Raw genomic sequence first — 226,753 nt, 5'->3', positions numbered from 1 at the left:
GTGAGACGGAAGTGAACGGACGTCTGCCCCGGCGTCAGGTCGTCAAAAAGGTCGCGAAGTCGGAAAACCAGGGACCAATACGGTCACCCAGGGTCACGACGGAAGCGGAAGCACGACGCACACGCCAAGGGCGGGCGTCAGCGACAGTGGATGTCTGCGACGCAGAGCGCGGTCACGCCAATCAGCGCCAGCTCGATGGCGGCGCGACGGACGGCATGACTAGACCACATGCGCAGAAATATGAACGAACTTTCAGAGCATGTCAACGTGGCCCCAGTGGCCCCCCAGGAACCCTCCGTCAACTCCCCGGATAGGGCCAGGGGTTGGCCCGGCAGTGGATTCCGTCATGGTCGAGGAACTTGGTCTGCTGCTGCATGACGGGCGCGAGCTCGCCGTCCTTGTCGCAGGTGACATGGCCGTATCCGAGGCGGTGGCCGACCTCGTGATTGATGAGCATCTGCCGGTAGGGGTGAATCGCGTCACCGTAGGTCTTGGAGCCCTGCGCCCAGCGGTACGCGTTGATCATCACGCGCTCGGTGGAGGCCGAGTCGCACGACACGTTGTCCTCGGTCGTGTCCAGCCCGGACTTGGCGCACCACTCGGCGGTGGTGCCGGGGCTGGCCAGCGTGATCACGAAGTCGGGCTTGCCTGAGGAGATCCGCTCGAAGGTACGGGCGCCGTTGTGGGCCCAACTCCGTTTGTCGTTCAGCGTCTTCTGGACGGCCTGCGCGAAGAGGGCGGCGTCGAGGCCGAGGCCCTTCTCCACGTCCACCCGGTATGTGTACTTCTGTCCCTTTCCAGGCGCCTTGTCGAACCCGGGGACGGCGTCGAACTTCCCCGAGGCCTTGAGGGTGGCGCTGAGCGGGTACCTCACACCCATCTTCTGGTCGTACGTCAGCGGTGTCGCGCTCGGCGTCACGGACGGGGTCGACCCGGTGCCTCCGGGCGAGGCGGACGCGCGGGCGTCCAGTCCGCCACCGGCGGCGGACTGCGTCTGAGCGGTGGCGTCGTGCCGCCCGGCGGCCACCTGCCCGGCCACCACCACGGCGAGCACGGTGGTGACGGCGGCCGCGGCGATTCCGGTGAACGCCTTCCCCTTGACGCCCTTGCCCTTCTCCCCCTCCTCGGCCCCCGGCCCCTCGGTCCCGGCCCTGCCCCCGCTCTCGCTCTTACTCTCGCTCTCGCTCTCGTCGAAGGCGTCGACGTAGGCCTGCCGGAGTCCCGGGCCGGGCCCGAGCCCGGCGTCGGCCTCCTGCCGCTGCCGGGGGATCCGCGGTCCGGGCGCCCCCTGGGGCATGCCGTGCGGCGCCCCCTGCGGCATGGCCTGCGGCCCGCCGTCCATGGCCCCCGCCGTCCGCGGGCCACCCCTGAACGCGCCCCAGCCACCGCCGGGTTCACGCTGCTCGGGGTGTCCCGCACGCGCCTGGGGCACACCACGCGCGGGGGTGCCGTCCGGCGACCGGGGCACCTCACGGGCGGGCGTACCGCCGGCCATACGGGGGATACCGTGCGCGGGCGTCCCCTCGACGAACCGCGGAACACCGTGGGCGGGAGTCCCGTCCGGATAACGCGGAACACCGTGGGCCGGGGTCCCGTCCGGATAGCGCGGCACGCCATGCACGGGGGTCCCGTCCTGGAGACGCGGAACACCCTGCGCCGGAGTCCCGTTCGCCATCCGCGGGAAGCCGTGCGCCGGCGTGCCGTCGGGAAGACGCGGGAAACCGTGCGCCGGAGTCCCGTCCGGATAACGCGGCACACCATGCGCCGGCGTGCCGTCCTGGGGGCGGGGAGTTCCGGGCAGCGGAGTGCCGGTCGGCGCGGGGCGTCGGGGTCCCGGTGGTTGTGGGCCCAGGGGGCCGCGCGTGGCCCCCTGCGGCGAGGTCGCCGCGGGTCCCGTAACCGGCGCCACCCCTTGAGCCGTGCCCGGTGCGGCACCGGGTGCCGGAACCCTCGGCATCTCCCCCGTGTCGCTCTTACCTGGCCGCCCCCGGCGACTGTGACGTCCCACGCCCCGCCTCAGCTCCCCGCGTCCGTGCCGGCCGGGGAGGTCAACTCGCCTGTTTCCGCGAGGAGTTCGCGGAACGCCGAGGCCACCGTCTCCGGGTACTCCATCATCGCGACATGCCCCGCGTCCGGCAGCGACAGCAGCCGGGAGTCGCGGAAGGCGCGCGCCGCGCGCCGGGCCATGCGGTAGGCGACGAGCTGGTCACGGCCGCCGTAGACGAGCAGCGTCGGCGCGAGCACCCGCTCGGCCTGGCGCCACAGCCCGTGCTGGCCGCCCAGCGTGTACGCGTTCACGAGGCCGCGCGACGAACGCGCCATGGCGTCCCAGAAGTAGGGCAGCGCGAGCCGCCGCTCCATCTCCTCGACCGCGTCGCGGAACCCCTCGGGCGTCACCATGCCGGGATCGCCGTAACAGAGCGCCATGACCCCGCGGACGCGCTGCTCGGCATTCCAGTCCTTGGTGAGCCGGGTGAACAGCCGCGCCACACCCGGCACCGAGAGCAGCGCCGTCGGCCACGCGGTGCGCTGCGCGCGGATCTCCGGGAGCGCGGGCGAGATCAGGGTGAGCGTCTCGACCAGGTCGGGCCGTACGGCGGCGACACGCGTCGCGACCGCTCCGCCGAGCGAGTTCCCGAAGAGGTGCACGGGGCCGCGCTCGGCCGCGTCGAGATAACGGATGACCGCGCGCGCGTGCCCGGTCACCGAGTAGTTGCCGTCGTCGGGCGGCGGCGAGTCCCCGAAGCCGGGCAGATCGAGCGCCTCGCTGTCCACGAGCCCGTCGAGCAGCAGCATCAGCGCCGACCAGTTCTGCGAGGAACCGCCCAGCCCATGGACGTACAGGGCGGGCGGCAGTCCCTCGCGCGCGGGCGGTCTCGAACGCACGGTCAAGGTGATCCCGGGCAGACCGACCGATCGCAGGCGCTCCCCCTCCGCGACCCGGACGGTCCCGACCCTCGGCGTGACGGTGGTGGCCAGCGCGGCGGGCAGCTCGGTCGAAGACATGCGGCAATGTTACGAGACGATCACGCAGTGGTTCATGTGTTCGCTGTCACAGATCGTGCGCGGATCGTCTAGCGCCTCGATCGGGTGTCTCCTAGGCTTCGATCGAGGGCACTCGTACGTACACCAGGATCCGTACCCAGGGATCCGTACATCAGGAGCGCACTCGCACCGCTCGGGAAGAGGAATCATGACAGTCGACCCGACAGACCCCGAGACCTTCAACGACCGGTTCCGGGAGATCCTTGACCCGGAAGCCCCGGAGGCGGACCTCGCCGAGCAGCTCAGCGAACTGGATCCGGTGGACGACATCGACCCGGAACCCCCCGGTGACCCCCTCAACGCCAATGAGGCCGACCTCGCCGAGCAGGCCAGGGTCGTCCGGCTCAACGAGGACGACTACAGGGGATGACCCCATGTGACCGGACCCCGCCGACCAGCGGTATCCGGTGAGGCGTCATGCCCTTCTCACCCCGTTCGTCACTGTCTGTGTCGTTATCGCACGCGTCCGGTCCGTGAAATTCTGCGCTCGCACCGCGCACAGTGGGGTTACCGAAAAGTACGATGGCGGCGCGGCGCACACCGCATGTGGACAATTTTGGGAGGCGGCGTGACAGCCATCGAGCAGACAGAGGCGGCACGCCCGCGGGGCACTCGCCTGCCGCGCCGTGCCCGACGCAACCAGCTCCTCGGCGCCGCCCAGGAAGTATTCGTTGCGCAGGGGTATCACTCGGCCGCCATGGACGACATCGCCGAGCGCGCGGGCGTCAGCAAGCCGGTTCTCTACCAGCACTTCCCGGGCAAGCTCGACCTGTACCTCGCGCTGCTGGACCAGCACTGCGAGTCCCTGCTCCATGCGGTACGGACGGCGCTCGCGTCCACCACGGACAACTCGCTGCGCGTCCGCGCCACGATGGACGCCTACTTCGCGTACGTCGAGGACGACGGCGGCGCCTTCCGGCTCGTCTTCGAGTCCGACCTGACGAACGAGCCCGCGGTCCGCGAGCGCGTCGACAAGGTCACGCACGAGTGCGCGGAGGCGATCTGCGAGGTCATCGCGGAGGACACCGGTCTCTCGCGCGCCGAGTCGATGCTCCTCGCCTCGGGCTTGGGAGGCCTCGCGCAGGTGGTGGCCCGCTCCTGGCTGCACAGCGACCGCAGCGTCCCGCGTGACCAGGCGGTGCAGCTGCTGACGTCACTGGCCTGGCGGGGTATCGCGGGTTTCCCGCTGCACGGCACCGATCACCACTGACTCACGCCCGACGACTCCGCCCGACCACCCTGACCGTCTCTTTGTTCCCGTCCACTGTTCGCTCTTGGCGTTCCCGGCCGGAACGTGCACGTCCCCTCACCGGGCTAATGTGTGCAGCGTACGGCGCGGAGAGACGCGCACATGACTGACCGTCGGAGGGACAAAGCCGTGGAGGTCAAGATCGGCGTGCAGCACGCGCCCCGCGAGATCGTTCTGGAGAGCGGTCAGACCCCGGAAGAGGTCGAGCGCGCGGTGTCCGAGGCGCTGGCCGGCAAGTCGCAGCTGCTGAGCCTCGTGGACGACCACGGCCGCAAGGTCCTGGTTCCGGCCGACCGCCTCGCGTACGTGGAGCTCGGCGAGCCCACGCAGCGCAAGGTGGGATTCAGCGCGCTGTAGTTCAGGCGAGCGGAAGGGGCCCGGTGACACTGTCGCCGGGCCCCTTCGCATGCACGGAGCCGGATCCTCTCGCATGCACGTAACCGGATCCTCCGCGCGTGTCGTGTCGGGCCCGTACCCGTGGTCTCACCACCACGGATGGAGCACAGAACATCCACAGGGGAGGATTGCGTTCCGCACCTCGGGGGTACACCGGCTACGACCGATTTGCACCGGCCGTGCGGGAGGGACCCCCACCATGTTCTTGGAAGCGCTCGGCGCCGCGATGCTCGGTCTCGCGCTGGCATGGGGGGCGGCGTACCGACTGCCGCACCGCCTGCCGAGCCGCGGCCTGGTCCTGTCGACCGGTGTCGCCGGAGGCCTGTTCGGGGCCTTCCTGACGCACACGGCGCTGGGCTCCGGCCACTTCCTGGTCATCCTCGTCGGCGCCGTGATCGTCTCCGCCGCGCTGCTGTCGCTCCTGCTGCGCCCCGCGGAAAGATTTCGCCGCCGCTCGGCGACGGCGTGACCGAAGCGGGCGACGGCGAAACTCCTGAGGCGGACAAGCCCCGAGGAATCCGAGGGAACCACGGAGACCGAGGGAGCCGAGGGAACCGGGTCTAGGCCGCCAGGCCCAGTGCCGCCATCCGCTTGGTGTGGGCCTCGGTGATCCGCGAGAACATCCGGCCGACCTCCGCGAGGTCGAACCCGTCCGCCACACCGCCCACGAGCATCGTCGACAGCGCGTCACGGTCCGCGACGACCCGCTGCGACTGCGACAGCGCCTCGCCCATCAGTCGCCGTGCCCACAGCGCCAGCCGGCCGCCCACGCGCGGGTCCGCGTCGATGGCGGCGCGCACCTTCTCGACGGCGAAGCTCGCGTGCCCGGTGTCGTCGAGGACGCTGAGCACGAGCCCGCGCGTGTCGGCGTCGAGGCGCGCGGCGACCTCACGGTAGAAGTCGCTGGCGATCGAGTCACCGACGAAGGCCTTGACGAGGCCCTCCAGCCAGTCCGAGGGAGCCGTCTGCCGGTGGAAGCCGTCGAGCGCGGCGACGAACGGTTCCATCGCCTCGGTCGGCTCCGCGCCGACCGCGGCGAGCCGGTCCCGCAGCCGCTCGAAGTGGTGGAACTCGGCCGACGCCATCTTCGCCAGCTCGGCCTTGTCACTGAGCGTCGGGGCCAGCTTGGCGTCCTCCGCGAGCCGCTCGAACGCCGCCAACTCGCCGTACGCGAGCGCTCCGAGCAGGTCCACGACCGCGGCGCGGTACTGGGGGTCGGCGGCGGCCGTGTCCCAGTTCTGCGCGGCGACTCCGGTGGCCACGGGGGTGCTCTTGGCGGTGGCCTCGGCGGACGGGTCAGCGGCGTTGTCAGGCGTCGTCATGAAGCGCACAATAGCCCGCTCGACGCAACAGGGAAGTCCCTGGTCAATCAGTGTGACGACGACTACGTGACCAAATCGGCCATCGCATATGCGCGATTCCGGGGTATGGTGGTAATGCGCCCGGCGAGTATTCGACGGGCCGCACGAATGAGGATGCCCGGTCGGTGGCCCGATCGGCTCCGACCCGACAGCCCTCCTCGTCCGTACGGCACATTGCGTACGACATCCGGAGGGAACCCTCAGCGGTACGAGAGCTCGAGCGTCGGCAGTGGTCCCATGCCACTCGGCCCGCCCGTCAAGAGCGGCCGACGTCCCCGGCACGGTCCCCGACACGACCCCCGCGCTCGCCTCGCACCGCGTACACAGAAGAGGCAGCACCCTGACTACGACTTTCCGAGAGCTCGGAATCCTTCCCGAGACGGCCGAAGCCCTTGAAGCCGTCGGCATCATCACCCCCTTCCCCATCCAGGAGATGACGCTCCCCGTAGCCCTTTCGGGCTCCGACGTCATCGGCCAGGCCAAGACCGGCACCGGCAAGACGCTGGGCTTCGGCCTTCCGCTCCTCGAGCGTGTCACCGTCCCCGCGGACGTCGAGGCGGGCCGGGCCCAGCCCGAGCAGCTCACCGACGCCCCGCAGGCCCTCGTCGTCGTCCCGACGCGCGAGCTGTGCACCCAGGTGACCAACGACCTCCTGACCGCCGGCAAGGTCCGCAACGTACGCGTTCTCGCCATCTACGGCGGCCGGGCGTACGAGCCGCAGGTCGAGGCCCTCAAGAAGGGCGTCGACGTCATCGTCGGCACCCCCGGCCGACTGCTGGACCTCGCGGGCCAGAAGAAGCTCAACCTCAAGCACATCAAGGCGCTCGTCCTCGACGAGGCCGACGAGATGCTCGACCTGGGCTTCCTGCCCGACGTCGAGAAGATCATGAACATGCTGCCGGCCCGCCGTCAGACCATGCTGTTCTCGGCGACCATGCCGGGTGCGGTCATCGGTCTCGCGCGCCGCTACATGTCGCAGCCCACGCACATCCGCGCCACGGCGCCGGACGACGAGGGCGCGACGGTCCGCAACACCGCGCAGTTCATCTACCGCGCGCACAACATGGACAAGCCCGAGCTGGTCGCACGCATACTGCAGGCCGACGGCCGCGGGCTCGCGATGGTGTTCTGCCGCACCAAGCGGACGGCGGCGGACCTCGCCGACCAGCTCCAGCAGCGCGGCTTCGCCTCCGGAGCGGTCCACGGCGACCTCGGCCAGGGCGCCCGCGAGCAGGCACTGCGCGCGTTCCGCAACGGCAAGGTCGACGTCCTCGTCTGCACCGACGTCGCCGCCCGCGGCATCGACGTCGAGGGTGTCACCCACGTCATCAACTACCAGTCCCCCGAGGACGAGAAGACGTACCTGCACCGCATCGGCCGTACGGGCCGCGCGGGCGCCAAGGGCATCGCGATCACCCTCGTCGACTGGGACGACATCCCGCGCTGGCAGCTCATCAACAAGGCGCTGGACCTCGGCTTCGGCAACCCGCCGGAGACGTACTCCACGTCCCCGCACCTCTTCGAGGAACTGAACATCCCGGCCGGCACCAAGGGTGTCCTGCCGCGTTCCGAGCGCACCCGCGCCGGCCTCGCGGCCGAAGAGGTCGAGGACCTCGGCGAGACCGGCGGGCGTGGCGGTCCGCGCGGCCGCGGTGGCCGTTCGTCGGCGCCGGCGCCCGTGGAGCGCGAGCGCCCGGCGCGCACGCCCCGCCGCCGTCGCCGTACGCGCAACGGTGCCGGGCTGGAGGAGACGTCCACGACGCCGACTCCGGAGACGACCACCGAGCCCGCCGCCGCGGAGGCCACCGAGCCCCGCACCCCGCGCCGCCGTCGCCGTACGCGCGTCGGGGGTACGGCGGAGACGGTGGCGGCTGCCGCCACGGTCTCCGAGCCGTCGGTGAGCGAGGCCCCGCAGGCCGCGGAGACCGCGGTCGCCACGGCCGAGGGCGTGGTCGAGGCCACGCCGGAGGACGCGGTCGCGAAGCCGCGTCGCCGTCGCACCCGCAAGACGGCGGAGGCCGCTCCCGCCCCGGTCGAGACCGTGGCCGTCGTCGCGGAATCCGCGCCGGTCGTGGAAGCCGTCGCCGAGGTCGTCGCGGAGGCTCCGGCCAAGCCGGTTCGTCGCCGTACGCGCAAGGCCGCCGAGGCCGTCGTCGACACGGCCGAGGGCGTGGTCGAGGCCGCGCCGGAGGCCCCCGTCACCAAGCCGCGGCGTACGCGGGCCAAGGCCACGGCCGAGGCGCCCGCCGAAGCGGCCGTGGACAGCGCGGAAGCGGTAGCGGCCAAGCCCGTCCGTCGCCGCACTCGCAAGGCCGTAGCGGAGGCCGTCGCGCCCGTCGAGGCCGAGATTCCGGCGCAGACCGCCGCGGTCGTCGAGGCCCCGGAGGCCAAGCCGGCTCGTCGTCGTACCCGCAAGGCCGCGGAGCCCGCGGAGGTCGCGGTCGACACGGCGGAGGGTGTCGCCGAGGCGCCGGTCACCAAGCCGCGGCGTACGCGCAAGGCGGCAGTGGCCGTCGTGGACGCGGTCGAGGCCGCGCCGGAGGCCGCCGCCACCAAGCCGCGGCGTACGCGGGCCAAGGCCACGGCCGAGGCGCCCGCCGAAGCGGCCGTGGACAGTGCCGAAGCCGCGGCCAAGCCCGTCCGTCGCCGGACCCGCAAGGCCGTCGCGGAGACCGTCGAGGCGGCGATTCCCGCTCAGTCGGCCGCCGTTGACGAGCCGGAGGCCAAGCCGCGTCGGCGCACCCGCAAGGTCGTGGAGCCCGCGGTCGCCGCGGAGGCGGCGCCGGAGGCGGCAGCACCGCGTCGGCGTACGCGCAAGGCGGCTGCTGCCGCGGAGCCCGCGGAGAGCTGATCCTCAGCCCGATGGCCCGGTCCCACGTGCAGTGGGGCCGGGCCATCGGTGTTCTCGCCCCCGCCGCCCCTACCCGTCCCATCCCTACCTGGAGGCTCCGCCCCCAGACCCCCGGGCGGGTTTGTCGCCTGCGGGCCGGTGCGGGCTTGGCGCGCAGTTCCCCGCGCCCCTGGGGCACCGGACGTCGGCCGGACGACTTCGGGCGGGCGGGGATCCGGGGCGTGGACCCGCCCGATAGCCTCGGGGCATGAGCAGGCCCCCTTTCTTCGCGCCGCCCGCCGGTGTCCGCGCCTACCGTCTCCGCACCGCCCGCGGCGAGTTCGCCGCGCTCGACGCCGCGCCGCAGGCGCAGCTGAAGGGAACCGCGCTGCTGCTGCCGGGATTCACCGGCAGCAAGGAAGACTTCATCGCGCTGCACGAGCCGCTCGCGGCGCGCGGGTACCGTACCGTCGCCGTGGACGGCCGCGGGCAGTACGAGAGCGACGGTCCCGAGCACGACGAATCGGCGTACGCGCAGGCCGAGTTGGCGAGGGACGTGCTCGCCCAGGCGGCAGCCGTCGGCACCCCCGTGCACCTCGTCGGCCACTCCCTCGGCGGACTGGTCGCCCGCGCCGCCGTCCTCCTCGACCCGGCCCCCTTCGCCTCACTCACCCTCATCGCCTCGGGCCCCGCCCAGATCTCCACCTCCCAGCAACAGCGCGTCAAACTGCTCCGGGACGCCCTCGCCGTGATGGACATGGCCCAGGTGTGGGACGCCATCCAGGCGATGGAACCGCCGGAGGAGATCGACACCGCCGATCTCGACGGTGGGCTGGACGACCGCGAGGACCTGCGGCGCCGCTGGCTGCTCACCCGGCCGGCCCAGCTGATCGCGACCGGGCGTCAGCTGTGCACGGAGCCCGACCGCGTCGCCGAGCTGGCCGCCGTACGCCTGCCCAAGCATGTGCTGTCCGGCGCGTTCGACGACACCTGGCCGGTGCCGCTCCTGGACGACATGGCCGTACGTCTCACGGCCCGGCGCACGGTCGTACGAGGAGCCGAGCACTCCCCGAACACGGACCAGCCCGAGCAGACGGCCCTCGCCCTCGCCAAGTTCTGGGATCAGACGCAGGAGTGATCCGGGGCGGACCGGTAGAAGGGACCGGTAGAAGCTAGTACTGCGCCTGCAGGTGCTCCCAGAAGCCGTCCCGGAGCGCGCGGCGCAGGTCCGCCTGGCCCCGCAGGGAGTACTGCAGAAGCCCCTCGGCCTCGACCAGCAGATCCTGGTCGACGGAGCCGGGCAGGTAGGGGTGGCCGGGCAGCAGTTCCACCAGCGCCTCGCGACCCCGCGCGGCCAGCCACTTCGCGGCGATCTGGGCGCCCACGAACCGCACGTCCTCGCGGGTGGGCCGGCTCGCCGCCGTCGGGTCGTAGGTCGCGGAGGTGCGCCGGGACACGTAGGGCTTGAAGAATTCGAGGTCGAACGTGCGCTGGCTGTCGACCTCCCACAGCAGCGGCTCGGCCTGGTTGCGGCCCTCGGGCGCCTCGATGCCCCAGAGATGGACCCGCGCCCCGTACCCCTGCGCCGCCTCGACCGCCGACACCAGGTCCTCGTCGCCGCCGAGCAGCGCGGCGTCGCTGATGGCGCGGTGCCGGGCGAGGGACTCCAGGTCGGAGCGGATGAGGGAATCGACGCCCTTTTGCTGGTTGTTGGCGTTGAGGTTGCCCAACCGGACCTTCACGTCCGGGAGTTCGGCGATCGACTGCTGTTCCGCGGTGTGGATACGGCGGCGTGCGCCGTCGTACCAGTAGACGCGCAGCAGCCTGCTGTCGGCGAAGATGGTGCGGGCCCTGTCGATGAGCGCGTCGATGAGGCCTTCGGCGTCCAGGTCGAAGGCGCGGCGGTCCTCGGTCCCGGCGACGAGCCGCCCCGCGGCCGCGTACAGGTATCCGGCGTCGACGAAGATCGCATGGGTCGAGGGCGTCTTCGCCACCTCGGCGAGCATGCGCTGGAGCAGCTCGTTCGTGCGGTCGATGCGGGCGCCGAGCGCCGCGTGGTCGTCGTTCATCACCTCCATTGTCCCGGCGGTCACGCTGCGAACACAACTGGTCCCGTTCAGTCTCCTTCAGACTTCTTACCCGACAGTAATTAGGTTCTCGAAAAATTTCCTTAGCGTAGGGAATGTTTGTAACACGCACCCCGTTGAATACGAACGGAAGCGTGAGCACCGACGTCTCGCGCAGCCCACACCAGTAGTTCTCCTCAGGAGGATGACCAGACGAAGGGAGAAGCCCATGCGCTTCGAAATCATGCGACTCGACGATGTCGACGGCACGCCCGTGGACACCACCGTTGTAGACGCCGCCTCCGTCAACCGGATCGTTCAGCAGGCCGCCGCCATCGGGCAGCGACTGTGGATCCGCCCGGCCGAATCGTCCGCTTCATAACATTTCAGAGCAGTTCGAAGCATCACGGAGCAGTTCGCCTCCGGGTGGACGCCTTCAGATTTCAAAGCCCCGTACGGCACGACGCCGTACGGGGCTTTGCACGTTCTCACCGGCTCACGGTCAGCCCGCCCGGATCACCTGGGTGATCCCGTTGATGATCTGCTGCACGGCGATCGCGGACAGCATCATGCCCGCGAGTCGGGTCACCAGCACGACACCGCCGTCCTTGATGACGCGGATGATCAGCAGCGAGTAGCGCATGACCACCCACAGGACGACGTGGATGGCGAGGATCGCGGCCCACACGGACACCTGGGTGGCGACGGTGTCGGCCTTCTGGACCGCGAGGATCACCGACACGATCGCGCCGGGGCCCGCGAGCAGCGGCATGCCGAGCGGTACGAGGGCGACGTTGACGTCCTTGGTCTGCTTGGGCTCGTCGGTCTTGCCGGTCAGCAGGTCGAGGGCGATCAACAGGAGCAGCAGCCCGCCCGCGATCATCAGCGCGGGCACGGACACGTGCAGGTAGTCGAGGATCTGGTGGCCGAGGAGGCCGAAGACGGCGATCACTCCGCCGGCCACACAGACGGCCTGGAGGGCCATCCGCCTCTGCACCTTGGCGGGGCGTCCCGCGGTGAGCGCGAGGAAGATCGGGGTGATCCCGGGGGGATCCATGATGACGAAGAGGGTGAGGAAGAGGGAGCCGAAGACGGCGACGTCGAACATGAGTGAGTGAGGCCTTGCGGAGGTGGGGAAATCGGCGCGGCGAGAGCTGCCGCCACCGCTGGGGAAAGGTGTTCCGCCGGGCGGAACGGAGGCACACGACGGCCGGCGTCGGGCACGTTGCCGGGCCCTCTGCCGCGCGCTTCGTCAGGTGCTCTGCCAGGTGCTCTGTCGGGTGCTTCGAGGAACCTGGGGCGCGAAGGCGGGCGTCAGACTCCGCCGGCGCCCGGCACGGGGAACGCCCCGGTCGCACGCCGGGTGATCTCGCCGTACACCTCGGGGTCGGTGGCGAACTCCCCGAGCACGCAGGTCTTGCGGCTGCCGTGGTAGTCGCTGGATCCGGTGGCGAGCAGCCCAAGGTCGGCGGCGAGGCCGCGCAGCCGGGCGCGGGTGGCCGGCTCGTGGTCCATGTGGTCCACCTCGATGCCGTCGAGCCCGGCGGCGGCCAGGTCGGCGATCGCGGACTCCGGGACGGTCCGGCCGCGCTTGGCGGCGGCCGGGTGCGCGAACACGGTCACGCCGCCCGCGGCCTTGACGAGGCGGATCGCCTCGAAGGGGTCGGTCTCGTGCTTGGGGACGTAGGCGCGCCCGCCGTCGGCCAGCCAGTCCTTCGTGAAGGCGTCGGAGACGCTGTCCACGACCCCCAGCTCGACCAGGGCGGAGGCGACGTGCGGTCGCCCGACGGATCCGTCGCCCGCGATGCGCGCGACCTGTTCCCAGGTGACCGGCACACCGAGCTCCTGGAGCTTGGCGACCATGGCCCGGGCGCGCGGCACGCGGTCGTCGCGCACCAGTTCGCGCTCGGCGAGCAGCCCGGGCTCCTCGGGGTCGAAGAGGTAGGCCAGCATGTGCATGCTGATGCCGTCGAGGCGGCAGGAGAGCTCGGCGCCCGTGACGAGGGTGAGCCCCTCGGGCAGCGCGGCCAGCGCCTGCGCGTACCCGCGGGTCGTGTCGTGATCGGTCAGCGCGACGACGTCCAGACCGGCGGCGCCGGCGTTGCGCACCAGCTCGGCGGGGGCGTCCGTACCGTCGGACGCGGTGGAGTGGGTGTGCAGATCGATGCGCACGACGCGGACTCCAGGCGATGACGGGGTGAGAGGGGACGCTCAAGCATAACGGGGGTTCCGAGCGCCTTGTCACACCCGCAAGCACCGGGCGCCCCCTACAACCGACCTGCGCGAAGCGCCCCGCCAGGGGTGCGGGGAACCGCGCGCTCAGCCAACGACGACCCGCACGCATCCCCCCGCCCGAGGCACCCCTGCACCACAGCGGAGCGCTACGGCTCCAGGATCCGTGGCGACAACGCCCCGCACGGCAACAGATCCACCTCCGCTCCCGCATCGCGCAGATCCGTCAGCACCAGCTCGTCGTACATCAGCAGCCCCGACTGCTCGGGCCACACCACCGCCCACACCCACAGCCCCAGCGCCTCGCCCGCGAAGACGGCACGGTCGTCGGGGCTGCCGGCCACATGCCAGAGCGGGGTCGGACGACCGGCCGCGAGGACCTTCGCCTGGGGTGGTTTCTCGACGTTCATGTACGGCCCCGGGTCGGGTCCGTCGATGCCCGCGTACCGCGCGCCGAGGCCGACGCCGAGCTCCTCGGCGACGAGGATCAGCTCCCCTATGCCGCCGAGCGGCCCGGGGCCCGAACAGGCCACGGCCGTCGCACGCCCTCCGCTGCGATCGTCACCGGCGAAGGCCGCGCCGGTGAACAGCCAGCCGACCGGCAGCGGCCACGGCATCCACACCGGCACCTGGGCACGGTGCACCACGACACCGAGGGCCTCGACGCTGGGCGGGATCACGGGCTGCAGCGGATACACGGCCCCATGCGCATCGCACTGCCAGGAGTCGGCAAAGAGGCCGGGAGCCCTGACCCGGCCACCACACTTCGGGCAACTGGGTTCGCCCCTCATAGGGCCCCACGGTCCTCCCCGTATTTCGCCGCGTCAAGGACGATCACCCGTCCGGAGCGTGCCGGTCACCCGATGGAACTAGATGCAGCTTGCATTAATTAGCCCTTCTAACTTATTATGTGTATACGCCAACGATCTAGCCATCGATCCATGGCCACCGATCTCTCCCTACGCAGTCGAGGAGCGAGCATGACCAACACCACGGGAGGTCCCGCCGAGGGGGACACATTCGACGCCGGCGCGGGCAGCATCCTGCGGCAGCCGAAGGCCGTCTGGGCGACCGCCGGCGCATCCGTCGTCGCCTTCATGGGCATCGGGCTCGTCGACCCGATCCTGCCCTCCATCGCCAAGGGTCTGGACGCCACCCCGAGCCAGGTCTCGCTGCTGTTCACCTCGTACTTCCTGATCACCGCGGTCGCGATGCTGGTGACCGGCTTCGTCTCCAGCCGCATCGGTGGCAAGAAGACCCTGCTGCTCGGCCTCGCGATCGTCGTGGTCTTCGCGGGGCTCGCGGGCACGTCGGGCTCGGTCGGCGAACTCGTCGGCTTCCGGGCCGGCTGGGGCCTGGGCAACGCACTGTTCGTCTCCACCGCCCTCGCCGTGATCGTCGGCGCGGCGGCCGGTGGCAGCGCCGCGGCGATCCTGCTCTACGAGTCCGCGCTCGGCCTCGGCATGGCGTGCGGGCCGCTGCTCGGCGCCCTGCTCGGCAACGCCAGCTGGCGCTACCCCTTCTTCGGCACCGCGTTCCTGATGGCGGTCGGCTTCCTGTGCATCACGGTGTTCCTGAAGGAGCAGCCGAGGCCCGCGAAGAAGACCTCGCTGCTCGACCCGATCAAGGCGCTCGGCCACGGCGGCCTCGCCTCGGCGGCCGTGTCGGCGTTCTTCTACAACTACACGTTCTTCACCGTGCTGGCCTTCACCCCGTTCGTGCTGAACATGACCCCCTACAAGTCGGGCGCCGTGTTCTTCTGCTGGGGCCTGCTGCTCGCCGTCTTCTCGGTGATCGTGGCACCGCGGATGCAGGCACGGTTCGGCTCGCTCAAGGTGCTGGGCGGCTCCCTCGTCCTGCTCGCCGCCGACGTGCTCGTGCTCGGGTACGGCAACCACACCGCGGCCGTGGTCTGCACGATCCTGTCGGGCGCCTTCATCGGCGTGAACAACACCGTCTACACCGAGTTGGCGCTCGGCGTGTCGGACGCGCCGCGCCCGGTGGCCAGCGCCGGCTACAACTTCGTCCGGTGGTTCGCCGCCGCGGCCGCGCCCTACTTCGCGCCGAAGATCGAGGAGTGGAGCGACATCCACATCCCGTTCGTGGTCGCCGCGATCACCGCCGTGATCGGAGCGGTCGTGGTCTTCGTACGCCGGAGCGCGCTCTCCCACGAGGCCGAGGAGCTCCAGCCGATGCACGCCACCGAGGACAGCGTGGCCGTGTTCGCCGGCTGACTGTTTTCGGCCAGGAAACCGGCCTGGTCTCGGACCGGCGGAAAAAGACGGGGCAAGAAGTACTCAGTCCAGCGGAACGGACCTGCGCGAGGGATCGCGCAGGTCCGTTCCGCCGTTCAGCCAGCGTTCCTGAAGGGCCCCGGCGCCGTGCACACGCTTCCACGCGGCCTCGTTCGGCGTCATCGGAAGCAGCGGCAGGAACCGTACGGGATCGGCGGGCGCGTCCAGTTCCAGGTCCTCGACCAGGCCACCGGACTCCGCGACCAGGACCGAGGTGAACGGCGCGCCGGGCCACAGCGCCCCGCCCACGTCGAGCGAGGCACCGGGGGCCACGATCAGCCCCTCGACCTGCGGGGACGCGGCGAGCACGGCGAGCGGGCGGAGCACCTTGTCGGTGTCGGCGGCGCCGGGGCGGACCGACAGGACCAGCTCCGCGCGCGGGCCCTTCACCGGGTCGGCGAGGACCGCCGTGGGGTCCGCCATCGGCTGGGCGGACATACCGAGGGTGGCGTAGCGGACGACGTCACCCTCCGTGAAGCGCAGCACTTCGATACGGTCGGTGCCGAGGAAGGTGACCGCGGCCCGGGCATCTGGTTCGCCCAGCGCAGAGCGCAACCGGGCCTCGACCAAGGGAAGAACATCAGCCATGAGCCGAGCATAGAACTCGTCAGTAACGGGCAAAGCGGCGGCTTGACGCTTCAGTGCGCTGATAGTCTTGGCCGCTGGTCGGGGCAGCACGCAGAAGCGTTGCTCTCGAGCTCCGACGCACTGAGACTGACTGTCTTCCCCCCGTGGGGGAGCCAGCTCCCCCACGGGGGATGGATCGTCCCTCACGGGGGACCGACCGGAGGAGGTGGGGCTGCAATGGACCGAAGTCGACCTGGCAGTACCACCCGCTCTTCCGGTCGCTGAAGTTCTGTAGCTGGTTCCAGCCGCTCCCCGGCTCCCGTAGCTCTGTCGGCTGCTTCCTCCTGCAAACGTGTGCATACGTGTCAGCGTTGTCCCGGTGCACCACGGAAGAGCGCTTCGTATCCGTCTGATCCATCCGATCTGTCTGATCTGAATCAGTAGCGAAGCTGCCACCGCGACGGTGCGGTGCTCCCCGCTTTGTGGACGTGCCAAACATCCGCAGTCAGGACGTCCCCATTCCGGGTAGTTTCAACCGTCGTCGGTCGCCTCCGTTGCGAAGGAGCCCGTCATGTCGATGATTCGTGACCTGCGTGCCGCGGTCCGTCCCCGTCCCTCGCTGCGCAAGGAAAGTGGCTCGTACGACCACACCCGCGCTCCCGGGACCAACTCCGCCGTGGTCGACTGCGCCGTCTACCGCGACGGCGCCCGCGTCCAGACCCCCGAGCCGCTGACGCCCCAGGAGGCGATGCGGCTGGTGCACCGCGACGGCGGTTTCGTGTGGATCGGCCTGCACGAGCCCACGGAGGCCGAATTCGCCGGTATCGCGGGCGAGTTCGGGCTGCACCCGCTGGCCGTCGAGGACGCCGTCCAGGCCCACCAGCGGCCCAAGCTGGAGCGCTACGACGACTCCCTGTTCACCGTCTTCAAGACCATTCACTACGTCGAGCACGACGAGCTCACCGCCACCAGCGAGATCGTGGAGACCGGCGAGGTCATGTGCTTCACCGGGCGGGACTTCTTCATCACCGTCCGGCACGGCGGGCAGGGCTCGCTGCGGGCGCTGCGGCACCGGCTGCAGGACGACCCCGAGCTGCTCGCCAAGGGCCCCTCCGCCGTGCTGCACGCCATCGCCGACCACGTCGTCGACGGGTACATCGCGGTCGCGGACGCCGTGCAGGACGACATCGACGAGGTGGAGACCGAGGTCTTCTCGCCGGGCCGCAAGGGCACCCCGCGCGGCACGGACGCCGGCCGCATCTACCAACTCAAGCGCGAGGTGCTGGAGTTCAAGCGGGCCGTATCCCCGCTGCTGCGCCCCATGCAGCTGCTGAGCGAGCGCCCGATGCGGCTGATCGACCCGGACATCCAGAAGTACTTCCGCGATGTCGCCGACCACCTCGCCCGCGTCCAGGAGCAGGTCCTCGGCTTCGACGAACTGCTCAACTCCATCCTCCAGGCCAACCTCGCGCAGGCGTCCGTGACGCAGAACGAGGACATGCGCAAGATCACTTCCTGGGCCGCGATCATCGCCGTACCGACGATGGTCTGTGGTGTGTACGGCATGAACTTCGACTACATGCCGGAGCTGCACTGGAAGTTCGGCTACCCGCTGGTGCTGGGCGCCACGGTCGGGATGTGTCTGTCGATCCACCGGATCCTGAAGCGCAACGGCTGGCTCTGAGCGCACCGGGTGACCGCCCGGTGCCCCTGGATAGGCTGGGCCCATGACGGAACAGCTGCTCGACCGGGCCCTCGTCGAGGAGGCCACGAAGAAGTCCGGGCTGATCTGGGTACGGAGCGGTGGCGGGCCGGCGCACGAGGCGCCGGGCGCCGAGGCGCCCACCCAGGCCCTGTGGCACGTGTGGCACGACGGCGCGGCCTGCCTGGTCGGCGACGGGCCCGGAGAGCAGCCGCTGCCCGGGCTCGTCGACGGGGGCGACGCGGTCGTCGTCGTCCGCAGCAAGGACAAGGGCGGGCGGCTGGCCGCGTGGACCGCGAAGGTGGTCGAACTCGCGCCCGCCTCCCCCGCGTGGGAGGCGACCGTCGCCGAGCTCAAGGGCAAGCGCCTGAACGCGCCCGACGGCGAGGAGATGCCGGCCCGCTGGGCCCGCGAGTGCCGGGTGCTGCGCCTGGAGCCCCGGGCGGGCACGCTCGCGCTGCCGGACGGCTCGCTGGCCGCCGTGCCGGTCCCGTCCCCCGCGACCACCCGCCAACCGATCCCGGCCGCCGTACCGCGCCTGCTCTTCAGGAAGCGGGGACGCCGCCGCTAGGGCCCGTCCGGCGGACGGACCCTAGGGCTACGACGTCGGCAGCTGCTGGCCGTAGTCCACGGTCTCGTCCTTGGCGGGTTCCGCGAGGGCGAAGCTCTTGCCCCAGTCGGTGAGGCTGAGCGTGCCCGCGTCGCCCGCGCGGACCAGGAGCAGCGGGTACGGGGTTCCCTTCAGGGAGACGTCCAGGGTGCCGCCCGCGCCCTTGTCGCCGGTGATGCGGATGGTGCGGACGCCGGACTGCTCGTGGTGGCCGTCCGTGGCGAGGGAGCCGTGCAGGGTCAGCAGACCGTCGAGCAGGACGTCCTTGTCCGTGAAGCTGATGAAGCGCTTGTAGGCCGGGTCGCCGCTCGGGACCTTCACGTACTTGCCGTCGAGCTTGTCGGCGGCCGCGGTGTCCGCCGAAGTGGCACCGCTCTTGCCGTCCTGGTGGTTCCAGAACTCGGCGCCGGCCTTGAGGAAGAGATGCCGGCCGACCCGGAGCAGATGGAAGCTCGCCCCCTCCGAGGTGACCGAACCGGTGCCGCCGTCGGACTTCAGCCGCATGTCGAGCTTGTACGTGCGCCCGTTCGACACCACGGTCCCCGCGAGTCGTACCGCCTCGGCCGACGTGGCGGCCTTGCGCGACTTCGACTGGATCTCGGTGGCGGACAGCTTCCCCACCCCGTTCGTGCCCGCGTCCGGGTCCTCACTACTGCACCCCGTCAGCGCCGTCCCCGTCACGACCAGGGCGCACATCGCGCCCACCAGTGCGGCCCTGCGGGTACGGCCCTGGGAAATCGCAGTCACAGGTAGGGCTGCCTTTCATACGGGTGTCCATGCGCGTGTCCGTGCGTGTGTCCGTGCGTGTCCGTGCGGGTGCCCATGCCGGGGTGGCCGTGCCGGGTGTCCCCAACGGCGTACGGCAGCGTACCGGTGCCGTGCGCGCCCGGCGGAGCCAGTCCGTCCGGACCGCTCACCAGGGCGTATCCGACCGGGACGGGCTAGCCTGAAGCCCACCTGAGCGGACAGGTCGGGACCAAACGCCCGTACGGAGAAAGCCGGCAAGCGTCCGGAGCAACACGCGACGAGCCGCACGCGACGAGCGACACGGAAGAAAGAGCAACACGGAAAGAAGGAGGCGCGGGCATGGCCGCAGCCGCCCCCCGGATCTTCGTCTCGCACCTCGCCGGTGTCGCCGTGTTCGACCCCAGCGGCGACCAGGTGGGCCGCGTGCGGGACCTGGTCGCCATGCTCCGCGTCGGACGCCGCCCGCCCCGGTTGCTCGGGCTGGTCGTGGAACTCTCCACCCGGCGGCGCATCTTCCTGCCCATGACCCGTGTCATCGGCATCGAGTCCGGCCAGGTCATCACCACCGGTGTCCTGAACGTGCGCCGCTTCGAACAGCGGCCCACCGAGCGGCTCGTCTTCGGCGAACTGCTCGACCGGCGGGTCCGGCTCGTCGAGACCGACGAGGAGGTGACCGTGCTCGACGTGTCCGTCCAGCAGCTGCCCGCGCGCCGGGAGTGGGAGATCGGCCGCGTCTTCGTGCGCAAGGGCCGCAGCGGGACCTTCCGGCGCACCAAGGGCGAGACGATGACCGTCGACTGGTCCGCCGTCACCGGGTTCTCGCTGGAGGAGCACGGACAGGGCGCCGAGAGCCTCCTCGCCACCTTCGAGCAGCTGCGCGCGGCCGACCTGGCCAACGTCCTGCACCACCTGTCGCCGAAGCGGCGCGGGGAGGTGGCCGCCGCCCTGGACGACGACCGCCTCGCCGACGTCCTGGAGGAGCTCCCCGAGGACGACCAGATCGAGATCCTGGGCAAGCTCAAGGAGGAGCGCGCCGCCGACGTCCTGGAGGCGATGGACCCGGACGACGCGGCCGACCTGCTCGCCGAACTCCCCGAGAACGACGTGGAGCGACTGCTGATGCTGATGCGTCCCGACGAGGCGGCCGACGTACGACGGCTGATGGCCTACGAGGAGCGCACCGCCGGCGGTCTGATGACGACCGAGCCCATCGTGCTGCGGCCCGACGCCACGATCGCCGACGCGCTCGCCCGGGTCCGCAATCCCGACCTGTCCCCCGCGCTCGCCGCCCAGGTGTACGTGTGCCGCCCGCCGGACGAGACGCCGACCGGGAAGTACCTCGGTGCGGCGCACTTCCAGCGCCTGCTGCGCGACCCGCCGTACACGCTGGTCAGTTCGATCCTCGACGACGATCTCCAGCCCCTCGCGCCGGACGCCGCGCTGCCCGTCGTCGCCGGGTTCTTCGCCACGTACGACATGGTCGCCGCGCCCGTCGTCGACGAGAGCGGCTCACTGCTCGGCGCGGTGACCGTGGACGACCTGCTCGACCACATGCTGCCGGAGGACTGGCGCGAGACCGAGTTCCATCTGCACGAGGACGAACCGCACGTCGAACATCTGGACGAACCCCAGGACGGGCGCCCGGGTGACCGCGACGACGACCTCGATGACGACCGGGGAGACGACGAGGAAGGCGACGAGGAAAGCGACCAGGAGAACGGCCAGGAAGACGGCCGCGAAGGCGTGGACGAAGGGGGGCGTGATGGGGTCTGACCGCGAGACCCGCGAGCGGGCCGCCACCGGGGCGACCGCCACCACCCGGCCCCGCACCCGCCTCGACCAGCCGTTGCCGCCGCGCCGCCGGCTGGTGCCCGAGTGGGACCCGGAGGCCTTCGGGCGGCTGTCGGAGCGGATCGCGCGTTTCCTGGGCACCGGACGGTTCATCGTCTGGATGACGGTCGTCATCATCGTGTGGCTGCTGTGGAACATCTCGGCACCGCGCCATCTGCGCTTCGACCCGTACCCGTTCATCTTCCTGACCCTGATGCTCTCGCTCCAGGCCTCCTACGCCGCCCCGCTGATCCTCCTCGCGCAGAACCGCCAGGCCGACCGCGACCGGGTCAACCTCGAACAGGACCGCAAGCAGAACGAGCGCTCGATCGCGGACACCGAGTACCTCACCCGCGAGATCGCCGCCCTGCGCATGGGCCTCGGCGAGGTCGCCACCCGCGACTGGATCCGCTCCGAATTCCAGGACCTCATCAGGGAGCTGGAGGAACACCGCGCCGACGGCGGGGTCGTATTCCCGGCAGAACGGCCGCCGCGACGTGACGTAGACGACCGCTGACGGGCTTTCCGGGCCCAGGGCCGGGCGCCGTACCATCGTCCTTATGGCTACGGAAGACGCGGTGCGCGAAGCACTGGCGACGGTGAACGACCCCGAGATCCAGCGACCCATCACCGAGCTGGGGATGGTCAAATCGGTGGAGATCGGTGCGGATGGCGCGGTCGCGGTCACCGTGTACCTGACGGTCTCCGGCTGCCCCATGCGCGAGACGATCACCCAGCGCGTGACGGAGGCGGTATCGGGCGTCGAGGGTGTCACCGGCGTCGAGGTGACCCTCGACGTGATGAGCGACGAGCAGCGCAAGGAACTCGCGACCGCCCTGCGCGGTGGCCAGACCGAGCGCGAGGTCCCCTTCGCCAAGCCCGGCTCCCTCACCCGCGTGTACGCGGTCGCCTCCGGCAAGGGCGGCGTCGGCAAGTCCTCGGTGACGGTGAACCTCGCGGCGGCGATGGCCGCCGACGGTCTCAAGGTCGGTGTCGTCGACGCCGACATCTACGGCCACTCCGTGCCCCGCATGCTGGGCGCCGACGGCCGTCCCACCCAGGTCGAGAACATGATCATGCCGCCGTCGGCACACGGCGTGAAGGTCATCTCCATCGGCATGTTCACCCCGGGCAACGCCCCGGTGGTGTGGCGCGGCCCGATGCTGCACAGGGCGCTCCAGCAGTTCCTCGCGGACGTGTACTGGGGCGACCTGGACGTCCTGCTCCTCGACCTCCCGCCGGGCACGGGCGACATCGCGATCTCGGTGGCCCAGCTGGTCCCGAACGCGGAGATCCTGGTCGTCACCACCCCGCAGCAGGCGGCGGCCGAGGTCGCCGAGCGCGCGGGCTCCATCGCCGTCCAGACCCACCAGAAGATCGTGGGCGTGGTCGAGAACATGTCGGGCCTGCCGTGCCCGCACTGCGGCGAGATGGTCGACGTCTTCGGCACGGGCGGCGGTCAGAGCGTCGCCGACGGCCTGACCCGCACCACCGGCGCGAGCGTTCCCGTCCTCGGCTCCATCCCGATCGACGTCCGCCTCCGCGAGGGCGGCGACGAGGGCAAGCCGGTCGTCCTGACCGACCCGGAGTCCCCCGCGGGCTCCGCCCTGCGCGCCATCGCCGGCAAGCTCGGCGGCCGCCAGCGCGGCCTGTCCGGCATGTCCCTGGGCATCACCCCGAGGAACAAGTTCTAGCCCGTTCCCCGGCAGCACGTAGCCAGGGGCGCCCCGCTGAGGAGCGCCCCAAAGGGGCCAGGGGAACCGCGCGACCAGCCAGAACCGGCCCGCGGCCGCCGAACGGGCCGAAGTCCCACATCGGCCCGCGTTCCCGTCCCCCTCCCGGAGGGCAGGGCACCGTCAGGCGTACGCCGCGATGTCTTTGATCATGGCGAAGCCCAACCCGTACGCGCTCATCCCCCGCCCGTACGCCCCCACGTGGACCCCCTCCTGGGTGGAGCCCGCGAGGACCCAGCCGAACTCGGACTCGCGGTAGTGGAACGGCGTGGGGACGCCGTCCACGGGGAGGGACAGCGAGGACCAGTCGGGCCCGTCGAGGTCGTCCGCGAGGACCCACGCCGTCTCGGTCTGCTGGTCCAGCCAGTCGTCCCGCCGGGTGTGGTCCATCTGGCCGGGCCAGGTGAAGGACAGCAGCCCCACACCGGCCAGCCAGGCCGCCGAGGACACCGATGTGGCCTCGAGGAGCCCGGTACCGTCCGCGCTGCGGCGCGAGGGGCTGGCCGCGACGGTCACCACGACCGCGAACCGCTCCTTGTCCTCCGTCGACTCACTGCGCACCGAGGGCTCTTCCCCGTGCCCGATCGAACCGTGCTCGACGGCACCGTCCGCCGACGTACCGACCTGCATCAGCCAGCGCGGCCCCGTGAAGGCCTCGTCGAGGCCGTACCACGGGAAGGGCGCCAGCAGGTAACCGTCTACCGTGCGGCGGGCGGAGGGGACCTGCTGTCCGTCTTCCGCGGCCGGCGCCTGCGCGCCTACCCGACTTGTCGTCTCCATCTGCCCGGACGCCTCCTTGCTCTCGTCGGACCGGGTGGCCCGCCCCCCTCGGGCGTCCTCAGCGGTCCGCACAACAACTGGGCAGCATAGCCACACCGCCCCGAGCAGCAGGGAAAGCACCCGGCGCGTGAGACGCGCACGCGCCGATTTCAGGCCGTGTCACACGCCTGCGGGTACGGCTCAGGTGGCGTCCGCGTCGAAGGGCGGGCGCTCGTCCGGATCGGTCTTCTCGGGCTTCTTGGTCATGTCGATCGAGCCGCCGGAGGAACCGGAGGACGAGGACGGGGAAGACGAAGAGGAGTCCGTGTCGCGGCTGTGGACCGCGTCCGTGACCTCGGCCATCTCCTTCTTCAGGTCGAAGCCGTTGCGGATCTCCTTGAGCCCCAGCTCGTCGTTGTCCAGCTGCTTGCGGATGAACGTCTTGGGGTTGAGGTCCTCGAACTCGAAGTCCTTGAACTCCGGGCCGAGTTCCTCGCGGATGTCCGCCTTGGCACTCTCCGAGAACTCGCGGATCTTACGGATGGTGCGGGTGACGTCCTGGATCATCTTCGGGAGCTTTTCCGGACCGAAGACGAGCACGGCAAGGACAACGAGCGTCACCAGCTCGAGCGGTCCTATGTCATTGAACACCTGAAGCTCCTTGCGATGTCCTCAGTCCTCGGCCCTCGGCCCTCGGGGTTCTTCCGTGGTCCGGGCCTGGTCCACGGTACCCGTCGATCCCGTCCGTCCGGAACTGTCCCGGGGCTTCCGGGTTCGTGTACACGACGAGTTTCCCCGGATGTTCGCCGCTCAGCACGGACTTCGGGGCCCCTCCTGTGAAGTTCATGTCAGTTGCTGTCGAAAGAGGTCAGCCGCCGCTCGCGGAGCCGAGGACCAGGGTGACCGTCCGCTGCGCGCCGCCCCGCCGCAGGGTCAGCCGGAGCCGGTCGCCGGGACGGTGGGCGCGTGTCTTCACGATCAGCTCCTCACCGGAGTGGACGCGCTGTCCGTCGACCTCGGTGATGACGTCGCCTGACTTGATGCCCGCCTTGGCCCCGGGGCCGCCCACGGTGACCGGCGCGCCGCCGCCCTTCGTCCCGACCCGGGCGCCGTCACCCGTGTAGTCCATGTCGAGCATGACCCCGATCACCGGGTGCGTCGCCCGGCCGGTGTTGATCAGCTCCTCGGCGACGCGCCTGGCCTGGTTGACGGGGATGGCGAAGCCGAGCCCGATGGAACCGGCCTGGCCGCCCTGGAGGTCGGTGCCGCCGTCGGCGGAGCGGATGGCGCTGTTGATGCCGATGACGCGGGCCCGGGTGTCGAGCAGGGGGCCGCCGGAGTTGCCGGGGTTGATGGGCGCGTCGGTCTGCAGCGCGTCGACGTACGAGACGTCGCTCCCGTCGCCCTTCTCGCCGCCCGCCGTGATGGGCCGCTCCTTGGCGCTGATGATCCCGGAGGTGACGGTGTTGGCGAGGTCGAAGGGCGCGCCGATGGCGACGACGGGGTCGCCCACCTGGACGCTGTCGGAGTTGCCCAGCGCCATGGGCCGCAGCCCGCCGACTCCCGACACCTTGACCACGGCGAGGTCGTAGCCGCTGTCGCGTCCGACGACGGTGGCCTTGGCGCTCTCGCCGCCGCTGAACGTCACGGTTATCTCGCCGCCGCTGCCGGCCGGCGCGACCACGTGGTTGTTGGTGAGGATGTGACCCCGGGTGTCGAGCACGAACCCGGTGCCGGTGTCCTCTTCGCCGGACCCGCTCACATGCAGGGTGACCACGCTGGGCAGCGCGCGGGCCGCTATCCCGGCCACGCTGTCCGTAGCCCGCCCGGGCGCCTCCTTGGCGGCCTGCGGCAGTGTGACGTCACCGACCCCGCCGTTGCGCTCCAGATAGGCCCCTACGGCGCCCCCGACGCCTCCGGAGACGAGGGCGAGCGCCACGGCCCCGAGGACCAACGCCTTCCTCGCCCGCTTACGCCGCTGGGTCTTCGTCTCGACAGCCGCCCCGTTCTGCTGGAGCGGCCCCGGGGCGGCCCAGGGGTCGTAGTTCTGCCACGGGGCGGGGGCCGGGTGAGGGTTGCTCGGGTACGGGGCCGGGGCCGGAAGCGGGGCCGCGGGCGGGCCCGAGGGCATGGCGGTGCCGTGCGCGGGGGTGGCCGCCGGGTGCTGGACGGGCGGAGCGGGCGCCCAGGGGCCCGGCTCGCCGTACGGCGGGGTGCTGTAGGGGTCGGGGTCGTGCAGGGGCCGGGGGCGGTCCTCAGGGGCCTGCTGCGCCGGTACGGCGGCGACCGGGGCCAGGCTCGCGGGCACGGCGTCGGAGGGAGCCCCGACCGCCTCCGCATCCGCATCCGCATGCGGCACGCTTCCCTGAAGAGCCGCGGCAGGACGCTCCAGCTCGAAGTCACCGCCGCCGACACCACTCCCGGCACCGGGCCCCGCCGGTGCGACGTACGGCGAAGCCGCACCCACCGCACCCGTCGGAGCCGCGGCCGTCGCCGGCCGGTCCAGTTCATAGTCCCCGTCGGACTGATAGTCCCTCTCGGGCCGGTAGTCCCTTTCGGGCCGGTGGTCCCTCTCGGGCTGGTGGTTCCCGCCGGAGCCGTGGCTCCCGTCGGAGTCGCGGCTCGCGTCGGAGTCGCGGTCCGCCTCGGGTCCGGAGGTGTCCTCGACCGGGCCCACCTCGCCGACCCCCGGAGGGACCTGGCGGGGCCGACTCCACCACTTCGCCTTCGTGGGCTTCCCCTCGTTCATGTTCTCCCCACACCTGGCCCGCGGCACAACACGCCGACGGTCACCGCAGATTGCCGACTCCGCGTCCGGGAATCCCTCCGGCGGACGCGGCCCACCCTGGATTCAACCAGGTTCCGGGGCCGGGGCGCAGAGGGCCGGTCAGTGGGCGGTACGGGAGGAGGGGGACGGGGAGGAAGTGGGGGACGGGGTGGTGGCCGGGGCGGCGAGCAGGCGCGGAGGCGTGAGGCCGGGCGGCGTCGACCAGGAGGTCTGCGCGATCGGCTGGGCCTCGGTGAGCGGATGTATGAGCGGGGACATCACGGCGGCACCGGCCACCACGGGGGTGGTCAGCGTGTGCATGACGTCGTCTGCCCGGGTCACCGGAGCGGGGACTCCGGGGAGCAGGGGTGCGGACACCGAGGTAGGCGCCGGGGGCGCCACGCCGAGCGCACGCTCGCCCTGGGCGAGCAGCGGCCCGTCGGAGCGGCGACGCTGTGTCTCGGGAGCCGTCGCGGGGCCCGAGCCCGGCGTACGCGCCGGCGTCACATTGCTGCCGCCGGAGCCGCCGCGCGCGTCCGTGGTGTCGGCCGGCACTCCGGTCGACACTCCGCCGAGCGCGACCGCGGCCAGCGACACCGCACCGGCGGCGGCGAAGGCGAAACGCAGCCCGCGCGAGGCCGATCGGTCGGTCTCGTGACGGCTGACGTCATGGATGCGGAAACCGCGCCCGGAGGCGGGCGGCAGCACGTCGCCGTGCGGCGCGGCGGGCACGTACCCGAAGGGCTCTCCGCGCACTCCGAAGACGCCGGTCACCGGGGCGCCGGAGGGGAGTCCTCCGCCGAATCCGCCCCCGCCGAACGGTGAGCCATCACCGCCGTCGAAGTCACCTCCCCCGGGCAGTCCCTGGAGACGGGCCAGGAAGCTCTCGGAGGGGGGCGGAGGGGCGACTTCCGCGAAGACGTTCTTCAGTCGGCGCTGGGCGTCCGCCTCGGCCTTGCACTTCGCGCAGGTGACGAGGTGGGCCAGGACGCGATCGCGCGACTCATGACCGAGCTCTCCGTCCACCAGGGCGGAGAGTCGGTCCCCAAGATGCTGGTCGGCTACACGCCGCTCCGTAGAGTTGGGTCGGGATCCACTCACGCGGTCGCGCCCCCTCCTCCCAGCGCGGGAACTCCCGTGATCGCGAAGCCGCGGCGCTCGGCACGGGCCTCGGGAGACCGGTGTGCGAGGGCTTTGCGCAGCTGCGAACGGCCACGGTGGATCCGGCTGCGGACCGTACCGAGCTTGACGCCCAGGGTCGCGGCGATCTCCTCGTACGAAAGTCCCTCGATGTCGCAGAGGACGACGGCGGCGCGGAACTCGGGCGCGAGGGTGTCCAGCGCCTGCTGGACGTCCGCGTCGAAGTGCGCGTCGTTGAAGACCTGCTGCGGGGAGGGCTCGCGGCTGGGCAGGCGCTCGGCCGCGTCGTCACCGAGGGCGTCGAAGCGGATGCGCTGCTTGCGACGCACCATGTCGAGGAAGAGGTTCGTGGTGATGCGGTGCAGCCAGCCCTCGAAGGTGCCGGGCGTGTAGGTCGACAGGGAGCGGAAGACGCGGACGAAGACTTCCTGTGTGAGGTCCTCGGCGTCGTGCTGGTTGCCCGTCAGGCGGTAGGCGAGCCGGTAGACCCGGCCGCTGTGCGTGCTGACGATCTCCTCCCAGGTGGGCGGAGTCCACGCCTGCGACTCCGCGTCGGTGGTGAACGTCGCGGTCTGCGCTGGGGCAGCAGCATGGAACTTGTCAGCGATGTCGGTCACGGATTTCGGCTCACCCGCCGATCTGAGAAGGCGCCGCAGCACCCCTCCCCGATCCACAGGCGCAGCCGCACCTCCCCTGTCGGCTCTGGTGGTGTCCAGTGGAGCCCCTACCATAGCCACCTCGCCCGTTAGCTCCGGATAAGCGGTTTTACGAGAATTTGATACGTGCTCATATGGCTGCGTCAGCATGTGATCGCCACCCCGCTCCACGCCCCGCTCCACGCGCTGTTCCATCGACTTCCCCCCGCTCTGTTTCCGCACCCTTCTAAACGCCTGGTCCCATCTGCGGGTTCCCGGCACCAACGGATACAGTCACGCCCAGGCAACCACGGGGACAGGGAGAGGGTCATTACCGGCAACCGGCAGACGAGCTGGGCGTTCGCCGACGCCTTTGTCGCCGAGGACGAAGCGCTGCGCTGGGCCCGCGACCGGGCCCACGAGGCAGGGCTGCGCCCGGTGTCGCCCGGCACGGGCGCCGCGCTGCGGTTGCTCGCCGCCACCGTGGACGCGAAAGCGGTGGCGGAGATCGGGACCGGGACCGGCGTCTCCGGAATTCATCTGCTGCACGGCATGCGGCCGGACGGGGTACTGACCACCGTCGATCCGGAACCGGACCGCCAGCAGTTCGCCCGCCAGGCCTTCCGCGCGGCCGGCTTCGCCAGCAACCGCGCCCGCTTCATCCCCGGCCGCGCGCTGGACGTCCTGCCCCGGCTCGCGGACGCCGGCTACGACCTCGTCTTCTGCGACGGCGACCGTCTGGAGTGCCTGGACTACCTCGCTGAATCGTTGCGCCTGCTGCGTCCGGGCGGGCTGGTCGTCTTCGAGGGTGTCTTCGCGGACGGCCGCACCGTCGAATCGGGCCCGCAGCCCGCCGAGGTCGGCCGGCTGCGCGAACTGCTGCGCGCGGTGCGCGAGAGCCAGGACCTGGTGCCCTCGCTGCTGCCGGTGGGCGACGGGTTGCTGTGCGGGGTCAAGCGCTGACCGCACGCTCGGCCGCGCACCCGCGATGCATGTCTGACCTGCGCCGATACATACGGGCACGCTGCTGCCGTACCCCAGGAAAACCACCGCCCCGGCACCGAATTACGATGCCGGGGCAGCTGAAAGGTATGGTCGCGTTCCGCGTCAGCCGACGACCTTCTTGAGGGCGTCGCCGAGCGCGTCGGCCTCGTCAGGGGTCAGCTCGACGACGAGCCGACCGCCGCCTTCGAGCGGAACGCGCATGACGATGCCCCGCCCCTCCTTGGTCACCTCGAGCGGGCCATCGCCCGTCCGCGGCTTCATGGCCGCCATGCTCGTTCCCCTTCCTGAAACCAGCTCATCGTCGCCGACGGCCCCTTGAAGGGCACGCACGTCCCCTCATAGGACACACGTCACCGGCATCGAACACATTGCTTCCAGGCCATTATCCCGCATCTCAGGACCCGATGACCAACATCAGTCGGCATCGCTTGCGCAACGCGCTTGAGCAAAACCACTCAATTCGGCGATGTGACTGCGATACTGCGCCGCTGCATCGACTTCCACGGCGCGGAATTCTTTGACGCAGGTCACATGTCCTGTCCCCGCCCCGGACCGTGATCTCCGCCATGCTGTCCTGCATGCTGTCCTCGCACCAGGACGTACCGACCGGTACGTCGGAGCCACGACACCGGAGGAGACCCACCATGGCCGACACCGTGCTCTACGAGGTGAGCGACGGACTCGCGACGATCACGCTGAACCGCCCCGAGGCGATGAACGCGATGAACATCGAGACCAAGGTCGCCCTCCGGGACGCGGCCCAGGCCGCCGCGGCGGACGGCGGCGTACGGGCGATCCTGCTCACCGCCGCGGGAGACCGAGCGTTCTGCGTCGGGCAGGACCTCAAGGAGCACATCGGGCTGCTGGCCGCCGACAAGGAGTCGGGGTCGCAGCACACGATGAGCACCGTGCGCGAGCACTACAACCCGATCGTGCGCGCCCTGACCGGGGCCCCGAAGCCCGTGGTGGCCGCGGTGAACGGCGTCGCCGCGGGGGCCGGTTTCGGCTTCGCGCTCTGTGCGGACTACCGGATCGTCGCCGACACCGCCGCCTTCAACACGTCCTTCGCGGGGGTCGCGCTGACCGCCGACTCGGGCATGTCATGGAACCTGCCGCGGGTGATCGGACCGGGCCGCGCCGCCGACCTGCTGCTCTTCCCACGCAGCATCACCGCGCAGGAGGCCTTCGAGCTGGGGATCGCCAACCGGCTCGTCCCGTCGTCCGAGCTGCGCGACGAGGCGGAGAAAGTGGCGCGGGCGCTGGCCGCCGGGCCGACGGTCGCGTACGCCGCGCTGAAGGAGGCCGTGGCCTATGGGCTCACCCACTCCTTGGACGAGACCCTCGAGAAGGAGGACGAGCTGCAGGCTCGGGCCGGGGCGTCCGAGGACCATGTGATCGCGGTGCAGGCGTTCGTCAACAAGGAGAAGCCGAAGTACCTGGGGCGGTAACGCTTCGCTGGATTCGGAGGTCGGAGGTCGGTACGGGAACTGCGGGCCGTCTGTGGCTGGGCGCGCAGTTCCCCGCGCCCCTAAAGACCGCGCGCGGCGCAGTCCACCAGGTGGTCGTTGACCAGGCCGCACGCCTGCATCAGCGCGTACGCCGTGGTCGGGCCCACGAAGCGGATGCCGCGCTTCTTGAGGGTCTTGGAGAGGGCCGTCGACTCGTCGGTGACGGCCGGGACGTCGGCCAACCGCTTCGGGGCCGGGCGGGCGGCCGGGTCGGGGGCGAAGGACCAGATCAGCTCGTCCAGCTCGCCCGGCGCCCAGTCGGTCAGCACGCGCGCGTTGGCGACGGTCGCCTCGATCTTGGCGCGGTTGCGGATGATGCCCGGGTCGCCGAGGAGGCGCTCCTTGTCGGCGTCCGTGAACGCGGCCACCGAGGCGATCTTGAAGTCGGCGAAGGCGGCACGGAAACCCGGCCGCCGACGCAGGATCGTGATCCAGGACAGGCCCGACTGGAAGGCCTCCAGGCAGAGCCGCTCGTACAGCGCGTCGTCGCCGTGGACCGGGCGGCCCCACTCCTTGTCGTGGTACGAGACGTAGTCCTCGGTGGACAGGGCCCAGGGGCAGCGCAGCGCGCCGTCGGGCCCGGCGAGCGCGTCGCTCACTGCTGCTCCCCCTCGGCCGGCTTGCGCAGCGACATGGTCGCGGTGGCGCGGGCGCCGGCCAGCGCGGCCTCCAGGTCGGCGATCCTGGCGTCCCGCTCGGCGAGCTCGGCGCCGAGCCGGCCGAGGGCGTCGTCCACGTCCGCCATGCGGTAGCCGCGGGCGGCGAGCGGGAAGCGCACGGACTCCACGTCCGCCCGGTTCACCGGCCGGTCCTGGGGCAGCGGGTCCACCAGCCGATCGGGCTCGGCGTCGGGAAGGGGGGCGCTCTCGCCGCCGCCCACCACGGACAGTGTCACCGCGGCGACCACGACGGCGAGCGCGACGACCAGGAACAAGAACATGAACATCGCTGAGGTCCCCACGCTCTGGTGCCGACGCGTTGGGCGCCGACGCGAAAGTACTGAAGCTACTGAAAATCTCTGACGAGTGCCGAAGCGGTCCGGCGCTGAAAGTGTCAGGGTCCGATCGTGCCATGCGAGTCTGACAGTTAAGGTCGCAGGCGGCTAAGCAGCGGGACTTATAGGAGAGGTCACAGGGGATGCTCAGGCTGGGCAGGCACGAATTCGACCCGCACGAGCCGGTGATCATGGCCATCGTGAACCGGACCCCGGACTCCTTCTACGACCAGGGAGCCACCTTCCGCGACGAGCCCGCGCTCGCGCGCGTGGACCAGGCGGTGGCCGAGGGCGCCGCCATCATCGACATCGGCGGGGTCAAGGCGGGGCCCGGGGAAGAGGTGACCGCCGAGGAGGAGGCGCGCCGTACGGTCGGTTTCGTCGCCGAGGTGCGGCGGCGGTTCCCGGACGTGATCATCAGCGTCGACACCTGGCGGCACGAGGTCGGGGAGGCGGTCTGCGAGGCGGGGGCGGATCTGCTCAACGACGCGTGGGGTGGCGTGGATCCGCGGCTCGCGGAGGTGGCCGCGCGGTACGGGGTAGGGCTGGTGTGCACCCATGCCGGGGGCGCCGAGCCTCGTACACGGCCGCATCGGATCGCCTACGACGACGTCGTGGCCGACATTCTGCGGGTGACCGTGGGGCTGGCCGAGCGGGCGGTGGCCCTGGGCGTGCCCCGGGAGTCCGTGTTGATCGACCCCGGGCACGACTTCGGGAAGAACACGCGGCACAGCCTGGAGGCGACTCGGCGGCTGGGCGAGATGGTGGAGACGGGGTGGCCCGTGCTTGTCTCCCTCTCCAACAAGGACTTCGTCGGGGAGACGCTCGACAAGCCGGTGAAGGAGCGGGTGGTGGGGACGTTGGCCACGACGGCGGTGTCGGCGTGGCTGGGGGCGCAGGTGTATCGCGTCCACGAGGTCGCCGAGACGCGTCAGGTCCTGGACATGGTGGCGTCGATCGCGGGCCACCGCCCTCCGACGGTGGCCCGCCGGGGCCTGGCGTAGACCTTCCTCGCCCCGCCGGTCGCGTGGTTCCCCGCGCCCCTCGCAGGGGCCGCTGCGCTAGCGGCCCGCCTCCTTGGAGACCAGGGCCACCGCTTCGTCCACCTCGTCCGTGAGGTGGAAGAGGAGGAGGTCCTTTTCGGAGGCCTTGCCCTGGGCGATCAGGGTGTTCTTGAGCCAGTCGACGAGACCGCCCCAGTACGCCGTGCCGAACAGGACGATCGGGAAGCGGGTGACCTTCTGGGTCTGGACGAGGGTGAGGGCCTCGAAGAACTCGTCGAGGGTGCCGAGGCCGCCGGGCAGGACCACGAAGCCCTGGGCGTACTTGACGAACATCATCTTGCGGACGAAGAAGTACCGGAAGTTGAGGCCGATGTCGACGTAGGGGTTGAGGCCCTGTTCGAAGGGGAGCTCGATGCCCAGGCCGACCGAGATGCCCTTGGCCTCGCAGGCGCCCTTGTTGGCGGCTTCCATCGCGCCGGGCCCGCCGCCCGTGATGACGGCGAAGCCCGCTTCGACCAGGCCTCGGCCGAGCGCGACTCCCGCCTCGTACTCGGGCGAGTCCACCGGTGTACGGGCGGAGCCGAAGACGCTGATCGCGGGCGGGAGTTCGGCGAGCGTGCCGAAGCCTTCGATGAACTCCGACTGGATGCGCAGGACCCGCCAGGGGTCGGTGTGCACCCAGTCGGAGGGGCCGCCCGCGTCCAGCAGCCGCTGGTCCGTGGTGCTCGCCTGCACCTGGCCGCGCCTGCGCAGTACCGGCCCCAGCCGCTGCTCCTCCGGTGGCTGCTTCTTGCCCTCGGGGTTGCCAGTAGCCATGTGCGCTCCCTCCGCTTGCAAGTGGTTCAGCCCCAGCGTAGATCTACGCGGGTTACGGAGGGGGGACATGCGCATGTCCGCCGTGCACCGCAAAGGTTCGGGCGGGCCTCAGGACGTCAGCCAGGCGCGCAGGCGCTCCTCCGCCTCGGGGATCTCCGACGCCCGCACCCGCTCGTCCACCTTGTGGGCGAGGAGCGGCGCGCCGGGCCCGTAGTTCACCGCGGGCACCCCGAGCGCGCTGAAGCGGGCGACGTCCGTCCAGCCGAACTTGGGGCGGGCCTCGCCGCCGACGGCCGCCAGGAAGGCCGCGGCGGCCGGGTGGGTCAGGCCGGGCCGGGCCCCGCCGGTGTGGTCGTCGACGATGAACTCGTCGATGTCGCAGTCGGCGAAGAAGTCACGGACGAAGGCCTCGGCCTCGGCCTCACTGCGGTCGGGCGCGTAGCGGAAGTTGACGACGACGGTGCAGGCGTCGGGGATGACGTTGGTGGCCACGCCCCCCTCGATGCGGACGGCGTTGAGGCCTTCGTGGAACCGGAGGCCGTCCACGACCGGCGTGCGCGGCTCGTAGGCGGCGAGCTTGGCGAGGATCGGGGCCGCCGCGTGGATCGCGTTGGAGCCCATCCACGCGCGCGCGGAGTGGGCACGCTCCCCCTTGGTCTTCAGGAGCACCCGGAGCGTGCCCTGACAGCCGCCCTCGACCTGGCCGTCCGTCGGCTCCAGGAGGATCGCGAAGTCGCCCGCCAGCCAGTCGGGGTGGGCCTCGGCGACGTGCTTCAGGCCGTTCAGGTGGGCGGCGACCTCTTCGTTGTCGTAGAACACGAAGGTGAGGTCGCGGTTGGGTGCGGGGACCGTGGCCGCGATGCGCAGCTGTACGGCGACACCGGACTTCATGTCGCAGGTGCCGCAGCCCCACAGGACGCCGTCCTCGTCGAGGCGCGAGGGCACGTTGCCGGCGATGGGGACCGTGTCGATGTGCCCGGCGAGGATCACGCGCTCGGCCCGCCCCAGGTTCGTACGCGCCACGACGTTGTTGCCGTACCGGTCGACCGTCAGATGCGGCAGGGCGCGCAGCGCGGCCTCGACGGCGTCCGCGAGGGGCTTCTCGTTGCCGCTCTCCGAGGGGAAGTCGACGAGCCGCGCGGTGAGCTCGGCGGCGTCCAGCGTGAGGTCAAGGGTGGTGTCGGCCATGCCCTCGACCCTAGCGCCCCCTGCTCGGCGCTCTGCCGCACACGGGTTGTCCACAACCCCATAGGTCGCCAGCAGTCGCCTCCAGTACCTTGTACGCGTGCCAGAGACGTCCCCCACTCCTGTCCGGCGCGGCCGCTTCTTCCGTTTCGGGGCGGCCGTCGTAGTCATGCTCGCGCTCGCGGGTTACCTCGCGGTGCAGTACCTCACGGGAGGGACGGGTGCGCCGCGCTGCAGAGTCGTCTCGGGCAAGAGCGACGGCGAGTCGTACGAGTTCACTCCGGAGCAGGCGGTGAACGCGGCGACGATCTCGGCGGTCGGCACCACCCGCGGGCTGCCGGAGCGCGCCGTGGCCATCGCGCTCGCGACCGCGCTCCAGGAGTCGGGGCTGCGCAACATCCAGCACGGCGACCGGGACTCGCTGGGTCTGTTCCAGCAGCGCCCCTCGCAGGGCTGGGGGACGACGAAACAGATCATGGACCCGACGTACGCGGCCGGCATGTTCTACGAACACCTGGCCAAGGTGCCGGGCTACACGCGGATGCCGCTCACCGTCGCCGCGCAGCGGGTGCAGCGCAGCGGCTATCCGCAGGCGTACGCGAAGCACGAGCCGGACGCGACGCTGCTGGCCGCGGCCCTGACCGGCCGTGCGGCGGCCACGCTGACCTGTGAGGGCCGCCCGGGGGCGACCCCGGTCGGCGGCCCGGACTCGGTGCGCGCCGCGCTCGTACGGGACTTCGGGCGCGAGGTGCTGCAGGAGGCGGGAGCCGATGTGAGCACCGCGGGCTCCCCCGCCTCCTCGACGGCTTCGCCGAGCCTCGCCCCCTCGCCGAGCGTCTCCGGCCGGACCGTGACCGTGCCCGTGCGCAAGGACCCCACCGGCGACTCCACGGTCCGCCAGCATGGCTGGGAGCTGGCGCACTGGGCGGTGGCCAACTCCTCGGCGCTGCACATCCAACGGGTCTCCTACGCGGGGCGGGAGTGGACGGCCGGGGAGAGGAACGGCGAGTGGCGGGCGGCGGTCACCACGGGCGGTTCGACCGCGAAGCAGTCCCCCGGCGAGGTCCGCATCGTCACCGCGCAGTAGTACGGTGCCTCACCTGTACGGGGGATGCGCGGCGTGGCGCGTTGCCGCTGCGAGCGGGTTTTCTCGTGCTCACACCGGAATCCGCCGGACCCGTTGAAAACAAAGGGCCGTAAGGATTCGGCAGACTTTCCGACCGGATGCCCTTTGCCCGTTTTTATCCACAACCGATAATGCGACGCATTGCCAACTCTTTACGTCGGACCACCGCAACCTTCGCGGGTCTCGAGCGGTAGTCACTGCGTCCGAGCCCGGAACGATCAACGGGTCGCCCGACAGCCGGTCGGCGGCCGGACGGTCAACTCCCGGGCACGGGTGGACACTTCACCGTTCTCTTCCGTCTAAGGAGCATCATGTCCCTCCCCCTGACCCGCCGGATCGCCCGTGCCGCGCTGCTCATCGCAGCGGGAGCGGCGCCCGTGGTCGGTGCGGCCGGCTCCGCCAGCGCGGCGGCCGAACTCCCGGCCACCCCCAACCTCGGCGGGCTGACCGCTCTGGACGGCGCGCACGTCGGCAGCACGGTCGACGGTGCGACGCAGAACGTCACCGGGCTCGCGGGCACGACCGGCGGCAACGCCCTCAAGAAGGCCGTCCCGGCCGCGGGCAAGACGGGTGGCAGTGTCGCCAGGACGGCGACGCCGGCCGCGCAGAAGGTGGCCGGGGACGCGGCGGGGCAGGCCGGGGGTCTGCTCGGTGACACCGCGAAGACCGCCGGTGGTGGCCTTCCGACGGACGCGGTGACCAAGGGTGGTCTGCCGACGGGGCAGCTGCCGCTGAAGGGGTTGCCGCTCGGCTAGCCCCGCCGGGGTTGCACGCGCGAAGGGGTCCAGGGAGTTTCCCTGGACCCCTTCGCGTGTGTCGCTTCCTGGCGTGCGGGCCGGTGGGGGCTGGTCGCGCCCACGCGGCGGAGCCGCAAATGTCACAGCCCCGCGCCCCTAAAGGGGCACTCCCTCACCGGGGTGCCTCTAAAGGGGCGCCAGGCGTTCTACCGCCGCCGCCACCCGCTCGTCCGTCGCCGTCAGGGCCACGCGGACGAAGTTCTCGCCCGCCTCGCCGTAGAAGTCGCCCGGGGCGACGAGGATGCCCAGTTCGGCCAGATGGGCGACGGTGTCCCAGCAGGACTCGTCGCGGGTGGCCCACAGGTACAGGCTCGCCTCGCTGTGCTCGATGCGGAAGCCGTGGCGCAGCAGGGCCTCGCGCAGGGCGGTGCGGCGGGCCGCGTAACGCTCGCGCTGTTCACGGACGTGGACGTCGTCCGCGAGGGCGGCGACCACCGCGGCCTGGGTCGGCGCGGACGTCATCATGCCGCCGTGCTTGCGGATCTGGAGCAGGTCGCCGAGGACGGCGGGGTCACCGGCGAGGAACGCGGCGCGGTAGCCGGCCAGGTTCGAGCGCTTCGAGAGCGAGTGGACCGAGACGATCCCCTCGTACGAGCCGCCGCAGACGTCCGGGTGCAGGACCGAGACCGGGTCGGCCTCCCAGCCCAGCTCGAGGTAGCACTCGTCGGAGAACACGAGGATGTCGTGCTCGCGGGCCCACGCGACGGTCCGGGCGAGTTCCGGGGCGGACAGGACCCTGCCCGTCGGGTTCGACGGGGAGTTCAGCCACAGGAGCTTCAGGCCGGTCGGGTCCAGCTCCGTGGGGTCGTCGTAGACCACGTGGTCCGCGCGGGCCAGGCGCGCGCCGACCTCGTACGTCGGGTACGCGAGGCGCGGGTACGCCACCTTGTCGCCGGGGCCCAGGCCCAGCTGGGTGGGGAGCCAGGCGACGAGTTCCTTGGAGCCGACGATCGGGAGCACGTGCTGGTGGGTGATGCCGCGTGCGCCGAGCCGCCGCTCGACCCAGCCGGTGAGCGCGTCGCGCAGTTCGGGCGTGCCCCACACCGTGGGATAGCCCGGCGAGTCCGCGGCCGCGACCAGAGCTTTCTGGATCAGCTCGGGCACCGGGTCGACCGGGGTGCCGACGGACAGGTCGACGATGCCACCCGGATGAGCGGCGGCCGTCGCCTTGAAGGGCTCCAGCTTGTCCCAGGGGAAGACAGGAAGCCGGTCGGAGACTGCGGACACGGGATCGGGCTCACTTTCTCGTTCGTACGACCCGTACACACACGGCCTGCGCGCCAGTGGCCGGTACGGGCTGCTACGGCAAACGCCTCGGCCCCGTACGGCGATCGAGGGGATCGGGCCGTACGGGACCGAGGCGGCGCGTAGGTGCGGCCGCTTACTGGTTCTGCGGCGGCAGCGCTGCGATGAAGGGGTGGTCGCGCTCGATCAGACCGAGCTTGCTGGCGCCGCCGGGCGAGCCGAGCTCGTCGAAGAACTCGACGTTCGCCTTGTAGTAGTCCTTCCACTCTTCGGGAGTGTCGTCCTCGTAGAAGATCGCCTCGACCGGGCACACCGGCTCACAGGCTCCACAGTCGACGCATTCGTCCGGGTGGATGTACAAGGACCGGGAGCCCTCGTAGATGCAGTCGACCGGGCACTCCTCGATGCACGCCTTGTCCTTGACGTCGACACAAGGCTGCGCGATGACGTAGGTCACGCTGTCGTTCCTCCTCGATAGGGCGCTGGCGGGCCTCCGTAGGCTCCGCCGCCTGGCGCGCGGGAGCGCGGCGTCGTCGATGCCCGCACCTAGTATCTCCGTTCCGGGGCGTGATCCATACAGGAGGGGTGAACTGACCTGTGGAAATCTCTGCGGCCGGACGTCTCGAGGTCCGAATCACCGCTGCTGACGTGGGCAAACGTGTCTCTGTTCGGCGGATGATCATAGATATCGAAGGTGCCGCCGGGGGTGAGAAGTTCACTGACACGGTCGGTGTTCTCACATCATGGGACGAGAGTGTGCTGCTGATCACACGGCGCGACGGTGAGATCGTCCGGATTCCGGAATCCTCGCTGGTCGCGGGCAAGGTCGTACCGGCCGCCCCGGCGCGTCGGCGGGGCCCCGCGGCCTCGTACGAGGAGCTGGCGCGGGTCGCCGCGCGGGCCTGGCAGCCGGTGGAGAGCGAGCGACTCGGCGACTGGGAGCTGCGGGCGGCCTCCGGGTTCACCCGGCGCGCGAATTCCGTGCTGCCGCTCGGTGACCCGGGCGTGCCGCTCGACGAGGCGCTGACGTACGTACGCGACTGGTACGCGGCCCGTGACCTCCCCGCCTACGTCCAGACCGCCACCGGGGCCGAGGGCACCCAGGAGGTGCTGTGCGCGGAGCTGGAGACGCGTGGCTGGGCGCGTGAGGTGAGTGCCGGGCTGTGGATCGGCGCGCTCGCGCCGCTCGCCGACCGCGAGGTCGCGGAGGCCTCCGGGGTGGTCCTCGCCCGCGCGGCCGACGAGGCGTGGCTGGGCCGCTACCAGCGCAAGGGACTGAGCGAGGTCGCGCTGCACGTCCTGGGCAGCGGGCCCTCGGTGTGGTTCGCGACGGTGCCCGGCGCCGAGGGGGAGCCTCCGGCCGCGATCGGGCGGTGTGTCGTCGACGGACGGTGGGCCGGTTTCGCGGCCGTCGAGGTCGACCCCGCCCAGCGCCGCCGGGGCCTCGCCACCGCCGTCATGGCCGCGCTCGCCCGCCGTGCCCTGGACGAGGGCGCCTCGGCGGCCTGGCTCCAGGTGGAGGCGGACAACGCGGGGGCGCGGGCGCTGTACACCGGGATGGGCTTCGCGGCGCATCACACGTACCACCACTACCGCGCGCCTCAGATGTCCGCCGACGACCGCCGTCGACCGGCGTGAAGGGGTACCAGACCGCCATGCCTTCCCCCCATCCCCCGGAGCCGGAGCGAGCCGCCGAGGTGCGGCGGAGGTTCGCCGAGGAGGCACGGTCCGAGCGGCCCGACCTGGCGGCGCTGTGCCTGCTGATCGGGGCGGCGGCGGACGGCACGCTGGACGAGGCGGGGTCGGACGCGGCGCAGATCGAACTCGACCGGCTCGCCGGACAGCTGCCGTTCCGGCCCGGTGGGGCGCTGCCCTGGGCGACCGCGCTCGCCGAGCTGCTCGGCGGGCGCTGCGGGTTCCGGGGCTCGCCCGGGGACTATCAACGGCTGGAGTCCTCGCTGCTGCACGCGGTGCTGCGGCGGCGGCGCGGGCTGCCCATCCTGCTCTCCGTGGTGTGGATGGAGGTGGCCAGGCGGGCCGGCGCGCCGGTGTACGGGGTCGCCCTGCCCGGGCATTTCGTGGTGGGCTTCGGGCCGGCCGAGCAGCAGGTGCTCGCCGATCCCTTCGACGGGGGGCGGGTGCTGAGCGGCTCCGATGCCGAGCTGCTCGTGCAGGGCGCCACCGGGGCGCCTCTCGATCCCTCGATGCTCGTCCCCGCCCCTCCCCTCGACGTCGTCGTGCGGATCCTGAACAACGTCCGGGCGTGGGCGGCGGCGCGGCCGGAGCGGTCGGATGTCGGCCTGTGGGCCGTGGAGTTGGCGCTGCTGTTGCCGTCGCATCCTGCGCGGTTGCGGTACGAGCGGGCTCAGTTGCTGGTGCAGCGTGGGGAGTTCCTTGAGGGTGCGGCGGAACTCGAGGCGTACGCGGAGGTGGTTGTCGCCGTCGACGAGGGCGCCGCGGAACGGGTTCGGGGGCTGGCTCGGGCGGCTCGGGCGATGTTGAACTGAGTTCGCCCAGGCGCCGTGAAGGGAGCTGGCTTCGGGCGACTGCGGGCTCGTCGTGGCTGGGCGCGCAGTTCCCCGCGCCCCTTTCGGGGCGCTCCCCAGCCGGGGTTCTACAGCCAGCCCTTCTCTCGCGCTATCCGGACTGCCTCTGCTCTGTTGCGGGCCGTCAGCTTCTGGATCGCTGTCGAGAGGTAGTTGCGGACCGTGCCCTGGGAGAGGTGGAGGGCGGTGGCCAGTTCGGCGTTGGTGGAACCGTCGGCCGCCGCGCGGAGGACCTCGCGTTCGCGGTCGGTCAGGGGGTTGGCGCCCTCGGCGAGGGCGGCGGCCGCGAGGGTGGGGTCGATGACCCGTTCGCCGGCGAGCACCTTGCGGACCGCCGCGGCGAGTTGGGCGGCCGGGGCGTCCTTGACGAGGAAGGCGTCGGCGCCGGACTCCATGGCGCTGCGCAGATAGCCGGGGCGGCCGAAGGTCGTGAGGATGAGCAGTTTGATGCCGGGGAGTTCCTTGTGGACCTCGGCCGCCGCCTCGATGCCCGTCTTGCCCGGCATCTCGATGTCGAGGAGCGCCACGTCCACGTCGTGGGCGCGGGCCGCGGCCAGCACCTCGTCGCCGCGCGCCACCTGGGCGACCACCTCGATGTCGGGCTCGAGGCCCAGCAACGCGGCCAGCGCCTCGCGGACCATCGACTGGTCCTCGGCAAGCAGGACCTTGATCGTGCGGCTCATGCACCGGATCCTACGGGGTGATCGGCGGCCTCGAAGGGGGCCTGCGCCGGTACCCGTGCGACCAGCCGGAAGCCGCGGCGCACCCGGCCCGCCTCCAGGGCTCCGCCCGCCTTCTCCAGCCGCTCGGTCAGGCCTGTGAGGCCGTTGCCCGGAGCATGGCCCGAGCCGCCCGCACCGTCGTCCTCCACGCTCAGTTCGAGCACCGGGCCGTCCAGCGTCTGGCGGCGGACCAGCTCCACGGTGCAGCGCCGGGCCCCGCTGTGTCGTACGACATTGGTGATCGCTTCCCGCAGTGCCCAGGCGAGCGCGGACTCGCTCTCCTCGGCGACGTCGGTGAGGTCCGGCTCGACGGGCAGCTCCGCGGTGACGCCAGCCGCCGTCAACGCGACCTGGGCGCCCGCGAGTTCGCCGGACAGCCGGGGACGCCGGTAGCCGGTGACCGCCTCGCGCACGTCGACGAGGGCCTGACGGCTGACCTGTTCGATGTCGGCGACCTGCTGGGCCGCCTTCTCGGGGTGGTCGGGGAGCATCCGGCCGGCCAGCTCGCTCTTGAGGGTGATCAGGGAGAGCGAGTGGCCCAGCAGATCGTGCAGATCGCGGGCCAGGCGCAGGCGCTCCTCGTTCGCCGCCAGTTGGGCGACCGTCGCACGGGCCTCACGCAGCGCGATCGTCGTGCGGATCAGTTCACGGACGCCGGTCATGGCGAACCCGCCGAGGAACGCCGGGATGAGGAGCCCCGCCAGATACTCCTTGCCGCCCGACACGGTCAGGGCGATCCCCGTCAGCACGGCGGAGACGGCCGGGATGGTCCAGCGCGCCAGCCGCAGCGGAAGCACCGCGCCGGACGCGATCGAGACGTACACGAACAGGACGAGCCACTCCCGCCCCAGGGTGTAGGAGAGCAGGGCGGCCTCGGCCGCGAGGACCACGAGCGAGACGAACACGAAGGGGGTCGTCTCGCCGCGGCCGGTGCGGAAGACCAGCGTCCCGTACCACCCGACGAAGGCCACCAGGCCGAACCAGCCGAGTACGACGACACCGGTGCTGTGCCCGCCATGTACCAAGTCGCTGACGGGCGCGCTCAGATAGACGAGCCAGATGCCGGTCCAGACGGCCTTGACCATCATCTGCCTGCGATTCTGCGGGCGTTGCCCGATGCCGACGCTGCTCACGCCTTCAGCGTGTCCTTCCGGTACAGCCATGCCGCGCCGCCCGCGAAGAGGAGGAAGGAGACGGCGAGGATGGCGAGGTCCTTCGCGTGCGGGGCGTCGCCCAGCTCGATGGACCGCCCGAGGGCAGCGTACGCGTGCGTGGGCAGCCAGGACGCGATCTTCTGGAGCCAGTCGGGGAAGGTGGTCGTGGGCATCCACAGGCCGCCGAGCACCGAGAGGCCGAAGTACAGGATCATCGTGATCGGGCGGACCGCGTCGCCGCTCGCGAGATAGCCGATGGCCACGCCGAGCGCGGCGAAGACGAGGCTGCCGGCCCAGATCGCGCCGGTGAGCGCGAGCCACTGCCAGGCGTCCAGCCGTACGTGCTTCACGGCGGCGGCGACCGCGAAGACGACCACGATCGACGGCAGGCTGATCACGGCGGCGCTGGCGGTCTTCGCCAGGACATAGCCGCGGCCCGGCAGGGTGGTGAGTCTGAGCTGCCGTACCCAGCCGCTCTCGCGCTCCTTCGCGATGCGTTCGCTGTTGCCCATCAGGACGGCGGTCAGGGCGCCGAAGGAGGCCATGGAGACCATGAAGAAGGTCGGCAGGGTCAGCCCGGTGCCGTCGACCTTGGTGGTGCTGTCCGCGCTGCCCGCGATCAGCAGGAACAGGGCCGAGGGGTAGATCACCGAGAAGAACAGGAACTTCTTGTTGCGCAGGGCGCGGGTGATCTCGAGCTTGATGAGGCTGTTCACTGCGACTTCGCCTCCTCGGCGGCCGTGATGGCGACGAAGGCCTGCTCGAGCCCGAGCCCGGCGACTTCGAGATTGCGGGGGTAGAGGCCGAGCCCGTACAGCGCGTGCACGGTCGCGTCGGCGTCGGAGGACTGGATGCGGACGGTGTGCCCGGAGACGTCGATCGAGGTCAGGAAGGGCAGGGCGCGCAGCGGGGCCTCGTCGATGGGGCCTTCCAGGTCGAAGGCGATGCGGCGGGCGCCGGCCTTCGCCTTGATCTCGGCGGCGGTGCCGTCGGCCAGCAGGCGGCCCCGGTGCAGTACGAGGACGCGGTCCGCGATGGCGTCGGCCTCCTCCAGGTAGTGCGTGGCGAACAGGACGGTCCTGCCCTGGTCGGCCTGCTCGCGCATGGTGGCCCAGAAGGCCTGGCGGGCGGAGACGTCCATGCCGGTGGTGGGCTCGTCCAGGACGATCAGATCGTTGGCGCCCGCGGTGGCGAGCGCGAAGCGGACGCGCTGCTCCTGGCCGCCGGAGAGCTTGTTGACCTTGCGGTCGGCTATCTGCGAGATGCCCGCACGGGCCAGCACGTCACTGACCTTGTACGGCTTCGGGTGCAGATCGCAGGCCAGCTTCACCAGCTCGCCGACCGTCACCTCGTCCATCAGGCCGCCGCTCTGCAGCATGGCGCCCACCCGGCCGCCGACGATCGCCTCGCGGGGGCCGGCGCCGAACACCCGGACGGCGCCGGTGTCGGGGTGCTTGAGGCCGAGGAGCAGGTCCAGCGTGGTCGACTTGCCCGCGCCGTTGGGACCCAGCAGGGCGACGGTCTCACCCGGGTGCAGGTCGAGCGTCAGCCCGTCGACGGCCCGTACGTTCCCGTAGCTCTTGCTCACCTGATCGAACCCGACCACCGGGGTGGTGGCGGGCGCCGCTGTTGTCGTCATGGGGACCATCGTGGCCGCGCGGGCCCGGTGCACGGCAGTGTCGGCGGTCCTGAGTGCCGGATGACAGATGTCATGTGCCAGGTCGTGCGGCGCGGTCCGGGGATCCCCGTGCTGCGACGACGGAGCCCCCGCCCGGTGCGGGCAGGGGCTCCGTTCATCCGAACGACCAGGGGTCAGCTCGCTTTGGTGTCGATGACTCCGACGCGCTCCGCCGTCGTCTTGCCGCGCAGGGCCTTGCCCAGTGCGGTGACGACGTCCTGCGGCGTGACCGCGCGCTTCCCGCCCGCGGTCTGGATCTGTACGCCGTCGAAGGTCTTGCCGTACGCCGCCTTGAGCGCCGTGAGGTCGTACGTCTCCACGAGCTTGCCGTTGACGGCCTTGAAGCCGAGGATCTTCGGCAGTGACAGGGCGCCGAACTGGATGCTGTGTGCCGCGTCGGTCTGAATGGTGACGCGGGCGGACATCGCGGGCTGGGCGAACTCCTTCATCTCCCGGTCGACCTCGGCGTTCGAGACGGTCGGCTGACGGGTCGTGGTGGCGACCTTCACCGGGGTGGAGGTGCCGGTCCCGACCTGGGCGCGGTACGCGTCCTCGACGGCCTGGGTCGAGGCCGCCACGTCGATGCCCTTGCCCGCCTTGCCGTACACGGCGACGGCCTTGCCGGACTCGAACTTGATGGTGCCGTCGCTCGCCGAACCTGAGCCGCTCGCGGTGCGCTCCAGGGCGGCCTGGAGCTTCTCCTCGTCGACGGGCATCGCCGGCTCGACGACGCGCTGCTGGCCGAACAGCGAGCCGATCACAGAGACCGGGTTGTAGTCGCTGCCCGCGGCGGCGCGGACCGTGTCCTGGGCGTTGAACTGGAGCCCGGCCTGGTCCGGCTTGAGCGAGACCGTGGTGCCGTCCACCGACAGCTGGAGCGCCTTGTTCATATTGGCCCCGAAGGCGTCGTCGAGCTTCTTGACGGCCTCGTCGCGGGTGCCGCCGCCGATGTCCACGCCGAGCACCGTGGTGCCCTTGGGGACGTCCGAGCGGTTCATCAGCAGCCCCGCGCCGTAGACGCCACCGCCGATGAACACCACGGCGACGACCAGGAGCGTCAGCTTGCTGCGGCCCTTCTTCTTGGCCGGCTTCTTCGAGGAGGCGGCGGGCTTCGGGGCCGGCTCGGGCGCCTTCGGCGGGGTGTGCGGCAGCGGTCCGTCGGTGTGCGCGCCCGGCCCGAACGGCGAGTTCTGGGCGGCGGGCACGACGGGAATGCCGCTGGTCAGGGTGTGCCCGGAGACGTTGTCCACCGGGCCGCCGTAGCCCTGGCCGCCCGGATCGGGCGCGGGCTTCTGCGGGGTGAGGATCGCGGTGTCGTCGCTGAGGCCGCCACCGGGGTATCCCGCGCCGAGGCCGGCCGTGCCGTGCCCGCCGGGGACGCCACGACCACCGGGGCCTGCGGCCAGGCTGCCCGGAGCCACGCCCGGGCCGGCCGGCGGCACCAACGGGCCGTCACCGGTGACCGGACCGCCGGTCGGGCCCGCGGGACCGCCCCGGCCGTTCTCCGAGAAGTTCTCCGCGAAGTACGGGAGGTTGTCACGGCGCGGTTCGCCACCGGGCCCCGCAGGGCCACCCGGGCCTCCGGAGCCGCCAGGGCCACCGGGCCCGCCCGGGCCTTCGCTTCCTATGGCCGGGAACGAGGCCGTGTTGCCCAGCGCCGCTGAGACGTCGAAGGAACCGGTGCCGCCGCCGTGACCGGGCGCCACGGGTCCGGCGCCGGTGGCACCGGGCAGCCCGGCACCGTTCGTACCGCCGCTCCCGGGGCGGGGCGCGTTCGCGCCGCCGGGGGCACCCGGACGCGTACCGCCGGTGCCGTTGCCACCCGGCGTGCCCGCGCCCTGCGGCGCCGCGGGACCCGTGGGTCCCGAACCTCCGGGCAGACCCGCCCCGTTGGTGGACCCGCCGCCCGGGCCGCCGCCAGGCGCACCGGACTTGCGGGGTGCGAACCAGTCGCTGGTCTTCTCTCTGGCCGGAGCACCGCCCGCGGCGGCGGCTTCGGCCGGGGTCTCGGTGGCCGTGGCCGCTGCCACGGGCGGACTCACGGCACGCTGCGCCTCCGCGGGGGCTCCCGTGGAACCGGCGGACTCGGCGGGCGACTCGGCGTCCCCGACCGGTGTGCGCACGACGACCGGCGGGATGGGCCGCGATCCGGGGATGTTGATCCGGATCCGTGTCGTCAGCGTGGTCTCGGTCTTGCGCTCCTCCGGCGGGGTGCCGCCGGCCGAACGGCCCGCATCGGCACCGTTTTCGGAAACCATGGGGGTCCCGTAGGGGGGCGTCCCCGACGGGTACGCGGCTCCACCGCGCCCGTTGGGCCCGGAGGACGAACTGTCAGTTTCACGACTCAAGGCAGGTTCTCCCGGTTGGCTCCGCCGCCCGTTTACTCGACCTCATCTCGGGCAGCTCGGCGGCGCGCACCACCATACTGGCCGCATTCGGCGCGCAAACCTCGCCCGCCCAGGAAACTCGCACGGGACCCGCACCTGTCCTGTACGGCGAAGTGGTACGTCACTTCCCAAGTCGGACGGCGGAGTCGTGCGGTTGCCGCCCCAAACCAAGCGTGGCGCACATCACAGCCACGGCCATCCCGCCGAGCAGGAAAAGGTAGGAACCGAATCCCGCGCCGAAGAAGAAGTCCCCTTCCGGGCGGGTGGAGGTGAGCAGAACGACCGCGATCATCCAGCCCGCCGCGGGCGCGACGGCGCCGGCCCGGGAGCCGGTCGCCCGCGATCCGCCCAGGAAGAGTCCGGCCGCGCCGACCAGGGCGAGCAGCAACCCGCCCGGGAACCAGGCGGCCTGTACCAGCGTTCCGGCGGCTCCGACCACCGCGCCGAGCAGGAACAGGCCCAGGTGGGCCACGATCCGCCCGGCCGAGGGCCGCGGCAGCGGCTGGGCGAGCGCACTCCCCCGCTGTCCCGACATGCTCATCACGCGTCCGCCTTTCCCTGCTCGGTCCCCATGGATCTCTGCCCGGTCCCCGCGGAACCCTGTTCGGTCTCCGTGGATCCCTGCCCGGCCTCCGTGGACCCCCGTTCGATCCCCGCGAAGAGGTCGGTCTCACGACCGGGTCCCGCGCGCTCCCCGCGCACCAACTCGTAGTACTCGGTGGTGAACAGCGGTTGCGCGAGTGCGTTCGACAGCGCGAACCAGGGCTCGGCCACCTCGATCTGGGTGGCGTGCGCCCGCATGGCGGCGGCCTTCGCGGCGGCGTACGCGGTCCCGTCGATCGCGGTGGTGACCGCCGTGTCGTCGACCACGCCGGGTACGTCGGCCACGGCGGCGGAGTGCTCGAAGGGCAGTCCGGGCAGGGCCTCGCGCAGCCGTCGGAAGCCCTCCTCGACGACGGAGCGCGGGGCGCGGTTCCAGTAGACCTTGGTGATCTCCCAGGGCGCGCCGAGGTCGGGGCGGACGGTGGGGTCCGCGGCCAGCTCGACGGCGCGCACGGCGACGCGGTGGGCCTGGATGTGGTCCGGGTGTCCGTAGCCCCCGTCGGGGTCGTAGGTGACGAGCACCTGGGGTCGGACCTCGCGGATCACCTCGACCAGGTACTCCGCGGCCTCGTCGACGTCGGCGGACCAGAAGGCGCCCGCGCGGTGGTTCTGCTCCAGGCCCATCATCCCGGAGTCGCCGAAGCGCCCGGGACCGCCGAGGAAGCGGTGGTCGGTGACCCCGAGCTCCTTCGTGGCGGCGGCCAGCTCACCGATCCGGTGCGGGCCGAGCCCGCCCTCGCGGTCGGGCGCGAGATGCGCCAGTTCGGGCGGGATGACCTCGCCCTCCTCGCCGAGGGTGCAGGTCACCAGCGTCACATGGGCGCCCTCGGCCGTGTACCTGGCCATGGTCGCGCCATTGTTGATCGACTCGTCGTCCGGGTGCGCGTGCACCAGGAGCAGACGCCGGTCGGGCAGTTCCGTCATGGAACCCACCCTACGAGGCGCCCGGCCCACCGCCGAGGCGGGCACGGGTCGTGGCACCGAAGCTCCCCGTCAAGAACGTGAAGCGCCCCGTCAGAACTTGAAGCTGCCGATCATGTCCGCGACGTTCGTCGTCAGGTCGCTGATCGTGGGGGCCATCGTCGAAGAGGCGAGATAGAAGCCGAACAGGACACACACGACCGCATGGCCGGCCTTCAACCCGGACTTCCTGACCAGGATGACGACGATGATCGCCAGCAGCACCACCGCCGAAATCGAGAGTGCCACGGCGGCTCACCTCCAAAGATCCCAGGGACATGGGGGGTCGGACATGGGGGTCGGTAAATCCATACAGCGGCCAGCGGGTTCATACCCACACACCGCCAGTGATCATAACTATCCATACGCGCGCATCGATCGGCGCACGGCCGCACAAGGGGGCGCATGGCCAATATGGTCAAGGCATGACGACCGAGCCTCTCTCCTTCCCCCGCCGGTACGCCCGGACGCAGCGCTTCACCCTCGGTGCGCCCCGCGCGTTCACCGTCTCCCCGGACGGTTCCCGGGTGGTGTTCCTGAGGTCCTCCTCCGGTACGGACCGGGCGAATCAGCTGTGGGTCCTCGATGTCGCGGAGGGGCAGGAGCGCGTCGCGGCCGACCCGCGGGCGCTGCTCGGCGGCGCCACGGAACGCCTGTCGGCGGCGGAGCGGGCGCGCCGCGAGCGCAGTCGCGAGGGCGGCGCGGGGATCGTCGGCTATGCCACGGACACGGCGGTCGAGCTGGCCTCTTTCGCCTTGTCAGGGCGGCTTTTCACGGCGGAGCTGCGAGCCGGTACGGCACGTGAACTCCGGGTCCCGGGACCGGTGATCGACCCGCGCCCCTCGCCCGACGGACGGCTCGTCGCGTATGTCCGCGGGGGCGCCCTGCGGGTCGTCGGCGCCGAGGGGGACGGCGACCGGGCGCTCGTGGAGCCGGAGTCCGGTGCGGATTCGGGGACGGTTTCCTATGGATTGGCTGAGTTCATCGCGGCCGAGGAGATGGGGCGTTCGCGCGGTTTCTGGTGGTCTCCGGAAGGGGACCGACTGCTGGTCGCGCGGGTCGACGACGCGCCCGTGCGGCGCTGGTGGATTTCCGATCCCGCACAACCGGAACGCGCTCCGCAGCAGGTCGGCTACCCGGCCGCCGGAACGGACAATGCGGACGTAAGGCTCTTCGTGGTCAGCCTCGACGGGGTGCGCACCGAGGTGGTCTGGGACCGTGCGCACTACCCGTACCTGGCGCATGTGCACTGGTCAGCGGCGGGCGCGCCACTGGTTCTGGTGCAGGCGCGGGACCAGCGCAGTCAGCTGTTCCTGGCCGTCGACCCGGACACCGGGGCGACCCGGATGGTGCACGCCGACGAAGATCGACAATGGCTGGATCTTTTCCCTGGTGTGCCGTGCTGGAGCCCCGCGGGACAGCTCGTACGAATCGCCGACGAGGGCGGGGCACGGGTCCTGGCCTTCGGCGAACGCCCGTTCACGGGACCGCAGTTGCATGTGCGCGCGGTGCTGGACGTCTCGGACGACGACGTGTTGATCTCGGCGTCGGCCGGCGAGGCGGCGACCGCCCCGGAGACGGGCGAGGTGCATGTCTACCGCGTCAACGAGCTCGGTGTCGAGCGTCTCTCCCAGGAACCCGGCGTGCACGCGGCGGTGCGCGGCGGGGGCGTGACCGTGCTGGTCTCCTCGGTACCGGACCGGCCGGGAGCTCAAGTGCAGGTGCTGCGGGAGGGAAAGCGGACGGCGACTGTCACGTCGTATGCCGAAAGTCCCGGTCTGTCCCCGCGCGTGACACTCACCGAGGGGGGCGCACGGAAAATCCCATGCGCCCTGCTTATGCCTACTGACTACGACGGTGTCACTCCCCTCCCCGTCCTCATGGACCCCTACGGCGGTCCGCACGGCCCCCGGGTGCTGGCCGCGCACAACGCGCACCTCACCTCGCAGTGGTTCGCCGACCAGGGCTTCGCGGTGGTCGTCGCCGACGGCCGCGGCACCCCCGGCCGCTCCCCCGCCTGGGAGAAGGCGGTCCGCGACGACTTCACGCTCACCCTCGACGACCAGATCGACGCGCTGCACGGCCTCGCGGAGAGGTTCCCGCTGGATCTGTCCCGGGTGGCGATCCGGGGCTGGTCGTTCGGCGGCTGGCTCGCGGGGCTCGCCGTGCTGCGCCGCCCCGACGTCTTCCACGCGGGCATCGCGGGCGCCCCGGTCACCGACTGGCGGCTGTACGACACCCACTACACGGAGCGCTACCTCGGCGATCCGGCGGCGGCCGCGGAGGCGTACGCGAAGAGCTCGCTGATCACGGACGACGGACTGTCCGCGCCCGCCGAGCCGCACCGGCCGCTGATGATCGTGCACGGCCTCGCGGACGACAACGTGGTGGTCGCGCACGCCCTGCGGCTCTCCTCGGCGCTCCTGGCCGCGGGCCGCCCGCACGAGGTGCTGCCCCTGTCGGGCGTCACCCACATGACCCCGCAGGAACAGGTCGCGGAGAACCTGCTCCTCCTCCAGGTGGACTTCCTGCGGCGCGCTCTGCGACTGGGCTGAGTGGAAAAAATTCCACAGAGCACCGCAACCATCAATTGAGGAACCCCGACGAAACACCAGCCAGGTCCGCGAGAGCGGCGCCGGCTTAGGCGCAAAAAAGGTGGGCCGGGGCGACATGGCGCGCCCCGGCCCATCTACGGCACCCGCACGGCCGTACGCTGATTACCTTGACGCGTCCGTATATCGGTGCCGCTTCGGCCAAGTTGCCTGCGTGTTAACGAAGTTCGTCAGCATTTGCGGGGTTATGTCGCCTGCTCGGGCGGTTCCTCCGGCGGTACGACCCGTTTCTCCTCGGCGAAATGACAGGCCGAGTCGTGCGCCGCCGGGCCCTCCACGAAGCGGAACTCCTCGGGCACCGCGAGCGGCGGCACCTCCCGCGCGCAGCGCTCCTGGGCCTTCCAGCAGCGGGTGCGGAAGCGGCAGCCGGAGGGGATGTTCGCCGGGGAGGGCACGTCTCCGGCGAGGATGATCCGCTCCCGGCGTTCGCGGGCCTCCGGGTCGGGGACGGGCACGGCGGAGAGCAGGGCCTGGGTGTACGGGTGTGTCGGGTGGTCGTAGATCTCGGCGTCCCTGCCGGTCTCCACGATCCGTCCGAGGTACATCACGCCGACCCGGTCGGAGATGTGCCGCACGATGGAGAGGTCGTGCGCGATGAAGACGTAGCTCAGGTCGAACTCGTCCTGGAGCCGCTCCATCAGGTTGATCACCTGCGCCTGCACCGAGACGTCGAGCGCCGAGACGGGCTCGTCGGCGACGATGATCTCGGGGCGCAGCGCCAACCCCCGTGCGATGCCGATGCGTTGGCGCTGACCGCCGGAGAACTGGTGTGGGTAGCGGTTGATGTACTCGGGGTTGAGGCCGACCACGTCCAGCAGGTCCTGGACGCGTCTCCTGCGGTCGCCCTTGGGCGCGACCTCGGGGTGGATCTCGTAGGGCTCCCCGATGATGTCGCCGACGGTCATGCGCGGGTTGAGCGAGGTGTACGGGTCCTGGAAGACCATCTGGATGTTGCGGCGTACGGCCTTGAGCGCCCTGCCGGACAGTTTGGTGATGTCCTCGCCCTTGTACTTGATCGTCCCGTCCGTCGGTTTCTCCAGGTTGACCAGCATTCTGGCGACCGTCGACTTGCCGCAGCCGGATTCGCCGACGATGCCGAGGGTCTCGCCCGCGGCGAGTTCGAAGTCGACTCCGTCGACGGCCCTGACCGCGCCGATCTGCTTCTTGAAGAGGATCCCCCGCGTCAGCGGGTAGTGCTTGACCAGGCCGCTGACCTCCAGGATCGCCTCAGCCATCGAGGCACTCCCGCCAGAAGAAGCAGGCGCTGGTGCGGACTCCGGCTTCCTGGTCCCCCGCTGCACGGTCCACGCCTTCACGGTCCACCTCGAACAGCGGCGGCACCTCGGTGCGGCAGATGTCCTGGGCCATCGGACAGCGCGGGTTGAAGGCGCAGCCGGGCGGGATGTGCATCAGGTTGGGCGGCAGGCCCTTGATCGCGTAGAGCTCCTGGCCCTTCTGGTCCAGGCGCGGGATCGACTCCAGGAGGCCCTTGGTGTACGGGTGGGCGGGGGCCTTGTAGATGTCGTGGACCGGCGCGGACTCGACGATCCGGCCCGCGTACATGACGGCGATCCGGTCGGCGACGTCCGCGACGACGCCGAGGTCGTGGGTGATGAGGATGAGCCCCATGTCGAGCTCGCGCTGCAGCTCGGCGAGCAGGTCCATGACCTGGGCCTGGACGGTGACGTCGAGGGCGGTGGTCGGCTCGTCGGCGATGATCAGGGCGGGCTCCAGGGCCAGCGCCATGGCGATCATGATGCGCTGGCGCATACCGCCGGAGAACTGGTGCGGATAGTCGCGCACCCGGTCGGCGGCGGCCGGGATGCGCACCCGGTCCATCAGCTCGATCGCCTTGGCGCGGGCGTCCTTGCGGGACATCCCGCGGTGCACGGTGAACATCTCGCCGAGCTGGTCGCCGACGCTGAGCACGGGGTTGAGGGAGGACAGCGCGTCCTGGAAGATCATCGCCATCTCGGCGCCGCGGACCTTGCGCCGCTCGTCCTCCTTGAGCTTCAGCAGGTCCCGGCCCTGGAAGAGGATCTCGCCGCCGGTGATCCGCCCGGGCGGCATGTCGAGGATGCCCATCACGGCCTGCGCGGTGACGGACTTGCCGGAGCCGGACTCGCCGAGGACGGCGAGCGTCTCGCCCTCGTCCACGCCGTAGTCGACCCCGTTGACGGCCTTGGCGACACCGTCCCGGGTGCGGAACTCCACGTGCAGATCCCGTACTTCGAGCAGCACGGCCGTCACCTCAGCTTCGGGTCGAGGGCGTCGCGCACCGCGTCGCCGAGCATGATGAACGCGAGCACGGTGATCGCGAGGGCGCCGGCGGGCCACAGCAGCATGTGCGGGGCCGTGCGGATGTAGGCGGAGGCCGAGGAGATGTCGATGCCCCAGCTGACCGTGGGGGGCTTCAGGCCGACGCCGAGGTAGGAGAGCGTCGCCTCCAGCGCGATGTAGGTGCCGAGCGCGATGGTGGCGACGACGATGACCGGCGCGACGGCGTTGGGGGTGATGTGCCGGAGCATCAGGCGGGAGTTCGAGGCGCCGAGGGCGCGGGCGGCCTGGACGTAGTCGTTCTGCTTGATGGTGATGACGGAGCCGCGCGCGATGCGAGAGATCTGGGGCCAGCCGAGCAGCACCATGAACCCGATGACCGGCCAGATGGTGTTGCTGGTCACCACGGACAGGAGGACCAGGCCGCCGAGCACGACGGGGATCGCGAAGAAGATGTCGGTGATCCGGGACAGGAACGAGTCGCCCACTCCGCCGAAGAACCCGGCGAGCCCGCCGAGCACCGAGCCGAGGATCGCGACGCCGAGGGTGGCGCAGACGCCGACGCTGATCGACACGCGGGTCCCGTACACCACCCGTGTGTAGACGTCGCAGCCCTGCCCGTCGAACCCGAAGGGATGTCCCGGCTGCGAGCCTTCCTGGGCCTTGGCGAGGTCGCACTTGAGGGGGTTCTGGGTGGCGATCAGCGAGGGCCACAGGGAGATGACGACCAGGAAGAGGATGAGGAGCCCGGAGACGATGAAGACGGGGTTGCGCCGCAGATCGCGCCAGGCGTCGGACCACAGGCTCCTGGGCTTCTCCTGAGGGCCCGTGCCCTCGGGGCCGCCGGGCGTCCGCTCCAGGGTGGCGCCCTCGCTCGTGGCGAGGTCCATGGCGCCGCCCGCGCCGGTCGCGGCGATGGCGCCCTCGCGCTGGTACGGCGGCTGCTCAGGCATAGCGGATCCTCGGGTCGAGTACGGCGTAGAGGAGGTCGACGAGCAGGTTGGCGACCAGGAACACGAGCACGAGGACGGTCACGAAGCCGACCACGGTCTGGGTGTTCTGCCGCACGATCCCCTGGTAGAGCTGGTAGCCGACGCCGTGGATGTTGAAGATCCGCTCGGTGACGATCGCGCCGCCCATGAGCGCGCCGATGTCCGTGCCGATGAAGGTGACCACGGGGATCAGCGAGTTCCGCAGCAGGTGCTTGGTGATCACCCGGTGCCGGGGCAGGCCCTTGGCGACGGCTGTCCGGACGTAGTCGGACCGCTTGTTCTCGGCGATGGAGGTCCGGGTGAGCCGGGTGACGTAGGCGAGGGAGACGGAGGCGAGGACCAGTCCGGGCACGATCAGTTCGCCGAAGGTGGCGTCCGTGGAGACCGAGGGTCTGATCCAGCCCCACTCGACACCGAACAGCAGTTGCAACAGCAATCCGGTGACGAAGGTCGGGATCGAGATGACGACGAGGGTGAGCAGCAGGACACCGGTGTCGATCGGCCGGCCGCGGCGCAGCCCGGTGACGACGCCCAGCAGGATGCCGATGACGACCTCGAAGAGGATCGCGACGATCGTCAGCCTGATGGTGACGGGGAAGGCGTCGGCCATCAGCTCGGTGACCGGCTGCCCGGTGAAGGCGGTGCCGAAGTCGCCGGTGAAGACATTGCCCATGTACGTGAGGTATTGCTGCCACAGCGGCTTGTCGAGGCCGAACTCCTTGCGCAGCTGGGCGGCGGTGGCGGGGTCGCACTGCCGCTCGCCGCACAGGCCCGCGATGGGGTCGCCCATCACGTTCACCATCAGGAAGATCAAGAGCGTGGCGCCGATGAAGACCGGGATCATCTGGAGCAGACGCCGGATCACATACCGTCCCATGAGGGCTCCGGAGGTAGTACGGGGCCCACGCCCGGGTTCGCTTCAGCAACCCGGGCGTTCACCCCGTGGACGGCTCAGCTGACCTTGATCTCGTTGTAGACGGGCACGCTGAACTGGTTGAGCGCCACGCCCGAGATCCTGTCCGAGTAGCCCGCGCTGCCGTTCTGGTACCAGAGCGGGATGGCGGCCATGTTGTCCCGTACGACCCCTTCGGCCTGCTGGAAGAGCTGGATGGCCTTGGCCTTGTCGGTCTCGGCGTTCGCCTGGTCGACGAGCTTGTCGAAGTCCTTGTTGGACCACTTGCCGTCGTTGGAGGAGGCGTTCGTGTAGTACAGCGGCTGCAGGAAGTTCTGGATCAGCGGATAGTCCATCTGCCAGCCGGCCCGGAACGGACCCGGCATCTTGTGCTGCCCGATCTGGTTGCGGAAGTCGGCGAAGGTGCCGATCGGGTTGCCGACGCAGGCCTTGTCGTTGCCCAGCGCGTTGTTGATGGAGTTGCAGACGGCGTCGATCCACTCCTTGTGGGAGCCGCTGTCCGCGTTGTACGAGATCTTGATCTGGCCGCCGGGCAGTCCGCCGCCGTCCTGGATCATCTTCTTCGCCTGCGCGGGGTCGTACCGGCACGAGGCGCCGCACAGTCCGTCCTGGAAGCCGCCGGCCGCGCCGAGCACCGGTGAGGTCCAGTCGGAGGCCGGGGTGCGGGTCTTCTGGAAGATCGTGGTGGTGATCTGGTCCCGGTTGATCGCCATGGACAGGCCCTTGCGGACGTTCTCCATGCCGCTCTTGTCCCAGGCCTTGTCGTAGAAGGGGAAGGCGATGGTCTGGATGATGCCGGCCGGGGTGTTGATGTACCGGCCGCCGAGGTCGCTCTTCACGTGCTTGAGCTGGGCGGCGGGCACGTCGTCGACGAGGTCGAGGTTGCCCGCCATCAGGTCGGTGTAGGCGGTGTTGTTGTCGGTGTAGACCTTCAGGTCCACCCCGCCGTTCTGCGCCTTGTCCGCCCCCGGGTACGCGTCCCACTTCCGCAGGGCCATCGTCGAGCCCTTGGTGTACGAGTCGACGGTGTAGGGCCCGTTGCCGACCGGCTTCTTCAGCCAGGCCGCGTGGTCGCTGAAGAACGCCTTGGGCAGCGGTGCGAACGCCACGTAGCCGAGGGTGTCGGGGAAGGTCGAGAACTTCTGGTTGAGCTTGACGGTGAAGGTGTGGGGGCCGGTGACCTTCAGCCCCGACAGCGTGTTCGCGCTCTGCGTTCCCGTCTCGGGGTGGACCTTGTCGTAGCCCTCGATGTACCCGAAGAAGTACGCGTTCTTCTGGTTGTTCTTGAGACTGGCCCCGTAGTTCCAGGCGTCCACGAAGGACTGCGCGGTGACGGGCTCCCCGTTGCTGAACGTCCAGCCGTCCTTGACGGTGATCGTGAAGTTCTGCGAGTCCGAGGTGTCGATCTTCTGCGCCAGCATGTTCTGGGCCGCGCCGGTCTTGGCGTCGTACCGCTTCAGACCCCGGAAGATCATGTCGAGGACCTTGCCGCCCTGCACCTCGTTGGTGTTGGACGGCTCCAGCGGGTTCTGCGGGTCCCCCCAGGAGGAACTGAGCACGCCGGACGCGCCGCCGCTGCCACCGCCTCCCCCGCCGCCTCCGCAGGCCGTCGCCACGAGGACCACCGCCGCCGCGCCCACGGCCCATGTGGCGTGCGTCGCTCCACGCATGGAGTGCCTCCCAGAGTGCGGTGCCGCCAGCGCCGCGGCGCTGTTCCATTACCGGCCAATATCAACCGGTAACGCACATACCGCACATTCAGGCCACCCGTACGTGGAGTCACACACCCCTGGGTGTCGACGCGACCTGCGTCAGGCGCGCGCCACCAGCTCCACCTCGAAGCCGTCCGCGTCCTCCAGATACGCGGCGCAGTGCTCCGGACCGCCCGCGTGCGGATAGCGGTCCGGGAAGAGGGGTGACCAGCCGTGGCGGGGTGCCTCGGTCACGAGCCGGTCGAGTTCGGCGCGGTCCTGCACGTGGAAGGCGAGGTGGTTCAGGCCGGGGCGCAGACGGTCGTGGGAGTCCGCCGTCAGCGCGGGCGACCGCTCGACGACGAGATAGGTCTCGCCCCGGCGCCAACTGCGGCCGTGCGGCCACTCCTGGTACGGCTCACAGCCCAGGCTCTCCAGCAGCCATCCCCAGGAGCGGACCGCGCGCTCCAGGTCCGGCACCCACAGTTCGACGTGATGCAGCATCTTCCCCCACCCGACCCCGGCCCGACCCTCGCCCGATCTTCCCCCACCCGTTCCTGCCCCACCCGAAAAAGCCGGTTCCCGGCACCGCGGTGGCGGTGCCGGGAACCGGCCTGTCGATCACGGGACGCGTGGCGCTCAGGCCGCGTGCACGACGTTCTTCTCCTCGGCGAAGTGGCACGCCGACTCATGGGCCGCAGGCGAGTCCACGCCCATGAACACCTCGGGCACCGCGAGGAGCGGGGTCTCCACGGAGCACTTGTCCTGGGCCTTCCAGCAGCGGGTGCGGAAGCTGCAGCCCGACGGCGGGTTGGCCGGGGACGGCACGTCACCGGTCAGGATGATCCGCTCGCGGTGCTCACGGGCCTCCGGGTCCGGCACCGGCACGGCCGACAGCAGCGCCTGGGTGTAGGGGTGCGTCGGGTGGTCGTAGATCTGCTCGTCGCTGCCGATCTCCGCCATCTTGCCGAGGTACATCACGCCGACCCGGTCCGAGATGTGCCGGACGATCGACAGGTCGTGCGCGATGAAGAGGTAGGACAGGTTGAACTCGTCCTGGAGCCGCTCCATCAGGTTGATGACCTGCGCCTGCACCGACACGTCGAGCGCCGACACCGGCTCGTCGCAGATGATGATCTCGGGGTTGAGCGCGAGACCGCGGGCGATACCGATGCGCTGACGCTGACCGCCCGAGAACTGGTGCGGGTAGCGGTTGATGTACTCGGGGTTGAGGCCGACCACGTCCAGCAGTTCCTGGACCTTGCGCCGCCGGTCGCCCTTCGGAGCCACCTCGGGGTGGATGTCGAAGGGCTCACCGATGATGTCGCCCACCGTCATACGGGGGTTGAGCGAGGTGTACGGGTCCTGGAAGACCATCTGGATGTTGCGGCGTACGGCCTTCAGGGCGCGCCCGGACAGCTTGGTGATGTCCTGGCCCTTGTAGAAGATCTCGCCCGCGGTGGCCCGCTCCAGGTTCATCAGGAGCTTGGCCACGGTGGACTTGCCACAGCCGGACTCGCCCACGATGCCCAGCGTCTCGCCCTGGTGCAGATCGAAGGAGATACCGTCGACGGCCTTCACCGCGCCGATCTGCCGCTTGAACAGGATGCCCTGGGTGAGCGGGAAGTGCTTCTTCAGGTTGCGCACCTGAAGGATCGGCTCGCCACGGTCCACCGGCGCCTCGATCGCGGCGACCGCCTCCGTCTCGGAGTGGGCGTCGACGACCTCCACGTCGGAGACGTTCGGGGTGGCCTCCTGCTCGTCGTTCTTGCTGAGCTCAGCCATGGATCGTCTCCTTCCAGAAGTGGCAGGCCGAACCGCGGCCGACCAGCTCGGTGCCGTCCTGCTCGCTCACCGGGAGCAGTGCCGGCACGTCGGTGCGGCAGATGTCCTGGGCCTTGGGGCAGCGCGGGTTGAACGCGCAGCCGGTCGGAATGCGCAGCAGGTTGGGCGGCAGCCCCTTGATCGCGTACAGCTCCTGGCCCTTCTGGTCCAGGCGCGGGATCGAGTCCAGCAGACCCCGCGTGTACGGGTGCGCGGGGCGCTTGTACAGCTCGTGGACCGGGGCGCGCTCCACGATCCGGCCCGCGTACATCACGGCGATCTTGTCCGCGACGTCGGCGACGACGCCGAGGTCGTGGGTGATCAGGATCAGGCCCATGTTGTACTCGCGCTGAAGGTCCGCGAGCAGGTCCATGACCTGGGCCTGGACCGTCACGTCGAGCGCCGTGGTGGGCTCGTCCGCGATGATCAGGTCCGGTTCCAGGGCCAGCGCCATCGCGATCATGATGCGCTGGCGCATACCGCCCGAGAACTGGTGGGGGTAGTCGTTCACGCGAGCCGCGGCGGCCGGGATCTTCACCCGGTCCATCAGCTCGATCGCCTTGGCCTTGGCCTCCTTCTTGGAGAGGCCCTGGTGCACCCGGAACATCTCGCCGAGCTGGTAGCCGACGGACAGGACCGGGTTGAGCGAGCTGAGCGCGTCCTGGAAGATCATGGCGATCTTCTGGCCGCGGATCTTGCGGCGCTCCTCGCCGGACATCTTGAGCATGTCCTGGCCGCGGAAGAGGATCTCGCCCTGCGGGATCCTCGCCGGCGGCATGTCGAGGATGCCCATGATCGCCTGCGCGGTCACGGACTTGCCGGAGCCGGACTCGCCGAGCACGGCGAGGGTCTCGCCCGCGCTGACGCTGTAGTTGACGCCGTTGACCGCCTTGGCCACGCCCTCGCGGGTGTGGAACTCGACGTGCAGGTCACGCACTTCGAGCAGCGGCCCGTCGTCGGCGCCGCCCTTACGCGGGGCGGGCACCGGGACTGAGTCTTCGATGATGGTCACGTACGCCTCCCTCAGCGCAGCTTCGGGTCGAGGGCGTTACGGACGGCCTCACCGAGCATGATGAACGCCAGCACCGTGATGCTGAGCATGATCGACGGGTACAGCATGATCCACTGCGCCACGCGGATCTGGTTGCCGCCGTCGGAGATGTCGTTGCCCCAGGACACGCCGTTGAGGCCGAGTCCGAGGAAGGACAGGGTCGCCTCGGCGGAGATGTAGACACCGAGCGAGATGGTGGAGACGACGATCACGGGGGCGAGGGTGTTCGGCAGGATGTGCCGGAACATGATCCGCGGGGTGCTCGCACCCAGGGCCTTGGCCGCGTGAACATAGTCGGCCTGCTTGGTGGTGATCACCGCGCCGCGCATCACGCGGGCGATCTGCGTCCAGCCGAAGGCGGCCAGCGCGCCGATGACGACCCAGGTCGTGCGGTCCGGGAAGGAGGTCAGCACGACCATGGTGGCGAGCAGGAACGGGATGCCGAAGAAGACGTCCGTCAGACGCGACAGGATCGAGTCGACGATGCCGCCGAAGTATCCGGCGATCATGCCCATCAGGCCGCCCACGACCGTCACCGCGAGGGTGGTGCCGAAGCCCACGGCCACGGAGGCCCGGGTGCCGTAGATGGTACGGGCGTAGACACTGCGGCCCTGCTGGTCGTAGCCCAGCCAGTCCGCGGAGAACACATGGCCCAGCTTCGGCTTCTGCAGGAAGTGCTTGGCCAGATCGCCCTTGATCGGGTCGGTGTCGGTGAACAGCCCCGGGAAGAAGGTGATGGTCAGCAGCAGCAGGATCAGCACCGCCGAGACACCGAAGATCCAGCTGTGCCGGAGGTCGTTCCAGGCGTCGCCCCACAGGCTGCGGGACTTCTCCGGCTTGGCCGCGGGGGCAGCCACCGGGGTGGTGGCCCCACCGTCGGTCGCCACCGCCGTCTGGACGTCGGTCTTGGTCACGTCAGGCATAGCGAATCCTCGGGTCCAGGACCGCGTACAGCAGGTCGACGAGCAGGCTGGCGAGGAGGTAGACCAGCACCAGGATGGTCACCAGGCCGACGAGCGTGGTGCCTTCGCGCCGCACGATGGACTGGTAGATCGTGCCGCCGATGCCCTGGATGTTGAACAGGCCCTCGGTGACGACGGCTCCACCCATCAGCGCGCCGATGTCGGTGCCCAGGTAGGTGATCACGGGGATCAGCGAGTTGCGCATGAGGTGGACACCCACCACACGACGCCGCGGCAGGCCCTTGGCGATGGCCGTACGGATGTAGTCGGCGCGCAGGTTCTCGGCGACCGACGTACGGGTGAGCCGGGTCACATAGGCCAGTGAGGCGGTCGCGAGGACGAACGCCGGCATCAGCAACTCGTTGTAGTTCGTGGAGTCGTTCACGTTCGGCGGCAGCCAGTTGAGCTGGAAGGCGAAGACGACCTTCAGGATGAAGCCGAGAACGAACACCGGAACGGAGATCAGCAGCAGCGAGACCAGCAGGATCGCGTTGTCCGCGAACCGCCCGGCGCGCATACCCGCCCAGATGCCCAGGGCGATGCCCAGGACGACCTCGATGGCGAAAGACAGCGAGGCGAGGCGAAGGGTCACAGGGAACGCCTCGCTGAGGACGTCCGTGACAGGGCGGCCGCTCGCGATCTGCGTGCCGAAGTCGAAGTGAAGGATCATGTCCTTCATGTAGTGGTAGTACTGCACCAGGATCGGCTGGTCCAGGCCGTACTGATGTCTCAGTGAGGCGATGACGGCAGGGCTTCCGCCCTTGTCGCCGAACAGGCCTCGCACGGGGTCGCCGGGCAGGGCGTAGACCATGAGAAAGATCAGCAGGGTTGTCCCGATGAAGACCGGGATCATCTGGAGCAGTCGTCGTGCGACGTAGCGCCCCATCGTGCCTCCATGTAGTTACTACGACGACAGCCGACGGGCCCTTTCCTTGCGCACCCCTGAACGATGCGCATGGAAAGGGCCCCCCGGCCGCTGCCGTCCCACCGGGTGCGGCGCACAAGGCGGCGCCGCACCCGGGATCACGGGCTGATTGCGGTTACTTCTTGACCTGAACGCCGGTCAGGATCGGGTCGCCGTCCTGGGCGTACTCGACGCCGGTGACCTTGTCCGAGTAGCCCGCGTTGACCTTGTAGTACCAGAGCGGAATGCTCGGCATGTAGTTGACGAGCTCCTTCTCGATGTCCTGGTACTTCTTCTCCGAGTCCGCGAGGGAGCTGGCGGAGTCGGCCGCGGCGATGTCGGCGTCGATCTTCTTGTTCGAGAACCCGCTCGTGTTGCCGTCCGACTTGGTGCCGAACAGGTCACGGATGAAGTTCGCGTTCATCGGGAAGTCGAGCACCCAGCCACTGCGGTACATGGACTTGACCGAGTGCGCGTCACGCGCGTCCAGGTCGGCCTGGAAGTCGGCCTTGGAGTCGCCGGAGCACTTGACACCGGTGGCGTTGGTGATCGAGTTGCAGACCGCCTCCACCCACTCCTTGTGACCGCCGTCAGCGTTGTACTGGATGGTCATGGCGTTGCCCGGGACGCCGCCGCCGTCCTTGATGAGCTGCTTCGCCTTGGTCGGGTTGTACGTGAAGACGTCACCGCCGACGTTCGGCTCGTAGCCGAGCACACCCTTCGCGACCCAGCCCGTGGCCGGCTCACGGGTGCCCTGGAGCACCGTCTTGGTGATGGTGGCGCGGTCGATCGCCATCGACAGGCCCTGCAGGACCTTCGGGTTGATGTCCTTCCACTGCTTGGTGTAGAAGGCCGGCGTGATCGTCTGGATCGCCGAGTACGCCTTGTCCACCGCGCGGCTGCCGAGGTCCGACTTGTAGACCGGCAGGTCCTTCGGGGCGACCTGACGCAGAACGTCGACGTTGCCCGACTTCAGGTCCTCGTAGGCCGTCTCCAGGTTGGTGTAGTTCTTGAAGAGCACACCACCGTTCTTGGCCTTGTCCGGACCCTGGTAGCCGTCGAACTTGGCGACCTCGATCTGCTTCTTGTGCGCCCAGCTGACGAACTTGTACGGGCCGTTGCCGATCGGGTGCTCACCCGCGGCCTTCGGGTCCTTGTAGAAGGACTCGGGCAGCGGCGAGAAGACCTCGTAGCCGAGCTTGTAGACGTAGTAGGGGATCGCCTTGGAGAGCGTGATCGTGAAGGTGCTGTCGTCGACGACCTTCAGACCGGACATCTCCGTGGCCTTCGGCTTGCCCTTCGCCGGGGCGACGTCGTCGTAGCCCGCGATGTCGGAGAACCAGAAGCTGTTGGTCTGCTTGTTCGCCGGGGCGGCGGCCCAGTTCCACGCCTTGACGTAGGACGTGGCGGTCACCGGCGTGCCGTCGTGGAACTTCCAGCCCGACTTCAGCTTGACCGTGTAGGTCTTGTTGTCCTTCGTGTCCACCGACTGCGCGTTCACGTAGACGATGTTGCCCTTGTCGTCGTAGCTCACGAGCTGCGAGAAGAGCGACTTGATGACAATGCTGCCGTTGGACTCCATGGTGTTGGCCGGCTGCAGCGGGTTCTGCGGCTCGCCCACCTCGACCGAGAACTTACCGGCCGGGTCGACGGCGGCCTTGCTGTCGCTGCCCTTGTCGCCACCGCCACCACCACAGGCGGTCGCTCCCAGCGCCACAACCGCGGCTATCGCGACCCACTTGGCGCTCTTGGCACCGCGCATGGGTTCCTCCTCATGAGTCCATTGGTTCACCGCAAAAGGGAGCACTAGTCACACTGCCGACACTCGGGACGGAGAAAGTGCTGGTGCCCCCTGCGCTCGCAAGCCGACGCCACCTGAAGGCGTATGGCCCGTTGGTCCGAGCTCTACGCGCCTAACTATCTGCCATGGGCCAGAGCCCGACCACACTCACAAGGTCTCGGTTCGATCACACCTGTCGCCTACTTCTTCCAAAATCCGGACAAAGGGTTTGCTGAAAGATCCCTGCGAAACGGACTTGTTACACATCTATCGGTCTCGACCGTCCGCATTGCGGACGCTCGGAGCGAAAAAAGGGGTTGCGGCTATCGTGGCCGTCATGTGGGGGTGCCATCGGCGTGCCCACCCACCCCGGACCGGCGGAGGCAACTGCCCCGTTTCGCGGTCAACGGGCTTCCATGACAAGGCCGTTCGCTGATCCAGCGGGTTCGTCCCCGACGGTGTGATCACGACGCCGAGACGCGCCGTGCGGCCGGGACCCACGTGACTGCAGGGTAGTGGGAACCGGCCATTTTGGAGGGCTCCTCCTCCGTAATGAAGGGTTTTCCCTACCCTCCCCTCGCTCTGCGCCCTATCGCAGCCCCGTACGTCAGCGCAAACCGCGCGTCACGCTCGGCGCGCCCCCCCCCAACGCAACGGGCACCCCGCGAATGCGAGGTGCCCGAAATCACTGCGGAACGGCCGAGGTCAGCCGTGCTTGGCCCGGCTGGCGCTGCGACCGCGCTCCTTCTGGTCCAGGACGACCTTGCGGATACGCACGGCCTCCGGGGTCACCTCGACGCACTCGTCGTCGCGGCAGAACTCCAGGGACTGCTCAAGGGAGAGCTTGCGCGGCGGCACGATCGCCTCGAACGAGTCGGCGGCGGCGGAGCGCATGTTGGTGAGCTTCTTCTCCTTGGTGATGTTCACGTCCATGTCGTCGGCACGCGAGTTCTCGCCGACGATCATGCCCTCGTACACCTCGGTGCCGGGGTCGGTGAACAGCACACCGCGCTCCTGGAGGTTCGTCATCGCGAACGCGGTGACGGCACCGGCGCGGTCGGCGACCAGCGAACCGTTGTTCCGGGTCGTCAGGGTGCCGAACCACGGCTCGTGGCCCTCGTGGATGGAGTGGGCGATGCCCGTGCCGCGCGTGCCGGTCAGGAACTCGGTCCGGAAGCCGATGAGGCCGCGGGAGGGCACGACGAACTCCAGGCGGACCCAGCCGGAGCCGTGGTTCGACATGTTGTCCATACGGCCCTTGCGGACGCCCATGAGCTGCGTGACCGCGCCCATGTGCTCCTCGGGCACGTCGATCGTCATGCGCTCGACCGGCTCGTGGACCTTGCCGTCGATCATCTGGGTGACCACCTGCGGCTTGCCGATGGTCAGCTCGAAGCCCTCGCGGCGCATCTGCTCCACCAGGATGGCGAGCGCGAGCTCACCACGGCCCTGGACCTCCCAGGCGTCCGGACGCTCGGTGTCCAGCACCCGCAGGGAGACGTTACCGACCAGCTCGCGGTCGAGGCGGTCCTTGACCTGGCGGGCGGTGACCTTGCGGTCCTTGACCGCGGCCTTGGCGGTGGCGCCCTTGCCGGTGCCGCCGCGGCCGACCAGCGGCGAGGTGTTCGTGCCGATGGTCATCGAGATGGCCGGCTCGTCGACCGTGATCAGCGGCAGCGCGATCGGGTTCTCGGGGTCGGCAAGCGTCTCGCCGATCATGATGTCCGGGATACCGGCGACCGCGCAGATGTCACCCGGGCCCGCCTTCTCGGCCGGCTTGCGGGTGAGCGCCTCGGTCATCAGCAGCTCGGTGATGCGGACGTTGGACATCGTGCCGTCGCGCTTGATCCACGTGACGGTCTGGCCCTTGCGCAGCTCGCCCTGCTCGACGCGGAGCAGCGCGATACGGCCGAGGAAGTTGTCGGCGTCCAGGTTGGTGACGTGCGCCTGGAGCGGGGCGGACTCGTCGTAGGACGGGGCCGGGACGGACTCCAGGATCGTGGTGAAGAACGGCTCCAGGTTGTCGCTGTCCTGCGGGACCGTGCCGTTCTCCGGCTTGGTCAGGGAGGCGACGCCGTCACGCGCACACGCGTAGACGATCGGGAACTCGATCTGGTCCTCGTCGGCGTCGAGGTCGAGGAAGAGGTCGTACGCCTCGTTCACGACCTCGTCGATGCGCGAGTCGGGACGGTCCGTCTTGTTGATGCACAGGATGACGGGCAGGCGGGCCTGCAGCGCCTTGCGCAGCACGAAGCGGGTCTGCGGCAGCGGGCCCTCGGAGGCGTCGACGAGGAGGACGACCGCGTCCACCATCGACAGACCGCGCTCGACCTCGCCACCGAAGTCGGCGTGGCCCGGGGTGTCGATGATGTTGATGGTGATGACCTCACCACCATCCTTCGGGTGGTACTTCACGGCCGTGTTCTTGGCCAGGATCGTGATGCCCTTCTCACGCTCCAGGTCGTTCGAGTCCATCATGCGGTCGTCAAGCGACTCGGCGGCGTGCGCGGCGAAGGCACCGGCCTGCTTGAGCATGGCATCGACCAGGGTGGTCTTGCCATGGTCGACGTGGGCGACGATGGCGACGTTGCGGATGTCGTGGCGCGTGGCCATATTGAGGCGCTTCTCCCGGAGTGAGTGGACGGCCTGCGCGTACGTCAGTGCTACGCGGACCCTGCCGGGCTGGACACGCCACGGCCTTACCCCATGGTACGTGGCCTTGACGGGCACGGCCTCCGCGGGCTAGTCCGCGGAGGCCGTGGGCGACGCCGATCGCCCTTCCTGCCTGCCCTTCCTACCTGTCCTTCTGGGTTGCCGTTCCCCCCTGCGCGCCCTTCTTCAAGAAGCCCATGTCCTCATAGAGGGGAGTCTGGAACCCGAAGGCGCCGGCGTTGGCGAGGTCCAGGCGGGTGGCCGTGAGCTGGGGGCGCTGATAGAGGGGAATCGATCCGGCGGCGGCCCAGATCCGGGCGTCGGCCTTGCGGACCAGGGCACGCGACTCGTCCTCGTCCAGCGTCGCGATGGCCTGGTCGAAGAGCTGGTCGACCTGGTCGGTGCCGACCCGGGTGTAGTTCTGCTCGACGGCGAGGGAGCCGTCGGCGGCCGGGACCGGCTTCGCGTAGATCGGGCGGGCGTCGGTGGCGGGGAAGGCCGAGGCGGGCCAGGAGTACAGCGCCAGGTCGTACTGGCCCGAGGCGATGTGGTCCTTGAAATAGCTGTCGTCCGGCACCCTGGACGTCTCGGTACGGATGCCGATGCTCTCCAGCATCCGCGAGATCTGGTCGGCGACCGTGCGCAGCGAGTCCGAACCGGGACCCGAGGGCAGGACGAAGCGCAGGGTCAGCGCCTTGCCGTCCTTGGCGAGCGCGCCGGCCGCGGCGCCCGCCGGGGCGGCCGTGCCCTTGGGCGCGTAGGCGCCGGGCGCCCCGCCCTGCCGGTTGTCCTTGGGGGCGTACTGCCTGCCGTCGACATCCTTGCCTGCCTCGTCGCCCGCGTGCTGCTTCTCGTCCTTCTTCCCGTGCTTCTCGTCCTTCCCCTGCTTCGCGGCGTGGTCCTTCGGGTCCTTCTTGTCCCGGTCGGCCTCGCCGTTCTTGTCGTCCTCGCCGACGATGAACGTTCCGTCGTCCGAGTCGGGGTCGGAGTCCGCCTTCTTGCCCTCGGGCCCGGCCGCCTTGTCCTTGTCCTTCTTCTGCTGCTGTTGCTGCTCGTTCACCGGTCCCCCGGGCACCCACCCGGCATCCGCCAGCAGCGCCTGCGCCTCCTTGGTGTCCTGACCGCCGAGCGCGCCGCTGTTGTCGGCGTAGTCCGGCTGGCCGGAGAGCGCGAGGTGGCTGCCGACCGGGACGGCGGGCAGGCCCAGCGGGCCCAGGACGATCTTGGCGAGTTCGTCGCGGTTGATCGCGCGGGCGACGGCGCGGCGGACGCGCTCGTCGGCGAGCGGGCCCTCGGAGCCGTTCAGGGCCAGCTGGGTGTAGGCGGGCTCCAGGGACTTGCGGACCACGAAGTCGCGCAGGGACGTCTGCTGACGGGCGTACGTCGCGCTCGCCGTGCGCTGCTTCTTGCGGGCCTTGATCTCGTCCGACGCGGCCTGCTCGTCGGAGCCGTGCGCGACCGCCCAGGAACGCAGCGCTTTCGCGGGTGTGAGCGCGGAGCCCGGTCCCTGCAACGGGGCGGGCCCCTTGTCGCGGGCGGCGAGCGTGATCCGGCCGGCCTCTTCGGGGTCGATCTCGGCCAGGTCGACCTTGTCGGCGCCGAGCGCCTCGGCCCGCTTGTCGCGCGGGACGGCGACCAGCGCGATCTCGGAGAGCTTGGCGGGGCGGCCCCACCAGTGCGGGTTGCGGGTGAGGAGGACCTGGCCGTCCTTGTGGTCGATCTTCTGGAGGGCGAAGGGGCCCGCGGTGGCCTGGAGCTTGGTGCGCGTCCCGTCGTTGAAGGCGTCCGCGGTGCCCATCGCGTCCTTGGGGTACAGCGGTGAGAAGAGCGACTTCCAGTCGGCGTAGGGGCGACTGAAGGTGACGCGGACCTCCAGGTTGCTCTTGCCCTGCTCGATCTTCTCGATGCGGTCGTAGCCGGCGTTGCGGGCCGTCCAGTACGCGCTGTCCTTGCCGGACAGGGCGCGCCACTGGGCGGCGAAGTCGGCGGCGCCGATCTCGCGGCCGTCGCTCCAGACCGCCTGCTGGTTGAGCTTGTAGAGCACGACCTGCTTGGGCTCGGTCTCGACGATCTTGGCCGATTCGAGGTAGTCGGGGTTGAGCTGGGGGGTGCCGTTCGGGTCGAGGCGGTACAGGGAGGGCAGTACGGCGCCGGCGATCCGGGAGGTGCCGGCGTCGGCGTCCGCCTGGAAGGTGTTGAGGGTCTGCGGTACGGCGTCCACCGCCCAGCGGAGGGTGCCGCCGTCCGCGATCCGGTCGCGGGTCGCGGGTGCGATGTCCTGCGCGGCAAGGGGCTTGGCGACCTCGTCGTCGGCACTGCACGCGGCGAGGGCGGGTACCGCGAGCGCGCCCGCGGTGAGGAACGCGACCGAGCGCATCACCGCGCGCAGTCCGACGCCGTCGTGGGACATCACTGCAACCTCCGGTGGGGAGAACGGAGCCGGATCTGATCACTTTTGGCGGTATATACGGTTGATCAGATGTATGCGCCCACTGAAGGGGAGGGGGAGCGTGGGGGCGCGGCGACACGACGGGGAGCGCCCAGAACCCCACCCATCCGGCCCAACGTTTCCTCGCCCCCGCCGCCCCTACCCGTCCCATCCCTGGGGGCTCCACCCCCAGACCCCCGCATCGGCCTGAACGACCTCGTCCTCAAACGCCGGACGATCCGAGGCTTTCAGGGGCGCGGGGAACTGCGCGACCAGCCCCCACCAGCCGTCAGCCAAAGAACCTCGGGCGGGCGGGGCATGCGGGGCGAAGCCCCCGCCTCAGGGGCGCGGGGAACTGCGCGACCAACCCCCACCAGCCGTCAGCCAAAAAACTTCGGGCGGGCGGGGCATGCGGGGCGAAGCCCCCGCCTCAGGGGCGCGGGGAACTGCGCGACCAACCCCCACCAGCCGTCAGCCAAAGAACCTCGGGCGGGCGGGGCATGCGGGGCGAAGCCCCCGCCTCAGGGGCGCGGGGAACTGCGCGGCCCGCCCCCACCCACCCGCAGCCGAACAGGGATCCGCGGCGCAGCCCCGTCGCAGGGCTCGGATTCACTCACGTGTGGATGTAAATCGGCCCCGGGGGGCGCATTCCGATGGGCGTGAGCCGTCAATCCGTGCAGATCCCTTCCCACGGCTCGGTGTGACGCGCAACACTCGCAGGCGCATGAACGTTGCCGCCTTGGACCGCAGGGTCCTGGAAGCGAGGGCAAGTCATGTCCGTACACGACGACTTGACGTCAGTTCAGCGATGCATCGACGACCTCGTGAGGTCGGTGGGACGCCTGGAGCAGCAGATCGGCGGAGGCGGCCTCGAGATGCGCCGCGTCCGCGCCGACGCAGACCACCTGCGCGAGAGCGTCGCCCTGCTGCGCGAGTCCGCCCCCGGCCTCGCCCCGCCCCGGCGCCCCGATCTCGTGTCGATCCCCGACACCCCGTACGACAGCTCCTTGTGGACGGACTCGGACGACGAGGGACTCGGCGCCCACGACCGCCACGCCCCGTGAGCGCCCCGGAGGCGAAAAGTTGAGCACTGGCACTGAACCCCATCCGACCCCCGGCGGCGTACACACCGGTACGCGCGCCGCGATCACCGCCCCGCATCTGCGCACCGACCGCTGGTGGCTGGCGCCCGCCGTCACCGCCGCCGGGCTGCTGGCCTTCGTCGTGTACTCGACCTGGCGCGCGTTCGCGGACACGAACTACTACTCGGCGCCGTACGTCTCGCCGTTCTACTCGCCCTGTCTGGCCGAGCGGTGCCGGACGATGCACGCGGGCCCCAACGCGGACCTCTTCGGGAGCTGGTGGGGCATCTCCCCCGCCATCATCATCCTGATCTTCCCGCTCGGTTTCCGGCTGACCTGCTACTACTACCGCAAGGCCTACTACCGCGGCTTCTGGGCGTCGCCGCCGGCCTGCGCGGTCGCCGAACCGCACAAGAAGTACACCGGCGAGACCCGCTTCCCGCTCATCCTGCAGAACGTCCACCGGTACTTCTTCTACGCCGCGATCGTCGTAGCCGGGATCCTGACCTACGACACCGTGCTCTCCTTCCGCGACGAGCACTACCGCTGGGGCCACATGGGCCTGGGCACCCTGGTCTTCCTGCTCAACATCACGCTGATCTGGGCGTACACCCTGTCCTGCCACTCCTGCCGGCACATCGTCGGCGGCAAGCTCAAGCACTTCTCCAAACATCCCGTGCGCTACCGGATGTGGCAGTGGGTCGGGAAGCTCAACGCCCGCCACATGCTGCTCGCCTGGGCGTCGCTGATCAGCGTGGCGCTCGCCGACTTCTACGTGTACCTCGTCGCGTCCGGCGCCTTCGACGATCCGCGCTTCTTCTAGCTGAGTGGGGCCCTCTGATGTCCGTGGTTGACAGGCAGGAGTGGGACGTTGTCGTGGTCGGCGCCGGTGGCGCCGGACTGCGCGCCGCCATCGAGGCGCGCGAGCGTGGCGCCCGTACGGCCGTGATCTGCAAGTCGCTGTTCGGCAAGGCCCACACGGTGATGGCCGAGGGCGGCATCGCGGCCGCGATGGGCAACGTCAACTCCGGTGACAACTGGCAGGTCCACTTCCGCGACACCATGCGGGGCGGGAAGTTCCTGAACCAGTGGCGGATGGCCGAGCTGCACGCGAAGGAAGCCCCTGACCGGGTGTGGGAGCTGGAGACCTGGGGCGCACTGTTCGACCGTACGAAGGACGGGCGGATCTCCCAGCGCAACTTCGGCGGCCACGAGTATCCGCGGCTCGCGCACGTCGGCGACCGGACCGGGCTCGAGCTCATCCGGACCCTCCAGCAGAAGATCGTGTCGCTCCAGCAGGAGGACATGAAGGAGACCGGGAGCTACGAGAGCCGGCTGAAGGTGTACCAGGAGTGCACCGTCACGCGCGTGCTGAAGGACGGCGACCGCGTCTCCGGGGCGTTCTGCTACGAGCGCGAGTCCGGCCGCTTCTTCGTTCTCGAAGCCCCCTCCGTCGTCATCGCCACCGGCGGTATCGGCAAGTCGTTCAAGGTGACGTCGAACTCGTGGGAGTACACGGGCGACGGCCACGCCCTCGCGCTGCTCGCCGGGGCGCCGCTGCTCAACATGGAGTTCGTGCAGTTCCACCCGACGGGCATGGTCTGGCCGCCGTCGGTGAAGGGGATCCTGGTCACCGAGTCGGTGCGCGGGGACGGCGGGGTGCTCAGGAACTCCGACGGCAAGCGGTTCATGTTCGACTACATCCCGGACGTCTTCAAGGAGAAGTACGCGCAGTCCGAGGAGGAGGGCGACCGCTGGTACGAGGACCCGGACCACAACCGGCGTCCCCCGGAGCTGCTGCCCCGCGACGAGGTCGCCCGTGCCATCAACTCCGAGGTGAAGGAGGGTCGTGGGTCGCCGCACGGCGGGGTCTTCCTCGATGTGTCGACCCGTATGCCCGCCGAGGTGATCCGGCGCCGGCTTCCCTCCATGTACCACCAGTTCAAGGAGCTCGCGGACGTCGACATCACGGCCGAGGCGATGGAGGTCGGGCCCACCTGTCACTACGTGATGGGCGGCATCGCGGTCGAATCGGACTCGGCGGCCGCGCGCGGCGTACCGGGGCTGTTCGCCGCCGGTGAGGTCGCGGGCGGCATGCACGGTTCCAACCGGCTCGGCGGCAACTCCCTCTCCGACCTGCTGGTCTTCGGGCGGCGGGCGGGGCTGCACGCCGCCGGGTACGCCGCCGACCTGGCCCGGGACCGCCCGCCCGTGGACGACATCCAGATCGACACGGCGGCGGCCGAGGCCCTGCGGCCCTTCTCGGCCGAGGGTCCGGAGCCCGGTGCGCAGAGCGGACGCCCGCCCGAGAACCCGTACACGCTCCACCAGGAACTCCAGCAGACCATGAACGACCTGGTCGGCATCATCCGCCGCGAGGCCGAGATGGAACAGGCCCTGGAGAAGCTCGCGGAGCTGCGGGTACGGGCACGGCGGGCCGGAGTCGAGGGCCACCGGCAGTTCAACCCCGGCTGGCACCTCGCCCTCGACCTGCGCAACATGCTCCTGGTCAGCGAGTGCGTGGCCCGCGCCGCCCTGGAGCGCACGGAGTCACGCGGCGGCCACACCCGCGAGGACCATCCGGCGATGGAGCGGACCTGGCGTCGCGCCAATCTCCTGTGCCAACTCACCGATCCCACAGGCGGGTTGGCGGCCACCGACCCGGTGCACGGTCAGATCGACCTCAGCCGCGAGACCACCGAACCCATTCGTCCCGACCTGCTCGCCCTCTTCGAGAAGGAGGAGCTGGTCAAGTACCTCGCCGAAGAGGAGCTCTACGAGTGAGCAGCTACGAGGCCCGCTTCAAGGTGTGGCGCGGGGATGTGAAGGGCGGTGGCCTGGAGGACTTCACGGTCGAGGTCAACGACGGTGAGGTGGTGCTGGACATCATCCACCGGCTCCAGGCGACCCAGGCCCCGGACCTGGCCGTCCGCTGGAACTGCAAGGCGGGCAAGTGCGGTTCGTGCTCGGCGGAGATCAACGGACGCCCCCGGCTGTTGTGCATGACGCGCATGTCGGTGTTCACGCACGAGGAGACGATCACCGTCACACCGCTGCGCGCCTTCCCGGTCGTACGGGATCTCGTCACGGACGTCGGCTTCAACTACGCCAAGGCGCGGCAGGTCCCCGCCTTCGTCCCCCCGGCCGGTCTCGGCCCCGGCGAGTACCGCATGCAGCAGGAGGACGTGGACCGCTCGCAGGAGTTCCGCAAGTGCATCGAGTGCTTCCTGTGCCAGGACACCTGCCATGTCGTGCGTGACCACGAGGAGAACAAACCGGCGTTCGCGGGCCCGCGCTTCCTGATGCGCGTCGCCGAACTGGACATGCACCCGCTGGACGCGGCCGCCGACACCGGCCTGGACCGCAAGCGCACCGCCCAGGACGAGCACGGCCTCGGCTACTGCAACATCACCAAGTGCTGCACGGAGGTCTGTCCCGAGGGCATCAAGATCACGGACAACGCCCTGATCCCCTTGAAGGAACGGGCGGTCGACCGCAAGTACGACCCGCTGGTGTGGCTGGGTTCGAAGATCAGGAGGCGGGATTCGTCTTAAGGGCTCATAGGGCTCTCAGGGCTCTCAGGAATCTAGGGAGCCGAAGGAGCGGTGGGGCCGCGGCGGCGGTCCCGGGTCGCCCGGTGCATCAGGGCGGCCCCGGTGATCAGGCCCGCGCCGCTCACGAGGGCGACCGCGAACTGGAGGTAGCCGGGGCCCGAGAAGGCCAGGTTCAACGACTGGAGCGCGACGGCCGCCGTCACCAGCAGCGCGCCCCGGCCCCACAGGCGGCGCCGGACGACGGGACGGCGCTCCCACCCCGGCACCCGGCCGCCGCGCACGGCGACGATCCCGACGGCCGCCGCGAGTCCGAGGACCACGCCCTCGCCGAGACCCGCCGCGAAGAGCCAGGGCCCTGTCATCGGCGTTCGGGGATGCCGGGGCCACCGGGACGCCGCGAGGCCATCTGCATCACGAGCCCCACGATGAACAGGGCCATACCGGTCATCGCGAAGGGGGCCATGCTGAGGTCGGGCCCTCGGAACGGGCCGATGAACATGTACAGGGACATCCCGGCGGCCCCCACCACCGAGCCGTACCCCCACAGCTTCGGCCGGAAGACACGGGGGCGCAGCCAGGGCGGCACCCAGCCCGTGACGATCCCGGCGATCCCCATCAGCGCCGTGCCGGTCATCGCCAGCGCGACCAAGCCCACCAGATACGGGTGCACGGACTTCCCCCTCCCCCAGAGCGCGCCGAACCGGCGCGTGGGCTCAGATCATGGCACGGGGTGCTCCAGCAGCGTGAGGGTCTGCCCGACGCTGTGTTCCGCGATCGCCCGCATGAACTCCGGATCCGGGAAGTCGCCGTCGAGGAGCCGGAGGGGGCCCGCGACCAGCGAGAGGTGCATGGCCAGGCGGTAGAGGCGCAGCCGGTCCTCGTCGAGACCCTCGGCACGCAGAGCCGCGTAGTCGTCGTGGAAGCGCTGGCGCAGGAAGACGTGCTCCCACTCGGCGTCGAAGTAGAGCAGGCCCTCGATGTCGATGAGGGCGGGGTGGCCGTGCTCGTCCACGAGGACGTGGTCCGGGCCGAGTTCGCCGTGGACCAGGCCGACGCGGCCACGCGGTCGGACCCTCCCGGCGAGGGCGTGCAGTCGGTCGTGCAGGGCCTCGCGTACGGCGGCGATCCGGGCGTCGCGTGCGGCGGCCTCCGCCAGGTCGGCCAGGGCCCGTTCGAGGACGACCTGTTCGCACGAACCGCCGTACGCGCTGCCGCCGTTGTCGACGACGGCGACCTTGCCGTGGCGGGGTGCGGAGTGGGCGTGCAGGGTGCGCAGGGCCTCGGCCAGTTCCCGCAGGGGCCCTTCTGCGGCCTCGGGGTCGCGGTGCAGCAGGTCTTCCAGACTGCCGCCGCGCACGTCCTCCACCACGGCCACGTCCGAGGGCAGATGCGTGTGGCCGCGGTCGGCGAAGAGCAGGCGTGGGGTGCGGATGCCGAGGGCGGTGAGCCTGTCGTACGCGGCGGTGAAGAGGTCGAGCCCGGAGGCGTGCGAGAAGGAGTCGCGGGGGTCTGCCGGGGCCGCGTCCCAGTAGTCCTCGGCCGGGTCCCAGACGTAGGCGACCGCGGTGGAGCCGTCGTCGAGGAAGAGCCGGTAGGCACCCTTCTTGCTGCCGCCGCGCAGCCGGGTGACCGCGGTGAGCGTCCGGGCCGGGCCGAGGGCCGCGCGGGCGAGGGGCGCGAGCTCGTCCCTCGTGAGCGGCCTGCGCCTGACTGTCATCGGACCCAGCCCTCCTCGTACGCCGTCCAGTCCTTCTCCCGGGCGGCGAAGTCCACGTACAGGGCGACGCCGAAGTGTTCCCGGGTGCGGTCGGTGCGGGAGAGGCCGAGGCGGGTGCCACGGACGGCCGCCGCGACCGTCTCGGCGGAGCCGTGGTGGTCCATGTTGTCCTCGTAGTAGAAGGGCAGGCCCATCAGCAGGTCGGTCGACTTCGGGGTGACTTCGAGGGCGAGGGAGGTCTGCTCGGCGACGTAACCCCCGTACAGGCTTTCCAGCGGAAGCGCCGTGTCGTACGACATCACGGCGATCTGGTCGACTCGGCGGGCGACCTGTCCGAAGAACGACTGGGACCACCACTTGGGGTGCGCGGTGAAGGCGCCGAAGACGGAGTGGAGGTTCGGGAGCGGGTCGATCTGGTGGGCGGCGACGGAGAGCTGGGCGTCGTGGGCGCGGGTGACGCGGCGCAGATCGTCGAGCAGGGACAGGTAGTTCGAGTCGTCGGAGTGCAGGGGCTCCAGGTCGAAGTGGGCGCCCTCGAAACCGGCGTCGAGGATCTGCCCGGCGGAGCGGACGACGGCGGCCCGGGTGGCCGCCCGTTCCAGGCGCATCCCGACCTCCCCCTCGGTGGCGAGCACGTCGCCGAGCCACGCCTGGACACGGACACCGGGCAGTTCGCGGTGCACGGCCTCGACCAGCCAACGCGCCTTCGGGTACGCCGACTCGGGCAGGGTCCCGTCGTGCTCCAGCGGTCCCGCGTGCACGTACAGATCCCGGATCCCGGTCGCCCGCAGCCGCTTCGCGAGCGCCTTGACGTCCGCGTCCTTCTTCCGGCCGTCCACCCAGGCGTGGCCCATCCAGAGGGCGTCACGGTTCCTGGTCTGGGTACCGGGGGCCGGGTCTCCGGCGTAGTTGACCCGCAGGGCGGTGCCCGCGGCGAGCAGGGAGAGCACCGACACCAGAACGAGCGCGAGCGCGACCCGTTTGGGCCAGCGGAGGCGGGGGTGCCGCCAGCCCCGGCCCACCGTTCGAAGCCAGGCGGGGACCCGGCTCGGGGAGGTACGGCCCTCGCCGTCCCCCGGCCCGCCCGCTCCCCCGCCCTCTCCCCTGTCCGTCTCCGCCACCGGTGTCGCCGGCGTCTCCGCCACCGGCTCCGCCCCGGTCTCCACCTCGGTCCCCGCGCGCTGCTCGTCCATCCCCCGTGCCCCCTCCGTATACCCCCGTATCCCCCGTACCTTAAGCGGCCCCGCCTCGGCGCACTCCCGGTCGCGCCCCGGCGCAAGCGGTCATACGCTCCCAAATGTGACGTCGCCCCTGAGCCGAAGCCGGTCGCGCCGAGCCACGTCCCACATAGCCGTACGGGTGGCGCATGCCGTACTCGGGGGGCTGCTGGCGGTGGGGTGGCTGCTGCTGCCCGTCGCACGGGCGGGTGCCCACGAGGTGCGGGCCGCGCCCGGGCGGGGCGGGACGAGCACCGGCGACCTCGTGCTGCCCCTCGTCGCGGTGGTCGCCGCGGGGGCGCTGGCGGCGTACTCGTACGCGCGGCGGACGCGGCGGGCCCGGACCCGTACGACGCCCGGCGGCGGCACCCCGCACCCCGTGCCCTTCGCCGAACTCGACCGGCGGGCGGGGCGGTTGCTCGTCGAGATCGACGACTGCGTACGCACCGGAACGGAGGAACTCGGCTGGGCCGCGGACCGGTTCGGGGAGGAGGACGTCGAGACGTACACGGAGGCACTGGCGTTCGCGCGCTCCGAGCTGACGGCTTCCTTCCGGCTGTGGCAGCGGCTGGACGAGACCCTGACCGACGACAGCCTCGTGAGGCGGCAGCTGCTGGAGGAGATCGTCGCCCGCTGTACGGAGGCGGGGCGGCGGCTGGACGCGGAGGCGCCCGGGTTCGACCTGCTGCGCGCCCTGGAACGGACGCTGCCTGCCGCGCTGGAGTCGGCGGAGGCCCGATTCCGGGAGCTCACCGCGCGCACCCCGGCCGCGGAGGCGACGCTCACCGAACTGCGCGAGCGGTACGCGCCCTCCGCGTCCCTGTCCGTCGCGGGCAACGTCGAACAGGCCAAGGACCGGCTCGTCTTCGCCACCACCCGCCTTGACCGGGCCCGGCAGTCCCTGGACCGGGGGGAGGGCGCGCGGGCGACGGCGTATCTGCGGGCCGCCGAGGCCGCCGTCGACCAGGCGGACCTCTTCGTGGCCGGTATCGACCGAGTGGCCTCCGAACTCGCCTCCGCGACGGCCATGTTGCCCGGCGCGCTGCGTGACGCGGACGCCGAGCTCGTGGCCGCGCACGGCCTCCCGGCCGTCGGTGCGCTGCCCGGTCGGATCACGCACGCCGCCTCGGCCGTCGCCGACGTGCGGCGGGAGATCACGGGCGGCGTCCGTCCGTACGACCCCCTCGGCGCCCTCCGTCGCCTCGCCGACGCCGGGGCACCGCTCCTGGCCGAGGACCGCGTGCCCGTCGACCGGACCTTCCTCGACCGGGCCTTCCTCGACCACGCGCTCCTTGCGGCCCGCAGTGCCGTCGCCCTCGCCGCCGACTTCGTCACGACACACCGGGGAGCGGTCGGGGTCGAGGCCCGGACCCGGCTGTCGGAGGCGGAGCGGCACCTCGCGCTCGCGCCCCGCACCCTCGTCGACGTCCGGAGCGCCGATGGGCTCGCCCTGGAGGCCCAGCAGCTCGCGGAGCGGGATGTGCGGGCGTACGGGAATCCGTATGCCGGGCCCGAGGGTGCGGGCGTCGGCGGTGCGGTGCTCGGCGGGATCCTGCTCGACGACACGCCCGGCGCCCCCGCGGGGAGCTTCGGCGGACCGAGGACACGCGGGCGCAGGGACTTCTGAGGGCGCGGGGGCTATCAGGGGCGCGGGGCTTTCAGGGGCGCGGGGGCTTTCAGGGGCGCGGGGCTTTCTGGAGCGCGGGGAACCGCACGACCAGCCCCCACCGGCTCGCGGCCGAGGAACCACCGGCCGGGCGGGGAATCGAGGCGAAGCCCCGCCCAAGGGGCGCGGGGGAACCGTGCCGTCAGAACAGGCTCAGCAACGCCTCCGCCGGGTCCGTGAGAGGCGTGCCGCCGTCCGGGAGCGGGAGTTCGAACCAGACCGTCTTGCCCGCCGGTGTCCGCCGCGAGCCCCACGAGGCGGAGAGCAGACCGACGAGCTGCAGCCCCCGGCCCCCCTCGTCCGTGTCGCGGGCGCGGCGCCGGCGCGGCTGGACGAGGCCCGCGTCCCAGACCTCGCACACCAGGGTCCGGTCCAGCAGCAGGCGCAGCCTGATCTCACCCTCGCCGTAGCGCAGCGCGTTGGTGACGAGTTCGCTGACCAGGAGCTCGGTGGTGTCGACGAGCGGTTCCAGGTCCCAGGCGGTGAGCTGGGTGCGCGCGTACTCACGGGCCCGCCCCACGCTGCGCGGCTCGCGCGGCAGCGTCCAGTCGCCGACGGAATCGGCGGGCAGCCCCTGAACGCGAGCCATCAGCAGCGCGATGTCGTCCTCGCCGTGGTGGGTGTCGAGGGTGTTGAGGACGTGGTCACACACGTCCTCCAGGGGGCGGGAGGGGTCGGTGAGCGCGCCGACGAAGGCCTGCAGACCCTCGTCGAGGGGGTGATCGCGCGATTCGACCAGTCCATCCGTGTAGAGCGCCAACAGTGCGCCTTCGGGTAGTTCGACCTCCACCTCCTCGAAGGGCTCGCCGCCCACCCCGAGGGGCATGCCCGGCGGCACGTCGAGCATCAGCGCGCTCTCGCCGGGTTCGACCAGCACCGGCGGCAGATGGCCCGCGTTGGCGAAGGTGCAGCGGCGGGTCACGGAGTCGTACACCGCGTACACGCAGGTCGCCAGGTACACCTCGGAGAGGTCGGCGTCGCGGGGCTGGCGGGCCGCGCGGGTGGCCTGCTGGACTCCGCCGGGAGTGCCGAGGCCGCGGGCGATCTCGTCCAACGCCGAGAGGACTTCGGCGGGTTCGAGGTCGAGGAGGGCCAGGGTGCGTACGGCGGTACGCAGTTCACCCATGGCGACCGCCGCCCGCAGACCGCGCCCCATGACATCGCCGACGACCAACGCCGTGCGGTGCCCAGGGAGTTCGATGACGTCGAACCAGTCGCCGCCGACCTCGGTGGCCGCGTTGCCGGGCAGGTACCGACACGCGATGTCCAGACCGGAGGCCTCCGGGTCGCCCGGCGGAAGGAGCGAGCGCTGCAGGATCAGCGCGCGTTCGTGCTCACGGCGGTACAGGCGGGCGTTGTCGATGCAGACCGCGGCGCGCGCCGCGAGTTCCACCGCGAGCGCCCGGTCGCGGTCGCCGAACGGCTCGCTGCCCTTCGTGCGGGAGAACTGGGCGAGGCCGACCACCGTGTCGTGGGCGACCATCGGGACCGCCAGCGTGGACTGGATGAGCCCGCCGTCCTCCGCGGGGACGTGCTGGGGGCGGGCGGTGCGCAGGGCGTCCGCGCAGGGCGAGTTGAACGGGTAGTGGTGGACGGCGCCCACGGCCACGGGGGCCGGTCCGCCGATGAACGGCGCGTCGGACACGGCGCTGGCGAAGGCGACCCGGCGCAGCTCCGCGCTGCCGTCGGCGAGCGCCCGCGGGGTCTCGTCACCCGCCAGCAGACCCTGGTAGAGGTCGACGGTGGCGAGGTCGCAGAAACCGGGCACGACGACGTCGAGGAGTTCGCGCGCGGTGGTCTCCAGGTCGAGGGAGTTGCCGATGCGGGCGCCCGCCTCGTTCAGAAGAGCGAGATTGCGCCGGGCGGCGGCCGCTTCCCGGGCCGCGGCCCGTCGGCTGGTGATGTCGGTTCCGAGCCAGGCGATACCGATGGGACGGCCGGTGCCGCTGTGCACGCGGTAGAGGTTGACCGACCAGTGCCGGCGGTCGTCGGAGCCGGGTATGAAGCCGGTGACGTGCATGTCCGTGATGGAGTCGCCGGTTTCGAGGACGCGGCGCAGCGTCGCGGCGACGCGATCGGCCTCGGAGCGCGGCAGATAGTCGTGGACCGTACGGCCGCGGTGGCTGTCCACGTTTCCGCCGAACACCGAGGCGAACCGCTTGTTGGCGCGCCGGACCCGCAGATCCGTGTCGATGAGCAGGAAGCCGAACGGAGATTGACCGAAAATCGCCTGCGAGGCGGCGAGGTCCGTCTCGATGCTGCGGAGGGTCCGGACGTCCACGACGATGCACACGGCGGCCCGCTCGCCGTCCTCCGTCGTGGTGGGCATCACATAGACCTCGGCGAGGCCCTCGGCACCCGCCTCGCCGTCCTCGGTGGCCGGCATGCGGAAGGGGACCACACCGGTCCACTCGCGGCCGTCCAGGATCTCCGCCATCTTGCGCTGGCCGCGCTCGCGCTGGTCGGGTTCGAAGAACGCCTCGATGGGGTCCATGCCGAGGGCGCGCTCGGGGGATATCCCGAAGAGCTGCTCGGCACGCAGGCTCCACTGGTCGACGAGGCCGTCGGCGCCGATGGAGAACGAGGCGACCTTGATGTAGTCGTAGATCGAACCGGGCGGGCTGCTCTGCCACATCGCGTCGCCCATGGGCTCGCCGGACGGTTCGACGGGCGCTGCGCCCTGCGGTCCACCAGGCGACTTGGCCGTGGCCCGGTGCGGGTCCGCGCCGATGTCCCTGCCCGCGTCCGTCGGATCGCCCGTCGAGGCGCCCGCCGTCCGGGGCCTCACGTCGTCGCGCGGTCCGGAGGGCGCGCCGACCCGTGGTGTGTTCGTCGGCTCGGTTCTCGCGTCGCCTCGCGGTGGGGTCATGGCGTCGCCCATCGCCCCGCCCGTCGCTCCGGCCACGGCGGAATCCCCCGCGGCCCCCGCCCTCGCGCCGTCCGACGGGTCCTCGGACTCCGTGGCCTTCGCTGGTATCTCGCTCACGCGAACCGTCCCCTCCAGCTCACCGCGTCCGGCACCGGTCACCGGGGGCGGCTGCCCGCAGTATCCAGCACTACGGCGCCGCACAACACGGTGTTCACGATCACAGCACGGTCCCGATGGTTTTTGGACCGGCCGCGACATACTCCCAGTCTTCTAACCAGGTGGCGCCCCATCGAATCAAAGACTCCGGACAACTCTGGTGGCCTGAACCAATCGGTCGCCCCACCCTCCGCCCGACACACCCTCAGCACGACAGCCGACGCACCCTCAGCCGGGCACCCCCAGCTCGAACCACACCGTCTTTCCAGTGTCCCCGGGCCGGGTACCCCAACGCCGCGACGACCCCGCCACCAGTTGCAGTCCTCGACCGCTCTCGTCGTCCGCGTCGGCGGACCGCTCACGGGGCGGGTCGGGCAACGGGTCGGAGACCTCCACGAGGAGAGCGCCCGGCAGTCCCCCGGGTCTGACCAGACGGACACCGATGGGGCCGGTGGCGTGCCGCAGCGAGTTGGTCACCAGCTCACTGACCAGCAGCGCGGTCACATCACCGAGGGAATCCAGCCCCCAGGTGCGCAGCTGGCCCCGGACGACGGCACGGGCGGTACGGACGGCACCGGGCTCCGCGGAAAAGCTCCACTCGGCACAGTCGCCTTCGGTGTCGATCACGCCGATCACTTCCCAGGCCAGGAACCCACCCATGTCCGGTTTCGTGGGGTTAATTGGCACATACCCGATATCCGGGATGCTTTACCGCACATGTGGGCGCACTGTGGCACGAACGGCGTACGGGACTTCGGGCCGCGGACGCGGCTCGCGCTCCCCCGCTCCCGAAAGCCGTGCACGCAGCGCCGTGCACCGGTGCCCGCGCCCGCACCTCGCACCTCGCACCTCGCACCTCACCGGTGTCCCCCGAAGAGAGGAGCCGGTGCACGGCGCCCGGTCCCGCGGCACGTCGGCACCTAGGACGGGTCCTGGCCGTCCCAGCGCCGCAGCACCGCCTTGACCGCGGGGACGTCCTGGTCCAGCCAGTCCACGTCCCAGAGCTCGTCCGGACTCAGCCAGCGCAGGTCGTCGTGATCCTCGAGGGGCGTGGGATCGGCCGAGCCCGGGAGCAGCCGCGCGGTCCACACGCGCAGGACGTACGGCGTCCGCAGGGGCCACTCCCCCGGGACGCGCTCGACGGACTCCGCCGTGACGCCGAGTTCCTCGCGCAGTTCGCGTACGAGGGCGGCTTCGGGGGCCTCGCCCGGTTCCACCTTGCCGCCGGGCAGCTCCCAGCGTCCGGCCAGTTCGGGGGGTGCGCTGCGGCGCGCGGCGAGGAGGCGTCCGTCGTGCAGCAGGGCGCCGCCCACCACCACGATCGTTTCGTCCATGCGCCGGAGCCTACGGCAGGGCACACCGCACACGGACAGGACGCCTGAGCCCGGACACGGACGGAACGCCGTACCGCGGACACGGACGGCACGCCGGATCGAGGCCGGGGCCGTCACACCGTCACTTGGATCCGTTCTGCGCGATCCGCTCGACCCAGTAGAGCTGCTTGTGGCCGCGGTCGTCGAGGCTGTCCGCGATCTTCTGGGCCTCGGCCCGGGTCGCGTACCTGCCGACGCGGTAGCGATTGCCGTTGTCGTCCTGCCGTATGACGAGCCAGGGAAGAGTGATCGTGCCGTCGTTCATCGAGCCCCTCCACTTCCCGCCCCCGGCCCGCGCCGTGCCCCGCACCCTAACGAAACCGCAATCCGCATATGCCCGAGCCTACGCCTAACCTTTACGCAGCGAATACGCCTTTACACAAAGAGGTACGCAACCAGCCAAGACGGAGGGGGCGCATGGGTACGAACGCGCCGTCGAGCGCCCCCCGTGCGCCCGTCAGGCAGCGCGAACTCCGTCCGGGGCAGGGCATTTGAGAAAGGCCAGATTGCAACCGACGTCACGCGCGGGGCACTTGGCGGTCGACTCGCCCGGGAACGAGGGGGTCCCCGCCCCACGGACGCCGACCGCCCGTGAACTCCTACGTCTACTTCACCGGCAGGTGGTACGCGATGCGATACCTGTCCGCCGGTACGACGACGTCGGCCGTCTCCACCGGGCGGCCCGAGGCGAAGTACGTCCGCTGGATGACGACGACCACGTGCCCGGGGACGCCGCCGAGCGCGAGGAGTTCCTCCGCGAGGCCGGGACGGGCCCCCACTTCCTCCGTGACGTTGTCCACGATCACGTCGATGGCCGCCATCCGCTCGACGACGCCCATGCCCCCGAGCGGGCCCTCTTCGGGGAGCATCACCGGGGTGCGGCCCGTGACGGCGAGGGGCTCCCAGGAGGTGGAGAGCATCATCGCCTCGCCGGCGTCCCGGAAGACGTAGTTCGTGCACATCACGCGGTCGCCGGGCCGGATCGAGAGGCGCTCGGCGATCGCGCCGCTCGCCTCGGCCTGCTCGCTGTGCGACTCCCAGGTGCCGCGCACGGCCAGGTCGGCCTGCTCCTGGCGGAAGGGGGTCGCTCCATTGTCCGGGCGGTACCCGGAGCGGGCCACCCGGCGCGGCACCGGCCGCTCCCGCACATACGTCCCCGAGCCGGAGCGGCCCTCGACCAGGCCTTCGGCCATCAGCACCTTGCGCGCTTCCAGGGCGACCGTGTCCGAGACGCCGTACTCCTCGCGGATCCTGGCCTGGGAGGGGAGGCGGGTGTGCGGTGGCAGCGAACCGTCGACGATCTTCTTGCGGAGATCACCCGCGACACGCAGATACGCCGGCTGCTCACCGAAAGTCACTGGCCGCTCCCATCAGGTTGTACAGACAGCAACAGCCTGGCAACCGTGGGTTGTGCCATGCAAGCGAAGGCCAAAGAATCACTCGATGTGATTACTTAACCCCGCCGTGGGCTTTACCCAGGCACTTTCTCCCCGCTATAGCCCGCGTCACACCTCCAGACCGCCACCGCTTCCCCCGTTGTCCCGGCTGCCCCCGCCCCCGTCGTTCGACGGCGGGGTGGCGGTGAGGCCCAGAACCTTGCGTGCGGTGACCGTCCTCCTCGGGTCGATGAGCTTCAGGCCCTTCTTGTAGTGGGCGGAGAAGGTGTCCGCGTCCGTGGCGGCCGCCGCCTTCGTCCACTCCTTCCGCGAGGCCTCGACGTCGTCGACGAGGGTGGCTACGGGCTTGTCGGCGGCGGGGAACCAGCCGTGTCCGCGCAGCAGACGCGCCTCGTCGTCGAGCGCGACGGACACGCTGGTCGCCCACTCCTTGTAACCCCGCAGGTCGTCGTCCACGTACTTCGCGGCGGGCGCCGCGCGCAGGGCCTCGTCGAGCGTGTCCACGGCCTGCAGATAGGCGAACTGGTCCGCGTTCAGGGTGAAGCCGTCCTTGCGCAGCGAACCCTTCAGACCGCTCTTGCCGTCCCCGCTCTCGAGCATGCAGATGATCGAGTGACGGCCGAGGTTCCAGCTGTCGCGGGTCGGGATGAAGTGGTACAGCCGGACGTCGCCGGGGACGGCCCAGGCGTCCATCGCGTACGCGCGCTCGAACGTGCGGCACTTGGCGTCGGCGGCGTCTCGCAGACTGGCGCGGCCGGGGTAACGCGCGCCGCTCATGGCGAAGTTCGCGATCACCTCGGCGTGGTGCCTCCCGGCGCACGGCACCTTGTCGACGTGGACGGTCACGCTCTTCGACGAGTCGCCCGGCTCGTCGAAGCAGTCCCCCTTCCTGAGCGAGAAGACCGTGCCCGTGCGCGCCGAGCCGTTCATCCCGCCCTTGAAGCCGTCCCAGAAGTCGCTCGCGCCGCCGGTGGCGACGGCCAGGACGAGCAGCGCGACACCGAGCGAGGACATCACCATGCCGCCCACCGCCAGCCCCTTGCCCCGCTCGCCCCGCTTCCTGATCTGCGCGAGCGCGACGATCCCGAGGACCAGCCCGACGGCGGGCAGGAAGCAGAGGACGCCGAGCACGAGCGCGACGACCGCGAGCCCGTTGACGGGCGCGGGACGGTTGTACGGGGAGTAGCCCTGACCCCAGACCTGGTACGGCCCTTGGTACGGCCCCTGATACGGCCCCTGAACGGGTGGCGGGTACGGGCCCTCGGGCCGCTCGGGCCCGGGTGGCGGGGGTATGGCCACGAGTGCTCTGCTCCTAGTCCGGGCGGGCTCGGCCGTACGGAAACCCAGTACGGCACCGACGTACGACGGGCGTATGTTCGCCGCACAGTTGGGCGCATCGTAAGCGCGGCACGGTAGGGCGGCACGGCCGGGGCGGGGGCGGAATGCGGATCACGAACGCGACGATCGACGCGGTCAACGGGCTGACGTCCCGATGGGCGCGCGAGGCACCCGCCGGGACGGTGTTCTCGGCGGCGGGAGTGTGGCCGCTGCTCGGGTTCCTGGCGGACGGGGCGACGGGGGCGGCGCGGGCGGAGCTGGCGGCGGCGGTGGGATTTCCCGCCGACGAAGCGGCGTACCGGGCAAGGGAGTTCATGGCCGCGCTCCACGCGATTCGGGGGCTGGACTCGGCCGTCGGGCTGTGGAACGACCGGAAGCTGGCGGTACGCGAGGAGTGGGCAGCGGGGCTGCCCGACGGGACGCGCGGAGAGCTCACCGGTGACCCGGCCACCGACCACGCGACGCTCGACGCGTGGGCGGCGCGGCGGACGGGGGGACTCATCGAGCGCATGCCGGTCGCGCTGTCCGAGGAGACCGTGCTCGTGTTGGCCAGCGCACTGGCCCTGCGGACCCAGTGGCTGCGCCCGTTCGAGGAGTACCCGCTGCTGCCGGAGACGGGGCCGTGGCAGGAACGGACCCTGTTGGGGCTGCGCCGCAGCAGCACGCTGCTCGACCGGATCGGCGTGGCGGACACGCCGGAAGGGTGCGTCACCGAGCTGAAGGTGCTGGGTACCCATGGCATCGATGTCCATCTCCTGCTCGGCGAGGAGCGGATGAGCCCTGGACAGGTGCTGGGCGCGGGCATGGACATCCTCGCCCGCACCCGATCGGTCGTGCCCGGTCCACAGCTCCCCTACGGCGATGTGGGCCCCGGCCTGCACGTGGCGAAAGAGCGCTGTGAACGGCCCCAGCCACCGACTCTTCACGTCACGACCGTCGCGTACGAACTGACGGCCGACCACGATCTGCTGGAACGGCACGGCCTGTTCGGACTCACCACAGCGAAGGACCCGAGCCGCGGGCACTTTCCCGGCATCGGCGACCGGCCGCCCCTGGCGGTGGCCTCCGCCCGCCAGTCCGCCATGGCGAAGTTCGGCGCCCTCGGATTCCGGGCCGCGGCGGTGACAGCCTTCGGCGTCGCCGCCGCGGGCATGCCCGACCTCCGCTACGTCACCACCACGGTCGACGCCACCTTCGACCGCCCCTTCGGCTTCCTCGCCCTGCACCGCACCTCGCGGCTCGTCCTCGCGGCGGGGTGGGTCACGGACCCGGAGCCGTTCCCCGAGGACGTCGAGGCGCACGCATAGCCTGCGCTCATGACACCTTTGCCGGATCGCTTCTGCCCGGCGGACGGTACGCGCGTCCCCGGCGGCTCGCTCGACTGGTGCTGCCCGGTCTGCCGCGGCCCGCTCGACCTGGACTTCGCACCGACCCCCGCGCCCCTCACCTCCCTGACCGGGCGGGTGAACTCACTGTGGCGGTACACGGAGTGCCTGCCGCTGGCCGCGCCCACGGTCAGCCTGGGCGAGGGCCGCACCCCGCTGGTGGAGCTGCGCGGGGGCATCTCGGCCAAGCTGGACTTCCTGATGCCGACCCTGTCCTTCAAGGACCGCGGTGCCGTCCTGCTGGCCGAGCTGGCACTGCGGCTGGGGCCACGGCAGGTGATCGCGGACAGCAGCGGAAACGCGGGGACGGCGATCGCCGCGTACTGCGCGCGAGCCGCGCTGCCCTGCACGGTGTACGTCCCCGAGGGCACGTCGCCGAAGAAGCTGGAGCAGATCGAGGCGCACGGGGCGCGGGTGCACGTCGTGGAGGGGGACCGGGAGGCGACGGCGCGGGCGGCGCGCGAGGCCGCGGATCTCCCGGGCACGTTCTACGCCTCGCACGTCTTCAACCCGTACTTCCTGCACGGTACGAAGACGTACGTGCACGAGCTCTGGGAGGACCTGGGCGGGCGCCTGCCCGACGTCATCGTCGTCCCCGTCGGCAACGGCACGCTGCTCCTCGGCGCCGCCCTCGCCGTCGCCGAGCTGCACGGGGCGGGGCTCATCGACCGGCGGCCCGCGCTGTACGCCGTCCAGGCCGCCGCGGTGGCGCCGCTCGCGCACGCCTGGGCCGAGGGCGCGGACGACCTGGTCGGCGTCACGCCTTCGGCCCCCACCTTCGCCGAGGGCATCGCCATCCCGCGCCCGCCCCGGGCCCCCCAGATCCTGCGCGCCGTACGCGACTCCGCCGGCACGTTCCTCACGGTGACGGAGGACCAGATCCGCCACGCCCAGCGGGACTTGGCGTCAAGGGGCCTGTACGTCGAGTCGACGGGAGTGGCGTGCTGGGCGGCGGTACGGGAGGGGGTGCTCGGGGGACGTACGGCGGTGGTGCCGTTGTGCGGGGCGGGCGTGAAGTCGGGGCCGGCCCGGGGGTAGGCGGAGCCGGCCTTTCGGGGCGCGGGGATGTGGCGCATACGGCTCCGCCACGTGGGCGCGACCGGCGCCCACCGGCCGTCGGCCACCGCACAACGCCCCGGGCGGCGCCGACTCGTCGAAAGACGTGACCCTCACGGCTCCCGCGCACCACCCTGCCCCGGCCCCACGGCGGCCGCCAGTCGTATCTGCTCCTCCTCCACGATGCGGCGGGCGAGGTCGCTGTCGGAGATGTCGACGGCGTCCGGGCTCTGTTCGGCGGTGTCGCTGCGGCGGGCGTAGGCGTCGAAGAGGCGGGTCTTGTTCTTGAGGATGTGCAGCAGGCGCTGGTCGACGCTGTCGGTGGCGAGGAGGCGGTGCACCTGGACGGGGCGGACCTGGCCCATACGGTGGGCGCGGGCCACCGCCTGGTGTTCCATCGTGGGCTTGACCTGCGGTTCGCACAGGACGACCACGGACGCGGCCTGAAGGTTGAGGCCGATACCGGCGGCCTCGATCTGGCAGAGGAGGACCGCGTGACCCGGAGCGGCCGTGAAGTCGTCGACGAGACGCTGCCGGCGGGCGGCGGGCACGGCACCGGAGACCGGCCCGAACACGCCCTCTCCCAGGGCCTGTCGGACCAGTGCCAGCACATCGCGGAAGTAGGAGAACACCACCACCTTCAGGCCGTTCTCCGCCGCTTCCGCCACCAGTTCGCGCAGTCGCCCCAGCTTCGCGGACTTCTCCGCGTCGGTGTACGCGGCCCGGCGCATCGCCATGAAGTTCCCGTCCTCGACCGCTTTGAGGTACGCCTCCCGGTCCGCGGCGCTGAACTCCTCCCACTCGTCGACCTCCACCAGCGCGGGCAGTTCGGTGAGGACGTCGCGCTGGTTACGGCGCAGATAGGCGGGGGCGACGGACTTGCGGAAGGCGTGCGGGCCCGCGGCCGCGGTGGTGTGCCGTATCGCGGGGAGGAGGGCCGGCTGGAGGTAGCGGACGAGGGAGCGGAACTCCTCGACCCGGTTCTCCATGGGCGTCCCCGTGAGGAACAGGACGCGCTCGCAGTGTCCCGTCCAGGCCGCGACCGCCCTGGAGCGGCGGGTGTCCGGATTCTTCACGTAGTGCGCCTCGTCGACGACCACCATCCCCGGCTTCGCCCCTTCACCCTCACCGTCCGGGGCGGGCAGGCGGTGCAGCATGTCGTACGTGGTGATCGCGACGCCCCCGTGCTCCCGCCACTCCTCGTAGGCGTCCAGCCGCTCCGCGCCGTGCACCGGCAGGGCCCGCAGTGTGCTGCGTGCGCCGATCTCACGCGTCCAGTTGATCAGTACGCTCGCCGGGCAGACGACCAGGAAGTGGCTGTGCCCGTCCGCCGCGAGATGCGCGAGTACGGCGATGGCCTGCACGGTCTTGCCGAGCCCCATCTCGTCGCCGAGGACGACCCGGCGCTGGGCGAGCGCGAACCGGGCGCCGAAGTCCTGGTAGCCGCGCAGCGAGACCCGGCGCCGGGTGTCGTCCAGCGCCTGGGCGTGCACCCGCTCGGCGACCTCCGACGGCAGAAAGCCCTCGGCGGCCGGCACATCCGAACGGTGCTCGCAGACCTCGGCGAGCTGGCTGTAGTACTCCGCGGAGCGCAACTCGAAGTCGACCCACGCCTCGATCTCGGAGGCGGGCGTCCGCAGCAGGTCGGTCGAGGCCTGCGCGAGCAGCAGGCGTACGTCTCGGGCGCCCGCGTCGGCGGTCAGTTCGCGCAGTTCGGCGACCGCGTCGAGCGCGCTCCGTCGCCGCTCCCGCCCCGCGAGCGCCATCCCCAGCCGTCCGCCGGCGGGCCGGGCCGCGGGCAGCAGCGCCCCGAGCCGCTCGTCGAGCCGCGTCGCCGCGTCCACGGCCCGGCGCAGCTCGGGACCGGCCTCGACGAGGGTGCGCAGCGCGATCACCAGGGCGGTCGTGCGGGGCTCGGGCCGGTCGACGTCCATCCGTACGGAGACGGTCTCCTCCACTGCCCGCGCGAGCTGCCGGGCCGCCGCGAGGGCGCGGTCGGCGGTCTGCGCGCCCACCCCCGGCAGCCGGCGCAGCTCGTACCGCCCCGCCTCGTACACCGCCCGCACCGACGCGAACCCGGCCGTCTCCAGCGCCCCGAGCCGCAGTCGCCCCTCGGTGACGTCCTTCAGCCGGGAGACGGGGATGGACTCCAGCTCCTTGCCGACGAGTTCGGCGTGGATCGGTGCCAGCGCCGCGCGCACCGCTTCGAGCGCGCGGGCGTGATCGGTGAGCACATCCCGCGCGGCCTCGTGCAGTCCGACGCCCTCGGCGAGCAGACTCCGCTCACGTTTCCCCACCGGCCCGACACTACTGCCCACCACCGACAGCCCCGCCCGCCTCCGGCTGCGCCGACGGAGCCAAGCCCCTACGTCATCGCCCAGGAAGGCCGATCACCTCGTCGATCACCTCGTTGACGCTCTCGTGGCCCGGGCGGCGTCGAATCGCTACGGTTGAGGCATGACCGCGCTGCCCGACTGGATGCGCCCGCCGCGCTTGGAAGGCTGGTTCGCGGAGGACCTGGACCGCCTCCCCGAGGCACCCCGCCATACCGAGCTGATCGACGGAGCCCTCGTCTTCATGCTGTCGCCCCAGCGGGCCTGGCACGGCCGCCTTGTCACCGCCCTGACCACCACGCTCATGGCGCAGACGCCGGAAGGCTTCGAGGTCGAGCGGGAAATGACGATCCGCCTCGACGCCCGCAACCGCCCCGAGCCGGACCTCTTGCTGACGGACCTGCCCTACGAACCGGACCGCACCTGGTACGCCCCGGAGGACGTGAAGCTCGTCGTCGAGGCGGTATCCCCCGAATCCGCCCACCGTGATCGCACCGTAAAGCTCCGCAAGTACGCAGAAGCAGGCATCCCGCACTACTGGTGCATCGAGGAAGAGGACGGTGCCCCCGTCGTCCACGTCTACGAACTCGACGAGCCGACCCGCTCCTACGCACCCGCCGGCATCTTCCGGGGCACCTTGGAGCGCCCCGTCCCCTTCGAGATCAGCCTGGACCTCGACAAGCTCACCCCGCCCCGGCACGCATAGAAGTCGGCGTACTCGACGAGCGGGTTCGACGTCCATCCGTACAGCGACCGTGTCTGCGGTTCGTCGGGCGTGCGGGTGCGTCTTGCGCACACCGAAGAAGGGGTCCGACTCCGAAGAGCCGGACCCCTTCCGATCCGCGTTCTTGCCGGATCAGCGATGCAGTGGCATGTCATCCACTAGACGTTGAAGCGGAACTCCACCACGTCGCCGTCCTGCATGACGTAGTCCTTGCCCTCCATGCGGGCCTTGCCCTTGGCGCGGGCCTCGGCGACCGAGCCCGTGGCGACGAGGTCCTCGAAGGAGATGACCTCCGCCTTGATGAAGCCCTTCTGGAAGTCGGTGTGGATGACTCCGGCGGCCTCGGGGGCGGTGTCGCCCTTCTTGATCGTCCAGGCGCGGGATTCCTTGGGGCCGGCCGTCAGATAGGTCTGCAGGCCGAGGGTGTCGAAGCCGACGCGGGCGAGGGTGGCGAGGCCCGGCTCCTCGGCGCCCACCGACTCCAGGAGCTCCATGGCGTCCTCCTCGTCGAGCTCGGCGAGGTCCGCCTCCAGCTTGGCGTTGAGGAAGATCGCCTCGGCGGGGGCGACCAGGGTGCGCTGCTCGGCCTTGAAGTCCTCGTCGACCAGCTCGTCCTCGTCCACGTTGAAGACGTAGAGGAACGGCTTGGTGGTCAGGAGGTGGAGGTCGTGCAGGAGCTCCTCGTTGCCGGAGCCCTGGACGATGCCCTGCGAGAAGAGTGTGTCGCCCTTCTCCAGGATCTCCTTCGCCGCCTCGACCGCCGCGACCTTGGAAGCGATGTCCTTCTTGATGCGCGACTCCTTCTGGAGGCGCGGCAGGACCTTCTCGATGGTCTGGAGGTCCGCGAGGATCAGCTCGGTGTTGATCGTCTCGATGTCGTCCTTGGGCGAGACCTTGCCGTCGACGTGCACGACGTTCTCGTCCTTGAAGGCACGGATGACCTGGCAGATCGCGTCCGACTCACGGATGTTCGCGAGGAACTTGTTGCCCAGGCCCTCGCCCTCGGAAGCGCCCTTCACGATGCCCGCGATGTCGACGAAGTCGACGGTCGCCGGGAGGATCTTCTGGGAGGAGAAGATCTCTGCCAGTTTCGTCAGGCGCGCGTCGGGGACACCGACCACGCCGACGTTCGGCTCGATCGTGGCGAACGGGTAGTTGGCCGCCAGCACGTCGTTCTTGGTCAGGGCGTTGAACAGGGTCGACTTGCCGACATTGGGCAGACCGACGATTCCGATCGTGAGCGACACGTTGCGACTTCCCGTACGTGAGGGTGGGCGACAGGTCCGCGGAGGTGCGCGGGCCGATCCACCAGTCTACGGGGTGCGAGGTCCCTTACCGGCGACGCATCGAACGCATGGCCAAGGTCGGCCCATCGGCGTGTCTGAGGGGCTATTCCGCACATAAACCGACCTAAGTTGGTCCAGTGGAGCAACACAGGACGCGTCCCCCTCAGTACAGACCGCGACGCGGCGCACCTCTTCCCGCCCAGACCGGGCGCGCCACGGCCGACGGTGTACGCAGGAGTGCGCCTCCCGCGCGACGACCCGCGCCCGCGCCCAGGCCCGCTCCGGCGCGACGGCGGATGCCGAACCCCCGGCTCACCGGGCTCGGCGGCGGACTGTTCTGCGGGGCGACGATGTTCGCGCTCGCCTGTCTCGACCAGTTGCTCTTCGGGGCGTCGCTGGTGGTCTACGGGGTGCTGTTCCTGCCGGTGTGCGCGCTGACCGCGCTGTGGGTGCGGCGGGGAGACATCGTCACCGCGCCCGTCGTCGTGCCCATCGCCTTCGCGTTCGGGCTGCTGCCCGTCGCCGACGGGGGCGGCGGGTTCGAGGGCGAACTGATGGGGCTCGTCACCGCGCTGGCGACCCAGGCGGGATGGCTGTATGGGGGGACGCTGGTCGCGGGGGTCATCACCACCGTACGGAAGATCCGCCTGATGAGCCGCAGGGCCGCCCAGCGCAGGGCGGCCCAGGGGCCCCGCCCCGAGATCCGGCCGCGCCGCCGTCCGGCCTGACCGACACAAGGGGCGCGACGGACACGACGAGGGGCCCGACGGACATGACCGGGGCGACGGACACGACGGGGGGCGAGGGGCACAAAAGCCCCTACGAACTCGAAGGGCGGCGACGAACTCGAAGGGAGCCGACGGGCGCGACCACACCGGCGCCGGGCTCCCAACCCCGCACCCGCGCCCCGCGCCCCGGAGGGCCTACGCGGACTTCGCCGCCCGCATCGCCGCCCCCACGATCCCCGCGTTGTTCTGCAACTGCGCCGGGACGATCTCCGCCTTGATGCCCTCGATCAGCGGCAGGAACTTGTCGGCCTTGCGGCTGACGCCGCCGCCGATGATGAAGAGCTCGGGCGAGAAGAGCATTTCCACATGGGCGAGGTACTTCTGCACCCGGTGGGCCCATTGCTCCCAAGTCAGCTCGTGGTCCTCCTTGGCCTTGGTGGAGGCGCGCTTCTCCGCGTCGTGGCCGTTCAGCTCGAGGTGTCCCAGCTCCGTGTTCGGAACCAGCTCGCCGTCGACGAAGAGCGCGCTGCCGATGCCCGTGCCGAAGGTGAGCAGGAGGACCGTGCCCCGACGGTCGCGCCCGGCGCCGAACTCCATCTCGGCGACACCCGCCGCGTCCGCGTCGTTCAGCACCGTCACCGGAAGGCCGCCCAGCCGCTCGCCCAACAGGGCACGCGCGTCGGTGTCGATCCACGCCTTGTCGACATTGGCAGCCGTACGAATGGTGGCGCCGCCGGTGACCACCCCGGGGAAGGTGATGCCGACGGGTCCCGTCCAGCCGAAGTGACCGACGACCTCCTTCACGCCGTCGGCCACCGCGTCCGGGGTCGCCGGATGGGGAGTGAGCACTTTGCAGCGCTCCTCCGTCAGTTCGCCGCGGTCCAGGTCCACAGGGGCACCCTTGATCCCGGATCCGCCGATGTCCACGCCGAAGATCTGCATGGCCCTACGCTACGTCGTACGACTGACAGTTACTTCTCGGAGGGGGCGGAAGAACCGGCCGCCGTGCGCTGCTCCACCAGCGCCGCCGCCTCCGCGCGCAGATCGCGGCGCAGCTCCTTGGGCAGCGAGAAGGTGATGGACTCCTCGGCCGCCTTGACGATCTCGACGTCCTCGAAGCCACGGGCGGAGAGCCACTCCAGGACCTGCTCGACCAGGACCTCCGGGACGGAGGCGCCCGAGGTGACACCGACCGTCGTCACACCCTCCAGCCAGCCCTCCTCGATCTCGTCGGCGAAGTCCACGAGGTACGCCGACCGCGCCCCCGCGAGCTTGGCGACCTCGACGAGACGCACGGAGTTGGAGGAGTTGCGCGAGCCGACCACGATGACCAGGTCGGCTTCCTCTCCCATCCGCTTCACGGCCAGCTGGCGGTTCTGCGTGGCGTAGCAGATGTCGTCGCTGGGTGGGGAGATGAGCTGCGGGAACTTCTCCTTCAGCGCGTCGACCGTCTCCATCGTCTCGTCGACCGACAGCGTGGTCTGGGAGAGCCAGACGACCTTGGACGGGTCGCGGACCTCGACCTTGGCGACGTCCTCGGGGCCGTCCACGAGGGTGATGTGGTCGGGCGCCTCGCCGGAGGTGCCGATGACCTCCTCGTGGCCCTCGTGGCCGATCAGCAGGATGTCGAAGTCCTCGTTCGCGAACCGGACGGCTTCCTTGTGGACCTTGGTGACCAGCGGGCAGGTCGCGTCGATGGTGGCGAGCTTGCCGGCCGCGGCCTCGTCGTGGACGACCGGGGCGACGCCGTGCGCCGAGAACATGACGATGGACCCCTCGGGGACCTCGGCCGTCTGCTCGACGAAGATCGCGCCCTTCTTCTCCAGGGTCTGCACGACGTACTTGTTGTGGACGATCTCGTGGCGGACATAGATCGGGGCCCCGTACTGCTCAAGGGCCTTCTCGACGGCGATCACGGCGCGGTCCACGCCCGCGCAGTAGCCACGGGGGGCGGCGAGCAGGACACGGCGGCCAGGCGAAGCAGTCATGGCACCCATCGTAAGGCCGCGTCCGACGCGTCAAAGATCGCCTCCTTGGGGAGACTGGGGGGAGCCGGACGGGGTGGGGCGGGAGGCGACCCTCGGGAGGCACGATGTCCGACACGCGGACCACCGCCGGAGCGGCCGACGAGACGGTGCCGGGTACGGACTGCGGCGCAGCCTCGGTTTCCGGGACCTGGTCGTCTACGGGCTGCTGTTCATCGCCCCCATGGCGCCGGTCGGCATCTTCGGGACCCTCGACGCCGAGTCGCACGGGGCGGTGGCGCGGTCACTGTCGCCGTCCTCGTGGAGGCGTCCGGGGCCGCTCAGGTGGTCGGTGCGGTGTGGTTGGCCTTGGGGGTGGGGGTGCTCCTGGCCCAGCGGGGGCGCGTCGGCGGGTAGCGGGGGCCGCTTCGGCGCGCCGCGCCGGGTGAGCCCTCACTGGCGCTCCGCGCCAGGAAACCACGGCGCTGCGCGCCAAGAACGCGTGCGGGCCGTGTGTCAGTGGGGGCCGTTACTCTCGGGCGCATGGCTCTCAACACGTCCGCGGACGCCCCACTGCCCGTCGGCGAGGTGTCGCGGCTCATCGGAGGCTGGATCGACCGGCTCGGCGCGGTGTGGGTCGAGGGACAGATCACCCAGTTGTCGCGGCGCCCCGGCGCGGGCGTCGTCTTCCTGACCCTGCGCGACCCGTCGTACGACATCTCGGTGAGCGTCACCTGCTATCGGCAGGTGTTCGAGGCGGTGGCGGACGTGGTGAGCGAGGGTGCCCGCGTCGTCGTCCTGGCGAAGCCGGAGTGGTACGCGCCGCGCGGGCAGCTGTCGCTGCGGGCCACCGAGATCAAACCGGTCGGCGTGGGGGAACTCCTCGCGCGACTCGAGCAGTTGAAGAAGTCCCTGGCGAGCGAGGGGCTGTTCGCGGCCGATCGCAAGAAGGCCCTGCCGTTCCTGCCGCAGCTCATCGGGCTCGTGTGCGGGCGGGCGTCCGCGGCCGAGCGGGACGTGCTGGAGAACGCGCGGCACCGCTGGCCTGCCGTCCGCTTCGAGGTGCGCAACGTCCCCGTGCAGGGGGTGCACGCGGTGCCGCAGGTCGTGCAGGCCGTGAAGGAGCTGGACGCACTCGACACCGTGGACGTGATCATCGTGGCGCGCGGCGGCGGCAGCGTGGAGGACCTGCTGCCGTTCTCGGACGAGCAGCTCGTACGGGCGGTCGCGGCCTGTCGTACGCCGGTCGTGTCGGCCATCGGGCACGAGCCCGACAACCCGTTGCTGGACTTCGTGGCCGACCTGCGCGCGTCCACTCCGACGGACGCGGCCAAGAAGGTCGTGCCGGACGTCGGGGAGGAGTACGAGCGGGTGCGGTTGCTGCGGGACCGGGCGCGGCGGAGTGTCCAGTCCTTCATCGACCGGGAGGAGCGCGGGCTCGCGCACGCGCTGGCCCGGCCCTCGATGGAGGATCCGCACCGGATGGTCGACGAGCGCGCCGGCCAGGTCACCGCGCTGCTGGACCGCGGGCGGCGCACGCTCGGCCATCTGCTCGACCGCGCCGACTCGGAGCTGACGCACACCCACGCGCGCGTGGTGGCCCTCTCCCCCGCCGCGACCCTCCGGCGGGGGTACGCGGTGCTCCAGAAGGCCGACGGTCATGTGGTCCGGGATCCGGACGAGGTGACGGCGGGCGAGGCGCTGCGGACGCGCGTCGCCGAGGGTGAATTCACGGTACGAGTCGATGCATAGGGTGGGCGCATGACCAGCAAGGTGGACGAGGCGCTCGGGTACGAGCAGGCGCGGGACGAGCTGATCGAGGTCGTACGCCGTCTGGAGGCGGGCGGCACGACGCTCGAGGAGTCCTTGGCGCTCTGGGAGCGGGGCGAGGAGCTGGCGAAGGTCTGCCGCCGCTGGCTGGAGGGCGCACGGGCCCGCCTGGACGCGGCGCTGGCCGAGGAGGAGTCGGAGAGCGGGGACGGAGACGGGCACGGAGACGGGGGCCGCGACTCCGAGTGACGTCATGACGTTCACTCCCTTCCACAGCCGGTGACACCCGGCGACATCCCCGGTGACACCCGGCCGCCGTCCCGCTCGGGGACGGCGGCCTCGTCGTTCCCCCGGAGCCCTGGCCCGGCGCCCGGAAGCGGCCTCGCTCCCCCTCACTCCCTGTGAACCGGATCACCTCACCCCGTTTTTGGTTGAACCTTAAACCTAATCCCCGTAGTGTCGGCATCGCCAACCGATCCCCCCGGATCCGCCGCACATACCGAGAAGGTTTCTGATGTCTCTCGTTCTTGACCCCGCCGCCCAGGACCTGCTGTTCCGTGAGGCCCGTACCGCCAACACGTTCACCGACGAGCCGGTGACCGACGAGCAGGTGCAGGCGATCTACGACCTGGTCAAGTACGGCCCGACCGCCTTCAACCAGTCGCCGCTGCGCATCACCCTGGTCCGCTCCGCCGAGGCCCGCGAGCGCCTGGTGCAGCACATGGCCGAGGGCAACCAGCCCAAGACCGCCACCGCCCCGCTGGTCGCGATCCTCTCCGCGGACAACGAGTTCCACGAGGAGCTCCCCACCCTGTTCCCGCACTTCCCGCAGGCCAAGGACCTCTTCTTCGCCGAGCGTCCGGCCCGTGAGGGTGCCGCCTCGCTGAACGCCGCCCTGCAGGCCGCGTACTTCATCATCGGCGTCCGTGCCGCCGGCCTCGCCGCCGGCCCGATGACCGGTCTCGACTTCGCGGGCGTCCAGAAGGAGTTCCTGGACGACGACCACACCCCGCTGATGGTCGTCAACATCGGCACGCCGGGCGAGGACGCCTGGTTCCCGCGCTCCCCGCGCCTGGAGTTCGACCAGGTCATCACGACCGTCTGAGCCCCCCCGCGTACGCCCCGGCGTGTACGCGCATGAGAAGGGCCCCCGGCAATGGCGCCGGGGGCCCTTCTCATGCGCGTACACGGACGTATTACGGAACGCATCACGACGTCACAGCATTACGACGTCACAGCATCACGACGTCACGACGTCACGACGTCTTCAGCGCCTCCGCCATCTTCGTCAGCTGCCCGAACGACGCCGTCCCGGTCACCACGGTGGTCGTCCCCTTGGCCTTGAGCACAAGGGCGTCGTACTTGTCGCCCTCGTACCGCTGCCACGTCGCGTCACCGATCCGCTGGGTGGCCTTCGTCTCCCTGGCGCCCTGGCTGGCCGAGTCGATGAAGACGGCCGCGGGCTGAGTCGACTGCTCGACCGCCACGTACTGACCGTCGGGGTCGTGGAAGCCCAGGTGCCAGGCGTCGAACTCGGTGCCGTCGTACCGCACCGAGGTCGCCTTCCACGCCGTCGGCAGACCGACGGGTGCCGCCACGGGATACGACGCCGCGCGGCGCGCCGTGAGCAGCTCGACGCGGTAGTCGACGCGCTTGAGAGGAGGCGCGGAGTCGTCGTGCGGGATGAAGATGTAGATCACGCCCGCCATGAGCCCGATCAGACCCAGGGAGAGAAGCATGTCCCGGACGCTCTGCTTGCCTTTCGTACCTGCCACGCCCCTATCGTCGCAGGTGCCCTGGCCTGCTCATCCGTGGGGCCCCCTGCTCATTTTGTCAGCCTGGCGATAGAGTCGGGGCACACCCTCATCCGGCCGTCGTCGTATCAGAAAGGTGCGTCTCGATGACCGAGAATCATCACCTGCCGTCCGAACTCGAGGTCCCTTCCGAGGCCCCCGACCGAAATCTCGCCCTGGAACTCGTCCGGGTCACCGAGGCCGCCGCGATGGCCGCGGGCCGCTGGGTAGGCCGCGGCGACAAGATCGGCGCCGACGGCGCCGCCGTCCGGGCCATGCGGACCCTCGTCTCCACCGTCTCGATGAACGGCGTCGTCGTCATCGGTGAAGGCGAGAAGGACGAGGCTCCGATGCTCTTCAACGGGGAGCGCGTGGGCGACGGGACCGGTCCCGAGTGCGACATCGCCGTCGACCCGATCGACGGGACCACGCTCACCGCCAAGGGCATGGAGAACGCGATCGCGGTGCTGGCCGCCGCCGACCGCGGCACCATGTTCGACCCGTCCGCCGTCTTCTACATGGACAAGCTGGTCACCGGGCCGGAGGCCGCCGACTTCGTCGACATCAACGCGCCCGTCTCGGTGAACATCCGCCGGGTCGCCAAGGCCAAGAAGTCCTCCCCCGAGGACGTCACCGTCGTGATCCTCGACCGGCCGCGCCACGAGGGGATCATCAAGGAGATCCGCGAGACCGGCGCCCGGATCAAGCTGATCTCCGACGGCGATGTCGCGGGCTCGATCCTCGCGCTGCGCGAGGGCACGGGCATCGACCTGCTCCTCGGCGTCGGCGGTACGCCCGAGGGCATCATCTCCGCCTGCGCCGTGAAGTGCCTGGGCGGCACCATCCAGGGCAAGCTGTGGCCCAAGGACGACGAGGAGCGGCAGCGCGCGGTGGACGCCGGGCACGACCTCGACCGTGTGCTGCTCACCGACGACCTGGTCTCCGGCGAGAACGTGTTCTTCGTCGCCACCGGGATCACGGACGGGGAGCTGCTGCGCGGGGTGCGGTACCGGGCGGAGACCGCGACCACCGAGTCGATCGTGATGCGGTCCAAGTCGGGTACGGTGCGCCAGATTCGGTCCGAGCATCGGCTGAGCAAGTTGCGGGCGTACAGCGCGATCGACTTCGACCGGGCGAAGTAGCTCCACGGGGGCGCTCCGCCGGGAGTGCCGGGGAACCGCGGGTTGTGGGTCACTGCGGGTGTGTCGTGGCCGGTCGCGCCCACGCGGCGGAGCCGCAGATGTCACAGCCCCGCGCCCCTCACGGGGCGCTCGCCTTACGAGGCGCGTCAAGAAGTACGTACGACAAAGGGGCCTGCCCTGTGCGGAGGGCGGCCCCTTTGGCGTATGTGCGGTCAGCCGGCCGCGGCTATCGTGCCGCGGGCGGCCTTCTTGAGTTCCAGGTCGCGGCGGCGGCGCCGGGCGAGCACCACGCGGCGTTCGGCGGCGGTGAGGCCGCCCCACACTCCGTACGGCTCGGGTTGCAGCAGCGCGTGTTCGCGGCACTCGACCATCACGGGACAGCGGGCGCAGACGCGCTTCGCCGCCTCCTCGCGGGACAGCCGGGCGGCCGTGGGCTCCTTGGAGGGCGCGAAGAACAGGCCGGCCTCGTCCCTGCGGCACACCGCCTCCGTGTGCCATGGGGCTTCCTGATCCCTGTCCTGCACTGGCGCCCGCTGGGCCGGAACGGCAGCTACCTGCAGGGACTGATGCGGCGGTTGCAGCACGGTCTACTCCTGACGACGGCTTCGCGGGCGGGCCGGGCACCGCGGGAAATCCCACAGCGCCCTCCAAGAGGCGATGCAGCAAGCCCTACCCGCTGTGCGCGTGCCTATGCACTGAGTTCCCAAGAGCGGAGCCGGTCGTTCGAAACGGGGCGCTGGTAAGTGGACCAATGCGCCCCGCGCGCCGTCGCGTTCACAGGCGTCAACGGTCGAGGTGCTTGCGCAAAGTCCTGTCCACGCGGTCCATCGTGCGGTCGAGGATGTCGGCGACGAGCTTGCCGCGCTTGGGCCGCGCCTCGATGTTCCCCAGCACCGCGAAGCCTTCGACGTACACCACGGGGGCGTCGGGGTCGCCCCCGTCCGTGGTGTGCGTCTCGAAGTTGCCGAGGACTCCGCCGCCGCTGCCGCGCAGCGAGACGTTCTCCGGGACCTTGATCTCGACGTTGCCGAACACCGAGATCGCCTTGATCACGACCTGCTGGTACTCGAAGATCGCCTCGCTGAGGTCGATGTCGATGCTGCCGAAGACGGCGTACGCGTGGATGCGGCGCCCGGCGCGCCAGCGGCCCTTGCGCACGGCGGCGCTGAACACCGCCACCACGTTCTCGTCGGCCTCCGCCGGGATGCCGCCCGGCTGGGGGCGGTTGGGCACGGACGTGTACGCGGGGGTCGCGCGGCCCGCGCGCGCGGCGGGCAGGTCCTGGACGAACCGGTCGAGCTCTCCCACCGTCTTCGTGGCCAGCACCCCCTCGATCCGCTCGGCGTGCTCGTCGGCGGTGAGGCGCCCCTCGGCGAGGGCATCGCGCAGAATGTCGGCGATCCGGTCACGGTCGGCGTCGGAGGCCCGGAGTTCGGCGTCGGAGGCCCGGGTTTCGGTGCGCTTCTGAAGGTCCACGACAGCAGCGTACCCAAACGCGATAGATCGCGACTACCCCTTCTCGCGACCTGTGGAAAACCGCCCCTTCACGCCAACTGAGCCTTACCTCACAGACTCAGCGTCCGCGCCAGGTTCTACGCTGGTGGACGCTGCCAATGGAGGCATGCCGCTGTCTGTCGAGTGAGGAATGGGCTAGTGCCTGAGTTCGCGTACACCGATCTGCTCCCCCAGGGAGAGGACACCACCCCGTACCGGCTGGTGACCTCCGAGGGTGTCTCCACCTTCAAGGCCGACGGGCGCACGTTCCTCAAGGTCGAGCCGGAGGCGCTGCGCAAGCTCGCCGCGGAGGCCATCCACGACATCCAGCACTATCTGCGGCCCGCGCACCTCGCGCAGCTGCGGCGCATCATCGACGACCCCGAGGCGTCCGGCAACGACAAGTTCGTCGCCCTGGACCTGCTGAAGAACGCGAACATCGCGGCCGCAGGCGTGCTGCCCATGTGCCAGGACACCGGCACCGCGATCGTCATGGGCAAGCGCGGGCAGAACGTGCTCACCGAGGGCGGCGACGAGGAGGCCCTCTCGCACGGCATCTACGACGCGTACACCAAGCTGAACCTGCGCTACTCGCAGATGGCTCCGCTCACCATGTGGGAGGAGAAGAACACCGGGTCCAACCTTCCCGCGCAGATCGAGCTGTACGCGACCGACGGCGGCGCCTACAAGTTCCTCTTCATGGCCAAGGGCGGCGGTTCGGCGAACAAGAGCTTCCTGTACCAGGAGACGAAGGCCGTTCTGAACGAGGCCTCCATGATGAAGTTCCTGGAGGAGAAGATCCGTTCGCTGGGCACGGCCGCCTGCCCGCCGTACCACCTGGCGATCGTGGTCGGCGGCACGAGCGCCGAGTACGCCCTGAAGACCGCGAAGTACGCCTCCGCGCACTACCTGGACGAGATTCCGGCCGAGGGCTCGGAGCTCGGTCACGGGTTCCGGGACAAGGACCTGGAGCAGAAGGTCTTCGAGCTGACCCAGAAGATCGGCATCGGCGCGCAGTTCGGCGGCAAGTACTTCTGTCACGACGTGCGCGTGGTGCGTCTGCCGCGGCACGGCGCGTCCTGCCCCGTCGCGATCGCGGTGTCCTGCTCCGCCGACCGTCAGGCCGTCGCGAAGATCACCGCCGAGGGCGTGTTCCTGGAGCAGCTGGAGACCGACCCGGCGCGCTTCCTGCCGGAGACCACGGACGAGCACCTGGACTCCGCCGGGGACGACGTCGTGCGGATCGACCTGAACCAGCCGATGGACGACATCCTCGCCGAGCTGACGAAGTACCCGGTCAAGACCCGGCTCTCGCTCTCCGGCCCGCTCGTCGTGGCGCGCGACATCGCGCACGCCAAGATCAAGGAGCGGCTGGACGCGGGCGAGGAGATGCCGCAGTACCTGAAGGACCACCCGGTGTACTACGCCGGTCCGGCCAAGACCCCCGAGGGTTACGCGTCGGGTTCGTTCGGCCCCACCACCGCCGGCCGCATGGACTCCTACGTGGAGCAGTTCCAGGCCGCGGGCGGCTCCAAGGTGATGCTCGCGAAGGGCAACCGTTCCGCGCAGGTCACAGGCGCCTGTGACGCGCACGGCGGCTTCTACCTCGGCTCCATCGGCGGCCCCGCCGCGCGGCTCGCCCAGGACTGCATCAAGAAGGTCGAGGTCGTCGAGTACGAGGAGCTCGGCATGGAAGCCGTCTGGAAGATCGAGGTCGAGGACTTCCCGGCGTTCATCGTCGTCGACGACAAGGGCAACGACTTCTTCCAGGACCCGGCCCCGGCCCCGACGTTCACGTCGATCCCGGTACGGGGACCTGGGCTGGCGTAGCGTCCCGGGACGCCGGAGGCAGCTGTTCGCTGCCCGGACGCGTCCCGCCACGCCCCGATGCTGTCCCACTTCGTCCCAGGAACGAGTGGGACAGCATTTTTGTGAGCTTTGCCGGAAACCCTCCGTGATGACCGGATCACAGCCTGTGGTCCGCAGGTCATCTCGGAGGGAAATCCCATGATTGGTCGCACTTTGCGCAACGGCCTGGTGGCCGCGATCGCGGCTGTCGCCGTCTTCCCGGTGACAGCCGTCGCCTCCGCCGCCCCGGCCGCCCCGCACGTTCCCGGCCGGGGCGCCGCGTCCTCGCCGGTCGCGTCGTCGAGCTGGTACCCGGCGTCCCCGCTGTCCTCGATCCCCGGACTCCAGAGCGCCGCGCACACCCTGCCACTGGCCCCGAGGCACCACTACAAGCACTACGCGATCACCCACGCCCGCCACCACCTCACCCGGCACGTCCTGGGCCGGGTGACGACCCACCACACGCGTCTGCACGTCCGGTCCGGTCCGGGTACCGGCTACCGGATCGTCGGCTCGCGGCGGCCCGGCCGCGTGGTGACTCTCGTCTGCAAGAAGAGCGGCTCCTCCGTCATGGGCAACTCGCGCTGGTACAAGCTCGCCCACGGCCGGGGCTACGTCTCCGCCCACTACGTCCGCAACAGCCGCACCGTCCGCTGGTGCTGACGAACACCTCGCCGCTCGCCTCCTGAGGTCCGGCGCCGGCCGGCGGGGCGAGGTCCGCCCCGCCGGCCGGTAGGACAAGTCGATCAGCCGACGACCCCACTCCCCTGACGAAACAGCAGGTCAACTCCCCTTCATATTCGGTTCGCATTCGGGCGATCGGGGTGTGCCCGGGCACCGCACGAGGGAACACATCAGGGCGGTCACCCCGGCAGGGCGAGGGAGCGAGAGGAAGAGCCACGTGAGGGTCAAGAGACAGCCGCTGCCCGACTCGTTGGACGAGACAGAACACAGCAAGGCAGTACGTACAGGAACAGAACATATCTGCATGGAGCGCATCGGCACCGAACGCATCAATACCGAACGCATCGCTGCGGAGGACGTCGGCACAGAGGACATCGACGAGGAGCAGCTGCTGATGGAGCGGCTCCGGTGCCTCAAGCAGCGGACGGGGCTGAGTCTGGCCGCGCTGGCCTCCGTCACCCCGTTCAGCAAGTCGACCTGGCACCGCTACCTGAGCGGTGATCAGTTTCCGCCGCGCTCGGCGGTCGAGTCGCTCGGCCGTCTGGCGGACACCGACCCGGGTCCCCTTCTCTCCCTGTGGGACGCCGCGTCCCGGGCCCAGTCCAGGGCGGCGACCCCGCCCCCGGGGGCCCCGGTCCCACAGGCCGTGGTTCCGGACGCGCCGGTTCGGGGCCGGCGTGTCCGGGGGTCCAACCGGGCCGTCATCGCCCTCGCGGCGATGGCGGCCACGGTGGTGGTCACCGCGGGCGCCACCGACGTCCTCGACCCCGACCAGCCCGTGGCCCCCGCCAGCTCCGCCTGCCGGGGCCACGACTGCCAGGGGCAGTTCCCGACCTCCGAGGCCTGCGGCCGTGACGCGCGTACGGAGAGCACCGTCACGCGGGCCGGGCAGGTCGTGCTGCTGCGTTTCTCCCCCTCGTGCGCGACGGTCTGGTCGGAGGTCCGCACCAGGAGCGGCGGGGCGCGGGAGATCTCGATCAGATCGGACCAGGACGAGCTGTCCGCCGCCTACCCGGGCGACCCCTCGGACGGTTACAGCAGCCCGATGCTGGCCACGTCGAGCCCTCGCGGGGCGGAGGCCTGCGCCACGGTCGGCGGGACGTCGGCGTGCACCGGCCCGCTCGGCGGCTCACGGAGCTGACTCTCCGGGAGAGCGGCTCACGGAGCTGACTCCTCGGGCGAGCGGCTCACGGGGCTGACTTCCCGGGAGAAACGGGAGCCGCCTTGCCGGGAACACGGGGCACGTCCGCGATGCTGTCCCCACTGGAGGTGATCGTCGATGGCCGACGAACAGGCAGCCCCGTACCGGACCGAGCACGACTCCATGGGTGAGGTCAGGGTGCCCGCGGACGCGAAGTGGCGGGCCCAGACCCAGCGGGCCGTGGAGAACTTCCCCATCTCGGGCCAGCGTCTGGAGCGCGCGCACATCGAGGCGCTGGCGCTGATCAAGGGCGCGGCCGCCAGGGTCAACGCGAAGCTGGGGGTGGTCGACAAGGACGTGGCCGAGGCCATCCAGGAGGCGGCTGGCGAGGTCGCCGAGGGCCACTGGGACGCACACTTCCCGGTGGACGTCTTCCAGACGGGTTCCGGAACGTCCTCGAACATGAACACCAACGAGGTCATCGCCACGCTCGCGACCGAGCGGCTCGGCAGGGACGTACACCCCAATGACCATGTGAACGCCTCGCAGTCGTCGAACGACGTGTTCCCGTCCTCGATCCACATCGCGGCCACCGCCGCCGTCACACGGGATCTCGTTCCGGCCCTGGAACACCTCGCGGGCGCCCTGGAGCGCAAGGCCGAGGAGTTCGCGGACGTCGTGAAGTCGGGGCGTACGCATCTCATGGACGCCACACCGGTGACGCTCGGGCAGGAGTTCGGGGGGTACGCGGCGCAGGTGCGGTACGGCGTCGAGCGCCTCCGGGCCTCGCTGCCCCGGCTCGCCGAACTGCCGCTCGGCGGGACAGCCGTGGGCACCGGGATCAACACGCCGCCCGGGTTCTCCGCGGCCGTCATCGCGGAGGTGGCGCGGACCACCGGACTGCCGCTCACCGAGGCCCGTGACCACTTCGAGGCACAGGGCGCGCGGGACGGGATCGTCGAGACGAGCGGGCAGCTGCGGACCATCGCGGTCGGGCTGACGAAGATCGCCAACGATCTGCGGTGGATGGCGTCCGGTCCGCGCACCGGGCTGGCCGAGATCAGCCTGCCCGACCTCCAGCCCGGCTCCTCGATCATGCCCGGCAAGGTGAATCCGGTCATTCCGGAAGCGGTGCTCATGGTCGCGGCCCAGGTGATGGGCAACGACGCCACGGTCGCCGTCGCCGGGGCCGCCGGCAACTTCGAGCTGAACGTCATGCTTCCGGTCATCGCGAAGAACGTCCTGGAGTCGATCCGTCTCCTCGCCAACGTCTCGCGCCTGCTCGCCGATCGCACCGTCGACGGGATCGTCGCCCACCGCGAACGGGCCCGCGAGTACGCCGAGTCCTCGCCGTCGGTCGTGACGCCGCTCAACAAGTACATCGGCTACGAGGAGGCCGCCAAGGTGGCCAAGAAGGCACTGGCGGAGCGCCGGACGATCCGCGAGGTCGTCCTGGATTCCGGGTACGTGGAGCGCGGTGACCTCACCCTGGAACAGCTGGACGAGGCGCTCGATGTCCTGAGGATGACGCATCCGTAAACGGCGTTCACCCCCCGGATGACCTTGGAAGCCATTGGATGACGCCTTCGTTACGTCATTCGCTCCATGGCGCGAACCGTGACGCGCACCGCAGCGTCGTATGCCTGTGGCACCTAATATCTGGTCATGGCAGAGGGTGGAGCGGTGAGGCGAGTGGCGGCGGGCGGGTCGACGGTGTACTGGACCCCCGGGAGTCACATTCTGTGGCGGTACCGGGAGAACGCCGGTGAGCACTTCCACATCTGCCGCCCCGTGACCGTCGTACGCGACGACGAGGAACTGCTCGCGGTGTGGATGGCGCCCGGCACCGAGTGCGTGAAGCCCGTGCTCGCCGACGGTACACCGGTGCACGGAGAACCGCTGGAGTCCCGCTACACCAAGGCGCGAACGGTGCAGCGGGACCGCTGGTTCGGCAACGGGGTGCTGAAGCTGGCGCGGCCCGGCGAGCCCTGGTCAGTGTGGCTGTTCTGGGAACCGGGCTGGCGGTTCAAGAACTGGTACGTGAACCTGGAGGCGCCGCTCGCCCGTTGGGAGGGCGGGGTCGACTCCGAGGATCACTTCCTGGACATCTCCGTGCACCCGGACCGCAGTTGGCACTGGCTCGACGAAGACGAGTTCGCACAGGCGCAACGGGCCGGATTGATGGATACTCAACTGGCCGCACAGGTACGAGAGGCAGGGCACTGCGCGGTGGAGGTGATCCGTGCCTGGGGCGCGCCGTTCTCGGACGGCTGGCAGCACTGGCGCCCGGATCCCGCCTGGCCGGTTCCTTCCCTGCCGGATGACTGGGACCGTACGCCCGCGCACGTGTCCTCATGAGACCCTTGATGCGCCCCCGTGGTACAACCGTAGGATCGTCCTCCGCAAGGGCGCACAGCAGCAACTCCCGCAGCATGCGCTGAGCTTGACCATACGTCACCGAGGGGCGGCAGGACGTGAGCGAGGGGTACGAGGGCCACGGCGGTACGGTCGGCGGCCGGCCCACCGGGCCGCACAGGGCGTTCGGCCCGACGACGGCGTTCACGTCGGCGACGGGCAGGCCCCGTCCTGACGACGCGCAGAGTCCGTTCCCGGGACACACATTCCGGGTATCGGGGCTGCGGGACGAACTGCACGCACGGCGCGCAGCCCCGGACGGATGGATTCGACACGCGTGACGGAGCACCCCACCTCGCACGAGCGCCGCCAGAGCGGCGCCGGCCGGCCCTCCACCCCCGCGGACCCCCGCGGGGCGCTCCTGCGTACCCCGGAGCCGCAGCGCGCGCCCGGCGCCTTACCCGCACAACCCGCCCGCAGCGGCGACGCCCCCACCGGTTCCGCTCCGAGCACGCCCTACGGCCAGCACGGATCGTCCGCCACCCAGGCGTCGGCGAGCACCGACACACCGTCGCCCTCGGGCACCGGCGCGTCCACGCCGCCGCCCGCCTCTCCCGGCCCCGAGCACTCCCAGCCCTCGGCCAGCGAGCCCGACGCGCACCGCCCGCGCCCGGCTCCCGAGGGCATCCCGGCCCAGCCGGGCATGGAGGGCGACCGGCCGTCCGGGAACTCCGCGGGCACGGACCGGCGCACCGGGCAGGGGCTGCCGCACGCGGGCCCGATGCCGATGCGGCGTGACGGGGACCGGCTGCGCTTCGTGGGCGCAGCGACCCGGCGGATCGCCCGCGGCATCGACCTGGACGAGATCGTCATGGGTCTGTGCCGGGCCACCGTGCCGACCTTCTCGGACGCGATCCTCGTCTATCTGCGCGACCCGCTGCCGGTCGGCGACGAGCGGCCCACCGGGCCCCTCGTGCTGCGGCTGCGGCGCACCGACCGGATCCCCGAGGAGCGCGACACCGAGAACGGCTTCATGCCCGCACTGCGGCCCGAGCCGAACGAACTTTCGGCGATGACGGCCGAGCTGTGCGAGGTGCGCCCCGGCGGCGCCCTCGCCGAGGTGCTGCGCGGCGTGCGCCCGGTCTTCGCGGACGCGCCCGCCGCCCGGGCCGCGCTGCCCGAGCTGCTCGGCGACGAGCTGATCGTGCCCACCGGCCAGCGCGCGATCCTCGCCCCGCTGCGCGGGCGCCGCCGGGTGATCGGCGCGGCACTCTTCGTGCGCCGCCCCGAGCGGATGGCGTTCGAGACCGACGATCTGCTGGTCGCGGCCCAGCTCGCCACGCACAGCGCGCTCGGCATCGACAAGGCGGTGCTCTACGGCCGCGAGGCGTACATCGCCGACGAGCTGCAGCGCACCATGCTGCCCGAGACGCTGCCGCGCCCCACCGGTGTGCGGCTGGCCTCGCGCTATCTGCCGGCCGCTGAGACCGCCCGGGTCGGCGGCGACTGGTACGACGCGATCCCGCTGCCGGGCAGCCGCGTCGCCCTCGTCGTCGGTGACGTCATGGGCCACTCGATGACCTCGGCCGCGATCATGGGCCAGCTGCGCACCACCGCGCAGACCCTCGCCGGGCTCGACCTGCCCCCGCAGGAGGTGCTGCACCACCTGGACGAGCAGGCCCAGCGCCTGGGCACCGACCGCATGGCGACCTGCCTCTACGCCGTCTACGACCCGGTCGCGCACCGGATCACCATCGCCAACGCGGGCCATCCGCCGCCGGTGCTGCTGCACCTGGGCGGCCGGGCCGAGGTGCTGCGGGTGCCGCCGGGCGCCCCCATCGGCGTAGGAGGAGTGGATTTCGAGGCGGTCGAGCTGGACGCGCCCGCCGGGGCGACGCTCCTGTTGTACACGGACGGCCTGGTCGAATCGCGCCTCAGGGATGTGTGGACCGGCATAGAGCAACTGCGCGAGAAGCTCGCCGCCACCGCGCAGCTCACCGGACCGGACCATCCGCCGCCGCTGGAAGCGCTCTGCGACGAGGTGCTGGACATGCTCGGTCCGGGCGACCGGGACGACGACATCGCGCTGCTCGCCGCCCGCTTCGACGGGATCGCGCCGAGCGATGTGGCGTACTGGCATCTGGAGCCGGAGGACGCGGCTCCCGGGCGGGCCCGGCGCCTGGCCCGCCGGGCGCTGTCCCGCTGGGGTATGGAGGACATGAGCGACTCCGTGGAGCTGCTCGTCAGCGAGGTCGTCACCAACGCCGTGCGCTACGCGTCACGCCCGGTCACCCTCCGTCTGCTGCGCACGGACGTGCTGCGCTGCGAGGTGGGCGACGACGTGCCGCAGCTGCCCAGGCTGCGGCAGGCGCGCGCCACGGACGAGGGCGGGCGTGGCCTGTATCTGGTCAACAAACTGGCCAGACGGTGGGGCGCCACGCGCCTGAGCACCGGAAAGGTGGTCTGGTTCGAACTGAACCGGGGCTGAATGGACCGGGGGGCGAGGGGTACGCGATCCGCCTCGCCCCACGGCGGCCCGGTTGCCGACATCCTGTCGGCAGAGTTGACTGCTGAGGTGAGCGAAGCGATCTGAAGACTCTCTTCTTGACGGGAGGACGCTCGTGACGCAGGCACCCCAGAAGGCTCCGTACACCACGAACAACGTCGGCATTCCGGTGGAGAGCGACGAACACTCGCTGACCGTCGGTCGCGACGGCCCGATTCTGCTCCAGGACCACTACCTCATCGAGAAGATGGCCCAGTTCAACCGGGAGCGGGTCCCCGAGCGGGTGGTGCATGCCAAGGGCAGTGGCGCATACGGGTTCTTCGAAGTAACGAACGATGTCAGTCAGTTCACCAAGGCCGATCTTTTCCAGCCGGGCAAACGCACCGAGATGCTGGCCCGTTTCTCCACCGTGGCCGGCGAGCAGGGTTCGCCCGACACCTGGCGCGACCCCCGTGGTTTCGCGCTCAAGTTCTACACCGAGCAGGGCAACTACGACCTGGTGGGCAACAACACCCCGATCTTCTTCGTGCGCGACACGATCAAGTTCCAGGACTTCATCCGCTCGCAGAAGCGCCGCCCCGACAACGGGCTGCGCGACAACGACATGCAGTGGGACTTCTGGACGCTCTCGCCCGAGTCGGCGCACCAGGTGACCTATCTGATGGGCGACCGGGGCATCCCGAAGACCTACCGCAACATGAACGGCTACGGCTCCCACACCTACATGTGGATCAACGGCGCCGGTGAGAAGTTCTGGGTGAAGTACCACTTCAAGACCGACCAGGGGATCGACTTCCTCACCCAGGCGGAGGCCGACGAGCTGGCCGGTACAGACCCGGATCTGCACCGCATGGACCTCTACAAGTCGATCGAGTCCGGGAACGCGCCGAGCTGGAGCCTGAAGGTCCAGATCATGCCGTTCGAGGACGCGGCGGACTACCGCTTCAACCCCTTCGACCTGACCAAGGTCTGGCCGCACGGGGACTATCCGCTGATCGACGTCGGCCGGATGACCCTCGACAAGAACCCCGAGGACTACTTCATCCACATCGAGCAGGCCGCCTTCGAACCGTCCAACCTGGTGCCGGGCATCGGCCCCTCGCCGGACAAGATGCTGCTCGGCCGGCTGTTCTCCTATCCGGACACACACCGGTACCGGATCGGCCCGAACTACACCCAGCTGCCGCCGAACCGCCCGCACTCCCCGGTGAACTCGTACGCCAAGGACGGCCCGATGCGCTACGAGCCGTCGCTCGCGGCGCGCCCGTACGCGCCCAACTCCTACGGCGGCCCCGCGGCCGACTACGGGCAGTTCGGCGACCCGGCGAGCTGGGAGGCCACGGGCGAGCTGGTGCGCGAGGCGTACAAGCTGCACTCCGAGGACGACGACTGGGGCCAGCCGGGCACGATGGTCCGCCAGGTCCTCGACGACGCGGCCCGCGACCGCCTGGTCTCGAACGTCAGCGGCCACCTGAAGGCCGACGTCTCCCGACCGGTCCTGGACCGCGCCCTGCAGTACTGGCGCAACATCGACAAGGAACTGGGCGACCGGATCGCCCACGACGTCAACGGAGGCTGAACTCTCCGGAACACACGACACTCTCCGGAACACACGACAAGGGCGCGAAGACCGGCCGTACCGGTCTTCGCGCCCTTGTCGGTCACTGCGCGGTCACTGCTCCGTCACTGCTGGTTGTCCGGGTTGAACGGGTCCTCTGGTGTGATCTCGTCGGTCGGGGTCCCGGTCGGAGTGGTCGGGGCCGTCGTCGTCGGGGTGGTCGGGGGCTCGGACGTCGGGGTCGGCGGCGCGCTGGTGGTGGGCGGCTCGCTCGTCGGTGGCTCGGTGGTCGGCGTCTGCGACGGCGTCTCGCTCGGCGTGTCGCTGATCGTCGGCGTGGTGGTGGGCGCCATCGCCGCGCCCTGGGTGGTGTCCAGGTCGAAGGTGGTGACGCTGCCCATCGCGTTGAAGGTGTACGCCGCCCATATCTGGGCCGGGAAGCCGCCGCCGTTGACACGGCCGCCGCCCGCGGCGCCCTTCAGGGAGACCTGCGTACCCTGCTTGACCACCTTGCCGGCGCTGTCCTTGCGGTCCTTGGGAACCTCTCCGAACAGACCGACCGAGGTGACCAGGTTCGGTGTGTACCCGGTGAACCAGGCCGACTTGTTGTTGTCGGACGTACCCGTCTTGCCCGCGACCTGCTGGTCGTTGCGGTCGACCGCCTGGGCCACCGAGACCTGGGCCGTACCGTCGTTGACCACGCCGGTGAGCACCGAGGTGACCGTGTCGGCCGCCTGGGAGCTGATGACCGAGTCGCCGATCGGGTTCGGGAAGTCGACCGGGCGGTCCTTGTGCTCGGCCGAGGCGACGATGGCCGGGGTGACCTTCCGGCCGTGGTTGTCGAGGGTCGCGTAGATGCCGGCCATCTCCAGCGGGCTCGCGCCCATGGTGCCGAGGGTCTGCGCGGGCACCGCCTGCACGCCCTTGGTGTCCATGCCGAGCTTGCCGGCGACCTTGAGGACCTCGTCCATGCCGACGTCGACGCCCATCTGCGCGAAGACGGAGTTGATGGACTTGTTCATCGCGGTCTGGACGGTGACGTCGCCGTAGTCCTGGTCGTCCTCGTTGGGCGGCGCGAAGCCGATGCTGCTGCCCTTGACGGAGCGACCGCTGGTGCCGTCGTAGACCGTGTCCGCCGTGATGTCCTGGCCGTCCTGCGTCTTGGCCTGCTCGTCCAGAGCCGCCGCGAAGATCAGCGGCTTGAAGGTGGAGGCGGGCTGGTAGTCGCGACGGGTCGCGTTGTTCACGTAGTGCTTGAAGTAGTCCTCGCCGCCGTACATCGCCACGACCTTGCCGGTCTTGGGGTCGACGGACGCGGCACCGGCCTCGACATCACCGTCGACCTTGCGCTTCTTGGCGTCCAGCTTGCCGGTGAGCTTCGTCTTGACGGCGACTTCCAGCTGCGTCTGCTTCTTCTTGTCGATGTTGAGCGTGATCGTCCAGCCACCCGCGTCGACCAGCGCCTTGGCGTCTTCGTAGTTGGCGGCGGACCCCTGGGCCACGAGCCGGTTGGCCAGCGCACTGTTGGCCGCGTCCACCAGGTAACCGGTCTGGCCCTCCATGCCGGGCACGCCCTTGGGGTCCTGCGGGACCGGGAACTTCATGGTCGCGCGCTGGGCGGCGGGCAGCCAGCCCTCCTCGACCATGTTGTTGAGGGTGTAGTTCCAGCGGGCCGTGACCAGCCGCTTGCCGGTGTCCGTGGCGGCACCCCAGTCGTACTGGCTCGGGGCCTGGAGCAGCGAGGCGAGGTACGCGCCCTGCTCGACGGAGAGCTCGCTCGCGTCCTTGCCGTAGTACGCCTGGGCCGCCGCCTGGATGCCGTAGGAGTTGCGGCCGTAGTAGCTGGTGTTGATGTAGCCCGCGAGGATGTCGTCCTTGGACTGCTGACGGTCCAGCTTCAGCGAGATGACCAGTTCCTTCAGCTTGCGCGTGACGGTCTGGTCCTGGGTCAGGTAGTAGTTCTTGACGTACTGCTGGGTGATCGTCGAACCACCCTGCTTGCCCTTGCCGGACAGGGTGTTGATCAGACCGCGGGCCGTGCCCTTGAGGTCGACGCCGGCGTCCTTGTAGAAGGACTTGTTCTCCGCGGCGACGAAGGTCTTCTGGACGGCCTTGGGCACCTTGTCCAGGCCGACGATCTCGCGGTTGACCTTGCCGGTTCGGGCGAGCGTGCTGCCGTCGCTGTACTTGTAGATGTTGCTCTGCTGCGTGGCGGCCGCGTTGCCCTGGGGTATGGACACCACCATGTAGAGCACGACGAAGGCACCCATGCCGAGCAGACAGAAGCCCAGGAAGGTGCCGATGATCGTCTTCCAGTTCACGAACCGGCGTATGCCGGTGCGGCGGGGCTTTCCTCCGGACGAGGGCATGGCCGCCGCGCGGCGGCCACCGTGCTGCCGCGCTCGTCTCTCTTCCGCTCGTCCCATGGCTGCGTCCGCTCCGCTCGCTCTCGTGTCGCGCTCTCTTGTACGCGTGTCCTGCCGCGTTCACTCACGCGCTCGGGTGTCGCGTTCGTGTTCGCGCGTCACACAGGTTCGCCGCTGAGGTCAGCTCAGCAAACTAACACCACGCGCTATGACAAAGGGCTGTCGATCCGGTCTTTTGCGGACGTGACAATCAGCACGTACCACCCAGGACAACGCATCCGCCCCATCTCAATCGACGTGCGGGAGGGGTGGAAGGTTGTCGTGCCGGGTAAAGTGATATCACTTAGATAGACCTGGATGGCCACGACAACGGGGGGCACCAATGCCGGAACACGACTCGATTCCCAACGGCTCGATTCCCAACGGCTCGACTACCGGCGAATCGACTGCGAGCGGCTCCTCGGCTCTCGCGGATGTGCCGCGGATGCCCGATCCGCGGGTACGGGAGTTCGCCGCGCACAGCATCGGCGGCGGGCTCGCGCTGCTGTTCGGGCTGGTCGGACTGCTGCTCGGCGCCGGCGCGATCGCGGCCGCCACGACGGTCGACGCCGGCGGGGCCAAGGCCGCGCTGATCGTCCCCGGCATCCTGATCGGCCTCGCCGCGTTCATCGCGATGTGCGGGCTGAACACGGTGGCGCCCGGTGAGGCGCGGGTCGTCCAGCTCTTCGGGCGGTACCGAGGGACGATCCGCCGGGACGGGCTGCGCTGGGTGAACCCCTTCACCTCCCGCACCAAGATCTCGACCCGGGTGCGCAACCACGAGACCGCCGTCCTCAAGGTCAACGACGCCTACGGCAACCCGATAGAGCTCGCCGCGGTCGTCGTCTGGAGGGTCAAGGACACCGCGCAGGCCATGTTCGAGGTCGACGACTTCCTGGAGTTCGTCGCCACACAGACCGAGGCTGCCGTACGGCACATCGCGATCGAGTACCCCTACGACGCCCACGAAGCGGACGGTCTCTCGCTGCGCGGCAACGCCGAGGAGATCACCGAGAAGCTCGCCGTCGAACTGCACGCGCGCGTGGAGGCGGCCGGGGTCTCGATCATCGAGTCGCGCTTCACGCATCTCGCGTACGCTCCCGAGATCGCCTCCGCGATGCTCCAGCGCCAGCAGGCCGGGGCGGTGGTCGCGGCGCGGCGGGAGATCGTGGACGGGGCGGTCGGGATGGTCGAGGCCGCGCTCGCCCGGATCGCCGAGCGGGACATGGTGGAGCTGGACCCCGAGCGGAAGGCGGCGATGGTGTCGAACCTGTTGGTGGTGTTGTGCGGTGACCGGGCTCCGCAGCCCGTCCTGAACACGGGCTCCCTCTACCAGTGACGGATCCCTCCGGGGGGTCGGTCCCCGAGCGTCGGCCACAGCCGCGGCCTCAGCCTCAGCAGCGCAAGCAGGTTCTGCTGCGGCTGGATCCGCTCGTCCATGAAGCGCTGGCCCGGTGGGCGACGGATGAGCTGCGCTCGGCCAACGCGCAGATCGAGTATCTGTTGCGGCGGGCGCTGGCGGAGGCGGGGCGGTTGCCGGGTGGGGCGGGGCCGATTCCTCGACGGGGGCGACCGTCCGCTTCCGCGCCGGACGCGGAGGAGTAGGCACAGCCGGGTTCCTCTCCCCACCGCGCCCGCCTGCCTGCTGCCTGCGGGTGAGTGGGGGCTTGTCGCACAGTTCCCCGCGCCCCTGAAGGCCGGGGGCCGTTCGTCGGCTGCGGGTCGGTGGGGGCTTGGCGCGCAGTTCCCCGCGCCCCTCAAAGCCGACGGTCGCTCCTCGGCTGCGGGTCGGTGGGGGCTTGGCGCGCAGTTCCCCGCGCCCCTCAAAGCCGACGGTCGTGCGGCGTTCCAGGGCGAGGTCGATGACCCACCCGCCCCGGCCCGCACCTTCAGCCCGTCCGGCGTTTGAGGACGAGGCCGTTCAGGCCGATGCGGGGGTCTGGGGGCGGCAGCCCCCAGGGATGGGACGGGTAGGGGCGGCGGGGGCGAGGAATCGCGGTGACGGAACCGTGACAATCGAGTGTGACCTGCGCGGACGTGGGGTCGACCATGATCTATTCGCGGTGTGTATACGTGCGGTGTATACGCCGTGTGTAGAGTGCTCGGCATGTCCATCGGTCACACCCTCCTAGGACTCCTGGAGTCCGGGCCCCGCCACGGTTACGACCTGAAGCGGGCCTTCGACGAGAAGTTCGGTCACGACCGGCCGCTGCACTACGGCCAGGTCTACTCGACGATGTCGCGGCTGCTCAAGCACGGACTCGTCGAGGTCGACGGGATAGAGGCGGGCGGCGGCCCGGAGCGGAAGCGGTACGCGATCACCGACGCCGGGATCACCGACGTACAGCAGTGGCTCGCGACACCCGAGAAGCCCGAGCCGTATCTGCAGTCGACCCTCTACACGAAGGTCGTCCTCGCACTGCTCACGCACCGGGACGCGTCCGAGATCCTCGACACGCAGCGGTCCGAGCACCTGCGAATGATGCGCATCCTGACGGACCGCAAGCGCAAGGGCGACCTCGCCGACCAGCTGATCTGCGACCACGCCCTCTTCCATCTGGAGGCCGACCTGCGGTGGCTGGAGCTCACCGCCGCGCGCCTCGAAAAACTCGCCGAGGCGGTAACCCGATGACCCCCGCAGGCTCCCTGCTCACGGCCCACGACCTGCGCAAGGCGTACGGCCCCACCAACGCCCTCGACGGCGCCGAGTTCTCCATCCACCCGGGCGAGGTCGTCGCCGTGATGGGCCCCTCCGGCTCCGGCAAGTCGACCCTCCTGCACTGCCTGGCCGGCATCGTGACACCGGACTCCGGGTCCATCGTCTACAACGGCCAGGAGATGGCGACCATGAACGACGCCCAGCGCAGCGCGCTGCGGCGCAGCGAGTTCGGGTTCGTGTTCCAGTTCGGGCAGCTCGTTCCCGAACTGACCTGCGTCGAGAACGTCGCCCTCCCGCTGCGGCTCAACGGCACCGGGCGCAAGGAGGCCGAGCGAACCGCCCTGTCCTGGATGGAACGGCTGGAGGTCGACGACCTCAGGAGCAAGCGGCCGGGCGAGATATCCGGCGGCCAGGGACAGCGGGTCGCCGTGGCCCGGGCACTGGTCACCAGCCCGCGCGTACTCTTCGCGGACGAGCCCACCGGAGCACTCGACTCCTTCAACGGCGAACGCGTGATGGATCTGCTCACCGAGGCGGCCCGCTCGACCAACGCCGCCGTCGTCCTCGTCACGCACGAGGCACGGGTGGCCGCCTACTCGGACCGCGAGATCGTCGTACGCGACGGAAAGTCCCGCGACATGGAGCGGATCGTATGAGCGCCGTTCCCAGCGTCCGGCAGTGGTCCAGAGACCTGGCCATGGGCGCCAAGTTCGCCTTCACCGGCGGACGCGAGGGCTGGATGCGTGCGGTCCTCACGGCCGTCGGGGTCGGGCTCGGCGTCGCGCTGCTGCTGCTCACCACGGCGCTGCCGAGTGCGCTCCAGGCCCGCAGCGACCGCGAGAAGGCCCGTACGGACATCACGTTCACCGATGTGGGCATACCCAAGGCGTCCGATCGGACCCTTCTCGTCGCGGCCGTCGACGACACCTACCGCGACAAGGACATCCGCGGACGCGAGGTGCAACCCGAGGGGGCCCGGGCGCCGCTGCCGCCGGGGGTGAAGAAGATCCCGGCGCCGGGCGAGATGGTGGTCTCCCCCGCGCTGGCGGACCTGCTGAAGTCCGGCAGCGGGAAACTGCTGCGCGAGCGGCTGCCCTACCGCACCATCGGCACCATCGGGGAGCCCGGTCTCGTCGGCGCGAACGAACTCAGCTTCTACGCGGGCGCCGACAACCTCGCCCCGAGGATCGACGGCTCCAGAGTGACCCGTATCGACCACTTCGGGGAGCCCCTCGGACCGCCCGACAAACTGGACCCGGTACTCCTCCTCCTGATCATCGTCGTCTTCGTGGTGCTGCTGCTGCCGGTCGGTGTCTTCATCGCCGCGGCCGTGCGCTTCGGCGGCGAGCGGCGCGACCGGCGGCTCGCCGCACTGCGCCTGGTCGGCTCCGACAGCCGGATGACCCGGCGGATCGCCGCGGGCGAGGCCCTCTCGGGCTCCGTCCTCGGGCTCGCCTTCGGCACGGTCTTCTTCCTGCTGGCCCGTCAACTGGCGGGATCCGTCGAGATCTTCGGCAAGAGCGTGTTCCCGAGCTATCTGAACCCCACGCCCGCGCTGGCCGCCCTGGTCGCCGTCGCGGTGCCCGCGGCCGCGGTCCTCGTCACCCTGCTCGCACTGCGCGGGGTCGTCATCGAGCCGCTCGGAGTGGTCCGTGCGGCCAAGCCCGCGCGGCGCCGGCTGTGGTGGCGACTGCTGCTGCCGATCGGCGGACTCGCGATGCTCTACCCGATGATCGGCAAGGGCAACACCAGCGGAAACTTCAACCAGTACCTGGTGATCGGCGGTGTCCTGCTGCTCCTGATCGGCGTCACGGCGCTGCTGCCCTGGATCGTCGAAACGGTCGTCGCCCGGCTCGGATCCGGCTCGGTGTCCTGGCAACTCGCCATCCGCAGACTCCAGTTGAGCAGCGGAACGGCGGCCCGCATGGTCAACGGCATCGCGGTCGCGGTGGCCGGCGCCATCGCCCTGCAAATGCTGTTCGCCGGGGTCGAGGGCGACTACACCAAGGACACGTCGAACGACCTCCAGCGGGCACAGATGCAGATCCGCCTCCCGTACGACGTCCCGCTCGACCAGGCCCGCGAGCAGTTCGCGCGGACCAAGGGCGTACGACAGGTCACCGCGATCGGCTCCGGTTCACTGGGCGACCGGAAGCGGGACCCCAACACGTCCACGAGCGTGACCGTCGGCAACTGCGCGTCGCTGCGCGAGGTGGCCACGCTGCCGACGTGCCGCGACGGCGACGTCTTCCTCGTCAAGGGCCCCGACAGCGACCTGGACGCGGCGAAGCTCGGCAAGCCCGGCCGAACCCTCTACATCGACCCCTCCTACGCCGAGAGCTTCAGGGGCAGGCAGGCCGCGTGGACCGTGCCGCAGGGCATCAAGGCAGCCCGGATCCGCACGGATGCGACGAACGGTCTGACCGGCGGCATCCTGCTCACCCCGAGCGCACTGCCTGCCGGGGCCGCACAGGCGATCGAGGGCAACGCCTACCTGCGGATCGACCAGTCGACACCGGACGTCTACGACCTCGTTCGCAACAGCACGGCGAAGCTCAGCCCGCTGGCCCACGCCTGGACCTGGGCGTCGACCGAGCAGGACAACCGCTACACCTCCATCCGCACCGGCCTGTCCGTCGGCGCGGCCTGCGTCCTGTTCCTGATCGGCGCGAGCCTGCTGGTCTCCCAGCTGGAACAGCTGCGCGAGCGAAAGAAACTGCTCTCCGTCCTGGTCGCCTTCGGCACTCGACGCCGCACGCTGAGCCTGTCGGTGCTCTGGCAGACCGCGATCCCGATCGCGCTGGGTCTGTTGCTCGCCTCCGTGGTCGGCGTGACCCTGGGCGTGGTCCTGCAGAAGATGACGAGCGTCTCGGTGCGCGTCGACTGGCCGAGCCTGCTGTCGATGACCGGCATCGGCGCGGGAGTCGTCCTGCTGGTGACCGCACTCAGCCTGCCACCGCTGCTGCGCCTGATGCGGCCGGACGGACTGCGCACCGAGTGACGGGCCCGTGGGCCGGGGCGCTCAGGCGTCCCGGTCCCACACCCGTACCGGCAGTGGCCGCAGCGCTTCCCGGAGCGCTGCGGCCAGTTCTTCGTACTCGCCGCCGCGCGCGGCCCCGGCGCGCATCGCCAGCGCGATCCGCCGGGTCGGCGCCGGGTCCGCGAAGTAGCCGGTGAGGAGCTGGTTGCTGCGGGTCGTCTCGACCTTGACGGCGGTGCGCGGCAGCAGGGTGCAGCCGAGGCCGCCGGCGACGAGCTGGACCAGGGTGGACAGGCCCGCAGCCGTGGTGGTGACCGGCGCGTCCTCCCGGCCGGCCTCGCGGCAGATGTCGAGGGCCTGGTCGCGCAGACAGTGCCCCTCGTCGAGCAGGAGCAGGTTGAGCTCGCGCAGGGCTTCGCGGGGGATTCCCTCCCGGCCGCCGAGCGCGTGGTCGAGCGGGGTGACGAGCACGAAGTCCTCGTCGAACAGCGGGAGTTCGGTCATGCCGGGCACACCGAGGGGGACGGCGAGCAGCAGCAGGTCGAGACGGCCGGAGGTCAGCCCGTCGAGGAGGTTGGCGGTCTGCTCCTCGTGGACCTGGAGGTCGAGGTCCGGGTAGCGGTCGTGGACCAGGTTGAGGACGGTGGGCAGGAGGTAGGGCGCGACGGTGGGGATGACGCCGAGGCGCAGGGCCCCGGTGAACGGCGCCCGTACCGCCTCCGCCTCCTCCATGAGCGCGCCGACCTCGTCCAGTACCGCCTTCGCGCGTACGGCGAGACGCTCGCCGGCGGGTGAGAGCAGCACCTTGCGGGTCGTACGCTCCAGGAGGGTCACGCCGAGTGTCTCCTCCAGGACGGATACCGCGCCCGACAGCGCGGGCTGGCTCATGCCGATCGCGGCGGCCGCGTCACGGAAGTGCAGGTGTTCGGCCACGGCGGCGAAGGCGCGCAGCTGGGCGAGGCTCGGCTGACGGCGCCCGTTCCCCTTGGGACTCATGGCTCCCTTGCCGCTCATGGGGCCCTTGCCGCTCATGGGGCCCTTGCCGCTCATGGGGCCCTTGCCGCTCATGGGGCCCTTGGAGCTTGCGTTGCCCATCGGGCTGGCCATGGCCGTACCTCTTACTCATAGTCACTGATAGTTTCAGTCGATCAACACGACCGAGTGTAGCTATTTCCGTAATCAATGCAGCGTGTGCCAACATCAAGTTCGACCAACCCCCGGGAAACGCCCCCAAAAAGGGCTTTTCCTCGCTGCAAGGAGAGCGCGTGCTCACTGTCGGTGACAAGTTCCCCGAGTTCGATCTGACCGCCTGTGTCTCGCTGGAGAAGGGCGAGGAGTTCCAGCAGATCAACCACAAGACCTACGAGGGTCAGTGGAAGGTGATCTTCGCATGGCCCAAGGACTTCACCTTCGTGTGCCCGACCGAGATCGCGGCCTTCGGCAAGCTGAACGACGAGTTCGCCGACCGTGACGCTCAGGTGCTCGGCTTCTCCGGCGACTCCGAGTTCGTGCACCACGCCTGGCGCAAGGACCACGACGACCTGCGTGACCTGCCCTTCCCGATGATGGCCGACTCGAAGCACGAGCTCATGCGGGACCTCGGCATCGAGGGCGAGGACGGCTTCGCCAAGCGTGCGGTGTTCATCGTCGACCAGAACAACGAGATCCAGTTCTCCATGGTGACCGCCGGTTCCGTCGGCCGTAACCCCAAGGAGGTCCTCCGGGTCCTCGACGCGCTCCAGACGGACGAGCTCTGCCCGTGCAACTGGACCAAGGGCGAGAACACCCTCGACCCGGTGGCGCTCCTGGCGGGTGAGTAACCCTCCATGTCCCTCGACGAACTGAAGTCCGCCCTGCCGGACTACGCGAAGGACCTGCGTCTCAACCTCGGCTCGGTCATCGGCAACTCGGACCTTCCGCAGCAGCAGCTGTGGGGGACGGTGCTGGCGTGCGCGATCGCGGCGCGGTCGCCGCGGGTGCTGCGGGAGCTGGAGCCGGAGGCGAAGGCTCAGCTGTCGCCGGAGGCGTACACCGCCGCCAAGTCGGCTGCCGCGATCATGGCGATGAACAACGTCTTCTACCGCACGCGGCACCTGCTGTCGGACCCCGAGTACGGGACCCTGCGGGCCGGTCTGCGGATGAACGTCATCGGCAACCCCGGTGTCGAGAAGGTCGACTTCGAGCTGTGGTCGCTGGCGGTGTCCGCGGTGAACGGCTGCGGGCAGTGTCTTGACTCCCATGAGCAGGTGCTCCGCAAGGCGGGCGTCGACCGGGAGACGATCCAGGAGGCGTTCAAGATCGCTTCCGTGATCCAGGCGGTCGCCACGACCCTGGACGCCGAAGCCGTTCTCGCGGAGTAACCTCCGCCTCTTCTCTCAGGCCCCGTTCACCCTGGCCGGGTGGGCGGGGCCTCGGCCTACCCCCGGGGGCTCCGCCCCCAGACCCCGGGTGGGTTCTTCGGCTGCGGGTGGGTGGGGGCTTGGCGCGCAGTTCCCCGCGCCCCTGGGGCACGGGGCTGCGCCCCGGCGCCCCAGGCCTTTAGGGGCGCGGGGAACTGCGCGATCAACCCCCACCGGCCCGCGGACAAACGAATCCGGGTGGGCGGGGATACGGGGCGGAGCCCCGTCTCAGGGGCGCGGGGAACTGCGCGGCCGACCCCCACCCGCCCGCGGACAAAGGCCCCGTCCGAGGTGGGGTGGAATCGTCACGGAGATGGGGGGCGCACCGGCGCCACATCCATCGCTGTGGCGCCCCGCGGCTCCGGCGCGTGGCGGAGTCCCGGCTCGCGGGAGTGCGAACGCAGGTATCCCACCACCGTGTTGGTGACCGCCACCAGCGGCACCGCCACCACGGCCCCGCCGATCCCGGCGACCAGCCCACCCGCCGCGACGGACAGCACCACCGCCAGCGGATGCACCCGCACGGCCCGCCCCAGAATGAACGGCTGGAGGATGTGGCCCTCGATCTGCTGGACCGCGAGCACGACGAGCAGCGTCATCAGCGCGGTGAACACACCCTGCGTCACCACCGCGACCACCACCGCCAACGCCCCCGACACCACCGCGCCCACCAGCGGAATGAACGCGAAGAGGAAGATGAAGACGGCGAGGGGAACAGCCATGGGGACGTTCAGGAAGTAGATGCCGAGGCCGATGAAGATCGCGTCGATCAGAGCCACTATCACCGTGCCGCGCACATAGGCCGTCAGGGTCCGCCACGCGCGGGGCCCCGCCCCGGCCACCCCCGGCCGCGCCGCCGCCGGCACCAGCTTCAGCGTCCACTCCCAGATCCGCTTGCCGTCGTAGAGAAGGAAGAGCGTCGAGAACATCGTCAGGAGGATGCCGGTCAGGGCTTCCACTATGACCGTCACGCCCTCCAGCCCCGCCGACGTGATCTGGTCCGTGTTCGCACCGATCGCCTCCCGCAGGTTCTTGGCGATCTCGTTGATCTGCTTGTCCGTCACATGGAACGGGCTGTTGAGGAGCCACTTGCGCAACTCGTCGATGCCGTCCTGGATCTGGTTCGAGAGGTTGTCGATGTTCTCCTGGACCTGCCAGACCACGAACCATCCGACCAGCCCCATGATGACGAAGCCGAGGATCGCGGTGAGCGCGGTGGCGAGGCCCCTGGGGAATCCCACTCTCTTCAGGCGCGCCACGGTGGGCTGAAGGAGCGCGGTGATGAGCAGCGCGGCGACGAAGGCCAGTACGACCAGTTGTACGGCGCTGATCACCCGCATCAACACCCAGAGGGTGCCCGCGAGAACGAGCAGCCGCCAGCCGGCCTCGGCCGCGACCCGTACGCCCCACGGCACGGCCAGGACGGGATCGGGCCGGGTGTCCGTCTCCGGCCCACGGGTGTAGTGGGGGACGGAGGCCGGAGCGGGGGTGGAAACGGCGGAGGGCTCCGAGTCGGAATCGGATCCGGGTCCACGTTCGGATCCGGGTTCACGTTCGGGGGTGGGTTCGGGAACGGCGTCGGCAGGGGGTGCGGAAGGCTTCGCGTCCGCCCCTACCGTCGTCGTCGAGCCACGCGGCGACCGGTCGTCGCTCTCGTCGATCAGGTCGAGTGAGCCCCCCGACTCCTTCTCCACCTCGGCGCGGCGCTCGTCCAGCCGCGCGCCCAGCTCGGTCAGCCCGGCGCCGAGCCGGCCGAGCAACCCTGGCACTCTCGACATGATCCGTCCTTTTCCCCCGCTTCTCCCCACCACTCCCCCCTGGAGTCGTCGGTTCCGACCGTACATGGCCGAAGCCCCTCACCCTAGGACGGGGAGGGGCTTCGAAAGGTTGAGCGGCCGGAGGTGACGACGGCTCAGTAGTTGCCGTGAGCCTGCCAGTACGACCAGGCGCCGCAGGGGCTGCCGTAGCGGTCGTTCATGTAGTTGAGGCCCCACTTGATCTGCGTGGCCGGGTTGGTCTGCCAGTCGGCGCCGACGGACGCCATCTTGTTGCCGGGCAGCGACTGCACGAGACCGTAGGCGCCGGAAGAGGGGTTCTGCGCCCTGTAGTTCCAGGTGGACTCGTGGTCCACGATGTTGCTGAAGCACTGGAACTGACCGCTGGGGATGATCTGGCGCGCGATGGCCTGGACCTCGGCGACGGTGTAGGAGGACTGCGGGGCCAGGCTGACAGCGGCAGCGGCACGCGTCTCGGAGCGGCTGGCCGCTTCCGCGGCTTCCTTGCGCTTCTTGGCGTCCGCCGCGGCCTTCTGCTTCGCGACCGCGTCCTTGGCCGCCTGCTTGCGGGCAGCCTCCTCCGCGTCCTTCTTGGCGCTCGCGTCCGCGGCGATGGCCTGTGCGTCGGCCTGCTGCGTCAGGGACGCGGTCTGCACCTGGGCCTGCTGGCCCGCAGGTATGTCCGCGAGGAGAGTCGAGTCACTCGCCGTCGCCTCAGCGTCGATAGACGGCTGGCCAGTGCTGCCTGAGGCAACACCACTCACGGCGCCGACAGCGGTGACCGCGGTGGCCGAGGCCACTGCGAGTCCCCGGACCGAAATCCGGCTCACACGGTTTCCTTCCAGCATCGCCCGTTTAGGTGACCCGCGCGGACGCAATCGTGCCCCTGAACGCTGGCCTCCCAACTGCGGGGTCACGGGAGGCACGGGCCCGGTGGGCAACTCCCTTGACGGAAGTGCCGCGTGGTGCGCGGGCGGCATACGACGACTCTATGGAGTTCTGGTGTTCCTGAGGTGCGGTACCGCTGGGGGTACACGTGTGTCGTATGCGGGGCCTGACAGGAATGAGACTCTGCCGTAACCCGACACCGCGAGGCAATTCCCAGTTGCGTGTGAAAGCTCACACCCCGTTTGCCCCAGGAGTTTTACGGAAACAAGCGCGCACGATGACGCCGCCCGGCTAGGCTCTTCGCCTTCTGCCGGGCGGCGTCAACTACCGTGCATCCACCACGTTTTGACCAACCGGGTCAAGTGGTGCCAGATGGGTCCAGGTGACTCCAGAAGGAGTCAGACAGAGCCAGATGGAACCAGCTGGGTCAGATCTGTCCGTCCTCCAGCATTTCGGTCACAAGTGCCGCGATCTGGGACCTCTCGGAGCGGTTCAGCGTCACGTGCGCGAAGAGCGGATGGCCCTTCAGCTTCTCCACGACGGCGACCACACCGTCGTAGCGGCCGACGCGCAGATTGTCCCGCTGTGCCACGTCATGGGTGAGAACCACCCGCGAGTTGGCGCCGATGCGGGACAGAACGGTCAGCAGCACGTTCCGTTCCAGAGACTGGGCCTCGTCCACGATCACGAAGGCGTCGTGCAGAGAGCGCCCCCGGATGTGGGTGAGCGGCAGGACCTCCAGCATGCCGCGCGCGGTGACCTCCTCGATGACCTCGCGCGAGGTGACCGCCGACAGCGTGTCGAAGACCGCCTGCGCCCAGGGGCTCATCTTCTCGGACTCGGAGCCGGGCAGATAGCCGAGCTCCTGCCCGCCCACCGCGTACAGCGGCCGGAAGACCATCACCTTCTGGTGCTGGCGCCGCTCGAGCACGGCCTCCAGACCCGCGCAGAGCGCGAGCGCGGACTTGCCGGTGCCGGCCCGGCCGCCCATCGACACGATCCCGATGTCCGGATCGAGCAGCAGATCGAGCGCGATGCGCTGCTCGGCGCTGCGGCCCTTGATGCCGAAGGCCTCCCGATCGCCGCGCACCAGCCGGACGTTGCCCTCGGAGGTGACACGGCCCAGGGCCTTGCCGCGCTCCGACTGGATCGTCAGACCGGTGTGCACCGGTAGGTCGGCCGCTTCGGGGACGTACGCGTGTCCCTCCTCGAAGAGGATGTCCACCTGCTCGCCGGACAGGGTCAGTTCGGACATTCCGGTCCAGCCGGAGGAGCCCGTGATGGCCAGTTCCGCGCGGTACTCCTCGGCGAGGAGACCGACGGACGAGGCCTTGATCCTGAGCGGCAGGTCCTTCGAGACGACGGTGACGTCGTACCCCTCGGCCTGCAGGTTGCGGGCGACCGCGAGGATGCGGGAGTCGTTGTCCCCCAGGCGGTACCCGCTGGGCAAGACGCTGGGGTCCGAGTGGTTGAGCTCGACGCGTACGGTCCCGCCGAGATCCCCGATCGGAATGGGGGAGTCGAGGCGGCCGTGCCGCACCCGGAATTCGTCGAGCAGGCGCAGGGCCTGCCGGGCGAAGTAGCCGAGTTCCGGATGGTGCCTCTTGGCCTCCAGTTCCGTCACCACGACGATCGGAAGCACGACCTCGTGCTCGTCGAAGCGGCTCAGGGCGTTCGGATCGGCCAGCAGGACGCTGGTGTCGAGAACATAGGTGCGCCGGTCGGGCTTGTGGCGCTTTGTGCTGGTCACCACGGAAGGACGTACCCCCTCGGATGAGGTCGGGGAGCGACGGAGAGGAGCTGGACCGGTCCTGGCCGCATTGCGCGGGCCGGAGACCGGCCCTCCGTCTCGTCCGTACTGACCGCACGGTCGGGCTGGTGCAAAGGGCCTCCCGGGCGGACGGCCCCGTGCCGTCCGCTGAGATACGACACCCGTGGTTCGGGCGTCGACCTGCATGGCTTATGCCCTCGAACATGCGCGGCCATGCAAGAGCATGTGACCACGCGTTCGTTAACTCCGGATGACGCGCACCCCTCGCACCCCCCTGGGTCAGCCTCCGTAGCGGCGGTGTCGCGCCGCGTAGTCGCGCAGGGCGCGCAGGAAGTCGACCTTGCGGAACGCCGGCCAGAAGACTTCGCAGAAGTAGTACTCCGAGTGGGCGGTCTGCCACAGCATGAATCCGGACAGCCGCTGCTCGCCGCTGGTACGGATCACCAGGTCGGGGTCGGGCTGGTCACTCGTATAGAGATGCTTGCCGATGAGGTCGATGTCCACCGACTCGGCGATGTCCTCGATCGAGGAGCCCTTGTCGGCGGCGTCGAGGAGCATCGAGCGCACGGCGTCGGCGATCTCCTGGCGGCCGCCGTAGCCGATGGCGACGTTGACCACTATCCCGTCGACGTGCGCGGTGGCCTCCTCGGCCTCCTTCAGCGCGGTCTGCATCTGGGAGGGCAGGATGTCCGGCGTGCCCACGTGGTGCACGCGCCAGCGGCCGTCGGCGGCGAGGGTGCGTACGACGCCCTCGATGATGCCGAGCAGGGGGACGAGCTCCTCCTCGGGGCGGTCGAAGTTGTCCGTCGACAGCAGCCAGAGGGTGACGACCTCGACGTCGGTCTCCGAGCACCAGCCGAGGAACTCCTCGATCTTGTCGGCACCCGCACGGTGCCCCTGGGCGGCCGTGCTTCCCGCCGCCTTCGCCCAGCGCCGGTTGCCGTCCATGATGACGCCGATGTGCTTGGGCACCTGGTCGTGGTCGAGGTGGCCCTCCACCCTGCGTGTGTAGAACCTGAGCAGCAGCCGGCGCAGGTTGTCCCGCAGGTTCACGTGTTGTCAGCCCCTCCGTGCGGATCGGACGGGCGCGGCAGAGCGGCCTCGCTCAGCGCAACCCCTGTCCATATGACGGTCCCCGGGGGCGAAGCCTACCCCCGCGAAACCAACGGCCCGGCAAGGGCCTGCCCTGTCGATCATGGTGGTGGAAAGCAGCGGCGCCTCGTCGGCACCGATGAACGGGGTGGGGGCGCTGTGTCACCAAGGCCGGTTGCCGGGGCCAGGGGGGCGCACGGGGGCGCAGGCCGAGGCGGCGGCGGGGCGGAGTGTGAGGGCACAAAAAACGGGCCGGTCCGTGGGGGGGAGACGGACCGGCCCGAGGGGGGGTTTCCACCATAACCCTTCGTAAGTGATGCTGCGTGCATCGGCGTGCCACAACTACTCTCCGAAACCGGACGACGACGCCACGGTGGCCCCGGAACCTCTCATTCAGGGCTTGACCATGGCCGAATCACAGCGGATTCAAAGGGAATAGAGAGGTAAACGGAGAGATCCAGAGGGTTTGCGACCAACTGGGTCTTCCCTGCCGACTCGCCCCCATGTACTCCGGGAGAGTGACGCGCGTCTGTGCCGCCCGCTTGACGGCGCCGCTAACTTCGCACCCATGGCCACACTCACCACGCCGGGGATTCCCACACCGGTGCCGCTGGAGGTCGCCGCGTCGGCCCGCGCCCGGCGCCGTGGACTGCTCGGGCGCGACGGGATCGAGGGGGCCCTGCTGCTCTCGCCGGCCGCCGCGGTGCACACCCTGGGGATGCGGTTCGCGATCGACGTCGCCTATTTGGACCGAAAATTCCGCGTCCTGGCGGTGCGGACGATGAAGCCGGGGCGCATGGGGCGCCCCCGTCCACGCTCCCGCCACATTCTGGAGGCGCAGGCCGGGGCGATGGAGCGATGGGGCGTACGGCGCGGGGGGCAGGTCACGGTGCACGACCGGTGATGTGGCGTCAGGCAGGGGCGCAGCACCGCGCAGCCCCCTCCACTGCGCGGTGCCACACGCGCAGCTTTGCTCACGCGAATTACCTTGGTCTGAACTTACGTGAGGCGAACAGCCCAGACGACCCGCCGCCGATAACGATGTGGAAACCCTGTGCAGAAGTCCGTCATACGGACGGACATCTCACCCATGGCAGGTCGCATCAGGGTGTTTTCGGTCAATCGGCTCCCAGGTGCTCCAGCGGACAGGTTCTGACCTCATTCCCGCCTACCTTCGCCGCATGACTCTGAAGATCACATGGAACGAGGCGAGCGCGCGCCGCATGGAGCGCCAGTGCCTGGCCGTTCCGGCGCGCGGCGGGACTCCGGTCGCCGACGTCGTCGGCGCGATGCTCGGCGCGCACGCACAAGTCCTGTCGGCGGCCGAGGTGTCCGTGGGCGTACGCGCCGACGGGGTCACGCGGGCAGACGTACGCGCCGCGCTCTGGGAGGACGGCTCGCTGGTGAAGACGTACGGCCCGCGCGGCACCGTACATCTGCTTCCCACCGCGGAACTCCCCCTCTGGACGGCCGCGTTGACGGCGATCCCGTCCGGCCGGAGCGCCTCCGCGCCCGCCGCCCGGCTCACCGAGGAGCAGGCGGACGAGGTCGTGGCGGCGATCGGGGACGCCCTGGACGGCGCGCGGCTGACCATAGACGAGTTGAGCGACGAGGTGGTGGCGCGCACCGGGTCCTGGGCCGGGGACCTGGTGATGCCCGCGTTCCAGGGCATGTGGCCGCGCTGGCGGCAGGTGATGCACCGGGCGGGTCAGCGCGGCGCGCTGTGCTTCGCCCCGAACCGGGGCCGCAAGGCGACGTACACCCGGCCCCCGCGCTTCGAGCCGCTCGCCGCCGAAGAGGGGCTCGCCCTGCTCGTAGGGCGCTATCTGCGCGCGTACGGACCGGCGACGCCGGGGCGGTTCGCCAAGTGGGCCGCGGCCCCGCGCGGTTGGGCCACGGAGCTCTTCGCCTCGCTGGCGGGTTCGGGGGTCATCGAGGAGGTCGACTTCGAGGGGCCTGCGTGGGTCGCGGCGGGCGACACGGAGTTTCCGGGGGAGGTGTGCGGGGTGCGGCTGCTTCCGTACTTCGACGCGTACGCCATCGCCGCGGGGCCCCGCGAGGTGCTCTTCCCCGGGCCGGCGTACGCGCGTGCTCTCGCGGGCGGTCAGGCCGGGAACTTCCCCGTGCTGCTGGTCGACGGTGTGGTGGCCGGGGTCTGGCACCAGCGGCGCCGGGGAGGGCGTACGACCGTCACCGTGGAGCCGTTGGAAGGGTTGACGGCCGAGCGGGAACGGGAGTTGGCGGTGCGGGTGGAACGGGTGGGTGAAATCCTGGAGGCGAGGGCGGAGTTGGTGGTGGGGACGGTGACGGCGGGCCCGCACGCCTGAGCCACCACTCCCCTACGGATGACGCGGCTTGCGCGCCTCGATCAGGAAGCGGGCGCTGTGGGCGACGAATGGGCCCTTCTCCTCGATCCGCTCGTGCAGGGCACGCAGCTCGGTCCGGTACCGGTCGACGGTGAAGCCGGGGACCATCCAGATCACCTTGCGCAGGAAGTGCACGACGGCACCGATGTCGTGGAACTCGACGCGCAGCCGCTCCGCGCGCAGGTCGACGACATCGAGCCCGGCGGCCTCGGCGGCGGCGCGGGCGCGATCCGGGTGCCGGCCGTTCCTGACGTCCTCCGGCAGCGGCCCGAGGAAGTACTCGACGAGTTCGAAGACGCTCGCGGGGCCGACCTGCTGGGAGAAGTACGTGCCGCCGGGGCGCAGGACGCGCGCGATCTCGGACCAGTGCGTCGTGACCGGGTGCCGGCTGGTGACCAGGTCGAAGGCGCCGTCCGCGAAGGGCAGCGGGGCGTCCTCCGGAGAGGCGACGACCACGGCGCCACGGGGGTGGAGCAGGGCGGTGGCCTTCGCGACGTTCGGGGGCCAGCCTTCGGTGGCGGCGGTGAGCGGGGGCAGCGTCGGCGCGGAGGCCAGCACCTCACCACCACCGGTCTGGACGTCCAGCGCGGCGGACGCGCGCGCCAGCCGCTCCCCCATCCCCCGCGCATACCCCCACGAGGGCCGCTCCTCGCTGGCACGCCCCTCGAACCAGGAAAAGTCCCAGCCCTCGACGGGCGCCGCCACACCCTCGTCCACGAGGGCTTCGAAGGTACGGGTGGTGGTCATGGGGGGATCTTCTCAAGGGGGTGGTGGGGAGGCGAGGTGTTTTTCTTCGGGCAACCGGGTTCACGGGCCGGGGGTCCAGGGTGCTCGTCGCCCGTGCCTTCACTCTCCAGGGAGTACGAGCAGGGTGTGGTCGTCTTCGCCGTGGTGGACGGTGCCTTGGGGTTGGAAGCCGTGGCGTTCCAGGAGGCGTAGGGACGCGGTGTTGCCCGTGAAGGGGTCGGCGTACAGGGGGCGGTTCCTCTCCAGCTCCAGGAAGCTGGTCAGAGCCCTGGTGCCGATCCCCCGGCCCCAGTAGGGGCGGCCGAACCAGTAGCCGATGAAGCGCCGCTCGCCCTCCCACCAGGCGACGAGGTTCCCGGCCGGCACACCGTCCACGGTGACCGTCTGCACGAGGACGGTGTCGTCGCCGAGGATCCTGGTCCTCCAGTGGGACATGAACGCCTCGCGCGTCCGGGGCTCGAACCTCGACCGCCGGGCCGCCTCGGGATCGAGCTCGTAGGCCAGGAACAGGTCGAGGTCGGTTTCGACCGTGTCCCTCAGTCGTACGTCGTCGTCGCTCATACCGACGAGTGTGGCAGCGGGCACTGACAACGACCGGCCTACGTGAAGAGCGGCCGTACTTCCTCCGCCGCGAACCGTACGAAGGCCTCGGGGTCCGGTTCGTCGGCGGTCGGCTGGAGGACCACGGTGTCGGCGCCGGCCTCCGCGAGGCGCTGTACGGCCTTGGCGACCGCGTCCGCGTCCCCGGCGACGCCGTGCTCCGGCAGCGGATCCTCACCGTTCGCCTCGATCTCGGCGCGCAGCCGCGCCGCCGCGTCCGGTCCGGTGGCCGCGTGGAGGTAGACGACCACCCGGTGGGGGTCGGTCCGGCCCGCCGACTCCCGCCCCTCGTCGATGAGTCGGCGCGCCCGTCGTACCCCTTCCGGCGCGGTGGCGGCGGTGAGGACGGTGCCGTCGGCGGCGGCCCCGGAGAGCCGGAGCGAACGCGGCCCGGTGGCGCCCGCGAGCACCTCCGGTGCCCCCGCCGGCGGCCAGTCGAGCGCGACGCCGTCCAGCTTCACGTACCGGCCGTCCGTGCTGACCCGCTCGCCCCGCAACAGCGCGCGCAGCGCGTCGAGGTGCTCGCGCAGCAGCGTCACGGGCGACTCCGCACGCGCCCCGACCTGCCCCATCCAGTCCTGTACGCCGTGGCCGACGCCCAGGATCGCGCGCCCCGGGAACATCCGGTGCAGCGTGGCGGCCTCCATCGCGGTGACGGCGACGTTGCGCAGCGGGACGGGCAGCAGGCCCACGCCGACCCGGACCCGTTCGGTCCAGGCGAGGGCGGCCGCCGCGGCCGAGATGCCCCCTTCGAGGAAGCAGTCCTCCCACAGCCACAGCTCCTCCAGGCCCGCGTCGTCCGCCGCGCGCGCGACGGCCCGAAGACGCTCGGGGGGCAGTTGGGGCCGGAACACAACGCCGAGAACAGTCATGGAGCCTTCCTACCGATGCCCCGGCACGCGGACAACACCTTTACGCCTCGGCGGAGGCGGGGGCGGGGGCGGTGCTGTCGCGTTCGTAGCGCAGGAGTACGACCCCGTTGCCGAAGATCCTCGACTCGGCGAGCCGGAGATCGGTCGGGGTGTGCGACTCCGGGAAGAGGGGTTTGCCGCGGCCGATCAGCACCGGATGGACGTACACCCGGAACTCGTCGACCAGGTCGTGCCGCAGGAACGCCGCCGCGAGGTCGGCGCCACCGAGGCCGAGGTCCCCGCCGGGCTGTTCCTTGAGCGCCCTGACCTCGTCCGGTACGACGTCCCGGACGATCGTGGTGTTCCAGTCGGCCCGCTCCAGCGTCCGCGAGTACACGTACTTGGGGATGTCCCGCCAGATCCCCGCGAACTCGACCACCTCGGCCGTACTGTCCGGATCCTGATCGGCCGTCGGCCAGAACCCGGCCATCAGCTCGTGCGTCACGCGGCCGTCCAGCAGGCCGCCGAACTTCCTGATCTCCTCGTTGAAGTGGCGGTGCAGCTCCGCGTCGACGCGATGCCAGTCGATCTCGCGGTTCGGTCCCTCGATGAATCCGTCCAGGGACACCGACATCATCAGGACGATTCTTCTCATGTCACCAGGTTCTCAGCTCTGGGCTCCCGAGGAGCTGCTGTTCGCGGAGTCGCGTGGGAACGTCACCTCCACCCGGCGGTTCTTCCGGCGACCCTCCTCCGAGGTGTTGTCCGCGATCGGGTAGTCCTCGCTGTAGCCGCGCACCTCGAAGGTGACGTCCGTCGAGCCGAGCGCCGCCGCCAGTTCGTCGTGGACGATCTCCGCGCGCTTCTTGGAGAGGACCAGGCCGTGGGCGTACGAGCCGAGGTTGTCGGTGAACCCGAACACCCTGACCGTCGTCGCTTTCTGGTTCTTGATCTCGTCCGCGATCGCCTGGATACGGGAACGGGCGTCGGGGTTCAGCTTCGAACTGTCCTTGGGGAACAGCACCTCGGCCTGCAACGCGAACGTCACGTCCGAGTTCGTGTCCTCCCGCCGCTCCTCACCCCCGAGGTCCTCGACGACCGACTTGATGTCCAACACCTTGGCCGGCGCGAGCGTGGCGCCGTCGGCGAGCTTCAGGCCGGGGCTGGTGGGGTCGACGGTGGGGGGTGGGGAGGTGGTCAGACTGCCCGGAGGTGCGCTGGGGTTCCCGTCGTCCGCGTACGCCTGGGTACCGCTGAGAGTCAGAGTGCTCAGGACGGCGAAGGTCGTGAACATGGTGGCCACGGTGCGGGAGGTCAGGGCCATGGGTCACTCGCCGTCGGAGAGTGTGAGGGTGGCCGGGGGCATGGTCGGTACCTGGAACTGCACGCTCGTCGTCCCGGCGGGCGGCGCCGGGAACTGGGCGAACCAGTCGACGGTGGCACCCTGGGAGACACCGCCCTGGAACTTCGTGCAGAGGCAGTGCCCTTCGGTGTCCCGGAGGATGAGGTACTTCTTCTTGCCCTTCTCGTCGACCAGACTGGCACCGGCCAGGGATCCGCCGTTGCTCTTCAGCTCGGTCTCGTCGCTGATCCATTCGGCGCCGATCCAGATGCCGGAGGTGCCGTTGGTGACCGTGCCGTTGACAGTGACGAACCCGCCCTGGTCGCGCTTGGCCGATGTGATCGTCAGCGTGAGGCCGTTGCTCTTCACTTCGGCGATCGCTTGATTCACGGCGGGTGAGCCGCTTTCCTTCGCCTTGCCGTCACCGCTGTTCCGGGTAGGGGATGAAGTCGACGCCTGGTTGCCGGACTTGGCGTCTCCGCCCCCTCCACAACCGGCCACCGTGAGGAACAACCCAGCCGTGATCGCCAGCGCGCTCAGCGCCCTGCGGCCCTTCATGGTGTGCCGGAGATCCATCGGTACGGCTTCCTCTCACTCGGCCAGATGCACAGAGAACAGCACGGACGGGTCCGGAAGGTCGACCGGATCGAACTTTCCGGGGTCGATGTTGACGATCTGTCCGTCGCAGTTCAGTTCGACGGGCTTCTTGGGATCCGCGGCCGGATCGAAGTCGCAGCGCGGCTGGATGACAGCGGTGGCATGGGCCGTCGCTTGCTTGTCCTCCGTGCCGGGAATGATCGACTTGCCAACCGTGTACTGGGTCTTGATTTCCACCCAGTAGCCCGGAAATCCGTTCACGGTCTTATCGGCAAACCCCCGCACCGTCGAGTCGTTCTCGGCGGCCAGCCGATCGGCCGCACCCGCGGCTCCGGTGCCCTTGAACAGGTTGCCCTTGAGCCAGTCCAGCCAGTGGTCATTTGTGCCCACGGCCCCCGCCAAGCCTGTCATCAGCTCGTCGCGGGAGTCCCGTGCGGCCGCCAACGCCGCAGCGTCCGCCGCGGATTGAGCTCCATTCCGGGCGGACGCTGCTTGGGCGAACACGAAGAAGGCGATCGCGGCGAAGAGCAGAATCCCCGTCATCCAGATGTAGATGGGGAGAGTCTGCCCTCGGTCGCTGTGCGGTGGGCCGCCGATCAAGCTCCGCCGATGACCCTGTTCACTGCGTTGCCGATCGCCTGCGAAATCTTTCCGTTCAGGCCGAGCTGATCGATGAGGGTGTAGATCCCCGCGATCAGAATCATCAGGCCCGCGTACTCCACAAACCCGGCCCCGGCATCCCGCCCGCGTCCGCGCATCCGGGTGGAAACCGTCTCCGTCCAGTCCTGCAGAGCGCGCTCCACCCGGACCCCCACCCTCAGCGTCCAGTCCCTCGTCACCATGGCCCCTGTCCTCCCACCCGACGCCACCACTACCGACCCGAGCACCGTACGTGAGACCGCGCCTACTCCGGGTGGGCCCAGGGGCCCAACTTCCCGTTGGTGGAGTCATCGGCTCCACCCCTCACGTGCCGTGCCCAGCCAGTGGGCGATCGCTTCGCTGCGCGAGGAACTGTGCAGCTTTGCGAAGATGCGGTTGATGTGGTTCTTGACGGTCTTCTCGCTGATGAAGCAGGCGGCGGCGATCTGCTGATTGCTCATGCCGGACGCGATGAGATCCATGACCTCCACCTCCCGTGAACTCAGGCCGAAGTTGAGCCGGTTGGGCACGCGGCGGTGGAGCCTCGCCGCGAAGCCGGACCGGGCCTTCGACGACTGTGCCACAAGCGGTTGCAGATGCGAAGAGGAATCGTTCGGTTCGTACGAAACACCGAGTGAATCCGGGACAGTCGCCCTCGCGTCCCGTACCTCCCGTACGGCGGAGATCAGTTCGGCGGCCGTGAACTCGCCGTGGACGAGATAGCCGACCGCGCCCCGCCGCAACGCCTCGGCCACGACCTCGGGTTCGCGGCTGTAGGTCAGCATCATCACGGGGGCGAGCAGGGAGAGGGCGGGAAGGGCCGTCAGGCCGTCCGTGCCGGGCATGCGGACGTCGAGGAGGACGACGTCCGGGCGCAGTCGGGTGGCGGCCGCGATGGCCTCCTCCCCGTCGGCCGCCTGCGCGACGACCTCGAGGTCCGGGTGGCCGTCGAGCAGCGCGGCCAGGCCGGCCCGGACGACCGGGTTGTCGTCGGCCACGAGTACATGGAGGTTCGGGCCGGGAAGTGCCTGGTCAGGCATGTGCGGCCTCCTCTTGGGGGGTGGGGGGACGGTGGGGGACGGCGGAGGATCGCGGGAGGGTCAGGTGGATCTCCGCGCCTCCTTGCGGGGAACGGTTCAGGTCGATACGGCCGCCCAGCGACGCGGCTCGCTCCGCCATGCCGAGCAGACCGAAGTGGCCGGATCTGGTCAGGTCGTCGAGGGTCAGGTCGTCGAGGGCGACGGGTGGGGGCAGACCGACTCCGTCGTCCCGTACGCGTACGGCGCACTCGGCTTCCGACACGTCCAGTTCCACCGTCACCCGCGTCGCGTCCGCGTGGCGGTGCGCGTTCTCCAGCGCCTCGGACACGATCGCCAGGACGTGGTGGGCGGTGGCGTACGGGAGGATCGGGCGCTCGCCGCGGAGGTGGAGCGACGTGGGGAGGTGGGTGCGGGACTCGAAGGACCGGACCCGAGAGTCGAGTTCGGACAGGACGTCCGTGTTCGCACTCGTGAGGTCCGTGTGGCGGCGCAGGTCGGAGAGGAGGTCGCGGGACTCCGCGGCCGCCCGGCGGGCCGCGCCCGCGACCATCGTCGCCTGCCGCCCCAGCGTGTGCGGGTCCGCGTCCCCGGCGGCGGCAGAGGCGGCGAGGGCCTCGGCCGCCAGGGCCAGGCCGTGCAGGGTCTTCGCGACCGAGTCGTGCATCTCGCGGGCCAGACGGGCCCGTTCGGACTCCACCGCCTCGGCGACGGCCAGGCGGGAGTTCGCCTCCGACAGCGCCTGGCTCGCCGTACCGAAGCGGAACATCAGGTTTCGCAGGGTGACGCCGATGATGCCGGCGCCGACGCAGAAGCCCGCGACGAGGAGGGTGCTGGCGCCGGCCCCCGGGTGGTGTTGCCAGGCCCTGTACACCGTCACCAGCACGATCAGTTGCAGGCCGGTGAAGATGCCCGAGCCGCGCCAGCCGTACAGCAGGCCTGCCAGAAGCGGGGTGCAGACCGTCGCGTACGCGAGCGGGGACGCGGGGGACGCCGTCAGGAGCAGGACCGCGCCGAAGGTCAGGTCCACGGCCATGAGGCCGGGGTGCGCGAGGAGGCGGGGGCCGAACCGCTCCCAGTCCCTGAGCATGGCGTACGAGCCCATGACGCCGAGGACGGCGGCGACCAGGACCGTGTAGCGGGGCGGGCCGTTCACGGCGTTGGTCATCGCGAAGGGGGCGCCGATCGCGATCGCGGCGAGGCGGACGCCGAAGGCCTGGCGGCACAGTGCCTGGAGTGCGTTGAGCTGGAGGCGGACGCTTCCAGGGGCCGGGGCGTCGTCGGCCAGATAGCCGTCCTCGGTGCTCGCCAGGTGCCGCCGTGCCCACAGCCGGGTCAGCCACGGCGGGGGCTGTGACAGCCACTGAGGGAGCGTCCAGGGCGGTGACGGCCTCGGCAGGGGGGTACGGCGGCTGGTCATCAGCGGCCCAGGATCGAACCGAAGTTCGTCCCCGACCCCAGGAACATGCCCGTGGCGATCAGGATCATCGTCGCCGGGAGCATGAAGACGAGGGTCACCATCGTCGCCTTGGGGATGGTCTTGGCGGCGCGGCGGCGGGCGTTCTGGGCGTCCGTGCGGCGCATGTCCGTGGCGAGCTGGATGAGGGTCTCGGCGATGGGGGAACCCAGCTCCTCGCCCTGTTGGAGCGCCGAGACGAACTGGGCGACCTGCTCGGAGGAGTTGCGCTTGCGCAGTTCGTCGAAGGCCTGGCGGCGGCTGACGCCCATGTCCATCTGGCGCAGCGTGATGCGCAGTTCGTCCGCCCAGGGGCCCTCGTACTTCTCCGCGACCCGGTCCAGCGCCTGGCGGAAGCCGAGGCCCGCCGAGACCACGACCGCGAGGACGTCGAGGAAGTCGGGGAGTGTGCGGTCGATGACCTCCTTGCGTTCGCGGACGGCCTGCCAGATGAGGGCGTCGGCGGCGACGAGCCCGAAGGCCAGGGTGAGGACGGCGAAGAGAAGTTGGCCGTTGGAGAGGAAGACGAGGCCGAGTACGACGCCGAAGACGCCGTACACCGCGCGGCGGGCGGCGTAGCGGCTGAGGGTCAGGCCGCCGGGGTTGCCCGCCATGTCGATGCGGCGGCGTTTGGCCTCGACACGGCGGGGGCCCATCAGGCGCAGGACCGTCGGCGCGAAGCGCATGCCGAGGCGGTCGACGGCGGACTCGGCCGTGGAGACACGGGTTCCGCCGACCTCCAGGGCGAGCGCGAGGTCGCTCGGGAGTTTGGCGTCGGCGCGGATCATGCGGATGCCCAGCAGGGCGCCCGCGACGGCCCCGGCCGTCAGGAGGGCGAGCAGCAGCGCGAGCAACGTGACCCCTCCTCTCTCAGACTTCGATCTTGCCGAGGCGGCGGATGACGAAGAAGCCGACGGTGTACAGGCCGAGCGAGACCAGGACGAGGGTCTGACCGAGCCCGGAGCCGGTGACGCGGGCGAGCGCGCCCTCGTTCGAGGAGTTGATCAGGAGCAGCGAGCCCAGACCGAGCATCGGGACCGTGAAGGCGGTGGCGTTGACCTCGGAGAGCATGGTGCGGACCTCGCGGCGCGTCTCCTTGCGGTCCTCCAGGGTGTGGGTGAGGTTGCGCAGGGAGCTGACGACCGAGCCGCCCGCCTTGTTGGCGAGGACCAGGGTCGTGACGAGGACGATCAGCTCACGGGACGGGAGGCGCTCGGAGAGTTCACCGAGGGCGTCGTCGATGGTGCGGCCCAGCATCAACTGGTCCGCCACGTGCGCGAGTTCTTCGCCCGCGGGCGCTTCGAGCTCCTCCGCCGCCATCGCCAGTGCCGTGCGCAGGGCCAGTCCCGCGGCGGTCGCGTTGGCCAGCAGGCGTGCCACGTCGGGGAGTTGGGCGATGAAGGCCTCGATACGTTTCTGGCGCTGCCAGTTGAGGAAGATGGCCGCGCTCCACACGCCCACGAGGGCGGCGATCGGACCGAAGAAGGGGGCCAGCACCGACGCGGCGATCAGCCACATCGCGACGACGACGGCGGTGACGTACGTGGCGAACTCCCCCGCCGTCACGTCCAGGCCCGTCGCCGACAGGCGCAGGTGGATCGTCCGGCCGAGGCGGGTGCGGCGCAGTCGGCGGTCGATCGCGGCGAAACGGCGTACGCGGCCGGCCGCGGTGCGCAGCGGGCCGCCGCCGGAGAGGCGGTCGACGAGGGCCTGGCGCTGGGCACGGCCCGAGGCGTACATGTGGACGCCCGCGACGGCGAGGGTGCCGCACAGGACCGTCGCGCCGAGGGCGAGCAGGGCGGGGTCGTTCATGGCTCACACCTCCAGAAAGGGTTCACGATCCGCACGGGGTTCACCGTCCTCATCCGATGGCCCGCCTCGTGTCGAGTACGTCGAGGACCTCGGCCACGCCGAACGCGGGCGGCAGCGGTTCGCCCGCGACGTACAGCTTCTCGGCGACCTGGCGCGGTAGCGGAAGGTGCTCGAAAGTGCCGTGTACGACACGGTCGGGTCCCGCGGGGCGGGGGACGAAGCGGGTGACGGGGACGACGCGGAACTGATCGCGGCCGTGCGAGACGACCAGGGCTATCTCGGTGACCTTGCGGGAGCCGTCGGCGTGGCGGGTGAGCTGGACGACGACGTCCACGGCCGAGTTGATCTGGTCCTTCAGCGCCTCGAAGGGGATCTGGACCTCGGACATCGAGCCGAGGGTCTGGAGCCTCATGAGGGCGTCCTCGGCGGAGTTCGCGTGGACGGTGGCCAGGGACCCGTCGTGGCCGGTCGACATCGCCTGGAGCATGTCGAGGGTCTCGCCGCCGCGGACCTCGCCGACGATGATGCGGTCGGGCCGCATACGGAGGGAGTTGCGGACCAGGTCACGGATGGTGATGTGGCCCTTGCCCTCGACGTTCGGGGGGCGGGACTCCAGCCGGATGACGTGTTCCTGCTGGAGCTGGAGTTCGGCCGAGTCCTCGATGGTGATGATGCGCTCGCGGGACGGGATCAGGCCGGAGAGGGCGTTGAGCAGGGTCGTCTTGCCGCTGCCGGTGCCGCCGCTGACGATGACGTTGAAGCGGGCCCGCACGAAGGCCGCGAGCAGCATCAGCATCTGCTCGTCGAGCGAGCCGAGGCCGATGAGTTCGGGCAGCGTGTACACGCGGGGGAAGCGGCGGATGGTGAGGGTGGGGCCGGTGAGGGCGAGCGGCGGGATGATGACGTTGACGCGCTCACCGGTGGGGAGACGGGCGTCGACCATGGGGTTCGACTCGTCTACGCGTCGGTTGACCGTGGAGACGATGCGCTCGATGGTCTGCATCAGCTGGTCGTGGGAGGCGAAACGGAGAGGGAGCTGTTCGACCCGTCCCGCCCGCTCCACGAAGATGGAGTCCGGCCCGTTGACCATGATCTCGGTGATCGACGCGTCGGCGAGCAGCGGTTCGAGGACGCCGAGGCCGAGGGCCTCGTCGACGACCCGCCGGATCAGCTGGGAGCGCTCGGCGGAGGACAGGACCGGGCCCTCGCGGCTGATGATGTGGCCGAGCACGCGCTCTAGGCGTACCCGGCGTTCGGCCGCCGCCAGGCTCGACATCTCCGCGAGGTCGATCTCCTCGAGGAGCTTGGCTCGGTAGACGGCGACGAGGTGTCCGTCCTCGCGGGCGGGGCCCGACTCGTCGGGGGTGGAGAGTCGGCTGCGCAGGCTCATGGGTTCAGCTCCTTCCGGTCATTCGTCGGTGGTCCGTTTCCGGTTCAGTTGTCGGTGGGCATGGTGGCGTGACGGGTGACCGGGTAGGGGCCGAAGAAGGGGATGACTCCGGGGACGGTGACGGTGACCGTGGCGGTGGTGACGTCGGGGCCTTGGGCGGGCGGTGGAATGTTCGGGTTGAGCCAGCCGCTCACCGCGGCCTGTCCGGCCGCCGAGCCGTCGCCACCCTGCGAGGCGACCCGTGCCGCCGCCCGCGCCCCCGTCCCCGCCTGGTTGATCCCGTAGCCGATGAGGCCGAGCTGGATGGCTGCCATCCCGATGAGGAGCAGGATGGGCAGGAACCCGGCGAACTCCAGCATGGAGACGCCCCGGTCGTCGCGGAGCCGACGCCTCAGCCACCGTAGGGGCCTCATCCGTTGTCACCCTCCAGCGCGGCGCCCGCGTTCCCCTCCACGTGCCAGCCCGCGTCGAAGCCCGGGAAGAAGAGCGGCACGTCGACCTTCACGGTGGCCTTCATCACCGAGCCCGCCGCGCCACAGCGGATCTCGGCGCCATTCCAGGCGCCCGGCAGATGCTTGCTCCCGGCCGTCTGGCACACCCCGGGTACATCCCCGTTGACCGCGTACGCCGCCGTCGCCGCCCGCGCCGCCTCGTCCGCCGCGTTCCCGGCCAGCGAGTACGAGTAGCCGTACAGCACGCACTGCCACAGGATCGTCATCACGACGAGCAGGATCGGGAACATGCCGGCGAATTCGAGGGTGACCGCGCCCCGGTCGCCGCCCTTGCGTCGCAGGGCCAGTGCGCCCCGGTCCGAGGAGGCCTTGCGGCGCCTGCCGCCTCCCCCGCCGGTCTCCTGGGCGACCACGAGACCGAGTTCCCCCGCCAGCGCCCACAGCGCCTGCTTGACCGTCGAGCGGGTGTCCAGGTCCTGGAGGCGCCCCGCGTCGACGACCGACTGGAGTTCCTTGAAGGCGGCCGGGACGGGGGTGCGGGCGACCTTGGTGCCGGTGACGCGTTCGACGAGGGAGGGCTGGATCTCCGTACCGCGGGCGAAACGGTTGACGACCGTGGTCGTCTCCTCCGCCTTGCGGATCTGGAGGCGGTCCCACATGCGGACCATGCGTTTGGCGGCGCGCACGGCGACCACGTCGGGGGTGACGAGGAGCAGGGCCCGGTCGGCCATCTCGACGGCCGCGGCGGTCGCGGAGTTCATCTGGGCGCCGCAGTCGACGACCACGACGTCGTGGCGGGAGCGCAGGGCGCTCACGACCTGGCGGGTCACCCGGTCGGTGACCTCCTCGCCGCGCTCGCCCTCGGCCGGGGCCAGCAGGAGGCCCACTCCGCTGTCGTGGGTGTAGACGGCGTCCTGGAGGACGCGGGGGTTGATGTCGCTGATTCCGGCGAGGTCGGCGATCGACCGCCGGAACTGGACGTCCAGGTACGAGGCCACGTCCCCGGACTGGAGGTCGAGGTCCACCAGCGCGACGCTGCGCCCCGACGCCTGGGCGGCGAGGGCGAGTTCGACGGCGGTGACCGTCGCTCCGACGCCGCCCTTCGCGCCGGTGACCGTGACGACGGTGCCGCCGGGGCCCGCGTACAGCTCGGGGGTGCCGCTGCCGAGGTGGCGGCGCATGCCGAGCGACCACCCGGCGGCGGCCTGGACGCGTTCGGCGAGGGCGTCGTAGCCCAGCGGGAGGCCGATGATGCCGCGGGCGCCGGAGTCCATGGCGGCGGTGAGGACACCGGTGCTGGTGTCCGCGGTGATGAAGACGACGCCGATCGCGGGGAAGCGCATGACCACGTCGCGGATCAGGTCCAACGCCGGTACGGGACCTATGCGTTCGTGGACCAGGACGACTTCGGGCAGTTCGTCGAGGGACTCGGCGGCGAGCCGCGCCAGGGTGTCGAGGAGCGCCGTCGAGTCGGGGACGGGCGGGGCCGGCTCGGCGTCCGCGAGCTGGCTCAGCAGGGTGGCGAGCGCGCGGGCCGAGTCGACGTCGCTGACGGCCGGGAGGATACGGATGGTCATCGGCGCTGCCCCGTAGTCGTCTGCCTCGTGCGGGGCCATCGGCGCAGCCCCGTGGGGTTGGACCTCATGCGCGGCCTCCTACTTGTCCTCGTCGAGGGTGTACGTACGGTCGCCGGGGGCGACGGTCGCGTCGGAGCCGCCCGCGACCAGGGCGAGGCGGACGTGTTCGGCGAACGACTCGGCGTACGCGACGCGTTGGGCGTCTGCGGTGTCGAGCGCGAAGGTGATGGGGACGGCCTGGGTTGCGCTGTTGCGCCGGTCGTTGCTGGACTGGCCGGGGTCGAGGGCGGTGAGCTTGCCGACGTCGATGACGCGGGCGTTCGCCACGATGACCTTGGACTGGTCCTTCTGCTTGTCGTTCTCGGCCTTGAAGGTGGCGTAGATGTTGACCCTGGAGCCCGGGTCGATCTTTCCGGCCACACCGGTCGCCGCGTCGATCATGATCGCGATCTCCTGCTGGCCGGCCTCCAGCGCGGGCCGGTCCACGATCATGTCGCTCTGGAGGAGGGAGCCCTTCTGGAGCTGGGTGACGGCGATCTTCCCGCGGATCTGGCCGAGGTTCGTGACCGCCGTGCTCGACAGCCAGCGCTTGGGCATCGAGACCCTCTGGAACTGGTCGGCCGACAGTTCCTTGTAGGGCGCGATGTCGTCCTTCAGGCGGTACGCCGCCACCTCCGGGCCGACCTTGGAGTTCACGTCACGGATCACCGAGAGGACTCCGGCGAAGGCGCCCAGGGCGCACAGGACCGAGAGGACCAGCAGGATGACGCCGCGGCGCTGGCGTGAGTTCATGACGCGGACAACCTCGATCGTGGGGCGGGGACGGCGGGGTCGAGCGGTCGTGCCTGGTGCTCTTCACGTGTACTGCGGGTGCTCAAGTTGCGCCTCGGGGCAGAGCGCGTACTGAGGATGCTGCCCGCACCGTGGCCGTCGGAAGCTCGGGAGGCGGGGGCAGCGGCGCGGCACAGAACCCGCAGCGGTCACCGATGAGTTCGAGACCGCACCAGTGGCACTCCTCCCGGCGGACGGACGACACGAGCTGGTAGAGCACGGAGACGTCGTACAGACCGGCGGCGAACTCGGCGAGCTTGGTGGTGCCCCACCAGCGGGCCGACTCCTGCGGCAGCGGTACGGTCGCGACGCCCTGCACACGCCAGGCGGGCGCGAGGGTCGCGGTGACCCAGTCGGAGGGCGGCTGGCCCGCGGCGACGAGCAGCCGGGTGCCGAACTCGGGCCCGGTCAGCTCGTCCTGCCCGATCCGGGCCAGCTGCGGGCGCGGGTGGGACAGTACGGCGAACTGGGCGCCCGGTACCCATGACTTGGCGTGCGACTTCAGCGTCACCGGGACCCGGTCGAGCTTGGCGACCGAGCCGAGCAGGGCGCCGGCGTAGATGTAGTGGGCGAGCAGCCGGGCGGAGGAGGCGAGCACGCCCGGGCTGAAGTCGCAGACCGACAGCTGCCGCAACTGCTGGGCCAGCAGGGCCACTCCGAGCGGCGGCAGGTCGATGCCGAGCAGGGCGATGCGGTCGCTCTCCAGGACGGAGCGGACGGTGTGCAGCCGCCGGGTGACCGCGTCCTCGACCGAGGCCGGGTAGAGCGCGATGACGTATCCGTGCTGCTCGATGAGGGCGTGCATGCCCGTGAGGGAGCTTTCGAGACTGTCGAGGGGCTGGACCACGGCGGGGGGGGTCTGCCGGTCGTGCGGCGGGAGCACCAGATCGGGACTGGTGACGGCTATCGCGGTCGGCACGCTGCACACACCCCGTTCACTGTGGCGGGGTGGTCGACCACCGCCTCAGATGGCCCCTGTGACGTCCTCTTGCATCAGCACCATATCCACGGCATGGCCGCCTCAACACCGAATCTTCCAGATCAACTCACGGAAGGTACGGGCTTGATCAACGGAGAGTGAGACGAATATGCCACAAGTCGCCCACCCCGTGGGCCCGTTGAGACACCCGGCCACCCCTGTCACCCACCAGAGGTCTTGACAACCGAATTGGTCTGGACCAACTTGTACGCCAGCAACGTCCGACGGTGGCCACCGTTGCGCACCCCGCTTCTCCCCCCTCCCTCCCCTCCCCTCACCGGAGGTCCCAGTGGACCGCGTCATACGTATGCCCCGACCGCCCCGGCGCAGATGGGCGGGCGCCCTCGCCGCCGTCGTCACCGCCTCCGTCCTCTCCCTCACCGGTCTGGCGGGCCAGGCCCAGGCGGCGGACGTCAACAACGCCAAGAACGGCGGCTACGAGTCGGGCCTGAGCAACTGGACCTGTACGGCGGGCAGCGGTACGACCGTCTCCTCGCCGGTGCACGGCGGCTCGGCCGCGCTCAAGGGCACGCCCGCCGGGCAGGACAACGCCCAGTGCACCCAGGCCGTCGCGGTCAAGCCCAACTCGACGTACACGCTGAGCTCGTGGCTGCAGGGCGGGTACGCCTACCTGGGCGTGACGGGCACCGGCACCACGGACGTCTCGACCTGGACCCCCGACTCCGCCTCCTGGAAGCAGCTCTCGACCACCTTCACCACGGGCGCGTCGACGACCTCGGTGACGGTGTACACGCACGGGTGGTACGGCCAGGCCCCGTACTACGCCGACGACCTCTCGGTCTTCGGCCCCGACGGCGGCGGAGGCGGCGACCCGGCCCCCACGGTCCCGGCGGCACCCACCGGTCTGACGGTCTCCTCCACCACGTCCTCCTCCGTCTCCCTCTCCTGGAACACGGTGTCGGGCGCGACGGGCTACAACGTCTACCAGGCGGGTACGAAGGTCCAGTCGACGACGGGGACCTCGGCGACCGTCTCGTCCCTCGCGGCCTCCACCTCGTACTCCTTCCAGGTCACGGCGACGAACTCGGCGGGTGAGTCGGCGAAGTCGTCGGCGGTGACGGGCACGACGACCGCGTCCTCGGGCGGCGGTGGCGGCGGTTCCCTGCCCAAGCACGCCGTCACGGGCTACTGGCAGAACTTCAACAACGGCGCGACGGTCCAGAAGATCTCCGCCGTGCAGTCCCAGTACGACATCATCGCGGTGGCGTTCGCGGACGCGACGGGCACGCCGGGCGCGGTGACCTTCAACCTCGACTCGGCCGGGCTCGGCGGCTACACCGTCGACCAGTTCAAGGCGGACATCAAGGCCAAGCAGGCCGCGGGCAAGAAGGTCGTCATCTCCATCGGCGGCCAGAACGGCACGGTGTCGATCAGCGACTCCACGTCCGCGACGAACTTCGCGAACTCCGTCTACTCCCTCATGCAGACGTACGGCTTCGACGGCGTCGACATCGACCTGGAGAACGGCCTCAACGCGACGTACATGACGCAGGCCCTGCGGTCCCTCTCCGCGAAGGCGGGCTCGTCCCTCATCATCACCATGGCCCCGCAGACGATCGACATGCAGTCCACGTCGAACACGTACTTCCAGACGGCCCTGAACATCAAGGACATCCTGACGGTCGTCAACATGCAGTACTACAACAGCGGTTCGATGCTGGGCTGCGACGGCAAGGTCTACAGCCAGGGCTCGGTCGACTTCCTCACCGCGCTCGCCTGCATCCAGCTCCAGGGCGGCCTGGCCCCCTCCCAGGTGGGCCTGGGCCTCCCGGCCTCGACGAGCGGCGCGGGCAGCGGCTATGTGTCTCCGACGGTCGTGAACAACGCGTTGGACTGCCTGGCCAAGGGCACCAACTGCGGCTCCTTCAAGCCCTCCAAGACCTACCCGGACCTGCGCGGCGCGATGACCTGGTCGACGAACTGGGACGCGGCGGCGGGCAACGCGTGGTCGAACTCGGTGGGGGCGCACGTGCACGCACTCGGCTAGAAGGGCCCCCTTCGGCCGGACACGGTGCCGGTCACCCCACGCAGGGGTGGCCGGCACTCGCCTGTCGCGGCCGACAGGCCATTTCATACCGATGCCGTCCCGGTTCATACCGATGCCGTCCCGGGCGTGGCGGGTCACGTTACGTCGCGATGACCGATGCCCTCCTGAATCGGGGTGCCTAGTGTCATCTCGTCCCTGGTGGCAACGGATCGGAACCGGACCCGCATGCGTCTGCTCACGTACCTCGTCGGCTGCAGTGTCGACGGCTTCACCACCGGTCCTGACGGACAGTGCGACCCCTTCGGCTTCGACGGCGATCTCAAGGCCGCCGTTCTGGCCGAGTACCCCGAGACCGTCCCGGAGCATGCCCGCAGGCCGCTGGGCGTCGTCAGCACGGCGAACAGATTGTTCGACACGGTCGTCATGGGGCGCGGCGTCTACGAATCCGCTCGGGCGGCCGGTGCCGACAGCCCGTATCCCTGGCTTCGGCAGTACGTGGTCTCCTCGTCCCTGAAACGGCCCGCGCCAGGCGTCGATGTCGTCGCCGGGGACCCGGCGGAGTTCGTCCGCGGGCTGAAGCGGCGGCCGGGCATGGGCATCTGGCTGTGCGGCGGCCCGGTGCTGGCCGGGCGCTTGCTGCACGAGGTCGACAGGCTCGTGGTCCACCGCCACCCAGTGGTGTTCGGGGCCGGCGTTCCGCTGTTCCACGCGGCATTCGACCCCGCCGCCTTCACACTGACCGACTTCCGGGTCTTCGCCACCGGCGCGACTGTCACTACGTACACCAAGCAGTAGGAGCACACGTGTTGTTTCGCCCCACGACCGAGGCCGATCAAGAGAGTGTCGCAGCAGTCATCGTGGATGAACCGGTGGGCTGGATCGACGCCGACCGCTACCTGGACGAGTCGAAGCAGGGGATGTACCGGCCGGAGTGGACCTGGATCGCCGAGGACGACGGGCGGATCGTGGGCCGTTCCTTGTGGTGGGGGCAGCAGGACAGCTCTCACCCCGTCGCCCTGGACTGTCTGCATGTCGACCCGAGGCTCCCCGACCGCGCGGAGGTGGCGGCCGGGCTGCTGACCGCCGCGCTGCGGGCGTTCGCGGACGCCGGTGCGCCCAAACCTCCGCTGTACAACCTGACGCTGCCCGTCGGCTGGCGTGACACCCCGGCCGCGGTGGCCGCCGTGGAGTGGCGGCGCCGGGCCGCCGTGGCAGCAGGCCTCACGCACGAGGTGGAACGGCTGCGCCTGCAATGGACGGCCGACGTCGGCCTCCCCGCGTCCAGGGGCCGGCTGACGTTCGCCGCCGCTTCGGACGAGGAGTTCCTCCGGCTGTTCCGTCGGATAGCCGTCGGCAGCCTGGACGACGAGACCCGCAGGAACATCGCCGTCAAGGGCGCCGAAGCCACGGCCAGGGACGAGATGGACTTCTATCTCGGCTGCCCCGGTCGGCGCGAGTGGTGGCGCGTGGCCCACACCCCGGACGGGCAGGTCGCGGGCCTCGCCCTCCCCTCCGCAACACCGTATGCCCGCAACGTGGGCTACCTGGGCGTCGTCCCCGAGTTCCGCGGCCATGGGTACGTGGACGACCTCCTCACCGAGATCACCCGCATCCACGCGGAGTCCGGTGCCGGACTGATCACAGCCACCACGGACACCGGCAACGCCCCGATGGCAGCGGCCTTCGCCCGCGCCGGCTACCGGACTTCGGAGATCCGCATGCTGTATTCGGCGCCGGTGGCGTAGGGCGGAGAGACGGAGGCACAGGCCCCTTCGCCCGAGGGAGACGGACGGTTGATGAAGGGCGGCAGCGGGCGCGCCGTATGAAGACAGCCGTATGAGCCGTATGAAGAGAGGAGAGCCGACTCTGATGCCGGTTTTCATCGAAGAGTTCACCTTGGCCGGGAGCGACAGCGGTCCCTACGCGCTCACCACGGGCCCGGACGGGGCGCTGTGGTTCACGCTGGTTCACAGCGGGGGTATCGGGCGTCTGGTGCCCGGAGGGGTACTCACGCACCATCAACTCGATCCGGACTGCGGGCCGATGATCATCGCTGTCGGGCCGGACGACGCCTTGTGGTTCACCGAGCACCGGGCGCACCGCATCGGCCGGATCGCCCTCGACGGCAAGGTCGAGGAGTTCACCGTGCCGACCGCGGAGTGCGGTCCGTTCGGAATCGCCGCAGGGCCGGACGGAGCGCTGTGGTTCACCGAGACCGCCGCCGACCGGATCGGCAGGATCACCACCGACGGCCGGGTGACCGAGTTCCCGCTGCCGGCCACGGGGACCTACCCCTCCGCGATCACCGCAGGCGCCGACGACGGGATGTGGTTCACCCTGAACCAGGCCGACGCGATCGGGCGGATCGGCATGGACGGAGCCGTCACTCTGCACCCGTTGCCGACCAGGTCCGCCGGCCCGGTGGGCATCACGGCCGGGCACGACGGGGCGGTCTGGTTCGTCGAGATCGGTGCTGGGCAGATCGGGCGGATCACTCCCGACGGCCAGATCACCGAGTTCCCGCTGCCCGACCGCACGTCCCGGCCGCATGCCATCACCGCCGGCAGCGACGGCACGTTGTGGTTCACCGAGTGGGCCGGCAACCGGGTGGGCTCCCTCACCCCCGACGGCACTGTCACCGTGCACGACCTGCCGACCCCGGGCTCGGAGCCGCACGGGATCGCCCTGGGCCCGGACGGAGCTCTGTGGACGGCGCTGGAAATCGGCGCACTCGCCCGCGTCAGCGTCCGTGTCCGCACGCAATGAAGCAATGAAGCAACGAAGCAACGAAAGGGAACGCTCATGAAGTACGCACTCGTGATCTTCGAGACCGATGAGTCGCGCCACCGGATCCGGACCGACCGGGCCGCTCACCGAGCGGCGTACGAGACCTGGATCGGCAAGATGGCGGCGGCAGGCAAACTGATCAGTGGCGATGCCCTGGACACCGGGTCGGCCTCCGCGACGACCGTGCGCAAGACCACCGAAGCGGCGCCCGCCACGGTGACCGACGGGCCCGCACACCCCGGCGAGGAGACCCTGGGCGGCTGGTTCGTCATCGACGTGGCCGACCGTGAGGAAGCCGTGGAACTCGCCGAGGGGCTCGGCACTTTGGAGACCATCGAGATCCGGCCGGTGCTCGAAGGCGCCTGAGGACGGCCCGTTGCGGCATCGCTCCTCCTCCGACGTACAGTGCCGATCATGATGCTCGGTTGCCGGCGGGGGGAGCGGACGGTGCAGGGGCGCGCGGAGGAACGACGCCACATTGAGCGGATGCTCGCCAACTCCGGGAGCGGAGCGAGCAGTTCACTGCTGCTGCACGGCGAGGCCGGCATCGGCAAGACCACTCTCCTTGAGCATGCGGCCGCCCACGCGGACGGCATGCGCGTGCTGCGGGTCGAGGGCATCGAGTCGGAGATGGAGCTCGCTTTCGGAGGGCTCCATCAGCTCCTCCTGCCGGTGCTCGATCTGCTCGACCGGCTGCCGGGACCGCAGGCCGGGGCTCTGCGCGCCGTCTTCGGCCTGAGCGACGAGCCCGTACGGGACCGTCTCACCCTGGGGCTCGCCACACTGTCGCTGCTGTCCGAGGCGGCCACGGACGACCCCCTGCTGTGCCTGGTCGACGACCTGCAATGGCTCGACCGGCCGTCCGGGGACGCGCTGACCTTTGCCGCCCGGCGGCTGCGGGACGAAGGCATCGTCATGCTCTTCGCCGCCCGCGGCACCGCGCCGGAGAGCGGATCGAAGGCGCTGCCGCGCGTACACGTCACCGGCATCGACCGGCGGTCGGCCGTGGCGCTGCTGCCCGGCCTCGCTCCCCCGGTCGCCGAGCACATCCTCGACCAGGCGCAGGGAAACCCGCTGGCGCTGCGGGAGTTGGCCGCCGCGCTGACCCCGGCGCAGCGCGCCGGACAGCTGGGGCCGCTGGCGCCGGCCGAGGCGCGGCCCGAGCTGCCCCATCAGCTCCAGGACGCGTTCGCACAGCAGATCCGCCGCCTTCCCGACGCGACCCAGCGCACTCTCACGGTGGCCGCGGCCGACGACACCGGGGACCTTCCGACCGTGCTGGCAGCCGCGGGCCGGCTCGACGGGGAGGTCAGGGATCTGGAGCCCGCCGAACGTGCCGGCCTGGTCTTCGTCTCCGCGCAGAAACTGCGTTTCCGCCACCCCCTCATCCGGTTCGCCGCCTACCAACAGGCCCCGCTGGCCTGGCGGATCGCGGCGCACCGGGCGTTGGCGGCGGACCTGGAAGGCGCCCAGCACGCGCACCGGCGCGCCTGGCACCTGGCCGCCGCGACGACCGGCCCGGACGAAGAGGTCGCCGCGGAGTTGGAACGGGTCGCCGAGTGGGCCGGGAGCAGGCAGGCGATGGCGTCCGCGTCCGCGGCGTACGAGCGGGCCGCCCGCCTGACCGCCGATCCGCACCGGCACGCCCGCCGTCTGATCACCGCCGCGCAGAAGGCGAGCGAGGCCGGCCAGGACGAACGGTGCCGCGCTCTCGCCGACCAGGTGCCACTGCCGTTGCGGGACCCGGGGATGGCGGCGGACTTCGCGCGCGCACGCTCCGTGGTCGAGCTCGGCTACGGCAGCCCCCGCCGGGCCGCCCGCATCCTGGCCGACTGCGCGAACACGATCTCGGCCGACCGCCCCGACAAGCTCGCGCCGCTGCTGACCGACGCCATCCACGCGGCCTTCTGCGCGGGCGACGCACCCCTCATGGTGGAGATCGGCGTCCGCACACCCCATCTGCCGATCCTGGCCGTGCCCGTCCACCTCCTGGCGGGCGACCTGCCCGGCGCGCGCCGGGCCCTGGACACTCTCGTACGGGCCGGACGCCTCGCCGACGTCGGGCTCATGGACCAGTTGGTGACCGCGATCCACTGCCACCTGATGGCCGATCACGCGACCGCGCACGAACTGGCCGTCGCGGCGGTCGCCCACTGCCGCGAGCAGGGCATCGGTGGATGGCTGCCCACCACGCTGCATCTGCGTGCCCAGGTGGAGCTGGCGCTCGGCCGGCTCGACGACGCGCACGCACACGCCACCGAAGCGCTCCGGCTGGCCGACGGCTACGACCTGGACCACCGAGCGGCCCATCTGCGCGCCCTGTTGGCGGTGCTGGCCGCCGTCCAAGGGGAGGAGGCGCAGACCCGGAAAATGGCCGAACAGGCACTGGAGTACACCCGCCCGCGCGAGGTCGGACGGGGCGTGGCGGAGGCGCTGTGGGCGCTGGGGCTGCTCGACCTCGCCCTCGGGCGGGCGCAGGACGCGCTGCGCCATCTGGAGGCGGCCCGGCAGGCGGCGGGCCACCCCTTCCTGGCCCGGCACCTGTTGCCGGATCTGATCGAGGCGGCTGTGCGCGCCGGACATCCGGAAGGGGCGCGGGCACCCGCGGACCAGCTCATGACATGGGCGGCCGACCTCGGGCAGCTCCACTTCACGGCCCAAGCGCACCGCTGCGCGGCCCTGACCAGCCCGGACACACAGGCCGAGCAGCACTATCTGGCCGCCTTGGACCTGCACACCGACGGCAACGACTTCGATCGGGCGCGTACCCAACTCCTCTACGGTGAATGGCTACGCCGCTCGCGCCGCAAGATCGACGCCCGCGACCAACTGCGCACCGCACTGAAAATCTTCGATCAGCTCAACGCCCGGCCCTGGGCCCACCGCGCTCGCACGGAACTCCAGGCGGCCGGCGAAACCCACGACCCGTCCGACGCCACCGACTCCCCCCTGACCCGCCTGAGCGCCCAGGAGCGCGAAGTCGTCCGTCTCGCGGCCACCGGTGCCACCAACCGCGAAATCGCCACGCAGCTGTTCCTGAGCCCGCGCACCGTCGGCCACCACCTCTACCGCGCGTTCCCCAAGCTCGGCATCAGCTCCCGAACAGAACTCGCCGACCTGCTCACGCCCTGACGGGCGCAGAAGAACAGACAGGTCGGGCGCCCTTCCCGACCACAGGCCCTCTCCCCAGAGGCGTCACGCGACTTCATCCGCGACATCGCCAACAATCTGTGCCGGCCACCTTCTCTGAGCCGCCGAACGGCTACCCCATCGGCCGGTAGTACCCCAGCACCCACGCCAACTGTGCGAACCACCCGCGCAACAACTCCCGCGGCTTCGCGGTCACCACGCACTCGTAGACCCTGCCGTCCAGGTGGACCACGGCGACCATCAGGGCCTTGCCGTTGGGGCTCGCCTTGTAGTGGACGCTGCGGATCTCGGCCCAGGGGAAGTCGACTGTGATGTCGTACATCTCGAAGGCCACGCCCGACGCGTCGACGACGACCGAGTTGTGCTTGTCTACCGCCAGGAACTCCGGGCCGGGCGCCGCGGGCGGTGGCGGCTGCGGGGCGTACTGCGGCGGGGGCGGGCCGAAGCCGGGTGGGGTGGAAGCGGGCGGCTGGTCTGTCACTCCGGCAACCTATCCCGGCGTACGCAGACCCCCTACGTGGAGGGCTCCCCCGTGGACTCCCTGTGGGCCCCCTCTGGACCTTCTTTCCGTCCACTGAAACATTTCCGGGGGGCCGGCGCATCAATGAAGTGAAGGCGGCGGTACCAGAGACACGGGGGCGGGATGAGACAGGTCCGGGGGGACGACTACGCCGAGTTCGCGGCGGCGCGGGCGGGGCATCTCTACCGTTCCGCCTGTCTGCTCACCGGCGGGGACACCCATCTCGCCGAGGACCTGGTGCAGGAGACCCTCGGTCGCCTGTACGTCCGCTGGTACCGGGTCTCCCGCGTCGGCAACCCCGCCGGATACGCGCAGACCGTCCTCACCCGTACGTTCCTCGCCCACCAGCGGCGCCGCAGCAGTCGGGAACGCGCCACGGACGAGTTCCCCGACCTTCCCGACCCCCGCGCGGCCGACACCGACACGCCCCTGCGGCTGACCCTGGTCGAGGCACTCGGCCGGCTGTCCGCCAAGGACCGGGCCGTGGTCGTGCTGCGCTACTGGGAGGACCGCAGCGTCGAGGAGACCGCCGAGGCCATGAACGTCAGCTCGGCCGCCGTACGCACCCGCTGCACCCGCGCACTCGCCCGGCTGCGGCTGCTGCTCGGGGACGCCCTCGGCGAGCACGCCAGACACTGACCCGGCGCCGACGACCTTAGAGACAGCCCTTACGGAGAGCAGAGAGGGTGGTTCGCCATGCCCGTTGACAACCACGACCATGACCACCAGGACCGTTTCGAGGAACGGCTCGGCGAGGCCCTGCACCAGGCCGGCGGGGCCTACGAGACCGACCGGCGCGCCCTGGTCGCCGCCGGCGAGACGCGCGGCCACAGGCTGCTGCTGCGGCGCAGGGCCGCCGTCGTGGCGGGCGTGGCCTCGGTCGCGCTCGTGGGCCTCGGCGGGGCACTCCTCGTACCGGGCGGCGACGACGGGCGGCAGTCCGTGGCCACCGGTGCGAAGACCCCCGTCGCTTCGGCCACGCCCAAGGCGTCGTACACAGGCGACGAACTGATCGGCATCCTCGAGAAGCTGCTCCCCCGGGGCGAGTTCAGCTCGCCGCAAGCACGCGGCACGGACGACAGGCTGCCGCCGTACGCACAGGTCGTCCACGACGACGGCAAGGGCAAGGCGGCCGTCGCCGTCGGCTTCGACCGGGTCCTGCCGGGCAGCGAGCAGGCCCGCCAGACCGTCGAGTGCCCGGACAAAGTCCTGACGCCGTACGACGGTTGCGTCGTGAGCAGGCTGTCCGACGGCTCGGCGCTCAGGATCTTCCAGGGGTACGAGTACCCGGACCGCCGCGCGGACACGAAGCTGTGGACGGCGGACCTCGTCACCCCCAAGGGTCAGCACGTCAGCGTGAGCGAATGGAACGCCGCGGCCGAGAAGGGCGCGCCGGTCAGCAGGGCCGAACCCCCGCTGTCCCCGGCACGGTTGAGGACACTCGCCACGGCCGCCGCGTGGCTGGGCGTCGTCGACGCGATCCCGGTGGACCCCAAGGCCCCGACGGCGGCGCCCGCACAGCCCTCGGGCATCGACGGCGGCGCGATCGCTTCCACGCTCGTCTCGCTGCTTCCCAAGGGCGTCAAGGTGGTCGCCAGGAGCGGCCCGGACAGCGGGTACGCCTATGTCGTCGTCGATGACGGCAAGGGCAGGAGCCTGGTCCAGATCAACGTGCAGCCGAACATGTCGGACGTCGAGGACCAGCTCTTCGGGGCGGGCGCCGAGACGCTGGCCGACGGCACGAAGGTCGTCACGCACAAGGAGCCGGGCGAGAAGGGCGGCGCGGGCGTCGTCATGTGGACCGCCGACACCCTCAGGACCGACGGGTTCCGTGTGGTGGTCAGTGCCTTCAACTCCGGCAGCCAGGAGACGGCCGCGACGCGCGACGCCCCCGCGCTCACGACGAAGCAGCTCCGGGCGATCGCCCTCAGTGCGAAGTGGCGCGGTCTGGGCTGAGTTCCCTCGCCGCCCTCACACATCGGGCCCCGTCGGGCAGACCTGCCGGCGGGGTCCGAGGCATGACCGGTTTCCGCCATCGGCTCTTTGTCGTCCCTTGACCTGCCCATGCCAAACACTCACCATGAGCGCCACACCCGCACTCCGTACGTCGCACTGATTCCACCCCCCACACTCCGCCAAGGAGACTTCATGCGACTTCACAGACGCGGCAGGCGCACCGTCACCCTCGCGACCCTGCTCGCGCTCGCCCTCGCCGCCCCGATCACCGCCACCGCCACCCACGCCACGGCGACCGGAGCGAAAGCCCCCGCGCCCTCGGCCGACGACATACGCCAGTACGAGATCCACCAGAGCACCACCCCGGTGACCCGCACCGCCATCCAGCAGACCGGTGTCACCGTGGACGAGGCCGACGAGGAGACCGTCGTCGTCTCGGGCCGCGCCGACCAGGTCAAAAAGCTGCGCCAACTCGGCTACGAGGTCTCCCTGTTGGGGTCCGCGCCGAACCGGTCGAACGGCGCCGGTGACGTCCGCCTCCTCGACTTCCCCTCGGCCGACTCGAAGTACCACAACTACGCCGAGGCGAACGCGGAGATCGACCAGCGGCTCGCGGCCTACCCCAGCATCATGAGCAAGCGGGTGATCGGGAAGTCGTACCAGGGCCGGGACATCGTCGCCATCAAGGTCAGCGACAACGTGGCCACCGACGAGAACGAGCCCGAGGTCCTCCTCACCTTCCACCAGCACGCCCGCGAGCACCTGACCGTCGAGATGGCGCTGTATCTGCTGCGCGAGCTCGGGGCCGGATACGGCAGCGACTCCCGCGTCACCAACATGGTGAACGGTCGCGAGATCTGGATCGTCCCGGACCTCAACCCCGACGGCGGTGAGTACGACATCGCGACCGGCTCCTACCGCTCCTGGCGCAAGAATCGCCAGCCCAACTCCGGTTCCTCGTACGTCGGTACGGACCTGAACCGCAACTGGAACTACAAGTGGGGCTGCTGCGGCGGCTCGTCCGGCTCCACGTCCTCCGAGACCTACCGCGGCGCCTCCGCCGAGTCCGCACCCGAGGTGAAGGTCGTCGCCGACTTCGTACGCAGCCGGGTCGTCGGCGGCAAGCAGCAGATCACGGCCGGGATCGACTTCCACACGTACAGCGAACTCGTGCTGTGGCCCTTCGGGTACACCACCGCCGACACCGCGACCGGCATGACCGCGGACGACGCCGCCGCGTTCAAGGCCGTCGGCCAGAAGATGGCGGCCAGCAACGGGTACACCCCGGAGCAGTCCAGCGACCTGTACATCACCGACGGGTCGATCGACGACTATCTCTGGGGCAGTCAGAAGATCTTCGACTACACCTTCGAGATGTATCCGACGTCCAGTTCCGGTGGTGGGTTCTACCCGCCCGACGAGGTGATCGAGCGGGAGACCTCACGGAACCGGGACGCGGTGTTGCAGTTGCTGGAGAACGCGGACTGCATGTACCGGTCGATCGGGAAGGCGACGCAGTACTGCAGTTAGGAGTGGGACAGACCGGTGGGTGGGGAACTGCGGGCCGGATGTGGCTGGTCGCGCAGTTCCCCGCGCCCCTACGGGGCGCTCTCGTCCGGGGCCTCTTCAGAATCGTCACCGTCTTCGAAGTAGGCGTCCAGGACCGCGTCCAGCTGGTCCTCCCACTCCTTGAAGCGCGCCCGGGCCGTCGCCTCGATCTCGATCGGGTACCAGCGGCGGTCCGGGGTGTGCACCGTGATGGTGAACCGCTTCCCGAAGCGGGGCGACTCCGTCTCGACCGCGCCGATCTCGTCCCAGCGGAACTCCGCCTCCTGGTCGTCCAGGCGCAGGTGTACGCCGCTGTGGTCGGCCTTGATCGAGGCGCGCCGGTCGGACGCCTCGAACACCGGCCCGTCCGGGTCGGGTTCGGGTTCGGGCTCGGGCCCGGAGTCCGAGTCGGATTCGGAGGTGGCCTCCTCTTCGGGCTCGGCGGGCGCCTCCTCGGAAACCTCGTCCTCGGGGGCGGCGTCCTCGACAACCGCCTCCTCGGACACGGCCTCTTCGGAGGCGGTCTCCTCGGACGCGGCCTCCTCGACGGCCGCGTCCTTCGGCTCCGCCTTCGCGGGTGACGTAAGCCCGGGGATGTACGCCGGGTTCACCGCGGCGGCGTCCAGGGGCTGGCTCTTCGAACCTATGCGCTGCTCCACAGCGGGCAGTATGGTCGAAGATCCTGTGTCGGACACAGCCAGCCCCCAAGTTGGCAACGCGACTGTTGTACGAAGACGCCCCGTACCTACACGAACAGGCTCACCACCGCCGCCACCGCGAAGCCCGCCACCGACAGCACCGACTCCAGGACCGTCCAGGTCTTGAGGGTGTCCCGTTCGGAGATGCCGAAGTACTTCGCGACCATCCAGAAGCCGCCGTCGTTGACGTGCGAGGCGAAGATGGAGCCCGCCGAGATCGCCATGATGACCAGGGCGACGAAGGCCTGGGAGTGGTCGCCCTCGGTCAGCAGCGGGGCCACGATGCCGGCCGTGGTGACGATGGCGACCGTGGCCGAGCCCTGGGCGACCCGCAGGACCAGGGAGATGAGGTAGGCGAGGACGATCACCGGCAGACCGACGTCGTTGAAGGTGTCGGAGAGGGCCTGGGCGACCCCGCTGCCCTTGAGGACCGCGCCGAAGACCCCGCCCGCGCCGACCACGAGCAGAATGTTGCCGACCGGCTTCAGCGAGGCCGTGGACACCGTCTCCAGCGACTTGCGGGACCAGCCGCGGCGGATGCCGAGCAGGTAGTACGCCAGCAGCAGCGCGATCGTCAGCGCGACGAAGGGGTGGCCGAAGAACGTGATGACCGAGCGGCCCGTGGAGGGGTCGAAGGCGATCGAGGAGAAGGTCGCGAGCAGGATCAGCACCAGCGGCGTACCGATGATGGCCAGGACCGTGCCGAGCGGCACCGGCTTCTCCTGCGGCGCGACCCCGGCGGCCCGCTGCTCCTCGACCAGCGCGGCCCTCGCCTCGTCGGCGGCCTCGGCCATGTCCTGCGGTACGGGGACGAAGATCCGCCTGCCGATCCACGCGGACCAGACCCAGGCGGCGAGGACGGCGGGAATGCCGCAGACGATGCCCATGAGGATGACCCAGCCGAGCTGCACGTGGAGCAGTCCCGCGGCGGCGACCGGGCCCGGGTGCGGCGGCAGGAACGCGTGGGTCATGGAGAGACCAGCGAGCAGGGGCAGGCAGTAGAGCAGGATCGACTTGCCGCCGCGCTTGGCGGCCGCGTACACGATCGGCGCGAGGACGAAGATGCCGACGTCGAAGAAGACCGGGATACCGAAGATGAGGCCGGTGAGGCCCATGGCGAGGGGCGCCCGCTCCTCGCCGAAGAGGTTCAGCAGCCGGGACGCCAACACCTCGGCGCCGCCGCTGACTTCGAGGATCGCGCCGAGCATCGTGCCGAGCCCGATGATGATCGCGATGTGGCCGAGGGTGCCGCCCATGCCGGACTCGATGAGGGAGACGGCGTCGGAGCGCTGGACCGTGCCGAAGAGTTCGGTGACGGAGAGACCGGCCGAGAGGCCGACGGCTATGGAGACCGCGAGCAGCGCCACGAAGGGCTGGAGTCTCGCCTTGATGATCAGGACGAGGAGCAGGGCGATGCCGAGCGCGGCGACGGTCAGCAGACCGGCGGTGCCGTGGATGAGGGCGATCAGGCCGCCGGTGTGGGGTGGGGCCGGTGGTGCGGTGGTGGCGGCGAGCAGGGGCATGGGCGAGGACATGAGCGAGGACATGGGCGGGGGACCTCTGCAGTCGGGTAAGTGGGGCATGCGGCTTTCGGGCAGGGGGGATCGCGGCACGGCGCCCCAGGGGGACGCCGTGCCGTGATGGCGTACGGGGTGCGGGAGTGGGAGGGGGTCGCTCAGCCCAGTACGGCGAGCGCGTCGATCTCGATGAGGAGGCCGGCCGGCAGGCCGACGTAGACCGTGGTGCGGGCGGCGGGGGGCGCGGTGAGGCCCTGCTCCTCGAAATAGGTGTTGTAGATCTGGTTCATCTCGGCGAAGTGGTCGACGTCCGTGAGGTAGACGCGGATCATCAACGCGTCGTCCCAGCTCGCGCCGCCCTCTTCGAGGATCGCCCGGACGTTGGCGAGGGTCTGGAGGGTCTGTTCACGCAGGGTGGGACCGGCGGGCGTGGGCGGCTTGCCGTCCTCGGCCGGGAGGAAGCCGACCTGTCCGGCGACCTGGAGGATGTTCCCCTTCTTCACGCCGTGCGAGAACTTCGCGGGCGGCGTGGTGTGGGTCTTGGGGGTGAGGGCGGTCTTCTCGGTCATGGACGTCGGGAACTCTCTTCCTTGGCTGGGGGCTTGCCGGAGTACTCGTGGCTGATGGCGTCGGCGGTCCGGCGCACCAGCGGGAGCAGGGTGAGGAGTTCGTCGGCGGTGACGACGACGTTCGGCGCGGAGACCGACATCGCGGCGACGACGCGTCCGTCGGCGCCGCGGATGGGGGCCGCGACGCAGTTGATGGACTCCTCGTGGCCACCGAGGTCGGTGGCCCAGCCCTGTTCGCGCACCGTGGCCAGCTCCTTGAGGAAGGCGGGCGCGTTGGGGGTCGAACGGGCCGTGTACATGGGGTAGTCGAGCTTGTCCGCGAGGGCGCGGCGCTCGGGCTCGGGGAGATCGGCGAGGAGGAGTTTGGCGACGGCGGCGACCGTGATGGCGACCGGCTTCCCGATCCGGGAGTACATGCGCACCGGGTAGCGGCTCTCCACCTTGTCGATGTAGAGGACCTCGTTCTCCTCGTACACCGCGAGGTGGACGGTGTGCCCGCACGTCTCGTTGAGCCGTACGAGGTGGGGGTGGGCGATCTCGCGGACGTCGAGGTTCTCGACGGCTTCCTGGGCGAGGGCGAATAGGCGGGCGCCGAGGCGGTAGCGCTGGTCGGACTGGCGGTAGACGAGGCCGTGCTCGTGCAGCGTGCGCAGGAGGCGGAGCGCGGTGGACTTGTGGACGCCGAGGCGGTCGGCGACCTGGCCGAGGTCGGCGGGGCCCTCGGCGAGCAGCGGCAGGATGCTCAGCGCTCGGTCGACGGTCTGGCTCATGGGGTAGGTACCTCCTCCGGGGCCCGCGTGACGGCTTCGGTCCAGCCGGGGCCGAGTCGAAGTGTCTCCCACGCGTCGTCGTCCAGAGCGGCCAGCCGGTCGGCGTGGTCGCGGGAGGGGGGCGCGGCGAGGTCTCCGTGGACGGTGAGGGCGGCGGCGGCCATGAGGTGGCCGTGCCGGAGCCGCTCCCGGGCGGGCAAGGCGCGCAGGGTGGCGGAGAGGAACCCGGCGGCGAAGGCGTCGCCCGCGCCGACGGGAGCGACCACGTCGACGTGGAGGGAGGGGACGAAGGTGACCGTGTCGCCCTCACTGTCACCTTGGAAAAGGGTGGCACCCCGGGACCCCTGCTTCACGACCAGCACCCGGGGTTCGGGCAGCGCGGCGCGGATCGCCCCCGGACCGCCGGTGACGCCCCAGGCGGTCTCGGCCTCGTCCTCGCCCACGAAGACGAGGTCGCTGCCGCGGGCCAGGTCCAGCAGGACCTTGCCCGGTTCCTGGTGCTGCCAGAGGTGGGCCCGGTGGTTGACGTCGAACGAGACGAGGGGGCGGCCGGGGCGGCGCGCGGTGAGCTCGCGCATCAGGGCGAGGCAGCCCGCGGAGAGCGCGGCGGTGATGCCGGAGAGGTGGAGCACCCGTCCCGCGCGGACGGCGTCCAGGTCCACGGCGTCCGCCGCCATCGCTGAGGCGGCAGAACCGGCCCGGTAGTACGCGACCTCGTGGGCGTCGCTCGCCCGGTCGCCCGCCGTGCGGAAGTAGATGCCCGTCGGGCGCGCGGGATCCCGTCGTACGGCGGAGGTGTCGACGCCGTACGCGGCGATCGCCTCGACGAGGTGGTCGCCGAACCCGTCGGTGCCGACCCGGCCGACCCAGCGCGCGGTGTGCCCGGCCGCGGCGAGCACGCACGCCACATTCGACTCGGCGCCGCCGATCCCCCGCTCGAACGACGGCACATCGGCGAGGCGCCCCGGCCGGGACGGCAGAAACGTGACCATGGACTCGCCGAGCGCCACGACGTCGACAACGGTGGGGGGCACGATGACTGGGGCTCCTCGCTCTCGCGGTCGACGGTGACGCAGCCGCACCGTTGACCCTGCGTTGGCTGGGATGTTAGACAGCAGTAAGCGACATACGCAATGACCGTTGCACATGATGCAACACGTCACGCAACACCCTTGAAGGGAAGGCTCATGACCGCCTCCGAAGCCGCCGCCCGCCTCGCGGCCGCCCGCGTCGACCACCGCTTCAAGGGCCTCCCCCCGGACGCCGAGGGTCTGACCGTCGGCGAGCTGGCCGCCCAGCGCCGGGACCTCTTCACCGGCGGCTTCACCACCCCCGTCCTCGCCCTGTCCGCCGAGCGCCTGACGCACAACCTCGAGCTGATGGAGACGTACGCCGTCCGCCACGGCCTCGCCTTCGCCCCGCACGGCAAGACCTCGATGGCCCCCCAGCTGTTCTGGCGGCAGATCGAGCACGGCGCCTGGGGCATCACCCTCGCCGTGCCTCATCAGGTCCGCGTGGCGCGGGAGTTCGGGATCGGGCGGATCTTCCTCGCGAACGAACTCGTCGACGCGGCGGCGCTGCGCTGGATCGCGTCCGAGCTGGCGGCCGACCCGGACTTCCGCTTCGTCTGTTATGTCGACTCGGTGCGCGGCGTCGAGCTGATGGACGCCGCGCTGCACGGCTCCACCCGTCCGGTGGACGTGGTCGTCGAGCTCGCCGCCGGTGCGGGGGCCCGCACCGGGGTGCGTACGGAGGCGGAGTGCGCGGCGGTCGCGGACGCGGTGGCCGCGACGCGGACCCTGCGGCTGGTCGGCGTGGCGGGTTACGAGGGCGAGGTCCCGGGGGCGGACCCCGAGCGCGTGCACGCCTGGCTGCGGCGGCTGACCGCGCTGGCGGTGGACTTCGACAAGGCGGGCCGGTTCGAGGGACTGACGGAGATCGTCGTCAGTGCGGGCGGCAGCGCCTGGTTCGACGCCGTCGCGGACGTCTTCTCCGAGCTCCCCGACCTCTCCCTGCCCGTACTGAAGCTGCTGCGCTCGGGCGCCTACGTCTCGCACGACGACGGGCACTACCGCCGGCTGACCCCCTTCACCCGGGTCCCCGAGGAGGGCGCCCTGCACCCCGCGTTCCGCCTCTGGACCCAGGTCGTCTCCCGGCCCTCCCCCGAGCAGGCCTTCGTCAACGCGGGCAAGCGGGACGCGGCGTACGACCTCGATCTGCCCGAGGCCCAGGTGGTGCGGCGGGACGGTGCCGAGCGGCCGGCGACGGGTCTGACGGTGACCGCGCTCTCCGACCAGCACGCGTGGCTGCGCACGGACCCGGAGGCGGACGTGGAGGTCGGGGACTGGGTGGGCCTCGGGCTGTCCCACCCCTGCACGTCCTTCGACAAGTGGCAGCTGATTCCGCTGGTGGAGGCGGACGGCACGGTCGTGGACTACGTCCGTACGTTCTTCTGAGAGCTTCTGAGAGGCCGCTGTGACGAATGTTTCCTGTGTTTCCCGGAGGCCCCTGTGATGGATCTCGTCATCCGCGACGCGGAGGTCGTCGACGGCACCGGAGGCCCCTCGTACCGCGCCGACGTGGGCATCCAGGGCGGCAGGATCACCACCGTGCTCAGGGAGGGGGCGGCGGCCGGCTGTCTGCGGCCCCTCGCCCGGCGGGTCCTCGACGCCGAGGGCCTGGCCCTCTCCCCCGGCTTCATCGACATGCACGCCCACAGCGACCTCGCCCTCCTGCGCGACCCGGACCACAGCGCGAAGGCGGCCCAGGGGGTGACCCTGGAGGTCATCGGCCAGGACGGGCTGTCGTACGCGCCGGTCGACGACCGCACCCTCGCGGAGGTCCGGTCCACGATCACCGGCTGGAACGGACCCGGTGACGACATCGACTTCGGCTGGCGCTCGGTGGGCGAGTACCTGGACCGGCTCGACCACGGCTTCGACGGCGAGGGCATCGCGGTGAACGCCGCGTATCTGATCCCGCAGGGCACCGTCCGGATGCTCGCCGTCGGCTGGGACGACCGCCCGGCGACGGCGCGGGAGCTGGAGCGGATGCGGCGGCTGGTGGCCGACGGGATGCGCGAGGGCGCCGTCGGCATGTCCTCCGGTCTCACCTACACCCCCGGCATGTACGCCCAGGACGCCGAACTCACCGAGCTGTGCCGGGTGGTGGCGGAGTACGGCGGCTACTACTGCCCGCACCACCGCTCGTACGGGGCGGGCGCCCTCGCGGCGTACGAGGAGATGGTGGCCCTCACCCGCGAGGCGGGCTGCCCGCTCCACCTCGCCCACGCCACCATGAACTTCGGCGTCAACGAGGGCAGGGCCCCGGAGCTGCTGGCCCTCCTGGACGACGCCCTCGCCGCGGGCGCGGACATCAGCCTCGACACGTACCCCTACACCCCCGGCTGCACCACGCTGGTCGCGATGCTGCCGAGCTGGGCGAGCGAGGGCGGCCCGGAGGCGATCCTCACGCGCCTGAAGGACGAGGACACGGCCGAACGCGTCCGGCACCACATGGAGGTGACCGGCGCCGACGGCTGCCACGGCGTGCCCATCGAGTGGGACACGATCGAGATCTCGGGAGTCACCGACCCGGCGCTCGCCTCGTACGTCGGCAGCACGGTCCGGCAGTCCGCCGACCGGCTCGGCGAGAGCTCCTGGACGACCGCCCGCCGCCTGCTCCTGGACGACCGGCTGGGCCCGACGATCCTCCAGCACGTCGGCCACGAGGAGAACGTCCGCGCGATCATGCGGCACCGTGTGCACACCGGCGGTTCGGACGGCATCCTGCGCGGCGACAAGCCGCACGCGCGCGCGTACGGCACGTTCCCGCAGTATCTGGGGAAGTACGTACGGGAGTTGGGCGTGCTCTCCCTGGAGGAGTGCGTCGCCCATCTCACCGGCCGCCCGGCCGCCCGGCTGCGGCTGCCCGACCGCGGCCTGGTCCGCGAGGGGTACCGCGCCGACCTCGTCCTCTTCGACCCGGCCACGGTCGCGGCGGGCTCGACGTTCGAGGAGCCGCGCAGACTCCCCACAGGCATCCCGTACGTCCTGATCGACGGCCGGTTCGTGATCGAGGACGGGCGGCGCACGGACGTACTGGCGGGGCGGGCGGTCCGCCGGACTCCCCGGTGACCGCCCGCCGCCGCACAGGGATCACGGCTTGGGCAGGGTGCACCCGCTCGCGCTCAGGTTGAGCTTGTTGCCGGTCGTGAAGCACGCCGGGATCTGGTAGGTCTCCTCGGCGTAGTTGATGCCCGGGTGAATGGTGACGTTGCCGCTCGCATCGACCTCGCAGGGGTTGTTCACCGTGCAGGTCTCGCCGTCCTCGTTACCGGTGTTGTTGACGGCGACGACCTTGCCGGTGGCCTGGTCGATGACCGGCGAGCCCGAGGTGCCGCCGATGGTGTTGCAGGCGGAGGTGTAGCGGATGGAGTCCTTCCAGGTCCAGTCGCCCTCCTTGAGACGGTACGCGAACCCGTCGATGCTGCAGTTGTAGAGCCGCTTCCAGTAACCGGAGGCGACCGTGATGGCGGTGCCGACGGTCGGGTGCGTGTCCTGCACGGTCAGCGCGCTGATGCCGTACGAGTTCTTGATCGTCGTGTAGGTGCTGGTGAGCTGGTAGATCGTGACGTCCGTGTCGGTCATCGTCGAGTACGCGACCTTGCTGGCCCGCAGGGTGGCCACCCGGGTGCCGGCGGAGTTGAGCAGGCCGAAGGTACGGCTTGACGCCTGGTCGACGATCACTTCACCGGGCTCCGGGAAGCCCGTCTCCAGGCAGTGGCCGTTGGAGAGCACGAGCGCCGGGTCGCTGTCCGCGGAGTTGGGGAAGCGGATGACGGAGCCGGAGCAGTTGCTGAGCGCGACGGTCCCGGCGAGGCTGACGGCCTGCAGGGTCGGCGCCGCCGCCTTCGCGTCCGCCTTGACCGCGGACACGGACGTGGACGTGGACGCCGCCGCGGGCGCGGGTGCCGCGACCGCGGGTGCCACGCCCGCCCCGGTGATCACCAGGGCGAAGAGCGCGGCGACGAGAGGCTTTCTCATGTGGGGGTCCCCTCTTGCGACTTGGGCGACCGGAGATCTTCCGGCCACTTCCAGTTTTGTCATGCGCATTGTCAATCGAGGGGACAGGAGGGACAAGGAGCGGTTTCCGGCCATGGGCATGCCGGAGAGGCGGGACGGGGCGTGTCGTATACGCGGGCGAGCGGGCGGGGGTGGAACCCACCGCGGGGTCTGCCGTGGCCCGGACGGAACCCGTCGGGACCGGCGGCTACTTCGGCCGCTTGGTCGCGCCTTGGCCGTGGCCGGGGTTGCCGTTGCCGGCACCGCGACCCGTGGTCGCGGTCGCAGTCGCAGTCGCGGTCGTCGTGGTCGCGGTGGGGCTGATGGCGGGGGTGGTGGAGGTCCCGGCCGACGGGGACCGCGACGCCGTCGTGGACGGCGTCGCCGAGGTGGACGCGGACGCGCCCGGAGAGGTCCGGTCGGCGCTCGCGCCGGAGGCGGCGGGCGAGTCGCCCGGCGTCGTCTCCGCTTCACCGGCGGTCGAGCCACCCGCGGAAGCCGTCGGCTCCGGGGACGTGGACGCACCCCGGCCGCCACCGTCGCTCCGCCCCGAGGGCGCGGAACCCCCGGACGACCCGGAGTCGAACAGTCCCACGACCACCGCGCCGAGGACGACCGCGCACATCGCGCCGCCGGCCACCGCCACCCGTCGCCGCGGGAGCCGCTCCCGGCGGCGGCGCCGCGAGCCGTCACGGCGCCCGGCCCCGGCACGCGCCACGACTCCGTCGCCGCCCGTCCCCGCACCCTGCCCGCCGTCATCGACCGTCCGAGCACCCGGCCCGCCGTCATCGGCCGTCCCCGCACCCGGCCCGTCGTACGCGTCCTGCCAGCCGTGCGCCGCCGCCGGATCCGCGTACGCCTCGTACGCCACGGGCGCCTCGCCGTCGCCACTCGGGAGGTACACCCTCGGCTCGGCCTCGGTCTCACCGTTCTGCCAGGACATGGGCGCGGATTCTAAGGACCGCAAGGGCTTACGGCACAACAGAGGGAAGAAAGCGACCCAAAACGCCACGTCTCACGTGGTGGAAAACACCCCCCGCCGAGCGTTACGCGGCCGTAAGCTCACCGTCATGCAGGTGATCCAGTCGACCAAGCTCGCCAACGTCTGTTACGAGATCCGGGGCCCGGTGCTCGAGGAGGCGATGCGGCTGGAAGCGGCGGGACATCGGATCCTCAAGCTGAACACCGGCAACCCGGCCGCGTTCGGGTTCGAGTGCCCGCCCGAGATCCTGGAGGACATCCTCCGGAACGTGTCGACGGCGCACGGCTACGGCGACGCGAAGGGCCTGCTCGCCGCCCGCCGCGCCGTCGTGATGCACAACCAGACCCTCGGCATCGAGACCGACGTCGAGCACGTCTTCATCGGCAACGGCGTGTCCGAGCTGATCGTGATGGCGATGCAGGGACTGCTGGACGACGGCGACGAGGTCCTCGTACCGGCGCCGGACTACCCGCTGTGGACCGCCGCCGTGTCCCTGTCCGGCGGCACCGCCGTGCACTACCACTGCGACGAGCAGTCGGACTGGATGCCCGACCTCGCGGACGTGGAGCGCAAGGTCACCGACCGCACCAAGGCGATCGTCATCATCAACCCGAACAACCCGACGGGCGCGGTGTACGACGAGGCGATGCTGCGCGGGCTCACCGACATCGCCCGCCGCCACAACCTCCTGGTCTGCTCGGACGAGATCTACGACAAGATCCTCTACGACGACGCCACGCACACCCCGACCGCCTCGGTCGCGCCCGACCTGCTCACCCTCACCTTCAACGGCATGTCGAAGGCGTACCGGGTGGCGGGCTACCGGGTCGGCTGGATGTCGATCTCCGGCCCCCGCGCGCACGCCGACTCCTACATCGAGGGCCTGACGATCCTCGCGAACATGCGCCTGTGCGCGAACATGCCCGGTCAGCACGGCGTGGTCGCGGCGCTCAGCGGGCGGCAGACCATCAACGACCTGGTACTGCCCGGCGGCCGACTGAAGGAACAGCGGGACGTCGCCTACGAGCTGCTGACCCAGATCCCGGGCGTGAGCTGCGTGAAGCCCAAGGGCGCGCTCTACCTCTTCCCGCGGCTCGACCCGAAGGTCTTCAAGATCAAGGACGACCGCCGGATGGTTCTCGACCTGCTCCGCCAAGAGAAGATCATGGTCGTCCAGGGGACCGGCTTCAACTGGCCCGAGTCGGACCACTTCCGGGTGGTCACCCTGCCGAGCGTGGGCGATCTGACCGACGCGGTGACCCGGATCGGGAACTTCCTGGACGGCTACAGCCAGCCGTGACGCTCACACTGCGTGCGCGGGACGACAAGATGTGCGACATGACTCAACTTTAGACGAAATCCAAGCTAGGATGGCTTCCTGAAAGAGCACAGGAGGCCGTCCCCATGTACGAACCGATCCGCACCAAGTCGGTCCACACGACGGCCGGTACCCCCTCCGACTTTCCCCACCGGTCGCGCGAGGAGGAGCTGGACATCCAGCTCGCCGGACACCTCGCGGCGCTCCTCGCGGTGACCGACGAGATCCGCGCGATCGAGCCGTGCGCCGACCTGGACGCGGCGGCCGAGCGGCTCACCGAGCAGGTGGCGCGGCTGCGGGCAGGAGTGGCGCCGGTCCGCGCGTCGTCGGCCGCGGCCGTGCGCGAGTCACGCGTCGTCGCGCTCCACCAGCGGGCCCACGCCCTCGCCGGCCGTGCCCTCGTCGTCGCCGCGTCCCGCGCGGACACCGCGGTCGCGATCCTGGCCGCCGAGCGCATGGACGCCCACGCGCCGGCCGCCGAACCCCGCGCACTCGCGGCTCGCTGAGCGCCCGCGTCCGAGCCCCCGGGCTCCCCCTGTACGGCCCCGGTCCGCGCGCACCCGCAGCGACGTGCGGACCGGGTGCCACACACCCCACCGGTCAGCCGAGGGCGGTGCCCGTCGTCTGCAACCCGAGCGTCGCGAGCAGCGCCAGCTGCTGTGCCGCCTCCGTGCCCGGCGCGGCCGAGCAGATCGTGATCCGCAGGTCCCCGCCCGGCACCGCGAGCGTGTCGCAGTCCAGGACGATCCTCCCCACCTCGGGATGGTGGACCGTCTTGGTGTCGGCCGTGTGGAACCCGACCGCGTGCGAGGCCCACAGCTCACGGAACGGCTCGCTCTCCCGCCGCAGATCCGCGATCAGCGAGCGCAGCCCCCGGTCGTCGGGATAGCGGGCGGTGGCGGACCGCAGATCCGACACCAGGGCCGTGCGCAGCCTCCGCTCCTGCTCCGGGGTGTGCGTGGTCCGGCTGGGCAGACCCGTGAACTGCCGCCACACGTAGTTGCGTTCGCGCCCGTGCCAGCCGGACGGGTCCCCCGCGAGCGCGGCCCACAGCGGGTTCCACGAGATGAGGTTGTACGCCGCGTCGTGCACCCCGATCGGGGACCGGCCCAGCTGGTCCAGGAGGCGCTGCACGCTCGGCGGGATGTGCTGCGAGATGTGTCCGGCCGTGGGCGGGGCGTGCCCGGCCAGCCGGTAGAGGTGGTCGCGCTCGGGCTCCGACAGGCGCAGGGCGCGGGCGAGCGCGCCGACGACCTGGCCGGAGGGGGCGGTGGCCCGGCCCTGTTCGAGGCGGGTGACGTAGTCCACCGAGAGTCCGGCGAGCTGCGCCAGTTCCTCCCTGCGCAGTCCGGGTGCCCGGCGTACGCCGCCCCTCGCCAGCCCGGCCTCCTGGGGTGTGGTCCGGTCGCGCCAGTACCGCAGCACGGCACCCAGCTCTCCGTGCTCCCGAGGGTCCCGAGGGTCGTGAAGGTCTCGTCGGCTCACCCCTCCATGGTCCTCCCCCTGCGCCGCCACAGCCTGGTACTGCCGGTCCCCCCGACACGGACGGCTCGAAGCCGCCGTTCCGGTTGCATACCGGGATCGGTCGGACACCCTCCGTTCACCCGGCACGACCGGGAATGTTGGGTTCCGGGAGCACTCTCCTCGGTGTGAGACGCATCGCGGGAATCGTCCTGGCGGTCCTGCTGATCGGCGGCGTGGTAGCAGCCGTCGTCGCAGGCCGCGAAGATCAGGACAAGCGCACGGCAACGAAGACCGTGCAAGGAGTGATCGGATCGGAGAAGGCGGAGTTCTTCGCCGATCCCGACGTGGTGAAGGCCCTGGCTGCCAAGGGCTTCACCGTGAAGACGGAGACCTCCGGGTCCTGGGCCATGGACGGTCTGGACCTCAAGGGGTACGACTTCGCCTTCCCCTCCAGCCAGGCCCCGGCCGACGAGCTGGCCGCCAAGTTCCACGTACGGCAGCCGCTGCCGCGCCCCTTCTACTCGCCCCTCGTGGTCGTCGCGCACCGCAGCGCCGCCGAGGTCCTGGCGGCGAACGGGCTCGCGACCGTCGGCAAGGGCACCGGCACGCTCAAGATGGCCGCCTACCTCAAGGCCGCCGCGCAGGACCGGACCTGGCAGCAGCTCAAGGGGGCCGCGGCGCACGGCGAGTTGACCGGCACGCTCTTCATCGCCAGCACCGATCCGAACACCTCCAACTCCGGCGCGCTCTACCTCGCCGCCGCCTCGTACGTCGCCGATGGAGGCCGCGTCGCGTCCAGCGCCGCCGCCGTCGGACGGACCGCGCCCCTCATGCACAAGCTCGTCAGCGTCCAGGGCGCCCAGCAGTCCAGCACGGACGCGGCGTTCCGTGACTTCATCAGCGGGGCCGGGAACCCGCTCGTGCTCGTCTACGAGTCGCAGGTCGCCGCGCTGCTCAACCAGGGCCAGGACGTCGGTGACCTCACCGTCCTCTACCCGGACACCACGGCGAACAGCGACCACACCGTCGTACCCCTCACTCCCGAGGGCCGCGCGCTCGGTGAGCTCCTCAGCAGTGACCCGACCCTGCGCAGGCTCGCCGTCAAGCACGGGTTCCGGCCACAGGGCGCGACCGGGGAGTTCACGGCGGCCACCGCCGCCCACGCCACGTATCTCAACCAGAAGCTGACCGGCGTCCGGCAGGCGCCCGTGCCCGCCTACAAGGTGCTGCACGAGATGGCGCGCCGCGCCGGGAACTAGGGGGAAAAGCAAGTGACGACCGAAGACACCTTCACCCTCACACCGCCCGAGGCCGTCGCGCCCGTGCCCCGTGAGAAGGCGGGCGGGCTGGTGCCCGTCGACCCGTCCGTGCAGGACGAGATGGCCCGCCGGGCCGCCGAGTACGTCGGCTCTCTCGCCGCCCTCGACGCCCGCTCGCCCGAGTTCGCGGGCAAGGTCGGGGAGATCGCGGGTCTGGGCGGGAGCGAGATGCGGGGCGCCGCCGCGCAGTCCAACCGCATGCTGGAGCGCACCCTGCGCAGCCTGCCCGACAAGGGCGGGGACGCCCAGTCGCACGTGGCGGGCTCGCTGGTCGAACTCCGCCGTGTGGTCGAGGACCTGGACCCGCGCGACCTGCCCGCGAGCAAGGGGCGGAAGTTCCTGTCCAGGCTGCCCGGCGGCAACAAGCTGCGTGACCACGTCGCCAAGTACGCCTCCTCGCAGGCCACCCTGAACAAGATCGTGGGCTCGCTGCGCGGCGGCCAGGACGAACTGCGCCGCGACAACGCCGCGTTGCAGACCGAGCGCGTCCGGCTCTGGGAGACGATGGGCAAGCTCCAGGAGTACGTCGTCCTCACCCAGGCCCTGGACACGGCGGTCGAGGAGCACATCGCCGGCGCCGAGGCCGTGGACCCCGCGCAGGCCGACACCCTGCGCGCCGACGTCCTCTTCCCCGTCCGGCAGAAGCACCAGGACCTGCTGACCCAGCTCGCGGTGTGCGCGCAGGGCTATCTGGCCATGGACGTGGTCCGGCGCAACAACGACGAGCTCATCAAGGGCGTCGACCGCGCCGCCACCACCACGGTGTCCGCGCTGCGCATCTCCGTGATGCTGGCCTCCTCCCTGGAGAACCAGCGCAAGGTCGTCGACCAGGTCAACGCCCTGCGCGGCACGACCGAGGACCTGATCCGCGGCAACGCCGAGATGCTCGCCACCCAGAGCGGGGAGATCCAGCGCATCGCCGCCGACCCGGCCGTCGGCGCGGAGACCCTGCGCACCGCCTTCCAGCAGATCTACCGCACGCTCGACGCCATCGACACGTACAAGGTCCAGGCGACCGAGTCCATGGCCGCAACGGTCGAGTCCCTGACCTCCGAACTCCAGCACGCGAGCGCCTACCTGGAGCGCAGCCGCTCGCAGGGCGCCCTGGAAGGAGGCTCCGCGTGAGACGTCGTAGGGCCTACGCCCTCGTGTCCCTGCTCGCCGTCACGGCCACCGCCGCGGTCACCGGCTGCACGGCGCAGGACCAGAAGCAGCACTCCGACAGCAACGCCCCCGAGCCCGGCACCCTGCGCGTCCTCGCCTCCAGCGAGCTCAGCGACATGGCGCCGATCCTCGAACAGGTCCGCAAGGACACCGGCATCAAGGTCCGCCCCACCTACATGGGCACCCTCTCCGCCGTCGACCTGCTCGCGAAGGGCAAGGTGGACGGCGCGTACGACGCGCTGTGGCTGTCGTCCGACGACTATCTGCGGCTGCGCCCCGAAGCGGCGAAGAAGGTCGTCTCGGAGACGCCGATCATGTCGAGCCCGGTGGCGATCGGGGTGAAGCCCGCGACCGTGAGCGCGCTGGGCTGGAAGCCCGCGGACGTCACCTGGTCGCAGGTCGAGCAGGCCGTCGCGGACGGGAAGCTGACGTACGGCATGACCGACCCGGCCCGCTCCAACTCCGGTTTCTCCACGCTGATCTCGGTGGCCTCGGGCCTTTCCGGGGCGCAGTCGGCGCTCACCGACGCGGACGTGGCGAAGGCGACCGGGCGCCTGAAGGAGTTCTTCAAGGGGCAGAAGCTGACGTCGGGGTCCTCGGGCTGGCTGGCGACGACGTACGAGCGGCGCGGCACCGTGGACGCCCTGCTCAACTACGAGTCGATCCTCACGGGCATGAAGGGACTCACGGTCATCCGCCCGCGCGACGGCGTGGTGACCGCCGACTACCCGCTCTCCTCGCTCGCCTCCTCCAGCAAGGACACCCGCGAGAGTGTCCGCCGCCTCACCGAGGCGCTGCGCGCTCCGGCCGTGCAGCGGGAGATCACGCAGCAGACGCGGCGCCGCCCGGTCGTCGCCTCCGTCGCCCCGGCGGCCGGCCTCGACACCGGCCGTCGGCGTGAACTCCCCTTCCCCGGCAGCCGGTCCGTCGCCGACCACCTCCTGGACTCCTACGAGAACAAGCTCCGCCGGCCCTCCCGGACCGTCTACGTCCTCGACACCTCGGGCTCGATGGAGGGCGGCCGGCTCGACCGGCTGAAGAAGGCGCTCACCGGGCTGACGGGCGACTTCCGCGACCGCGAGGAGGTGACGCTGATGCCGTTCGGCTCGAAGGTCAAGAGCGTCCACACGTACGTGGTGCGGCCCGAGGACCCGAAGACCGGTCTCGACGGTATCCGCAAGGACACCGAGGCACTGAGCGCCTCCGGCAACACCGCGATCTACACGTCGCTGGAGAAGGCGTACGAGCATCTGGGCGCGGGCGGCGACACGTTCACGTCGATCGTGCTGATGACGGACGGCGAGAACACGCGCGGCGCCGACCCCGAGGACTTCGACGGCTTCTACGGCCGGCTGCCGGGCGGGCAGAAGGAGATCCCGGTCTTCCCGATCCTGTTCGGCGACTCCGACCGGGGCGAGCTCCAGCACATCGCCGACCTGACCGGCGGCCGGCTCTTCGACGCCCGCAAGGGTTCGCTCGACGGCGCCTTCGAGGAGATCCGTGGCTACCAGTAGGAACCCCCTGAGGTATCTGGAGTCCCGCAAGAACCTCACCGGCAGCGCCTGCGGGCTCGTCGGTCTGGCCCTCACCTTCGCGGGGGTCGCGGGCCCGTACTGGCCGGTCGTCGTCGCGGGGCTGTACGGGGCGGGCGCCCTGATCGCCCCGCCGGAGCGGCCACAGCTGCCGGACTTCCCCGACCCCTCGGCCCAACTGGAGGAACTGCGGGGGGACTTCGGCCGTCTGCGGGAGTACCTGGGCGGTGTGGAACTGCCCCCGGCGGCCGCGGGCCGGCTCACCGAACTGACCGAGCTCCTGACCGCGCTGCTGGATCCCGGGTGGGTCGCCGAGGTGCTCGCGCAGGACCCGGAGGGCATGCACGCGCTGTCCCGCGCCGTACGGCAGGACATCCCCGAGGCCGTCGACACCTTCGTACGGACCCGGTGGTGGACCCGGCTCACGCCCGGCACCGAACCGCCGGAACGCCACCTGGAGCGCCAGCTCACCCTGCTGTACGAGGAGGCGGACCGGCTCGCGGTGGCCCTGCGGGAGGTCGAGGCCCGGCGCCAGGAGTCGCACACGCGCTATCTGGAGGACCGCGGTCGCTCGCAGTGATCACCCGCCGCCCAGGTGCTTCGCGGCGACCGCCAGGGCCACCACCAGCGCGACCAGCAGGGCGACCTTCAGTGCCGGGCTCAGGCGTCCCTCCGGCCGCTCCTCCTCCATCGGTGGCGGGTCCGGCAGCGGGAGCGGCGCGGGCCCGTTGAACACGTCGTGGCCCGTGGTCGCCACCCGCGTGCACCACGGGCAGGACGTCAGATGGGAGCCGTACGCGTGCAGGGGGCGGATCGCGCAGATCCGCACCTGGGAGCGCTCCTTGTTCAGGGCGCGCAGCCAGGCCTCCGCGGGGGGCCGGGCGGCGGGGGCGAGGACACCGGGGCCGAACGCGGCGCGGGCCAGGGTGAGCAGGTCCGGCGGCAGGACGGAGGGGTCGACGGTGCCGCGCGGGATGACGACCCGCTCGGGGCGGACCACGTACGAGCAGCTGGCGGCGATGTTGTCCTTGACGGTCGACTCGGACGCGCTGTCGTGCGGGACGCCCCCGAAGGGGTGGTTGCCGGCCGTCAGGAGCTGGTAGACGAGGACCGCGAGGGCGAAGTCGTCGGTGGCGCGGCTGGCCGGGCCGCCCGCCTGGCGCTCGGGGGGCGAGTAGTCGGTGGTGTGCATCAGGCAGGGGAAGAGTTCCCCGGTCGCCGGGTCGGTGAAGGCGATGGAGTCGCAGTCGAGGAAGGTGACGAAGCCGTTCGCGTCGACCACGACGTTGCTGCTGGAGAAGTCGCCGATGACGAGGTTGTCGTGGTGCATGCGGGCGGTCATGAACGCGAGGTTCCAGGCGACACCGAGCAGGAAGCGCCAGTCGGCCCGCTCGGGGAAGAGCTTGCGCCGCTGGGCACGGGTGAACAGGCCGATCAGCTGGATGTGCGCGGGTTCGCCGAAGCGCCGCATGGCATAGCCGAGGAACTCCCCCCGCGCGCCGCGGGCGAGGGCCGTGGGCCAGGCCAGTTCGGGTGGCTGGAAGGCGTTGGTGGGGCGGGCGGCCAGCGGGGACATGGTCAGCATCCGGGTCAGCCGGCGCTCCTGCTCGGGGCCCGGGGGGTCGCGGTAGAGCTTGACGACGATCCCGTCGTCGCCGACCACCGGGAAGACGGCCGCCTGGCCGCCGCCCTTGAGAGGCAGTTCCGCGAGGGTGACGGGCTTGCCGTCCAGGAACACGGTCAGGCCGCTCATGGGCGGGCCTTGCGGACGGCCCGCAGCAGGGTCTTGTCGTCGGCGTTCAGGGCGGTCAGCCGGTCCGACCTCAGCAGCGCGGCCAGTGCCTCGTGCGCGTTGTCCGAGACCGGTCCCGGAGCGTCCAGGGAGCGGAAGACGGCGTCGGCGAAGGACGCGTTCGGGCTCGACGCGCCGCCGGCGGAGCGGTTGAGCGCGGCCTGCGCGAGTCCGTCGGTGGACAGCAGCACCCCGTCGATCCCGGGGTCGGACACACAGGCGGTGCGCACCCAGCGGGCCGCGTCCGGTGAGGTGAGGAACACCGTCTCGTTGCTGTACTCGCTGGCCTCGGCGGCCTGCGGCAGCAGATGGAACTGCCGCTCGCCGTCCTCCGTACCGGCGCGTACGACGACGAAGCCGTCGCCCAGGGTGAGATGGCCGAGCCAGCCCGGAGTGAGCACCACGACGGTGAGGGTGGTGGCGAAGTCGGGGGCGTCCGCGCCGGTCGTGTCCAGGAACACCTTGCTGACGTCGCGGAAGGCGTCCACGAGCAGTTCGCGCACGGCGGTTCCAGGTCCGCTGTCCGCCGCCGCGGCCGCCCGCCGTCCGAAGTGCTCGGCGGCCAGTTCCACCGCGAGCAGGGAGCCCTCGTCGGAGCGCGGCCGGCTGCCCGCGCCGTCGGCGACCGCGAGCACCGCCAGCGAGGGCGACACCGTGTACGCGCAGGCGTCCTGGCAGGGCAGGCCCTGGCGCCGGTGCCGGTAGCCCTCGACGCTCATGCCGTGCACGCGCCACGGCGACTCCCGCTCGCCCCTGTCCTTCGCGCCCCTGTCCGCCATCGGTCAGGATTCCCAGGCCGGGCGCTGGGTCTTGAACTGGCTGAAGATCTTCTCGAAGACCTCGTCGCCCGCGCCCTTCTGCTCGGCGTTCGCGCTGGCGGACATCATCTGCAGCAGCTCGCGGAAGGGGAAGCCCTGGAGGCGGGCGTGGAACTTGGGCGCGAAGGCCTGGAGGACCTGTTCGCCCATGTCGGTGATGCCGCCGACGCCTATCGCGTAGAGCCGGAAGCGGCGGGCGCGCTGTTCCTCGGCGAGGACGGGGATCAACCGGTGCCAGGAGTCGGTGAGATGGCCCGTGCCGTCGGTCGGCAGCCCGTCGGTGACCAGGCAGATCTGCGGCCGGTAGTACTGAAGTCCGGAGGCGCGCAGCTCGGCCTTGCGGGCGGCGACGATGTGCATCGACAGCTCCAGCGCCTCGGTCATCAGTGTCACCCCGGCCGCGGCGAGCCGGGGCGGCCGGAAGAGGTGGGCGGGCACGAAGGGGCTCACCGGGGCGCGCGGGTCGAGGAGTTGGGGTCCGCGCCAGGCGCCGACGCCCTGGCCGCCGAAGGTGATGACGGCGACCTCGACGCTGTAGCTGAGGCTGACGTCGTCGTGCAGTTCCCGGGTCCACTCCGTGAGCGCGTTGTTGAGCGTCTGGATGGGCGCCCCCGCCATGGAGCTGGAGGTGTCGAGGCAGAGCACCAGCGGCAGGCGCTGTGCGTTGTTCTCGAACTCGATGTCGGCGTACTCCGCCGGCAGCGTGGGCGGGTATTCGCTGTGCATCTTCGTCTCTCCTGGTGTGCGAACTCAGGGCCGCGTGTGCTGGTCGTGGCGCCCGGCGGCCGTGGGGAAGGCGTACAGGACGTCGGAGTCCCGTTCGCGTGCGTCGGTGACGTCGACGAGTCCGCCGGGGAGGGGCGGCGGGCTCCCGGGGTCGGCCCAGACCGCGCGGTACAGGACGTGGTCCAGTTCGACATAGCCCTGGGGGTGCAGTTCGGTACGGACGACGGCGGTCCGCGCGGGTTCCTTCCCCTCGCCGGCCTCGCGTGCGTGGCGGGGGGCGGGTGCGGCCCTGAGCCGGGTGGTCGGCTCGTCGGACGCCCGGGGTCGCGGGGCCGGTGCGGTGGCCGATGCGGTGGCCGGTGCGGTGGCCGGGGCGGCGGGCTCGGCGGAGGGCGTGGCGGAGGGCGTGGGGGCGGGCGTGGCGAGGTGGGGGACGGCGGTCGCGCTCGCGGGGCCCCGGGAGGAGCGGCGGACGAGGACCAGGAAGGCGGTGAGGAGCAGGACGAGCAGGGCGCAGAGGGCGGTGAGCGCGGTGGTCTTCTTGTCGAAGAGCGGGCCGGTGGACTTCGTGTCCTTGGCCTGCCCGGAGGCGGCGTGGGCCGTGGGAGGCGTGCCGGTGGCCGGGTCGGCGGGCGCGGGCGCGTCGACGGAGTAGGCGTGCTGGGAGCGGTCGCTCGTCTGGTGCGCCCCGATCAGGTCGCTGCCGCGCAGGGAGCGGGTGGCGAGGCGGGCGCACAGGTCGTCGCGGTTGTCGACGTCGCAGGCGCCCACGGCCTTCAGGTCCTGCACGGCCTCGGGCGAAAGCCGGTCGATGTGGGCGCTCGCCTCCACCCAGCGGACCCCCGCGAGCAGCAGCAGGGCCGTGCCGCCCGGGCCGGTGTGCTGGTTCGCCGGCACTTCGACGATGAGGTGGTTGCGGCTGGTCGTCACCACTTTCCGCTCGACGCCGCGGCGGGCCCGCTGGTCCCCGTCGAACGGCAGCGCGTCGTTCAGGGTGACCACGAAGGTGCCTTCGCCGATCCAGCGGAACCAGCAGTTCAGGCGTGCGGGGAAGTCCGTTTCGCAGGACGCCGCGGCCGCCGTCGTCGTCCCCGCCGACACCAGAGTGGCCAGTATTCCCAGAATCCCGATGAAGTACAGCGAACGCCTCATGGGCAACCCCCCGTGGCCTGAAAGGCACTCGCCCAATAGTGGGGGCAACCGGCGGGCACCCGGAAGGGGTTCGGGGCACACGCCGGTTCTCACTTCTACAACTTGAATACCTGATGGCAGCGGGTGAACATCTGCCGCGCCCGTTCCACCCAATCACTGGCCAAAGCATCGAAATCCGTTTGGGTCATCCGGCAGGTCAGCGGCAGATCGCAGACTCCGGCGAGACAGGGGCGCGGTCCTCGTACGTCCCACACGGACAACATGGGATTCAATTGTTCGGTATTCCATGCGTTCGATGCCGCGGCGGCGACCGCGAGTTGGTCCTGGCGCAGATAATGACCGTCCGTCGCGAAGGCGACAAGAAGTCTCTTGGTAGTCATGAAGCGCACCGTTATCATCCGTCCCGTTTCCTTGAGATCGAATTGCAGGGACACGGAAACGGTGTCGGTCTCGGTGTGGTAATTCCGTCGGGCGACCCAGTTCTGCACCAACCGGCGCCAGTGCGGGCCGACTTCGAGAATGTCGTGGTCCCTGGCGGGAACGGACTCCCGGCCGGGAAAGGGATCAGACGCCGCCACGGCCCACCGCCTCGGCGACCATCGCGTCGGTCAGCCCGGCGTCCAGCAGCGCCTGGGCGTGCAGCAGCAGACACGAGGGCACGGACACGCTCGTGCCGGCCCCGCGGCGGACCGCCAGCTCACGGGTGCGCGCCTTGATGCTGCGGGCCACGGTGGGCGGAGGCCAGGAAGCCGACTTGGCCGGAAGCTCCAGCAACTCGGTCAGAAGGTCCGCCAGTTGAGGGCGGTCCTCGGGCCGCTTGGCGAGGCAGTGTCCGATGAGTTCCCGCATTCCCGCCGGTACGCCGTCGAGTTCGGGCTCGGCGAGCACGACCCGGTAGCGCACCGCCTCCCCGCTGCCGTGCGGCGGGCGGCCCGTGAGCGCGTACACCAGCACTCCGCCGAGGGAGAAGACGTCGCTCGGCGGCCCCACCCGCTCACCCTTGATCTGCTCGGGCGACATGAACGGCGGGGTGCCGACCACGACGCCGACCTGGGTGAGCCCGGGAGCACCGTCGACCCGGGAGATCCCGAAGTCGATGACGCGGGGCCCGTCGGAGGCGAGGAGCACGTTCGCCGGTTTCAGGTCCCGGTGCACCACGCGGGCGGCGTGGATGGCCCCCAGTGCCTCGACCAGGCCCGCGCCGAGCCGTCGTACCTGCGGCTCGGGCAGCGGGCCGTCGGTGCGGACCGCCTCGGCGAGTGAGGGGCCGGGGACGTACATCGTGGCGAGCCAGGGCAGTTCGGCCTCGGTGTCGGCGTCGACCACGGCGGCGGTGTACGCGCCGCTCACGACCCGGGCGGCGGCGACCTCGCGGGCGAAGCGCTCCCTGAACTCGCCCTGCGCCGCGAGTTCGGGGCGGACCACCTTCACCGCGACCTCGCGCCCGGCGGGCGAGCGGCCGAGGTACACCCATCCCATACCGCCGGAGCCCAGTCGCCCCACGATGCGGTACGGGCCGATCTTCATGGGGTCACTGACGGGTGTGCGCACCCCGCTCACCTCGTTTCGGGGTTCCTTGCAGGATGTCCCGAGTGTCCCGCGAAACGCCCGTCCGGGCGGAGGTGATACGAGAAATGACACCGAGAGGTTTTCGCCCCCGCTGAGAAACCTCTCGGCCTCGCCGGGGTCACCGCGGCCGGTCTTGGCGACGTCGCAGGTCAGGGCAAGTCGGACCGGCCGCGGAGTTCAGGGGTGGACGGCAGCCGCGAGACCGCCGTCCACTCGGAACTCAGCCCAGGCGCCGCACCAGCGCGCGGTACTCGTCCCACAGTTCCTTCGGGGTGTGCTCGCCGAAGGTGTTGAGGTGCTCGGGAACGAGCGCCGCCTCCTCGCGCCACACGTCCTTGTCGACGGTGAGCAGGAAGTCGAGGTCGGCCTCGGAGAGGTCGAGCCCCTTGGTGTCCAGGGCGCCCTTGGCCGGCAGGATGCCGATGGGGGTCTCGACGCCCTCGGCCCTGCCGTCGAGGCGGTCCACGATCCACTTCAGGACACGGCTGTTCTCACCGAAGCCCGGCCACACGAACTTGCCCGCGTCGTTCTTGCGGAACCAGTTCACGTAGTAGATCTTCGGAAGCTTCGCCTGGTCCTTGTCCTTGGCGACGTCGACCCAGTGCCCCATGTAGTCGCCCATGTTGTAGCCGCAGAACGGCAGCATGGCGAAGGGGTCGCGGCGCAGCTCGCCGACCTTGCCCTCGGCGGCGGCGGTCTTCTCGGAGGCCACGTTGGCGCCGAGGAAGACGCCGTGGTTCCAGTCGAAGGACTCCGTCACCAGCGGTACGGCGGTGGCGCGGCGTCCGCCGAAGAGGATCGCCGAGATCGGCACGCCCTTGGGGTCCTCCCACTCGGGCGCGATGATCGGGCACTGCGAGGCGGGGACGGTGAAGCGGGCGTTGGGGTGGGCGGCGGGCGTACCGGACTCCGGCGTCCAGTCGTTGCCCTTCCAGTCGGTCAGGTGGGCCGGAGTCTCCTCCGTCATGCCCTCCCACCAGATGTCGTTGTCGTCGGTGAGCGCGACGTTGGTGAAGACGGAGTTGCCCCACAGCGTCTTCATCGCGTTGGCGTTGGTGTGCTCACCGGTGCCGGGCGCGACGCCGAAGAAACCGGCCTCGGGGTTGATCGCGTACAGCCGGCCGTCCTCGCCGAACCGCATCCACGCGATGTCGTCGCCGATCGTCTCGACCGTCCAGCCGGAGACGGTGGGCTCCAGCATGGCGAGGTTGGTCTTGCCGCAGGCGCTCGGGAAGGCGGCGGCGACGTACTTGGACTCGCCCTGCGGCGGGGTCAGCTTCAGGATGAGCATGTGCTCGGCGAGCCAGCCCTCGTCACGGGCCATGACGGAGGCTATGCGCAGGGCGTAGCACTTCTTGCCGAGCAGCGCGTTGCCGCCGTAGCCGGAGCCGTACGACCAGATCTCGCGGGACTCGGGGAAGTGCGAGATGTACTTGGTGGAGTTGCACGGCCACGGCACGTCCGCCTCGCCCTCGGCCAGCGGCGCTCCGAGCGTGTGCACAGCACGCACGAAGAAGCCGTCGGTACCGAGCTCGTCGAGGACGGGCTGTCCCATGCGGGTCATGGTGCGCATGGACACGGCGACGTAGGCGGAGTCGGTGATCTCGACGCCGATCGCGGAGAGGTCGGAGCCCAGCGGGCCCATGCAGAACGGGACGACGTACATCGTCCGGCCCTTCATCGAGCCGCGGAAGATGCCCTTGTCCCCCGCGAATATCTCCCGCATCTCGGCGGGCGCCTTCCAGTGGTTGGTCGGGCCCGCGTCCTCCTCCTTCTCGGAGCAGATGAACGTCCGGTCCTCGACCCGCGCGACATCGGTCGGGTCGGAAGCGGCGTAGTAGGAATGCGGGCGCTTGATCGGATCGAGCTTCTTGAAGGTGCCCTTGTGAACGAGCTCCTCGCACAGGCGCTCGTACTCGGCCTCGGATCCGTCACACCAGACCACGTTGTCCGGCTGGGTCAGTTCTGCGATCTCGTTGACCCACGAGATCAGTTCCTTGTGCTGGGTGGGGACGGTGGAGGGAGCCGCGATGTCGCGCGCCACGATTGCTCCTAGATGAGGGGTTTTTTATTGAGGCCCCGTGGGGGCTGCGACCCGGATGCTTCGGGGGTGTGAATACCCATGGCGCTCATCCGGTGCCGACCGCACTCATTTGATCATCCGACGGGTTCGCCCATATGTCCAGAGGGCCTCACACGTGAGCGGAGTGACCATCGCCACGTGTATCCGCGATTCTTTGCGTACACGTTGGGTTCAGCTGAAGGTTTTTTTGCGCGGACGCCGCCTTGCGCCACGCTCGTGAGAACATGGCCACTCTTGGCTGTTCAGTGCGTCGTACTGACACGTAACTTACGGTTCCGTAGGTAGGATTCCGCCTATGACTGCGCCCGTCCCCGACGCGCCCACGGACTCGCCGGCCGCAGGCCGCAGTCCCGAAGCGCTCTCCCCGTCGCATCCGGTCAAGCCCAAGCTCCGCGGCTGGCTGCACCTCGGCATGTTCCCGGCCGTTCTGATCTCCGGCCTGGTGCTCACCGCTCTGGCCAGTTCCACACGGGCCCGCATCGCCTGCGGGATCTTCGTGCTGACGGCCTGCCTCCTGTTCGGAGTGAGCGCGCTCTACCACCGCGGCAACTGGAGCCCGCGGATGGACGGCGTGCTGCGCAGACTCGACCACGCCAACATCTTCCTGATCATCGCCGGCACCTACACACCGCTGACGATGCTGCTGCTCCCCGGCGCCAAGGGACAGTGGCTCCTGTGGAGCATCTGGGCCGCCGCGGCGGCGGGGATCATCTTCCGGGTGTTCTGGGTCGGCGCCCCGCGCTGGCTCTACACCCCCTGCTACATAGCGATGGGCTGGGCGGCCGTCTTCTTCCTCCCGGACTTCATGCGCTCGGGCGGCATCGCCGTCCTGGTCCTGGTGATCGTCGGCGGACTGCTCTACAGCGCGGGCGGTGTGATCTACGGGATCAAGCGCCCCAACCCCTCGCCCCGCTGGTTCGGCTTCCACGAGGTCTTCCACTCCCTGACCCTCGCGGCGTTCGTCGTGCACTACGTGGGCATCTCACTGGTGGCCTACCAGCACGGGTAACGCACCTCCCCCTTCTCCTTCATGGCCACGGCTTCCGAGCCGTGGCCATTTTTCGTATGCCTGACAGTAGATCCTCATTGACAGACACCACCTTTTGACAGCTACTCTCATTTCATGGCTACTGTCACTCAGAACGCGGTACGGCGCGACCCGCGCCGCTGGTGGGCCCTCGGGGCCCTGGTCGCGAGCATGCTCACGCTCGGCTTCGACACGACGATCCTCAACGTCGCCCTGCCGACGATGGCGGGTGAACTCGGCGCCACCACCGGCCAGCAGCAGTGGATGGCGGACGCGTATGTGATCGTCTTCGCCGCGCTGATGCTCCCGGCGGGACTGCTCGGCGACCGGTTCGGACGGCGGCGCATGCTGGTCGTCGGACTCGGGATCTTCCTCGCCGGCTCCGTCATGGGCTCCCTGGCCGGCGACGTGAACTGGGTCATCGCCGCCCGCACGGTGATGGGCCTCGGCGCCGCGCTGGTCATGCCGCTCGCCCTGTCCGTGCTGCCCTCGCTCTTCGGACCCGACGAGCGCACCAAGGCCGTCGGCGTCATCTCCGCCGCCTCGTCGCTCGGTCTGCCGCTCGGCCCGATCATCGGCGGCTGGCTGCTCAACCACTTCTGGTGGGGCTCGGTCTTCCTGGTCAACGTCCCGATGGCCGCGATCGGCATCGCCGCCTGCGTCTTCCTGCTGCCCGAGACCCGCGACCCCGCCTCCCCCAAGGTCGACACCCTCTCCACCGCGCTCACCGCGGCAGGCCTCGGGGCCCTCATCTACGCGATCATCGAGGCGCCCGGCCGCGGCTGGGGCGACCCGCTGATCGTGGGCATGCTCGCCGGGGCCGCCGTTCTGATCACCGCCCTGGTGCTGCGCGAGCGGCGCGTGGAACGCCCCATGCTCGACATGTCGCTGCTCACCCACCGCGGGTTCCTGTTCAACACGATCGCGGCGACCCTGGTGATGTTCGTCCTGTCCGGCCTGCTGTTCGTGCTGCCGCCGTATCTCCAGGCGGTACTCGGCCACGACGCCTTCGGCACCGGCCTGCGGCTGCTGCCCATGATGGGCGGCCTGATCATCGCGGCCCGGGCCGCACAGCCGGTCGTCGCCCGGTTCGGCTCCCGCGCGGTGGTCACCGCCGGACTGGTGGTACTGGCCTTCGCCGCGCTGCTCGGCAGCCGTACGACGGTCGACTCGGGCTACGGCTTCACCGCGCTGTGGCTGTCCATCACCGGCTTCGGCTTCGGTTTCTCGGTCGTCCCCGCGATGGACGGCGCCCTCGGCGCCCTGCCCCGCGACCGGGCCGGCAGCGGCTCCGGGCTCCTCATGACGACACGACAGGTCGGCAGCGCGATCGGCATCGCCCTCCTCGGCAGCCTGCTGGCGAGCACTTTCCGCGACCGCCTCGACGTCACCGGACTGCCCACGAAGGCCGCCGACACCGCCGGGGAGTCCGTGGTCGCGGCGCACATCGTCGCCCAGAAGGCGAGCTCGGCCGATCTCGTGGCCTCCGCGAACAGCGCGTACGTCCACGGCATGGGCCTGGTCCTGCTGGTGTGCGGCATCGCGGCCCTCGTCACCGCCCTGCTGGCCGCGGCGTTCCTGCCGAACACCCCGGTCACGCACGCCACGAAGGAGGGCGAGGACCCGGCCATGGCCACCGCCGCGGCGGATGCCGGACAATGAACAGCATGACGGCCGCACCCTCCCCCTTCAGTCCCACCGACCGCCCTCAACTGGGACTCCGCGAGCGGAAGAAGATCAAGACCCGCGAGGCGATCCGCACCGCGACGTACGCACTCGTCAGGGAACAGGGGTACGACGCGACGACGATCGAGCAGATCGCGGAGCGCGCCGAGGTGTCACCGTCGACCGTCTTCCGCTACTTCCCCACCAAGGAGGACATCGTCCTCACGGACGAGTACGACCCGCTCATCATGGAGGAGTTGCGGGCCCGGCCCATGGACGAGCCGTGGATGGACACCCTCCGGTTCGTGATGCAGAAGGCCATCCGGCTCGGCATCAAGGACGACCCCGAGGTGTCCCGGCTGCGGACCCACCTGATGGTCCAGGTCCCGGCGGTGCGCTCGCGGATGATGGAGAGCATGTCGGTCACCGGCACCATGCTCTGCCAGGCCATCGGCGAGCGCACCGGCCGGGACCCGGACAGCCTGGAGGTGCGGGTCTACGCGATGGCGATCATCGGCGGCCTGATGGAGACGTCCCTGTACTGGGCGGAGAACGACCACAGGGACGACTTCAAGGACCTGGTGGACCGCACGATGGACGTCCTGGAACACGGCCTCTCCCCCGAAAAACCCTGAGGCCAGGGCTCTGGGGCGTGACATCCTGACCGGGTGAACGGACCGGAGATCCATGTCGCCTTCGCCCCCGAGCTGGGGATGTTCGTACCGCACGGGCGTCGTTCGGGAGCCACCGCGGTCGCCACCGACGGCTCCTCCACCCTCGGGCATGTCGTCGAGTCGCTCGGCGTCCCGCTGACCGAGGTCGGCGCCCTCGTCGTGGACGGCCGCGAGGTGCCCGTCTCGCACCTCCCGGGGGCCGGCGAGAGCGTCGACGTACGGGCGGTCGAGCGCCCGCAGCGGGTCCCCGGCGCCCCGCTCGGCTTCCTCCTCGACGTCCACCTCGGCACCCTCGCGCGCCGGCTGCGCCTCCTCGGGGTCGACGCGGCGTACGAGTCGACGGACATCGGCGACCCGGCGCTCGCCGCGCGCTCAGCCGCCGAACGTCGCGTGATGCTCAGCCGCGACCGGGGGCTGCTGCGCCGCCGCGAACTGTGGGCGGGCGCGTTCATCTACAGCACCCGGCCCGACGACCAACTCCGTGACGTGCTGGGCCGGTTCGCACCCGAGCTGAGGCCCTGGACGCGCTGCACCGCCTGCAACGGCCTGCTCAAGGAGGCCACGAAGGAGCAGGTCGTGGACCAGCTGGAGGGCGGCACCGAGCGGTCCTACGACGTGTTCGCGCAGTGCGAGGAGTGCGGGCGCGCCTACTGGAAGGGCGCGCACCACGACAACCTGGAGGCCATCGTGGAGCGCGCCCTCGCCGAGTTCGGGAGCCAGACGCCTAGCGACGCTTGAGATCCTTGGCGCCGCAGGCCAGCCCGTCCCCGTCGGGGTCGAGACCCAGCGGGTCGTCCTTGCCGTTGACCTTCAGGCGGCCGTAGTCGTTCGTCTTCAGCCACGCGCAGCGCGAGGCCGTCGTCTTCTTGACGCCGTCCGGGAAGACGGTCGGCACACAGACGTTGATCGTGCCGTAGTGCCGGTCGCAGCCGGAGATCGTCGTGCTGACCTTCTGCGACGTCCGCTTCTTGCCGCCCTTGGTGACCGTGCCCTCGAGGGAGTCGGCGAAGGAGTGGACGTGCGCCGAGGCGGTGTCCGTGGCCAGGGCGGCGGGGCCCTGGAGGTGCACCCACTTGGCGACCGAGGGCACCCCGTTGGCGTCGACCGCGAAGAGCATGTACCAACCGGGCGGGGCCATGTCGGGGTTGCTCGTCACGTTCAGGTCGACGTTGTTGCCGTCCACCGACAGGGGCAGGTCCACGAAACGCTGGTTCGGGTCGGAGGAGTGCGTCACCGCGGCCGGGCGGATCAGCTCGGCCTTCACGATGGGCCGGTCGACCGTGATGCGCTGCGTGTCCCCGTACACCCACTCGTTGTCGATCACCGAGGTGATCGTCGGGCGGGTGCCCTTGAGGAGGTAGGGCGGGGTGTAGATGGACACGTTGTGGTTCCAGGTGCCGTTGCCCGGGTTGTCGCCGGTCGCCATCACCCGGCCGTCGGGCAGCAGGAACGCGGAGGAGTGGTAGCCGCGTGCCTCGGGGTCGGCGGCCACCGGGTCGAAGGTGGAGGTCGCCGGGTCGAACATCGACGCCTCGAACACCGGGTTGGCGCGGTTGTGCAGGCCACCGCCCGTCTCCAGCACCTTGCCGTCCGGCAGGAGGACGGCGGAGACGTACATCTTGCCCTGGTTGCCGGTCTCGGCGACCTTGCCGTTGCCGAGGTCGACCGTGCCCTGCGGGATCTGCGGGCCGACGGTGTACGCCGGGTTCGCGGCCTTCAGGTCGATGATGTCGGTGAGCCGGTTCGCCTCCGGGTTGGAGTCGATGTTGCCGCCGCCGAGCGTCAGCACCTTCTGGTCCTGGGCCGGAGGCAGCAGCACGCTCGCGGACTGGTCGCGCTCGTCCTTGTCCTGGAGCCCGGGGATCGCCGTGACGGTGTTCGCGTCGTAGTCGTAGATCGCCGAACCCGTGCCGGGCGTGCCGTTGCCGAAGACGTGGCTGCCCGAGTAGAAGAGCCGCCCGTCCTGCATCAGGATCATCGACGGGTACAGACCCCAGTACGACCAGGTCTGGTTGACCTGCGTGAACGGCAGCCACTGCTGCTGCGCCGCCGACCAGCGCTCGGCCGTCACCGACCCGGTGGAGTCCTCGCGCAGTCCACCGAACGAGATGACGTCACCGTTGCCGAGCTCGGTGGCCGACGGGTACCAGTGGCCGTCGTTCAGGTCGTTCGTCCTGCTGTACGTCTCGGTGACCGGGTCGAAGATGTACGAGTCCTTGTACCCCTCGTAGCCGTGCCCGCCCGCGACCGGGAACGCCTTGTTGCCGCTCATCACCAGCACCCGCCCGTCGGCGAGCTGGACGTGACCCGAGCAGAACATGTCCTTCGGCGTGGGGATCACCTTGTACGTGCCCTTCACCGGGTCGTAGACCGCGCTGGTGAACGTGCCCGCGTCGAAGTTCTCCTCGCTGTTGCCGGACCCGGCGATCAGCAGCACCTTGCCGTTGTTGAGGACGACGGAGTGCATGGAGCGCACCGGGTTCTGCGTGGGCAACACGTCCCAGCGGCCGTTGGCACACTCGTCGGCGGTGGCGGTGCAGGTGGCGGGCGGGATCGGGTCGGCGACCTGTTCCATCGTGTAGTCGTCGGTCGTCGCCGAGCCGGTGCCGTACACCGAGACGCCCCAGGTGATGCGGTCGGTACCGGCCGGGACGGCGGGCGTACGGACGCTCGCCTGCGTCCAGCCCGCCGCCATGTCCAGCGTCTTGAGATCGGTCCAGTACTGCCAGCCCGCCGTGGTGTCGTGCCGGAAGAGCGTGATCGCGGCGTCGGGCGTCGTCGTCCTGTACCAGAGGCCGAGGTCGTACTGCTTGCCCGCGGTGACCACCGGCGCGCAGCTCGCGGACTCCGTGATCAGGGCCTTGCGGTCGCCGTCGACGCGCCGGGTCAGCGTGACCTTCATGGCCTTGGAGCCGGAGTGGGAATCGGCGACGGTGGAGAAGGTGAAGTCGTTGTCGCCCCAGCCGGACTTCTCCCAGCAGTACGGCATGCCGTCCGTGCCGTCGGTCTCGAAACCCGGGTTGGTGACGAGGTTGGCGGCGGAGGCGGGCTGGGGCGAGACGAGCAGCAGCCCGGCGGCCAGGCCCGCCACGGCCAGCAGTGAGGTTCTCCGTCTGGGTCGTGCGAGATGTTTCACGCGGCTCTCCTCTTTGTGTGACTCCCGCCCGCGGCCCCACTGCTGCGGCGCGGCAGATAGACCAGCGCCTCGGTGCCCACGAAACGCAGGACGAAGGTCATCACCAGGGCCAGCGCGGTGGCGGACAGGGCGCCCATCCCGAAGTGGCCGACGAACAGGGCGATCAGCGGGATGCGCAGCACCAGGTCGGCGTTGGCGAGCAGCGCGAACCGGCCCACCCGGTCCCACCAGCTGCGGTGCTTTCGGCGCTCGCGGAACAGCAGATGCTCGATGAGCAGGAAGTTCCAGGCGACGCCGAACTGGTTGGCGAGGATCTCGGCCGGTACGTAGTGCAGGCCGGCGGCGGTGAGCGCGTACAGGCCGAGCAGGTTCGGCAGGAAGCCGGTGGCGCCGATCAGGCCGAAGACGACCATGCGGGCGACCGGCGAGGCGGTGCGCAGCCCGACGAGGTGGCGCAGGAACCGGAAGCCCTCCTGCGCGGTCGACTTGGACTCGCCCGCGAACCGGTCCTGGAAGACGAAGGGCACCTCGGTGACCTCGCGGGGGCGGCTGCGGACGGCGAGTTCTAGGAGGATCTTGTACCCGAGCGGCTGCAGGATCTCGGCGGTGACCGCGCTGCGGCGGATCGCGAAGAAGCCGCTCATCGGATCGCTGATACCGCGCAGTCGGCGCGGGAAGAGCGTCTTGGTCAGCCAGGTCGCGCCCCGCGAGACGGCGATGCGGTAACCGCCCGCGAGGCCCTCGCGGCTGCCGCCCTTGATGTACCGGCTGGCGACGACGAGCCCGGCGGCGGATCGCTCCCCCGAGGCCACCAACTCCGGTATCAGGGACGGCGGGTGCTGGAGGTCGCCGTCCATGACGACGATCCAGTCGGAGCTCGCCGCCTTCAGCCCCTCGACGACGGCGCCGCCGAGCCCGCCCACGGCTTCCTCGCGGTGCAGCACGGTCACCGGGAACGGGCAGTCCTGCGCCTCCCGGGAGATCACCTCGGGGGTGTCGTCCGTGGAGTCGTCCACGAAGACGACCTCGCAGGGCAGCCGGGCGGGCACCGACTCGGTGATCCGGTGCAGGAGTTCGCGGATGTTCGCGGACTCGTTGAAGGTCGGTACGACGATGGTGACGGCGCCCGGTTCAGGGACCTCGGACGCCCGTACGGCCGGATCGCCGAGCTCCTCGGGGACGGTGCTCTCGAAGCTGCTCATCGACTGCCCCCGGACGTCGTCGTGGTCATGGTGTTTCCCGTGCTCTCGTCGATCTTCCGGATCTCGATGCGGTCGGCGCCCTTGCCGAAGGTGGCGACCGGCGTCGAATGCTCGATGGCCGCCTTGACGTTGGGGAGGTCGACCGCGTCACGCCGCACCGTCGGCGAGGCGACGACGTAGTCGATGTCCTTCCAGCCGCGTGGCATCGTCTTGGTCACCGCGGGGTCGAGGTCCGCCTTGTAGAACCAGATGACGCCGAGCCCGGGGCGGTAGCCGTCGTGGACCAGGTCGAGCCAGAGGGCGTCGTCGACCAGGACCCGGGTGTCGGCCGGGTCCTGGACCTCGGTCTTCAGCCAGGTGGCCGCCGCCCGGTAGGGGGCGTTGGCGTCGGCGGTCACGGCGGTGCGGTCGCCGTCGTACCAGTGCGGCAGCACATAGAGCGCGGCGACCGCCACGAGCGCGGCCGCCGTCACCCGCCGTCCCCAGGTGACGTACGGCTTCTCCTCGTCGCCGCGCCACCTGCGCAGCACCAGATGGGCGAGGCTGGCGGCGCCTCCGGCGAGGACCAGCGCGAGGAACGGCAGCGCCTGGATGATGTACATCGCGGGCAGATAGCCGCTCGGGCGCAGCGCCACCAGGGCGAGGATCGCCACCGTGAGGGCGGGTCCGGCGAGAGCGCGGGCGGTGACGGACCAGCGCCAGGTGGCCAGGAGCAGCAGTGCTCCGGCGAGGCCTCCGATGATCAGCACCCGGTCGTAGTAGAGCCAGGAGTGCAGCACGCCGTACGAGCCGGTGCCGGGGTCGAGGATGAAGCCGGAGCCGGGGCGGCTCATCTGGTACGTGATGCCGTCCCAGAGCGAGACATGGCCCGCGCCCGGGAACAGCTCGCCCTTGAGCAGGGCGAACAGCGGGTACGCGAGGCCGATCAGGACGCAGGCGGTGATGGCTCCGGTGAGCGCGAACTTGCGGGTGTCGCGGTGGCCGTGGCGCCACATGGTGACCAGGAGCGCGGGCAGGACGACGAGCATCGTCTCCTTGGTGAGCACGGCGGCCGCGGCCGCGATGCCCGCCCCGAAGTGGTGCCAGAGGTGCCGGCTCGGGGACGCGGCGAGGCAGAACGCGAGCAGCGTCCACATCACCGCGATGTTGTCGAGGAAGATCTCTCGCTGGAGCACCACCGACAGCGGGGAGAGCCCGAAGAGCACCATCGCGAGGCCCGCGGCCCAGCGCGGCAGCGAGAGGCGGCGCGCGAGGACGTACAGCAGGACCGCACTGGCGGCACTGACCACGAGCATCGCGACGCGCATCGAGCCGACCGTCATCAGCGAGGGGTTGATGTGGGCGGGGATCCAGGTCAGGGCGGCTATCTGGATCCAGCCCAGGGGCGGGTGGTCGTACCAGTACGTGTAGTGCGCGAGGCCCTTGCCCTGCTGCACGGCCCACGCCTGGGCGAGGTAGGTGCCCTCGTCGTCGCTGAGGGTCGGATAGTCGGTGATGTTCCAGCCCTGCACGACGATGATCGCCAGCAGCAGGGCGCCGCACAGCAGCAGGTCGGCGCGCGAGGTGCGCAGCCGCTGGAGCGGCGGGCGGTCGTGGACGATGTCGGGCGCGGCGGGTCGCGTCGCGGGGACCGTGGACGTGGTCACCGCGGGAAGTGTCGAGGTCACGCGGGAAGGTCCTCTCGGGACTTTCGGTACGTTCGGGATGTTCGGGCCCAAGGACTGAAGCACCGAGGCCTGCGACACCGGGGCATGCGGAACCAAGGCGTACGGAACCAAGGCCTGCCCGCCGGCGGGGACGCCCGGCGGGTGGCCTCAGGTCCTAGTGGGCCGCTTCGACCTCGGTGAGGTGCGCGCCGACATGGCTGGTCAACTCCCAGTCGTTGCGGCCTCTTTGCTCACGCCATACGGCACGGACGGCCGCACCGGCGAGGAGCACCTGATAGAAGGGGCCACCGACCACGAGCTTCAGGTAGTGGACGAACCGGACGCGCAGCCCGTACTGCTTGCCGAAGTCGTGCAGTCCGACGAGCTCGAAGACGAAGGTGACCAGGGCGGTCACGGCCGGCAGGAAGGTGATGAAGGCGATCCCGACGGGCACGTCGAGGAAGAGCGCGATGGCCACGTTGAGCGGGATGACCACCCCGGAGACGGCCTGCAGATACGGCGTCATCAGCGTGTAGCGGGCGAGCAACCGCTGTCCGAAGCCGGGCAGTTGCTTCCAGTCCTTCTTGCGGTAGACCTGTAGGAAGCCCTGGTTCCACCGGGTGCGCTGCTTCATCAGCGACACCAGGCTGCCCGGGGTCTCCTCCCGGGTCACCATGTCGGAGTCGTAGGCGACGACGACCTTCTTGCCGACGCTGGAGAGCCGTACCCCCAGGTCGCAGTCCTCGGCGAGGCACTCGGGGTCCCAGCCGTCCGCTTCCCGCAGTACGTCCGTCCGAACGAAGACGGTGTTGCCGCCGAGCGGGATGAAACCTTTTTGCGCATGCAGGTGCAGCCGCGAGCGGAACCAGAAGAAGTACTCCAGGCAGTTGCGCAGGCTGTACCAGTTGGAGTGGAAGTTGATGAGCTGGACCCCGCCCTGGACGACGTCCGCACCCGTCGTGCGGAACGCGTGGTCGACGTGGGCGAGCAGCTCCGGATGGACCTGGTCCTCGGCGTCGAAGACCCCGACGACGTCGCCGCGGCAGTGCGGCAGCGCCGTGTTCATGGCCTTCGGCTTGTTCTTCTTCTCGTGGTGGTCGACGACGACCCGCACCCGCTCGTCGCGGGCCGCGGCCTGCCGGGCGACCTCGGTGGTCTCCGGATCGTCGTGCCCGACGATGACGATGATCTCGAAGTCGGTGTGGCTCGATTCCAGCAGTCGCTGGATGGTGTGGTCGAGCACGGCCTGTTCGTGGCGGGCCGGCAGCAGCAGCGAGAACGCCAGCCGGTCATCGCCGTCCGGTCTGCTGAACCTGGTGGACGCCAGCACCTCGGGCGTGCGCCACGCGTGCATCTGCCACCAGAGAGTGAACGCCGCCATCCAGAACAGGGCCAGCGAAATGGCCGCAATAAAGACAGACGTGAGCAACAGATCCCCCCAGATCCCAAAACCCCCAGTCGCGACGATGTGTCACATCCGCCGCGTCACGACGCAAAGACTATGGGCGATCTGTGAAGTGCACAGGCTGATCTGGTGAAGAGCGTGTTTCATCACAGTCGGATCATTTGCTGAACGATTCGAACACCGGTCGCGTTTCAACCGGTTGACGGACGGTCTGATGATCTGCGTTTCAGCTGCTCAGAGCCGTGCGAAGCCGGTCGGGATCGGTCGTCGGAGCGTCACAAGTGAAGTTACGGCAGACATACGCGGCGGGTTCGCCCTGCACGAGGGGGCGGTCGGCAAGGAGCGGCAGCTCGTCACTCTCCGGAGTGCCCACGGCGACCACGGCACCCGGCGCGGTACCGAGCAGCGCCGTCCGGTGCAGGGCTTTTGTCAGGGGATGCCCCTCCGGCCCCACGACCGCGACCTCACGCGGCCCGTCGAGCAGCGCCTCCGCCACCGCGAGCCCCCAGCCGATGAAACGGGGAGCACGCGGCCCGAGCGCCTTCACGACGCCCAACGCCCTTTCGGCGGCGGCCCGATGGGGCTCGGCGCCGGTCTGGGCGGCATAGCTCAGCAGGGCACCGGCCGCCGCGCTCCAGCCGGAGGGCGTGGCGTTGTCGGTGGGGTCCTGGGGCCGGCGGATGAGCCGCTCGGCGTCGGCCGCGGTGTCGTACAGCGCGCCGGACTCGGGATCGGTGAACTGCGTGATCACCTGATCGAGCAGGAACCCGGCGAATTCCAGCCACACCCCTTCCCCGGTGACGGAGGCCAGCGCGAGGAATCCCTCGGCGACGTCCGCATAGTCCTCCAACACCCCCGCGTTGGCCCCGGCCCGCCCGTCCTTGCTGGTACGGGACAGTCGCGCCCGGTCGTCCATGTGCACCCGTACGAGGAGGTCCGCGGCGGCGATCGCGGCGTCCACGAGGTCGGGGCGGTCGAAGTAGGCGCCGGTCTCCGCCAGGGCGGCGACGGCGAGCCCGTTCCAGGCGGCGACGATCTTGTCGTCACGCCCGGGAGCGGGCCGCTCGGCCCGCGCGGCGAGCAGCCGACGCCGCATGCTGGCCACCTTCTGCGCGTCGAACAACTCGTCCTGCTGCGGCAGTTGCAGCACGGAGGAGCCCTCTTCGAAGGTCCCCTCCTGCGTCACCCCGAAGTACCGGGCGGCGAGTTCGCCGTCCTGCGCACCGAGAACCTCGTGGAGCTGCCGCGGGGTCCACACGTAGTACGCACCCTCGACGTGCTTGCCCGTGCCGTCGTCGCTGTCGGCGTCGAGCGCGGAGGCGAACCCGCCTTCGTTCGTGCGGAGTTCGCCCACCATGAAGTCGGCGGTCTCCAGCGCGACGCGACGGGCGAGCTCGGAGCCGGTGGAACGCCAGAGATGCGCATACACCCTGCACAAAAGTGCGTTATCGTACAACATCTTCTCGAAATGGGGCACAACCCACTCGCGATCCACGGAGTACCGCGCGAACCCCCCACCCAGCTGGTCGTAGATCCCGCCCCGCGCCATCCGCTCACAGGTGTCCTGCGCCATCTGGAGAGCGCCCTCGGAACCGGTCCGCGCGTGGTGCCGCAGCAGGAACTCGATCACCATGGACGGCGGGAACTTGGGCGCGCCCCCGAAGCCGCCGCGCGAGGCGTCGTACTCCCGGGTGAGCCCGAGCAGCGCCCCTGCCAGGTCCTCCTCGCCGGGCACCTCGCCGCTCCCGAAACTCATCTCCCGCTCGGCGAGATCCCGCACGATCTTCCCCGCGACCTCGGCGACCTCGCCCCGGCGATCGGTCCAGGCCCCGCGCACCCCCTCCAGCACCTGCCGGAACGACGGCATCCCGTGCCGGGGCGCGGGCGGAAAGTACGTCCCGAAATAGAAGGGCTCCGCATCCGGCGTGAGAAACACGGTCATGGGCCACCCGCCCTGACCCGTGGCCGCCTGCACGGCCTCCATGTAGACGGCGTCGACGTCGGGCCGCTCCTCACGGTCGACCTTGATGTTCACAAAGTGAGCATTCATGTACGCCGCGATTTGTTCGTCTTCGAAACTTTCCCGTGCGAGGACATGGCACCAATGACAAGACGAATAGCCGACGCTGAGCAGCACGGGCACGCCCCGCTCACGGGCCTCATCGAAGGCCTCGGCCGACCAGGGCCACCAGTCGACGGGGTTGTCGGCGTGCTGGAGCAGGTAGGGGGACGTCTCGTGGGCCAGTCGGTTCGGCATGTCATCCATCCTGCCTGACGGGGGCCATCCAGTCGTGGGGCGGCCCGACCCTCGGACGGTCGCTCATGCCGGCGCTACCTGATCAGCGCAGCGCCACACGGTCTCAATCCGCGAGTAGTCCCACGAATGGTCTCCCTTCACACCAGGTCGGACGAGACAGCGCGTGAAGACCGACGCGATGATCTCTCGTTTCTCTTCGAGGCCCAGCTCACCGGACTGCCAGCGGTGTCGCACGGCCGCCGACAGCCGTACCTCCCCTCTCACCTCGGAGAAAAGCTGTCGTTCAAGGATCTCGTCGGCCAGCGGCCCGCTGATGCTGCATCGCCTGCAACTGCGACAGGAGTACACGTAAGGGCTCCTCTTGCTTCTGCCCTTCTGGGCACACAGCGCGCCGCCACACGTCGTGCCGTCCGGTAGCTCCGCCCCACACCGAAGGAAGCCGCTGGCGAGGTGCCGGGGAGCGGTCCCCCTCCCTGTGAGTCTCGGCGTACCACTGCCCCTGTGCAGGTAGAGGCTGCCGGGCGAAAACGTCGCGCACACCGCGTGCCACTGGTTCGGCACGACGATGGGTTCCCACAGGCCGAGGACCGGCTGCCCCGTCTCCGGGACCAGCAGCAACTCGCCTCTGTTGGCCCGAAAGCCGCACACCCTGGGTGCGGTCATGATCTGCGTCACGGTCTGGGCGTTGGGCCTACCGCCACGGGTGCCTTCCACCCCCAGTCCGCACCACTCACGCGCGATGGCCCGGACCGCCTTCCCTCCGATGCGGTCGATGATCGCCTGCCGGACGAGCTTCGCCTCCTCAGAACGCAGGGTGACCCTGTCCTCCTGCCAGCCGAAGGGACGCGGCCCGCTGTGCGGCACACCCTCGATGGCGCGAGCCCAGTGCCAGTCCAACAGCCGGCGACTCCTTATCCGCGTTTCCGTGACCGCCGCGTCCAGCGATCGCACAGCGTGCAACAGGCCTTCCTGCGAATACGGGTCCCGGACGCCCCGTGGATCGACATGAATACGCCCTGGTCGACTGGTCAGTGCGGCAAAGAACCGGGCGAGATCCTCCACTCGGCGATACAACCGGTCGTCCGCGACTGAGACGACCCCGGAGATCGGCTGTCCGCTGCCGGTGCACCCGCGGGCCAGGTCGACGAGCAGGCTGTCGAACCCAGGCCTCACCGCCCCCTCCTTGGAGGCACTAAGCCCGTTGTCGGTGTACGTCGCAACCACCGTGCAGCCATGTTCACGTGCGGTCCGCTCATTGATCCGCAACTGATAGCGCACTCCGTGCCCATCACGCTGACGGACGTCCTCGGACGTCCGCGCATAGGACACGACCGGGATCAAGCCCGTCGGCTCGTGCGCGGCAAGGTAGTTCACGATCTCCCCCGTTCGACTTTTAGACCGACAGTCATAAGAACGAGCGAGTGATCTCCAAGTCACCGAACCAGCCTCGCGATCTCGGCCCCCTCGCGCTCACGCCCCCCACCAAGGACACTTGAACGTAGAGGAGTTGCCGCCGGAGGGGGACGTGACATGCGGGAAGGCCATCGGGCTGAGGCCGAGCGGCTGTTGACCCGGGCCGTGGAGGAAGAGGCACGGCGCTCGGGCGGGCGGAGCGACGGGGCCGTGTTGCTGTCGCGGGCCCGGGCCGCGCTCGACACCATGGCGGAGGCCGCCGCCGAAGAGTACGGGGCGTACACCCGAGCGCTGGACGAGGCGGAGGCCGGACGGCTGACGTTCGGACAGCGGTATGCCCGGGAGGGCGCCGGAACTCCCCTGCTGGTGGCGGTGGTTGCCGCCGTCGCGGCCTGCGCGGCGGACCTGGCGCTGGGCACGGGGGCCGCAACGGCCGTCGGCGCGGGGGCGACCGTCGCCGTGGTGGGCGCGGCGGCCACCGTGCTCAAGGTGACCGCCTCGCACGTACCGGCCGCGAGCCGCCGGGCGGGAGCCCTGGGCCAGCCGGGCGGCCCCGAGCAGTTGCGGCTCCAGTGGCTGACGGCGCTGGAGGTACGGGGCATCCGGCCGTTCCTCGATCAGCAGCGGGTGCTCAGCGCCTCCGCGGGGGCCAAGCAGGGTGCGCCCCAGCTGCGGCGCACCGACAAGAGTGCCGCCGCGCGCAGGCGCAACGTGCTGGAGCAGTCGTTCGGGCAGCTTCCCGAGCCGGCCGGCCCGTTCACGGGGCGCCGGACCGAGCTGTCCCGGGTGGCGCAGTGGGTGCAGGCGGCGCGCGCCAGCACCGAGACGAAGCCGACCGTGGTCGTCCTGCACGGCGCCCCCGGCTCAGGCCGCAGCACCCTCGCGATCCGGGCGGCGCACAGCCTGAAGGACCAGTTCCGCGGCGCGTGCGTGGTGGACCTGCGCGGCGACAGCACCGAGGAGCCGCCCCTCACCACCCGCGACGCCATGCTCCACCTCCTCAACCGGCTCGGCGCACCCCGCGAGCAGCTCCTCTTCCGTGAGCGTTCCTCGCAGGACCAGCAGGCCAGACGCCTCGGCGAGCTGTACCACCAGCATCTGACGGGCCTGCCGGTCACGATCGTCCTCGACGACGCGAGCGACGCGGAGCAGGTCCGCACCCTGGTCCCCGAGCGCTCGGACAGCCTGGTCCTGGTCACGGCCCGCAAACCGCTCGACCTGCCCGCCGACCTCCCCGCCTGGGTGCACCAGCTCCCGGTCGACGCCCTGGACGCGGCGGGCGCCGAGGAACTGCTGAACGCGGCGGCGCAGGAGAAGCCGGACCCGTACGACGCCGAGGCCTCCGACCGGGTACGGGAGCTGTGCGGCAGCCTCCCCCTCGCCCTGCGCATCGCGGGTTCCTCCCTCGGCCCGCGCACCCCGCGCCAGCTGGCCTCCGACCTCGGCGCGTACGGCCCCGTGGAGCCGGTCGAGCGGGTGCTGTGGCTGCGCTACACCGACCAGACCGACACCGCGAGGCGCCTGCTGCGCCGGCTGGCGCTGGCCGGCCGGGCCTCGCTCGGCGCCGCCGCCGCTGCCTCCCTGCTGGCGACGGACGAACAGGAGGCCACCCGCCACCTCACCGCGCTCGCGCAGGCGGGCCTCATCGATCACGTCCGCGGCAGCCGCTACCGGCTGCACGACCTCGTCCGAGGCTTCGCCCAGGCGCGGCTGCTCGACGAGGAGGAGCCGTCCGAACGGACGGCGGCCCAGGAGCGCCTGATCGTGAACTACGCGGAGCTGGCCGACGCGGTGATCCGCCTGGTCGACGGCAAGACGTCGACACGAGCCGACCAGTTCGGACCGCACGGCTTCACGTCCCTCGACGCGGCCCTGCGCTGGCTGGACGACGAGTCGAGCTTCATCACGGCCGCCCTGCGCCACGCGGAAGGCGTGAACCAAGCGGCCGTACTGAACCTCCTCGGCGCCCTGTGCGACTACTGCCTGCTGCGCGGCGACCTCTACCGCCTGGGCGAGATCAGCGAGTTGACGCAGGCCGTCGACCAGGGACTGCTGGTGCGCTCGGTGCAGTGGCGCACCGGTATCGCGGCCCGCCAGCTCGGCGAGCTGGACAAGGCCCACACCACCCTGTCGTCCGTGGTGAACCTCTACTTCGAGGCGCACCACGACGCGGGCGCGGCCCGGGCCCTGGGCTCCCTCGGCATCACCCTCCACCACCAGGGCAACCTCACCGAGGCGGCCGCCAAGCTCCAGGAGGCCATGGACCTGCAGGCCTCCCCCGAGCTGGAGACGGACCGCGCGTGGACGATGCACGCGCTGGCCGCCGTGGAACGCGACCGGGGCCATCTCGCCCTCGCCCTGAACCTGCTCACCGAGGCCCTGGTCCTGCACCGCGCGGGCGAGTCCGTGCACGGCGAGGCGTGGGCCCACTTCCAGCTCGGCCAGCTGGGCCTGCGGATGGGCGACGTTCCGCGCGCGGAACGGGAGTTGCGTGACGCCCTCGACCTGTACGGCCGTACGCGCGACGCCCGCGGCGAGGCCTGGGCCCTGACCCAGCTGGCCCGCGCCCGCCTCGTCGACGGCGACCCGTCCACCGCGGCCGAGGACCTGCGCCAGGCGGCCTCCCGGCACCGGGAGAACGAGGACGCGCGCGGCGAGGCATGGACGATCTACTACCTGGGCCAGTCCCTGGAGGAGACCGGCAACCTGGACCAGGCGGTCCGTGAACTGGAACGCTCCCGCACGATGTTCTCGCGGATGCGGGACGTGTACGGGCTCGCCTGCGCCCGTCACCACTCGGCGCGCGTCACCCGCGACCAACGGGCCGCCCAGACCGGCTCCCTGCGCAACTCGGGCTTCGCCCGCCAGCTCCTGGTGGACGCGCGCGCCGACTTCCAGCGCATCGGCGTGGCCCACGGCGAGGCGTGGACCTGCCTGGAGCTGGCGGTGGTCGACGCCGGGAACGCCCGTACGCCGGGGGCCCTCGCCCTGTGCGACGAGGCGGCCGGCCTGTTCGCCTCGTACGGGGACCGGCGCGGTGAGGACTGGGCCAGGTTCCTGAGGTGCACCCTTCTGCCGTACGGCTCCCCGGGCGGCCTCGAAGTGGGCAGCGCCGTCGCCCAGGAGGAACTGGCGCAGCTCTCCCGCACCGGCCACCCGCTGCGCGACGGAAAGCTCGACGACTACGTGGAGGCCTACCAGCTCTTGCTGGAACGGGGGGTCGACCTGGGCGCGGGATGGCAGGCTTGGCGCCTGGGAATGGTGCCGAGCCGGCACGCCCGGGAGGTCATGGGGGTGGCGGTGACCGCGGCGCGCTAGCGCGGTGGGGATGTTCGGGTACGAGGGGGACTTCGGTGTCGTTCGTCGGGCGCACGCGCGAACTCGATGCAGGGCGGCGGGAGTTGGAGACCAGAGGGCTCCTGGTGGTGAGCGGCGGACCCGACTCGGACCGGTCCGCGTTTCTCGGCGCCGTGGCACGGGAGGTCGCGGACGAGGCGGGGCTTGCGGTGTACCGATTACAGGTGGCGGACGCCGGGGAGCGGTCGGGGGAGGCCGGGCGGACGCCGGACGAGGTGGCGGGGACGGTCGTCGAGGCCTGCCGGGGCGGGTTCGTCGTACATCCCTGCGTCGTGGTGGTGGACGGAGTCCCCGCAGGGGCGGCGGACGGGTCGCTTCTCGCCGAGTTGATCGGCGCCTTCGCCGAGTCGGAGTCCTTCCTTCTGGTGGGCACGACGGACGCCCGGGAGGACACCGCCGCCCTCCCCTCCGACCGATGCGCCGACGGCTGGGCACTGCTCGACCGGGCCGCCGTCCACTGCGACCGGGGTGATCCGCGCGCGGCCGGACCGCTGCTGCGGCGGGCCGTGGAGGCCCACCAGGTCGCGGGCGACCGGCGCGGCGAGGCGTGGGCGGTCTTCCTGTACGGGCGGATGTGCCGGTTACGCGGCCGGGCCGAGGACGCGCGGAGGCTGCTGCACACCGCGCGGGAGACGTTCCGGGCGGTCGGTGAGACGCCGGGCGAGGCGTGGGCGGTCGGCGAACTCGCGCGGCTGGCCACGGGGTCGGGCACCCCGGACCCGGACGCCCTCGCCGAGGCGCGTCGGCTGCACGAGCGCGCGGGCGACCGGCGCGGCGCCGCCTGGGCGCACCTGTGGTGGACCGTGGCACGGGCGGACGAGCCCGGCTTTCCCTGGCAGGAGGAGTTCACGAACGTCCAGGGCCGCTTCCGTGAGGTCTCCGACCGGCTCGGGACGGCATGGACACTGCACCACCACGCGCTGACCCTGGCCCGTGCGGACGGGACGGACGGCGTGGACGGGACGGGCGGCACTGGGGGGACGGGCGGGACTGAGGGGACGGGCGAGCGTCGGCGCGAGGCCGACCGGCTGTTCGAGGGGGCCTTGGCACTCTTCGAGGAGGCGGACTGTCCGCACGGGCGGGCCTGGACCATGCTGGAGTACGCGCTCCGCTCCCCCGCCCACCGCTTCCTGAACGGCGAGTGGGCGGCCGAGATCCGCCATGTGTTCCATGGGATCGGCGACGAGGCGGGCGAGGCCTGGGTGGACCTCGCCGAAGCCGGACCGTCCCCGGGCGGCGAGCCGCCGTACGAACTGGCCTGCCGCTACCCCACCGCCCTGCTGGACACGCTCGGGTGGACCGAGGCCGGCGATCCGCTGATCCCACGCGCCGCCCGCTACACCCAGCCCGAACCGCGTCCCGGCTTCCCACGCCCCGGTGACCGCGACCGCCCCGACGACTCCAGGGCCCACGTCCGGCTGACCCTGCTCGACGACGCACCCGTCCCGGACGTGCCCGCCCGTATCGCCCTCGAGGTCGTACCCGGGCCCGGGCACCCGTGGTCCACCGTCCCGCTCCCCCCGCTCACGGCCCGCGCGACCTCCCTCGGCCATGCGGAGATCGACCCCCCGCACGGCGTCCCCGCCGACGGGGCGGAGTTCCGCTTCACCCCGCACCGCCCCGGCGCGCACCGGCTGCGTTTCACTGTCGAGGACCCCGCCACCGGAACCGTCCTCCAGCAGGTCGAGGCCGACATCGACGTCGTCCCGTCCGATCCGGGGCCGCACCGGCCCACCCCTCCCGCGCCCCGCCCGTCCGCGCGGAGGGCCTGAGCCCGATGGCACGCGAACTTCTCAGCCAGGTCGTCCAGGACCCCAGCCGCGGCTTCACCCGCCGCCCGGCCCCCACCGTCCGTCACCCGGACCTGGTCCTCGCCCTCGACGCCCACGCCGACGACCACATCCGGGCCCGGATGTACGGCCCGGCCGCGCCCCCGTCCACGACCGAGCACGCGCTGCGGCTGAATGTGAAGCCGGCCGCCGTCACCGCCGCCGCGGCGCATCTGCGGGCGCTGTGGAAACGGGAGCTGGTCGACTTCCAGCCCGTCGACGAGCACGGAATCCCGGTCGGGGGCCGCCCCCACTTCCCGTACGCCACCTGCCCGGATCTCACCGCCGAGCCACGGCAGGAACTGCGCGGGATCCTCGACGAGCTCGCCCGCCAGGGCTCCCACCTGCTGTACGGGGAGCTGCTCGGCGACGGCGGCCGGGGCACCCGGCGCTTCGGCGAGATCCTGACCGACGCGCTGAGCCGCGAGGAGCCGTTGCGCATCCGCGTCGACTCCGACCTGTTCCTGCCCTGGCCGATGCTCGCGCTGCCCGAGGACACCGCGAACGGGCCCGACGGGCCCGACGGCCCCGGCGGCGACCCCTTCCGCCGTTTCCTCGGCTACCGGCACCAGATCGAGCAGACCGGCGGCCACCACCCACGCTTCCCGGTCCCCGCCGGCGACGAGCACGACGCCCCGCTGCCGCCCTCGTCACCGGTGGTGAGCCTGAATCACGACAAGGGCATCGACCCGCAGGGCGTCACCCGGGCCGCCGAGGTCGAAAGCGCCCTCGCCACCGGTACCGTCCGCGTCGAACGCGCCCTGCGCGACGAACTGCTGCGCGCCCTGCGCTCCGGCGGGCTCGACGAGCAGCTGATGTACTTCTGGTGCCACGGGCACTTCAGACCCGTCGCCGACGACAGCGCCCCGCTGTTCGTCCTTCGGCTGAGCGACGGCAAGGACATCGACGTCCCTGCGGTCCTCGCCGAGCGCGGCCCCGCCGAACCCCTGCTCGCGCAGCGCCCCTTGGTGTTCCTCAACGCCGGTTACGCCGGGCTGCCCGCCACCGCCGAGCCGGCACGCCTGGGCGGCGCGCTCATCGAGGCGGGCGCGGGCGGGGTGCTGGGGCCGCAGATCGAGATGCCGCAGCTGTTCGCCGCCGAGTACGCCCACGCGTACGTGACCCGCTATCTCGGCGGCCGGGAGACCGCGGGCGAGATCGTCCACGGGCTCGCCCGGCACTTCGCCGACGCGTGGAGCAACCCGCTCGGCTTCGCGTACGCCCTGCAGTGCGGCATGGACAACAGGCTGGAGCGGGCCACGGCATGACCGCGCCGACGGCCGCCCCCACGTACGGAGGGACCCCGTCGTACGAGTGGACGGTGCCGAGGGTGAGGGTGCGGACTCCGGTCACCGTGGCCGGAGTCCGTACACCAGGCTCAGCCCTTCGCGGGCGAGGCCTTCCCGCCGGGGCCGGCACCGGAGCCGCTCCCCTTGCCGGAGACCGCGGCGCCCTTCCCGGGCTTCTCCGGATCCTCCTCGAAGGTGACCTTCCCCATGTGCCGGTTCATGGACTTCATCAGGCCCCACACCGCCAGGGCCAACGCCGCGAAGACGATGAAACCGAGGACGCCGGGGGTGACCTTGTTCTCGTCGACCTCCTTGGCGAGGGGAACGAGGTGCGTCAGTGCCAGGCTTGCGCTCATATCAGGCATTGTCGCGGATGCCCGCGAAGAGGTCGTCCTCGGGGAGGGATGTGTCGACCAGGGAGGTGGCGAGCTCGTACTCCTCGGTCGGCCAGACCTCCTTCTGGATCTCCATCGGGACCTTGAACCAGCCGCCGTCGGGGTCGATCTGCGTGGCGTGCGCGATCAGCGCCTTGTCACGGATCTCGAAGAAGTCCGCGCACGGAACGTGCGTGGTCAGCGTGCGCTCGGTGCGCTCGAACTCGCTCCACCGCTTCAGCCAGTCCCCGTACGGCGACTCCAGACCGCGCTCAAGCAGCGCGCTGTGCAGCGCCTCGGTGCGCGGGCGGTTGAAGCCCTGGTTGTAGTAGAGCTTCTGCGGCTGGAACGCCGGGCCGTACTCGGACTCCGGGTACTTCTCGGTGTCCGTCGCCCCCTCGAACGCCACCATCGAGATCTTGTGGGTCATGATGTGGTCGGGGTGCGGATAACCACCGTTCTCGTCGTACGTGGTGATCACCTGCGGACGGAACGAACGGATCTGCCTGACCAGCTCTCCGGCCGCCTTGTCCACGTCCTCGAGCGCGAAGCAGCCCTCGGGGAGCGGCGGCAGCGGGTCACCCTCCGGAAGGCCGGAGTCCACGAATCCGAGCCACTCCTGCTTGATGCCGAGGATCTCGCGGGCCTCGTCCATCTCCTTCTTGCGTACCTCGTGGATGTGCTCCTCGATGTACTGGTCGCCCTGGAGCTTCGGGTTGAGGATGGAGCCGCGCTCCCCGCCCGTGCAGGTCACGACCAGCACGTCCACCCCCTCGGACACGTACTTCGCCATGGTGGCCGCGCCCTTGCTCGACTCGTCGTCGGGGTGGGCGTGCACGGCCATCAGTCGCAGCTGGTCAGTCAAGACTCGATCCTCAGTAAGTCGGCCGGTGGGGCCGGTCGGCAAGTCGGCGCCCGGCGTGTTTCGGCGTCATGGGCGGCTTCTATAGTGACGGAATCGGGGGACGAATAATTCCGGGACCCCGTCCCCGAGAGGACGATCATGAGCACGGCGAGCACACAGCTGCCCGAGGGCCGGTACGGCCGCTCCGAGGACGAGCGCGCGGACCGGAAACTCAAGGTCATCGGCAGTGTGCTGGGCGTGGCCCTGCTCGCCCTGATGGGCTGGTTCGCCTACTACTACGTCTTCTCGAACAAGATCAGCGCCGAGGTGATCACCTTCAAGGCCGTCTCGGACAACGCGGTCGAGGTGCACCTGGAGGTGCGCAAGGACGCGAGCGCCCACGGCTACTGCACGCTGCGCTCGCAGGCCGACGACGGCAGCGAGGTGGGCCGCGCGGACTTCCGTTTCGACCAGGACTCCTCCCGTATCGACAAGGTCGTCACGCTCCGTACCACCTCGCGCGGCGGCACGGCGGAGCTGCTCGGCTGCCACGCCGACTGACACCACCCGCTGTCGTCCCCCTCGCACCGCCCGCCACGTCCGGCATCATCCTTGGCACCTATGCGCTGACCTGCGTTGACGTAATTCTGATGTCTTATGTCCTCCCCCTTCTGCCCGGGAATTGTTAGGCTCGTGGTTTCGCCCACCCGTGAAAGCACATTCTTCTGGGTAGGGCGATGCTTTGTATTCCCAGTACCTACGAGGAGCACCTGTGACCCAGACCAGCGAGAACGTCACCTGGCTGACCCAGGAGGCGTACAACCAGCTCAGGGCCGAGCTGGACTACCTGTCTGGTCCTGCGCGCACGGAGATCGCCGCCAAGATCGCGGCCGCGCGCGAGGAGGGCGACCTGCGCGAGAACGGCGGGTACCACGCGGCCAAGGAAGAGCAGGGCAAGCAGGAGCTCCGTGTGCGCCAGCTGACCCAGCTCCTGGAGAACGCCAAGGTGGGCGAGGCCCCCGCGGCGGACGGCATGGTCGCCCCCGGCATGGTCGTCACCATCGCCTTCGACGGCGACGAGGACGACACGCTGGACTTCCTGCTCGCCTCGCGCGAGTACGCCAGCGCCGACATCGAGACCTACTCGCCCCAGTCCCCCCTGGGCTCCGGCGTGAACGGCAAGAAGATCGGCGAGGACGCCCAGTACGAGCTGCCCAACGGCAAGCTCGCCTCGGTGAAGATCCTCAAGGCCGAGCCCTACAAGGGCTGAGCCGGGACCGACCACTGCGACGATGCCCCCGGCCGTGCCGGGGGCATCGTCACGCCCGCGTCTTCATGCCCGCGTCTGCACGCCCGCGTCACCGCCGTCACCGGCGGCTTCAGCGGGCCGGGCCGAGTACCTCGTCGGCGCTGCGGGGCTCGGTGCGCGGCTGCTGGTTGAGCTTGTGGCGCTCGATGGAGGATCGCCGGTAGACCTCCTTGCGGGCCCGCATGATGTTGCCCAGCGGTGCGTGCTCGGCGGTGACCCGCCAGGGCGTGAAGGACAGTGAGTCCATCTTCTCCAGGTTTTCCGGGCCGGAGATGTCCTGCTGCGGCAGCCGCAGTCTGGCCACGGTGACGGACGGCGAGAGCTGCTCGGGCCACTCCACGGTGGTGTCCTCCACCGGCATGCGCTCCAGGTCGGTGCAGAGCTGTACCTGGATGTCGAAGGCGTAGGGCTGCTCTTGCAGCTCGGCCTGCAGGGCCGGCCGGAAGACCTCCTGCGCGGAGGCCGGGTCGATGGTGCGCCGGACCACCGCGGCGGCGTAGGACGGGTCGGGGGTGATGCGCACCTTGGCGATGTGGTCCCCGTGCCGGACCGCGCCCATCGTCCAGTAGCTCGACAGCAGCAGGTTCGCCGGAGGGGTCTTCGACAGGCGCAGGAAGGCCAGGAACTCGTCCCACGCCCAGTTGTCCTGGTCCAGCGTTCCCTTTCCGGTCACGAACTCGGTGAAGAAACGACGTGCGCCGGGTCGGCCCTGGGAGAAGTAGGCCGGCGCGTTCAGGAACAGTTCCTGGATGAACAGGTAGTGCTCGACCGTGTTGCAGAAGAAGATCGGTCCGTTGATGTTCGCGTAGTCGAATGTGCCCGTGTCCGGTTCGTCTTCCAGCAGGGTCGGGCCGGGGATGTCGAAGATCTTCAGCGCCAGTCCGGTGGCGGCGCCCAGTCGCGCGTCGGCTCCGGCGTGAGGCGAGCCGTTGGAGAAGCGGATGAGCGCGTCGTGGGTTCCCGGAGTCGCGTAGATTCCCTGGGCGTACTCGGGCGCAAGCCCGTCCAGGATCTCCACTTCCCCCCGGACCAGCCCGTAGCCCTTGGCGTGGGCGTCGCGCAGGGCCCGTCCGGTGCCACCGGCCTCGACCGACTCGGCGATGTAGCTCTCGGTCTTCTCGATCACCGTCTGCAGGTTGCGGTCGAAGTCCGGGTCGTCGTCTTCGACGTCAGGCGTGTAGCGGACGAACTGTGCTGCCATGACTTCGACCTCTTCTCGAAGACCGTGTGGGGCCTCAGGGGTAGGAATCGCCCTCAGTCCTCCAGCTCGGCGAGCCAGCGCAGGGCACGCAGACCCGGCACGAAGCAGTACTCACCGCCCCGGGTGACCACGAAGCTCGGCAGATTCCGCAGACGGCGCCGGACCGGCTTCTCGGGGATGGTGACGCTGCCGGTTCCGCCGTGATGCCCGGCCACCGGGTCCTTCTCGCCGGGATAGCCGATGAAGTTGCCGTCGTTGACCCACTCGGCCTTGATGAATTCAAACTGTCGTTCAAGGTGTGCTCCGAGGAAGACTCCGACCAGACCCCGGTCGGCGCCGTCGTCCTCCAGCACGCCCTCCGGCAGCGGCGGGCCGTAGGTGGTGCCGCGGCGGATGAGGCGGTGCATCCGCGCGTCGCCGATGATGGTGGAATCGCGGGGGTTGGTGCGCCGGATGTGCGCACCGGCGGGGCACCGGAAGCCTCGATCGTCGTTCTCCCGGTACAGGAAGTCGTTGTTGCGGTGCGGATCGGCCGCCAGCTCCGGATCGTCGTGCTCCGGCGTCAGCGTCAGCGGCGCCCCGCTGGGCCAGCGGCCGACCATCTTCGCCGCCAGGAGTGCCTCTTCCTCGGCGCTGGAGGTGTTCGCGCGCAGGTACTGCCGCCAGGCCGCCACGTTGGTGTGGATCTTGCGAACGGCCGCGTAGGTTCCGTTGCGCCCCAGCACATCGGGGCTGGGCATGGGTGGCAGATTGCCGGTCTCGTCGGGGTAGCCGAGGATGAACTCGCCGGCCTTGATGGGCGCTTCCTGCGGGTTGGAGCCGGGCAGTCCGACGCCCTCGATGTTCGGATGGCTGATGCCGTCGCGGAATCCGAACGTGGTGCGCCCGGTCGGGAGCTGGTGGACCTCCTGCTGCCAGATCACCTGGACACCGGGCGTGTCCTCGTAGGCGACGCGGGCCCGCTCCAGCTCCCTGTCCAGCTGCGCCGCGTCGGAGGAGAGAGCGCTCAACGCGATGTGAACATCGCCCGTTCCGAACGGCTCCTCCCAGTGGGCCGGGGCACTCTCGCCCACATCGCCGATCAGCTCCGCCCGAGCGGCCATGCCCTCACGGAACGCCCGCGGAAAGCTGTCCAGCGACTCCTGGGGCACCCCCAGGGCGCTCAGCCCCTGATAGGTGAACGCCAGGGCCACCCAGGCATCCTTGCTCCGGTCCACGCCGGGCAGCCCGCCCGCGGTCACCGGCAGCAGCCGCCGCAGCAGGGCGCGCCCGGCGTGGCGGTCGTCGACCCGCAGGAAGACGAACTTTCCCTCGTACGGCACGGGCCGTGGACGCAGTGCCCCGCTCTGGACGTCGTCGATCTCCACGCCCATGCCGGCTGCGCTGCCGCTTGCCACCGTGTTCATGATCGCCTGTGCCTCCATAGCGGCCTGTGCGTGGGCAGACGTGCGGCGGCCGACCCGCGCCCGACGCGGTCCACCGGTGTTCGGTCGGCTCTGAGGGTTGGTCGTGTCTGAGGGTTGGTCGTGCCCGAGGTCGGTCGTGTCCGAGGTCGGTCGTGTCCGAGGTCGGTCGTGTCCGAGGTCGGTCGTGTCCGACTTCTAGGCCGCGGCTTCCTCCAGCAGCTTCTGGAAGGCCGGCGTGGCCAGCAACTCGGCGTTCGCCGGGTTGTCCAGCGCCGCCCGGAACTCGGCGGTGTCCAGCACCGCCTCGAACGCCTCCTCCACACGGTGGTCCTTGTAGATCTGCTGAACGGTCAGATCGGGATAGGCGCTGACGAAAACCCCCGCGGGCTCCTGGTGGGCGACGAACCAGTCCTTCACCCCTGGGTCGGTGACGCCGGGGAACCCTTCGCTGTGCGAGAAGACCTTGTCGAAGCGGGCCCCGACCACCGTCTGGGCGAAGTCGTCGATGTACGTGTCCCAGGAGCCGTCGAAGACACTGGCGAACATGAACCGGGTGTCGTTGTCGAAGATCACGTGCCGCGCGTCGTGCAGGGTACCGATCTGACGCACCGCCGCATGCACGTTCTCGTCGGCCGCAGCGTCGGCCATCGCGGCGAGATCCTCACGCAACGCATCAGCGTGGCCCGGCTTGATCTTGGTAAAGACGGTGAACTCGCTACAGACCCCATCGGACCTGCCCGGGCGCTCGGGCTGAGCTGATGGGGCCGCACCTGTCGTCGCAGTCATCGTGAGATTCACCTGCCACAGATCGGTCCGAGGGTCGCCAGGCGCTCGGACATGAGACGCCATCGCCCTCACCACCAATCCTGGATCCACACACATCGCCTCGCACCCCGGCCAAGGCCAGGGTCCCCGCGTTCCGGGGAGCTCCCGAGGACAGATCCCGAATGGCGCAGGAAGATGGACAGGAAGACGGAACGCCAAGGAGTTCGGCGGTCATGGCGACCACTTCCGGAATGGCTGCGCCCTTGGCCCAGGACCCCCAGCAGTTCCGGCGTATGCCCATGACAGTCCCACAGCCGGCCGCCCAGGTAGTTGGGTCACCCACTCTCACCAGGCCTTGCTCGACTCGATCGCCGCCCTGACCCACCCACCAGGAGGTAATCATGGGCAAAGTTCTCGGTGACGTGTTGGGTCTTGCGGCCGGCGTCGCGATCAGCCCGCTCCCGATCATCGCCATCATCCTCATCCTCGCCACGCTTCGGGGACGTCTCAACGGCCCCCTCTTCACCGTCGGCTGGATCCTGGGACTCTCGGCACTGGGCGCGGTGATGCTGGCCATCGCTTCCCCCGCGGGTGCCTCCGCCCACAATCAACCGGCCACGTGGGTGGGAGCCCTCAAGCTCGCTCTGGGCCTGCTCCTCGTCCTCTTCAGTGCCCGGCAATGGCACCGGCGGCCGAAGGATGCCTCACAAGCCCAGCTGCCGAAGTGGATGGGCGCGATCGACCGCCTCACGCCGGTCAAGGTCTTCGGACTCGGACTGGGCCTGGCCGCGCTCAACGCCAAGAACGCCCCGCTGACCATCGCCGCGGCCGCCTCCATCGGCTCAGCCGGACTGCCGGTCGGGCAGCAGATCGCATCGCTGGCGATCTTCGTCCTGATCGCCACCCTCGGCCTGCTGGCCCCACTGGGAGTCTTCCTGCTCGGAGGAGAGCGGGCCAGAACCACGCTCGGCAATTGGAAGGACTGGGCGGCCCAGCACAATGTCGCCGTGATGGCAGTCCTGTTCTTCGTTCTCGGGCTGAAGCTGCTCGGAGACGGCATCTCCGTCCTCACCTCCTGATCCTCACCTCCTGGCAGGCAACGACAGAGGCCCCGGCGTCTGCCGGGGCCTCTGGTCGATCCTTGCTGGTCAGGCGGAGCCAAGTGCCACGCGGGGGGTGCGGCGAAGAACCGTGATCAAGCGTCTGCCCGGCGGTACTTGCGTACCGCGAGCGTGCGGAACAGCACGACAATCAGCACGGACCACAGCAACGAGGCCAACACCGGGTGCTGCATGGGCCAGGCGTCCGGCACCGGATAGCCCGCCGGGAGGTTGCCGAAGAGCTGACGGCAGGCCTGCACGGTGGCGCTGAAGGCGGCAGGCCTGCACGGTGGCGCTGAAGGGGTTCCAGTTCGCGATGGTCCGCAAGAACGCGGGCATGTTCTCCGACGGCACGAACGCGTTCGAGATGAACGTCAGCGGGAACAGCCAGATCAGGCCGCCGGAGGTGGCCGCCTCGGGGGTGCGTACGGACAGGCCGATCAGCGCGCCGATCCACGAGAACGCGTAGCCGAGCAGGAGCAGCAGGCCGAAACCGGCCAGCACCTTCCCGAAGTTCTCGTGCGTGCGCCAGCCGACCAGGACGGCGACGACCGCGAGGACCACCAGGGTGAGGGCCGTCTGCACCAGGTCGGCCAGGGTCCGGCCGGTCAGGACCGCGCCGCGCGCCATGGGCAGCGAGCGGGTGCCAGCAGGTGCGCATGAGGGTGCGGACGTGTTCGCTCACGGGTGCCGACTCGATATCGCCCCGGTTGGTGAGTGGGTGGTCAGGGCGCCCACTGGAAGGGGGTGTGCGGCTTGAGTACTCGTTTAGGTAGAAGTCACGTTGCTCAGAGAGGCGTGCGCTAGTCGCGCGAGATCAACCGACGCCGGGCGCTCGCCGTGCCCCCGGGTCGCGAGGGAGGGATCTCCCCGGTATCCCAGTCAGGCGCCGGCACAGGCATATGCGACTGAGGACGACGTCGCGGCAGCCAGCGCCGCAGCCACCACCAGCGCGCCCTCGACCCATTACGCAAATCGGGATGGCGCACCGTCGCCTCCGGGTGTTCCTCGCCGCCCGTCTCAGGAGGAGCGTCGGCGCGCCCTCGTCACTCGATGGCGGCGCCTGAGCGCGGGCCGATCTCTCGGCCCTGGGTGCGCAGCAACTCCTCAATCGCAGGTCCAGGAGCCGCCAGGACTTGCGGGTGACGATGGCTTGTTCGACCAGTGCCCGGACCTTCGCATGGGACCGGTTGACGGCCTGCTGACCGGTGGAAAGGCTGTCCCATCGGCCCGCGGCGAGGGAGACGGACCGTGCCGCCCGCGCCCTGGTAGCCCTTGTCCGCCCAGCAGGTGATGCCGGCCTCGGCGAGAGCGTCGATGATGCCGTGCAACGTGGACGGCTTCGGCCGCTGGGACGACAGCGGAGGGCAGAGCTGAACACGTCGACGCCGGACGGGTAAACAAGCATGCGAAGCCTCTGGTGGAGACGGTTCTCTCGGTCGAAAACCCATCTAGCAGGGGCTTCATCCGTCTGTCAGGCCAACTACCCTGCCGACGCGGGAGGTTGGAAAGGGCTCAGTGCCACTTGCTCCGTTCGACGGGCAACAGCGTGCTCAGGTCGGCGGGGTGCAGCGAGGCACACGCGCGCCTCCACGGTCGGCTGACCCGCGGAGCCGACCTATCCATATCCTCCGACCATGAGACTCTTCCGACCGCGCGCCAAGCGGACGACTGAACCCCCTGTGTCGCGGGCCATGGCCCTGTACAGGGCCGGGCGCTACGCAGAGGCGGTGACCGAGGCCCGTGCCGTGGCCCGGTCGCTGCCACTCGATGACACGTACGCACCGCTGGCACTGAGCATCACCGCAAACGCGACGGGCGCCCAGGGCCGCCACGCCGACGCTCTCGCCATATACGACGAAGTGCTGCCGACCGTCGGAAAGACTTTCGGAGCTGATCACTGGCAGACCCTGAAACTGCGCTCCGACCGTGCCCAGACGCTGGCCGAGCTCGGTCGGTACGCCGAGTGTGAGGCAGAGTGTGCGGCCGTCGCCCAGACCGCGAGCCGCGGTACAGGGGAACAGTTGCAAAACGTAGAAAGGGCCGCCAGCAACGGGCTGGTCTTCGCTCTCAGCGCGCAGGAGCGCCACCCGGAGGCCGAGGCACGCGCCCGCGAGATCCTGGCCGCCTATCGTGAACCGGACCGACTGACTCTGGCATTGCGGCTCGGCCTGGCACGCAGCCTCAACGGTCAAGCCCGCCACGAGGAGGCCCTCGTCGAGGCGGAGGGCGCCCGTGAGCTGTGCCGCAGCCTGCCCGCGGAAGAGATCCGCCCAGAGACGGGCGCCATCGAGCTGGCCGTAGCCACCGCCCTCGTGGGGCTACGCCGCGGCGCCGAAGCTCGCCTTCAGGCCACAGCTGTTCACGATGCCTGTCTGGCCTCATTCGGCCCGGACCATCGCCGCACAGTCGAGGCTCAGGCTCTGCTCGACCGAATAGACGGCGCTTGATCGGACGCGCACCTCGACTCCGGACAGGGGTGTCCCAGGTGTCCGACTGTCCGGTTACGCCCCTCATCTGCACAAACGGCCCGGACAGCTCAGGGTGTCGGTGTCCGGGCTGTCCGGTCACAGACGGCTGTGCCTCAGGAGGGCATCGTTGATTTTCCTACCTGATCAAGGCCCACGCTCGGCGCGGCCTGCCTCCTGTCTGCGGCCCGGCTGGCTGCAGCAGGGCGGCACGACCCGCTGCACTCACTGTGCTTCAGGTAGGAGATGGAGTGTGCTCCGACAGGACCAGATGCGCTCGACCGATCGAGGAGACGTCCGAAGTTGACCCAAGGCTCAAGGTGATCATGAAGCGTGGCAAACGGACGATCAATGCGCTCAAGGGCTCCCGGGCCGTGGCGACCAGGTACGACAAGAGAGCGTATGTCTTCCACGGCACCGTCGCCCTCGCCGCGATGCGGCTATGGCTCCGATGAGGACCTGCCGGACAGCTCCCGGCTGTCCTGACGGCCGTAGCGCTCCCTATCCCGCGCCACCCCTTCGGCACTCACCGATGACTGGATGGTGTACACATCTCCGATACGGTCGTCGCCACGCCGACGCTGTCGCCATTCTTCGTGAGCCCGGAACACCATGACGGACACCCGTGAAACAGGCTGCCAGTGCCGTGTGAAGGTCGGAGCATTCACGTCCGGGGCGTCTTCCAGGGGTATACCGCGCTTCCCCAGCAGCCGCTCCAGTTTGTCGAACCGGAGGTGGCGGTCGAAGCGCCCGTACTGGTCGCGAATTGCCCTGTTGACGATGCTGCCGCCCCAGTGCGACAGCCGATGCACCTGCAAGGTGAAGTGGTGCCCCTCCCAAGGATGGTCCGGTGTTTCCCGAATCCAGAAGAACTCAGCCATTCCGTAGTCGCGCCACATGCTGTGGTCGTCAAGGGAGTTCTCGGCGAAATCGGAACCCAGCATCGCGGTCACCCGGTCGGGACTGTCCGTCGGATTGGCACCGAGCACCGTTCCGGAGGCGACCACGTCCATGTAGAACGCAAGGGAATGCGGAGTCAACTGGTCTTCCTTGACGGGGCGCCGGGTATCAGAAGGGACGGCCTCAGCGTATGCGACCGGGGACGCCACGAAGATCCGCCGGACAGGCCCTAAGCACAGCGACGCACGAGGTGCATGCAGCCCCTGATTGTCCGACGGATCGCGCCAAGAACGAGGGCGGGCAGGGTGTCGGGCCAGCCTGCCCGCGCCCGGCGACAGCAGACGCTGAGATCAGCCGTGGACGACCGTGCCGTCCCGCACCGGGGGGGCATGGTCATCACATCGCGGCCTGACGGGATCTACGCACGGCGGCAGGCGGATGGAAGGATCACCAGGATGACAAGCAATGCTGAGCTGTCCTTCCGCATCCTGGGCGCGTCCGCACGCTGGGCAACCGCGCTGGCCGCGCTTGCGGCGATCGGGGCAGGGGGCGCGGCCGGTCTCGGTGTTCCGGGGCACGACCAGTGGGTGGGCTGCTCCTCGGTCCTCGCCGCGGGGACCCTGATAACGGCTTTCGGGTTCCTCGGGCGCCGCCTGGAGGCGGGCCAGGACGGGCTGCGGTACCGCACAGTGCTGCGGTGGCACCGACTGGAATGGAACGAGATCGACCGCTTCGAGGACCTGCGGGTGCAACCCGGCGACCGCCGCCTCAGCACCCACAACCTCCGTGTCGTGGCCAAGCTGCACAGCGGCGAAGCCGTCTGGCTTCCGGTGCCGTACGCCGGCTCCGTGGACGCGTTCAGCTTCGAGGACCAGCTGCGCGCCCTGCGCGCAGCACACCATCACTACAGGCCCGGCACCCCATGACTACCTGGATGCCGCGTGCAGTTCCAGCTCGACGACGAGACCCCGATGGTCCGAGCCCGGCAGCGAAACGAAGTGCGCCGAGTCCACCTGGAAATCCCGGCTCACCAAGACGTGGTCGATCTGGGTGCGCAGCAGCCGACCGTTCTCCGCGGGCCACGACCACGTTCGGGACTTGCCCGCGAGCCTGGCACTACTGAGCCCCCTTCCAACCTGGCTGTGAGATCGAGGGGTTGCGGTGACAGGACAACGAAGCCCCAGGTAGATGGGTTGTCGGCTAACAGCAACCTTCTCCGCCTAGAGCCCCCGAGTCATTGCCCACCCATCCGGGCTGCATCTGTCCAATTCCGCACTGCGGCTGCTGCGGCGGGGGTTGGCCGCTCGGCGACGACTGATCGGCACCCGGCGGCGGCTGACCTGCAGCCGCCAGGCGCTGACGAGGCTGGCGCACCTGCGCTGCAACCACACCTTCGCCGAGCTCGCAGTCAGATTCCGCGTGGGCCTGCCCCCAGCCGCACCGCCGCGCGAAGTCAAAAACCAAGCTGCGGAGGAACGTCTGATCGCGCGAGGCGGACTCGCGCGGCTGGTATGCGGCCGGGCAGGTAGACGAATCCGTTGCCGTTGTCGAGGAGCAACCCTTCATCGATGCCGTCCACGGACCAGAGATCAACCGGCCCACCGGTGTTGTTGATCTGAAGGAAGAACTCTGCTTCCTCCTCGCCCCGACAGACGAAGATCCCCTCCACCTCAGGGCGGCGGCTGCCGGCGATTCCCGGTGCGGCGCTCATCCGGGCCCAATCCAGGCCATGCTGTGCGATCGACTGCCGATTGAGCATGGATGAAACGTGGAAGAGGTTCGACGTATCAAACACGCCAGGAGTATAGAAGGCAGTGAGGCTTCCTCCTCAGGTTGAGGCGGTCAGCTCCAGGGTGAGGACGGCCTTGACGAGGTCGGTGATGCGGGTGGTGCTGCAGCGGAGCTTCCACAGCAGGCGCCAGGACTTGAGGGTGGCCATGGCCTGTTCGCCGAGTGCGCGGATCTTCGCGTGGGCACGGTTGACGGCCTTCTTCCCGGCGGAGTGCTTGTTCCAGCGGCCGCGGAAGGGGACGCGGACGGCGGGGCCGGAGCCCTGGTACGCCTTGTCGGCCCAACACCGGATGCCGCCGGTGTCGAGGGCGTCGAGGGCGTCGAGCAGGCCATGGGAGCGGGCTGCCCTGATGTCGTGGACCGCGCCCGCCAGGGCCGGGAAGTTTACGCCGGCATCACGAGGCGCGTAGAGCGCGCCCAGCGCGAAATAGCCGACCCTGATCGGCACGACTGGTTCCGGCATCACTACGGCCTGGAGAAGCACAGGAACAAAACAGAGATGTTCGAGGTCCTCGGCCGCTGCAGGGAGGAGCTCAAGGGTTATCCCCACTACCCGTGGCGTACGCCGAAGGTCCGAGACACCAGGCTCGGCTTCTGTGTGCGTCTGATCTGCTGCGGTTACATGCACCCTGACGCTCGATCGATGCACGCCATACTGAGCGCTGAGGAGTACCTTGCGTTTCGGCAAGCCACATACCGAGAACGGGTCCACATAGGAGAGTTGCTCGGAAAGATCGTGCGGCAGTACCTCACGGAGGTGCTGAGCGGCCCCAAGGCGAAGGTGCTGAGCATGCAATCACCGGCCCCTCGGGGGCGGCTGAGGCGCCGTCGGGTGCTGTTACTCCAGGATGAAACAGGACCCTGATCCCCTCCCGTGGAAACGGGACGCCGTTTGGTAATTCCGCCTCGCCAGATGAGATCGGCGGGGCGGAATCGACCAACAGCGTCCATCTCGTGGGGGGACTTCGAGATGGGTCAGTGTCCCTAGGCGCACCCAGGCCAACGGCAACCTAGCCGACTTTCGCGAAAGGAATCCGGGAAGACGGAGCCATCAACTGGTCGCCCGGCGGTACTTGCGGACCGCGAGCGTGCGGAAGACGACGATGATCAGGATCGAGTAGATCAGCGACGCCCACACGGGGTGCTGCATCGGCCAGGCATCTGACGGGGACAGGCCTGGGTCGCCGAAGAGCTTGCGGCACGCCTGAACGGTCGCGCTGAACGGGTTCCACTCAGCGATGTGACGCAGCCACGGGGTCATCTTGCTGGAGTCCACGAACGCGTTCGAGATGAAGGTCACCGGGAACAGCCAGATCAGTCCGCCGGAGGTGGCCGCCTCCGGTGTGCGCACCGACAGGCCGATCAGCGCGCCGATCCACGTGAAGGCGTACCCCAGAAGAAGCAGCAGGCCGAAGCCGCCCAAGATCTTCCCGAAGTTGGTCGTCTCCACGGAGCCGGGGCGCCAACCTACGATCAACGCGACGATCGCGAGGACGAACAGCGTCAAGGCCGTCTGCACGAGGTCCGCAACGGTACGCCCGGTCAGCACCGCGCCGCGCGCCATGGGCAGCGAGCGGAACCGGTCGATCAGGCCCTTGTGCATGTCGTCGGCGATGCCCGCACCGGAACTGGCGGTGGCGAACGTGACGGTCTGCGCGAAGATGCCCGCCATCAGGAAGTTCTTGTAGACGTCCAGATTGGCGCTGTTGCCGATCTGCATGGAACCGCCGAACACGTACGTGAACAGCACCACGAACATGATTGGCTGAATTAGCCCAAACAGAATCATTTCGGGAATCCGGGTCATCCGAATCAAGTTCCGGCGGGCGATGACCAGGGAATCGTTCACAGCGCTCACTTCGCCTGCTCCTTCAAGGCGTTGGGCCGCCGGTCGCGGATGCGCGGCGAGATGGAACCTGACCGAGACGAGCGAACAGGATTCACGGCACTCACTTCGTGGCCTCCGTCTGCGCGGTTTCGCTCTGCGCTGGTTCGGTCTGCGCCGTTTCGCTCTGCGCGGTTTCGTTCTTCGCCGGGTCCGTCGCGGGGTCCTTCTTCGCCGGGTCCTTCTTCGGCTTGCGGCCCCTCGTGTCCCCCGCCACCCCGTTCTCCTCGTCCTTCACCTCGGCGACATGCCCGGTCAGGGAGAGGAAGACGTCGTCGAGCGTGGGCCTGCGCAGCCCGATGTCGTCGATCTCGATGCCGCGGCCGTCCAGCTCGCGTATGACCTCCGCGAGGAGCTTCGCGCCGCCGGTGACGGGCACGGTGAGCTTGCGGGTGTGTTCCTCGACGGTCGTCTCGCCCTTGCCGAAGCCGCGGAGCACCTCCGAGGCCGTCGCTATGTGCTCACGCTCGTGCACGACGACCTCGACGCGCTCGCCGCCGGTCTGCGCCTTGAGCTGGTCGGCGGTACCGCGGGCGATCACGCGGCCGTGGTCGACCACACAGATGTCGTGCGCGAGGTGATCGGCCTCTTCCAGGTACTGCGTGGTCAGCAGCAGGGTCGTACCGTCGGAGACCAGCTGCTTGATGACCTCCCACAGCTGCTGCCGGTTGCGCGGGTCGAGGCCGGTCGTCGGCTCGTCCATGAACATCACCGGCGGTGAGACGACCAGCGCGGCGGCCAGGTCGAGCCGGCGGCGCATACCGCCCGAGTACGTCTTCGCGGGGCGGTCGGCGGCCTCCGTCAGGTTGAACTGCTCGAGGAGCTCCGCCGCGCGGACCTTCGCGGCCTTCGCCCTCATCTGGTAGAGCTGGCCGACCATCTGGAGGTTCTCGCGGCCGGTCAGGTACTCGTCGACGGCCGCGAACTGTCCGGAGAGGCCGACCCTGCGCCGTACCGCGTCGGGGTGCTTGAGCACGTCGACGCCCGCGACGACCGCCTTGCCGCTGTCGGGGCGCAGGAGGGTCGTCAGACAGCGGACGGCGGTCGTCTTGCCCGCGCCGTTCGGTCCCAGCAGGCCCAGGACGGTGCCTTCCGGGACATCGAGATCGACGCCGTCCAGAGCCCTTACGTCACCGAAGGTCTTCACCAGGCCTTCGGCATAGATGGCGCCTGGCATGTGAGTTCTCCACGTCGTTGGGGAATTTTCACGGTAACTTCTTACCTTTGCCCGTCTCGTCCCGCCTCACAGGCTGCGACGAGCGCAGCGAGAGGCCGGGCGAGGACTGGGCACGACACACCGTAACGCGATGTATCGCGTTACTCAACAGATTTTTCCGAGGTTCGAGGACAGGGGCCCTGACCTCGCACGATGCCCGACCTCGAACGATGGATGTCGGTCGATCAGCCGATCAGTCGATGACCGTGTAGCCGGCCTTGCGCAGGGCGCGGCCGACCTCGGCGCAGTGCTCCGGACCCTTCGTCTCCAGGTGCAGCTCGACCTCCACCTCCGTGAGCCCGAGCCGGGGATCGGTCCGTACGTGGCTCACGTCGAGGACGTTAGCGTCCGCCACTGACAACACCCCGAGAAGTGTGGCCAGAGCGCCGGGACGGTCCGTCAGCCGCAGCGTGACCGCGAGGTAGCGGCCGCTCGCGGCCATGCCGTGGCGCAGGATGCGCTGCATCAGCAGCGGGTCCACATTGCCGCCCGACAGCAGCGCGACGACCGGGCCCTCGAAGGTCCCGGGCTCGCTCAGCAACGCCGCGACGGGGCTCGCGCCCGCCGGTTCGACAACCAGCTTGGCCCGCTCCAGACAGAGCAGCAGCGCGCTCGACAGATGGCTCTCCGACACCGTGCGGACCTCGTCCACCAGCTCCTCGACGATCCGGAACGGCACATCGCCCGGCCGTCCGACCTTGATGCCGTCGGCCATCGTCGCCGGGTTGTCGATCGACACCGGGCGCCCCGCCGCCAGCGAGAGCGGATACGCCGCCGCCCCCGCCGCCTGCACGCCGATGATCCGTACATCGGGGCGCAGCGCCTTCACCGCGACCGCGATGCCGGCGGCCAGCCCCCCGCCGCCGATCCCGACGACGATCGTGCGCACCTCCGGGCACTGCTCCAGGATCTCCAGGCCGACCGTGCCCTGACCCGCGATGATGTCGGGGTGGTCGAAGGGGTGGATGAACACCGCGCCCGTCTCGGCCGCGTACTCCTGCGCGGCGGCCAGTGTCTCGTCGACCACCTGACCGTGCAGCCTCACCTCGGCGCCGTAGTCGTGGGTGGCCGCGACCTTCGGCAGCGGGGCGCCGGTCGGCATGAAGACCGTGGAGCGCACGCCGAGCAGCGAGGAGGCGAGGGCGACGCCCTGCGCGTGGTTGCCCGCGCTGGCCGCGACCACCCCCGCGGCGCGCTCCTCCGGAAGCAGCCCGGCGATTCGCACATACGCGCCACGCAACTTGAACGAGCCGGTGCGCTGGAGGTTCTCGCACTTGAAGTGCACCGGGGCGCCCACCAGCTGGGACAGGTACCTGCTGCCCTCCATCGCGGTCGTCCGCGCCACGCCCGTGAGCATCTTCTGGGCGCCTCGTACGTCGTCCAGAGTCACCCTGGGCATGGAGTCGGCCGTGCTGTAGCTCATGACCACCAGTCTCGCAGTTCACACCCGAGGACTCCTGGTGTGACCACGGGCCGAGACCGGTTTTACTCAGCGTCGGTACGACCCGCGTCCGGGCCGCGTACCCTTTCCCCCAACCCAGCTCCCCACGCATGAATTGAGCCCCCGGCCATGCCCACAACACCAGAAATGTCGATGGACATGACGACCGTCGGTGACACCGGTCTCCTCGACACGCTTCAGCACGAGGTCGCGTTGTTCGCGCGCCGTGCCGAACAGACCCGGCTCGGCGGGGTGGGGCAGGTCCGCAACTCCATGGACCGCGCCGCATACCTGCTGCTCAACCGCCTGGACAAGGAAGGCCCGATGGGCGTCAAGGCGCTCGCCGCGAGCATGGGCATCGACTCCTCGACTGTCACCCGGCAGGTGGCCCCGCTGGTCGACACCGGTCTCGTCAAGCGGACCTCGCACCCCGAGGACGGACGCGCCGTGGTGCTCCAGCTGTCGCCGCGCGGGCAGTCCCGTCTCGACGAAGTGCGCTCCTCCAGGCGTCAGTTGATGGCCGAGCTGACCCACGACTGGGCGCCGGAGGAGCGCGAGGCCTTCTGCTCGCTCCTCACGCGCTTCAACAGCGCGCTCTCGTCCCGGATGGCCACGCCGGGGGGCGCGGCGGGGGAGCAGCCGGCTTCCTGACCCTCCCGTCGGCTTCCCGACCGTCCCGCCCCTTTCTGAGCCTTCACACGCGCGTGTGCTTGCGGCTTCATCCGCGCGTGTCTTTCGGCTTCACACGTGTGTGCCCGCCGGACTCTTGACCGCGGGGCCGCGTCTGGCCTCATATGAGACCGGGTCCTTGTCGCACACGGTGCGGCCCGTCGTACACGGCCGGGCCCTTGGTTCCGTCAGGGTCGTCCTCGGGCGGGAGGCGTGGTGCGAGAACGGCGCGCGTTCCAAAACGCCCGCCGGGCCCGGGAGTTCGAGGCGTTCGTCGCGGGCGCGGCAGGGCGGCTGCTGCATGCCGCCACACTGCTCACGGCGGAGCCGCCGAACGCCAACCCGCGCGCGCGGCGCCTGCTGACGCTGGCACTCGCCCACACGTACGCCTCCTGGGACCGGCTGCGCGGTGAGGACCCGTACGACCGGGCCCGCCAGCAGCTGGCCGTCCGCTTCGCGCGCGGGGCGTGGCACCAGTACGGGGCCCTGGGACGCTCCCGCCCATCCCCATCTCCCTCCGGGGCCGGCGCCGTCGCCGTCCTGGCCCGGCTGACGCCCCAGGAGCGGCTGATCCTGGTCCTGAGGATGTACGAGGGGGTCGCCGAGGAACAGACGGCGGCTCTGCTCGGGCTCCCCGTGGAACGGGTCCGGGCGATCTGTGCCCGGGCGATGACGACACTGCTGCACCCGCCGCGCGGACCGGCACCGACCATGGCGAAGGTGGTGCCGTCATGAAGCACGGTGGTGCGGTCGTGAAGCACGGTGGTGCCGTCGTGAAGCACGGTGGTGCCGTCGTGAAGCACGGTGGTGCCGTCGTGAGGGCGGTGGTGCGGTCGTGAACCTGCCCGAGCGCGAGGCGAACGTACGGCGGCTGCTGGAGCAGAAGCAGCCCACCGTGCCGCCCGACCTGTACGCGGACGTCGTGCGCCGCGGGAGCCGGATGCTGCGCCGCAGGACGCTGGCCCGGCGGGTGATGTGGCTGCTGCTGTTCGCCGCGGCCGTCGCCTTCGTGGTGTGGGCGTCCATGGCCCGTCCCTGGGTGGAGCCGCCTTCGCAGACGACCCCACCGCTGACGGGCTGGTGACCCCGAGGGGCCGGTGCTGGGTCTAGCCGAGGGCCTGCTGCAGGTCCTGGAGCAGGTCGTCGACGTTCTCGATGCCCACGGAGAGGCGGACGAGGTCGGCGGGGACCTCCAGGGCCGAGCCGGCGGCGGACGCGTGCGTCATGCGCCCGGGGTGCTCGATCAGGGACTCCACGCCGCCCAGGGACTCACCGAGGGTGAAGACCTTGGCGCGGTTGCAGACCTCGACGGCCGCTTCCTCGCCGCCCTCGACCTGGAAGGAGACCATGCCGCCGAACGTCTTCATCTGCTTGGCGGCGATCTCGTGACCGGGGTGCTCCGGAAGTCCGGGGTAGAGAACGCGGGTCACGCGCGCGTGCCGGGTGAGCATGTCGGCGATCTTGGTGGCGTTCTCGCTGTGCCGGTCCATGCGCACCGAGAGCGTCTTGGTGCCGCGCAGCACCAGCCAGGAGTCGAAGGGCCCGGCGACCGCGCCCATCGCGTTCTGGTGGTACGCCAGCTCCTCGCCGAGCTCCTGGTCGCCGACGATCAGCGCGCCGCCGACGACGTCCGAGTGACCGCCCATGTACTTGGTCAGCGAGTGCACGACGACGTCCGCGCCGAGCGCGAGCGGCTGCTGCAGATAGGGAGTGGCGAAGGTGTTGTCGACGACGAGCCGGGCGCCCGCCTCGCGCGCGATCTGCGCGACGGCGGCGATGTCGGTGATGCCGAGAAGCGGGTTGGAGGGGGTCTCCACCCACACGACCTTGGTCTTCGGCGTGAGGGCGGCCCTTACGGCGGCCGGGTCGCTGGTGTCGGCCACGGACCACTCGACGCCCCATCGCGAGACGACCTTCGCGAAGAGGCGGAACGTACCGCCGTACGCGTCGTTCGGGATGACCACGTGGTCGCCGGGGCTGAGCAGCGTACGCAACAGGCAGTCCTCGGCCGCCAGTCCGGACGCGAACGCGAGGCCGCGACGACCGCCCTCCAGGGCGGCGAGGTTCTCTTCCAGGGCGGTCCTGGTGGGGTTGGCGCTGCGGCTGTACTCGTAACCGCCGCGCAGCCCTCCGACGCCGTCCTGCTTGTAGGTCGAGACCTGGTAGATCGGCGGGACGACCGCGCCGGTGAGGGGATCGGCGGTGTTGCCCGCGTGGATCGCGAGGGTCTCGAAGTGCTGACTGATGTGCCTGTCGCTCATGGGTCCCGAGCGTAGTGCGCCCGCGGGCCTGATGGCGGCTCACGGCCCCCGCGAGGCGCCTCACGGGCTGCACGGGGGCGCGTTTCGGCCTGCGCGGGGGTACCTCGTGGCCTGCACGGGGGCGCCCTTCGGCCTGCGCGGGAGCACCTCGTGGCCTACGCGGGGGCACCTCGTGGTCTGCGATCCGGGCCGGTACCGGACCGGAACCGGACCGGGTTGGCCAATTGTCGGACCCGTCTGGTTCGCTTGAGGCATGGAGATTCTCTGGGTCCTGATGGCGCTGGCCATGTTCAGCCTGGTCCTGCTGCCGGTCCTCAGGCGCAGGCGCACCGGCATTCAGCTGGTATCGCCCGGCGACCCGGACGCGGCGGACCCGGCGAACTACGGATTCCTGCGTCAGGAGGAGCTGGACATCCGTATGCCCGGACCGGACGGGGACCTCCTGGACGTCCTGGACCTGGTGCAGCGCACGCAGGAGTACCAAGCGGCCTCGCAGCTCCTGGCCGGCACGGAGATCTCGGGCGAGACGCGCTGGCAGCGGGTGCAGGCCTTCGCCGGCGCCGCGTCCCTGGAGCTGCAGCGGCGTCCGGGCGGGGTCAGCGAGACGCCGGGCGGGCAGTGGCTGCGGGTGTGGCGGGCCGAGAAGCCCAAGGACGCGGGCGGCGCGGCGGTGCACGCGGAGTTCCTCGTGCAGCAGGCGTGGCGGACGTCGACGCCGGGGACGGACGAGTTCCGGATCATCATGGAGGAGGCGAGGACGGCATGCGGCGAGGCGGCCCTGCTCTCCCCCGGTGACCCGGTCCCGTACATCATCGAACTGTCGGTGGCCCGCGGACTCGCGTACCCCCGGCCGGAGTTCGAGGCGCTCTGGCTGAAGATCCTGGACCGCGCGCCGGCCCACATGGGCGCGCATCTGGCGGCCCTGCACTACTGGTGCGAGAAGTGGCACGGCTCGCGCGAGGTGGCGTACTCCTTCGCGGAGGCCGCGGCGGCCCGCGCCCCTCAGGGCTCCCTGCTGGCCGCCATGCCCCTCTTCGCGGTCTTCGAGCACCTCCCCGAGGTGAACCTGGTCCGCAGCTTCTACCAGAGCGAGGTCGTCACCAAGGCGGTCCACGGCGCGCTCTACGCGGTGCACGCGGCCCGCCCCGACGACCCGATGCTGGCGCACGTGCGCCACCTCCTGGTGCTCTTCCTGGTCCGCGGCGAGCGCTGGGCGGAGGCCATGAACCAGCTGGTGCACGTGGACGGCCACGTCGGCGCGCTCCCCTGGACCCTCACACCCGACCCGGCGGCGGACTACGCGCTCTACCGCGCCCTGGCGGTGGCGGGCTACGAGGCGAACGGCGGAACGCCGGCGTCACTGCCCCGCTGAGCGTACGAGCCCCGGAATCCCGGCCGGGGCTCACCCGTTGAACACCACGGCGCCCCGGCCCCGTGCCCCTGTGACCCCGTGGAGACCGCATGTTCCTGCACAGCCGTACCCCTCAGCTCCCGACCGCCGAACAGGCACTGCTGGGCCGCCCGGAGCCGATCTTCACGGTCCCCGACCGACACACCGTCCTCGGCAACCCCCTCCTCGGCCCCTACCCCGAGGGCCTGGAGATCGCCGACTTCGGGATGGGCTGTTTCTGGGGCGCCGAGCGCAAGTTCTGGCAGCTCCCGACGGGCGTGTACACGACCCTGGTCGGCTACCAGGGCGGCTTCACCGAGCACCCCACGTACGAGGAGGTCTGCTCGGGCCTGACCGGCCACACGGAGGTCGTCCGCGTGGTCCACGACCCCGGCCTGATCTCCTACGAGCGCCTCCTCCAGGTCTTCTGGGAGTCCCACAACCCGACCCAGGGCTTCCGCCAGGGCAACGACGTCGGCACCCAGTACCGCTCCGCCATCCACACCCACTCCCCCGCCCAGGCGGCCACCGCGGCCGCCTCCCGCGACGCCTACCAGAAGGTCCTGACCTCCTCCGGCTACGGCACCATCACCACCGACCTCCTCCCCGCGGAAGGCCGCACCTTCTACCCGGCCGAGGGCTATCACCAGCAGTACCTTTCGGACAGCAAGAACCCGGACGGGTACTGCGGGCTGGGCGGGACGGGGGTCAAGCTAAGTGACCCGTTCGGGACGAACTGGGGAGCGTCTTGCCCGACGGGGGTTGCACCGGCACCGGAATCCACCGAGCAGTAGCCTGCAAGATCACCGACCGGCCCTGGCGTCGCTGAATCGTCCACGATGCCACGGTCGGTCGGCACCTCGTCGAGCGATCAGCGGCCAACCCCGCCTTCTATGGTCAGGCAGAGTTCATCGCTCCGGACGATGGAAGACCGCGAGCGGACCGTACTCCGTGCAGTGCGCGGCGGCGAACTCGGGATGCGCGGACAGGCGCTCCCGCCGAATCCCAACGATGTCCGGCAAGACGGCCAGTTGCCCCCCGTGACCCACCAGGACGCGATCCCAGTCCTGTTCACCGGATGTGCCGATGCGGTCGATGACGAATCCGAGGCAGTGCGCCGCGTCCTGGTCCAGCGTTCGTACCAGCGCGGCAACGGCATCTTCGCGATCGGCTTCGGGGACGTCGGCGATCTGGAAAGTGACCTTCTGAGCTGACGGGTCGATCCGTCGTACATGTGTTGCGAGGGACTGGTCGTACCCCATCCAGCACTGGAACTCGACGTCGCGGTACTGGCCGTCGGCCAAGGACGCGGCCAGTACGTCGGGACCGCCCATGAGCGGCCCTTTCCGGCCTTCCACTGTCTCGCGGAAACCGAAAAGCGCATCCGTGAGTGGATGCGCGACCGAGAGGCCAGCTGCTCCGAGCTGCTTGATCAGTGCAGCGCTTGACGTGCTGGTCAGTGCCGGCAGGTACCACGTGAAGAACGGCCTCAGGGTCGAGCGTGGTGCGGTGGCGCCGTGCGAGGCGTCCCGGTCGAAGTACTCGTTGAAGATCTTGAGGGACTGCTCGTGAGACAGCGACGGGCTTACGTAGCCGTTGGCTCGGATGTGGTCGACGAAATCAGAAGGAAGAGCCATGTGGTGGTTGCGTACGTAGTAGGCGAGCTCGACCAGCCACAGCCACGATCCGTCCGTGACCAGCGATCCGGCGCCAGGGATCCAGTCATCACCCGCGATGACGTCCCGCTCCGCCCCCATGGTGGAGTAGATCTCGGTGGCAGATTCCAGGTAGGCGACGATCTGGTCCTCGTCCCATTCCCCGGCAGCCCTGACCGCATCGCGGAGCGAAGGGGCGGAAGCCGACGGGTCGCCATGGCCGCCGAGCTCCCGGTAGAAGCCCACTCGCTTGATCATCTTCTCTCCAGTCGAACCGTGGGCTCAGTGGGACACAGGCAGGTAGGTGCGCCAGTAGCCATTGTTACCGATCGTGGGGGTCTGATTGAGGCCCAGGTCGGGTGAAGTGCCCACCTTGTCCGTGGGGGCGTACACGGGAACGCCTAGCTCATTGGCCACGGACTGTGCGAGTGGCAACTCTGGCGGCCTTGCGTCAGCACCGGAATGGCATGAGATGAGACGAACGGGCCCGCCATGGTAGTTGGGATTGCTCCGGATCGCGTCCACGACGTTGTTCGGATGCACCTCGAAGTTCGTCAGTGTCTTCCCCGCCATGTTGACGCGCCCGGGCAGGAATACGCCCTCGTTCGTCCCGTGAACGACTACGTCGTGAACACCCGGCAGCCGGGCGACGCGTTGCAGGTTGTTCAGGGTGCGCTGGTCGTAGCCGATCGTGGTGGTGCTCTTCCCGAAATAGACCGGATCACCGGATATAAGTTCGTATTCTCCGGGCTTCGTCGGAGGTAGCGGAACCTTGGAGTCTTCACTCCGCAATAGATTCCAGGTGCGGGACTTGCCCATCTGGTCAAGTGCGAGGCTGTTCAGGCGTAGAGAGTCACCGAAAACCGCCTGGAAACCGCCGCTCTCGGCGACGGCCTGCGCCGTGCCTCCTGCCGCGCCGAACATGCCGCCGTAAAGCATCCCGTCGGTGGCTGCTCCACTTGCTTCGTCGAGGCTGAGACCCCTCTGCTCGCCGGTCGCGATCGCGATCGGCTGGGCGACCGCCAGGTTGACGGCGACGGATTCGACGCCCGCAAAGGCGGCGGTGGCCAGGGTGGTGCCCGCGATGGTGGCGACCTCGGTGGTCACCGCGACGCCCAGGCCGGCGGCCATCTCCGAGACCGCGGCTGCGGCCGCGATGGCGGCGCCCTCTGACAGGCTCAAGGTTACGAAGGCCAGGGCAGTACCTACCACGAGGGTCGCGCCGGCGATCTCGAGCTGGTGCTCGAGTTTCTTCTTCACGTGCGCGATGGCGTCCGCGTAGGCGTCCAGCGCCTTGGCCATGTCCCGGGCGGCGTCGGCCAGGTCTTTGAGCCAGCCGTGTTTGTCGTGGTAATAACGGCGCCAGAAGGGGTCGTTGAACGCGGAGATGGCCTCGCCCTTGTTGTGCTCGATGAGAGAGCGGGCGGCCCTGTTGGCTCCGGCGGTGACGTCCTCGACGTCGTCGGCGAAGTTCCGCCACGCCTTCGCGGCGTCCCGCAGCCCGCCGACGTCCGCTGCGGGCCACCACATGCCCGTCATGTCCTGGACAATCTTGCGGGCCTTGTCGGCGACGCTCACCTACGGTGGCCCTCGGCGTCGTGCGGGAGGTGGATCCGGCTGAACATGTCTCGGACGAGTTCTTCGTTGTCGATGTGGCCGTCGGCCATGTCGACCATGGCGGTGTGGATGCTGGTCAGCCCATCGATGAGGATCTGGGTGGAGTGCTCGACCTGCTTGACGTGGGAGCCGTACGCCTTATGGAAGGCTTCACCCTGGTCGTCGTCGCCCCAGGGCGCCCCGGCCGCCGACAGAGCGGTCTTCAGCTTGGTGAGTGCGTGCGCGAGAGCAACGCTCTCGTGGTGGAACTGAGGCGCCGTCCGTTTGATATCAGCGATCTTGATGTCGAGTATCTCGCCTGCATCGCCCATGATTTCGCATCCGCCCCCTCTGACGGTTGTTCGACCGTGCGATCCTAGCCAGGGACCGATCTTCGCGACTGCGAGCCATATAAAGGCGCAGCAAAGAATCCCTCGGTCTGGTGAGTTGAGTCACCAGCCAGGTCCTCACTCTGCGACTCGCTGGGCGATCACGGGTCACATGGCAGGACGCACTCGGCGGGACGGGAGTCAAGCTAAGTAGCCCGTCGGAAACGAACTGGGGCCGCTCCTGCCCGACGGGGATCGCCAAGGCGGACGGCATCGGCTGAGTTCGCTCCAGCCGATCACGCCCTCCTCCCATCGCCCGGTCTCACGATTAGTCGGTTGAGTGCCAGGAGCGGTTCCCCGACTCCTTTGAGGTAACGGTTCTCCTCGCTGACGGTGTCTCGGCGGGTGTCGTTCATGGTGCTGCTCGGGCACTCTGGTGTCGGCACAGCGGCAAGCCAAGGGGGCGCAGGGTGCGGCAAAGACGGCGCGCGGGATTGGGATCACTGGCTGCCGGGGCCCTGGCGATCGTGATGGTGCTGCTGGGGCCGGTGACGAACTACGCAAGCGAGTTTGCTCCCGCCTGGGCACGGAATCCGTGGGTGATCTGGCCGGTGTTCGCGGGGATGGCTCTGCTCAGTGTCGGTCTGGGGCTGTTCAGCAGGCGCCTGGACGAACCGCCGCCTGCCCAACTGCCGCGCGTCGGGCCGCTGGCGTCCGCCTCCCTGGATTCGCTGCGCCCGCCGCATGTCCCTGTCGATCGCGTCCATGGTCGTGAGACCGAGCTCGGCCGCCTCACTGGGATGCTGCACCGGCCGGGCGGCCGGTTCGCGGTGGTCTGTGCGGCGGGCGGCATCGGGAAGACCACCGTGGCGGCCACCTTGTGCGCGCAGGCAGAGAAGGCCGGGCACGCGGTGTTCTGGATCCGTTGGCGCGACCCGGTCGCCTTGGCGGAGCACTTAACCCAGGTTGCGCTGGCCTGCGGCCTGCCCCTGGGCGTGCTGGAGCAGGCCCGCGCCGGTCACGACAACCTGCCGGACGTGGTGTGGCGGCAGCTCTCCGACGTACGCAAGTGGCTGCTGGTCATCGACAACGCCGACGACACGAGCAGGATCGGGCCAGAACCAGAGAAGGTCAGCGACTACCGCGGCTGGGTCCGCCCTCACGGCGGCGGGCTCCTCCTCCTCACCAGCCGTGACACCGCACCCGCTACGTGGGGCCCGTGCGCCGAGCTCGTGCACTTGGCCCCGCTGACGGCGCGGGCGGCCGGGCGGGTGCTCCGTGATGCTGCCCCCGGCGCCGGCATGCCGGAGGAGGCTGAGGCCCTGGCCGCTCGCCTGGGTGGTCTGCCCCTGGCGCTGCACGCGGCTGGCGCCTATCTGATCAGGCCGACCAGCCGGTACCGCACGTTCACCGCCTACCAGCAGGCGCTGGAAGAAGACCTTCCCTCTCTCCTGGGCGCGGAGGACCCCAACGCCGCAGACCCCGAGGTCGCGCGGCAAGTGGTGCGCCACACCTGGGAACTCTCCCTCGACCAGCTGGCCGGGGAAGAGCACCCGCTGGCGCGCCCCCTGCTGCGGCTGCTCGCACTCTACGCAGACGCGCCCATCCCGCTCTCCCTCATCACCCCCGACCTGCTGGCGACTGCCACCGGACAGACGGTCACCCAGGTGAAGCTTGATGCCGCACTCGGCGGGCTGCACCGCTACGGACTCCTCGGCGCCTCCGATGCTCTGGAGAGCGGTGAGGTTCCCACTGTGGCCCTGCACCCACTGGTCCGCGAGATCAACGCTCTCGCCCTGACCGCCGAGTCTCCCGATGTCAGTACGTGGCGGCGGGCTGTCGCGCACCGCCTCGTCGCCGCCGTCGCGGAGATCCGCCAGGCCGGGCGCTCGGGCTGGCCCACTGCCCGACTGCTCGCACCCCACCTTCCCTTCCTGCTGGCCCCAGACGGCCTGCTGCCCTTCATCGACGCCCGCAACGCACTCAACGACCTGGCCTATGTCCTGGCTGGCGCCGGTCTCCACGCGGAGCGGCTCACCTTGCACCAGATCGTGCTCGATGCCGAAACCCGCCTTCTCGATCCTGAGCACCCCGACACCCTGGACAGCCGCACCAACCTCGCCAACGCCCTGAACGACCTCGGGCAGCATGCGCAGGCCGCCGACCTGCACCGCCAGACCCTCGACAT

Annotated in this window: 204 protein-coding genes and 5 pseudogenes; 87 read left to right on the top strand and 122 right to left on the bottom strand. The window is 70.3% G+C overall.

Features of this window, described 5'->3' with window-relative positions; genetic code table 11:
* Window positions 1–137: 137 nt before the first annotated feature.
* The 3 genes from AQJ27_RS60495 to AQJ27_RS16365 all read right to left on the bottom strand — a co-directional run bounded on the left by AQJ27_RS60495 (window position 138) and on the right by AQJ27_RS16365 (window position 3,006).
* Entirely contained in the window at window positions 138–230 is a 93-nt protein-coding gene (locus tag AQJ27_RS60495; RefSeq protein WP_312639156.1) for an Ms4533A family Cys-rich leader peptide, read from the bottom strand.
* Window positions 231–298: 68 nt separating this feature from the next.
* Complete coding sequence (locus tag AQJ27_RS52125) at window positions 299–2,008, bottom strand: DUF3152 domain-containing protein (RefSeq protein ID WP_079065019.1); 1,710 nt, start codon at window positions 2,006–2,008, stop codon at window positions 299–301.
* 8 nt (window positions 2,009–2,016) lie between these two features.
* Complete coding sequence (locus AQJ27_RS16365) at window positions 2,017–3,006, bottom strand: alpha/beta fold hydrolase (protein ID WP_067368540.1); 990 nt, start codon at window positions 3,004–3,006, stop codon at window positions 2,017–2,019.
* A 187-nt stretch (window positions 3,007–3,193) separates the two neighbouring features.
* On the opposite strand from AQJ27_RS16365, the gene AQJ27_RS16360 reads away from it, so the two are divergent.
* From AQJ27_RS16360 to AQJ27_RS16345, 4 genes are all read left to right on the top strand, one after another.
* Window positions 3,194–3,415: a hypothetical protein gene (locus tag AQJ27_RS16360; RefSeq protein WP_067368536.1), complete on the top strand. Its 222-nt coding sequence runs from the start codon at window positions 3,194–3,196 to the stop codon at window positions 3,413–3,415.
* A 198-nt stretch (window positions 3,416–3,613) separates the two neighbouring features.
* The gene (locus AQJ27_RS16355; RefSeq protein ID WP_054228200.1) at window positions 3,614–4,255 is read left to right on the top strand and encodes a TetR/AcrR family transcriptional regulator; all 642 of its coding nucleotides are present in this window, start codon (window positions 3,614–3,616) and stop codon (window positions 4,253–4,255) included.
* A 168-nt stretch (window positions 4,256–4,423) separates the two neighbouring features.
* Window positions 4,424–4,651, top strand: a complete 228-nt coding sequence (locus AQJ27_RS16350; protein WP_028801993.1) for a DUF3107 domain-containing protein — start codon at window positions 4,424–4,426, stop codon at window positions 4,649–4,651.
* Between the two features lie 238 nt (window positions 4,652–4,889).
* Window positions 4,890–5,159 carry a hypothetical protein gene (locus AQJ27_RS16345; RefSeq protein ID WP_067368534.1) on the top strand — a complete coding sequence of 90 codons (270 nt, stop codon included), beginning with the start codon at window positions 4,890–4,892 and terminating at the stop codon, window positions 5,157–5,159.
* A 91-nt stretch (window positions 5,160–5,250) separates the two neighbouring features.
* On the opposite strand, the gene AQJ27_RS16340 is transcribed toward AQJ27_RS16345, so the two are convergent.
* Window positions 5,251–6,012, bottom strand: a complete 762-nt coding sequence (locus tag AQJ27_RS16340) for a ferritin-like fold-containing protein (protein ID WP_067369294.1) — start codon at window positions 6,010–6,012, stop codon at window positions 5,251–5,253.
* Between the two features lie 472 nt (window positions 6,013–6,484).
* Here AQJ27_RS16340 and AQJ27_RS16335 point away from each other — a divergent pair, with 472 nt between their 5' ends.
* Window positions 6,485–8,902, top strand: coding sequence for a DEAD/DEAH box helicase (locus AQJ27_RS16335; protein WP_067368531.1), 2,418 nt, complete (start codon window positions 6,485–6,487; stop codon window positions 8,900–8,902).
* Window positions 8,903–9,149: 247 nt separating this feature from the next.
* Window positions 9,150–10,019, top strand: a complete 870-nt coding sequence (locus AQJ27_RS16330; RefSeq protein ID WP_067368529.1) for an alpha/beta fold hydrolase — start codon at window positions 9,150–9,152, stop codon at window positions 10,017–10,019.
* A gap of 34 nt (window positions 10,020–10,053) precedes the next feature.
* Here the strand turns inward: AQJ27_RS16330 and AQJ27_RS16325 are convergent, their stop codons facing one another.
* Entirely contained in the window at window positions 10,054–10,959 is a 906-nt protein-coding gene (locus AQJ27_RS16325) for an NYN domain-containing protein (RefSeq protein ID WP_179436824.1), read from the bottom strand.
* Window positions 10,960–11,176: 217 nt separating this feature from the next.
* Between AQJ27_RS16325 and AQJ27_RS54700 the strand changes: the two genes are divergently transcribed.
* Window positions 11,177–11,329 carry a hypothetical protein gene (locus AQJ27_RS54700; RefSeq protein ID WP_095852725.1) on the top strand — a complete coding sequence of 51 codons (153 nt, stop codon included), beginning with the start codon at window positions 11,177–11,179 and terminating at the stop codon, window positions 11,327–11,329.
* 120 nt (window positions 11,330–11,449) lie between these two features.
* Here AQJ27_RS54700 and AQJ27_RS16320 read toward each other — a convergent pair whose 3' ends face one another.
* From AQJ27_RS16320 to AQJ27_RS16310, 3 genes are all read right to left on the bottom strand, one after another.
* Window positions 11,450–12,055, bottom strand: coding sequence for a MarC family protein (locus AQJ27_RS16320; protein ID WP_067368523.1), 606 nt, complete (start codon window positions 12,053–12,055; stop codon window positions 11,450–11,452).
* 206 nt (window positions 12,056–12,261) lie between these two features.
* The gene (locus AQJ27_RS16315) at window positions 12,262–13,119 is read right to left on the bottom strand and encodes a PHP domain-containing protein (RefSeq protein WP_067368521.1); all 858 of its coding nucleotides are present in this window, start codon (window positions 13,117–13,119) and stop codon (window positions 12,262–12,264) included.
* 209 nt (window positions 13,120–13,328) lie between these two features.
* Window positions 13,329–13,970 (bottom strand): DUF6758 family protein, encoded by a 642-nt coding sequence (locus AQJ27_RS16310; RefSeq protein WP_054228207.1) that lies wholly within the window; start codon window positions 13,968–13,970, stop codon window positions 13,329–13,331.
* A 189-nt stretch (window positions 13,971–14,159) separates the two neighbouring features.
* On the opposite strand from AQJ27_RS16310, the gene AQJ27_RS16305 reads away from it, so the two are divergent.
* Window positions 14,160–15,413 carry an MFS transporter gene (locus AQJ27_RS16305; RefSeq protein ID WP_067368519.1) on the top strand — a complete coding sequence of 418 codons (1,254 nt, stop codon included), beginning with the start codon at window positions 14,160–14,162 and terminating at the stop codon, window positions 15,411–15,413.
* Window positions 15,414–15,476: 63 nt separating this feature from the next.
* Here the strand turns inward: AQJ27_RS16305 and AQJ27_RS16300 are convergent, their stop codons facing one another.
* Complete coding sequence (locus tag AQJ27_RS16300) at window positions 15,477–16,061, bottom strand: suppressor of fused domain protein (protein WP_067368516.1); 585 nt, start codon at window positions 16,059–16,061, stop codon at window positions 15,477–15,479.
* Between the two features lie 550 nt (window positions 16,062–16,611).
* Here AQJ27_RS16300 and AQJ27_RS16295 point away from each other — a divergent pair.
* A complete protein-coding gene (locus AQJ27_RS16295) occupies window positions 16,612–17,724 on the top strand; it encodes a magnesium and cobalt transport protein CorA (protein ID WP_067368510.1) in 1,113 nt (370 codons plus the stop codon).
* A gap of 43 nt (window positions 17,725–17,767) precedes the next feature.
* A complete protein-coding gene (locus AQJ27_RS16290; RefSeq protein WP_067368508.1) occupies window positions 17,768–18,313 on the top strand; it encodes a hypothetical protein in 546 nt (181 codons plus the stop codon).
* A 27-nt stretch (window positions 18,314–18,340) separates the two neighbouring features.
* On the opposite strand, the gene AQJ27_RS16285 is transcribed toward AQJ27_RS16290, so the two are convergent.
* Complete coding sequence (locus tag AQJ27_RS16285) at window positions 18,341–19,099, bottom strand: hypothetical protein (protein WP_067368505.1); 759 nt, start codon at window positions 19,097–19,099, stop codon at window positions 18,341–18,343.
* A gap of 339 nt (window positions 19,100–19,438) precedes the next feature.
* Between AQJ27_RS16285 and AQJ27_RS16280 the strand changes: the two genes are divergently transcribed.
* The 3 genes from AQJ27_RS16280 to AQJ27_RS16270 are packed head-to-tail and all read left to right on the top strand — an operon-like array spanning window position 19,439 to window position 22,623.
* On the top strand, window positions 19,439–20,872 hold the full coding sequence (locus AQJ27_RS16280; RefSeq protein WP_067368502.1) for a magnesium transporter MgtE N-terminal domain-containing protein: 1,434 nt from the start codon (window positions 19,439–19,441) through the stop codon (window positions 20,870–20,872).
* Window positions 20,862–21,446, top strand: coding sequence for a DUF1003 domain-containing protein (locus tag AQJ27_RS16275; RefSeq protein WP_067368499.1), 585 nt, complete (start codon window positions 20,862–20,864; stop codon window positions 21,444–21,446). Before AQJ27_RS16280 ends, AQJ27_RS16275 begins: the two co-directional genes overlap by 11 nt.
* 43 nt (window positions 21,447–21,489) lie before the next feature.
* Window positions 21,490–22,623: an Mrp/NBP35 family ATP-binding protein gene (locus AQJ27_RS16270; RefSeq protein ID WP_067368497.1), complete on the top strand. Its 1,134-nt coding sequence runs from the start codon at window positions 21,490–21,492 to the stop codon at window positions 22,621–22,623.
* Between the two features lie 162 nt (window positions 22,624–22,785).
* Here the strand turns inward: AQJ27_RS16270 and AQJ27_RS16265 are convergent, their stop codons facing one another.
* From AQJ27_RS16265 to sigE, 5 genes are all read right to left on the bottom strand, one after another.
* A complete protein-coding gene (locus AQJ27_RS16265) occupies window positions 22,786–23,442 on the bottom strand; it encodes a hypothetical protein (RefSeq protein ID WP_067368494.1) in 657 nt (218 codons plus the stop codon).
* A 180-nt stretch (window positions 23,443–23,622) separates the two neighbouring features.
* Window positions 23,623–24,072 carry a sec-independent translocase gene (locus AQJ27_RS16260; protein ID WP_067368492.1) on the bottom strand — a complete coding sequence of 150 codons (450 nt, stop codon included), beginning with the start codon at window positions 24,070–24,072 and terminating at the stop codon, window positions 23,623–23,625.
* A gap of 217 nt (window positions 24,073–24,289) precedes the next feature.
* Window positions 24,290–26,170 (bottom strand): S1C family serine protease, encoded by a 1,881-nt coding sequence (locus tag AQJ27_RS16255; protein WP_067368489.1) that lies wholly within the window; start codon window positions 26,168–26,170, stop codon window positions 24,290–24,292.
* A 138-nt stretch (window positions 26,171–26,308) separates the two neighbouring features.
* The gene (locus AQJ27_RS16250) at window positions 26,309–27,289 is read right to left on the bottom strand and encodes an anti-sigma factor family protein (protein ID WP_067368487.1); all 981 of its coding nucleotides are present in this window, start codon (window positions 27,287–27,289) and stop codon (window positions 26,309–26,311) included.
* Complete coding sequence (sigE, locus tag AQJ27_RS16245; RefSeq protein WP_054228218.1) at window positions 27,286–27,987, bottom strand: RNA polymerase sigma factor SigE; 702 nt, start codon at window positions 27,985–27,987, stop codon at window positions 27,286–27,288. Before sigE ends, AQJ27_RS16250 begins: the two co-directional genes overlap by 4 nt.
* A 414-nt stretch (window positions 27,988–28,401) precedes the next feature.
* Between sigE and AQJ27_RS16240 the strand changes: the two genes are divergently transcribed.
* Window positions 28,402–28,926, top strand: a complete 525-nt coding sequence (locus AQJ27_RS16240; protein ID WP_054228219.1) for an O-methyltransferase — start codon at window positions 28,402–28,404, stop codon at window positions 28,924–28,926.
* 144 nt (window positions 28,927–29,070) lie between these two features.
* Here the strand turns inward: AQJ27_RS16240 and AQJ27_RS52120 are convergent, their stop codons facing one another.
* Window positions 29,071–29,238 (bottom strand): DUF3117 domain-containing protein, encoded by a 168-nt coding sequence (locus AQJ27_RS52120; RefSeq protein ID WP_003966491.1) that lies wholly within the window; start codon window positions 29,236–29,238, stop codon window positions 29,071–29,073.
* Window positions 29,239–29,612: 374 nt separating this feature from the next.
* Here AQJ27_RS52120 and chcB point away from each other — a divergent pair, with 374 nt between their 5' ends.
* Window positions 29,613–30,416 carry a 2-cyclohexenylcarbonyl CoA isomerase gene (gene chcB, locus AQJ27_RS16235; protein WP_067368484.1) on the top strand — a complete coding sequence of 268 codons (804 nt, stop codon included), beginning with the start codon at window positions 29,613–29,615 and terminating at the stop codon, window positions 30,414–30,416.
* An 80-nt stretch (window positions 30,417–30,496) separates the two neighbouring features.
* Here the strand turns inward: chcB and AQJ27_RS16230 are convergent, their stop codons facing one another.
* Both AQJ27_RS16230 and AQJ27_RS16225 read right to left on the bottom strand, forming a co-directional pair.
* Window positions 30,497–31,075 carry a DNA-3-methyladenine glycosylase I gene (locus tag AQJ27_RS16230; protein WP_067368479.1) on the bottom strand — a complete coding sequence of 193 codons (579 nt, stop codon included), beginning with the start codon at window positions 31,073–31,075 and terminating at the stop codon, window positions 30,497–30,499.
* Window positions 31,072–31,422 carry a DivIVA domain-containing protein gene (locus tag AQJ27_RS16225; protein WP_054228222.1) on the bottom strand — a complete coding sequence of 117 codons (351 nt, stop codon included), beginning with the start codon at window positions 31,420–31,422 and terminating at the stop codon, window positions 31,072–31,074. Before AQJ27_RS16225 ends, AQJ27_RS16230 begins: the two co-directional genes overlap by 4 nt.
* A 191-nt stretch (window positions 31,423–31,613) precedes the next feature.
* Here AQJ27_RS16225 and folP point away from each other — a divergent pair, with 191 nt between their 5' ends.
* Window positions 31,614–32,474 carry a dihydropteroate synthase gene (gene folP, locus AQJ27_RS16220; protein WP_054228223.1) on the top strand — a complete coding sequence of 287 codons (861 nt, stop codon included), beginning with the start codon at window positions 31,614–31,616 and terminating at the stop codon, window positions 32,472–32,474.
* Between the two features lie 57 nt (window positions 32,475–32,531).
* On the opposite strand, the gene AQJ27_RS16215 is transcribed toward folP, so the two are convergent.
* Both AQJ27_RS16215 and dapE read right to left on the bottom strand, forming a co-directional pair.
* Window positions 32,532–33,290 (bottom strand): LOG family protein, encoded by a 759-nt coding sequence (locus tag AQJ27_RS16215; RefSeq protein ID WP_067368476.1) that lies wholly within the window; start codon window positions 33,288–33,290, stop codon window positions 32,532–32,534.
* Between the two features lie 108 nt (window positions 33,291–33,398).
* Window positions 33,399–34,478, bottom strand: a complete 1,080-nt coding sequence (gene dapE, locus AQJ27_RS16210; protein WP_067368472.1) for a succinyl-diaminopimelate desuccinylase — start codon at window positions 34,476–34,478, stop codon at window positions 33,399–33,401.
* Window positions 34,479–34,575: 97 nt separating this feature from the next.
* Between dapE and AQJ27_RS16205 the strand changes: the two genes are divergently transcribed.
* Window positions 34,576–35,562, top strand: a complete 987-nt coding sequence (locus AQJ27_RS16205; protein WP_067368469.1) for a VldE C-terminal domain-containing protein — start codon at window positions 34,576–34,578, stop codon at window positions 35,560–35,562.
* 350 nt (window positions 35,563–35,912) lie between these two features.
* A complete protein-coding gene (locus AQJ27_RS16200; protein ID WP_067368466.1) occupies window positions 35,913–36,356 on the top strand; it encodes an ATP-binding protein in 444 nt (147 codons plus the stop codon).
* A 168-nt stretch (window positions 36,357–36,524) separates the two neighbouring features.
* On the opposite strand, the gene AQJ27_RS16195 is transcribed toward AQJ27_RS16200, so the two are convergent.
* Together AQJ27_RS16195 and fdxA are read right to left on the bottom strand one after the other, a co-directional pair.
* The gene (locus AQJ27_RS16195; protein WP_067368463.1) at window positions 36,525–37,625 is read right to left on the bottom strand and encodes a bifunctional succinyldiaminopimelate transaminase/glutamate-prephenate aminotransferase; all 1,101 of its coding nucleotides are present in this window, start codon (window positions 37,623–37,625) and stop codon (window positions 36,525–36,527) included.
* A gap of 154 nt (window positions 37,626–37,779) precedes the next feature.
* Window positions 37,780–38,100 (bottom strand): ferredoxin, encoded by a 321-nt coding sequence (gene fdxA, locus AQJ27_RS16190; protein ID WP_018089397.1) that lies wholly within the window; start codon window positions 38,098–38,100, stop codon window positions 37,780–37,782.
* Between the two features lie 140 nt (window positions 38,101–38,240).
* On the opposite strand from fdxA, the gene AQJ27_RS16185 reads away from it, so the two are divergent.
* Together AQJ27_RS16185 and AQJ27_RS16180 are read left to right on the top strand one after the other, a co-directional pair.
* Window positions 38,241–39,281 carry a GNAT family N-acetyltransferase gene (locus AQJ27_RS16185; RefSeq protein ID WP_067368461.1) on the top strand — a complete coding sequence of 347 codons (1,041 nt, stop codon included), beginning with the start codon at window positions 38,241–38,243 and terminating at the stop codon, window positions 39,279–39,281.
* Between the two features lie 17 nt (window positions 39,282–39,298).
* On the top strand, window positions 39,299–40,150 hold the full coding sequence (locus tag AQJ27_RS16180; RefSeq protein WP_067369291.1) for a transglutaminase family protein: 852 nt from the start codon (window positions 39,299–39,301) through the stop codon (window positions 40,148–40,150).
* 107 nt (window positions 40,151–40,257) lie between these two features.
* On the opposite strand, the gene AQJ27_RS16175 is transcribed toward AQJ27_RS16180, so the two are convergent.
* The 8 genes from AQJ27_RS16175 to AQJ27_RS16140 all read right to left on the bottom strand — a co-directional run bounded on the left by AQJ27_RS16175 (window position 40,258) and on the right by AQJ27_RS16140 (window position 47,942).
* Complete coding sequence (locus tag AQJ27_RS16175) at window positions 40,258–40,872, bottom strand: response regulator transcription factor (protein ID WP_067368458.1); 615 nt, start codon at window positions 40,870–40,872, stop codon at window positions 40,258–40,260.
* Complete coding sequence (locus tag AQJ27_RS16170) at window positions 40,869–42,044, bottom strand: sensor histidine kinase (protein ID WP_067368455.1); 1,176 nt, start codon at window positions 42,042–42,044, stop codon at window positions 40,869–40,871. Before AQJ27_RS16170 ends, AQJ27_RS16175 begins: the two co-directional genes overlap by 4 nt.
* Window positions 42,041–42,781: an ABC transporter permease gene (locus AQJ27_RS16165; RefSeq protein WP_067368452.1), complete on the bottom strand. Its 741-nt coding sequence runs from the start codon at window positions 42,779–42,781 to the stop codon at window positions 42,041–42,043. Before AQJ27_RS16165 ends, AQJ27_RS16170 begins: the two co-directional genes overlap by 4 nt.
* Window positions 42,778–43,704: an ABC transporter ATP-binding protein gene (locus AQJ27_RS16160; protein ID WP_201264300.1), complete on the bottom strand. Its 927-nt coding sequence runs from the start codon at window positions 43,702–43,704 to the stop codon at window positions 42,778–42,780. Before AQJ27_RS16160 ends, AQJ27_RS16165 begins: the two co-directional genes overlap by 4 nt.
* A gap of 173 nt (window positions 43,705–43,877) precedes the next feature.
* On the bottom strand, window positions 43,878–46,091 hold the full coding sequence (locus tag AQJ27_RS16155) for a peptidoglycan binding domain-containing protein (protein WP_067368449.1): 2,214 nt from the start codon (window positions 46,089–46,091) through the stop codon (window positions 43,878–43,880).
* A gap of 160 nt (window positions 46,092–46,251) precedes the next feature.
* Window positions 46,252–46,671: a DUF6113 family protein gene (locus AQJ27_RS16150; protein WP_067368446.1), complete on the bottom strand. Its 420-nt coding sequence runs from the start codon at window positions 46,669–46,671 to the stop codon at window positions 46,252–46,254.
* Window positions 46,671–47,657 (bottom strand): N-acetyl-1-D-myo-inositol-2-amino-2-deoxy-alpha-D-glucopyranoside deacetylase, encoded by a 987-nt coding sequence (mshB, locus tag AQJ27_RS16145; protein ID WP_067368444.1) that lies wholly within the window; start codon window positions 47,655–47,657, stop codon window positions 46,671–46,673. Before mshB ends, AQJ27_RS16150 begins: the two co-directional genes overlap by 1 nt.
* Before the next feature lie 90 nt (window positions 47,658–47,747).
* Window positions 47,748–47,942 (bottom strand): hypothetical protein, encoded by a 195-nt coding sequence (locus AQJ27_RS16140; RefSeq protein WP_054228237.1) that lies wholly within the window; start codon window positions 47,940–47,942, stop codon window positions 47,748–47,750.
* Window positions 47,943–48,118: 176 nt separating this feature from the next.
* Here AQJ27_RS16140 and AQJ27_RS16135 point away from each other — a divergent pair, with 176 nt between their 5' ends.
* Complete coding sequence (locus AQJ27_RS16135) at window positions 48,119–50,248, top strand: prolyl oligopeptidase family serine peptidase (protein WP_067368442.1); 2,130 nt, start codon at window positions 48,119–48,121, stop codon at window positions 50,246–50,248.
* A gap of 242 nt (window positions 50,249–50,490) precedes the next feature.
* On the opposite strand, the gene AQJ27_RS16130 is transcribed toward AQJ27_RS16135, so the two are convergent.
* From AQJ27_RS16130 to AQJ27_RS16070, 13 genes are all read right to left on the bottom strand, one after another.
* Entirely contained in the window at window positions 50,491–51,540 is a 1,050-nt protein-coding gene (locus AQJ27_RS16130) for an ABC transporter ATP-binding protein (RefSeq protein ID WP_067368439.1), read from the bottom strand.
* Window positions 51,533–52,546, bottom strand: a complete 1,014-nt coding sequence (locus AQJ27_RS16125) for an ABC transporter ATP-binding protein (protein ID WP_067369283.1) — start codon at window positions 52,544–52,546, stop codon at window positions 51,533–51,535. Before AQJ27_RS16125 ends, AQJ27_RS16130 begins: the two co-directional genes overlap by 8 nt.
* Before the next feature lie 5 nt (window positions 52,547–52,551).
* Window positions 52,552–53,535: an ABC transporter permease gene (locus AQJ27_RS16120; RefSeq protein WP_067368433.1), complete on the bottom strand. Its 984-nt coding sequence runs from the start codon at window positions 53,533–53,535 to the stop codon at window positions 52,552–52,554.
* Entirely contained in the window at window positions 53,528–54,451 is a 924-nt protein-coding gene (locus AQJ27_RS16115) for an ABC transporter permease (RefSeq protein ID WP_067368430.1), read from the bottom strand. Before AQJ27_RS16115 ends, AQJ27_RS16120 begins: the two co-directional genes overlap by 8 nt.
* A 74-nt stretch (window positions 54,452–54,525) precedes the next feature.
* Window positions 54,526–56,157, bottom strand: coding sequence for a peptide ABC transporter substrate-binding protein (locus AQJ27_RS16110; RefSeq protein ID WP_067368427.1), 1,632 nt, complete (start codon window positions 56,155–56,157; stop codon window positions 54,526–54,528).
* 141 nt (window positions 56,158–56,298) lie between these two features.
* Complete coding sequence (locus AQJ27_RS16105; protein WP_067368423.1) at window positions 56,299–56,682, bottom strand: VOC family protein; 384 nt, start codon at window positions 56,680–56,682, stop codon at window positions 56,299–56,301.
* Between the two features lie 135 nt (window positions 56,683–56,817).
* Entirely contained in the window at window positions 56,818–57,963 is a 1,146-nt protein-coding gene (locus AQJ27_RS16100) for an ABC transporter ATP-binding protein (RefSeq protein ID WP_067368420.1), read from the bottom strand.
* A complete protein-coding gene (locus AQJ27_RS16095; RefSeq protein ID WP_067368417.1) occupies window positions 57,956–59,014 on the bottom strand; it encodes an ABC transporter ATP-binding protein in 1,059 nt (352 codons plus the stop codon). Before AQJ27_RS16095 ends, AQJ27_RS16100 begins: the two co-directional genes overlap by 8 nt.
* Before the next feature lie 11 nt (window positions 59,015–59,025).
* Window positions 59,026–59,976 (bottom strand): ABC transporter permease, encoded by a 951-nt coding sequence (locus tag AQJ27_RS16090; protein WP_067368415.1) that lies wholly within the window; start codon window positions 59,974–59,976, stop codon window positions 59,026–59,028.
* On the bottom strand, window positions 59,969–60,901 hold the full coding sequence (locus tag AQJ27_RS16085; protein WP_067368412.1) for an ABC transporter permease: 933 nt from the start codon (window positions 60,899–60,901) through the stop codon (window positions 59,969–59,971). The genes AQJ27_RS16090 and AQJ27_RS16085 overlap by 8 nt, the downstream gene beginning before the upstream one ends.
* Before the next feature lie 154 nt (window positions 60,902–61,055).
* The gene (locus AQJ27_RS16080) at window positions 61,056–62,681 is read right to left on the bottom strand and encodes a peptide ABC transporter substrate-binding protein (RefSeq protein ID WP_067368409.1); all 1,626 of its coding nucleotides are present in this window, start codon (window positions 62,679–62,681) and stop codon (window positions 61,056–61,058) included.
* Between the two features lie 723 nt (window positions 62,682–63,404).
* On the bottom strand, window positions 63,405–65,312 hold the full coding sequence (gene typA, locus AQJ27_RS16075) for a translational GTPase TypA (RefSeq protein ID WP_067368406.1): 1,908 nt from the start codon (window positions 65,310–65,312) through the stop codon (window positions 63,405–63,407).
* Between the two features lie 181 nt (window positions 65,313–65,493).
* On the bottom strand, window positions 65,494–67,761 hold the full coding sequence (locus AQJ27_RS16070) for an ABC transporter family substrate-binding protein (protein WP_067368403.1): 2,268 nt from the start codon (window positions 67,759–67,761) through the stop codon (window positions 65,494–65,496).
* Between the two features lie 791 nt (window positions 67,762–68,552).
* Between AQJ27_RS16070 and AQJ27_RS16065 the strand changes: the two genes are divergently transcribed.
* From AQJ27_RS16065 to AQJ27_RS16050, 4 genes are read left to right on the top strand one after another with little or no spacing between them, the layout of a single operon-like run.
* Window positions 68,553–68,843 (top strand): hypothetical protein, encoded by a 291-nt coding sequence (locus AQJ27_RS16065; protein ID WP_067368400.1) that lies wholly within the window; start codon window positions 68,553–68,555, stop codon window positions 68,841–68,843.
* A gap of 19 nt (window positions 68,844–68,862) precedes the next feature.
* The gene (locus AQJ27_RS16060) at window positions 68,863–69,684 is read left to right on the top strand and encodes a hypothetical protein (protein WP_067368397.1); all 822 of its coding nucleotides are present in this window, start codon (window positions 68,863–68,865) and stop codon (window positions 69,682–69,684) included.
* Between the two features lie 17 nt (window positions 69,685–69,701).
* A complete protein-coding gene (locus AQJ27_RS16055; RefSeq protein WP_067368394.1) occupies window positions 69,702–71,645 on the top strand; it encodes a fumarate reductase/succinate dehydrogenase flavoprotein subunit in 1,944 nt (647 codons plus the stop codon).
* The gene (locus AQJ27_RS16050; RefSeq protein ID WP_067368391.1) at window positions 71,642–72,415 is read left to right on the top strand and encodes a succinate dehydrogenase/fumarate reductase iron-sulfur subunit; all 774 of its coding nucleotides are present in this window, start codon (window positions 71,642–71,644) and stop codon (window positions 72,413–72,415) included. The genes AQJ27_RS16055 and AQJ27_RS16050 overlap by 4 nt, the downstream gene beginning before the upstream one ends.
* Before the next feature lie 32 nt (window positions 72,416–72,447).
* Here the strand turns inward: AQJ27_RS16050 and AQJ27_RS16045 are convergent, their stop codons facing one another.
* The 4 genes from AQJ27_RS16045 to AQJ27_RS16030 are packed head-to-tail and all read right to left on the bottom strand — an operon-like array spanning window position 72,448 to window position 75,325.
* The gene (locus AQJ27_RS16045) at window positions 72,448–72,777 is read right to left on the bottom strand and encodes a hypothetical protein (RefSeq protein ID WP_067368388.1); all 330 of its coding nucleotides are present in this window, start codon (window positions 72,775–72,777) and stop codon (window positions 72,448–72,450) included.
* Window positions 72,774–73,085: a hypothetical protein gene (locus AQJ27_RS16040; RefSeq protein ID WP_067368387.1), complete on the bottom strand. Its 312-nt coding sequence runs from the start codon at window positions 73,083–73,085 to the stop codon at window positions 72,774–72,776. The genes AQJ27_RS16045 and AQJ27_RS16040 overlap by 4 nt, the downstream gene beginning before the upstream one ends.
* A 48-nt stretch (window positions 73,086–73,133) precedes the next feature.
* Entirely contained in the window at window positions 73,134–74,132 is a 999-nt protein-coding gene (locus tag AQJ27_RS16035) for a phosphotransferase family protein (RefSeq protein ID WP_067368383.1), read from the bottom strand.
* A complete protein-coding gene (locus tag AQJ27_RS16030; RefSeq protein ID WP_235613522.1) occupies window positions 74,129–75,325 on the bottom strand; it encodes a glycoside hydrolase family 18 protein in 1,197 nt (398 codons plus the stop codon). The genes AQJ27_RS16035 and AQJ27_RS16030 overlap by 4 nt, the downstream gene beginning before the upstream one ends.
* A gap of 106 nt (window positions 75,326–75,431) precedes the next feature.
* Between AQJ27_RS16030 and AQJ27_RS16025 the strand changes: the two genes are divergently transcribed.
* Window positions 75,432–76,976 (top strand): hypothetical protein, encoded by a 1,545-nt coding sequence (locus AQJ27_RS16025; RefSeq protein ID WP_067368377.1) that lies wholly within the window; start codon window positions 75,432–75,434, stop codon window positions 76,974–76,976.
* Between the two features lie 181 nt (window positions 76,977–77,157).
* On the opposite strand, the gene AQJ27_RS16020 is transcribed toward AQJ27_RS16025, so the two are convergent.
* The 6 genes from AQJ27_RS16020 to AQJ27_RS15995 all read right to left on the bottom strand — a co-directional run bounded on the left by AQJ27_RS16020 (window position 77,158) and on the right by AQJ27_RS15995 (window position 84,109).
* A complete protein-coding gene (locus AQJ27_RS16020) occupies window positions 77,158–80,001 on the bottom strand; it encodes a SpoIIE family protein phosphatase (protein WP_067369280.1) in 2,844 nt (947 codons plus the stop codon).
* Window positions 80,002–80,268: 267 nt separating this feature from the next.
* On the bottom strand, window positions 80,269–80,700 hold the full coding sequence (locus tag AQJ27_RS16015; RefSeq protein ID WP_067368373.1) for an ATP-binding protein: 432 nt from the start codon (window positions 80,698–80,700) through the stop codon (window positions 80,269–80,271).
* Between the two features lie 260 nt (window positions 80,701–80,960).
* A complete protein-coding gene (locus tag AQJ27_RS16010; protein WP_067368370.1) occupies window positions 80,961–81,374 on the bottom strand; it encodes a (deoxy)nucleoside triphosphate pyrophosphohydrolase in 414 nt (137 codons plus the stop codon).
* 121 nt (window positions 81,375–81,495) lie between these two features.
* Window positions 81,496–81,678, bottom strand: coding sequence for an SPOR domain-containing protein (locus AQJ27_RS16005; protein WP_054228261.1), 183 nt, complete (start codon window positions 81,676–81,678; stop codon window positions 81,496–81,498).
* A gap of 340 nt (window positions 81,679–82,018) precedes the next feature.
* The gene (locus tag AQJ27_RS16000; protein WP_067368367.1) at window positions 82,019–82,771 is read right to left on the bottom strand and encodes a GntR family transcriptional regulator; all 753 of its coding nucleotides are present in this window, start codon (window positions 82,769–82,771) and stop codon (window positions 82,019–82,021) included.
* 147 nt (window positions 82,772–82,918) lie between these two features.
* On the bottom strand, window positions 82,919–84,109 hold the full coding sequence (locus tag AQJ27_RS15995) for a DUF4190 domain-containing protein (RefSeq protein WP_067368363.1): 1,191 nt from the start codon (window positions 84,107–84,109) through the stop codon (window positions 82,919–82,921).
* 143 nt (window positions 84,110–84,252) lie between these two features.
* Between AQJ27_RS15995 and AQJ27_RS15990 the strand changes: the two genes are divergently transcribed.
* Window positions 84,253–85,455: a serpin family protein gene (locus AQJ27_RS15990; protein WP_067368360.1), complete on the top strand. Its 1,203-nt coding sequence runs from the start codon at window positions 84,253–84,255 to the stop codon at window positions 85,453–85,455.
* A 9-nt stretch (window positions 85,456–85,464) separates the two neighbouring features.
* Window positions 85,465–86,571 carry a pyridoxal-phosphate dependent enzyme gene (locus AQJ27_RS15985; RefSeq protein WP_067368357.1) on the top strand — a complete coding sequence of 369 codons (1,107 nt, stop codon included), beginning with the start codon at window positions 85,465–85,467 and terminating at the stop codon, window positions 86,569–86,571.
* Between the two features lie 131 nt (window positions 86,572–86,702).
* On the opposite strand, the gene AQJ27_RS15980 is transcribed toward AQJ27_RS15985, so the two are convergent.
* Window positions 86,703–88,886 carry a DEAD/DEAH box helicase gene (locus AQJ27_RS15980; RefSeq protein ID WP_235613521.1) on the bottom strand — a complete coding sequence of 728 codons (2,184 nt, stop codon included), beginning with the start codon at window positions 88,884–88,886 and terminating at the stop codon, window positions 86,703–86,705.
* A gap of 160 nt (window positions 88,887–89,046) precedes the next feature.
* Between AQJ27_RS15980 and AQJ27_RS15975 the strand changes: the two genes are divergently transcribed.
* Window positions 89,047–89,628: a Uma2 family endonuclease gene (locus tag AQJ27_RS15975; protein WP_067368351.1), complete on the top strand. Its 582-nt coding sequence runs from the start codon at window positions 89,047–89,049 to the stop codon at window positions 89,626–89,628.
* A 176-nt stretch (window positions 89,629–89,804) separates the two neighbouring features.
* Here AQJ27_RS15975 and ychF read toward each other — a convergent pair whose 3' ends face one another.
* Window positions 89,805–90,893 carry a redox-regulated ATPase YchF gene (ychF, locus tag AQJ27_RS15970; RefSeq protein WP_067368348.1) on the bottom strand — a complete coding sequence of 363 codons (1,089 nt, stop codon included), beginning with the start codon at window positions 90,891–90,893 and terminating at the stop codon, window positions 89,805–89,807.
* A gap of 176 nt (window positions 90,894–91,069) precedes the next feature.
* On the opposite strand from ychF, the gene AQJ27_RS15965 reads away from it, so the two are divergent.
* Window positions 91,070–91,660 carry a DUF6542 domain-containing protein gene (locus AQJ27_RS15965; protein ID WP_079065017.1) on the top strand — a complete coding sequence of 197 codons (591 nt, stop codon included), beginning with the start codon at window positions 91,070–91,072 and terminating at the stop codon, window positions 91,658–91,660.
* A 195-nt stretch (window positions 91,661–91,855) separates the two neighbouring features.
* Here AQJ27_RS15965 and ppgK read toward each other — a convergent pair whose 3' ends face one another.
* Window positions 91,856–92,602, bottom strand: coding sequence for a polyphosphate--glucose phosphotransferase (gene ppgK / locus AQJ27_RS15960; protein ID WP_067368341.1), 747 nt, complete (start codon window positions 92,600–92,602; stop codon window positions 91,856–91,858).
* Between the two features lie 29 nt (window positions 92,603–92,631).
* Window positions 92,632–93,657 (bottom strand): 4-hydroxy-3-methylbut-2-enyl diphosphate reductase, encoded by a 1,026-nt coding sequence (locus AQJ27_RS15955; RefSeq protein WP_067368338.1) that lies wholly within the window; start codon window positions 93,655–93,657, stop codon window positions 92,632–92,634.
* 95 nt (window positions 93,658–93,752) lie between these two features.
* Between AQJ27_RS15955 and AQJ27_RS58660 the strand changes: the two are divergent.
* The 4 genes and pseudogenes from AQJ27_RS58660 to AQJ27_RS15940 all read left to right on the top strand — a co-directional run.
* Window positions 93,753–93,925 (top strand): annotated as a pseudogene (locus AQJ27_RS58660) (amino acid permease); the annotation flags it as partial.
* 242 nt (window positions 93,926–94,167) lie between these two features.
* A complete protein-coding gene (gene xseA / locus AQJ27_RS15950; protein WP_067368335.1) occupies window positions 94,168–95,376 on the top strand; it encodes an exodeoxyribonuclease VII large subunit in 1,209 nt (402 codons plus the stop codon).
* 9 nt (window positions 95,377–95,385) lie between these two features.
* Window positions 95,386–95,643, top strand: a complete 258-nt coding sequence (locus tag AQJ27_RS15945) for an exodeoxyribonuclease VII small subunit (RefSeq protein WP_067368332.1) — start codon at window positions 95,386–95,388, stop codon at window positions 95,641–95,643.
* Between the two features lie 265 nt (window positions 95,644–95,908).
* Window positions 95,909–96,499 carry a malonic semialdehyde reductase gene (locus AQJ27_RS15940; RefSeq protein ID WP_067368329.1) on the top strand — a complete coding sequence of 197 codons (591 nt, stop codon included), beginning with the start codon at window positions 95,909–95,911 and terminating at the stop codon, window positions 96,497–96,499.
* A 151-nt stretch (window positions 96,500–96,650) separates the two neighbouring features.
* On the opposite strand, the gene AQJ27_RS15935 is transcribed toward AQJ27_RS15940, so the two are convergent.
* Entirely contained in the window at window positions 96,651–97,169 is a 519-nt protein-coding gene (locus AQJ27_RS15935) for a DUF4245 domain-containing protein (protein ID WP_067368326.1), read from the bottom strand.
* A 125-nt stretch (window positions 97,170–97,294) separates the two neighbouring features.
* On the opposite strand from AQJ27_RS15935, the gene glpX reads away from it, so the two are divergent.
* Window positions 97,295–98,329 (top strand): class II fructose-bisphosphatase, encoded by a 1,035-nt coding sequence (gene glpX / locus AQJ27_RS15930; RefSeq protein ID WP_067368323.1) that lies wholly within the window; start codon window positions 97,295–97,297, stop codon window positions 98,327–98,329.
* A 212-nt stretch (window positions 98,330–98,541) separates the two neighbouring features.
* Here the strand turns inward: glpX and AQJ27_RS15925 are convergent, their stop codons facing one another.
* On the bottom strand, window positions 98,542–98,913 hold the full coding sequence (locus AQJ27_RS15925; RefSeq protein WP_079065015.1) for a WhiB family transcriptional regulator: 372 nt from the start codon (window positions 98,911–98,913) through the stop codon (window positions 98,542–98,544).
* Between the two features lie 199 nt (window positions 98,914–99,112).
* On the bottom strand, window positions 99,113–99,805 hold the full coding sequence (locus tag AQJ27_RS15920; protein WP_067368320.1) for a DUF1707 SHOCT-like domain-containing protein: 693 nt from the start codon (window positions 99,803–99,805) through the stop codon (window positions 99,113–99,115).
* A 177-nt stretch (window positions 99,806–99,982) separates the two neighbouring features.
* Here AQJ27_RS15920 and AQJ27_RS15915 point away from each other — a divergent pair, with 177 nt between their 5' ends.
* The 7 genes from AQJ27_RS15915 (at window position 99,983) to AQJ27_RS15885 (ending at window position 109,936) form a co-directional block, all read left to right on the top strand.
* Window positions 99,983–101,653 (top strand): fumarate hydratase, encoded by a 1,671-nt coding sequence (locus AQJ27_RS15915; RefSeq protein WP_067368317.1) that lies wholly within the window; start codon window positions 99,983–99,985, stop codon window positions 101,651–101,653.
* A 177-nt stretch (window positions 101,654–101,830) separates the two neighbouring features.
* Window positions 101,831–102,334 carry an SH3 domain-containing protein gene (locus tag AQJ27_RS15910; RefSeq protein ID WP_079065014.1) on the top strand — a complete coding sequence of 168 codons (504 nt, stop codon included), beginning with the start codon at window positions 101,831–101,833 and terminating at the stop codon, window positions 102,332–102,334.
* A 325-nt stretch (window positions 102,335–102,659) separates the two neighbouring features.
* On the top strand, window positions 102,660–103,496 hold the full coding sequence (locus AQJ27_RS15905; protein WP_067368311.1) for a helix-turn-helix domain-containing protein: 837 nt from the start codon (window positions 102,660–102,662) through the stop codon (window positions 103,494–103,496).
* A 138-nt stretch (window positions 103,497–103,634) separates the two neighbouring features.
* Window positions 103,635–105,035, top strand: coding sequence for a class II fumarate hydratase (locus AQJ27_RS15900; RefSeq protein ID WP_067368308.1), 1,401 nt, complete (start codon window positions 103,635–103,637; stop codon window positions 105,033–105,035).
* 126 nt (window positions 105,036–105,161) lie between these two features.
* Window positions 105,162–105,854, top strand: a complete 693-nt coding sequence (gene fomD / locus AQJ27_RS15895) for a cytidylyl-2-hydroxypropylphosphonate hydrolase (protein WP_201264299.1) — start codon at window positions 105,162–105,164, stop codon at window positions 105,852–105,854.
* 319 nt (window positions 105,855–106,173) lie between these two features.
* A complete protein-coding gene (locus AQJ27_RS15890) occupies window positions 106,174–108,339 on the top strand; it encodes an ATP-binding SpoIIE family protein phosphatase (RefSeq protein ID WP_067368302.1) in 2,166 nt (721 codons plus the stop codon).
* Window positions 108,340–108,472: 133 nt separating this feature from the next.
* A complete protein-coding gene (locus AQJ27_RS15885) occupies window positions 108,473–109,936 on the top strand; it encodes a catalase (RefSeq protein WP_067368299.1) in 1,464 nt (487 codons plus the stop codon).
* Between the two features lie 104 nt (window positions 109,937–110,040).
* Here the strand turns inward: AQJ27_RS15885 and AQJ27_RS15880 are convergent, their stop codons facing one another.
* Window positions 110,041–112,341 (bottom strand): transglycosylase domain-containing protein, encoded by a 2,301-nt coding sequence (locus tag AQJ27_RS15880; protein ID WP_067368296.1) that lies wholly within the window; start codon window positions 112,339–112,341, stop codon window positions 110,041–110,043.
* 424 nt (window positions 112,342–112,765) lie between these two features.
* Between AQJ27_RS15880 and AQJ27_RS15875 the strand changes: the two genes are divergently transcribed.
* The 5 genes from AQJ27_RS15875 (at window position 112,766) to AQJ27_RS15860 (ending at window position 117,980) form a co-directional block, all read left to right on the top strand.
* Window positions 112,766–113,659: an SPFH domain-containing protein gene (locus AQJ27_RS15875; protein ID WP_067368293.1), complete on the top strand. Its 894-nt coding sequence runs from the start codon at window positions 112,766–112,768 to the stop codon at window positions 113,657–113,659.
* Entirely contained in the window at window positions 113,656–113,925 is a 270-nt protein-coding gene (locus AQJ27_RS60805) for a type II toxin-antitoxin system antitoxin (RefSeq protein ID WP_079065012.1), read from the top strand. The genes AQJ27_RS15875 and AQJ27_RS60805 overlap by 4 nt, the downstream gene beginning before the upstream one ends.
* Before the next feature lie 502 nt (window positions 113,926–114,427).
* Entirely contained in the window at window positions 114,428–114,952 is a 525-nt protein-coding gene (locus tag AQJ27_RS15870; protein WP_067368291.1) for a PadR family transcriptional regulator, read from the top strand.
* The gene (locus tag AQJ27_RS15865) at window positions 114,949–115,635 is read left to right on the top strand and encodes an ABC transporter ATP-binding protein (protein ID WP_067368288.1); all 687 of its coding nucleotides are present in this window, start codon (window positions 114,949–114,951) and stop codon (window positions 115,633–115,635) included. The genes AQJ27_RS15870 and AQJ27_RS15865 overlap by 4 nt, the downstream gene beginning before the upstream one ends.
* Entirely contained in the window at window positions 115,632–117,980 is a 2,349-nt protein-coding gene (locus AQJ27_RS15860; RefSeq protein ID WP_067368285.1) for an ABC transporter permease, read from the top strand. Before AQJ27_RS15865 ends, AQJ27_RS15860 begins: the two co-directional genes overlap by 4 nt.
* A gap of 21 nt (window positions 117,981–118,001) precedes the next feature.
* Here AQJ27_RS15860 and AQJ27_RS15855 read toward each other — a convergent pair whose 3' ends face one another.
* Window positions 118,002–118,955 (bottom strand): LysR substrate-binding domain-containing protein, encoded by a 954-nt coding sequence (locus AQJ27_RS15855; protein WP_067369277.1) that lies wholly within the window; start codon window positions 118,953–118,955, stop codon window positions 118,002–118,004.
* Between the two features lie 269 nt (window positions 118,956–119,224).
* Between AQJ27_RS15855 and AQJ27_RS15850 the strand changes: the two genes are divergently transcribed.
* Window positions 119,225–119,779 (top strand): peroxiredoxin, encoded by a 555-nt coding sequence (locus AQJ27_RS15850; protein ID WP_054235005.1) that lies wholly within the window; start codon window positions 119,225–119,227, stop codon window positions 119,777–119,779.
* A gap of 6 nt (window positions 119,780–119,785) precedes the next feature.
* Window positions 119,786–120,319 carry an alkyl hydroperoxide reductase gene (locus AQJ27_RS15845; protein WP_060894603.1) on the top strand — a complete coding sequence of 178 codons (534 nt, stop codon included), beginning with the start codon at window positions 119,786–119,788 and terminating at the stop codon, window positions 120,317–120,319.
* A gap of 344 nt (window positions 120,320–120,663) precedes the next feature.
* On the opposite strand, the gene AQJ27_RS15840 is transcribed toward AQJ27_RS15845, so the two are convergent.
* From AQJ27_RS15840 to AQJ27_RS15825, 4 genes are all read right to left on the bottom strand, one after another.
* Window positions 120,664–122,136, bottom strand: a complete 1,473-nt coding sequence (locus AQJ27_RS15840; protein WP_067368282.1) for an AI-2E family transporter — start codon at window positions 122,134–122,136, stop codon at window positions 120,664–120,666.
* Window positions 122,137–122,270: 134 nt separating this feature from the next.
* A complete protein-coding gene (locus AQJ27_RS15835; RefSeq protein ID WP_067368279.1) occupies window positions 122,271–122,963 on the bottom strand; it encodes an aggregation-promoting factor C-terminal-like domain-containing protein in 693 nt (230 codons plus the stop codon).
* A gap of 485 nt (window positions 122,964–123,448) precedes the next feature.
* Window positions 123,449–124,774 (bottom strand): RNA 5'-3' helicase PhoH2, encoded by a 1,326-nt coding sequence (gene phoH2 / locus AQJ27_RS15830; protein ID WP_054235001.1) that lies wholly within the window; start codon window positions 124,772–124,774, stop codon window positions 123,449–123,451.
* 297 nt (window positions 124,775–125,071) lie between these two features.
* The gene (locus AQJ27_RS15825) at window positions 125,072–125,845 is read right to left on the bottom strand and encodes an isoprenyl transferase (protein ID WP_067368276.1); all 774 of its coding nucleotides are present in this window, start codon (window positions 125,843–125,845) and stop codon (window positions 125,072–125,074) included.
* Window positions 125,846–126,452: 607 nt separating this feature from the next.
* Between AQJ27_RS15825 and AQJ27_RS15820 the strand changes: the two genes are divergently transcribed.
* Window positions 126,453–126,788 (top strand): DUF192 domain-containing protein, encoded by a 336-nt coding sequence (locus AQJ27_RS15820; RefSeq protein WP_067368273.1) that lies wholly within the window; start codon window positions 126,453–126,455, stop codon window positions 126,786–126,788.
* A 277-nt stretch (window positions 126,789–127,065) separates the two neighbouring features.
* Window positions 127,066–128,211 carry a winged helix DNA-binding domain-containing protein gene (locus tag AQJ27_RS15815; RefSeq protein WP_067368271.1) on the top strand — a complete coding sequence of 382 codons (1,146 nt, stop codon included), beginning with the start codon at window positions 127,066–127,068 and terminating at the stop codon, window positions 128,209–128,211.
* A 12-nt stretch (window positions 128,212–128,223) separates the two neighbouring features.
* Here the strand turns inward: AQJ27_RS15815 and AQJ27_RS15810 are convergent, their stop codons facing one another.
* The 17 genes from AQJ27_RS15810 to AQJ27_RS15730 form a co-directional block, all read right to left on the bottom strand.
* Complete coding sequence (locus AQJ27_RS15810; protein ID WP_067368269.1) at window positions 128,224–128,997, bottom strand: class I SAM-dependent methyltransferase; 774 nt, start codon at window positions 128,995–128,997, stop codon at window positions 128,224–128,226.
* A gap of 99 nt (window positions 128,998–129,096) precedes the next feature.
* The gene (locus AQJ27_RS15805) at window positions 129,097–129,558 is read right to left on the bottom strand and encodes a GNAT family N-acetyltransferase (protein WP_067368266.1); all 462 of its coding nucleotides are present in this window, start codon (window positions 129,556–129,558) and stop codon (window positions 129,097–129,099) included.
* A gap of 38 nt (window positions 129,559–129,596) precedes the next feature.
* Window positions 129,597–130,469: an LLM class flavin-dependent oxidoreductase gene (locus tag AQJ27_RS15800; RefSeq protein ID WP_067368263.1), complete on the bottom strand. Its 873-nt coding sequence runs from the start codon at window positions 130,467–130,469 to the stop codon at window positions 129,597–129,599.
* Window positions 130,470–130,509: 40 nt separating this feature from the next.
* On the bottom strand, window positions 130,510–131,103 hold the full coding sequence (locus AQJ27_RS15795) for a dihydrofolate reductase family protein (protein ID WP_067368260.1): 594 nt from the start codon (window positions 131,101–131,103) through the stop codon (window positions 130,510–130,512).
* Window positions 131,104–131,115: 12 nt separating this feature from the next.
* Entirely contained in the window at window positions 131,116–131,742 is a 627-nt protein-coding gene (locus AQJ27_RS15790; protein ID WP_425275210.1) for an OmpA family protein, read from the bottom strand.
* 33 nt (window positions 131,743–131,775) lie between these two features.
* Window positions 131,776–132,366: a hypothetical protein gene (locus AQJ27_RS15785; protein WP_067368253.1), complete on the bottom strand. Its 591-nt coding sequence runs from the start codon at window positions 132,364–132,366 to the stop codon at window positions 131,776–131,778.
* 15 nt (window positions 132,367–132,381) lie between these two features.
* On the bottom strand, window positions 132,382–132,930 hold the full coding sequence (locus tag AQJ27_RS15780) for a pilus assembly protein TadG-related protein (RefSeq protein WP_067369273.1): 549 nt from the start codon (window positions 132,928–132,930) through the stop codon (window positions 132,382–132,384).
* A 53-nt stretch (window positions 132,931–132,983) separates the two neighbouring features.
* On the bottom strand, window positions 132,984–133,229 hold the full coding sequence (locus AQJ27_RS15775; RefSeq protein ID WP_054234991.1) for a hypothetical protein: 246 nt from the start codon (window positions 133,227–133,229) through the stop codon (window positions 132,984–132,986).
* A 105-nt stretch (window positions 133,230–133,334) separates the two neighbouring features.
* Complete coding sequence (locus tag AQJ27_RS15770) at window positions 133,335–134,066, bottom strand: response regulator (RefSeq protein WP_067368250.1); 732 nt, start codon at window positions 134,064–134,066, stop codon at window positions 133,335–133,337.
* A complete protein-coding gene (locus tag AQJ27_RS15765) occupies window positions 134,059–135,483 on the bottom strand; it encodes a sensor histidine kinase (protein WP_079065010.1) in 1,425 nt (474 codons plus the stop codon). The genes AQJ27_RS15770 and AQJ27_RS15765 overlap by 8 nt, the downstream gene beginning before the upstream one ends.
* Window positions 135,483–136,373: a DUF5936 domain-containing protein gene (locus AQJ27_RS15760; RefSeq protein ID WP_067368247.1), complete on the bottom strand. Its 891-nt coding sequence runs from the start codon at window positions 136,371–136,373 to the stop codon at window positions 135,483–135,485. The genes AQJ27_RS15765 and AQJ27_RS15760 overlap by 1 nt, the downstream gene beginning before the upstream one ends.
* Window positions 136,374–136,389: 16 nt before the next feature.
* Complete coding sequence (locus tag AQJ27_RS15755; RefSeq protein ID WP_067368244.1) at window positions 136,390–137,331, bottom strand: type II secretion system F family protein; 942 nt, start codon at window positions 137,329–137,331, stop codon at window positions 136,390–136,392.
* A gap of 49 nt (window positions 137,332–137,380) precedes the next feature.
* A complete protein-coding gene (locus AQJ27_RS15750; protein ID WP_067368241.1) occupies window positions 137,381–138,721 on the bottom strand; it encodes a TadA family conjugal transfer-associated ATPase in 1,341 nt (446 codons plus the stop codon).
* 44 nt (window positions 138,722–138,765) lie between these two features.
* Window positions 138,766–139,134 carry a TadE family protein gene (locus tag AQJ27_RS15745; protein WP_235613520.1) on the bottom strand — a complete coding sequence of 123 codons (369 nt, stop codon included), beginning with the start codon at window positions 139,132–139,134 and terminating at the stop codon, window positions 138,766–138,768.
* The gene (locus AQJ27_RS15740; protein WP_067369265.1) at window positions 139,131–140,750 is read right to left on the bottom strand and encodes a CpaE/TadZ family protein; all 1,620 of its coding nucleotides are present in this window, start codon (window positions 140,748–140,750) and stop codon (window positions 139,131–139,133) included. The genes AQJ27_RS15745 and AQJ27_RS15740 overlap by 4 nt, the downstream gene beginning before the upstream one ends.
* A gap of 78 nt (window positions 140,751–140,828) precedes the next feature.
* Window positions 140,829–141,542 (bottom strand): Flp pilus assembly protein CpaB, encoded by a 714-nt coding sequence (gene cpaB / locus AQJ27_RS15735; protein ID WP_067368238.1) that lies wholly within the window; start codon window positions 141,540–141,542, stop codon window positions 140,829–140,831.
* A gap of 82 nt (window positions 141,543–141,624) precedes the next feature.
* The gene (locus AQJ27_RS15730) at window positions 141,625–142,500 is read right to left on the bottom strand and encodes a hypothetical protein (RefSeq protein WP_060901407.1); all 876 of its coding nucleotides are present in this window, start codon (window positions 142,498–142,500) and stop codon (window positions 141,625–141,627) included.
* 367 nt (window positions 142,501–142,867) lie between these two features.
* Between AQJ27_RS15730 and AQJ27_RS15725 the strand changes: the two genes are divergently transcribed.
* The 6 genes from AQJ27_RS15725 to AQJ27_RS15700 all read left to right on the top strand — a co-directional run bounded on the left by AQJ27_RS15725 (window position 142,868) and on the right by AQJ27_RS15700 (window position 150,487).
* Entirely contained in the window at window positions 142,868–144,568 is a 1,701-nt protein-coding gene (locus tag AQJ27_RS15725) for a chitinase (RefSeq protein WP_201264298.1), read from the top strand.
* Window positions 144,569–144,793: 225 nt separating this feature from the next.
* A complete protein-coding gene (locus AQJ27_RS15720) occupies window positions 144,794–145,363 on the top strand; it encodes a dihydrofolate reductase family protein (RefSeq protein ID WP_067368233.1) in 570 nt (189 codons plus the stop codon).
* A gap of 62 nt (window positions 145,364–145,425) precedes the next feature.
* Window positions 145,426–146,313 carry a GNAT family N-acetyltransferase gene (locus tag AQJ27_RS15715; protein ID WP_235613519.1) on the top strand — a complete coding sequence of 296 codons (888 nt, stop codon included), beginning with the start codon at window positions 145,426–145,428 and terminating at the stop codon, window positions 146,311–146,313.
* A 124-nt stretch (window positions 146,314–146,437) separates the two neighbouring features.
* Window positions 146,438–147,334 (top strand): Vgb family protein, encoded by an 897-nt coding sequence (locus AQJ27_RS15710; RefSeq protein WP_067368228.1) that lies wholly within the window; start codon window positions 146,438–146,440, stop codon window positions 147,332–147,334.
* Window positions 147,335–147,370: 36 nt separating this feature from the next.
* Window positions 147,371–147,721 carry a YciI family protein gene (locus AQJ27_RS15705; protein ID WP_067368225.1) on the top strand — a complete coding sequence of 117 codons (351 nt, stop codon included), beginning with the start codon at window positions 147,371–147,373 and terminating at the stop codon, window positions 147,719–147,721.
* 48 nt (window positions 147,722–147,769) lie between these two features.
* Window positions 147,770–150,487 (top strand): helix-turn-helix transcriptional regulator, encoded by a 2,718-nt coding sequence (locus AQJ27_RS15700; RefSeq protein ID WP_159064359.1) that lies wholly within the window; start codon window positions 147,770–147,772, stop codon window positions 150,485–150,487.
* 130 nt (window positions 150,488–150,617) lie between these two features.
* Here AQJ27_RS15700 and AQJ27_RS15695 read toward each other — a convergent pair whose 3' ends face one another.
* On the bottom strand, window positions 150,618–150,986 hold the full coding sequence (locus AQJ27_RS15695; RefSeq protein WP_067368222.1) for a hypothetical protein: 369 nt from the start codon (window positions 150,984–150,986) through the stop codon (window positions 150,618–150,620).
* Between the two features lie 162 nt (window positions 150,987–151,148).
* Here AQJ27_RS15695 and AQJ27_RS15690 point away from each other — a divergent pair, with 162 nt between their 5' ends.
* The 3 genes from AQJ27_RS15690 (at window position 151,149) to AQJ27_RS15680 (ending at window position 154,511) form a co-directional block, all read left to right on the top strand.
* Window positions 151,149–151,664 (top strand): SigE family RNA polymerase sigma factor, encoded by a 516-nt coding sequence (locus AQJ27_RS15690; RefSeq protein WP_067368219.1) that lies wholly within the window; start codon window positions 151,149–151,151, stop codon window positions 151,662–151,664.
* A 57-nt stretch (window positions 151,665–151,721) separates the two neighbouring features.
* Window positions 151,722–152,981, top strand: a complete 1,260-nt coding sequence (locus tag AQJ27_RS15685) for a hypothetical protein (protein WP_067368216.1) — start codon at window positions 151,722–151,724, stop codon at window positions 152,979–152,981.
* Between the two features lie 192 nt (window positions 152,982–153,173).
* Window positions 153,174–154,511 carry a M14 family metallopeptidase gene (locus AQJ27_RS15680; RefSeq protein WP_067368213.1) on the top strand — a complete coding sequence of 446 codons (1,338 nt, stop codon included), beginning with the start codon at window positions 153,174–153,176 and terminating at the stop codon, window positions 154,509–154,511.
* Window positions 154,512–154,579: 68 nt separating this feature from the next.
* On the opposite strand, the gene AQJ27_RS15675 is transcribed toward AQJ27_RS15680, so the two are convergent.
* The 5 genes from AQJ27_RS15675 to AQJ27_RS15655 form a co-directional block, all read right to left on the bottom strand.
* Entirely contained in the window at window positions 154,580–155,188 is a 609-nt protein-coding gene (locus AQJ27_RS15675) for a hypothetical protein (RefSeq protein WP_067368210.1), read from the bottom strand.
* 86 nt (window positions 155,189–155,274) lie between these two features.
* Window positions 155,275–156,762, bottom strand: a complete 1,488-nt coding sequence (locus AQJ27_RS15670; protein ID WP_067369251.1) for a GntP family permease — start codon at window positions 156,760–156,762, stop codon at window positions 155,275–155,277.
* A 140-nt stretch (window positions 156,763–156,902) separates the two neighbouring features.
* Entirely contained in the window at window positions 156,903–157,313 is a 411-nt protein-coding gene (locus AQJ27_RS15665) for a RidA family protein (protein ID WP_067368208.1), read from the bottom strand.
* Window positions 157,310–158,083: an IclR family transcriptional regulator gene (locus AQJ27_RS15660; protein ID WP_060899204.1), complete on the bottom strand. Its 774-nt coding sequence runs from the start codon at window positions 158,081–158,083 to the stop codon at window positions 157,310–157,312. Before AQJ27_RS15660 ends, AQJ27_RS15665 begins: the two co-directional genes overlap by 4 nt.
* Window positions 158,080–159,117, bottom strand: coding sequence for a sugar kinase (locus tag AQJ27_RS15655; protein ID WP_268814581.1), 1,038 nt, complete (start codon window positions 159,115–159,117; stop codon window positions 158,080–158,082). The genes AQJ27_RS15660 and AQJ27_RS15655 overlap by 4 nt, the downstream gene beginning before the upstream one ends.
* A 153-nt stretch (window positions 159,118–159,270) precedes the next feature.
* Here AQJ27_RS15655 and AQJ27_RS15650 point away from each other — a divergent pair, with 153 nt between their 5' ends.
* Window positions 159,271–160,539: an amino acid deaminase gene (locus tag AQJ27_RS15650; RefSeq protein ID WP_067368205.1), complete on the top strand. Its 1,269-nt coding sequence runs from the start codon at window positions 159,271–159,273 to the stop codon at window positions 160,537–160,539.
* A gap of 57 nt (window positions 160,540–160,596) precedes the next feature.
* Window positions 160,597–162,219, top strand: a complete 1,623-nt coding sequence (locus tag AQJ27_RS15645) for an N-acyl-D-amino-acid deacylase family protein (RefSeq protein WP_067368202.1) — start codon at window positions 160,597–160,599, stop codon at window positions 162,217–162,219.
* 21 nt (window positions 162,220–162,240) lie between these two features.
* Here AQJ27_RS15645 and AQJ27_RS15640 read toward each other — a convergent pair whose 3' ends face one another.
* Window positions 162,241–163,128 (bottom strand): S1 family peptidase, encoded by an 888-nt coding sequence (locus tag AQJ27_RS15640; protein WP_067368199.1) that lies wholly within the window; start codon window positions 163,126–163,128, stop codon window positions 162,241–162,243.
* Window positions 163,129–163,354: 226 nt separating this feature from the next.
* Window positions 163,355–164,089: a hypothetical protein gene (locus AQJ27_RS15635; RefSeq protein ID WP_067368196.1), complete on the bottom strand. Its 735-nt coding sequence runs from the start codon at window positions 164,087–164,089 to the stop codon at window positions 163,355–163,357.
* 127 nt (window positions 164,090–164,216) lie between these two features.
* On the opposite strand from AQJ27_RS15635, the gene AQJ27_RS15630 reads away from it, so the two are divergent.
* Entirely contained in the window at window positions 164,217–165,428 is a 1,212-nt protein-coding gene (locus AQJ27_RS15630) for a pyridoxal phosphate-dependent aminotransferase (RefSeq protein WP_054234800.1), read from the top strand.
* Window positions 165,429–165,532: 104 nt separating this feature from the next.
* Window positions 165,533–165,952 carry an SCO4983 family protein gene (locus AQJ27_RS15625; protein ID WP_067368193.1) on the top strand — a complete coding sequence of 140 codons (420 nt, stop codon included), beginning with the start codon at window positions 165,533–165,535 and terminating at the stop codon, window positions 165,950–165,952.
* A gap of 94 nt (window positions 165,953–166,046) precedes the next feature.
* Here the strand turns inward: AQJ27_RS15625 and AQJ27_RS15620 are convergent, their stop codons facing one another.
* A complete protein-coding gene (locus AQJ27_RS15620) occupies window positions 166,047–166,931 on the bottom strand; it encodes a helix-turn-helix transcriptional regulator (RefSeq protein ID WP_067368190.1) in 885 nt (294 codons plus the stop codon).
* A 164-nt stretch (window positions 166,932–167,095) separates the two neighbouring features.
* Between AQJ27_RS15620 and AQJ27_RS15615 the strand changes: the two genes are divergently transcribed.
* Genes AQJ27_RS15615 through AQJ27_RS15600 form a run of 4 tightly spaced genes read left to right on the top strand, consistent with a single transcriptional unit; the run spans window position 167,096 to window position 171,505 of the window.
* Entirely contained in the window at window positions 167,096–168,169 is a 1,074-nt protein-coding gene (locus tag AQJ27_RS15615) for a substrate-binding domain-containing protein (RefSeq protein ID WP_067368186.1), read from the top strand.
* Window positions 168,170–168,181: 12 nt separating this feature from the next.
* The gene (locus AQJ27_RS15610) at window positions 168,182–169,354 is read left to right on the top strand and encodes a toxic anion resistance protein (RefSeq protein ID WP_067368183.1); all 1,173 of its coding nucleotides are present in this window, start codon (window positions 168,182–168,184) and stop codon (window positions 169,352–169,354) included.
* On the top strand, window positions 169,351–170,907 hold the full coding sequence (locus AQJ27_RS15605) for a substrate-binding and vWA domain-containing protein (RefSeq protein WP_067368179.1): 1,557 nt from the start codon (window positions 169,351–169,353) through the stop codon (window positions 170,905–170,907). Before AQJ27_RS15610 ends, AQJ27_RS15605 begins: the two co-directional genes overlap by 4 nt.
* Window positions 170,894–171,505, top strand: coding sequence for a hypothetical protein (locus AQJ27_RS15600; protein ID WP_235613518.1), 612 nt, complete (start codon window positions 170,894–170,896; stop codon window positions 171,503–171,505). The genes AQJ27_RS15605 and AQJ27_RS15600 overlap by 14 nt, the downstream gene beginning before the upstream one ends.
* Here AQJ27_RS15600 and AQJ27_RS15595 read toward each other — a convergent pair whose 3' ends face one another.
* The 7 genes from AQJ27_RS15595 to AQJ27_RS15565 form a co-directional block, all read right to left on the bottom strand.
* Window positions 171,506–172,678 (bottom strand): hypothetical protein, encoded by a 1,173-nt coding sequence (locus AQJ27_RS15595; RefSeq protein ID WP_067368177.1) that lies wholly within the window; start codon window positions 172,676–172,678, stop codon window positions 171,506–171,508.
* On the bottom strand, window positions 172,675–173,496 hold the full coding sequence (locus tag AQJ27_RS15590; RefSeq protein ID WP_067368174.1) for a PP2C family serine/threonine-protein phosphatase: 822 nt from the start codon (window positions 173,494–173,496) through the stop codon (window positions 172,675–172,677). The genes AQJ27_RS15595 and AQJ27_RS15590 overlap by 4 nt, the downstream gene beginning before the upstream one ends.
* A 3-nt stretch (window positions 173,497–173,499) precedes the next feature.
* Window positions 173,500–174,261 carry a vWA domain-containing protein gene (locus AQJ27_RS15585; protein ID WP_067368171.1) on the bottom strand — a complete coding sequence of 254 codons (762 nt, stop codon included), beginning with the start codon at window positions 174,259–174,261 and terminating at the stop codon, window positions 173,500–173,502.
* 24 nt (window positions 174,262–174,285) lie between these two features.
* Entirely contained in the window at window positions 174,286–175,413 is a 1,128-nt protein-coding gene (locus AQJ27_RS15580) for a hypothetical protein (protein ID WP_067368168.1), read from the bottom strand.
* Between the two features lie 95 nt (window positions 175,414–175,508).
* Window positions 175,509–175,934, bottom strand: a complete 426-nt coding sequence (locus AQJ27_RS15575; RefSeq protein ID WP_096239864.1) for a hypothetical protein — start codon at window positions 175,932–175,934, stop codon at window positions 175,509–175,511.
* 43 nt (window positions 175,935–175,977) lie between these two features.
* A complete protein-coding gene (locus AQJ27_RS15570) occupies window positions 175,978–176,964 on the bottom strand; it encodes a serine/threonine-protein kinase (protein WP_067369242.1) in 987 nt (328 codons plus the stop codon).
* A 238-nt stretch (window positions 176,965–177,202) separates the two neighbouring features.
* A complete protein-coding gene (locus tag AQJ27_RS15565) occupies window positions 177,203–179,026 on the bottom strand; it encodes a phosphoenolpyruvate carboxykinase (GTP) (protein ID WP_067368161.1) in 1,824 nt (607 codons plus the stop codon).
* A gap of 334 nt (window positions 179,027–179,360) precedes the next feature.
* Between AQJ27_RS15565 and trhA the strand changes: the two genes are divergently transcribed.
* The 4 genes from trhA to AQJ27_RS15545 all read left to right on the top strand — a co-directional run bounded on the left by trhA (window position 179,361) and on the right by AQJ27_RS15545 (window position 183,169).
* The gene (gene trhA / locus AQJ27_RS15560) at window positions 179,361–180,074 is read left to right on the top strand and encodes a PAQR family membrane homeostasis protein TrhA (RefSeq protein ID WP_067368157.1); all 714 of its coding nucleotides are present in this window, start codon (window positions 179,361–179,363) and stop codon (window positions 180,072–180,074) included.
* Between the two features lie 114 nt (window positions 180,075–180,188).
* On the top strand, window positions 180,189–181,754 hold the full coding sequence (locus AQJ27_RS15555; RefSeq protein WP_067368152.1) for a DHA2 family efflux MFS transporter permease subunit: 1,566 nt from the start codon (window positions 180,189–180,191) through the stop codon (window positions 181,752–181,754).
* Window positions 181,755–181,759: 5 nt separating this feature from the next.
* Window positions 181,760–182,392: a TetR/AcrR family transcriptional regulator gene (locus AQJ27_RS15550; RefSeq protein WP_439959849.1), complete on the top strand. Its 633-nt coding sequence runs from the start codon at window positions 181,760–181,762 to the stop codon at window positions 182,390–182,392.
* Between the two features lie 33 nt (window positions 182,393–182,425).
* Window positions 182,426–183,169 (top strand): Mut7-C RNAse domain-containing protein, encoded by a 744-nt coding sequence (locus AQJ27_RS15545; RefSeq protein WP_067368147.1) that lies wholly within the window; start codon window positions 182,426–182,428, stop codon window positions 183,167–183,169.
* Here AQJ27_RS15545 and AQJ27_RS15540 read toward each other — a convergent pair.
* From AQJ27_RS15540 to AQJ27_RS15515, 6 genes are all read right to left on the bottom strand, one after another.
* Window positions 183,156–185,420, bottom strand: a complete 2,265-nt coding sequence (locus AQJ27_RS15540) for a galactose oxidase early set domain-containing protein (RefSeq protein WP_235613533.1) — start codon at window positions 185,418–185,420, stop codon at window positions 183,156–183,158. The genes AQJ27_RS15545 and AQJ27_RS15540 overlap by 14 nt on opposite strands.
* A gap of 143 nt (window positions 185,421–185,563) precedes the next feature.
* The gene (locus AQJ27_RS15535) at window positions 185,564–186,769 is read right to left on the bottom strand and encodes a glycosyltransferase (RefSeq protein ID WP_067368141.1); all 1,206 of its coding nucleotides are present in this window, start codon (window positions 186,767–186,769) and stop codon (window positions 185,564–185,566) included.
* Window positions 186,766–188,436, bottom strand: coding sequence for an ArnT family glycosyltransferase (locus tag AQJ27_RS15530; protein WP_067368138.1), 1,671 nt, complete (start codon window positions 188,434–188,436; stop codon window positions 186,766–186,768). The genes AQJ27_RS15535 and AQJ27_RS15530 overlap by 4 nt, the downstream gene beginning before the upstream one ends.
* A gap of 154 nt (window positions 188,437–188,590) precedes the next feature.
* Window positions 188,591–189,844, bottom strand: coding sequence for a glycosyltransferase (locus tag AQJ27_RS15525; protein ID WP_067368135.1), 1,254 nt, complete (start codon window positions 189,842–189,844; stop codon window positions 188,591–188,593).
* Window positions 189,845–190,046: 202 nt separating this feature from the next.
* Window positions 190,047–192,077: a thioredoxin domain-containing protein gene (locus AQJ27_RS15520; RefSeq protein WP_067368129.1), complete on the bottom strand. Its 2,031-nt coding sequence runs from the start codon at window positions 192,075–192,077 to the stop codon at window positions 190,047–190,049.
* A gap of 63 nt (window positions 192,078–192,140) precedes the next feature.
* Complete coding sequence (locus tag AQJ27_RS15515) at window positions 192,141–193,451, bottom strand: recombinase family protein (RefSeq protein WP_067368126.1); 1,311 nt, start codon at window positions 193,449–193,451, stop codon at window positions 192,141–192,143.
* Window positions 193,452–193,607: 156 nt separating this feature from the next.
* On the opposite strand from AQJ27_RS15515, the gene AQJ27_RS15510 reads away from it, so the two are divergent.
* From AQJ27_RS15510 to AQJ27_RS15500, 3 genes are read left to right on the top strand one after another with little or no spacing between them, the layout of a single operon-like run.
* Complete coding sequence (locus AQJ27_RS15510; protein WP_067368123.1) at window positions 193,608–196,808, top strand: tetratricopeptide repeat protein; 3,201 nt, start codon at window positions 193,608–193,610, stop codon at window positions 196,806–196,808.
* A gap of 35 nt (window positions 196,809–196,843) precedes the next feature.
* Window positions 196,844–198,619, top strand: a complete 1,776-nt coding sequence (locus tag AQJ27_RS15505; RefSeq protein ID WP_067368121.1) for a tetratricopeptide repeat protein — start codon at window positions 196,844–196,846, stop codon at window positions 198,617–198,619.
* 5 nt (window positions 198,620–198,624) lie between these two features.
* The gene (locus tag AQJ27_RS15500) at window positions 198,625–199,944 is read left to right on the top strand and encodes a hypothetical protein (protein ID WP_067368119.1); all 1,320 of its coding nucleotides are present in this window, start codon (window positions 198,625–198,627) and stop codon (window positions 199,942–199,944) included.
* A 110-nt stretch (window positions 199,945–200,054) separates the two neighbouring features.
* On the opposite strand, the gene AQJ27_RS15495 is transcribed toward AQJ27_RS15500, so the two are convergent.
* Together AQJ27_RS15495 and mca are read right to left on the bottom strand one after the other, a co-directional pair.
* On the bottom strand, window positions 200,055–200,321 hold the full coding sequence (locus tag AQJ27_RS15495; protein WP_067368117.1) for a hypothetical protein: 267 nt from the start codon (window positions 200,319–200,321) through the stop codon (window positions 200,055–200,057).
* A gap of 1 nt (window position 200,322) precedes the next feature.
* Entirely contained in the window at window positions 200,323–201,183 is an 861-nt protein-coding gene (mca, locus tag AQJ27_RS15490; protein ID WP_067369239.1) for a mycothiol conjugate amidase Mca, read from the bottom strand.
* 159 nt (window positions 201,184–201,342) lie between these two features.
* On the opposite strand from mca, the gene AQJ27_RS15485 reads away from it, so the two are divergent.
* Entirely contained in the window at window positions 201,343–201,744 is a 402-nt protein-coding gene (locus AQJ27_RS15485) for a DUF4307 domain-containing protein (protein WP_067368113.1), read from the top strand.
* 211 nt (window positions 201,745–201,955) lie between these two features.
* Window positions 201,956–202,453: a transcription elongation factor GreA gene (gene greA, locus AQJ27_RS15480; RefSeq protein WP_054234773.1), complete on the top strand. Its 498-nt coding sequence runs from the start codon at window positions 201,956–201,958 to the stop codon at window positions 202,451–202,453.
* 109 nt (window positions 202,454–202,562) lie between these two features.
* Here greA and AQJ27_RS15475 read toward each other — a convergent pair whose 3' ends face one another.
* The 3 genes from AQJ27_RS15475 to AQJ27_RS15465 all read right to left on the bottom strand — a co-directional run bounded on the left by AQJ27_RS15475 (window position 202,563) and on the right by AQJ27_RS15465 (window position 205,768).
* The gene (locus AQJ27_RS15475; RefSeq protein WP_067368110.1) at window positions 202,563–203,693 is read right to left on the bottom strand and encodes a catalase family protein; all 1,131 of its coding nucleotides are present in this window, start codon (window positions 203,691–203,693) and stop codon (window positions 202,563–202,565) included.
* A gap of 53 nt (window positions 203,694–203,746) precedes the next feature.
* Window positions 203,747–205,099, bottom strand: a complete 1,353-nt coding sequence (locus AQJ27_RS15470) for a Dyp-type peroxidase (protein ID WP_235613517.1) — start codon at window positions 205,097–205,099, stop codon at window positions 203,747–203,749.
* A 195-nt stretch (window positions 205,100–205,294) separates the two neighbouring features.
* Window positions 205,295–205,768: a hypothetical protein gene (locus AQJ27_RS15465; RefSeq protein ID WP_235613516.1), complete on the bottom strand. Its 474-nt coding sequence runs from the start codon at window positions 205,766–205,768 to the stop codon at window positions 205,295–205,297.
* A gap of 497 nt (window positions 205,769–206,265) precedes the next feature.
* On the opposite strand from AQJ27_RS15465, the gene AQJ27_RS15460 reads away from it, so the two are divergent.
* Window positions 206,266–206,943 (top strand): GAP family protein, encoded by a 678-nt coding sequence (locus AQJ27_RS15460; RefSeq protein WP_067368102.1) that lies wholly within the window; start codon window positions 206,266–206,268, stop codon window positions 206,941–206,943.
* Between the two features lie 116 nt (window positions 206,944–207,059).
* On the opposite strand, the pseudogene AQJ27_RS15455 reads toward AQJ27_RS15460, so the two are convergent.
* Window positions 207,060–207,606 (bottom strand): annotated as a pseudogene (locus tag AQJ27_RS15455) (ABC transporter permease); the annotation flags it as partial.
* A 478-nt stretch (window positions 207,607–208,084) separates the two neighbouring features.
* Window positions 208,085–208,292, bottom strand: a pseudogene (locus AQJ27_RS52105) (transposase family protein); the annotation flags it as partial.
* Between the two features lie 402 nt (window positions 208,293–208,694).
* Here AQJ27_RS52105 and AQJ27_RS15450 point away from each other — a divergent pair.
* Both AQJ27_RS15450 and AQJ27_RS58655 read left to right on the top strand, forming a co-directional pair.
* Complete coding sequence (locus AQJ27_RS15450) at window positions 208,695–209,414, top strand: tetratricopeptide repeat protein (RefSeq protein ID WP_341866077.1); 720 nt, start codon at window positions 208,695–208,697, stop codon at window positions 209,412–209,414.
* Between the two features lie 356 nt (window positions 209,415–209,770).
* A pseudogene (locus tag AQJ27_RS58655) lies at window positions 209,771–209,887 on the top strand (IS5/IS1182 family transposase); the annotation flags it as partial.
* Here AQJ27_RS58655 and AQJ27_RS15445 read toward each other — a convergent pair.
* Window positions 209,873–210,472: a hypothetical protein gene (locus AQJ27_RS15445; RefSeq protein WP_067368096.1), complete on the bottom strand. Its 600-nt coding sequence runs from the start codon at window positions 210,470–210,472 to the stop codon at window positions 209,873–209,875. The pseudogene AQJ27_RS58655 and the gene AQJ27_RS15445 sit on opposite strands and share 15 nt — an antisense overlap.
* Before the next feature lie 315 nt (window positions 210,473–210,787).
* Between AQJ27_RS15445 and AQJ27_RS15440 the strand changes: the two genes are divergently transcribed.
* Window positions 210,788–211,258 carry a PH domain-containing protein gene (locus AQJ27_RS15440; RefSeq protein ID WP_067368094.1) on the top strand — a complete coding sequence of 157 codons (471 nt, stop codon included), beginning with the start codon at window positions 210,788–210,790 and terminating at the stop codon, window positions 211,256–211,258.
* Window positions 211,259–211,785: 527 nt separating this feature from the next.
* Here AQJ27_RS15440 and AQJ27_RS15435 read toward each other — a convergent pair.
* From AQJ27_RS15435 to ilvA, 5 genes and pseudogenes are all read right to left on the bottom strand, one after another.
* A complete protein-coding gene (locus tag AQJ27_RS15435; RefSeq protein ID WP_079065004.1) occupies window positions 211,786–212,127 on the bottom strand; it encodes a hypothetical protein in 342 nt (113 codons plus the stop codon).
* A 33-nt stretch (window positions 212,128–212,160) separates the two neighbouring features.
* Window positions 212,161–212,502: pseudogene (locus tag AQJ27_RS15430) on the bottom strand (transposase family protein); the annotation flags it as partial.
* Between the two features lie 672 nt (window positions 212,503–213,174).
* Window positions 213,175–213,981, bottom strand: a complete 807-nt coding sequence (locus AQJ27_RS15420; protein ID WP_067368089.1) for an ABC transporter permease — start codon at window positions 213,979–213,981, stop codon at window positions 213,175–213,177.
* A gap of 91 nt (window positions 213,982–214,072) precedes the next feature.
* On the bottom strand, window positions 214,073–215,185 hold the full coding sequence (locus tag AQJ27_RS15415) for an ATP-binding cassette domain-containing protein (RefSeq protein WP_167552117.1): 1,113 nt from the start codon (window positions 215,183–215,185) through the stop codon (window positions 214,073–214,075).
* Window positions 215,186–215,417: 232 nt separating this feature from the next.
* Window positions 215,418–216,647 (bottom strand): threonine ammonia-lyase, encoded by a 1,230-nt coding sequence (gene ilvA, locus AQJ27_RS15410; RefSeq protein WP_067368086.1) that lies wholly within the window; start codon window positions 216,645–216,647, stop codon window positions 215,418–215,420.
* A 165-nt stretch (window positions 216,648–216,812) separates the two neighbouring features.
* On the opposite strand from ilvA, the gene AQJ27_RS15405 reads away from it, so the two are divergent.
* From AQJ27_RS15405 to AQJ27_RS15395, 3 genes are all read left to right on the top strand, one after another.
* A complete protein-coding gene (locus tag AQJ27_RS15405) occupies window positions 216,813–217,316 on the top strand; it encodes a MarR family winged helix-turn-helix transcriptional regulator (RefSeq protein WP_067368082.1) in 504 nt (167 codons plus the stop codon).
* Between the two features lie 234 nt (window positions 217,317–217,550).
* A complete protein-coding gene (locus AQJ27_RS15400; RefSeq protein WP_067368079.1) occupies window positions 217,551–218,069 on the top strand; it encodes a sigma factor-like helix-turn-helix DNA-binding protein in 519 nt (172 codons plus the stop codon).
* 100 nt (window positions 218,070–218,169) lie between these two features.
* Complete coding sequence (locus AQJ27_RS15395; protein WP_067368077.1) at window positions 218,170–218,418, top strand: hypothetical protein; 249 nt, start codon at window positions 218,170–218,172, stop codon at window positions 218,416–218,418.
* Window positions 218,419–218,440: 22 nt separating this feature from the next.
* Here AQJ27_RS15395 and AQJ27_RS15390 read toward each other — a convergent pair whose 3' ends face one another.
* Entirely contained in the window at window positions 218,441–219,595 is a 1,155-nt protein-coding gene (locus tag AQJ27_RS15390) for a cystathionine gamma-synthase (RefSeq protein ID WP_067368076.1), read from the bottom strand.
* 253 nt (window positions 219,596–219,848) lie between these two features.
* On the opposite strand from AQJ27_RS15390, the gene AQJ27_RS15385 reads away from it, so the two are divergent.
* Both AQJ27_RS15385 and msrA read left to right on the top strand, forming a co-directional pair.
* A complete protein-coding gene (locus AQJ27_RS15385) occupies window positions 219,849–220,967 on the top strand; it encodes a hypothetical protein (protein WP_067368072.1) in 1,119 nt (372 codons plus the stop codon).
* Between the two features lie 89 nt (window positions 220,968–221,056).
* Window positions 221,057–221,779: a peptide-methionine (S)-S-oxide reductase MsrA gene (gene msrA / locus AQJ27_RS15380; protein ID WP_067368070.1), complete on the top strand. Its 723-nt coding sequence runs from the start codon at window positions 221,057–221,059 to the stop codon at window positions 221,777–221,779.
* Window positions 221,780–221,893: 114 nt separating this feature from the next.
* On the opposite strand, the gene AQJ27_RS15375 is transcribed toward msrA, so the two are convergent.
* Genes AQJ27_RS15375 through AQJ27_RS15365 form a run of 3 tightly spaced genes read right to left on the bottom strand, consistent with a single transcriptional unit; the run spans window position 221,894 to window position 224,568 of the window.
* A complete protein-coding gene (locus AQJ27_RS15375; RefSeq protein WP_235613515.1) occupies window positions 221,894–222,886 on the bottom strand; it encodes a hypothetical protein in 993 nt (330 codons plus the stop codon).
* A 36-nt stretch (window positions 222,887–222,922) separates the two neighbouring features.
* Complete coding sequence (locus tag AQJ27_RS58650) at window positions 222,923–224,218, bottom strand: WXG100 family type VII secretion target (RefSeq protein ID WP_235613514.1); 1,296 nt, start codon at window positions 224,216–224,218, stop codon at window positions 222,923–222,925.
* On the bottom strand, window positions 224,215–224,568 hold the full coding sequence (locus AQJ27_RS15365; protein ID WP_067368064.1) for a hypothetical protein: 354 nt from the start codon (window positions 224,566–224,568) through the stop codon (window positions 224,215–224,217). The genes AQJ27_RS58650 and AQJ27_RS15365 overlap by 4 nt, the downstream gene beginning before the upstream one ends.
* A 491-nt stretch (window positions 224,569–225,059) precedes the next feature.
* On the opposite strand from AQJ27_RS15365, the gene AQJ27_RS15360 reads away from it, so the two are divergent.
* Window positions 225,060–226,753: tetratricopeptide repeat protein (locus AQJ27_RS15360; RefSeq protein ID WP_079065003.1), on the top strand; the 1,694-nt coding region annotated here is incomplete at its 3' end.

Origin of the sequence: Streptomyces olivochromogenes (assembly GCF_001514115.1) — a bacterium.
Taxonomy (GTDB): Bacteria; Actinomycetota; Actinomycetes; order Streptomycetales; family Streptomycetaceae; genus Streptomyces; species Streptomyces olivochromogenes.
The sequence above is the reverse complement of the archived record's forward strand: the minus strand, read 5'-3'. Positions and strand labels throughout refer to the sequence as shown.

Excerpts from the sequence above, each read along its gene's own strand:
- AQJ27_RS15510 (WP_067368123.1), top strand. The coding sequence starts at position 193,608 with ATGCGGGAAGGCCATCGGGCTGAGGCCGAGCGGCTGTTGACCCGGGCC.
- AQJ27_RS16180 (WP_067369291.1), top strand. The coding sequence starts at position 39,299 with ATGCCTTCCCCCCATCCCCCGGAGCCGGAGCGAGCCGCCGAGGTGCGG.
- AQJ27_RS15555 (WP_067368152.1), top strand. The coding sequence starts at position 180,189 with ATGGCTACTGTCACTCAGAACGCGGTACGGCGCGACCCGCGCCGCTGG.
- AQJ27_RS15780 (WP_067369273.1), bottom strand. The coding sequence starts at position 132,930 with ATGACGGGGATTCTGCTCTTCGCCGCGATCGCCTTCTTCGTGTTCGCC.
- AQJ27_RS15860 (WP_067368285.1), top strand. The coding sequence starts at position 115,632 with ATGAGCGCCGTTCCCAGCGTCCGGCAGTGGTCCAGAGACCTGGCCATG.
- AQJ27_RS15500 (WP_067368119.1), top strand. The coding sequence starts at position 198,625 with ATGGCACGCGAACTTCTCAGCCAGGTCGTCCAGGACCCCAGCCGCGGC.
- AQJ27_RS15680 (WP_067368213.1), top strand. The coding sequence starts at position 153,174 with ATGCGACTTCACAGACGCGGCAGGCGCACCGTCACCCTCGCGACCCTG.
- AQJ27_RS15805 (WP_067368266.1), bottom strand. The coding sequence starts at position 129,558 with ATGAGCGACGACGACGTACGACTGAGGGACACGGTCGAAACCGACCTC.
- AQJ27_RS15365 (WP_067368064.1), bottom strand. The coding sequence starts at position 224,568 with ATGGGCGATGCAGGCGAGATACTCGACATCAAGATCGCTGATATCAAA.
- mshB (WP_067368444.1), bottom strand. The coding sequence starts at position 47,657 with ATGACGGAACTGCCCGACCGGCGTCTGCTCCTGGTGCACGCGCACCCG.
- AQJ27_RS15800 (WP_067368263.1), bottom strand. The coding sequence starts at position 130,469 with ATGACTGTTCTCGGCGTTGTGTTCCGGCCCCAACTGCCCCCCGAGCGT.
- AQJ27_RS15415 (WP_167552117.1), bottom strand. The coding sequence starts at position 215,185 with ATGCCAGGCGCCATCTATGCCGAAGGCCTGGTGAAGACCTTCGGTGAC.
- trhA (WP_067368157.1), top strand. The coding sequence starts at position 179,361 with ATGACTGCGCCCGTCCCCGACGCGCCCACGGACTCGCCGGCCGCAGGC.
- AQJ27_RS16160 (WP_201264300.1), bottom strand. The coding sequence starts at position 43,704 with ATGACGACAACAGCGGCGCCCGCCACCACCCCGGTGGTCGGGTTCGAT.
- AQJ27_RS15820 (WP_067368273.1), top strand. The coding sequence starts at position 126,453 with ATGGCCACACTCACCACGCCGGGGATTCCCACACCGGTGCCGCTGGAG.
- AQJ27_RS16080 (WP_067368409.1), bottom strand. The coding sequence starts at position 62,681 with ATGCGCGGTGCCAAGAGCGCCAAGTGGGTCGCGATAGCCGCGGTTGTG.
- AQJ27_RS16110 (WP_067368427.1), bottom strand. The coding sequence starts at position 56,157 with ATGCGTGGAGCGACGCACGCCACATGGGCCGTGGGCGCGGCGGCGGTG.
- AQJ27_RS16280 (WP_067368502.1), top strand. The coding sequence starts at position 19,439 with ATGGCCGCAGCCGCCCCCCGGATCTTCGTCTCGCACCTCGCCGGTGTC.
- AQJ27_RS16030 (WP_235613522.1), bottom strand. The coding sequence starts at position 75,325 with ATGGACGAGCAGCGCGCGGGGACCGAGGTGGAGACCGGGGCGGAGCCG.
- folP (WP_054228223.1), top strand. The coding sequence starts at position 31,614 with ATGCTCAGGCTGGGCAGGCACGAATTCGACCCGCACGAGCCGGTGATC.
- xseA (WP_067368335.1), top strand. The coding sequence starts at position 94,168 with ATGGCTCTCAACACGTCCGCGGACGCCCCACTGCCCGTCGGCGAGGTG.
- AQJ27_RS15945 (WP_067368332.1), top strand. The coding sequence starts at position 95,386 with ATGACCAGCAAGGTGGACGAGGCGCTCGGGTACGAGCAGGCGCGGGAC.
- AQJ27_RS16325 (WP_179436824.1), bottom strand. The coding sequence starts at position 10,959 with ATGGAGGTGATGAACGACGACCACGCGGCGCTCGGCGCCCGCATCGAC.
- AQJ27_RS15485 (WP_067368113.1), top strand. The coding sequence starts at position 201,343 with ATGAGCACGGCGAGCACACAGCTGCCCGAGGGCCGGTACGGCCGCTCC.
- AQJ27_RS52120 (WP_003966491.1), bottom strand. The coding sequence starts at position 29,238 with ATGGCGGCCATGAAGCCGCGGACGGGCGATGGCCCGCTCGAGGTGACC.
- AQJ27_RS15665 (WP_067368208.1), bottom strand. The coding sequence starts at position 157,313 with ATGACCGAGAAGACCGCCCTCACCCCCAAGACCCACACCACGCCGCCC.
- AQJ27_RS16345 (WP_067368534.1), top strand. The coding sequence starts at position 4,890 with ATGTTCTTGGAAGCGCTCGGCGCCGCGATGCTCGGTCTCGCGCTGGCA.
- typA (WP_067368406.1), bottom strand. The coding sequence starts at position 65,312 with ATGGCCACGCGCCACGACATCCGCAACGTCGCCATCGTCGCCCACGTC.
- AQJ27_RS15855 (WP_067369277.1), bottom strand. The coding sequence starts at position 118,955 with ATGAGTCCCAAGGGGAACGGGCGCCGTCAGCCGAGCCTCGCCCAGCTG.
- AQJ27_RS15385 (WP_067368072.1), top strand. The coding sequence starts at position 219,849 with ATGGAGATTCTCTGGGTCCTGATGGCGCTGGCCATGTTCAGCCTGGTC.
- AQJ27_RS16015 (WP_067368373.1), bottom strand. The coding sequence starts at position 80,700 with ATGGGTGGGTTCCTGGCCTGGGAAGTGATCGGCGTGATCGACACCGAA.
- AQJ27_RS16330 (WP_067368529.1), top strand. The coding sequence starts at position 9,150 with ATGAGCAGGCCCCCTTTCTTCGCGCCGCCCGCCGGTGTCCGCGCCTAC.
- AQJ27_RS15495 (WP_067368117.1), bottom strand. The coding sequence starts at position 200,321 with ATGAGCGCAAGCCTGGCACTGACGCACCTCGTTCCCCTCGCCAAGGAG.
- AQJ27_RS15595 (WP_067368177.1), bottom strand. The coding sequence starts at position 172,678 with ATGAGCGGCCTGACCGTGTTCCTGGACGGCAAGCCCGTCACCCTCGCG.
- AQJ27_RS16225 (WP_054228222.1), bottom strand. The coding sequence starts at position 31,422 with ATGTTCATGTTCTTGTTCCTGGTCGTCGCGCTCGCCGTCGTGGTCGCC.
- AQJ27_RS16295 (WP_067368510.1), top strand. The coding sequence starts at position 16,612 with ATGTCGATGATTCGTGACCTGCGTGCCGCGGTCCGTCCCCGTCCCTCG.
- AQJ27_RS15520 (WP_067368129.1), bottom strand. The coding sequence starts at position 192,077 with ATGCCGAACCGACTGGCCCACGAGACGTCCCCCTACCTGCTCCAGCAC.
- AQJ27_RS15740 (WP_067369265.1), bottom strand. The coding sequence starts at position 140,750 with ATGACCATCCGTATCCTCCCGGCCGTCAGCGACGTCGACTCGGCCCGC.
- AQJ27_RS16335 (WP_067368531.1), top strand. The coding sequence starts at position 6,485 with ATGACGCTCCCCGTAGCCCTTTCGGGCTCCGACGTCATCGGCCAGGCC.
- AQJ27_RS16340 (WP_067369294.1), bottom strand. The coding sequence starts at position 6,012 with ATGACGACGCCTGACAACGCCGCTGACCCGTCCGCCGAGGCCACCGCC.
- AQJ27_RS15845 (WP_060894603.1), top strand. The coding sequence starts at position 119,786 with ATGTCCCTCGACGAACTGAAGTCCGCCCTGCCGGACTACGCGAAGGAC.
- AQJ27_RS16055 (WP_067368394.1), top strand. The coding sequence starts at position 69,702 with ATGTCCGTGGTTGACAGGCAGGAGTGGGACGTTGTCGTGGTCGGCGCC.
- AQJ27_RS15700 (WP_159064359.1), top strand. The coding sequence starts at position 147,770 with ATGATGCTCGGTTGCCGGCGGGGGGAGCGGACGGTGCAGGGGCGCGCG.
- AQJ27_RS15785 (WP_067368253.1), bottom strand. The coding sequence starts at position 132,366 with ATGGATCTCCGGCACACCATGAAGGGCCGCAGGGCGCTGAGCGCGCTG.
- AQJ27_RS16200 (WP_067368466.1), top strand. The coding sequence starts at position 35,913 with ATGTCCCTCCCCCTGACCCGCCGGATCGCCCGTGCCGCGCTGCTCATC.
- fomD (WP_201264299.1), top strand. The coding sequence starts at position 105,162 with ATGGCAGAGGGTGGAGCGGTGAGGCGAGTGGCGGCGGGCGGGTCGACG.
- AQJ27_RS15475 (WP_067368110.1), bottom strand. The coding sequence starts at position 203,693 with ATGGCAGCACAGTTCGTCCGCTACACGCCTGACGTCGAAGACGACGAC.
- AQJ27_RS15880 (WP_067368296.1), bottom strand. The coding sequence starts at position 112,341 with ATGGGACGAGCGGAAGAGAGACGAGCGCGGCAGCACGGTGGCCGCCGC.
- AQJ27_RS15590 (WP_067368174.1), bottom strand. The coding sequence starts at position 173,496 with ATGGCGGACAGGGGCGCGAAGGACAGGGGCGAGCGGGAGTCGCCGTGG.
- AQJ27_RS15940 (WP_067368329.1), top strand. The coding sequence starts at position 95,909 with ATGTCTCTCGTTCTTGACCCCGCCGCCCAGGACCTGCTGTTCCGTGAG.
- AQJ27_RS15725 (WP_201264298.1), top strand. The coding sequence starts at position 142,868 with ATGCCCCGACCGCCCCGGCGCAGATGGGCGGGCGCCCTCGCCGCCGTC.
- ppgK (WP_067368341.1), bottom strand. The coding sequence starts at position 92,602 with ATGCAGATCTTCGGCGTGGACATCGGCGGATCCGGGATCAAGGGTGCC.
- AQJ27_RS15635 (WP_067368196.1), bottom strand. The coding sequence starts at position 164,089 with ATGTCCTGGCAGAACGGTGAGACCGAGGCCGAGCCGAGGGTGTACCTC.
- AQJ27_RS15765 (WP_079065010.1), bottom strand. The coding sequence starts at position 135,483 with ATGACCAGCCGCCGTACCCCCCTGCCGAGGCCGTCACCGCCCTGGACG.
- AQJ27_RS15750 (WP_067368241.1), bottom strand. The coding sequence starts at position 138,721 with ATGAGCCTGCGCAGCCGACTCTCCACCCCCGACGAGTCGGGCCCCGCC.
- AQJ27_RS15670 (WP_067369251.1), bottom strand. The coding sequence starts at position 156,762 with ATGTCCTCGCCCATGCCCCTGCTCGCCGCCACCACCGCACCACCGGCC.
- AQJ27_RS16105 (WP_067368423.1), bottom strand. The coding sequence starts at position 56,682 with ATGCTGCATCACGTCGAACTGTGGGTGCCGGACCTGGAGCGCGCGGTC.
- AQJ27_RS16265 (WP_067368494.1), bottom strand. The coding sequence starts at position 23,442 with ATGGAGACGACAAGTCGGGTAGGCGCGCAGGCGCCGGCCGCGGAAGAC.
- AQJ27_RS15440 (WP_067368094.1), top strand. The coding sequence starts at position 210,788 with ATGACAAGCAATGCTGAGCTGTCCTTCCGCATCCTGGGCGCGTCCGCA.
- chcB (WP_067368484.1), top strand. The coding sequence starts at position 29,613 with ATGGCCGACACCGTGCTCTACGAGGTGAGCGACGGACTCGCGACGATC.
- AQJ27_RS16090 (WP_067368415.1), bottom strand. The coding sequence starts at position 59,976 with ATGCCTGACGTGACCAAGACCGACGTCCAGACGGCGGTGGCGACCGAC.
- AQJ27_RS15975 (WP_067368351.1), top strand. The coding sequence starts at position 89,047 with ATGACCGCGCTGCCCGACTGGATGCGCCCGCCGCGCTTGGAAGGCTGG.
- AQJ27_RS16120 (WP_067368433.1), bottom strand. The coding sequence starts at position 53,535 with ATGCCTGAGCAGCCGCCGTACCAGCGCGAGGGCGCCATCGCCGCGACC.
- AQJ27_RS15580 (WP_067368168.1), bottom strand. The coding sequence starts at position 175,413 with ATGAGGCGTTCGCTGTACTTCATCGGGATTCTGGGAATACTGGCCACT.
- AQJ27_RS16100 (WP_067368420.1), bottom strand. The coding sequence starts at position 57,963 with ATGGCTGAGCTCAGCAAGAACGACGAGCAGGAGGCCACCCCGAACGTC.
- AQJ27_RS16215 (WP_067368476.1), bottom strand. The coding sequence starts at position 33,290 with ATGGCTACTGGCAACCCCGAGGGCAAGAAGCAGCCACCGGAGGAGCAG.
- AQJ27_RS15585 (WP_067368171.1), bottom strand. The coding sequence starts at position 174,261 with ATGCACAGCGAATACCCGCCCACGCTGCCGGCGGAGTACGCCGACATC.
- cpaB (WP_067368238.1), bottom strand. The coding sequence starts at position 141,542 with ATGAACTCACGCCAGCGCCGCGGCGTCATCCTGCTGGTCCTCTCGGTC.
- AQJ27_RS15810 (WP_067368269.1), bottom strand. The coding sequence starts at position 128,997 with ATGACCACCACCCGTACCTTCGAAGCCCTCGTGGACGAGGGTGTGGCG.
- AQJ27_RS15870 (WP_067368291.1), top strand. The coding sequence starts at position 114,428 with ATGTCCATCGGTCACACCCTCCTAGGACTCCTGGAGTCCGGGCCCCGC.
- AQJ27_RS16130 (WP_067368439.1), bottom strand. The coding sequence starts at position 51,540 with ATGGCTGAGGCGATCCTGGAGGTCAGCGGCCTGGTCAAGCACTACCCG.
- AQJ27_RS15535 (WP_067368141.1), bottom strand. The coding sequence starts at position 186,769 with ATGAGCAGCTTCGAGAGCACCGTCCCCGAGGAGCTCGGCGATCCGGCC.
- AQJ27_RS15470 (WP_235613517.1), bottom strand. The coding sequence starts at position 205,099 with ATGAACACGGTGGCAAGCGGCAGCGCAGCCGGCATGGGCGTGGAGATC.
- AQJ27_RS15745 (WP_235613520.1), bottom strand. The coding sequence starts at position 139,134 with ATGAGGCCCCTACGGTGGCTGAGGCGTCGGCTCCGCGACGACCGGGGC.
- AQJ27_RS15630 (WP_054234800.1), top strand. The coding sequence starts at position 164,217 with ATGCAGGTGATCCAGTCGACCAAGCTCGCCAACGTCTGTTACGAGATC.
- AQJ27_RS16305 (WP_067368519.1), top strand. The coding sequence starts at position 14,160 with ATGACCAACACCACGGGAGGTCCCGCCGAGGGGGACACATTCGACGCC.
- ilvA (WP_067368086.1), bottom strand. The coding sequence starts at position 216,647 with ATGAGCTACAGCACGGCCGACTCCATGCCCAGGGTGACTCTGGACGAC.
- AQJ27_RS60495 (WP_312639156.1), bottom strand. The coding sequence starts at position 230 with ATGTGGTCTAGTCATGCCGTCCGTCGCGCCGCCATCGAGCTGGCGCTG.
- AQJ27_RS15540 (WP_235613533.1), bottom strand. The coding sequence starts at position 185,420 with ATGCCGTACTGCTGGGAGAAGTCCGGCTGGGGCGACAACGACTTCACC.
- AQJ27_RS15865 (WP_067368288.1), top strand. The coding sequence starts at position 114,949 with ATGACCCCCGCAGGCTCCCTGCTCACGGCCCACGACCTGCGCAAGGCG.
- AQJ27_RS54700 (WP_095852725.1), top strand. The coding sequence starts at position 11,177 with ATGCGCTTCGAAATCATGCGACTCGACGATGTCGACGGCACGCCCGTG.
- AQJ27_RS15660 (WP_060899204.1), bottom strand. The coding sequence starts at position 158,083 with ATGAGCCAGACCGTCGACCGAGCGCTGAGCATCCTGCCGCTGCTCGCC.
- AQJ27_RS15720 (WP_067368233.1), top strand. The coding sequence starts at position 144,794 with ATGCGTCTGCTCACGTACCTCGTCGGCTGCAGTGTCGACGGCTTCACC.
- AQJ27_RS16085 (WP_067368412.1), bottom strand. The coding sequence starts at position 60,901 with ATGGGGCGCTACGTCGCACGACGACTGCTCCAGATGATCCCGGTCTTC.
- AQJ27_RS15640 (WP_067368199.1), bottom strand. The coding sequence starts at position 163,128 with ATGAGAAAGCCTCTCGTCGCCGCGCTCTTCGCCCTGGTGATCACCGGG.
- AQJ27_RS16255 (WP_067368489.1), bottom strand. The coding sequence starts at position 26,170 with ATGAACGAGGGGAAGCCCACGAAGGCGAAGTGGTGGAGTCGGCCCCGC.
- AQJ27_RS15460 (WP_067368102.1), top strand. The coding sequence starts at position 206,266 with ATGGGCAAAGTTCTCGGTGACGTGTTGGGTCTTGCGGCCGGCGTCGCG.
- AQJ27_RS15795 (WP_067368260.1), bottom strand. The coding sequence starts at position 131,103 with ATGAGAAGAATCGTCCTGATGATGTCGGTGTCCCTGGACGGATTCATC.
- AQJ27_RS15890 (WP_067368302.1), top strand. The coding sequence starts at position 106,174 with ATGGATTCGACACGCGTGACGGAGCACCCCACCTCGCACGAGCGCCGC.
- AQJ27_RS16065 (WP_067368400.1), top strand. The coding sequence starts at position 68,553 with ATGTCCGTACACGACGACTTGACGTCAGTTCAGCGATGCATCGACGAC.
- AQJ27_RS15790 (WP_425275210.1), bottom strand. The coding sequence starts at position 131,742 with ATGTTCACGACCTTCGCCGTCCTGAGCACTCTGACTCTCAGCGGTACC.
- AQJ27_RS15650 (WP_067368205.1), top strand. The coding sequence starts at position 159,271 with ATGACCGCCTCCGAAGCCGCCGCCCGCCTCGCGGCCGCCCGCGTCGAC.
- AQJ27_RS15405 (WP_067368082.1), top strand. The coding sequence starts at position 216,813 with ATGTCGATGGACATGACGACCGTCGGTGACACCGGTCTCCTCGACACG.
- AQJ27_RS16270 (WP_067368497.1), top strand. The coding sequence starts at position 21,490 with ATGGCTACGGAAGACGCGGTGCGCGAAGCACTGGCGACGGTGAACGAC.
- AQJ27_RS16070 (WP_067368403.1), bottom strand. The coding sequence starts at position 67,761 with ATGTCCCACGACGGCGTCGGACTGCGCGCGGTGATGCGCTCGGTCGCG.
- AQJ27_RS15955 (WP_067368338.1), bottom strand. The coding sequence starts at position 93,657 with ATGGGTGCCATGACTGCTTCGCCTGGCCGCCGTGTCCTGCTCGCCGCC.
- AQJ27_RS15550 (WP_439959849.1), top strand. The coding sequence starts at position 181,760 with ATGACGGCCGCACCCTCCCCCTTCAGTCCCACCGACCGCCCTCAACTG.
- mca (WP_067369239.1), bottom strand. The coding sequence starts at position 201,183 with ATGGCCGTGCACGCCCACCCCGACGACGAGTCGAGCAAGGGCGCGGCC.
- AQJ27_RS15900 (WP_067368308.1), top strand. The coding sequence starts at position 103,635 with ATGGCCGACGAACAGGCAGCCCCGTACCGGACCGAGCACGACTCCATG.
- AQJ27_RS15775 (WP_054234991.1), bottom strand. The coding sequence starts at position 133,229 with ATGGTGACGAGGGACTGGACGCTGAGGGTGGGGGTCCGGGTGGAGCGC.
- AQJ27_RS15815 (WP_067368271.1), top strand. The coding sequence starts at position 127,066 with ATGACTCTGAAGATCACATGGAACGAGGCGAGCGCGCGCCGCATGGAG.
- AQJ27_RS16010 (WP_067368370.1), bottom strand. The coding sequence starts at position 81,374 with ATGGACGAAACGATCGTGGTGGTGGGCGGCGCCCTGCTGCACGACGGA.
- AQJ27_RS16360 (WP_067368536.1), top strand. The coding sequence starts at position 3,194 with ATGACAGTCGACCCGACAGACCCCGAGACCTTCAACGACCGGTTCCGG.
- AQJ27_RS16135 (WP_067368442.1), top strand. The coding sequence starts at position 48,119 with ATGACGACCGAGCCTCTCTCCTTCCCCCGCCGGTACGCCCGGACGCAG.
- AQJ27_RS16310 (WP_054228207.1), bottom strand. The coding sequence starts at position 13,970 with ATGAGGGGCGAACCCAGTTGCCCGAAGTGTGGTGGCCGGGTCAGGGCT.
- AQJ27_RS16275 (WP_067368499.1), top strand. The coding sequence starts at position 20,862 with ATGGGGTCTGACCGCGAGACCCGCGAGCGGGCCGCCACCGGGGCGACC.
- AQJ27_RS15985 (WP_067368357.1), top strand. The coding sequence starts at position 85,465 with ATGACACCTTTGCCGGATCGCTTCTGCCCGGCGGACGGTACGCGCGTC.
- AQJ27_RS15705 (WP_067368225.1), top strand. The coding sequence starts at position 147,371 with ATGAAGTACGCACTCGTGATCTTCGAGACCGATGAGTCGCGCCACCGG.
- glpX (WP_067368323.1), top strand. The coding sequence starts at position 97,295 with ATGACCGAGAATCATCACCTGCCGTCCGAACTCGAGGTCCCTTCCGAG.
- AQJ27_RS16045 (WP_067368388.1), bottom strand. The coding sequence starts at position 72,777 with ATGACAGGGCCCTGGCTCTTCGCGGCGGGTCTCGGCGAGGGCGTGGTC.
- AQJ27_RS16150 (WP_067368446.1), bottom strand. The coding sequence starts at position 46,671 with ATGAGCATGTCGGGACAGCGGGGGAGTGCGCTCGCCCAGCCGCTGCCG.
- AQJ27_RS15710 (WP_067368228.1), top strand. The coding sequence starts at position 146,438 with ATGCCGGTTTTCATCGAAGAGTTCACCTTGGCCGGGAGCGACAGCGGT.
- AQJ27_RS15875 (WP_067368293.1), top strand. The coding sequence starts at position 112,766 with ATGCCCGATCCGCGGGTACGGGAGTTCGCCGCGCACAGCATCGGCGGC.
- AQJ27_RS16035 (WP_067368383.1), bottom strand. The coding sequence starts at position 74,132 with ATGACAGTCAGGCGCAGGCCGCTCACGAGGGACGAGCTCGCGCCCCTC.
- AQJ27_RS15685 (WP_067368216.1), top strand. The coding sequence starts at position 151,722 with ATGCCCGTTGACAACCACGACCATGACCACCAGGACCGTTTCGAGGAA.
- AQJ27_RS15910 (WP_079065014.1), top strand. The coding sequence starts at position 101,831 with ATGATTGGTCGCACTTTGCGCAACGGCCTGGTGGCCGCGATCGCGGCT.
- msrA (WP_067368070.1), top strand. The coding sequence starts at position 221,057 with ATGTTCCTGCACAGCCGTACCCCTCAGCTCCCGACCGCCGAACAGGCA.
- AQJ27_RS16175 (WP_067368458.1), bottom strand. The coding sequence starts at position 40,872 with ATGAGCCGCACGATCAAGGTCCTGCTTGCCGAGGACCAGTCGATGGTC.
- AQJ27_RS15990 (WP_067368360.1), top strand. The coding sequence starts at position 84,253 with ATGCGGATCACGAACGCGACGATCGACGCGGTCAACGGGCTGACGTCC.
- AQJ27_RS15755 (WP_067368244.1), bottom strand. The coding sequence starts at position 137,331 with ATGAACGACCCCGCCCTGCTCGCCCTCGGCGCGACGGTCCTGTGCGGC.
- AQJ27_RS15840 (WP_067368282.1), bottom strand. The coding sequence starts at position 122,136 with ATGTCGAGAGTGCCAGGGTTGCTCGGCCGGCTCGGCGCCGGGCTGACC.
- AQJ27_RS16365 (WP_067368540.1), bottom strand. The coding sequence starts at position 3,006 with ATGTCTTCGACCGAGCTGCCCGCCGCGCTGGCCACCACCGTCACGCCG.
- AQJ27_RS16320 (WP_067368523.1), bottom strand. The coding sequence starts at position 12,055 with ATGTTCGACGTCGCCGTCTTCGGCTCCCTCTTCCTCACCCTCTTCGTC.
- AQJ27_RS16290 (WP_067368508.1), top strand. The coding sequence starts at position 17,768 with ATGACGGAACAGCTGCTCGACCGGGCCCTCGTCGAGGAGGCCACGAAG.
- AQJ27_RS15690 (WP_067368219.1), top strand. The coding sequence starts at position 151,149 with ATGAGACAGGTCCGGGGGGACGACTACGCCGAGTTCGCGGCGGCGCGG.
- AQJ27_RS15905 (WP_067368311.1), top strand. The coding sequence starts at position 102,660 with ATGGAGCGCATCGGCACCGAACGCATCAATACCGAACGCATCGCTGCG.
- AQJ27_RS15645 (WP_067368202.1), top strand. The coding sequence starts at position 160,597 with ATGGATCTCGTCATCCGCGACGCGGAGGTCGTCGACGGCACCGGAGGC.
- AQJ27_RS16005 (WP_054228261.1), bottom strand. The coding sequence starts at position 81,678 with ATGAACGACGGCACGATCACTCTTCCCTGGCTCGTCATACGGCAGGAC.
- AQJ27_RS15625 (WP_067368193.1), top strand. The coding sequence starts at position 165,533 with ATGTACGAACCGATCCGCACCAAGTCGGTCCACACGACGGCCGGTACC.
- AQJ27_RS15770 (WP_067368250.1), bottom strand. The coding sequence starts at position 134,066 with ATGCCTGACCAGGCACTTCCCGGCCCGAACCTCCATGTACTCGTGGCC.
- AQJ27_RS16115 (WP_067368430.1), bottom strand. The coding sequence starts at position 54,451 with ATGGGACGGTATGTGATCCGGCGTCTGCTCCAGATGATCCCGGTCTTC.
- AQJ27_RS16300 (WP_067368516.1), bottom strand. The coding sequence starts at position 16,061 with ATGGCTGATGTTCTTCCCTTGGTCGAGGCCCGGTTGCGCTCTGCGCTG.
- AQJ27_RS15390 (WP_067368076.1), bottom strand. The coding sequence starts at position 219,595 with ATGAGCGACAGGCACATCAGTCAGCACTTCGAGACCCTCGCGATCCAC.
- dapE (WP_067368472.1), bottom strand. The coding sequence starts at position 34,478 with ATGGCCGACACCACCCTTGACCTCACGCTGGACGCCGCCGAGCTCACC.